This window comes from Achromobacter pestifer, from assembly GCF_902859625.1.
GTDB lineage: Bacteria > Pseudomonadota > Gammaproteobacteria > Burkholderiales > Burkholderiaceae_B > Achromobacter > Achromobacter pestifer.
In genome coordinates this window covers 909918-1102750 of the sequence record NZ_CADIJX010000002.1, presented here as the reverse complement: position 1 = coordinate 1102750, position 192833 = coordinate 909918, and the positions used below count along the sequence as shown (strand labels likewise).

General features: G+C 62.9%; 152 protein-coding genes and 1 pseudogene (1 of these 153 only partly in view). 70 read left to right on the top strand and 83 right to left on the bottom strand.

Features of this window, described 5'->3' with window-relative positions:
* The 5 genes from HV753_RS11735 to HV753_RS11715 all read right to left on the bottom strand — a co-directional run.
* Positions 1 to 28212: DUF4347 domain-containing protein (locus HV753_RS11735; RefSeq protein WP_175174605.1), on the bottom strand; the 28212-nt coding region annotated here is incomplete at its 3' end.
* Positions 28213 to 28349: 137 nt separating this feature from the next.
* Positions 28350 to 30005, bottom strand: coding sequence for a TolC family outer membrane protein (locus tag HV753_RS11730; RefSeq protein ID WP_175174604.1), 1656 nt, complete (start codon positions 30003 to 30005; stop codon positions 28350 to 28352).
* Positions 29998 to 30867 carry a hypothetical protein gene (locus tag HV753_RS11725; protein ID WP_175174603.1) on the bottom strand — a complete coding sequence of 290 codons (870 nt, stop codon included), beginning with the start codon at positions 30865 to 30867 and terminating at the stop codon, positions 29998 to 30000. Before HV753_RS11725 ends, HV753_RS11730 begins: the two co-directional genes overlap by 8 nt.
* A 22-nt stretch (positions 30868 to 30889) precedes the next feature.
* Complete coding sequence (locus HV753_RS11720; RefSeq protein ID WP_175174602.1) at positions 30890 to 31681, bottom strand: SapC family protein; 792 nt, start codon at positions 31679 to 31681, stop codon at positions 30890 to 30892.
* Between the two features lie 409 nt (positions 31682 to 32090).
* Positions 32091 to 32798, bottom strand: a complete 708-nt coding sequence (locus HV753_RS11715; RefSeq protein WP_175174601.1) for a response regulator transcription factor — start codon at positions 32796 to 32798, stop codon at positions 32091 to 32093.
* 333 nt (positions 32799 to 33131) lie between these two features.
* Here HV753_RS11715 and HV753_RS11710 point away from each other — a divergent pair, with 333 nt between their 5' ends.
* Positions 33132 to 33341, top strand: a complete 210-nt coding sequence (locus tag HV753_RS11710; RefSeq protein WP_175174600.1) for a DUF7661 family protein — start codon at positions 33132 to 33134, stop codon at positions 33339 to 33341.
* 38 nt (positions 33342 to 33379) lie between these two features.
* Here HV753_RS11710 and HV753_RS11705 read toward each other — a convergent pair whose 3' ends face one another.
* Together HV753_RS11705 and HV753_RS11700 are read right to left on the bottom strand one after the other, a co-directional pair.
* Positions 33380 to 33586, bottom strand: coding sequence for a hypothetical protein (locus HV753_RS11705; RefSeq protein ID WP_175174599.1), 207 nt, complete (start codon positions 33584 to 33586; stop codon positions 33380 to 33382).
* A gap of 72 nt (positions 33587 to 33658) precedes the next feature.
* Entirely contained in the window at positions 33659 to 34342 is a 684-nt protein-coding gene (locus HV753_RS11700) for a DUF7424 family protein (protein WP_425485891.1), read from the bottom strand.
* Positions 34343 to 34642: 300 nt separating this feature from the next.
* On the opposite strand from HV753_RS11700, the gene HV753_RS11695 reads away from it, so the two are divergent.
* The 13 genes from HV753_RS11695 to HV753_RS11635 all read left to right on the top strand — a co-directional run bounded on the left by HV753_RS11695 (position 34643) and on the right by HV753_RS11635 (position 49260).
* Positions 34643 to 35620, top strand: coding sequence for a LysR family transcriptional regulator (locus tag HV753_RS11695; protein WP_175174597.1), 978 nt, complete (start codon positions 34643 to 34645; stop codon positions 35618 to 35620).
* Positions 35617 to 37092 (top strand): flavin-containing monooxygenase, encoded by a 1476-nt coding sequence (locus HV753_RS11690; protein ID WP_175174596.1) that lies wholly within the window; start codon positions 35617 to 35619, stop codon positions 37090 to 37092. Before HV753_RS11695 ends, HV753_RS11690 begins: the two co-directional genes overlap by 4 nt.
* Positions 37089 to 38063 (top strand): ABC transporter permease, encoded by a 975-nt coding sequence (locus HV753_RS11685; RefSeq protein ID WP_175174595.1) that lies wholly within the window; start codon positions 37089 to 37091, stop codon positions 38061 to 38063. The genes HV753_RS11690 and HV753_RS11685 overlap by 4 nt, the downstream gene beginning before the upstream one ends.
* Entirely contained in the window at positions 38060 to 38977 is a 918-nt protein-coding gene (locus HV753_RS11680) for an ABC transporter permease (RefSeq protein WP_175174594.1), read from the top strand. The genes HV753_RS11685 and HV753_RS11680 overlap by 4 nt, the downstream gene beginning before the upstream one ends.
* Positions 38974 to 39984 (top strand): ABC transporter ATP-binding protein, encoded by a 1011-nt coding sequence (locus tag HV753_RS11675; protein ID WP_175174593.1) that lies wholly within the window; start codon positions 38974 to 38976, stop codon positions 39982 to 39984. Before HV753_RS11680 ends, HV753_RS11675 begins: the two co-directional genes overlap by 4 nt.
* Positions 39981 to 40997 (top strand): ABC transporter ATP-binding protein, encoded by a 1017-nt coding sequence (locus tag HV753_RS11670; protein ID WP_175174592.1) that lies wholly within the window; start codon positions 39981 to 39983, stop codon positions 40995 to 40997. Before HV753_RS11675 ends, HV753_RS11670 begins: the two co-directional genes overlap by 4 nt.
* Before the next feature lie 78 nt (positions 40998 to 41075).
* A complete protein-coding gene (locus HV753_RS11665; RefSeq protein WP_175174591.1) occupies positions 41076 to 42659 on the top strand; it encodes an ABC transporter substrate-binding protein in 1584 nt (527 codons plus the stop codon).
* A 3-nt stretch (positions 42660 to 42662) separates the two neighbouring features.
* The gene (locus tag HV753_RS11660) at positions 42663 to 43973 is read left to right on the top strand and encodes an acyl-CoA thioester hydrolase/BAAT C-terminal domain-containing protein (RefSeq protein WP_175174590.1); all 1311 of its coding nucleotides are present in this window, start codon (positions 42663 to 42665) and stop codon (positions 43971 to 43973) included.
* Positions 43974 to 43992: 19 nt separating this feature from the next.
* Complete coding sequence (locus HV753_RS11655; protein WP_175174589.1) at positions 43993 to 45159, top strand: CMD domain protein; 1167 nt, start codon at positions 43993 to 43995, stop codon at positions 45157 to 45159.
* 199 nt (positions 45160 to 45358) lie between these two features.
* Entirely contained in the window at positions 45359 to 46222 is an 864-nt protein-coding gene (locus tag HV753_RS11650; RefSeq protein ID WP_175174588.1) for a class I SAM-dependent methyltransferase, read from the top strand.
* A 273-nt stretch (positions 46223 to 46495) separates the two neighbouring features.
* Positions 46496 to 46804: a hypothetical protein gene (locus tag HV753_RS11645; RefSeq protein ID WP_175174587.1), complete on the top strand. Its 309-nt coding sequence runs from the start codon at positions 46496 to 46498 to the stop codon at positions 46802 to 46804.
* A gap of 255 nt (positions 46805 to 47059) precedes the next feature.
* Positions 47060 to 48577: an AAA family ATPase gene (locus HV753_RS11640; protein ID WP_175174586.1), complete on the top strand. Its 1518-nt coding sequence runs from the start codon at positions 47060 to 47062 to the stop codon at positions 48575 to 48577.
* Complete coding sequence (locus tag HV753_RS11635) at positions 48574 to 49260, top strand: HNH endonuclease (protein ID WP_175174585.1); 687 nt, start codon at positions 48574 to 48576, stop codon at positions 49258 to 49260. Before HV753_RS11640 ends, HV753_RS11635 begins: the two co-directional genes overlap by 4 nt.
* A 125-nt stretch (positions 49261 to 49385) precedes the next feature.
* Here the strand turns inward: HV753_RS11635 and HV753_RS11630 are convergent, their stop codons facing one another.
* From HV753_RS11630 to HV753_RS11605, 6 genes are all read right to left on the bottom strand, one after another.
* Positions 49386 to 50282 (bottom strand): hypothetical protein, encoded by an 897-nt coding sequence (locus HV753_RS11630; RefSeq protein WP_175174584.1) that lies wholly within the window; start codon positions 50280 to 50282, stop codon positions 49386 to 49388.
* Position 50283: 1 nt separating this feature from the next.
* A complete protein-coding gene (locus HV753_RS11625) occupies positions 50284 to 51789 on the bottom strand; it encodes an AAA family ATPase (RefSeq protein WP_175174583.1) in 1506 nt (501 codons plus the stop codon).
* Between the two features lie 148 nt (positions 51790 to 51937).
* Positions 51938 to 54118, bottom strand: coding sequence for a DEAD/DEAH box helicase (locus tag HV753_RS11620; protein ID WP_175174582.1), 2181 nt, complete (start codon positions 54116 to 54118; stop codon positions 51938 to 51940).
* A complete protein-coding gene (locus tag HV753_RS11615; RefSeq protein WP_175174581.1) occupies positions 54111 to 55718 on the bottom strand; it encodes a dsDNA nuclease domain-containing protein in 1608 nt (535 codons plus the stop codon). Before HV753_RS11615 ends, HV753_RS11620 begins: the two co-directional genes overlap by 8 nt.
* 257 nt (positions 55719 to 55975) lie before the next feature.
* Positions 55976 to 56725 (bottom strand): IclR family transcriptional regulator, encoded by a 750-nt coding sequence (locus HV753_RS11610; protein WP_246288247.1) that lies wholly within the window; start codon positions 56723 to 56725, stop codon positions 55976 to 55978.
* A 38-nt stretch (positions 56726 to 56763) separates the two neighbouring features.
* Positions 56764 to 57396: a flavin reductase family protein gene (locus HV753_RS11605; RefSeq protein WP_175174579.1), complete on the bottom strand. Its 633-nt coding sequence runs from the start codon at positions 57394 to 57396 to the stop codon at positions 56764 to 56766.
* Between the two features lie 248 nt (positions 57397 to 57644).
* Here HV753_RS11605 and HV753_RS11600 point away from each other — a divergent pair, with 248 nt between their 5' ends.
* From HV753_RS11600 to HV753_RS11575, 6 genes are all read left to right on the top strand, one after another.
* Positions 57645 to 58613, top strand: a complete 969-nt coding sequence (locus tag HV753_RS11600; protein ID WP_175174578.1) for a Bug family tripartite tricarboxylate transporter substrate binding protein — start codon at positions 57645 to 57647, stop codon at positions 58611 to 58613.
* A 123-nt stretch (positions 58614 to 58736) separates the two neighbouring features.
* Positions 58737 to 59129: a RidA family protein gene (locus HV753_RS11595; RefSeq protein ID WP_175174577.1), complete on the top strand. Its 393-nt coding sequence runs from the start codon at positions 58737 to 58739 to the stop codon at positions 59127 to 59129.
* A 14-nt stretch (positions 59130 to 59143) separates the two neighbouring features.
* Positions 59144 to 60016: an amidohydrolase family protein gene (locus HV753_RS11590; RefSeq protein WP_175174576.1), complete on the top strand. Its 873-nt coding sequence runs from the start codon at positions 59144 to 59146 to the stop codon at positions 60014 to 60016.
* Complete coding sequence (locus HV753_RS11585) at positions 60013 to 60897, top strand: fumarylacetoacetate hydrolase family protein (protein WP_175174575.1); 885 nt, start codon at positions 60013 to 60015, stop codon at positions 60895 to 60897. The genes HV753_RS11590 and HV753_RS11585 overlap by 4 nt, the downstream gene beginning before the upstream one ends.
* On the top strand, positions 60890 to 61672 hold the full coding sequence (hpaH, locus tag HV753_RS11580) for a 2-oxo-hept-4-ene-1,7-dioate hydratase (protein ID WP_175174574.1): 783 nt from the start codon (positions 60890 to 60892) through the stop codon (positions 61670 to 61672). Before HV753_RS11585 ends, hpaH begins: the two co-directional genes overlap by 8 nt.
* An 11-nt stretch (positions 61673 to 61683) precedes the next feature.
* Positions 61684 to 62451 carry an HpcH/HpaI aldolase family protein gene (locus HV753_RS11575; RefSeq protein ID WP_175174573.1) on the top strand — a complete coding sequence of 256 codons (768 nt, stop codon included), beginning with the start codon at positions 61684 to 61686 and terminating at the stop codon, positions 62449 to 62451.
* A 65-nt stretch (positions 62452 to 62516) separates the two neighbouring features.
* Here the strand turns inward: HV753_RS11575 and HV753_RS11570 are convergent, their stop codons facing one another.
* Positions 62517 to 62726, bottom strand: coding sequence for a hypothetical protein (locus HV753_RS11570; RefSeq protein ID WP_175174572.1), 210 nt, complete (start codon positions 62724 to 62726; stop codon positions 62517 to 62519).
* Positions 62727 to 62871: 145 nt separating this feature from the next.
* On the opposite strand from HV753_RS11570, the gene HV753_RS11565 reads away from it, so the two are divergent.
* The gene (locus tag HV753_RS11565) at positions 62872 to 63528 is read left to right on the top strand and encodes a DUF7716 domain-containing protein (protein WP_175174571.1); all 657 of its coding nucleotides are present in this window, start codon (positions 62872 to 62874) and stop codon (positions 63526 to 63528) included.
* Between the two features lie 390 nt (positions 63529 to 63918).
* Here HV753_RS11565 and HV753_RS11555 read toward each other — a convergent pair whose 3' ends face one another.
* From HV753_RS11555 to HV753_RS11540, 4 genes are all read right to left on the bottom strand, one after another.
* On the bottom strand, positions 63919 to 64521 hold the full coding sequence (locus HV753_RS11555) for a hypothetical protein (protein ID WP_175174570.1): 603 nt from the start codon (positions 64519 to 64521) through the stop codon (positions 63919 to 63921).
* A 90-nt stretch (positions 64522 to 64611) separates the two neighbouring features.
* Positions 64612 to 65049, bottom strand: a complete 438-nt coding sequence (locus HV753_RS11550) for a 50S ribosome-binding protein YggL (RefSeq protein ID WP_175174569.1) — start codon at positions 65047 to 65049, stop codon at positions 64612 to 64614.
* Between the two features lie 63 nt (positions 65050 to 65112).
* Complete coding sequence (locus tag HV753_RS11545) at positions 65113 to 65979, bottom strand: prephenate dehydratase (protein WP_175174568.1); 867 nt, start codon at positions 65977 to 65979, stop codon at positions 65113 to 65115.
* 77 nt (positions 65980 to 66056) lie between these two features.
* Positions 66057 to 66440 (bottom strand): tautomerase family protein, encoded by a 384-nt coding sequence (locus HV753_RS11540; RefSeq protein WP_175174567.1) that lies wholly within the window; start codon positions 66438 to 66440, stop codon positions 66057 to 66059.
* 162 nt (positions 66441 to 66602) lie between these two features.
* Here HV753_RS11540 and HV753_RS11535 point away from each other — a divergent pair, with 162 nt between their 5' ends.
* Together HV753_RS11535 and HV753_RS11530 are read left to right on the top strand one after the other, a co-directional pair.
* Positions 66603 to 67061, top strand: coding sequence for a MaoC family dehydratase (locus HV753_RS11535; RefSeq protein WP_175174566.1), 459 nt, complete (start codon positions 66603 to 66605; stop codon positions 67059 to 67061).
* A 5-nt stretch (positions 67062 to 67066) separates the two neighbouring features.
* A complete protein-coding gene (locus tag HV753_RS11530; RefSeq protein ID WP_175174565.1) occupies positions 67067 to 67684 on the top strand; it encodes a TetR/AcrR family transcriptional regulator in 618 nt (205 codons plus the stop codon).
* Here HV753_RS11530 and HV753_RS11525 read toward each other — a convergent pair.
* Positions 67656 to 68456, bottom strand: coding sequence for a hypothetical protein (locus HV753_RS11525; protein ID WP_175174564.1), 801 nt, complete (start codon positions 68454 to 68456; stop codon positions 67656 to 67658). The two genes, HV753_RS11530 and HV753_RS11525, sit on opposite strands and share 29 nt — an antisense overlap.
* Positions 68457 to 68846: 390 nt before the next feature.
* On the opposite strand from HV753_RS11525, the gene HV753_RS11520 reads away from it, so the two are divergent.
* Positions 68847 to 69512, top strand: a complete 666-nt coding sequence (locus HV753_RS11520; RefSeq protein WP_246288233.1) for a hypothetical protein — start codon at positions 68847 to 68849, stop codon at positions 69510 to 69512.
* A 764-nt stretch (positions 69513 to 70276) separates the two neighbouring features.
* Positions 70277 to 73270 carry an autotransporter outer membrane beta-barrel domain-containing protein gene (locus HV753_RS11515; protein WP_175174563.1) on the top strand — a complete coding sequence of 998 codons (2994 nt, stop codon included), beginning with the start codon at positions 70277 to 70279 and terminating at the stop codon, positions 73268 to 73270.
* Positions 73271 to 73817: 547 nt separating this feature from the next.
* Here HV753_RS11515 and HV753_RS11510 read toward each other — a convergent pair.
* Positions 73818 to 74201: a hypothetical protein gene (locus HV753_RS11510; protein WP_175174562.1), complete on the bottom strand. Its 384-nt coding sequence runs from the start codon at positions 74199 to 74201 to the stop codon at positions 73818 to 73820.
* A gap of 141 nt (positions 74202 to 74342) precedes the next feature.
* Here HV753_RS11510 and HV753_RS11505 point away from each other — a divergent pair, with 141 nt between their 5' ends.
* Positions 74343 to 74576 carry a hypothetical protein gene (locus HV753_RS11505; protein WP_175174561.1) on the top strand — a complete coding sequence of 78 codons (234 nt, stop codon included), beginning with the start codon at positions 74343 to 74345 and terminating at the stop codon, positions 74574 to 74576.
* Positions 74577 to 74604: 28 nt separating this feature from the next.
* Here the strand turns inward: HV753_RS11505 and HV753_RS11500 are convergent, their stop codons facing one another.
* Entirely contained in the window at positions 74605 to 75750 is a 1146-nt protein-coding gene (locus HV753_RS11500; protein ID WP_175174560.1) for an alpha-hydroxy acid oxidase, read from the bottom strand.
* 74 nt (positions 75751 to 75824) lie between these two features.
* Complete coding sequence (locus HV753_RS11495; protein WP_175174559.1) at positions 75825 to 77738, bottom strand: B12-binding domain-containing radical SAM protein; 1914 nt, start codon at positions 77736 to 77738, stop codon at positions 75825 to 75827.
* A gap of 171 nt (positions 77739 to 77909) precedes the next feature.
* Between HV753_RS11495 and HV753_RS11490 the strand changes: the two genes are divergently transcribed.
* On the top strand, positions 77910 to 78332 hold the full coding sequence (locus HV753_RS11490; protein ID WP_175174558.1) for a hypothetical protein: 423 nt from the start codon (positions 77910 to 77912) through the stop codon (positions 78330 to 78332).
* A gap of 11 nt (positions 78333 to 78343) precedes the next feature.
* Here the strand turns inward: HV753_RS11490 and HV753_RS11485 are convergent, their stop codons facing one another.
* From HV753_RS11485 to HV753_RS11475, 3 genes are all read right to left on the bottom strand, one after another.
* Positions 78344 to 79114, bottom strand: coding sequence for a hypothetical protein (locus HV753_RS11485; RefSeq protein ID WP_175174557.1), 771 nt, complete (start codon positions 79112 to 79114; stop codon positions 78344 to 78346).
* 69 nt (positions 79115 to 79183) lie between these two features.
* Positions 79184 to 79825 carry a glutathione S-transferase family protein gene (locus tag HV753_RS11480; protein WP_175174556.1) on the bottom strand — a complete coding sequence of 214 codons (642 nt, stop codon included), beginning with the start codon at positions 79823 to 79825 and terminating at the stop codon, positions 79184 to 79186.
* Between the two features lie 153 nt (positions 79826 to 79978).
* Positions 79979 to 81007, bottom strand: coding sequence for an NADP-dependent oxidoreductase (locus tag HV753_RS11475; protein WP_175174555.1), 1029 nt, complete (start codon positions 81005 to 81007; stop codon positions 79979 to 79981).
* Positions 81008 to 81118: 111 nt separating this feature from the next.
* Between HV753_RS11475 and HV753_RS11470 the strand changes: the two genes are divergently transcribed.
* Genes HV753_RS11470 through HV753_RS11460 form a run of 3 tightly spaced genes read left to right on the top strand, consistent with a single transcriptional unit; the run spans position 81119 to position 83840 of the window.
* The gene (locus HV753_RS11470) at positions 81119 to 82000 is read left to right on the top strand and encodes a LysR family transcriptional regulator (RefSeq protein WP_175174554.1); all 882 of its coding nucleotides are present in this window, start codon (positions 81119 to 81121) and stop codon (positions 81998 to 82000) included.
* Between the two features lie 56 nt (positions 82001 to 82056).
* Entirely contained in the window at positions 82057 to 82989 is a 933-nt protein-coding gene (locus tag HV753_RS11465; RefSeq protein ID WP_175174553.1) for a 2-hydroxyacid dehydrogenase, read from the top strand.
* Positions 82990 to 83030: 41 nt separating this feature from the next.
* The gene (locus HV753_RS11460) at positions 83031 to 83840 is read left to right on the top strand and encodes a DUF7822 domain-containing protein (RefSeq protein ID WP_175174552.1); all 810 of its coding nucleotides are present in this window, start codon (positions 83031 to 83033) and stop codon (positions 83838 to 83840) included.
* A gap of 51 nt (positions 83841 to 83891) precedes the next feature.
* Here the strand turns inward: HV753_RS11460 and HV753_RS11455 are convergent, their stop codons facing one another.
* Positions 83892 to 84170 (bottom strand): zinc ribbon domain-containing protein, encoded by a 279-nt coding sequence (locus HV753_RS11455; protein ID WP_175174551.1) that lies wholly within the window; start codon positions 84168 to 84170, stop codon positions 83892 to 83894.
* A gap of 144 nt (positions 84171 to 84314) precedes the next feature.
* On the opposite strand from HV753_RS11455, the gene HV753_RS11450 reads away from it, so the two are divergent.
* The 4 genes from HV753_RS11450 (at position 84315) to HV753_RS11435 (ending at position 86899) form a co-directional block, all read left to right on the top strand.
* A complete protein-coding gene (locus HV753_RS11450; RefSeq protein WP_175174550.1) occupies positions 84315 to 84911 on the top strand; it encodes a BPSL1445 family SYLF domain-containing lipoprotein in 597 nt (198 codons plus the stop codon).
* An 81-nt stretch (positions 84912 to 84992) separates the two neighbouring features.
* Positions 84993 to 85481: a nucleoside deaminase gene (locus HV753_RS11445; protein WP_175174549.1), complete on the top strand. Its 489-nt coding sequence runs from the start codon at positions 84993 to 84995 to the stop codon at positions 85479 to 85481.
* Positions 85482 to 85705: 224 nt separating this feature from the next.
* Positions 85706 to 86293: a hypothetical protein gene (locus tag HV753_RS11440; RefSeq protein WP_246288232.1), complete on the top strand. Its 588-nt coding sequence runs from the start codon at positions 85706 to 85708 to the stop codon at positions 86291 to 86293.
* A gap of 99 nt (positions 86294 to 86392) precedes the next feature.
* Positions 86393 to 86899, top strand: a complete 507-nt coding sequence (locus tag HV753_RS11435; RefSeq protein ID WP_175174547.1) for a hypothetical protein — start codon at positions 86393 to 86395, stop codon at positions 86897 to 86899.
* A gap of 25 nt (positions 86900 to 86924) precedes the next feature.
* Here the strand turns inward: HV753_RS11435 and HV753_RS11430 are convergent, their stop codons facing one another.
* Positions 86925 to 87536, bottom strand: coding sequence for a cysteine hydrolase family protein (locus tag HV753_RS11430; RefSeq protein ID WP_175174546.1), 612 nt, complete (start codon positions 87534 to 87536; stop codon positions 86925 to 86927).
* A gap of 131 nt (positions 87537 to 87667) precedes the next feature.
* Between HV753_RS11430 and HV753_RS11425 the strand changes: the two genes are divergently transcribed.
* From HV753_RS11425 to dmeF, 3 genes are all read left to right on the top strand, one after another.
* Positions 87668 to 88624, top strand: coding sequence for a GlxA family transcriptional regulator (locus HV753_RS11425; RefSeq protein WP_175174545.1), 957 nt, complete (start codon positions 87668 to 87670; stop codon positions 88622 to 88624).
* A gap of 118 nt (positions 88625 to 88742) precedes the next feature.
* On the top strand, positions 88743 to 89015 hold the full coding sequence (locus HV753_RS11420; RefSeq protein ID WP_175174544.1) for a metal/formaldehyde-sensitive transcriptional repressor: 273 nt from the start codon (positions 88743 to 88745) through the stop codon (positions 89013 to 89015).
* A 23-nt stretch (positions 89016 to 89038) separates the two neighbouring features.
* On the top strand, positions 89039 to 90040 hold the full coding sequence (dmeF, locus tag HV753_RS11415) for a CDF family Co(II)/Ni(II) efflux transporter DmeF (RefSeq protein WP_175174543.1): 1002 nt from the start codon (positions 89039 to 89041) through the stop codon (positions 90038 to 90040).
* Here dmeF and HV753_RS11410 read toward each other — a convergent pair.
* Complete coding sequence (locus HV753_RS11410; RefSeq protein WP_175174542.1) at positions 90037 to 90903, bottom strand: AraC family transcriptional regulator; 867 nt, start codon at positions 90901 to 90903, stop codon at positions 90037 to 90039. The two genes, dmeF and HV753_RS11410, sit on opposite strands and share 4 nt — an antisense overlap.
* A 121-nt stretch (positions 90904 to 91024) precedes the next feature.
* On the opposite strand from HV753_RS11410, the gene HV753_RS11405 reads away from it, so the two are divergent.
* Together HV753_RS11405 and HV753_RS11400 are read left to right on the top strand one after the other, a co-directional pair.
* On the top strand, positions 91025 to 91570 hold the full coding sequence (locus HV753_RS11405) for a carboxymuconolactone decarboxylase family protein (protein ID WP_175174541.1): 546 nt from the start codon (positions 91025 to 91027) through the stop codon (positions 91568 to 91570).
* Positions 91571 to 91765: 195 nt separating this feature from the next.
* Complete coding sequence (locus HV753_RS11400; RefSeq protein ID WP_175174540.1) at positions 91766 to 93067, top strand: UDP-N-acetylglucosamine 1-carboxyvinyltransferase; 1302 nt, start codon at positions 91766 to 91768, stop codon at positions 93065 to 93067.
* A gap of 42 nt (positions 93068 to 93109) precedes the next feature.
* On the opposite strand, the gene HV753_RS11395 is transcribed toward HV753_RS11400, so the two are convergent.
* The 18 genes from HV753_RS11395 to HV753_RS11310 all read right to left on the bottom strand — a co-directional run bounded on the left by HV753_RS11395 (position 93110) and on the right by HV753_RS11310 (position 111591).
* Positions 93110 to 93937 (bottom strand): DODA-type extradiol aromatic ring-opening family dioxygenase, encoded by an 828-nt coding sequence (locus tag HV753_RS11395; protein WP_175174539.1) that lies wholly within the window; start codon positions 93935 to 93937, stop codon positions 93110 to 93112.
* A complete protein-coding gene (gene cnbCb / locus HV753_RS11390; RefSeq protein WP_175174538.1) occupies positions 93934 to 94872 on the bottom strand; it encodes a 2-aminophenol 1,6-dioxygenase subunit beta in 939 nt (312 codons plus the stop codon). The genes HV753_RS11395 and cnbCb overlap by 4 nt, the downstream gene beginning before the upstream one ends.
* A 181-nt stretch (positions 94873 to 95053) precedes the next feature.
* Entirely contained in the window at positions 95054 to 96367 is a 1314-nt protein-coding gene (locus tag HV753_RS11385) for an alpha/beta fold hydrolase (protein ID WP_175174537.1), read from the bottom strand.
* Positions 96368 to 96380: 13 nt separating this feature from the next.
* Entirely contained in the window at positions 96381 to 97367 is a 987-nt protein-coding gene (locus HV753_RS11380) for a Bug family tripartite tricarboxylate transporter substrate binding protein (RefSeq protein WP_175174536.1), read from the bottom strand.
* Between the two features lie 137 nt (positions 97368 to 97504).
* Positions 97505 to 99166: a TRAP transporter large permease gene (locus HV753_RS11375; RefSeq protein WP_175174535.1), complete on the bottom strand. Its 1662-nt coding sequence runs from the start codon at positions 99164 to 99166 to the stop codon at positions 97505 to 97507.
* 2 nt (positions 99167 to 99168) lie between these two features.
* Entirely contained in the window at positions 99169 to 99831 is a 663-nt protein-coding gene (locus HV753_RS11370) for a TRAP transporter small permease subunit (RefSeq protein ID WP_175174534.1), read from the bottom strand.
* Positions 99832 to 99955: 124 nt separating this feature from the next.
* The gene (locus tag HV753_RS11365) at positions 99956 to 101047 is read right to left on the bottom strand and encodes a TRAP transporter substrate-binding protein (RefSeq protein WP_175174533.1); all 1092 of its coding nucleotides are present in this window, start codon (positions 101045 to 101047) and stop codon (positions 99956 to 99958) included.
* 310 nt (positions 101048 to 101357) lie between these two features.
* Positions 101358 to 101969 (bottom strand): lipocalin family protein, encoded by a 612-nt coding sequence (locus tag HV753_RS11360; protein ID WP_175174532.1) that lies wholly within the window; start codon positions 101967 to 101969, stop codon positions 101358 to 101360.
* Positions 101970 to 101980: 11 nt separating this feature from the next.
* The gene (locus tag HV753_RS11355) at positions 101981 to 103066 is read right to left on the bottom strand and encodes an SAM-dependent methyltransferase (RefSeq protein WP_175174531.1); all 1086 of its coding nucleotides are present in this window, start codon (positions 103064 to 103066) and stop codon (positions 101981 to 101983) included.
* Positions 103063 to 103875 (bottom strand): DUF1295 domain-containing protein, encoded by an 813-nt coding sequence (locus tag HV753_RS11350; RefSeq protein WP_246288231.1) that lies wholly within the window; start codon positions 103873 to 103875, stop codon positions 103063 to 103065. Before HV753_RS11350 ends, HV753_RS11355 begins: the two co-directional genes overlap by 4 nt.
* An 8-nt stretch (positions 103876 to 103883) precedes the next feature.
* Positions 103884 to 104444, bottom strand: coding sequence for a DUF2878 domain-containing protein (locus HV753_RS11345; RefSeq protein ID WP_175174529.1), 561 nt, complete (start codon positions 104442 to 104444; stop codon positions 103884 to 103886).
* Entirely contained in the window at positions 104441 to 105757 is a 1317-nt protein-coding gene (locus HV753_RS11340; RefSeq protein WP_175174528.1) for an SAM-dependent methyltransferase, read from the bottom strand. The genes HV753_RS11345 and HV753_RS11340 overlap by 4 nt, the downstream gene beginning before the upstream one ends.
* Positions 105754 to 106557, bottom strand: a complete 804-nt coding sequence (locus tag HV753_RS11335; RefSeq protein WP_246288230.1) for a DUF1365 domain-containing protein — start codon at positions 106555 to 106557, stop codon at positions 105754 to 105756. The genes HV753_RS11340 and HV753_RS11335 overlap by 4 nt, the downstream gene beginning before the upstream one ends.
* An 86-nt stretch (positions 106558 to 106643) precedes the next feature.
* Positions 106644 to 107483, bottom strand: a complete 840-nt coding sequence (locus HV753_RS11330; protein WP_175174527.1) for a hypothetical protein — start codon at positions 107481 to 107483, stop codon at positions 106644 to 106646.
* Entirely contained in the window at positions 107480 to 108385 is a 906-nt protein-coding gene (locus HV753_RS11325) for an alpha/beta hydrolase (protein WP_175174526.1), read from the bottom strand. The genes HV753_RS11330 and HV753_RS11325 overlap by 4 nt, the downstream gene beginning before the upstream one ends.
* A 150-nt stretch (positions 108386 to 108535) precedes the next feature.
* Complete coding sequence (locus HV753_RS11320; protein ID WP_175174525.1) at positions 108536 to 109093, bottom strand: DUF1415 domain-containing protein; 558 nt, start codon at positions 109091 to 109093, stop codon at positions 108536 to 108538.
* Positions 109090 to 110559 (bottom strand): M20 family metallopeptidase, encoded by a 1470-nt coding sequence (locus HV753_RS11315; protein WP_175174524.1) that lies wholly within the window; start codon positions 110557 to 110559, stop codon positions 109090 to 109092. The genes HV753_RS11320 and HV753_RS11315 overlap by 4 nt, the downstream gene beginning before the upstream one ends.
* A 114-nt stretch (positions 110560 to 110673) precedes the next feature.
* Complete coding sequence (locus HV753_RS11310; RefSeq protein WP_175174523.1) at positions 110674 to 111591, bottom strand: LysR family transcriptional regulator; 918 nt, start codon at positions 111589 to 111591, stop codon at positions 110674 to 110676.
* A gap of 168 nt (positions 111592 to 111759) precedes the next feature.
* Here HV753_RS11310 and HV753_RS11305 point away from each other — a divergent pair, with 168 nt between their 5' ends.
* Positions 111760 to 112716 (top strand): alpha/beta hydrolase, encoded by a 957-nt coding sequence (locus tag HV753_RS11305; protein ID WP_175174522.1) that lies wholly within the window; start codon positions 111760 to 111762, stop codon positions 112714 to 112716.
* A gap of 19 nt (positions 112717 to 112735) precedes the next feature.
* Complete coding sequence (locus tag HV753_RS11300) at positions 112736 to 113725, top strand: Bug family tripartite tricarboxylate transporter substrate binding protein (RefSeq protein WP_175174521.1); 990 nt, start codon at positions 112736 to 112738, stop codon at positions 113723 to 113725.
* 90 nt (positions 113726 to 113815) lie between these two features.
* Here the strand turns inward: HV753_RS11300 and HV753_RS11295 are convergent, their stop codons facing one another.
* Positions 113816 to 115444: a methyl-accepting chemotaxis protein gene (locus tag HV753_RS11295; RefSeq protein ID WP_175174520.1), complete on the bottom strand. Its 1629-nt coding sequence runs from the start codon at positions 115442 to 115444 to the stop codon at positions 113816 to 113818.
* A gap of 230 nt (positions 115445 to 115674) precedes the next feature.
* Here HV753_RS11295 and HV753_RS11290 point away from each other — a divergent pair, with 230 nt between their 5' ends.
* Positions 115675 to 116583 carry a LysR substrate-binding domain-containing protein gene (locus tag HV753_RS11290; RefSeq protein WP_175174519.1) on the top strand — a complete coding sequence of 303 codons (909 nt, stop codon included), beginning with the start codon at positions 115675 to 115677 and terminating at the stop codon, positions 116581 to 116583.
* 77 nt (positions 116584 to 116660) lie between these two features.
* On the opposite strand, the gene purL is transcribed toward HV753_RS11290, so the two are convergent.
* Complete coding sequence (purL, locus tag HV753_RS11285; protein WP_175174518.1) at positions 116661 to 120710, bottom strand: phosphoribosylformylglycinamidine synthase; 4050 nt, start codon at positions 120708 to 120710, stop codon at positions 116661 to 116663.
* A gap of 356 nt (positions 120711 to 121066) precedes the next feature.
* Between purL and HV753_RS11280 the strand changes: the two genes are divergently transcribed.
* From HV753_RS11280 to HV753_RS11270, 3 genes are all read left to right on the top strand, one after another.
* Positions 121067 to 121606, top strand: a complete 540-nt coding sequence (locus tag HV753_RS11280; protein ID WP_175174517.1) for a TRAP transporter small permease — start codon at positions 121067 to 121069, stop codon at positions 121604 to 121606.
* Positions 121603 to 122901: a TRAP transporter large permease gene (locus tag HV753_RS11275; protein ID WP_175174516.1), complete on the top strand. Its 1299-nt coding sequence runs from the start codon at positions 121603 to 121605 to the stop codon at positions 122899 to 122901. Before HV753_RS11280 ends, HV753_RS11275 begins: the two co-directional genes overlap by 4 nt.
* Before the next feature lie 96 nt (positions 122902 to 122997).
* Positions 122998 to 124026, top strand: coding sequence for a DctP family TRAP transporter solute-binding subunit (locus tag HV753_RS11270; RefSeq protein WP_175174515.1), 1029 nt, complete (start codon positions 122998 to 123000; stop codon positions 124024 to 124026).
* A 447-nt stretch (positions 124027 to 124473) separates the two neighbouring features.
* Here HV753_RS11270 and greB read toward each other — a convergent pair whose 3' ends face one another.
* The 3 genes from greB to HV753_RS11255 form a co-directional block, all read right to left on the bottom strand.
* Positions 124474 to 125022, bottom strand: a complete 549-nt coding sequence (gene greB, locus HV753_RS11265; RefSeq protein ID WP_175174514.1) for a transcription elongation factor GreB — start codon at positions 125020 to 125022, stop codon at positions 124474 to 124476.
* Between the two features lie 68 nt (positions 125023 to 125090).
* Positions 125091 to 125936 (bottom strand): 3',5'-nucleoside bisphosphate phosphatase, encoded by an 846-nt coding sequence (locus tag HV753_RS11260; protein WP_175174513.1) that lies wholly within the window; start codon positions 125934 to 125936, stop codon positions 125091 to 125093.
* 70 nt (positions 125937 to 126006) lie between these two features.
* Positions 126007 to 126942 (bottom strand): alpha/beta fold hydrolase, encoded by a 936-nt coding sequence (locus HV753_RS11255; RefSeq protein ID WP_175174512.1) that lies wholly within the window; start codon positions 126940 to 126942, stop codon positions 126007 to 126009.
* 318 nt (positions 126943 to 127260) lie between these two features.
* On the opposite strand from HV753_RS11255, the gene cfa reads away from it, so the two are divergent.
* The gene (gene cfa, locus HV753_RS11250) at positions 127261 to 128448 is read left to right on the top strand and encodes a cyclopropane fatty acyl phospholipid synthase (protein WP_175174511.1); all 1188 of its coding nucleotides are present in this window, start codon (positions 127261 to 127263) and stop codon (positions 128446 to 128448) included.
* Here the strand turns inward: cfa and HV753_RS11245 are convergent.
* A complete protein-coding gene (locus tag HV753_RS11245; protein ID WP_175174510.1) occupies positions 128445 to 130058 on the bottom strand; it encodes a GMC family oxidoreductase in 1614 nt (537 codons plus the stop codon). The genes cfa and HV753_RS11245 overlap by 4 nt on opposite strands.
* Before the next feature lie 190 nt (positions 130059 to 130248).
* Between HV753_RS11245 and HV753_RS11240 the strand changes: the two genes are divergently transcribed.
* From HV753_RS11240 to HV753_RS11230, 3 genes are all read left to right on the top strand, one after another.
* The gene (locus tag HV753_RS11240) at positions 130249 to 131136 is read left to right on the top strand and encodes a LysR family transcriptional regulator (protein ID WP_175174509.1); all 888 of its coding nucleotides are present in this window, start codon (positions 130249 to 130251) and stop codon (positions 131134 to 131136) included.
* A gap of 111 nt (positions 131137 to 131247) precedes the next feature.
* On the top strand, positions 131248 to 131838 hold the full coding sequence (locus HV753_RS11235; RefSeq protein ID WP_246288229.1) for a DUF4304 domain-containing protein: 591 nt from the start codon (positions 131248 to 131250) through the stop codon (positions 131836 to 131838).
* A gap of 80 nt (positions 131839 to 131918) precedes the next feature.
* Positions 131919 to 132398 carry a VOC family protein gene (locus HV753_RS11230; RefSeq protein ID WP_175174507.1) on the top strand — a complete coding sequence of 160 codons (480 nt, stop codon included), beginning with the start codon at positions 131919 to 131921 and terminating at the stop codon, positions 132396 to 132398.
* Between the two features lie 6 nt (positions 132399 to 132404).
* Here HV753_RS11230 and HV753_RS11225 read toward each other — a convergent pair whose 3' ends face one another.
* Together HV753_RS11225 and HV753_RS11220 are read right to left on the bottom strand one after the other, a co-directional pair.
* Positions 132405 to 132824, bottom strand: a complete 420-nt coding sequence (locus HV753_RS11225) for a hypothetical protein (RefSeq protein WP_175174506.1) — start codon at positions 132822 to 132824, stop codon at positions 132405 to 132407.
* 15 nt (positions 132825 to 132839) lie between these two features.
* Positions 132840 to 133214, bottom strand: coding sequence for a glutaredoxin family protein (locus HV753_RS11220; protein ID WP_175174505.1), 375 nt, complete (start codon positions 133212 to 133214; stop codon positions 132840 to 132842).
* Positions 133215 to 133393: 179 nt separating this feature from the next.
* Here HV753_RS11220 and HV753_RS11215 point away from each other — a divergent pair, with 179 nt between their 5' ends.
* From HV753_RS11215 to nirD, 3 genes are all read left to right on the top strand, one after another.
* The gene (locus tag HV753_RS11215; RefSeq protein ID WP_175174504.1) at positions 133394 to 134389 is read left to right on the top strand and encodes an alginate O-acetyltransferase AlgX-related protein; all 996 of its coding nucleotides are present in this window, start codon (positions 133394 to 133396) and stop codon (positions 134387 to 134389) included.
* Positions 134390 to 134746: 357 nt separating this feature from the next.
* Positions 134747 to 137308 (top strand): nitrite reductase large subunit NirB, encoded by a 2562-nt coding sequence (gene nirB, locus HV753_RS11210; RefSeq protein ID WP_175174503.1) that lies wholly within the window; start codon positions 134747 to 134749, stop codon positions 137306 to 137308.
* A complete protein-coding gene (gene nirD / locus HV753_RS11205; RefSeq protein WP_175174502.1) occupies positions 137308 to 137655 on the top strand; it encodes a nitrite reductase small subunit NirD in 348 nt (115 codons plus the stop codon). The genes nirB and nirD overlap by 1 nt, the downstream gene beginning before the upstream one ends.
* A 30-nt stretch (positions 137656 to 137685) precedes the next feature.
* Here nirD and HV753_RS11200 read toward each other — a convergent pair whose 3' ends face one another.
* From HV753_RS11200 to HV753_RS11190, 3 genes are all read right to left on the bottom strand, one after another.
* Complete coding sequence (locus HV753_RS11200; RefSeq protein WP_246288228.1) at positions 137686 to 139245, bottom strand: MFS transporter; 1560 nt, start codon at positions 139243 to 139245, stop codon at positions 137686 to 137688.
* A 63-nt stretch (positions 139246 to 139308) separates the two neighbouring features.
* Positions 139309 to 139764: a MarR family winged helix-turn-helix transcriptional regulator gene (locus HV753_RS11195; protein ID WP_175174501.1), complete on the bottom strand. Its 456-nt coding sequence runs from the start codon at positions 139762 to 139764 to the stop codon at positions 139309 to 139311.
* Between the two features lie 112 nt (positions 139765 to 139876).
* Positions 139877 to 140938 carry a LacI family DNA-binding transcriptional regulator gene (locus tag HV753_RS11190; RefSeq protein WP_175174500.1) on the bottom strand — a complete coding sequence of 354 codons (1062 nt, stop codon included), beginning with the start codon at positions 140936 to 140938 and terminating at the stop codon, positions 139877 to 139879.
* 111 nt (positions 140939 to 141049) lie between these two features.
* Here HV753_RS11190 and HV753_RS11185 point away from each other — a divergent pair, with 111 nt between their 5' ends.
* The 5 genes from HV753_RS11185 to HV753_RS11165 all read left to right on the top strand — a co-directional run bounded on the left by HV753_RS11185 (position 141050) and on the right by HV753_RS11165 (position 147230).
* Positions 141050 to 142069 (top strand): TRAP transporter substrate-binding protein, encoded by a 1020-nt coding sequence (locus HV753_RS11185; RefSeq protein ID WP_175174499.1) that lies wholly within the window; start codon positions 141050 to 141052, stop codon positions 142067 to 142069.
* A 9-nt stretch (positions 142070 to 142078) separates the two neighbouring features.
* Complete coding sequence (locus HV753_RS11180) at positions 142079 to 143959, top strand: TRAP transporter large permease (RefSeq protein WP_175174498.1); 1881 nt, start codon at positions 142079 to 142081, stop codon at positions 143957 to 143959.
* Positions 143960 to 144031: 72 nt separating this feature from the next.
* On the top strand, positions 144032 to 144571 hold the full coding sequence (locus HV753_RS11175) for a VOC family protein (RefSeq protein ID WP_175174497.1): 540 nt from the start codon (positions 144032 to 144034) through the stop codon (positions 144569 to 144571).
* 35 nt (positions 144572 to 144606) lie between these two features.
* Positions 144607 to 145884, top strand: coding sequence for a ribulose-bisphosphate carboxylase large subunit family protein (locus HV753_RS11170; protein ID WP_175174496.1), 1278 nt, complete (start codon positions 144607 to 144609; stop codon positions 145882 to 145884).
* Positions 145881 to 147230, top strand: a complete 1350-nt coding sequence (locus tag HV753_RS11165; RefSeq protein ID WP_175174495.1) for a four-carbon acid sugar kinase family protein — start codon at positions 145881 to 145883, stop codon at positions 147228 to 147230. Before HV753_RS11170 ends, HV753_RS11165 begins: the two co-directional genes overlap by 4 nt.
* Positions 147231 to 147258: 28 nt before the next feature.
* On the opposite strand, the gene HV753_RS11160 is transcribed toward HV753_RS11165, so the two are convergent.
* From HV753_RS11160 to HV753_RS31290, 4 genes and pseudogenes are all read right to left on the bottom strand, one after another.
* Complete coding sequence (locus tag HV753_RS11160) at positions 147259 to 149694, bottom strand: DNA internalization-related competence protein ComEC/Rec2 (RefSeq protein WP_425485886.1); 2436 nt, start codon at positions 149692 to 149694, stop codon at positions 147259 to 147261.
* Between the two features lie 193 nt (positions 149695 to 149887).
* Entirely contained in the window at positions 149888 to 150919 is a 1032-nt protein-coding gene (locus tag HV753_RS11155; RefSeq protein WP_175174494.1) for an RNA methyltransferase, read from the bottom strand.
* 187 nt (positions 150920 to 151106) lie between these two features.
* The gene (locus HV753_RS11150; protein WP_175174493.1) at positions 151107 to 151556 is read right to left on the bottom strand and encodes a DUF6389 family protein; all 450 of its coding nucleotides are present in this window, start codon (positions 151554 to 151556) and stop codon (positions 151107 to 151109) included.
* Positions 151557 to 151641: 85 nt separating this feature from the next.
* A pseudogene (locus HV753_RS31290) lies at positions 151642 to 151842 on the bottom strand (GMC oxidoreductase); the annotation flags it as partial.
* A gap of 131 nt (positions 151843 to 151973) precedes the next feature.
* Between HV753_RS31290 and HV753_RS11140 the strand changes: the two are divergent.
* On the top strand, positions 151974 to 152729 hold the full coding sequence (locus HV753_RS11140; RefSeq protein ID WP_217481456.1) for a sulfite exporter TauE/SafE family protein: 756 nt from the start codon (positions 151974 to 151976) through the stop codon (positions 152727 to 152729).
* A 289-nt stretch (positions 152730 to 153018) separates the two neighbouring features.
* Positions 153019 to 154458 (top strand): NAD-dependent succinate-semialdehyde dehydrogenase, encoded by a 1440-nt coding sequence (locus tag HV753_RS11135; RefSeq protein ID WP_175174491.1) that lies wholly within the window; start codon positions 153019 to 153021, stop codon positions 154456 to 154458.
* 74 nt (positions 154459 to 154532) lie between these two features.
* Here HV753_RS11135 and HV753_RS11130 read toward each other — a convergent pair whose 3' ends face one another.
* From HV753_RS11130 to HV753_RS11095, 8 genes are all read right to left on the bottom strand, one after another.
* Positions 154533 to 155480, bottom strand: a complete 948-nt coding sequence (locus tag HV753_RS11130) for a Bug family tripartite tricarboxylate transporter substrate binding protein (RefSeq protein WP_175174490.1) — start codon at positions 155478 to 155480, stop codon at positions 154533 to 154535.
* A 168-nt stretch (positions 155481 to 155648) separates the two neighbouring features.
* The gene (locus tag HV753_RS11125; protein WP_246288227.1) at positions 155649 to 156446 is read right to left on the bottom strand and encodes a TetR/AcrR family transcriptional regulator; all 798 of its coding nucleotides are present in this window, start codon (positions 156444 to 156446) and stop codon (positions 155649 to 155651) included.
* Between the two features lie 132 nt (positions 156447 to 156578).
* On the bottom strand, positions 156579 to 157331 hold the full coding sequence (locus tag HV753_RS11120) for a maleate cis-trans isomerase family protein (protein WP_175174488.1): 753 nt from the start codon (positions 157329 to 157331) through the stop codon (positions 156579 to 156581).
* Positions 157328 to 157792, bottom strand: coding sequence for an acyl-CoA thioesterase (locus HV753_RS11115; RefSeq protein ID WP_175174487.1), 465 nt, complete (start codon positions 157790 to 157792; stop codon positions 157328 to 157330). Before HV753_RS11115 ends, HV753_RS11120 begins: the two co-directional genes overlap by 4 nt.
* Entirely contained in the window at positions 157789 to 158946 is a 1158-nt protein-coding gene (locus HV753_RS11110) for an FAD-dependent monooxygenase (protein ID WP_175174486.1), read from the bottom strand. Before HV753_RS11110 ends, HV753_RS11115 begins: the two co-directional genes overlap by 4 nt.
* Positions 158943 to 159797 carry a VOC family protein gene (locus HV753_RS11105; protein ID WP_175174485.1) on the bottom strand — a complete coding sequence of 285 codons (855 nt, stop codon included), beginning with the start codon at positions 159795 to 159797 and terminating at the stop codon, positions 158943 to 158945. Before HV753_RS11105 ends, HV753_RS11110 begins: the two co-directional genes overlap by 4 nt.
* On the bottom strand, positions 159794 to 161497 hold the full coding sequence (locus tag HV753_RS11100; protein WP_175174484.1) for an AMP-binding protein: 1704 nt from the start codon (positions 161495 to 161497) through the stop codon (positions 159794 to 159796). Before HV753_RS11100 ends, HV753_RS11105 begins: the two co-directional genes overlap by 4 nt.
* Positions 161498 to 161551: 54 nt before the next feature.
* Complete coding sequence (locus tag HV753_RS11095; RefSeq protein ID WP_175174669.1) at positions 161552 to 162736, bottom strand: alpha/beta fold hydrolase; 1185 nt, start codon at positions 162734 to 162736, stop codon at positions 161552 to 161554.
* Positions 162737 to 162998: 262 nt separating this feature from the next.
* On the opposite strand from HV753_RS11095, the gene thiM reads away from it, so the two are divergent.
* The 3 genes from thiM (at position 162999) to HV753_RS11080 (ending at position 167432) form a co-directional block, all read left to right on the top strand.
* Positions 162999 to 163820: a hydroxyethylthiazole kinase gene (thiM, locus tag HV753_RS11090; RefSeq protein WP_175174483.1), complete on the top strand. Its 822-nt coding sequence runs from the start codon at positions 162999 to 163001 to the stop codon at positions 163818 to 163820.
* A gap of 159 nt (positions 163821 to 163979) precedes the next feature.
* Positions 163980 to 166058: a 5'-nucleotidase C-terminal domain-containing protein gene (locus tag HV753_RS11085; RefSeq protein ID WP_425485890.1), complete on the top strand. Its 2079-nt coding sequence runs from the start codon at positions 163980 to 163982 to the stop codon at positions 166056 to 166058.
* 153 nt (positions 166059 to 166211) lie between these two features.
* A complete protein-coding gene (locus tag HV753_RS11080) occupies positions 166212 to 167432 on the top strand; it encodes an MFS transporter (RefSeq protein ID WP_175174482.1) in 1221 nt (406 codons plus the stop codon).
* A gap of 46 nt (positions 167433 to 167478) precedes the next feature.
* Here the strand turns inward: HV753_RS11080 and HV753_RS11075 are convergent, their stop codons facing one another.
* The 5 genes from HV753_RS11075 to HV753_RS11055 are packed head-to-tail and all read right to left on the bottom strand — an operon-like array spanning position 167479 to position 173264.
* Positions 167479 to 168237 (bottom strand): iron ABC transporter ATP-binding protein, encoded by a 759-nt coding sequence (locus HV753_RS11075; RefSeq protein WP_175174481.1) that lies wholly within the window; start codon positions 168235 to 168237, stop codon positions 167479 to 167481.
* Positions 168234 to 169169 carry an iron chelate uptake ABC transporter family permease subunit gene (locus tag HV753_RS11070; protein ID WP_175174667.1) on the bottom strand — a complete coding sequence of 312 codons (936 nt, stop codon included), beginning with the start codon at positions 169167 to 169169 and terminating at the stop codon, positions 168234 to 168236. The genes HV753_RS11075 and HV753_RS11070 overlap by 4 nt, the downstream gene beginning before the upstream one ends.
* A gap of 49 nt (positions 169170 to 169218) precedes the next feature.
* Positions 169219 to 170196 carry an ABC transporter permease gene (locus tag HV753_RS11065; RefSeq protein ID WP_175174480.1) on the bottom strand — a complete coding sequence of 326 codons (978 nt, stop codon included), beginning with the start codon at positions 170194 to 170196 and terminating at the stop codon, positions 169219 to 169221.
* Positions 170197 to 170242: 46 nt separating this feature from the next.
* Positions 170243 to 171193, bottom strand: coding sequence for a siderophore ABC transporter substrate-binding protein (locus tag HV753_RS11060; RefSeq protein WP_175174479.1), 951 nt, complete (start codon positions 171191 to 171193; stop codon positions 170243 to 170245).
* Positions 171194 to 171242: 49 nt separating this feature from the next.
* Positions 171243 to 173264 (bottom strand): ligand-gated channel protein, encoded by a 2022-nt coding sequence (locus HV753_RS11055; RefSeq protein WP_175174478.1) that lies wholly within the window; start codon positions 173262 to 173264, stop codon positions 171243 to 171245.
* Between the two features lie 211 nt (positions 173265 to 173475).
* On the opposite strand from HV753_RS11055, the gene HV753_RS11050 reads away from it, so the two are divergent.
* Both HV753_RS11050 and HV753_RS11045 read left to right on the top strand, forming a co-directional pair.
* Positions 173476 to 174189, top strand: coding sequence for a response regulator transcription factor (locus tag HV753_RS11050; RefSeq protein ID WP_175174477.1), 714 nt, complete (start codon positions 173476 to 173478; stop codon positions 174187 to 174189).
* Positions 174189 to 175583: a HAMP domain-containing sensor histidine kinase gene (locus HV753_RS11045; RefSeq protein WP_175174476.1), complete on the top strand. Its 1395-nt coding sequence runs from the start codon at positions 174189 to 174191 to the stop codon at positions 175581 to 175583. The genes HV753_RS11050 and HV753_RS11045 overlap by 1 nt, the downstream gene beginning before the upstream one ends.
* A 71-nt stretch (positions 175584 to 175654) precedes the next feature.
* Here HV753_RS11045 and HV753_RS11040 read toward each other — a convergent pair whose 3' ends face one another.
* The 4 genes from HV753_RS11040 to HV753_RS11025 all read right to left on the bottom strand — a co-directional run bounded on the left by HV753_RS11040 (position 175655) and on the right by HV753_RS11025 (position 180899).
* Complete coding sequence (locus HV753_RS11040) at positions 175655 to 177904, bottom strand: TonB-dependent receptor (protein ID WP_175174475.1); 2250 nt, start codon at positions 177902 to 177904, stop codon at positions 175655 to 175657.
* A 206-nt stretch (positions 177905 to 178110) separates the two neighbouring features.
* Positions 178111 to 178929, bottom strand: coding sequence for a TatD family hydrolase (locus HV753_RS11035; protein ID WP_175174474.1), 819 nt, complete (start codon positions 178927 to 178929; stop codon positions 178111 to 178113).
* A 40-nt stretch (positions 178930 to 178969) separates the two neighbouring features.
* Positions 178970 to 179674, bottom strand: coding sequence for an ABC transporter ATP-binding protein (locus tag HV753_RS11030; RefSeq protein WP_175174473.1), 705 nt, complete (start codon positions 179672 to 179674; stop codon positions 178970 to 178972).
* Complete coding sequence (locus HV753_RS11025; protein WP_246288245.1) at positions 179667 to 180899, bottom strand: lipoprotein-releasing ABC transporter permease subunit; 1233 nt, start codon at positions 180897 to 180899, stop codon at positions 179667 to 179669. The genes HV753_RS11030 and HV753_RS11025 overlap by 8 nt, the downstream gene beginning before the upstream one ends.
* Positions 180900 to 181077: 178 nt before the next feature.
* On the opposite strand from HV753_RS11025, the gene HV753_RS11020 reads away from it, so the two are divergent.
* Both HV753_RS11020 and recJ read left to right on the top strand, forming a co-directional pair.
* Entirely contained in the window at positions 181078 to 182022 is a 945-nt protein-coding gene (locus tag HV753_RS11020; protein ID WP_175174471.1) for a hypothetical protein, read from the top strand.
* Entirely contained in the window at positions 182004 to 183704 is a 1701-nt protein-coding gene (recJ, locus tag HV753_RS11015) for a single-stranded-DNA-specific exonuclease RecJ (RefSeq protein WP_175174470.1), read from the top strand. Before HV753_RS11020 ends, recJ begins: the two co-directional genes overlap by 19 nt.
* 124 nt (positions 183705 to 183828) lie before the next feature.
* On the opposite strand, the gene HV753_RS11010 is transcribed toward recJ, so the two are convergent.
* Both HV753_RS11010 and HV753_RS11005 read right to left on the bottom strand, forming a co-directional pair.
* A complete protein-coding gene (locus HV753_RS11010; protein ID WP_175174469.1) occupies positions 183829 to 184026 on the bottom strand; it encodes a hypothetical protein in 198 nt (65 codons plus the stop codon).
* Between the two features lies 1 nt (position 184027).
* The gene (locus tag HV753_RS11005; RefSeq protein WP_175174468.1) at positions 184028 to 185338 is read right to left on the bottom strand and encodes an MFS transporter; all 1311 of its coding nucleotides are present in this window, start codon (positions 185336 to 185338) and stop codon (positions 184028 to 184030) included.
* Positions 185339 to 185590: 252 nt separating this feature from the next.
* Here HV753_RS11005 and prfB point away from each other — a divergent pair.
* The 4 genes from prfB (at position 185591) to HV753_RS10985 (ending at position 189361) form a co-directional block, all read left to right on the top strand.
* A protein-coding gene (gene prfB / locus HV753_RS11000; RefSeq protein WP_175174467.1) for a peptide chain release factor 2 occupies positions 185591 to 186695 on the top strand; the annotation gives its coding sequence in 2 pieces (ribosomal slippage) (positions 185591 to 185671 and positions 185673 to 186695; 1104 coding nt in all).
* A gap of 40 nt (positions 186696 to 186735) precedes the next feature.
* Positions 186736 to 187491 carry an SDR family oxidoreductase gene (locus tag HV753_RS10995; protein WP_175174466.1) on the top strand — a complete coding sequence of 252 codons (756 nt, stop codon included), beginning with the start codon at positions 186736 to 186738 and terminating at the stop codon, positions 187489 to 187491.
* 10 nt (positions 187492 to 187501) lie between these two features.
* Positions 187502 to 189025 (top strand): lysine--tRNA ligase, encoded by a 1524-nt coding sequence (gene lysS, locus HV753_RS10990; RefSeq protein ID WP_175174465.1) that lies wholly within the window; start codon positions 187502 to 187504, stop codon positions 189023 to 189025.
* Positions 189026 to 189040: 15 nt separating this feature from the next.
* Positions 189041 to 189361: a preprotein translocase subunit TatB gene (locus tag HV753_RS10985; protein WP_175174464.1), complete on the top strand. Its 321-nt coding sequence runs from the start codon at positions 189041 to 189043 to the stop codon at positions 189359 to 189361.
* On the opposite strand, the gene HV753_RS10980 is transcribed toward HV753_RS10985, so the two are convergent.
* The 3 genes in view from HV753_RS10980 to HV753_RS10970 are tightly spaced (at most 6 nt apart) and all read right to left on the bottom strand, a layout consistent with a single transcriptional unit that may run on beyond the window.
* Positions 189345 to 189995 (bottom strand): TetR/AcrR family transcriptional regulator, encoded by a 651-nt coding sequence (locus HV753_RS10980; protein WP_175174463.1) that lies wholly within the window; start codon positions 189993 to 189995, stop codon positions 189345 to 189347. The genes HV753_RS10985 and HV753_RS10980 overlap by 17 nt on opposite strands.
* Before the next feature lie 6 nt (positions 189996 to 190001).
* Positions 190002 to 191156, bottom strand: coding sequence for a thiolase family protein (locus HV753_RS10975; protein ID WP_175174462.1), 1155 nt, complete (start codon positions 191154 to 191156; stop codon positions 190002 to 190004).
* Positions 191153 to 192833, bottom strand: partial view of an AMP-dependent synthetase/ligase gene (locus HV753_RS10970; protein ID WP_175174461.1) — the 3' portion only. The gene runs 176 nt beyond the window's last position; only the last 1681 of its 1857 coding nucleotides appear in the window; its start codon lies beyond the right edge, outside the window; its stop codon occupies positions 191153 to 191155. Before HV753_RS10970 ends, HV753_RS10975 begins: the two co-directional genes overlap by 4 nt.

Here is a 192833-nt window from a genome sequence, read left to right as displayed (position 1 = left end):
GAACCCGGTCAGGCCGCTATCCAGCAAGGTGATCTGATCGACGCCGGAACCGGTTGTGATCGCCGTGTTGCCACCAACCGTGACGGTGTCCAAGGTCACGGTGTTGGCGCCGTTACCGGCGTCCACCGTCAGCGATCCGGTCAAGCCGCTATCCAGCAACAGTATCTGGTCCACGCCTGCGCCGGTCGTGATTGCGGTGTTGCCGCCCACCGTCACCGTCTCCAGCGACACGAGGTTACCGCCATCGCCTGCGGCGACCGTCAACGCACCGGTCAGCCCCGTTGCCAACAACCCGATCAGGTCATTGCCCAGGCCAGTTGTGATCGTGGCGTCTCCGGCAACCGTCACCGTATCCAGCAGCACCCCGTTGTCGCCGTCGCCGGCCGTCACGGTCAACGTGCCGCCCACATGGCTGTCGACCAAACCAATCAGGTCAGCGCCCGTTCCAGAAGTGATTGCCGTATTGCCGCCAACGGTCACCGTGTTCAGCACCACGATGTTGTCGCCATCGCCCGCGCCGATGGTAAGCGTGCCGGTCAAGCCACTGTCCAGCAAGGTGATTTGATCCCCACCCGTGCCGGTCGTGATCGCGGTGTCGCCGCCGATCGTCACGGTATCCAGCGATACCGTGTTATCGCCATCGCCCGCGTGAACGACCACCGACTGCGTGAAGCCGCTGTTGGTCAGGCTGATCAGGTCAACGCCGGAGCCGGTCGTGAGTTGCGCCACGCCACCCACCGTCGCCGCTTCAATCAACAGGATGTTGTCGCCATTGCCTGCGTTGACAACCAGCCCGCCGGTCAGGCCACTGTCCAGCAACACAATCAGATCCACGCCCGAACCGGACGTGATCGAGGTGTCGCCCCCGACGCTCAGGGTATCCAACAACAGGCCGTTGTCGCCGTCACCGGCATCCACGGTCAGCGCGCCGGTCAGACTGCTGTCCACCAGCGTGATCTGGTCCGCGCCCGCACCGGTCGTGACCGACGTATCGCCGCCCACCGTCACGGTCTCCACCAGCACGATATTGCCGCCGTCTCCAGCAGCCATCGTCAGCGCGCCGGTCAGGCCGCTATCCCGCAGCGTGATCTGATCCAGGCCCGCACCGGTGATGATCGACGTATCGCCACCGATCGTCGCGGTGTCCAGCAGCACGATGTTGTCGCCTGCGCCGCCGTCCACCGACACATTGCCAGCAACCTGCGTATTCAGGATCGACACCGTGTCGTCGCCCTGCCCGCTTTGTACCGTCACATTGCCGCGCAGGTCCGTGGTGTTGAAGACGATGGTGTCGTCGCCATCCAGCGTCCGCACGGTGGTCTGCTGCTGCTTGACCAGCAGCGCCTGCACCGTGATGCGATCCTGGCCTGCGCCGCCCGTCACGTCCAGCAACGCGCCCTGCGTCAGTGCATTGCCAACATCCACTCCGCCACCGATGTCGGCGGTATTGCTGAAGGTGATGGTGTTGTCGCCAGTCTGGCTGCCATAGACGTAAATCTCTGGCGCCAACAGGCGGCCATTGACGTCGATCACCGTCGCCTTGCCATAGCTGGCCGTGCCACGATCATCGCGATCCGCGCGCAGGTTCATGCGCTGACCGGACTGGATCAGGGCGCCCGGCTGTAGGCCGTTGCGCGCGGCCAGCGACAAGTTGTTGCCCGCCAGCAAACTCAGCACGCCCGCCGTGCGGATCACCGAGTCCGCCGCCAGAACGATGTCACCCGACGCGCCGGCCTGCCCAGCCTCGTAGCGTGCCGCAAGCCAGGCATTATCAGCCTGGATAAAGCCGACGTTCATCGACAGTGCTTGCGATACGCCCTGCGCGTCGTCAGCGCGGCCCGATTGCACCAGCGCCACATTGCCGCCAGCCCGCACGTTGATCGTGGACTGCGCGCCCACCGCCGCGACAATCAGCGCGTCGTTGACCGCCGTGCCCGCGATATCCGGTTGCGCATAGCCGCCGACCGAGCCGGCCGCCACGAAGTACAGGCTGCCGCCGGTCACGACCGCATCGAGGCGGTCGCCGGACAGTCCCGGTTGCGCGGTCTTGTCGTTGACGATGCTGGCCTGGCTGCTCAGGCGGATCTCATCGCGGGACCGCGATTCCACCCTTGCCAATGTCAGGTCGTGCGCGCCCAGCTGGCTTAGCGACACCGTGCCCAGCGCGGAAGCCACCAAGTAGCCAGACATGTCCGTCAGCAGCGGCGAGCCCGCCGTGCCGATGGTGCCCGACAGGGTTTCCAGCCACACATTGCGCGCCGTAATCGCCGCCTGACCCGCCGGCGTTCCGTTCAAGATGGAGTCCAGCGCATAGATGCGCGCGTCGCCGCGCACGCCGTTAGCGTCGACCACATCAATGCCGCCCAGCCGCAAACCATGCATGCCGTACAGATTGACGCCCGTGGTCGCCTCGGCGCGCACCGTGGCCTGCGTGTCGGCCGCCGACACGCTGACCAGCAACGGCGTGCCCTGCTGCGACACATCGCTGCCCAGTTGGCCCACTGACTTGCCGGCGATCAATGCAATCTCGCGCACATAGCCCAGGCCCGCCAGATCCGTCGCGCTCAGGTCCGTCAACATGACGTTGGCGTACTGGCGCTGGCCGGCAGATGTCGCGTTCAGAATCGACTGCCCCGCCTGCAACGTCACGCTGCCCGCCGAGACCACCTGACCCACCAGCAAATTGGCGTCCGTCTTATAGGAAGAGCCGCCCGCCGCCGTGCCCTTGGTGTTGGCAAGCACCAGATTCAGATCCTGCGAACCGAACTGCGCCACCCGCGCCACACCGCCCGCTTCCACATACAGCGAGTGGCCTGCGGCCAGACTCAGTTGCAGATGCTTGCTGGCGTCATATTGGTAGATGCCGTTGTTGTCCTTCGTGCTGCCAACGATGTCCTTGTCCGCCACCAGGCTGACCTGGCCACTGCTCTCCAGCGTGCCAGCATCGGTGCCGATGATGGAACCGCCTTGAGCGCTGACCGTGATCGTGACGCCTTGCTTGCCGTGGATATCACCCAGGCGAATGCTGCCGTTCGGCGAATCCAGGCCGACCGTCGTATCGCTATACGCCGACACCACGCCATTGACGGCCTGCACTGCCAGTGAACGGGTCAGCTTCAAGGTCAGATAACGCGGGTCGCGCATATCGCCAACCAGCATGCCGTTGCTCAAGGCCTGCGGGCTGGCGCCATCCTGCGCCATGTACGGCACGTTAATCTGGCTCCAGACCGGATCCAGGAAGCCGCTTCCAATATCAACCACTTGCACGCCGCCGGCTTGGGCCGCCGCAATATTGGCGGCCAATTGCGCGCGCTGGCCGGCCGTGGCCCCTTCCAGCATCTTGCTGTTGTAGACAAAGACCTCGCGGCCGTTCTGATACAGATCAAAGCGATCCGCAAACAGGAACTGCACGGCGCTATTGGCTGCCAGCGTCGTGCCCAGCATCAGCGAGGCATCGTTGGAGAACAGCGGTTCAAAGCGCTGCCACAGGCTTGTGTCCGTGAAGTCCACGTTGTCGCGATCCAACGGCATCGTGCCGGCTGGGCCAATGTAGCGATACAGCGTGTGATACACGCCCGCCAGGTTGACGGCATTGGCGCGCGACAGCACCGCCTTGTCCGCTTCCGACAGCGAATCAAACACGTTCGCCCGTTCTGAGCCCGGCAGCGTGCTCAAGTCGGGCAGCGCCAGCGTGTAGTCGCCCAGTTCAGCGCCGATCGACCCTTGGCCGGAGGTGCGCAGCACGATGCCCCCGCCCGCCTTCACGTTCAGGAAGCGGTCGGCCGGCGGCGCCCCCTCGGCGGCGCCATCCAGGTCAAAGACCTGTTCGTTGATGGCGGCCGACACCGGGTACAGCAAGTTGTTCTCGATATTGCGCAGCGTGGCCGTCGAGAAGTAGAAGAAGTAGCCCGCGTCGTACGTACTGCCGTACAGCGCGATTTCCTCGGCGGTCTGCGTCGGCGCGTTGGCAAGCTGGGTGTACGTGCGCGTATAGGCAACGACATTCGCGCCATTCAGGCTGGAGGCATCGAACGCCAGCGTGATGGCCTCGCCCATATTGGGATACAAGGCCAGCAGGCCATCGTTCTTGCCCGCGCCGGTCTGGTACAACATGGCGTCAGACAAGGACGCCGCCAGACGAATCGTGCCGTCCGCGCTCACGATCGCGTAGTAAGCCGTGTCGGCCCGAACGTTGCCGATCGACTGCCGGAAATAGATCTCGTCGCCCGTGCGCAGGGCGCGCAGTTGCCCCGTCCCATCGTCCACGATGTTCATATTGGCCAGCTTGAAGCTGCCCGAGCCCACCGATACCAGGCCCGAGGTCGCCGTGCCCACCTGGGACGTCAGACGATCACGCCAGTAATTATGGTATTCGGCAGTCTGCGCCAGTTCCTTGTCGACCACATAGTCGTAGACGACCTGATTGCGCGTGGACTTGATTAGATTCTGCGCTGCCGCCAGATCCAGCACGGCCGGCAGATAGTTCGGATCGAAAGCCTGATTCTTCAGTTGTTCATGCAGTGCCAGCATCTGGGCGCTGAGCCCTGCCGTCGAACCGGCCGGTTGCGACTGGAACAGATGCGTCGATACGGTAAACATGCCGCGGATATTCGCCGCGGAAAAGCCCGTCAGCAACTCGCCTTGAATACCGGCATCCGTGAACAACGCCTTGACCAACGCCTGTCCTTCCGGCGTCTGATTCAGCAGATTGATCTGCTGATACAGCATTGCCTGTTCCTTGGAGGCGAACAACTGGATGGTGTTGTTGGCGCCCACCAGCACGAAGTAGGCAACATCGGTTTGCAGGCTGGAGGTCTTGCCGGTCTGCAAGCGAACGTCATTCAGGTAGACCCGATCGAAGTTCTGTAGCGCGCGATAGCCCGTCACATTGCCGCTTGCATCGGTGACCGGCACGATATCCATGCTGGTCAGCGTGATGACGTTGTCGGCGGTCACGGTCGCGCCGCTGGCAGCGGCGTCCAGCAACTTGACCGTCACCGCGCCCGGCGAACTGCCTGCCAGTCGCAGGATCGCGTCCACGCTCACGGCGGCGGCATTGCCGTTGAACGCGCCATCCACGCTATCGGACAGCGTGACGGAACGGCCATTGACGCTCTTGATGTAGTAAATGGCCGTCTGCGTGGAGTTCGCGAAGCTCAGTTCCACGCGCTGGCCCTGCACCAGGCTGTCGTTGCCCGGCAGTGTCAGTGTCGCGTTGCCGAATTGCGTCAGCGATTGCTGTGCGAAGCCATTGTCAACCAGGCGAATCCCCGCATTCACCTTCATGCCTTGCAGCGTCGGCGTGTAGCTGCCGGCCGAGCTTGTGTCATGAATGTTGGTGTTCTTGTAGATATCCAGGTCTTCCAGCTGCGACTTCTGCGCGTACACGCTGCCGCTGAAGGTGATACGGCCCGTCAGCCAGGCGCTGTCTGGACTGTTCTCGTCCAGCGCGTTGCCAAAGGCATCGACGATGGTCAGGATCTTCACCGTGCCGTTGTCATACACGCCCAGGTCATGGCCCTGCAATGAACCGTTCTGGTTCGTCATGTACAGGTCCAGCCCCGCCAGCGAGATCGACTGACCCGCCTTCAACAAGGCCTTGATGCTGTTGGCCAACTGGGCGCGCGCCGTGTCGCTCATCGCGGCGGTGCTGAGATCCCACGAAAACCCGTTGCCGATGTCCACATACTGGGCATAGTTCGTCGCGCCGCCCGTCTGCGTCTCCGTATAGGTGTGGAACGGCAGCACGTTGCTGCCACCCCAGCCCCAGAAGTAGGACTGAGGTTGGTCCGCCGTCAACACCCCCTGCTTGAGCGCGATGGCGCCAAAGCCGCGAGCCAGGCTATAGGCGATGGTCGGCGCACCCGTCGCCGTCGCTTGACCCAAGCCCGTCAAGCCATATTTCAGCTGTGTGGGCAGCGTCACCGACTGAACGACGTTGGCGGCATTGCGCACGTAGTAGTTCTTCTGGGCGATGGCCGCGCCATCGAACTGGACCGACACGTAGCGTTGGCCGCCGCCGTTGAGCGAGGTCGCCGGCGAGCCGTCGGCCAGCACCAGGTTCAGCGATTCCACGCGACGGGTGTATTCCACCCCGTCCACGGTGAAGGTGATCATGCTGCCGACCAGACCATTGATCGCCGCATTCATCCAGTCGTTGTATCCCTGGACCGTCGTGATGTTGCCCGGCACATTCAGGTTCAACTGCGCCGCCGACAGCGACACCTTGTTGGACGTGACCGTACGTTCGACCACCGACCACGCCGATGCCGGTGGCGTAGGCGAGCCCACCAGGTTCTGGTAGAGCGAACCCGGACCCACCGGAATCATTGCCGACGGATTCGCCAGGTTGTATTGATCAATCGCCGAAATGATCGTCGACGTGATATCCACGTCGCCCGCAGGCAGGCTGCCGACGGCCTGGCCGCTGGCCGGCACCTGGGGTGCCACGGTATTCGCGGTACCCGTATAGCTGCCCGCGCCGGCTTCTCCGGCAGCGTTGCCCAGCACAATGTTCAGGTTGTGATGACCGGTCGCGTCCGTCACCGTCAGATCGCCCACATACGGGGACTTGAGCGTGATCAGGATCGTGTCGAAGCTGGGCGTGCCCCACCAGTTGCCGTTCGTGTTCGTCTGCGTGGGCAGGATCTGATCAATCAGCAACTGCTGATTGCCCACCTTGATATAGGTGAAGGTACGCAGCTTGGCCAGGGCCTGTGCATAGAAGTCGTTGCCGAACGAAAGCCCCGTCAACTGTTCAAGCATGGCTGTCGTCAGCGACAAGCGCAGCGTATCGGACCCCTGTTGCATGTTCAACGTGCCGGATGGCAACGTGAACGTGATGGGCAGGTTGGCGTTGGACACGTCGGTACCGGTGGCCAGCGCATACGCCGGCCCGTACAGCACGCCCTGGCTGCCGGCCGTGTAGCCCAGCGCCGCCAGCGATGCCGGCGCCGCCGTCAAGCCGGTCAGCGGGTCGTACACCGAGAACGAGAAGCGATAGACGCCGCCCACGCCAAAGTCCGCGCCCGGGGTCAGATAACCCAGGATTTCAGTGCGAGCGTTGCCGTTCAGGCTGTTGTTGTAGGCCAGGCGCACCAGGCGGTGATCTTCCACCGCCGCCTTCAGCGCGGACGCATACTGCGCCGCCGTCATGCTGATGGCCAGATATTGGCCGCCTTCGGCCTGGGTGCTCAGGAACGTGCCCACGCCACCCAGCGTGATGGTCGCCGTCTGCAACGAACGCACGCCCGACCAGTAACTGTCGTACTGCGCCAGTTGCGCGCTCAGGTCGGCCAGAATCTTGGCGGTGACCGTCGGATAGGCCTTTTCGGTGGCCGTGCGTGTGTCTGCCAGTTCGCCGTCCAGCAGCGAACCGCCGTTGAGCGTGATGTTGACGCTGCCCATTTCGGCAAACACCGACGCCTGCGGGTTGGACCAATTGACCGGTTTGACCAGCACCAGGTCCGCGTTCAGCACATTCTGTGCCAGGTAGATGCTCTTGTCGGCGCCGGCCGGGCCGCCGGCCAGGCCAGCCTGGGCCGCGAAGCCCTGCCGCGCATGGACCGTCAGCGCCTGGGAAGCCGTGCCGATGGCGCCGTAGCCCGCATTCAGTTCGATGCGGTTGCCCGACACAACCGTGTCGCTACCCGCGGACGCATGCGTGAAGATGCCGTTAAGCGCTTCGATATAGACCGTGCCCGCCGAGGACGCCACTTTTTGCAGCGTCGCCCAGGAACTGTTGCCGCCATCCGAGAAATAGCTCAGGCGGATGTCGTTGCGGGCTTCGGCGCGCGTGAAACCGTTGGAACCCATGATGTTCAGGTTGATCGCGCCACCCAGCGCAATCGCCTCGACATTGACCTGCGCGCCCGCGCCCGACGGCATCTTGCCATCAGGATCGCGCGCCATGATGCCGACTTCGCCTTGCATGGTGATCGACGTCGGCTTGGACGCCGACACGGCTTCGATATGGACTTGCTTGCCATTGCCGACGATCAGATTGCCCGCCAGCGTCACATTGCCGTTGCTGCGGATATAGATGGCGTTTTCGTTGACGCTGGAGCCCATGAAGCTCAGCGTGATTTGCTGGGAAGCGGGCACGTAGAACGTGAACAATTCCTGCTGCTTCTTTTCGACCACTTGCGTCAGCGTGGTGGTCTTGGTGCGCAGCCAGCCGCCGCCACTGGTGTGCGGGCCGTCATTGCGGACCAGCACGCCCGTGTTGAACTTGCGGTATGCCACGGTGAACACGTTGGGGTCCAGCGTTTCGCCACCTGTGGTCGACAAGCTGTAGCGCGTGCCATCCGGCGCCACGATGGAACCGTTGACGTCCTGCACCAGCGTCTGAGTGCCGCTGCCTTCGATCGTGGTCGGCAGCAGCGCGTCGTTCAGCTTGCCGCCGGCGTTCAACTGGTCTTTGAGCGTGTCAGGCACGGAACCCGCGCCGTTGTAGGCGACAACCGTCGATACCAGTACCGGTCTTGGGGTCTCATACACCGTGACCGGGCCGGACTTGGTCGTGTTCTTGTCCGTCAGCCAGCCCAGGGGATCCCAATCGCCAAACAGGTTGAAGCGCTTGGTCGTATAGGTGGTCGTGGTGGTTTCACCGGAACTCCAGCCCATCACCCACACCATCGTCTGGCCAGCTTGCGGCTTGTAGCTGAAATTCAGCGTTTGGCCCGCCGCCAGGGTGCCGGATTCCAGCGCCTTGCCAGCCGTCGTGCGCGCCGTTCCCGCGTCTTCATAGACCCAGATCCAATCCGGCTGACCTACGCTGGTCGGCGTGACCTGCACGAACTTGTTCCAGACGGTATGCACGACGTTATCGACGCCCTGCAATTCATACAGGTCGCGTTGACCGCGCGCCGTATCGATGATTTCGATGCGGCCCCGGCGATACGTGCTGACGTCGATATCGTGTGTGACCAGCGCGTAGGTCGTCTGGTTGTCGATATGCACCGAAGCGTAGCCGTTGGCGACGATCAGGTTGCCGTTGCCCACCGACACGATCTGCCCCGTCAGCGAAATGCTGCCACCCGCCAGGCGGATGGGATCCAGGATGATGGTCTGCGTCGCGTAGTCAAAGCGGCCGGTGATGGCGCCGTACCGGTTCAACGAACCGTCGGCACTGAACGCCACACCCGTGACCGCGTAACCGTTGTAGTCTTGCAGCGCCTTGTCCTGGTCGCCGCGGAACGAACTGTCGATACGGATGTACGCATCGGTCAGGCCGCTTTGGATCTTGCCGTCGATATTCAGCGTCAACGCCGAGATATTCACGGCGCCCAGCGCGAAGATTCGCGAATCGCGTGCGGCCGAGTTGTTGTTCAGGTACTGCGTGAACGGATCCAGCTTGGTGGAGTTCCATGCAAGCAGCACGTTCTGCATCGTGTCGCTGATGCCGGTGCTCTTGCCGCCGTTCTTCAGCGCAAGAATGACGTTGGACCAGCTATCGTTGAGCAGCGTGGGATCCGATCCGGTATTGAACCAGCCCTCGCTTTGCAGGCTGAAGTTGCCCTTGGCCACGATATCCAGGCTGACGGCCTGAATCGTACCGGACACACTGATGCTGCCCAGCGTATTGATCACGGACACCTTGCCCAGCGGGTTCACTACCGAACCCAGCAGGCTCAGGTCCACCGGCGCGTTCTTCAACATGCCGGCCACTTCGCTGTCCAGTGCGCCGCCGAACGGGTCGGTTGCCCAAGTGTTGCGGATCTGGCTGATATTGACTTCCGCCAGATCAGAACCCGACGCGCCCTTGACGGACACGTCATTGATATACAGGTGCCCGGTCTTGAACACCTTCAACTGGCCATCCGAACCCGGCCGGATGATCGTGCCGTCCATGACGACCGCGTCGTTCACATTCATCAACATCGGCGAATCGTTCACGATGTTGATCTGCGTGTTGGCGCGGGCGTCGATGCCGGCCGTCTTCACGCCCGTGACGTCGGTCGCGCTGATGTAGACCGAACCGCCCGATGCGTACATATCGGGAACGTCGATATAGAACGTGCTGAACGAATCCAGATAGCGGATCTGGCCATTGACCACCGTCGTCATCTGGATGCTTTGCAACTGTTGTTTCAGCGCGGCGATGTTCGCCTGGTAACGCGCCACGGCCTGGGCGTCCGACGCATGCTGCGCCTGCATCACCGTCAGCGTGCGGATCTGCTCGCTGATGATGTTCTGCTGGCTGCCGTAGCGCAGCGTGGGCTGCGCGATGTCGGCCGTCTTCAACACGTAGTACATGCTGCCGACCTTGTCGGCGGCAAACGTGCCGAAATCCCAGCTCAGTGCGTCGTCGCGCTGTTCCTGGGTCAGCGATGGATTGCGCAGCCAGTAACCGTTGCTGTAGTTCTCCGTCGCCAGGTTCAGATCCCGGCTGTCCAGGCTGTTGTAGTAGTAGTAATCGTTGCCCTTCTTCACGACCATGCCGGTCGTGACATTGACTTTGATGTCTTCGGCGCGGAAGGCGGTCAGCTCATAGCGCACGTCGATGTTGACGGTGCCGGCAGCGCCATCCAGACTGGTCTTGCCCGCGCCCAGCAGCTTTTCCAGAATGGCCTTGACGATGGGCGAGTTCGGGTCGAACGCCACGGACGGGTTCGACTGCGTGGGCAGGGTCAAGCCGGCCAGTGCCAGCTGGGCCAACAGTTCGGCCGGAATCACAAACAAATTGGCGGCGTTGTTCACGCCGGCGATGATTTGCGTGAGGTTGCCCGTAGCCACCTTGCTGGACGTTGTGTCCACGACGCCATCGGCCAGGTCCGCCGTGGGGTTCAGATTCAGGCCAATCACCTGCACCGACCCATTGACATGGGCCTGGTCCAGTTTCGACGGATTGGTTTCCAGGCGCACGTTGCGCTGCGCCTTCAGCAGCGATCCGTTGCCCGCCACGCCATCAATCAGGACGGTATTGATTTGACGCGCCTTGGCGCCGCTATCCACGTCCGGAATCTGAGCAATGCCCACCAGCGTGAACGACACATTGTCGTTGGCCAGCAGATAACCGGTGGACAACGGGTCTGACGCCTTGCCGCTGCCGGCAAGGGCCAGGATGCTGTCAGCTTCGATCGAGGAATTATTGATCTCGATGGCGTTGCGCACCGTCAGATCATTATTGCTGTCGGACTTGCTGAAGCTGGAAACTGCTACCACCAGCAGGTCGCTGATGGTCGTGGTGACGCCCCGCGTGTTGGCGGCCATGACCACATCGCCAAACGCATTGCGCAGGAACGCCCCCTCGACCTTGACCTTGGACAGCGCGCCGTCGGTGCTGAGCTTATTGGTGGACAGCGTGACCGATACGCCGGACACCCCGGTGATCTTGTTGCGCTGGGTATAGATGATGTCGTTGGTGGCCACCAGGTCCAACATGCCCGGGGTCTGGAAATTGCCACGCGCCTGTACGACGGTCATCCCCGCCGAATCGATGGTGTCGCCCGTCTGCCGTGCACCGGTGATGGTAATCGTCGATTCCGGCTTGATGTCCACGGTGTGCTTGCTGACGTCGGCCCCAGCCACTCTGACCGAATAGCCGCTTAGCGTGGACGTGCCGCGCACGGTATTGTTGCTGCGGATATCCAGCTTGTTGCCGATCACCTGTGCGCCGCCGCTGATGTCGATGCTGGACTTGCCGCCCACATCGACGTCGATCTTGCCCTGCCGGCCGGCCACCAGCGCAATCGTGCCTGCATCCATCTTGACATCGACCGACTGCACCTGGCTGGCGGTAATGCTCAGCAGCGTGCCGTCGATGCGTGCGTTGTTGCCAATCTGAATGCCCGCATCCAGATTCGTCGTCAGGGTCGCGCTATCGATCGACACCGTGACGCCGCCCACTTCCAGCGAACGGGCTTCGGCCAGCAGACCGGCCTCGCCGTTGCGGTCGGTGGTGGCTCCCACCGTGATGCCAATGATCTCGCCTTGCAGCGTCGCGTTATCCACCGACGCTTTCAGCGAACCGCTCAGTATGGTTTCGGCGCTCATCACGCCGACGCCGATCACCCCACCGGTGATTGCCTTGGAATAGGCACGGCCGTAATACGTGCCCTGCGCATTGATGTTGATCATGCCCGGCGTGATACCCAGGCCGGCCGTGGTGGTTGATATGCCTTGCAGCAAAGCGCCGTTCGTCGCTTGTGCCAGCGTCGTCGTGCCAATGTCCACCAAGGCCTTGTTGACGTTGACCGCCAAGCCCGTGGTGGCGGCAACGCCGGCCGTCTGGGTTTGGCTGAAATCCACGCTGACCAGCGCATTCATGTCCACGACGGGTGCCATGACATTGGCGCCGTCCACGGTTGCCGTGGTGGTGTCGCGAGCAATGTTCTCGGCAATCCCCACGCCAATCGCCGCGCCGATCACGCCCACCGCCACACTGACCTGGGTCAGGTCAATCTCGGCGGTCACCTTGGTGTCGGCCTTGATTTCCACCTTGCCCAGCGACCCGACCTTGCCCGGGCCTGAAATCCTGGCACTGACATTGTTGCGCGTGTTGTTGGTCACGCGCACGCCCGCGCCCGACGCGGCAATGCCGCCACCGACGGCCACCGACGCCGTCACGGCATCCAGACCCTTGAAATTGGTCTGTTCCAGCGCCAGCACCGACACGGCGTCGTTCGCCCCGATGTCCTTGCCGCTGACGGTATTGATGTACGCATTGACGGTATTGGCCGCCTCGCTGTCCACCAAGGTGACGGCCAGCGCCAGATTGAAGCCGAACGAGCCCGGCACGGGCAACGAGGCCGAGACCGCCACGCCATAGGCGCCGGACTTCAGGATCGTGCTGGTGTCTTGCGCGCGCACCGTGATGGCGCCCGCGCCACCCGTCATGCCTGCGGTCACGGCCGAATTGTCGATATACGCCGTGGTACGGGTCGCAAAGCGATTGGTCACGTCCACGCCCGAGCCTGCGGCCGAACCGCCCAAGCCGGCCACTGCGACGCTACCGGCGAAATTAACGCTGGTCAGGGTCTCGGTGGAGGTGGCCAGCACCTCGACATTGCCCTTGGTCACCGTGATGTTGCTGTTGTTGATATAGGCCAGCGCGCTGTTCGTGCGGGTGACGCCATTGCCCGAATAGGCACCGAAGGTGTTCTTCGCGATCGACACGCCGATGCTTGCCGCGGCGCCCGCGCCCGTGGCGCTGACCGAAATCGCGCCCGTCACCGCCGAAATCGTGGCGGTGTTGTCGGCCTTGACCGACACCCCCGTCCCCGCCGTGATGTCAGACCCATCAATGAAACCACTGACTTCGTTGGCCGCGATATGGGTGCCTTCCGCGCCCGACCCGCTGACCGACACGCCACTGAAACCCGCTGCCACGGATGCCGCCACCGACACGCCGTCCAGCGCAGCGGTCTCCAGGGCGGACACCGCCACCTTGTCCGATACGCTCAGCGTCGAAGCCGACACGCCGGCCTTCACACTCACGGCCGCGATGTTGCTGGCTACCGATGCGCCCACGGACAGCGAACCGCCTTGCATCGCAAACGCCAATGACGCGCCGATGGCCTTGGCCTCAAGCGTCGTCTTGTCCTCGGCGCCCACCGTCACGCGCGTCATCTGCGCGTTGGCGCCAGACTTCAGCGTGGAATTCGATACCGACGCCTCGACCGCCCCCAGGGCCTTGTTGCTGGCCAGGGCCACGCCCACGGAAAGTGCCAGGCCTTGCGCCGTGCCGGCCAGGCTGGCGCCCGCCGCGGTCGCCTTCAACGTCGACGTGTTCGACGCCTTGACGCTCAGGCTGTCCGCCGCGCGCACATTGGGATCAATCTGTGTCAGCCCGTCGACGCTGGCGCGCGTGACCGCGCGCGACGTGTTGGAGGCCGATGACCCCGCCGCGGCCAACGCCACCCCGTTGTAGGCAATGCCGACCGCGCCCGCGACCACCACGGTTTCCAGGGTCTGGACGGTGTCGGCCGTGACATTGATGGCCCCCAGATTGGAGACCTGCGTATTGCTCAGGCTGGCGCGTGCGCCCGCCGCATCCGTGATCTCGTTCTCGGCAACCGATGCGCCAATGGCCAGCGAACCGCCGGCCGCCGTGAAGGCGACGCTGGCGACCACCACGGTGGCCTTGATCGTGCCGCTCATGTCGGCATCGATGGTCAGCGCGTTGGCGCCATTGCCGTTGATGCGCGAGCCGTTCACCACCGCCACGGCGGAGGAACTGATCACGTTGCGGGCATCCGCGCCGCCACCCGCCAGCGAGATGCCGCCCAGGCCGACGCCCACGGCGATCGAAGCCGCAACCGACACCGTATTGATCGTGGCCTTGCTGTCTGCCTTGACCGTGATCGCGGACGCGCCCGCAAAGTTCACGCCGTCCACCTTGGCCAAGGTGTCGTTGCCCACGTCGTTCTGGGCCAGCGACGCGGCAACCGACAGCGCCGCCGTCGCGCCCAGCGACACCGCCACCGCGATCGCCACGGCGGCGATGGTGCTGTCGATGCGCGCTTGATCCAGCGCGATGACGGACACGCTGCCCGCATTCCAGGCATGCGCCTGGTTCAAATCGGTAATGCGGGCAGTGATGCCCGTCTTGATCTTGTTGACCGCCCGCGCACCGGCGCCGGCCCCCGACACCGCCAGGCTGGCGCCATCCACGATGGGCGGCGCATAGGCCACCGACACCGCGACCGCGCCGGCCACGACCACCGCATCGATGCTCTGCTGCTCGTCAACGCTGCCGTCCGCCTTGAACGTCACGTTGCTGGCATTCACCGTCACCACACCGGCGGTGACCGTGCTGCCATCAATGGAAGCCAGGATTTCATTGACTGGCCGCCCAGCGCCCAATGCCACCACCTGACCCGCACTGTTGACGTCGTAGCCGATGACGTTTTCAGCCATCGCCACGCCCACGGATGCCGATGCGGCAGCGTAATGGCTGACCGACACCGAGGCCGACATGCCCAGCACCACGGCATTGATCTGCGACAGACCCAGCGCCAGCACGTCCAGCGCGCCCAGCGTCCCGCCCGTGCCGGATGTATTGATCACCGCGTCCGCGATGCCTGCCTGCACGCTGGCCGAGATGACGTTGCGCGCCAGCGCCCCGCCTCCGCCGATGGCCGCGTTGGCGCTATCGCCTACCGACACCGCCACCGACGCGCCCAGCACGACCGACAAGATGTCAGCCTGCTGCGAGGCGCTGACCTTCAAGTTGGTCCCGCCCGTTTCGATGCTGCCGCCCTGGATATTGGCGTGCACCGTGTTGAAGACCTTGTTGACCGCCACGCTGGTGCCCACCGCGATGGCCACGCCTGCACTGCCGGCCTGGACACTGACCGCGCCGCCAATGGCAATGGCGGTGATGGAGGCCCTGTCGGATGCCGACACCGTCACGCCCTGGTTGCCGCCGCGTGCGCGGATAACCGAGTTGTCAATCAGCGCCTTGACCACGGTGCTGATGTTGCTGATGGCCACCGACACGCCCACGGACGCGCCCGCGCCCATGCCGCCCGCCGACACCGCCACGGCAAGCGCGCCAGCCACGGCCACGATGCTGCCCGTGTTTTCGGCATTGACGCGCACATCGCCGTTGACGAAGCTGCCCGTCACCGGGTCCACATTCTTGATCGTCGCCTGGACCGACCCGCCGATCGTGTTGCCGCTGCCCGCGCCGGCGCCTGCGCCCGCGAAGCCCTGCCCCACGGCCACCGCCGCCGCCACGCCGATCGATGCCGACACAATCCGCGAGTCGTTGATCGCATCCACGGCAATGCCATTGGCAGATCCGATCTGGGTGCGCAGGCTGCCGTCGTTGATCGCGCTGCCGTCGATATAGGCCGTCGTTTGATTGTTGATGGCGTTGTCGGTTGCCGACACGCCGGCCGCGATCCCTGCCCCGCTGCCCGGCGATACCGCCACGCCCAGGCCGCCGGCCACCGCCAGCACGTAACCATCGTCACGCGCCTGCACGGCCACGCCTGGTGCGCCGCTTGAAGACAGCGCCTCGACCAGACGTGCATTGCGGATGCCCGCCTCATTCTTGCTGTTGACGCGGTTGATCGACACCGCGCCGCCCACCGACACCGCCGCCGTGCCCACCGCTACGGTGCCCGCCAAGGTGACGTTATGGATTTCACCCTTGAACAGCGACGCCACCTGCACGTGCGCACCGCGCACCGCGCCTTGCGTGTCGCGAATCAGGGCGGAAATCGAATGCTCGCGCGAATTGCCCGCTGGCGCGCCACCCAGATAGTTGTAGGACAAGCTGGCGCCCACCGCCACGCCCGCGCCTTGCGAACCCAATCCCAAGGCCACGGCCCCTGCCAGGCTATTGATGGTGGATTCGTCACTGGCCTGGACCACGATATCGCCGTCTGCCACCACATCCTGATTGGCCGCGGTATCGCCGATCTCGGCCGTGATGGTATTGGCGATCCAATTCAGGACGGCCGACCCGCCAAAGCCCACGTTGGCGCCGGAGCCGCCCGCCGCCACCGCGCCGCTGACCGCCATGGCGGAAATCTGCGCATTCAAACCCGGAGACAGGTCATCTGGCTTGGCGAAGGTGGCCAACACCACGATGTCGCCCGCCGCGGACAGCGACGAACGCACCGCGCCGGCATAGACCGTATCGAAGATCTGGTTGACCGCGAATGCCATGCCCGCAGCCACCCGGCCGCCGACCGACACCGCCACGTTGCCCGCCAACGCCGCGATGCTGGCCATGTCGCGCGCCGCAATGCGGATATCGCCCGACGTTGCCGTTACCGAGGCATCGCGGATCTGCGCATGCACCGTGTTCTGGATCGTATTGACGGCAAGCGAGCCGCTCACCGCCACGCCCGCGCCGCCAGCCAAGCCGACCGACACGTTGTAGATGCTGGCACGTTCTTCGGCCCGGACCTGCACGGATTCCGCCTCGACCGTGGCCGACGCAATCGCCGCGCGCACGTTGTTGCGCATGTCCGCCACGCCCACCGACGCGCCGATGGCCGCCGATGCGCCTTGCGTCACCGCAATGCCCAACGCGCCCGTCGCCGTCACGATGCGGCTGGCGTCCTGCGCCGATACCGACACCGCGCCCGCTTCGGCCAAGACCTTCTGGCCGGCCGTTGCACCCGTGTTGTCGATGATGGCGCTGACGTCCGCCCGCGAGATATTCACGCCGATAGCCCCCGCGCCGCCCAGGGACTTGCCCCCGGCGCCAGCCACGGTGATGCTCAACATGCTGTTGGTCAGGGCATGGCCCTGCGTCAGCGAACCGATGTCCAGTGAAATCAGACCGCCAGAGGTGATGCGATCCACCGCCTTTTGCAAGGTGATGCCGCCTGCACCCGTCGCCGCGCCCAGCTGCACGGCGATACCGTCGCGGGCATTGTCCAGCGAACTGGCCAACTGATATTGGTACGCGCCGCCTTGCGAGGCATTGATGACGTAATACCGCTGACCGTCCACCAGCCCTTCGATGGCCGTGCCTTGGCTGCGGTAGATCACCACGTCACCCGTCGCAAGACCGGCGTCGTTGGCAAACTGGAAACTGTTCTCGCCCGCCACCTGCGTCTTGACCGACCCGGCCGTCAAGACGGCATTGGTCGGCGTGCCTTGGGTGATGCTGGTGTTCTGCGTGCCGTCGCTGCCCGTGGACGTGGTTGTCTGCGAGGTCTGCTGTTCCAGCTGCACCTGCGTAAACGCGACCATCGCGTCGGGGTTCACCGAAATCGGCTTGTTCTGGGCGTCCAGCACCTTGTTGCCGCTGGCATCCGTCAGGAAATAGTCATAGCGCTTGGTGCCGGCATTGAATTCCGACACATAGCTCAATGCGGACAACGCCACGCTGGCGCCGTTCACATCGGTAAAACGCAACGTCGTGCCGTTGATCACCTGGACCACATACACGCCGTCATTGGCCAGGCCAGTCAGCACGCCATTGGCCGCAAGATTCACGACGACCTTGTCGCCCGTGGCCAGGCCATGCGCCTTGGGCAGCGTCAAACTGCCATCGGCGTTCAACACCGCGCCTGCGGGATTGTTGACGCTGAAGCGCTGCAAGCCGCCGGTGGTCGATGCGCCGCCAAGATCAATCAGGTTGCCTTGGCCGTCACGCAGCTGGAACGAGGTTTGATCCGCGCTCAGATTGACCACGTAATAGGTCACGCCGACCTTCAGCACATCCTTGCCTTGCGCCAGGATGCGATTGGCCAGCACGTCTTCGATCTGGCCATTGCTGCCGACGGAGCCGCTGTAGACGATGGCCGAGCCTTCCTGCACCCCCGCGAACGGCTGCGTCAGCGTCAGGGTATTGTTGGCAGGGTTGAGCGTCACGGCCGCGTCCACACCGTGGAATGGCTGCAAGTTCACGCTGGTGGCGTCCTGCATGCGCACGTGCGCAAAACCGATGGCCGCCAGATTGGTCACGCTGCCGAATTGCAGGGCCTTGCCGCGCAGCGCATCTTCCTGGCTATCGGCCAGTTGGATAATGGCTTGGCCGTCCGGGGCCTCGCGCCGGATCACGTAGTACACGCGATCATTGCGCAGGCTGGAACCGTCGGCCAGCTTGATGTTGGCGGCGCCTGTGCTCAGGTAGACGCCGTCACCGGTTTGCCAACCCGAGAACTCATTGCCCGTGCTGCCGGTTTGCGCCGGCATGCCAGCGTTGCCGCTAGTGTCCTGCGTGCCATTGATGGCCGCTGCCGCATCGCCCGTGAAGGTCAGCGTGCTGCCGCCCTGGTTCACTTTGATGTCGTTGGCGCCCACGGACAGTTGATCACCGCCGCCCAATTGGGCATTGCCGCCCGCCGCCATCGGATCCACCAGGCCGGCGAAGACGTTCACATTGCCTTGTTTGGCATACACGTCGCTGCGCTGAATGGCGGCGATGACCTTGGGGTTGGTCGTCGCGCCCCCATTGTCGGCCACCGTTGGCGTCGTGACCGCTGCGCCGGAATCGGCCAGGGTGCCGTTATCGAAGGTCAGCAAATTGCGGTCGAACGCCGTGTTGCCACCCATGATGTTGACCGCCACGGCCAAACCCACCGCCGCGCCTTGCGTGCCAATCGCGCCCGCCACCGTGATGGCATACAGCGCCGAGGCGTCTGACGCATTGACCCGCACGGCGTCGCCCGTGAAGCCCGCCAGGCTGCCGGCCTTGATGGTGCTGTCACTGATGCGGGCTTCGGTTGCGCCACGCATCATGTTGACGTTGACCGCGCCGGCCAGCGCGAACTTCTTGGCCAACGCGCCCGCCGCGCCCACCGACACCAGCAGCGGCGACGAATGCGCCGACACGTCGACCTTGCCGCCGACGTCAATATCCGCATATTCGATCAGCGCGCTCGTGCGCGAGCTGAATTCATTGACGCTGACCGAAGCGCCCACGGCCACCGAGCCGCCGGCCGCCACGGCGACGCCGCCCGTCACCGCAACCAGCGTATTATTTTCGGTCGCCTTGACCGTCAGCGCCGTCGCGTCAATGACGCTGCGCGTCGTGACGACGCCATTGCCGTCACGGCTGGGCAGCACATAGGCCGCCACCGCCGAACCGACGCGGTTGACTTGAATGGAGCCCGCGCCCGCGAATTTCGCGTCGCCCATGCCCACGCCCACGCCGACCGCACCGCCGCCCAGGGACGACGTATCTTCCGCCGTGATATTGACGGCGCCCAGCCCGCCCGTGTCCACGGTCGAGCCCTGAATGCCGGCCATGACGGCGTTGCCGATCTCGTTGTAGCTGACGGCGATACCCACGCCGGCCTTCTTGCCCGCGCCCGCGGCGCCGGTGATCGCCACCAGGGTGGTCTGGTCCAGCGCCCGCACGTTCACATCGTGATTGCCAGCGGCCACGCCACTGAGGCTGACCTTGCTGTTGATCACATAGCTGTCAACGCGGTTCGAGACAACGTTGACGGATACCGATCCGCCCACGCCCGCGCCATCGCGCGCCATGCCCAGCGCGCCGGCAAAGCCCACCACCACCTGGGTGGATTGCGCCGACACATCGACGCGGCCCGTGTACAGCAGTTCCGTCACTTGGCGGATGCCTGCCTCGACATTGCTGGTGCTGACGTTGACGGCAATCGCCGCGCCCACGCCCGCCTTGCCTTCCGAGCTGGCGACCGCGCCGGCCACCGTGGCCAGCACGCTCAGATCGCGTGCTTCCAGCGTGACGTCGCGCGCGCTGACCTTGGCCGCGTTACTGAGCACCGCGATATTGGCGTAGTCCGCCACGCCAACGGCTGCCGAGCCGGCCACCGCAACGCCCTTTTGTCCCTTGGCGCCCGCCATGCCGGCGGCAATGGTCACCGCCACGCCCGTGCGGCGCGCGGCCAGCGCCAGATCGGCCGCGACCACCAATTCGCCCACGGCCAGCACTTCGGCGCGCGCCTCGCCACCCAGCATGTTCATGCTGTAAGCGCCCGCGATGCCCACGTTGGACTTGGCGGTATCCGACTGCGCCAAGGCGGCCGAACCCGACAAGGCCAAGGCATGGGTGTTGTTCAGCGCCGTGATGTCGGCATCACCACCGATGGTGATCTTCATGCCGGCGGCATTCACATAGGCTTGCGCGAAGTCGCTGACCATGTTGACGGCCACGGCGCCCGAGATCGCCACGCCCGTCTTGGCTTGCTGGCTGCCAGACGAACCGCCTGGCGCCGGGCTGCCCGATGCCGCGCCCGAGTCTTGCGACAGTTGGGTCACCTGGCCGCTCAGCGCATCCAGTTTGGTGCCCACAGTGTCCGTGGACGTCGGCGTGGAACTGCTTCCACCCGGCACGGCGCTGCCTTGGCCGGTGGGCAGCTTGAGGTCGGTCAGGCTGGTGCCCGTGCCCCCCGCGCCACCCGTGCCACCTGCGCCCGCACCGGTGCCACCGCCCGCGCCCGCCACCGGGCTGGACACGCGCGACCCGGCCACGGCCAGATTGCCGATGAACCCCTTGTTTTCGGCTCGGATCGACAGCGACCCCGCTGAAAAGGCGCCTACCGGCAAGCCCGTGGGTGCGCCATCCGACACGCGCAACGTGTCGCCGATCAGCGCCTGCGTCCAGCGGTTGACGTCGTTGATGGACACGCTCATGCCCACGCCCACCGCCTGCGATCCTGCGGCGGCGCCTGCCACCGTACCGACCCAGGTGGCATCCGTCGCCTGAATGGCGGCCGCGCCGGCGGCCGTGACCGTGGCTCCCTGGCCCACCTGCGCCAAGGTCGTGGCGCTGGTGGAATTCACCAGCACCACGCCATTGAGCGCCAGCGTCTTGGCCTGGCCGCCAGACGCGCCCAGCGTCACCGAGATCAGTTCATTGTTGGCATCGACCGTGAGCTTGCCGGTATTGATCTCGGCCGTGTCGCTGACTACGGCGCGCGTCGTGTGCGTGGCGGCGTTGACATAGACCGACACGCCAATTGCCGAGCCCTCTTTCGAACTGCTGCCGTAATCAAAGCCCTGATACTTCGGCGTCAGGAAACCCTTGACCAGATCCTTGCCATAGCTGAACCGGCCTTCGGCGGCGTCCCGGGGAGCCGCCTTCTGAAGCGATTTCGCCCCGCCGATGGATACCGACGGCAAAATGATGTTGCCCACCAGATTCAGGCGTTGCGACGAGTTTTCGGCTTCAACCGTCACGTCTCCCGCCGCGCCGCCAGACAAGGTCGTGTTGATCTTGCCTGCCACGTTGGCTTGCGTCTGCGTGTCCTGCACCAGCACCGTGAAGGCGCCCGACAAGGCCATTTTCTTGCTCTTGGCGGTGGCGCTGGCCCAACTGCTGAAGCTGGACGAGATTCCGCCCGTGCTGGTCAGCGTGGCCTGGAGATTATTCAGGAAGGCCGCGGCGGCAGCGCCCGCCACCGACATCTTCGCCGTGGTGCCGTCGGCGTTTTTCCATTTGGTGTCGATGCCGTCAAACGGTGCGTAAAGATTGACCAGCCAGAGCTTGTTGGGATCGATCTGGTTCAACGTGCTGGCCGTCACCGCCGCATCGCCGCCCTGGGTCGAGATGCTGGCCAGCTTGTTGACGGTCGCCTGGGTCTTGACGTTGTCGATACCGATGACCACGGCTGCCGCCGCGCCAAAGTCGGAACCATCCGGCCCCGCCGCGCGTTCGGGCTGGTTGGTCGTCAGGTTGTTCTTCTTGTTCAGGAACGCCTGCTTGTCCGCGATCGCCTGGTCATCCACCCCGCTCATTACCGTCAGCTTGGTGTTGTACTGGCTTACCGCATTCACCACGACGTCGCCGCCCATGGTGCTGACCGACGCCGCGACCACACCGTTGCCAATGCGGGCCGTCGTCGTGATGTTGCTCATCGACATGCCCAGCGCCGCGCCTATCTGGAATTCGGTGGAGGGGTTGTCGATTTCCTTCTGGATGTCCGAGTCGTACTTGGCACGATCCTCGAAATCCTTTTCCTGCTTGATTTCCTTGATCTTGTCGCCGAATTTTCCGCCCCGGCTTTCCGACACCAACGCGCTGAAGAAGCTCTTCACGTACTGCGCGCCCGTGCCCAGGCCGCTGACCGCTCCGCCGACGACGGGGGTCACGGTCTTGGCGATTGCTGCGTTCTTGGCCTCGGTCTGCGCCGACGTCAGGAAATCGCTGCCGGTGGCCGCGCGGCCGCCCAGGATGGTCTTGACGGCAATGGCGCTGCCCGTATCCAGCGCTTTCGCCTCCACGGTCACCTTGCCCGCGTCGCGCGTCACCACCGTGCCGTCCATGAAGGCTTCGGTGGTCAGTTGGTTATAGGCAAAGCCGACGGCCACGCCGACCTTGGCATAGCTGGCCTTGTACCGGCCGGTTTCCTTGGACGGATCGATCTTGCCGTCGGCCGCGGTCACTGGCTTGGTGTCGTCGCTTTCGGCCATCGCCCCTGCGGCCGAAATCGAAATCGTGCTCTTGTGGTTGGTGATCGCCTGAATCGTGACGTCGCCGCCCACGTTGCTGACGGTCCCGGTATTCGGGTCCACGTTATGGGCCAGGCCCGTTTCAAGCCTGGCGCCGGTGCCGATATGCACCGAGGACTCGCTGATCACCACCGCCACGCCCACGCCGATGACGGCGGGCACGGCGCCCATATGCCCCGGCAGCAAGGCAATCGCCATTTCGTTCGTGACTTCGGACTTGATGGTGATGGCCTTGGATGCGATCACCGTGCCTTGCACGTCAATGGTGGACCTGTTCTGCAACACGCCCACGGCGATGCCCGCGATCTTGGCCACCAGCGGGCTCAGCGTGACCGTCGCCGACGACGTGGACGTTATCGTCACGTCGCCATTGGATACCAAGCGCGCCTGCGTACCGACATTGATCGACGACTGATAAGTGATGCCGGCCCAGGACGCCATGGCGCTGGCGCCGTCCAGGAACTTCATCAAGGCATCAAAGGCAGAATTCACGCCACCCGCCAGCGTACCCAGCACGCCGCTCTGATTGGCGCCGTTCTTGATCAGCGGGTCCAGATCGTAGTCTTTGCTGTCGATCTTGGTCGTCAGGCTGACGCCGGAACCCGCCGTATCCTTGGCCCACAACGTCGCGTTGTTGATCGTGATGGCGGTTTCAAGCGTGTAGATCTGGGCAAACCCGCTGCGCCAAGGCCGGTAACGCTGCGCCGCCAATTCAACCGCGCCCGCGGCCAGAACGATGTTGGCGCCGCTATTGGCCCCTACCGTGATCTTCTCGCCTTCCAGGCGCAAGGCGTACCCCGCGTCCAGCGTGATGTTCTGCAACACCGAATAGGACTGACCGCGAATGATGACATTGCGCCCGGTCACGGTCAGCGCCTGGTCCAGCGTGCCGTCGCCGATATCCAGCACGTAGTCGAGCTTGTCCGTGTTTGCGCCCAGCGTCACGCCTGCAAGCGCGCCCGTGGAAGAGATCAGGCGCGACAGGTCCGTCCCGGCGCCCAACGCCATGACTTGCACGCTATTGCCCGTGCCGCTGTTCGACGCAAGCGACACCGTGACCGTGCCTGCACTGGTGTCAGCCGGCTGCGTCACCACAAAGGAAACCTGATTCGTATTGCCCTTGAGCGTGTCGTACCCGCCGCTGGTTGCCAGCGTGACCGGCTTGGTCCAGGCCGTGGCGTCCAGCGTGGTCGAGCCGCTGGTGTTGGTCGCGATGACCGTGGCGTCGGTCAGTGAACCCGCCGCGTAACTCACGCTTGCCGTAGACGCGCCACCCGAATCGACGTACGACACGCTGCCATTCGACAGCACGGCGCCCAGGCTGGTGTTGACCACCAGGCTATTGCGTGCGCCAGCGAGCGCGTTGATGGCGTTGCCGCTTCCGGTATTCAGCGTTTGCTGGCCGTAATTGACCACGAAGGTGTTGTCGCCGCCGCCCGAATGGATCGTCGAATTGGCGCCGGCCAGCACAAACTGCGTCTGATGGCCGATGGCCAGCACCGCGCCCGTCAACACGCCCGCCCCCGTGGAACTGCTTTGCATCTGCCCTGCCGCGATCAGGCCCAGCTGATAGGCCGCATCCGACAAGCTGACGGTGGAGTTCGATACCGTGCCGTCCGCGTTCAACGCCGCCTGCATGCCGGGCGCCAGCGCGAACGCGCCGGTAAAGCCTGCCGCGATCGCGTCCTGGCTGTAGGTCACCTGCAAGCGCCCTTGCGCGTCCAGGCTGGCGGTCAAGGCGTACAGGTAATCCCACGCCGTGGTGGTGTCGGTGCTGGGAATCAGCTTGCCCGCGTTTGGACCGCCCACGGCGACGCGCAGCGGTACGCCCGCCGCGTCGACCATGATGCCGGCGCTGATTGCGTCCAGCAGGTCCTGAATGGTGCGCACGCCTTCCAGGCCGACATCGACCCGGGCATTTCCCTTGTTCGGGAACAGGAAGGCCAGCGCCGGGCCTTCGGCCGGCGTATAGCCCGTGGTCAAGTCCGACAGGTAGGTCTGTGTCGTCACACCCGTGAAAGCCCGGGTGTCGACGACGTTGGCGCTGCCGCCCTGCACCACGAAGCGGAAGTCATTCACATTCGTGAATGCGCTGTTGATATTGACGCCACCCTGGCTGATCCGAACCTGGCTGTTGTCCAGGGTCACATTCTTGCCGCCCGTGGACAGCTCGATGGTGTTCGTCCCGGCCGAACCGATCACCTGGGTGGCGTAGGCGTTGCTGATGACGAAGTAGTTGGACAAGCCGGCCGCGCCGTCCAGCACGGCCTGCCCCGCAAAGCGCGAGGTGTCGATCCAATTGCCGTATTCGCCGCTGACGACGCGGGCACTGGTGATTCCGGTGTAAGTCGACGCGGTGGCCAAGGTCTCGCCGGCCGCACGCTTGATCCAGGTGGTGCCGCCGGTCTGCTCGAACGACACATAACCCACGCCGCCACTTGCCGCCGTCTGCGTCACGTAGTCCGCGCCATCGATGCCCGTCAGGCCATCAGCGGCCACCACGAGTTCGGTGGTGGCGTTTGCGCCCGTGCCGCCCGTGACCGCATAGCGCCCGCCCAAGAGCAGGACCTGATGCTTGGTGTTGGCGCCAGAGCCAGACTTGATGACCCCGCCTGCCATCAGGCCGCTGACCAGTACCGTATTGCCGGAAAAGGCGGACGCATCGATCAGCGTCGAACCCAGCCCGCCATTGAGCCGCGCGTCGCCGAACACGCCATGCAAGGTATTGACCAGCGACGGGTTCGCCAGGCCGGCAGCCAATGGCGTGCCGTCAGTGGCATACGTACCGGTGAGCTGCGCGTTGGTCAGCGTGAAATTCCATTCACCGTTTTCGTCCAGCGTATTGCTGAGCGAGCCCGCCTGGGCCCACAGTTCGTTCGCGCCCTGATACCCGGTGAAGGTGTTGTTGCCCAGACCGCCCCGCAGGACGTTGGCGCCCGCGCTGCCAATCAAGGTCAGATCGCCGAGATAGTTCGTGCCGTCCAGCGTGACGACAGTGCCCGCATGATAGGTAGTGTTCAACGCCGCGGCGGCGTCGATGGTGCGATAGTCCTGCAAGGTCACGGCGTTCACGCCGCGCAAGGTCACGGTCGCGACCGTGCCTGCGCCCACGGGCGTGTTCGTCAACGTGGCCGAGGTCTTGTCGCCGCTAAGCGTGGCGTTGCTTTCCACGCCCGCAATGTATTCGGTTGCGCCGCCGATGGCCAGGTTGCCGATCACCAGATCGTTGCCGCCGCCACCGCTGATGCGGTTTTGTCCGCGGCTGTTGGCCACGGTGATGATGTTGTCGCCCAGGCTGCCGACGATGTCGTTGCCGTAGTTGCCGCCCGCGCCGATGACATTGCTGATGTTCAGCACGCCCGCCAGGCCGCTGGCGTCGTAAAGACCCGTATTGCCGTCCTGGAAGTTCAGGTTGACGGTGACGTTGTCTTCGTAGGCCGAGTAGTCCAGCGTGGTCTTGCCGGCCACGCCGAAGAACATCTGAACATCAAGATTGCTGACCAGCGCGGTCGCGCCTGCCATGTTGTTGATGCTGCCGTCTGCGGCCAGCCCGGCGCCCAGGAAGACGCTGACGCCGCCCCCGGTCTGCACGCGGGCCGTCACGTCGGCGCCAAATTGGGAAAGGTCCAGGGTGTTGCCGCTTTGGCCAGCCTGCTGGGTCAGGGTGAATCCGAGAGTGCCGCCCGCGACGATGTAGGTGTTGCCGCCGCCGCTGCCGGTAATGATGTCCTGCGCGCTATTGATGGTGACGGTCGTGTCGCCTACCACCGTGATCTTGTTGCCGCCCTGCGTGGAACCCTTGATTGCGCTGATCGCCCGCACGTAGCCGAATCCGGTCGGCGGCGGCGGCGGAACTTCTTCGCCATTGGCGTCTGCCGTGGGGCCGGACAGATCGACCGTGATGCCGGTTGCATAGCCGCTGTAGTCCAGAAGCGTCTTGCCGTCCAGGGCGGTGCCGATCAGGTTGAAGGTCTTGTCGCCGATCTTCAGGCTTTGCGTGCCGTCGGCCGACTTGAACAGCACGTTGACCGTGTGCTGGGTCCAGTTGTCGTTCGCATCGACGGTTGAATACGTGATCTGGTAGGCGTCGTTGTTGCTGATGATGGCCGTGACGTTGCCCTTGATGCCCGAGAAGTCCAGCGTGTTGTTGCTGTTCTCGTCGTCTTCATTGCGCACCCAGACGCCATTGTCCAGTTTCATGCCCTGGCGCACTTCGATCGTCGTGACGGCGGACGTGGAATTGTTGTTGAAGACAAAGGTGTTGTCGCTGCCGTAGCCGATCAGATGGTCGTTGACCGCCACGCCCTGCAAGGTCGAACCGCCGCTTTGCAGGCCGGTGGCGCTGGCCATCACGCCGTTCCAACTGGCTACCGTCACCGTGTTCGCATCAATCACGCCCTTGCGGTAGTCCAGCGTCCAGTCGCCGCCCAAGGCGGCGCTGCCGACGGTATGGGTCGCTGCCGCGACGTCCGCGCGCGTGATGGCGGACAGGCTGTCCACGAAGGCCACGCCGCCGCGGCCAGAGGCCACGTTGCAGCCATATAGCAAGATGTCGCCGTCTTCCGACAGCGCATCGCCCCAGGCGCGCAACTGTTCCTTATACGTATCAAGCTGGGCTTCGCCCAGCGTGGCCGTGCCCAGCGTCAACGAGCCGGCGCTGCCGTGGCTCATGATCTGCACTGCGGCCAGATCCTTGTGCTGCCCCAGAATCTGCGTGATCTGATCGACGCCGTCGTAGCGACCGTCCAGCACGATGATCTCGGTGTCGTGGCTGCGCAGCACCTGCACCTGCGGGCCCTCGCCCGTGGGTTTGACCAGGCCGTCCAGACCTTCGGTCTTGCCACTGATCAAGCCGTACAGGCCCTGCACGATCTGCTCGGCGTTATCGATGGCCGGATCCACGAAGATGATCTGCCGCACCGGCGTTTGCTCGGACTGCGTGGTGTAGCCAGGAATGTTCGCGGCCAGCGCGGACGCCTTGGCCTGATTCGCTTCCTGGCCGGGCAGCCATGCCTTGGCGTCACCCTGGCGCGTGGCGTTGTTCTTGGCGTACTGCTCAAGCGTCACCATCTCGCTGTGCTGCGTGGCCGCCTTGAAGGCCGCGCGCTCGACCAGATAGGGATGCGAGCCCGGCGCGCTGGGCGTCTTGCCCTGGACGTGCGCGCCTGCGGCCGGATTGGCTGGCGCCACCACGGGCGCTTGATCGCTCGCGGGAGGCGGCGGCGGAACCAGCAGGTCGGCCGACATGAGATAGCGGCGCTCCAGCGCCTCGAAGAGAGGCCGCCTGCGGAACAAGGATTGCTGCACCTCGCGGGAGGAACGGCCGGTCCAAAGTTTGCGCGCCAGTTTCTTCATGCTCATATCGTCGCTCGACATTTGTTATTGCGGGCGCATGAAACGCCCTGATTTAAAACGATTCCGAGCCACCCGGCATAGCACCGGATGGCCCCGCTTTTTCCTTGCGCACGTGCTTGACTGCCGGCACGTGCCCCCTTGCGTTACTGCATCTGCTGGCTGATCGCCGCGATATCCCCGGCGCTAAGCGTTCCCGCTGCTTGTTTGAGCTTCAGGCCGTCCAGCAAAAAGTTGTATCCGGCTTCGGCTTGCTGACGCTTGGCGTTGTAGAGATTGCGCGATGCGTCCAGCACGCTGACGATGTCGTTCAACCCGGCCGTGAACCCTTGTTCCTTCAGCGTCAATGCCTGCTGGAAGGATTCCACCGAGCTGTTCAGCGCCCGCATCCGGTCAATGCCGATCACGATGTTCTGAAACGACGAGAAGACCTGGCGCTGCACCTTGCGGCGCGTCAGGCTCAGATCGGACGATGCCGCGCTCAAACGGCTGGCCGCCGCGTGGCTCATGCCATACGTGTAGCCACCTTGGAAAATCGGCACGGCCAGATTCACCGTGAAGCGCGTGTCGGCCACCGTGCTGCCGCCGCCGAACAGGCTGCCGCCCGTTTCGTTGCGGCCCGTGGAGGCGCGCAGGTTCACGCTGGGGTAGTAGCCCGCGCGCTGCACCTCCACTTCCTTTTCCGCCACGGCAACGCTGGCCGCCGCCGCGCGGATCGACCAGTTCTGGTCCAACGCCGTGCGCAGCCATGCCTGGGCGTCGTTGGGCACCGGCAGCGTCATCGGCAAGTCCTTGCGGACGGGACGCAGCTTCAGGTTGCCGTAGCCGATGATTTCCTGGACAGCCTGTTGCTTGTCCAGGTAATCATTCTTGGCCAGCAACGTGTTGGCGTCCTGGATGTCCAGCCGGGCCTGCACTTCGCTCAAGCCCACGCGGGTTTCCTGGCCACTCTGATAGCGCGCCTGCACCAGGTCTTTCTGCTTTTGGGTCGTGCGGCGCTCGGCTTCGGTGAGCTCGATCTGGTCTTGGGCGGCCAGCACGCTGAGATAGGCCGTGGCCGCGCGCAGCATCAGATCCTGCTGCGCGTAGGCGTAGCTGGCCACTTCCTTGCGCTCGGCTTCCTGTGACTGACGCCACTTGTGATACGCCCCCAGCTCAAACAAGGGCTGGTTCAGCGTCAGCCCCCAGCCGTTCTCGGCCCAACTGGCGCGGCCGGTTTGATACACGGCGTTTTCGCTATCAACGACGTTCTGGCGCACACGGCTTCGGTTGACTTCGCCGCTGATGCTGGGCAGCAGTCCGGCGCGGGCGGACGTCACGCCATACCCCACCGCCTGTAGCTCTTGATAGGCGCCTTGCAACTGCGGATCGTTTCGCAGCGCCATCATGTAGACCTGGTCCAGCGTCATCGGATCGGCCTGATCCGGCAACTGCGCGCCGTTATAGGTCGGCATGTTTTCCGCCAGATAGGACGCCGGCGCCGGCAGCACGGTGTTTTCGTCAAAACGCGGCGCGGGAGTGGGGGCAACTTCATCCATCTGCGCGCTGGGCGTCGTCTTGCCGAAAGCCGACTCCTCTTGCGGGGTGCGTTGCTGCCCCATCTGGAGCGCCCCGCTTTCCGTCTGGACACCCGAGGACGACGCGGAGGCCGGCGCATTGGCGGCAGGCGCCGGCGCGGTAGCCGCCGCCGAACGATCTCGCGTGGCGCAACCCGCCATGGTCAATGCGGCCAGCACCACTACCGCCAGCATGCCCTTGCGCGCAGGCGCAGGGCGGAAGAGAAGCTTGTCGTTGTCAGTCATAGTAGACAGTCAGGAACTCGTGTCCGTCCCGCGCGGCGCCCGCAGCCAGGCTGTAGAGGCTGCGCGGTTCGTCGGGCAAAAGGAAACCCAGAACGTCGCTTTCGGCCAGAGCCAGGCTGGCAGCCAGACGCAGAAGATCGGGGATGAAGGAACGCAAAGGCAGATCTGCCCCGCGAAAAGTGACCGTGAACGAATCGCGCCGGGTATCGGCCTCGTCCACTTCCAGAAACATGAAGCCTGCCGGATCGGCCTGCCCGCAGGCTTGCGTCACGATGTCTTGCGCGACCTGGCGCAGCACCGGATTGGCTAGCTTGGCCAGATACGGCGCCAGATGGGCATCGAACGCGGCCCGGTCTTCCAGATGCCGCATGCGATACGCCGTGACGGCCGCCTCGCGCTGGCTTGCCGGATGCCATTTGTACCCGCACCCCAAGGGCAGGATGCCGTGCTGGCGTAGCGCCTCGGGCGCCGGCATGAATTCCAGGTAGATGCGGTAGGTGCCGGCGCTGCCGTCGGGTTCGTAGGCGAAGAACATGGCGCGGGCGTGCTCCATGTCCTGCACCACGCGCATCCACAAGGATTGCGGCATGGCCAGCGCCTGCGACAGGGTGGAGAAGTCCAGCTGACCCCAGTGTTCGCGCTGGATGCCCAGCATGAACCGGTTGCCGACCAGCCCCGCGGCCGAGAACTTCATCGACCACTCAACACCGTCTATCTGCTTGCCCTTGAAGACGGACAACAGACGGTCGGCCCAGATCCGCGGCTCCCCCCGCAGCGTGTGCAGGGGAATGTGAACGTCCGGCTCGCTGCTGTCCGCGCCGACAGGCTGGCTCATGGCCGGCGTCAGGGTCGCGGTCAGCATGGGGCTGGCGTTCCTGGCGGAATCAGGCTGCGACTTCACTGGGCGCGGCGTCGGTGGAAGACGCCACGTCCTTCTGCTGCTGCGCCTTCAGGCGGCGCTGCTCGTCCAGCTGCATGGCCAGACGCTGGACATTGCCCAGCGACGAACGGTGCAGTTCAATCAGGCGCAGGATGCCCGAGCGATGCAGTTCAACCACGCGGGCATCGTCGATGCCGGCAAACTTCTGCTCGTCCACCACCCAGAAACCGCTCAGGTAGCGGTCGCCATCGGTTTGCGAGATCGTGATCGTCTTGGCCGCCAACAGACCCAGCTCGTGCAGACGCTTGGCCATGTTCTTGGTCAGTTCCATTTCACCCTGGAACACACGCAGGAATTCCATCATCTGCGTCAGGTAGCCCGTTTCCTTGCCGTCTTCAAACAAGGCCACGCCATCGGCGGTATTGATGCCGGGGTAGGACTCGTCGATGCACACGGCCAGGCGGTCGGCCTCGGACGTCGTGCCCAGCACGAAGGGATAGCGGCGGGCGAAGGCGGGCACGTAGGTGTCTGCCTTCCAGGTGCCCTGCTCGGTCACGAACAGATTGGATTTGTCTTCCAGCCCCAGCAGAACGGCCACGTGGAAATTGCCGGCCTCGTCGCCTACGAACACGATGGGATAGTGGCGGCCTGCGTCGGCGAATTCACTTGCCGCGATGGGCAGAGCATTGGTGTCCTGCGCAAACGCATAATGGTCCGGCTGAATCTGAATCTTGGTTTCTTGATGCGCTGCACGATCCAACGCCACGGCCCGTTCGTAAAACACAGTTGCTGACATGTTTCTTTCTCCTTGTCCGGTGATTTGTAACTGACTCGTATCCCCGGTAAAGAGAGAGCGCAACAGATGCGCCAAGCACGTCATACCGAAAAGAGTCAATGCATCATTTGATCTAATGAATGTGAGAATTAGACGGTCTTTGAAACTATTCGTCTATACCTGAAACTAGGCATATCTCCCTATGGCGAGACGTTTTTTTCAACGTCACAAATTGGAAAACACGAACAAACCGATATATTTCAAATTAATCCGCCCAACACATGGACATTTGAATAAATCAGCAGAACTAAGACGATTGGAATGTCACGTGCGAAGCCGGTTTATTGCAATGCAATATCCGCTCCCGGCCGAAATAACCGGGTGCACGAAAAGCGAGAAAGGCGGGAAAAAGCTGGGGTAGCGCGTCGGCTCAAGCCAACATGCCGCACGCCCGGGCGGCGTGTATGGCCTTGGTGCGCGAAGACACCCGCAGCTTGCGATAGATGTGCTTGATATGCCGTTCGACGGTATGGCGCGACAGACACAATTGCTCGGCGATTTCACGATTGCCCAGCCCTTCTGCCACCAGACGCAGAATCTGGCTTTCACGCGGACTCAGCGGCCCGCTGATCTCGGCGTCGACGTCCAACTCGGTGTCGGCGCCGGGCAATTCCGCCGGCTGCGAACGGAACTCCTGGATCAGCCGCCGTGCGATAAGGGGATCAATCGCCGCGCCGCCGCGCAAGGCGCGGCGAATGGCGATCAGCACTTCAAGATCGTCGCGCTCTTTCAGCACGTAACCCACGGCGCCCGCTCGCAAGGCGGCCAGGACCGTTTCCTCACAACTCCATGCGGAGATCACCAGGATCACCCGGTCAGGATTGGCGGCGTGCATCTCGGCGATCAGCGCCAGGCCATCGCCATCGGGCAATCTCAGATCCACCAGCGCCACCGCGATGGGATATGCCGCCAGGCAGGCGCGTGCCTGCGCCATGGAGGACGCGCAAATCACGGCATCCTGCGCATACCCCAAGCGCCGCAACACGGCTACCAGCCGCTGGCTGACCAAAGGCTCGTCTTCCAGCAGCAACACCGGAGCAGGCAGCGGATATGCAAGGTCAACCGAGTCGGCGGGCATGGGAGGTAAACGATGGCTACGACGGCATGCCTGAGAGGCAACGTCGGGGCGCCGTGTCGCGGGCGCAAATCTGAAATACAGGCGACTTAGGCAAGAAGCCCGCCATCACCCCTGTGCGGATGAAAGCGAAGCGCGAAAAATACGGATCAAGCAGTGCAATTTTCGCGAGAGAATACTCCTTGTTCGTTTCTCCGTCGATCATTGCGCCGCGGTAAACAAGCACGCACTAAAGAGATATCACCCAGCGCGTGCAGCCCATGCCAGAACGCCGCGTGCAATCCGGCGCCGGATACTACTGCGTGACGCAACCGCATGATTACTTTGGGCCTTTCCATGAAATTCGACATCTATGGCCGATTTCAACTCGACATCGAACGCGAGGGAAATAGCTGGGCGGTCTACCGGTCGAACCTGGGTAAGCGCGTCCGCAGCACGGACATCGCCGTGCCAGCGGAAATCGCCCCCGGCGAACTATCCGACTATCTGGACGACATCTATCACGAGCTGTCGCCCCCAGGGGGCAAAATCATCCGACTTGAATAGCGCTGACATCGCCCGTCTTCCAACGGTTGTGGCGTGCGTCACTTGTCCTGCGCTTTCTCGGCATCTTCCTGCGCCTGAACATCTTCCAGCTTGACCGTGCTGGTGCAGCCATTCTCCGTGGCGCACTGCGCAGGATTCTGGCTGCGCGTCACGCATGCCGCGAACGCCAGCGCCGCATCGACGGTGGCGAAGTGGTACGAATAGCCGTTCGCAAAAGCGACCTTTCCTTCGACTGAGCAATCCATGAAGCCTCCGGGTAGTAGGTCAATGATGCTACCTGACGAACTCCCCGCTGTCAGTCCGCGTCGCTGGTCAGATCACTTCGGCGGCATAACGGTAAGAAAATCCGCGCCAAGACCCTTGCCGGTGTTCACTTGGAACATCTTCGTCGTGCTCACGTCCGACAACCTGATGTTGTATGTCTTACCTTTAACCAGACGGACGATGTTTCCGATATACGGCGCATTCTCAAGGAATACCCCAAAAGCGACGACTTGCTGATCTTGACCCGTGTCATTTTCAAGCGCGACTCGGATCCGCACATTCTCGACTTTGAATGCCTCGATCTTGTATTTCTCTTTGCTTGACGCTTCCAAGCCTTTCCGGACGTCCTCCGGCAAGCCTGCCACGATGGAATGAGCACCATTCGTTTCGGGATAGGAAATGATCCTGACTCCCTTGGTCTGGGCCCACTCATCATCGCTGCCTAGACCGTAATTCGCGGGAATCTCGAAATTTGCGAACGAGTTGAATTCCTTGCGAAAGCACTCTTTGTAGACCGCGACAGGAAACGCCTTTGCCACCGCATCCCGAACCTTGATCAGCATGTCGGAGGGATTTCTAGAGTCTTTGTGGTCATTGCACGCCGCCACCTCGATCAGAAGACTGGCCTTAGCCGTCTTGATGCCCTCTGAGAGCAGGCCCGATAAAGGCACCTTCGTTTCGACGTCGATTTTGCATCCCGCCAACATGAAGGCGCCAATCACGCCGGCCACTAGCATCTTTTTCACGTTACAGCCCTTTTAAGTGTGCGTTTCCGAACCGGCATTTGTATCACATACTTACTTTTGCTCACGCCATGTCGGGATGCACCTGTCCCGGGGACCGGAGCCAATTCCCTTCCCGTGACACACGTCGTGCCCCGCGACAAACCAGGGAAACCCCGCAAGCCATTGAAATAACTGCAAGTAATGAAAAGGCATAGGAAAACTCCCTATTAGGGAATTTACTTATGCCTTTTAATTATTTGTAGCGCGCATACTTGGTGCGCAAGAATTCGTCCTGAGCATAAAGCAAGACAGATGGAACTACGTCAACTCGAGGCCTTCGCGGCCGTCATGTCCACAGGCAGCGTCACCGCTGCCGGGCGTTTGCTCGGGCGTTCGCAGCCGGCCATCAGCCGCTTGCTGCAAGAGCTTGAAGCCGAGATCGGTTACGCCCTGTTCACGCGCAGCGGCCCGCGGGTCACGCCGACCGAACAGGGCTTTCTGCTGTATGACGATGTGGAACGCGCGCTGGCCAGCCTGCAACAGATTCGCGGCCGCGCCGAAGAGATCGCGCGCGGACAAGCCAAGCCGCTGCTGTTGGCGGCAACCTCTGCCTTGGCGGCGGGGCTGTTGCCCGACGCGCTCAAGCGTATCGAATCCGAATTCAGCGCTACCCGCATCCAGGTGCGCAGCGCCTCGCCCGAACGGGTGGTGCATGCGGTATTGACCGGCGCCGCCCAATTGGGCGCGACCAGCCTGCCGCTGGAGCATCGCGGCTTGACGGTGCATTGGATCGGACAAGCGCCCTGTGTGGTGGCATTGCCGGAAGATGATCCGGCCGCCGCGCAGGAAGTGGTGCCCGTGTCGGCGCTTGCCGGCCGGCGCCTGATCACGATGGCCAATCCCTACCGCCTGCGCCGCCGGCTGGACGCGGCGCTGGCGCCGTCCGGCAATGCGCCGGGCACCATTGAAACCAATTCGTCCGTCAACGCCTTGGCCGCCGTGCGCGCGGGCCTGGGCGTGTCGGTGCTGGAACCGATCACCGCTTATGGCGCCCCGATGGCGGGCGTGGCGATCCGGCCCATCGACCTGGACATCCCCTTTTTCTTCGGAGTCATCACTCCGCAATCGCAACCGTTGACGCCCGCCTGCCAGGCCATGGTGGACGCGCTGGCCGATGCCGCCGCCGCCCTGCTGCCCGGCTTCGTGCTGCGCGACGCTTGCGAGCATTCGGCGCTATTGCAGTCGATCTACGGTGATGACGCCCCTGTCATGGAAACCCCCTCCTTATGAATCTTCCCGTCGCCACCCCGCCGCAAGGCTTAGCCGCGCTGGAGGCCCGCCTGCGGCAAGACCTGTCCTGGCTGGAAATCCCCGCCAAGAACTGGGTCGCCCCCCGCCTGGTGGACGGCGAACCGGTCCTGGACGTTGCCATCATCGGCGGCGGCATGGCCGGTTTGGCCGCTGCGGCGTCCTTGACGCATCTGGGCATCGCCGCGCCGATCTTCGATCAGGCGCCTGAGGGTTACGAAGGCCCCTGGGCCACGACAGCCCGCATGGAAACGTTGCGGTCGCCCAAGCAACTGACGGGCCCTGCCCTGGGCCTGCCGGCGCTGACCTTCCGCGCCTGGTTTGAAGCGCAGTTCGGCTCGCAAGCCTGGGACGCGCTGGACAAGATCCCGCGCCTGCAATGGATGGATTACCTGCGCTGGTATCGCCGCGCGCTGAACCTGGACGTGCGCAACGAACATCGCGTGTTGTCCGTGCAGCCGCGCGCCGACAATCTGGTGCAGCTGGATATCGAATCGCCCGCCGGACGCAGCACCGTGCTGGCCCGCCGCGTCGTGCTGGCCACCGGCCGCGATGGCTTGGGCGGCGCCTATGTGCCTGACTTTGCAAAGAAACTGCCGCGTGACCGCTGGGCGCATTCATCCGACGTGATGGATTACGCCACGCTTGCCGGCAAGCGCGTCGGCGTCGTGGGCGCGGGCGCGTCCGCCATGGACAGCGCGGGCACCGCCTTGGAAGCCGGCGCCGCCAGCGTCGACCTGCTGATCCGCCGCAACGACATTCCGCGCGTGAACAAGGGCAAGGGCGCAGGCAATCCCGGCCTGACCCACGGCCACCTGACGCTGCCCGATGAATGGAAGTGGAAGATCCGCCACTACATCAACGCCGCGCAAGTGCCGCCCCCGCGCGGCAGCACCTTGCGCGTGTCGCGGCATCCGAACGCCCGCTTCAACCTGAGCTGTGGCGTGCAGGACTTGGCCATGGAAGGCGACGAGATCCATGTCACCACGCCCAAGGGCGTGTTCGTGCTGGACTTCCTGATCTTCTCCACGGGTTTCCGCATCGACTGGACCGTGCGTCCGGAATTCGCGCCGCTGGCGCCCCACGTACGCAACTGGGGCGACCGGTTCACCCCGCCCGCCGGCGACGAAGACCAGGAACTGCATGACTCGCCCGACCTGGGCGCCGTCTTTGAATTGCAGGAAAAAACGCCGGGCGCCTGTCCGGGCCTGGACCGCGTGCACTGCTTCTCGTACCCCGCCGCGCTGACCCAAGGCACGATCTCGGGCGACATCCCCGCGATCAGCGAAGGCGCCAAGCGCCTGGCGCAAGGCATCGCCGGCCTGTTCTACCGCGAAGACGTCGAGATCTACTACGCCAACATGGAAGCGTTCTCGGAGCCGGAAGTGTTCGGTGATGAGTGGGTGGCAGCCCCGCCGCCAGCCCCGGCTCCCCAGGCGGAGACGGCGCAATGACAGGTTGGTTGATACGCCGTGTCGCGCAAGCGGCGGTGGTCGTGTTCCTGATGACCTTGATCGTCTTCGTGGGCCTGCACGCCATCGGCAACCCCGTGGACATCCTGATCGGCCAAGACGTCGATCAGGTGGACCGCGCCCGCATCATCGCCGAACTGGGCCTGGACAAGCCGCTGTGGGAGCAGTACCTGGGTTTTCTCAATGGAGCCATCCACGGCAACCTGGGCAACAGCTTCGTCTACAACATCCCCGCCATTGAACTGGTGGTTCAGCGCCTGCCCGCCACGCTGGAACTGGCGATCAGCGCGCTGCTGCTGGCCGTCATCATCGGCCTGCCGCTGGGTCTGGTGGCCGGCCTGTATCCGGACAGCCGCTTTTCCAAGCTGATCATGGCTGGCAGCATCGTCGGCTTCTCGCTGCCGACCTTCTGGGTGGCGCTGATGCTGATCATGACGTTCAGCGTATCGCTGGGCTGGCTGCCCGCCAGCGGCCGCGGCCAGACGGTGGAGTTCCTGGGATTCCAATGGTCGTGGCTGACGGCCGATGGCTGGCGCCATCTGATCCTGCCGGCGCTGAACCTGTCGCTGTTCAAGATCTCGCTAGTGATCCGCCTGACCCGCGCCGGTGTGCGTGACGTGATTCCGCTGGACTTCGTGAAGTTCGCGCGCGCCAAGGGCTTGTCGCCCCTGCGCGTGGTGGGCGTGCACGTGCTGCGCAACACCATGATCCCGCTGGTCACCGTGCTGGGTCTGGAACTGGGTTCCACCATTGCGTTTGCCGTCATCACGGAAAGCATCTTCTCGTGGCCGGGCGCCGGCAAGCTGATCCTGGATAGCCTGAACGCCCTGGACCGCCCCGTGATCGTGGCGTACCTGATCGTGGTCGTGTGCCTGTTCGTGACGCTGAACCTGATCGTGGACATTCTTTATAAAGTGCTGGACCCCCGGGTACGGCTGGAGGGCTCGGCATGAGCACCGCTGCAACCCCCGAGAAGGCCCCCGCGCTGCGCCGCGAATCGCCATGGCGCCGCAACCTGACTGAATTCATGTCGTCCAAGACGGCGGTGTTCGGTCTGGCCGTGGCCACGCTGCTGATCCTGGCGGCTATCTTCGCCCCGTGGATCTCGCCGCAGAATCCCTATGACCTGCTGCAAATCGACGTGCTGGATTCGCGCATGCCGCCGGGGTCCATGAATGGCCTGGATACCTTCCACTACTGGCTGGGCACCGACGGCCAGGGCCGCGACCTGCTGTCGGGCATTCTGTATGGCCTGCGCATCAGCCTGATGGTGGGCGTGGGCTCGGCACTGATCGCCGGCATCGTCGGCACCTTGCTGGGCCTGCTTGCCGCCTACGCGGGCGGCAAGGTCGACGCCTTCATCATGCGTCTGGTCGACCTGATCCTGTCGTTCCCGTCCATCCTGGTTGCCATGATGATCCTGGCCTATCTGGGCAAGGGCGTGGGCAACGTGGTGCTGACCCTGGTGATCCTGGAATGGGCCTACTACGCCCGCACCGCGCGCGGCCAGGCCCTGGTCGAGCGCCGCCGCGAATACGTGGAAGCCGCCCGCTGCCTGGACATCCCCAACTGGCGGATCATGTTGAAGCACATCCTGCCCAACTGCCTGCCGCCGCTGATCGTGATCGGCACCTTGCAGATCGCGCGCGCCATCACGCTGGAAGCCACCCTGAGCTTCCTGGGCCTGGGCGTGCCCGTGACCGAACCGTCGCTGGGCCTGTTGATCTCCAACGGCTTCCAATACATGTTGTCCGGTGAATACTGGATCAGCTTCTACCCCGGCATCGCGCTGCTGATCACCATCGTCGCCATCAATCTGGTGGGCGACCGCCTGCGCGACGTGCTGAACCCGAGGACCCACAAATGACCGACCGCTCCGCATCCGCCAGCGCGCCGGCCACGCTTGAAGTGCGCAACCTGCGCACGCACTTCCACACCCGCGCGGGCGTGCTGCCCGCCGTGGACGACGTTTCCTTCACCTTGGAGCGCGGCAAGATCCTGGGCCTGGTCGGCGAATCCGGTTCGGGCAAATCCGTGACCGGCTTTTCCATCATGGGCCTGGTGGACGCGCCGGGCCGCATCGTCGGCGGCGAAGTGCTGTTCCAAGGCCGCGACCTGACCAAGCTGTCGCCGCGTGAACTGCGCCGCCTGCAAGGCAACCGCATTGCCATGATCTTCCAAGATCCGATGATGACGCTGAACCCCGTTTTGCGGGTGGACGTGCAGATGATCGAAACGGTGCGCGCGCATAACAAGATGAGCAAGGCGCAGGCCCGCATCCTGGCCCGCGACACGCTGGGCATGATGGGCATTCCCAGCCCGGACGAACGCCTGCTGGCCTACCCGCATCAATTGTCCGGCGGCATGCGCCAGCGCGTGGCCATCGCCATTGCCATGCTGCACCGCCCCGACCTGATCATTGCCGACGAACCCACGACCGCGCTGGACGTCACCATCCAGGCGCAGATCCTGTCCGAAGTGCAAAAGCTGGCGCAGCAGCACGGCACCAGCCTGATCTGGATCACGCATGATCTGTCCGTGGTGGCCGGTCTGGCTGACGACGTGGCAGTGATGTACGCCGGCCGCATCGTTGAACACGGCAAGGTCGACGACGTGCTTGACCGCCCGCAGCATCCGTACACCGTCGGTTTGATCGACAGCCTGCCCAGCAACAATCAACGCGGGCAGCGTCTGCGCCAGATCCCCGGCATGACGCCCAACCTGCTGCACCTGCCCGCCGGCTGTGCATTCGCCACGCGCTGCTCGCGCGCGACCGCCGCCTGTGGCCAGCAACCCGGCATTACCCAAGCCTTGCCCGAACATAAAGTGCGCTGCTTCCATCCCACGATCCAAACCAGCGAGGTGACGGCATGACTCTATCAGCCGCCCCCACCCCGCTGATTGACCTTTCGCAAGTCAGCAAGCGCTTTGGCGAACGCAAGATCGGCCCCGCCGGCCGCGCCATGCAACGCCTGGGCCTGTCCAAGCCGCCCGCCATCACCCGCGCCGTCGATGGCGTGGACCTGATCGTGAACCCTGGCGAAGTGGTCGGCCTGGTCGGAGAATCCGGCTGCGGCAAATCCACGCTGGGCCGCATCGCGGCGGGCCTGATGACGCCGTCCGGCGGCGAAGTCCGCATCAATGGCGTGCGCCCGTCGGACATGAACTCCGCCGCCGCCCATGCCGCGCGCCTGACCGTGCAGATGATTTTTCAGGACCCCTACGCCAGCTTGAACCCGCGCCTGCGCGTGGACGAGATCGTGGGCGAAGCGGCCCGCATCCACGGCCTGGTCGGCAACGGCGACTTTGACGACTACGTCAGCGCCCAGCTGGAACGCGCGGGCCTGGACCCCGCTCTGCGCCAACGCTATCCGCACCAGTTCAGCGGCGGCCAGCGCCAGCGCATCGGCATCGCCCGCGCGCTTGCCGTGCAGCCGTCCATGCTGGTCTGCGACGAAGCCGTGGCCGCGCTGGACGTATCGATCCAGGCGCAGATCCTGAACCTGTTCATGGACCTGCGCGAAGAGCTGAACCTGACGTACCTGTTCATCAGCCATGACCTGGGCGTGGTGGAACACCTGTCCGACCGCGTCGTCATCATGTACCTGGGCCGCGTCGTGGAAACGGCCACGGTGGAAGAAGTTTTCCAGCGTCCCAACCACCCGTACACCCAAGCGCTGCTGGCCGAGATTCCCAGCCTGAAGTCGCGCCACAAGATCTTTACCGCGATCAAGGGCGAGATCCCCAGCCCGCTGAACCCGCCCACCGGCTGCCATTTCCATCCGCGATGTCCGCATGCGATGCCGCGTTGCAAGACCGAGGTTCCCACCTTGAAGGGAATCGCCATCAACCATTTAAGCGCCTGTCATCTGAACGACATGGCCTGACCGTAACTGGCCGCGATGCCGCGCATCGCAGCCTTTGGAACACTAACCGCTCGTTCCCCCCCACCAAGGACCACGAACATGAAACGCCTGATTCTTTCGACCCTGACCGCCGCCATCCTGGGCGCCTCCGCCATGGCTTCCGCCGACAACCTGTCCATCGGTTTCGCGGACCCGCTGTCATCCCTGGACCCGCAGCTGAACAACCACGCCGGCGACCGCTCGGTGGCCCTGCACTTCTGGGACCTGCTGATCGAGAACAAGTGGAACAAGCTGCAACCCGGCCTGGCCGTCAGCTGGAAACCGCTGGACCCCACCACCTGGGAATTCAAGCTGCGTGAAGGCGTCAAGTGGCAGGACGGCACCCCGTTCACCGCCGACGACCTGATCTATTCCTACACCCGCGCGCGCGCCGTCCCCGGCAGCGTCGCCACCTACGCCGGCTACCTGCGCACCATCGACACGATGACCGCCAAGGACCCGCTGACCCTCATCGTCAAGACCAAGGCCCCCAACCCCGATCTGCCGCTGAACCTGGCGTCCGTCCACGTCGTCAGCAAGCACGTCGGTGAAAAATCGACCACCGAAGACTACAACTCGGGCAAGGCCATGATCGGCACCGGCCCCTACAAGTTCGTGTCCTACACGCCGGGCGACCGCGTCATCATGGAACGCAACGACGGCTACTGGGGCGACAAGGCCACCTGGGACAAGGTCAACTACCGCTACATCAACAACGCCGCGTCGCGCACCGCCGCCCTCTTGGCAGGCGACGTGGACGTGATCGACAAGGTCTCGGTGGCCGACCTGGCCAAACTGCAAAAAGCCCCCAACGTATCGGTCTACCCGTACGACGGCCTGCGCGTCATGATCCTGCAACCCAGCTTCAACCCCGAGCCCAACCAGTACATCACCGACAACAACGGCAAGCCGCTGGACAAGAACCCGTTGCTGGACGTGCGCGTGCGTCAGGCGCTGAACCTGGCCATCAACCGCAAGGCCATCGCCGACCGCATCCTGCAAGGCGCCGCCACCGAAGCCAACCAGTGGATGCCCAAGGGCACCATCGGCTACAACCCCGACGTCAAGGACATCCCCAACGACGTCGCGCAAGCCAAGAAACTGCTGGCCGAAGCGGGCTTTCCCGACGGCTTCAAGCTCACCATGCACGTGCCTAACGACCGCTACCCGCAAGGCCCGGAAACGGCCCAGGCCGTGGCGCAGTTCTGGACCCGCGTCGGCGTGAAGACCCAAGTGGAAGTGGTGCCATGGGCCGTGTATTCGGGCCGCGCCAACAAGAACGAATTCGCCGTCAGCATGCTGGCATGGGGCAACGGCACGGGCGAAGGCAGCTACGCGCTGGTCAACATCCTGGCCACCGCCGACGCCAAGAAGGGCCTGGGCGCCTCCAACTGGGGCCGCTACACCAACCCCAAGGTGGACGCCGCACTGGAACAATCCACCTCCGAATTCGACGTGGCCAAGCGTGAAGCCATCCTGCGCGACTCGGTCAAGATCGTGTCCGACGACGTGGGCATCATCCCGCTGTTCCACTACAAGAACATCTGGGCCACCAAGAAAGGCCTGAAGGTCACCCCGATGACCAGCGACCGCACGGCCGCCATGATGGTCACCAAAGAACGCGCTGCTGCCGCCGGTAAGTAAGCCATGGTGCCGACCCTGACCATCACCCCCGCGGACGCCCTGATCGACGTGCCGCGCCAGATCCGCGTCGAACACGTCGCCCCGGGCCAGACGGTGGAAATCACCGCCCTGACCCGCCGCAACGGCGTCCTCTGGCAAGCCCAGGCCGCCTACACGGCAGGCGACGACGGCGTCGTCGATCTGACCCGCGACGCGCCCGTCTCGGGCGACTACACCGGCCTGGCCCCCATGGGCCTGGTCTGGTCCCAATCGCCCGTGGACACGCCCAGCCGCGAACACTTCAACCACCCGGTCACCAACGCCTTGGTCACCGACGTGGTCGCCCGTGTGGCGGGCGCCCAGTCGCAAGCCAGCTTCACGCAACGCCTGGCGGCTGACGGCGTCACCCGCCAGGAAGTCCGCGAAGAAGGCCTGGTCGGCACGCTATTCCTGCCGGCAGGCGCCACGCCCGGTTCGCATCCCGCCATCATGATCCTGAACGGCTCGGGCGGCGGCATCAACGAACCGCGCGCGGCGCTGTATGCCTCGCGCGGCTACGCCGCCTTTGCGCTGGCGTATTTCAAAGCGCCGGGCCTGTCCGACTACATCTCGAACACGCCGCTGGAATACTTCCAGACCGGCCTGCGCTGGCTGCGCAAGACGGTCAAGCCCAAGAACGACTTCGTCGCCATCACCGGCCAGTCGCGCGGCGGTGAACTGGTCCTGCTGCTGGGCGCCACCTTCCCCAAGGAAATCTCCGCCGTCGTCGCCTACGTGCCCGGCGCCGTCGTCCACAGCGGCCAGAACGCCTGCGACCCCAAGATCGGCCGCGAAGGCCCCACGTGGTTGCTGGGCGGCAAGCCCATCCCCCACGTCTGGGAAAACAACCGCACCGCCACCTGGGCCCCCTTCGATGAAGGCCCATCGCCGCATCGTCACGAGAAAGCCATCCTGACCGCGCTGCAAGACCCCGACGCCGTCGCCCGCGCCCGCATCCGCGTGGAAGACATCGAAGGCCCCGTCATGCTGCTGTCCGGCACCGACGACGGTTCGTGGCCGTCCAGCCTGTACTCGAAGATGGTGCAAGACAAGCTGGTGGAAGTGAAGCACCCCTACCCCGTCGAATGGCTCGACTACGAGAACGGCGGTCACTCGATCCTGTTCCCCTACGTGCCCACCACCCAGCTCGTCTACGCCCACCCCGTGTCCGGCAAGATCAGCACCAGCGGCGGCAACCCCAAGGACAACGCCCGCGCCGACCAGGAATCCTGGGAAGGCGTGAAGACGTTCCTGGACGCAGCCATCAAAGCCCACGCCGCCCGCACCGCCAAATAAAGAATCCTAGGAGACTCGCATGGCTGAACCCATCGTCTACAACGTCACCGATGACCTCGTCGATCGCCTGATCGGCCTGACGCCCGGCAACAAGACCTACGAAGTGCGCCATCAGCGCGAAAAAGTCGCCGCCGCCACCCAAGGGAGCTACGACGCCCTGTTCGACCCGGCCCTGCCCGGCCTGTCGCTGACGGAACGCCTGCTGGTCGCCCTGTACGCCACCCGCATCAGCCCGTCGCCGGTGCTGGCTGCGCACTACCGCGCCCGTCTGGTCGAAGCCGGCGCCACGCCCGCCGACATCGCCGTTGCCGAATCCGGCAAACCGACCGACGCCGCCGACCCGCGCCTGGCTGCGGTGTTGGAATTCACGCGCAAGCTGATCGAAAACCCCGTCGAAGGCGACGAAGCCGCCCTGAAGACCCTGCCCGCCGCCGGCGTCTCCACGCCTGCGGTGGTCACCCTGTCGCAACTGATCGCCTTCCTGTCGTACCAGACCCGTCTGGTCGCCGGCCTGGCCGCCATGAAAGACCTGGAAGGCCAAGCACCCCGCGCGTCGGCTGTCCCGCCCGCGCCCTTCGAGCCCAACACCGCCGCCACCGCACCCGGCGCCGTCATCAAGGCCCACGGCTTCACCAATGAAGTTCTGGAGTGGAAGGCATGGCTCGACGTCGTCAACGTCGACACCGCCACCCCGGAACAAGTCGCCGTCCTGGAAGAAAGCCACCCCAAGGCCAAGGTCTCGGACTACTACTTGTTTCTGGTCCATCAGCCGGAAATCCTGCGCCAGCGCTCGACCGCGTTCAACGCCATCATGTACGCGCCGGGGGGTTTGTCGCGTGCGGAGCGGGAATTGGGCTCGACGGTGGTGTCGCGCGTGAATGGTTGCGTGTATTGCGCATCGGTCCATGCGCAGCGCTTTGAGCAACTGGCCAAGCGCAATGACGTGATCGCGCAGGTGTTTGAAGATCCCTACACCGCCGGCACGACGGCGCGGGAATTGGCCATTGGCAAGTTCTCGATCCAGATCACGGAAGCGCAAGCGGACGTGAACGCGAACAGCATCCAGGCATTGAAGGACGCGGGTCTAAGCGAAGGTGAAGTGCTGGACCTGCTGCACTCGGATGCGATCTTCGCCTGGGCGAATCGTCTGATGCTGAACCTGGGCGAACCGGTTTTCGCCGGATAGGACCCACCCCCTACCCGCTTACGCGGGCCCCCTCAAGGGGGCGACACCTGCGGACCAGCAAAGCCGGATCCGCGGTGTCCCGGATAGGGGAAGAGCTACCAGGTTTGGGGCAAACCGCCCTATCCACCGATTTCGTTAAACTGACGCTTTCCGCGCCACTACGCGCCCCGCCCCATGCGGGGCGCTTTGCCTTTCCCTCATGTCAGAAAAAACCCACGACATCCGCCCCGGCCAGTCCGTCGAACTGCTAAAAGCCCTGCATATTCTTACCCGCGACGGGAAGATGAATCAGGACAGTCGCCGTAAGCTGAAGCAGGTCTATCACTTGTTTCAGTTCATCGAGCCCTTGCTGAAAGACGTTCAACAAGAACGCGGCGCCGTCACGCTTGCGGATCATGGGGCCGGGAAGTCTTACCTGGGGTTCATCCTGTATGACTTGTTCTTCAAGGAACAGAAGGATGCCGTCGGGAATGGGTCCCATATTTATGGGATTGAGACGCGCGAGGAATTGGTGAAGTCGTCAGAGGAACTGGCGAAGCGGCTGGGGTTTGAGGGGATGTCGTTCTTGAATCTTTCGGTGGCGGAGTCGATTACGTCGGATCGGCTGCCGGGGACGATTGATGTGGTGACTGCGCTGCACGCTTGTAATACGGCGACTGATGACGCGATTCACTTTGCGCTGGAGAAGAAGGCGAAGTACATCGTGGTGGTGCCTTGCTGTCAGGCGGAGGTGGCTTCGGTACTACGGAAGAATAAGGGGAAGGCGTTGGCTGACCCGCTGGCAGAGATTTGGCGGCATCCCTTGCATACGCGGGAGTTTGGGAGCCAGATTACGAATGTGCTGCGGTGTTTGCAGCTGGAAGCGCATGGGTATCAGGTGAGTGTGACGGAGCTGGTGGGGTGGGAGCATTCTATGAAGAATGAGCTGATCATCGCGCAGTACAAGAATCTGCCGACCAGGAAGCCTGCGGAGAGGCTGACGGAGATGTTGGAGCGGATTGGGTTGCAGGAGTTGAAGGATCGGTTTTTTGTGCGGGGAGCTGCTGCGGTGGCTTCTGAATAGCTGCTTGCATAGCCGCCGTGCATGAGCCAGAGATGGCTTTAGCTGGTGGTGGGCTGCCGATCCTTCTCTAATCAGCAGTCTGCGATTGCGCTTGTGTTAGAAAAAAGCGTGATCAATTTGGCACGGAACCGCATTGCGTCCGTCGCCTAACGGGGCATAATCGCCCCGTGGTCCAAAGGATCGCCCGGGTTGACAGCCGGAAAGACAGAACACGTGGCCGCTGCAATGGCGGCCTCCTTTCTTTCATTGCGTCGATAACACCGGAGCGTCGAAATGAGCGACCACCCTTTTACCTATGACCGATGGGCCACGCCGGATGATCCGGAGTTTGGTGTTGTGCGGGTTGATGATTTGCGGAAGATTGATAAGGCTTGCTTGGGGATTTGGGCTATTGCGCGGATTGTGGGGAATAGTGCGAATGAGCCTGGGGCTACGGGGGTAAGGCCGTTGGATGGTTGGGTGGTGTCGATTTTAATGGGTGGGGTTGAGAGCCTAAGCTACCAAGGTGCTGATCTAGTCGCGCGCACAATAGATGCGCAGTCTTTGGACCCGCTGTTGGCAAAAGAAGCACCACCAGCCTAGTAACAAAACCATGTGTGCAAGCATGGGAACTCCTGTTCATAGGCCGCCTAAGACTATATATTCGATTGGCCGTTGCAACGAATTGGCGAAATCGTTGTGCTGAGGTGCCGTAGCCCAGCATCGTCTTTGGTCGCCAGCCCATAGACGAATAGATTTCGTTGAGCTTAGTTTGCGAGATTCGGACTCCGCAGGACACTAAGCAATGCGCCAGTCCAGTAGAAGATACTACTCGGATGATAGGATAGAATTGCTTGGTTGACTATTTTTATTATTGCCACTCGCCATCCCATCACGTCTATGCATCTACAAAGCTTGACATTAACCAATGTTCGTCAATTTGACCAAAGAACTTTCAAATTTCAACCTGGCTTCAACTTGCTCATAGGGGAGAATGGAGCCGGCAAGACGACAATTCTTCGCGGCTTACTCGCAGCGTTGGGTAGCACTCAGCAGATGGGAAGACGTCCAAGACTAGAAGACAACGACATCCGGCTGCGCTCGCGTCTCGCAGAAATCAGTGCAGTAATTTGCCACTCAAATAATACGGTTGAAGCATTTCAATTGCAGAAGACGCTTTGGGAACCTGCAAAACGCTCAGCCAAGCGGGGAAATCTTCCGCTGATTCTACTCTACTCATCAAACGAAGCGATCTGCTCGGCGATGAAAATGAAATCTGCGAGACGGCTCCGAAAATTCTATAGCGATTCATTTCGACGCCACGAGGAGTTTCTCTACTCCTCCGAAAACAACTCTTCTCCAGGGACTGCAATAGCGACTGACCGCCAGTTCGGAAATAGTAATTCGGTGAGAAAATTTGTTAACAAAGTGCTATCCACCTTTTCTCCTGGCATGAGTAAATTCTATTGGCGCTTCGAACCCTATGAGTGCTCACTCGTGCACGATGAAAGTGCAGAAAAAAAAACGCCAGTGGACTCGGAAATACAAAAACAAGCTAGGGCCTTCGCAATGCGCTGGTTCGACGAGCACCAACCTCGGCGAAAGCGCCCTTTTGATTGGCCCGATCAGACAAAAGTAGTCCTCACACCAGCGAGTTCGGAACGCAGACGTGGCGATAGAGACTTACCCCAATTGCGCGATATTTGGAAAGACATACCGGTTTCATCGGCTGATCGAGAGCGTCTAAGTTCTTATTCACTGGAGGTAAAGCTAACGCCAAGAATTATGATCCAACGCAAAATTGGCACACTAAGTCTTAGTCAACTCTCCGATGGTGAGCAACGACTCTTTTCTTTATTTGTTGATATTGCGAGACAGCTATCTATCAAAAACCCAAATGAAAAAATCGGCTTCGGAAAGGCTATTGTCCTTATCGATGAAATTGACGTCCACCTTCATCCAAAATGGCAACGTCGAATCGTACCCGCTTTAGAGGATTTGTTACCTAACTGCCAGTTCATTGCTACGACTCATTCGCCTTTTGTAATTCAGGCAACCCCTCGCCACCAGATCACCCCTATCGATCCGAAGCTTTCAACTGCACACTTAGATGGCGGCAATAGCATCGAAGATATTGCAGAGGACATTCAAGGCGTTTCCGTGCCGCAACGAAGCACACGGGCAGAAAAGTTGAGTGATGCGGCGAAAGAATACTTTACGCTTCTTGAAATGCGCGCGGCTGACGCCCAGCAGGTAACACCGGACGAGTTACGTACCGCTGAGCGGTCCTATCGGGAGGCGAGTGAGCCCTTTACATCCGATCCCGCATTACACGCCCTACTTAAAGTGCTGGCAATGGAGAATAAAGCTCAATGAGGCCCATTACCAGAGTCGCGGCACCGGCGACCTATAAGAAGTATCAGGATGCCATCGAAGATCTCGAAGCATACTTTGGCCGGTACTGCAGTTACTGCGAACGTCATTTTCCTGCACTTCTAGCTGTAGAACACGTATCACCAAAGAGCTCTGATGCCACGCGCGAAACCGATTGGACGAACTTCCTTATTGGTTGCGTTAACTGTAATTCGGCGAAGGGCGACACTCCAACCAACGACGAAGACTTTCTTTGGCCGGACAAGGACAACACTTTAAAGGCTATAGAGTACAGAGAAGGGGGGCTGGTGGAGCCCTCATCAACAATAGATCCTCTCATCGTCCCGAAAGTAGTTGCGCTGATAGATCTTGTTGGACTGGATCGCCACCCAGGAAAACCTCCCGCTAAACAGCCAGCGGGCCGAGATAAGCGCTACTTAGACCGGGAGGAGGCATGGAACCTCGCTAAACGTTCGCGAGACGTGCTGGCACGGAACAACAATGAAGATATCCGAGAAATGATCATTTCTACCGCCAAGTCATCAGGGTTTTTCAGTATTTGGATCGCAGCCTTTCACGAGGATCCAGATATGCGCCGTCGGCTAGTCGAGGCTCATGTAGGGACCGCGAGAGACTGTTTCGAAGATGACTGGACGCTCAAGTCAAGAATCGGTGGCCGCATTTAATAGCTACGGCTCGATGCGAGGTGACCTGCCCCCATAATTGGCACTAAATAAATATACCTTTCAGACGAAACTCTCGAACTCCTTAGTCCGAAATTGCAATTTGCCACGTTATATACCACGATCATCTACGCGGCAGGCGGCGCGGGAACATAAAATCCGTTGGAATCGAGAGTGCTCCTAAATTTAATCCTATCATTCACGTAGTCTAAAAAGTCGACGCAGTGGGCGACGCCATGCCAAAGTCGACTATCCCACGCATTTATACCCAGACATTCCTGCGCTTCGGAGTAACGCCGCTGTAGCACTCTATGAAGTGACGCAGCGGGCACGCCATCAGGAAAGTATTGTCTAAGCTCGCCGATTAGGCCGCTTAACATGCTGGACGCCTCTGCCGCAAAGCGATCGATTAAACCTAGACCCTCGAGGTGGCGTTGCGCGACTTCAGCCGCGGCCTGCATCGCGCCCATTCCTGCACAATAGTATTTGATTGCAAGAGTACCCTCCACGACTGTAACTAAGCAGTGAAGCAGGGCTGTATCCGCATCGACGGAAAAATACGGATGGCAATAGAGCAGATACGCGTTGTGATAATGTTTGGATTTGCGATGATTGCAGCCAAAGCAGATGTAGAGCAGGTTTGCGTGATAAACCGCATACTCGGGAAATGATTCCTTTGGTAAATAGTGATCCCATGTCCGGGGATCGTTGAGCATGCAGTATGCACATCGCTGAAGGTTGACCTCCGATTGCACTTTGAGCGCCCACAGAATATTGTCCTTGTGCGCAGAAAGCGCCATGGTTCCGATGCCATAGCATGACTCGAGAGCAGCGCTTTCTTCTTCTTTCCAGGGTTGCTTTGGAGGGGGGGTCATCGCGTCTATTGCGTTGTCGTATCCATCGCACAGATCGAAAACTTTGTCACGCAAGTTGGTTAGGGTCGCCCTCGTCGCCTTATGCTTTGACTGGATGATGGTCGGCAGATACTTACGGACATCTAGATCGGCAGCCTTCTGATTCCGCATGTCAAGCGTCCTTTGCAGCGCGTAATGACTCGAGATACATGTCTGCGTTCAGGCTAAGTTTTCCGCCAAAACGTTTTCGTATGGCCTCAACGTCGCCACCATCGTCTTCAAACATTCGCTCGAGCACTGCTCGATAGTCCCTATCTGTATCGGGCGACGCGAACACGAATCGTGTTATCTCCGACACGCTCTCTCCGAAAGTCTGAAAAGTCGGCTTGACTACCATCGGCGTCATTCGATCGCGACGGATCACATGGACACATTCCTTCGGCAACTGTTGTATGACGAGCGGAGAGTGGGTAGCTACAATCGAGAATGAATCCTGATCCTCAAGCACTTCATTGAGGGCCTGCACAAGCCCAGTAAGCAATTGCGGATGGAGGTGAAGCTCCGGCTCGTCAAAGAGAATCAAGGTGCGCGGTTCGATCCGCGAAATGATGTGAATGATGCAGTTGACTGCAAGCCGCTGCCCAGCACTTAAACGTTGGTACATTATTTCATTGTTCTCGGGTTCCTCGACAAACGAGTCGAGGTCATCAACCCGAACCAAATTGTGAAGGACCCGCTTTAAAAGAATGCGCTTCTCTTGGGTCATGTCCCGGGACAGAACAGATCGAATTTCCTTTAGCAGGTCGGCTTTCGTTTTTAGCCGCCCCTGTGGATGCTGCAACCCACAGTAGCTATACTGAAACGCTTCACCCTGCAGCTGCGTGGGCCGCTCGAACTCGTCAAACGCGCTAAACGAAACGGCCACGACGGAATAGATGGATGGCACCGGCGAGATGGAGTCGTCCGACTGCAGAGCCGACCGCTTCTCCTTAATCGCCTGTTTCGAAAACCGACTCAGCAGGATGGCCAACCGCGCCATGACTTGAGTTTTTCCCACACCGTTCAGACCAACGATCGAATGCATCCGCCGCGGAACGCCATCAACGGATTCGAAATCGAACACAAATTCGTGGGCTGCGGTAGCGCCATCGAGCTGGATTGCCGCCGAAAAGCTGCTAATGAGTGTGGAGTCCCCGCCAAAGTGGGCGCCGGCCGTGTCCAGTAAAACACGGGCTTCCGATTCACGTAGCAATGAGATCTTGAAGCACTCATCGGACTGAAATTGCTTCCGCACGACCGGTAGAAAAGAACAATCGCGCAGAGTATTCAACAGCGCTCGCGCTAGGTCGATATCTACGTTCCTTAGCTTGTCGTAGTAAACGGTACCGGATCCTAGCGAACCAACGTCACGTAACATCCGTGCCGGAATCTTTTCCCCACTAGCCAGTTTCTCAAACGGCCTGTTTTCTATACCCTCTGCTTGATTCCCCTTCATGATCTTCACGCCACCAAGACTCTCGACACTGCCCGATCCAGACCCAGGAGCAAGCCGCAGCTGCGCCTTAAACAACGTGAAATATGAATAATCGTTCCAGTTATCTCTCTCAAGCACGATACACGGATAAGCCCCATCTGGAACAGTGACCGAAGCGCCCCTGTCTCGAATGAAAACGTCCATAAATAGTAGTCCAAGTTGAGGTCACTGACTCTGAATAGGCTTGCTTACTGCTCTGCCCTAAGAGAAGCCTTAGTACTCATATATTTATAGGCTACCAATGCTAACTTTTAGCCAGAACTAAATTTATTTTATTATGTAGTTCACATATTTATACAATCGGAGGGCCTAATGCCCTCGTGATAAAATTCCGGTCCATCTCAGTAAGACCAGACAGAGCGTTCGCTCTTCTAGAAAGGTATTCGATTGCACCGTCTATATTCGCATCGGCTGGGAGAGGAAAGCGGTCATGCAGTTTTTGGAGAGTTTGGATTGGAATCCCCATTTCCTCCAGCCCAGCCCAGGCTGCCCCAAGATGGTAGTTCTCAAATAGGCTACGGACATGGGCATAGGACACGGCAGTGCCATCACTCCTGCGCTCAGCGACTTCAGTAGTAAGATCCTCGAGTAGGCTAAGCGCCTTGGGCACGGTATAGCTAAAAAGCCGATTTAGTATTTTTAGTTCGTCATTAATTTTCCCCGACAACTGCTCGATATTTCCATCACATGCAGCTACCGCACGGTCAATCTGTTGCTTGAGATACTCTTCATAACTATTGGCGAAGAGATACGCCACGATTTTGGCATGCATGGCATCTTTACTGTTCAAAACACCTAAATGCCGCAGTGTTGTCGCAGAAACCTCATACATAAAATTCGTGAAAACAACGGAGAACCCAGCGTTTGGAATTGAATTAAACAGAAGAGAATTGAATTCGCTCGTACTTAACCCGGCAACAAAGTCAAATGCGTCCTTTATCACTTCAAAAGAGAATGACGCATGCTTTCGAATCAAGTCTTCGTCTACTGGTGAAGATGATGTTTCTTCCTCGAATCTAGCTTGAGAGTAATCTGTCAGATGTTCAGGTTGCAATGCGGCCAATAGATTAATCGGGGTATTTTCGCCTTGAGTCCCTAGAGGGATCTCCACTTCGAACGGCTCATCACCCTCTGGAATTTCCTCCATGCAATAGACATTCCCAACATAGTGAACGCCCATGCGCCCCGCGCGCCCCCTGATGTTTCCATGAGTAAAGCGGTCTACTCCAAAGTTGCCTTGGCGGTTGTCGAAAATAATGACATTCTTAGCTACCGTATTGACACCCTCAATTATTGTGGAGGTACATACGAGGTAAGGTAGTTGCCCAGAGTTAAACCTATCGATAGTATATTGTTGTATAGCTCTCGGTAACCCACCAAAGTGTAATCCGATTCCGTTCACATATGCTTGAACGTAGTCCCATGCTGAGTGGTAGCTGGTCTTCAACCATTCTGAGTATTGGTCATTCAGACTTAAACCAATGCCATGACTGATCAGCAACTTGGAAATCTTTCCCGCCGTAGAAGCCGATCTGCAGTAAATAATGGTTGGTCCGGAAATCGATTGCAGAAGACTGAGCAGCCTCTCGTTCTTTTCATCAACATTGTTCGCCTTAATATTGAAATGCTGAACATTGAGCGCAACCGTATTATAGTCCGTAGGCACGAACGTGTAGCTAGCGTTCACGCTCGATAGCCCAGTGATTCCACTGATGAACGGCCCCGTCATAAAAAACTGACTTGATCCCTTTAGCAGTTTGCTTAGCGCTGAGTTCAGGGCATTGACTCTCTCATCCTCAGTGATTAGCGAACCATCCTTTCGCTTAGTGAAAGCAAGTTTGTAGAATTCGTCCAGGACAAAAAGATCGACGCTCTGCATATCTTCGCGATCATTCACCCGCTCCTGGGTTAGGACGTAAATTGCACGATCGGAAGCCAGAGGTTGCGACCCGTGGTGAATGATTTGAAAGGTATGCCCAAAGCGTTCTCTGAGGCGACGGCGTGTCTCATCGACCAACGCCACTGTGGGCAGCACGATAACCACTTTTTCAAAGCGGCCGGACGCAAGCAGGGAATCGATGATTGCGCTCTTTCCCATGCTCGTAGGCGCGCTCAGAATTACATTTCGGCCTTGAATCAAGAGTTCGTATATTTTGAACTGCATTGAGTGAAAAACGTACTCTCTAGAAAAGGGAGTTCGATATGCCTGCAGCAAGAACTCTTCACTCAGTGTATGGTGTGAGAATTCTTTTCTCAGATAGGGATATAGGCCTGCCTTTCGGACCAAATGGCGTAACAGCGGCAAGACAAGATTAAACCTATCTTTTTGATCCAACGCTCTTATTACTAGCTCGCGACCATGACTTCTTGATTTAGGATTTGAAAGTAGCGAATCCGCCCATTTCAGATATTTAAATGGCGAAAATTCGTCTTTCCTAAGCATCATTAGCGCGAGCTCGAAGATCTCACGCACAGTATTTCTCCAATTCCTGCTGCACTGAATTTAGTAGCGTATTGAGATTAGGTACCGGATAAAAGTAAATTTGTATGTTTATCTGATCAAATTTGGTTGCATCGAGGTCTGCGGCGAAATGTGAAAGCAATTGATTTGTCTGATCTATGAGAGCCACCTCATGGCCATGGGTCTCCGGCTCTGTGAGGAGCGCGGAGTTGTATCCGAAGAACAGAAGGAACCGATAGCGCTTTGAATACTGGTCAAATGCCTTGGTGGTATCTAGGATCTCGTCAATATCATGTTTAAGAAGATACGAATCCTCTTTGATTTCAAGAATTCTGTCTCTAGTGGGATCAATGTTGCCTGCGACATCTCTGTACAGCAGCTCGCGGAGATCCTCGAGACACGTTGAAAGATCGGACCCGGCATACACATGGCTGAAGCCGATCCAAAGTTCATGTTCTTTAGTACCATGCTGAACAATATGAACGTTATTCAGTATTCGCACACCAACAGGATGGTCAACGTACAACGCCGCCGGGATGGGCTGACTCAGGTGAGTCGAACGGATAGCTGCGTGTAGAAGAAGGTTCCCAACGAAATCTTCCAACCCCTTCAGCGACGTTGAAAGTCGTTCCTTAAGTCGCTGAAACTTCTGTTTAGTAGAGAGATTTGCTATATCGGCAATTTCCTGTGGCAGGAGAAGCACCTCCTCTACCCAAGTGCATAGACTTTCAGCAATGTATCTGTATCGATAAGACTTGAGGCTGTAGCTTTGATATAGAAGCTTTCCACTTCGAAACGTGTTTCCGGTCGGAAGCGTAATGTCGCTTAACACTTCCAATACCGGTCGCGTCTTCTTGTTCGCATAGATCTTGGAATGTACGTATGAGTGCTTTTCATGGAATAAAATCTCTTTCCTAAACCAATCCAAGAGATTTTCTCGGTGATAAGTTTTATCGTCTTCGCAATAGATTCGACGAGAAAGCGCACTCTTTTTGGTCAGCGTGATCAAAATACTTTTCAGAATTGCTTCCGCGGCCCGATCTGATGTCAATGGGACGCCTACGACCTCAAGCGCAGCATTGCGAAGATTCTTCAAGGCCAGCAACTCAGCCTCTCTAAGTGACGGAATCACTTCCCACCAAACTCGATCAACCCACTGCGCGACCGTGTTGCCTTTCGGAGCAACGTAATCCTTCAACTTGGCATTAAGGGCCTTAACAAGAACATCACGCCCTTCTTTTACAGAACGGATTGACCTACCAATTCTCAGATAGTCCAAGGCCTTCGTAGGATTTTCGACAGAGATAATTCTGAACGTATGATCGCCGGTCGCCTTTCGAAGTTGTTTCATCTGCTTCTGAACAAGCGAGGTTTGCGCCCCATCAGTGTTGGCGGTGATAGCAGAAATAGTCCAACTCCTATCTTCGGCACCTTTGACTTGCACAAACTCGATCAGGTCAGTCCAGCCAATATCAATATCATCGACCACCTCACAACGCACGAAGCGCATGTTCTTGTCCATTAACATCTCTGTCGTAAGCAAGGCAGCCACATAATCCTGATAGACAAATCCGTGTTTGGCCGCCACTCCTCCTGCATTGCTAGAGTCCATTCTTCTATTCCGAGGCACATTTAACGCAGTCTATTTCACTTGGAGCGACGTGTCCATTCGTGATAATTGTTTAGAAATTCCTCTCGAAATACTCTGGATATATATACAGTTATGGGAAGGTCCGCTATCAGCTGGCTAATGGACACGTCAGCCGATCAATTAGCATCGGCAGCTGCGTGGGCTGTATGTTCTGTGTAGAGACTGTATTGGGTTCCTAAATTTTTAGGGAGCCGTGTCTCTATTGCCTGCCCCATCCTTCAACCTCGCCCCTCCACCCTCCCCCATCTCCCCGCAGCCCCCCCCGCCGCCGCCTTCATCCTCTCCACCACCATCCCAAACCTCTCCACCCCCAACCTCTCCGCCATCGCCGTCACCGTAATCGCCCCCAGCGCCTCCCCTTTCTCCGTCAACACCGGCACCGCCACTGCACTAGTCCCCGGCATCAACCCCGCTGGCGCATGCGCAATCCCCTCCCTCCGCGCCACCTCCACCCTCCCAATCACATCCTCCACCCGCTCCCCCATCACCTCCAACCTCGCCGCATTCCCCCTCACCATCGCCACGCTCTCCTCCACTCCCAAACTCGCCAACAACGCCACCCCCGACACTCCCACGCCTAACGGCCGTCTAACCCCCACCTCAATCGACAGCACCTGTATCGGATGCCTGCCCGTCCGCCGTCCAATACAAATCGAATCGTGCCCATGTCGAATACTCAAAAACACCGTATCCCCCACCTGATCGGCCAGCTCGCTCATATACGGGTCCGCCAGCGTCAATAACGGAAATCGCCGCGTCCTAGCCAGCCCCAGCAAACTAATCTCCTGCCCGATCAAATACCTTCTCGTCTCTGAATCCTGTTCAACTGCGCCCTCTTGCACCAAGGTCTTCAGCAAGCGATGCACGGTCGGCCGATTCAAGCCAGACATCCGTTCCAAATCCACCAACCTCACCCCCCGCTCTTGCCCGCAGGCAATCAGCCGCAGCAGCGCCAAGGCTCTGCGCACGGTCTGTGCGCCGGACGCACTTTTATCTTCTGGTTCGCTCACGCGGCCTCCGGTTTGATGACGGACTTGGGGGTTTGTTGAATACCGCGTTTGGTAACGATGGGGCCTAGCGATGCGTAGTTCGGGCCGCCGATGCGGCAGATGGGACGCAGTAAGGTGGTGTCGATCTTGCCGTCTTGCAGCAGTCCATCGCGAATATGGAACATCACGACTTCGCCCACGAAGAACTCCGCGCCGGTTTCCCCGAACGGCGTGACGCCATGAAAGCGGCATTCCAGGCTGATGGGTGCGGCGGCCAGGCGGGGCGTGGCGATGACTTCGCCGGGTAGCACGCTTAGGCCCAGCACGTCCACCTCGCTGATTTCCGGGGGGTGTTCCTGTGCGCTGTCGTGTAGCGGGTCCAGCAGCGTTTCGTCGCCGATGTTCACGACGAAATGGCCGTTGGCCATGATGTTTTCCGCCGTGTCCTTGCGTTTTCCCGCCTTGCGGCCGATGTTGACGCCGATCATGGGGGGTTTGTTTGAGACGAAGGTGTAGCAGCTGAAGGGCGCCAGGTTGACGCCGCCCAGGACGTTGACGCTGCTGATCCAGGCAATGGGCCGGGGTACGACGATGCCGCTCATCAGGCGGTAGGTTTGTTCGGGGTTCAGGTCGCTTGCGGGAAAGTGCATGGTGGGGGTGTCTCCGTAGTCCGGATATTGAACATTCAACAATAAATAAATCCGCGCGCGCAATATGCGCCTAGGGTAATTCTGCGTAGAAATCGCCCCTGGCCCAACACCACCCTCGACCCGACCTTGCAAAAGAGTCCAATATCCGGATCTTTTTAAAAGATTCGCGTTGTCCCGCCGCGCGCAAATTCCTAGAGTGTCGTCAAACACAACAAACAAAACGTGATGACACGACCAGGAGACAAACCATGCATCGCAATGCGCTTCGCGCCTGCGCCTCGGTGGCGCTGACCGTTCTGACTACTTTTGCCCACGCCGCCTGGCCCGAGAAGCCTGTGAAGATCGTTGTGCCCTACCCGCCGGGGGGCAATGTGGATGTGGCGGCGCGGTTGATTGCGCCGGGTTTGCAGGCGGCGTTTGGGCAGCCGTTCATTGTGGAGAACAAGCCGGGCGCAGGCGGGATGATTGCGGGCGAGCAGGTGGCGAGGTCGGAGCCGGATGGCTACACCTTGTTCATGGCGGCCAATGGTCCGCTGCTGTTCTCGCCGCTGATTTTCAAGCGCGAAGCGTACAAGTGGGATCGGGACTTTGCGCCGATCAGTTCGGTGTCTTACACGCCGCTAGTGTTGCAGGTGAAGCCGGGCTTGCCGGCGAAGACATTGGCGGAATTGCTGGACTTGGCGAAGAAGGAGCCGGGCAAGCTGAATATGGCGTCGCCGGGTGCGGGGACGACGAACCATCTGGTGAGCGAGCTGTTGCAGTCATTGACGGGCGCGCGTTGGACGACGGCGCAATACAAGGGCAACGCGCCGGCCACGACTGACTTGTTGGGCGGTCAGGTGGATTTCAATTTTGATCAGATTTCGGTGGCGCTGCCGTATGTGAAGGACGGTCGCTTGCGTGCGCTGGCGGTGACGACGGCCAAGCGTGTGCCGTCGATGCCGGATGTGCCGACGTTTGCCGAGGCTGGCGTGCAGGGCATGGAGGCGGCGACGTTTACCGGACTGCTGGCGCCCAAGGGCACGCCACCGGATGTGCAGAAGCGCTTGAGCGAGGCGCTGGGCAAGATTCTGGCGCAGCCGACGATTATTCAGCGTTTTGACGAGCTGGGCGCCGAGGCGCGCGGCAGTTCGCCCGAGGAGTTCACGCGGTATCTGGCGTCGGAAGACGCGCGCTGGACGCCGATCATCAAGCGGGCGGGCATCACGGCGAACTAAGGCTGGCAACAGTCTGACCCAACCCGCCAGGCCGCTATGCCCTGACCACCGAATACATCGCGGCCCAGCCTGGCCAATCGCCGCGACGCCGCCCTTCCCCCTTTTCTCTTTACGGAATCCGCCATGAGCAGACGCAGCATCTATGCCGAAGGCTTCAGCCACAAGAACCCCATTCCGGCCGCGTGCCGGCTGGGTCCCATGCTGTTTTCGGGCAGCATCCAGGGCACCGACCCAGCCACGGGCGCGTATGGCGCGACCTTGGAGCGCCAGTGCGAGCTGATGTTCGACCACGTGCGCCGCATTGTTGAGGCGGGCGGCGGCAGGCTGGATCACATCGCGAAGATGACGGTGTGGATGCGTGATCGCAGTCAGCGCAAGGCGCTGAACGCGGTGTGGTTGCAAGCGTTCCCCGATGCGGAGAACCGTCCGGCGCGGCACACGATGCAGGCGGATCTGGATGGCGACAAGCTGATCGAATGTGATTTTGTGGCCGTGATCGGCACAGTGAACGCATAACGGAGCCCCAGACAATGCCGCAATACCAACCCTTTCATTCCCACCCGTCGGCCCCTGCCACACGCCTGCCGCCGCGCGCCTGCGACAGCCAGTTCCATGTGTTTGGCTCTGCCGACCGCTATCCGGTGCGCCCCGGCGCGGCTTACGAGATGCCCAGCGCCACCATCGAGACCGCGTTGGGTCTGCACCGTTTGCTGGGCATCGAGCGCGGCGTGATCGTGCAAGCCACGACGTATGGCGCGGATCACCAGGTGGTGCTGGACGGCCTGGCCGCAGCCGGGCCGTCGTATCGCGGTTGTGCCAATGCGGTGGTGTTGGCCGAGCGCGACGATGCCTATATCCAGAAGCTGCATGATGCCGGCGTGCGCGGAGCGCGGTTCACGCGGCAAGGCTTGGGCATCAGCATGGAGCCGGTTGTCTTTGAGCGTGCGATTGCGCGCATCCGCGAGCTGGGCTGGTACGCAAAGTTTCAGCCGGAGCCCGACGGCATGATGGCGCAGGCGGCGCAGTTCGAGCGGCTGGAGATTCCGGTGCTGCTGGATCACATGGGCCGCGCCGATCCCACGGCAGGCAAGGCAGATCCGACCCGGCGCTTGCTGGAGTCTTTGCTGACGCGCGGCAATTTCTGGGTGATGTTGTCGCTGACCGAGAAGATCTCGCGCACCGGCCCGCCCTGGGACGATGTGACGCCGTTGGCGCAGGCTTTGATCGCCGCGAACCCGGACCGCGTGGTCTGGGGCAGTGATTGGCCGCACCCGGTGTCGGTCAAGCCCACGCCCGACGAGGGGCAGTTGGTGGATCAGCTGGCGCGCTACGCGGGCGGCGCGGCCACGCTGAAGAAGATTCTGGTGGACAACCCCGCTCACCTGTTTGGATTCGACGAATGAAACTGCTTAGCTATACGCATCAAGGTCGCACGCATTTTGGCGCGTTGCGCGGCGACGAAGACATTGTGGCGCTGGACGGCCACGGTTATGACGATCTGCGCGCCGCCTTGGAGGCCGACGCGCTGCCCGCCTTGGCGAAGCTGGCGGCCATGTTGCCGGTGTCGCATCGGCTGGCCGATGTGCGCCTGCTGCCGCCAATTCCGTCGCCCGAGAAGATCATTTGCGTGGGCGTGAACTATGGCAAGCGCAACGAGGAATACCAGGACGGCAGCGCGCCGCCCGCGTATCCCAGCGTGTTCCCGCGCTTTCCTGGTTCGTTCGTGGGGCATGGCGAGCCGCTGCTGCGCCCGCCCGAGTCCGAACAGCTGGACTACGAAGGCGAGATCGCCATCATCATTGGCAAGGCCGGCCGCCGCATTTTGGCGGATGACGCATGGAGCCATATCGCGGGCCTGACCTGCCTGAACGAAGGCACGGTGCGGGATTGGATCAAGCACGGCAAGTTCAACGTCACGCAAGGCAAGAACTTTGACGCCAGCGGCTCGATGGGGCCGTGGATGGTGACGGCCGATGAGTTCGACCCCGCCGCGCCCTTGACCGTGACCACGCGCGTGAATGGCGAACTGCGCCAGCACGACGCCACCGACAACCTGATGTTCCCCTTCGCGGAATTGATCCGCTACATCTCCATCTGGACCACGCTGCAACCCGGCGATGTGATTTCCACCGGCACGCCGATTGGCGCGGGCGTGCGCTTCACGCCGCCGCGCTTTTTGAAGCCGGGCGATGTGGTGGAGGTGGAAGTCAGCGGTATCGGCGTGCTGTCCAACCCGGTGGCGGACGAGACCATCGCATCTGAACAAGGAGCCATCCATGCTTAATGCAAACGACCGCGCCCGCGCGGCCAGCCTGCTGCTGGAAGCCGAGCGCAGCGGCGTGCCCACCACGCAGCTGGACCATGCGTTTCCGGACATCGAGATCGCGGACGCTTACGCGATCCAACAACTGAACATCGACCAGAAGATCGCCGACGGTGCCCGCCTGCGCGGCCACAAGATCGGGCTGACGTCCAAGGCGATGCAGAGCACGGTCGGCATCGACGAGCCGGACTATGGGCATTTGCTGGACACGATGTTCTTTCAGGATGGGCAGACCATTCCCACCGACAAGCTGATCGTGCCGCGCGTGGAAGTCGAGCTGGCCTTTGTGCTGGGCAAGCCCTTGCGCGGGCCGGATGTCAGCCTGTTCGATGTGCTGGACGCGACGGACTACGTCGTGCCCGCGCTGGAGCTCATTGACGGGCGCAGCAAGTATCCGCGCCGCATCGTGGACAACATCGCCGACAATGCCGCCTGCGCTGGCATCGTGCTGGGCGGCCGGCCGGTGCGTCCGCTGGATATCGATCTGCGCTGGGTCGGTGCGCTGCTGCTGAAAAACGGTGTGATCGAAGAGTCTGGCGTGTCCGCCGCCGTGCTGGGGCATCCGGCGCTGGGCATCGCGTGGCTGGCCAATAAGCTGGCGCTGCATGACACGGGGCTTGAGGCCGGGCACATCGTGCTGGCGGGTTCCTTCACGCGCACCGTCGCGGTCAAGCGCGGCGATACGCTGCATGCCGACTACGGCAAGCTGGGCAGCATCTCGGTGTATTTCTCTTAAGGACGGCGCGCATGGAACTCCCCATCAATACGTTCAAACGCGCGCTGCGGGCGCAGCGTCATCAGACCGGACTGTGGGTCACGCTGGGGCATCCGAACAGCACCGAACTGGTGGCGGCCAGCGGCTTTGATTGGCTGCTGCTGGATACCGAGCACACGCCGGTAGTTTTGCCGACGGTGATGGCGCAACTGCAAGCGGCCAGCGCATACAACAGCCACCCTGTCGTGCGGCCGTCGTGGAATGACAAGGTGCAGATCAAACAGTATCTGGATATCGGCGCGCAGACCTTGCTGCTGCCCTATGTGCAGGACGCGGATGAGGCGCAGAGCGCGGTGGCGGGCATGCGGTATGCGCCGCGCGGGGTTCGCGGCGTCAGCGGAACGATGCGTGCGACACGGTATGGGCGCGTGGCAGATTACATGCGGCGCAGTGAGGAGGAGCTTTGCTTGCTGGTGCAGGCCGAGACGGGGGAAGCGCTGGAGAATCTGGACGCCATTATTGCGGTGGATGGCGTCGATGGGGTGTTTATCGGGCCGGCGGACCTTGCAGCCAGTTTGGGCTATCCGGGCGAGCCGCAGCATCCGAAGGTGGTGGCTGAAGTGGAACGCGCCATTCGTCGAATCCGCGCGGCAGGCAAAGCCCCGGGGGTGCTGACCACGGATGAGGCGCTGGCGCGTCGGTACATCGACGCGGGTAGCTTGTTTACGGCTGTTGGCGTGGACGCGGCGATTCTGGTCCGGTATTGCGATCAGTTGGCTGAGCGCTTTGCGGGAGCCTGACTGCTTGTGCCGAAAATGCAGTCTGACACCATGTTGACATCGTGTTTAACGGCCCCGCCCGAAGATCAATTGCTTCGACGCAACTGATCTGTCGACTGCTTGTTCAATCGCTTCGCTTCCTCTTCCGCGTAGTCTTCCTCGCCCTGCTCGTACTTGCCCTCATACATGCAACTGCTGCGGACCAATCCGCACTCGCCAACGATTGAAGAACACCCTGAACTCAGCGCGGCAAGAAACAACACCACCCCGTAACGGCCCAACGTTTGCATCGACATATCGCTCCTTGATGATCGGGGTAGTGTACGGGCGAGGATGCCGCCTGCGGCCGCGTGACTCAGTAAAAAATGGTGTCAGACTACCGGGCTGAGTTAGCGGAACCGTGATCTGGCATCATCGTTCCTTTCAGCAGATAAGTTCTCCATGCCCAAGCTTTTAAGCCTTCTCGACAGCATCGAAGCCATCGCTGCCTGCCACGACGACAGGGATGTATGGGACCGCTATTCCTGGGTCTACGCGACCGATGGCGTTCCGCTTCTTAAGGCGCAGATCTATTTGTCTTCCAGCGAAGACGAGATGGAACTCGTGCTCAATGGCGAAGGCGAGGAACATCCCGCATTCGTCGTCGACCATGGGCTGACCGCTTATCTCGAAGCCTCCACCTTCGCTGACGTGCTGAGCGTGCAGAAGCGGCAGCAACCGCTTTCGCAGCTTGAAGATTATGCGGATGCGCTTGAGCACTATGCTAAGCAGGACGCGTTTTTTGATCGCGGGGAGTTTTATGGCGGTGGCAGCGAGCCGGAGCCATTGCCGGGAGTTTCGCGAGATCTTTACGCTGAGTACGGTCTTCAACTGACAGCGTGTCCAGCGGACCACATCCCTGCCGCTGCACGTGCGACGGCTGAACTGCTACAGATCGGCGTGCCCGATGCGCTCGCCCGTTGCAGGCGGCTTCCGTCAGTGCTGGGGGAACGCATTGATGCACGGCAGCGCGAGCGGATCGAAGCGCGATTCGCCAGTATTTCTTTGCCATTGCGATGCACGACCTACGTATCGTTTGCTTGGCAAATGAGCCGCTAGCTCCTCGCCATTCAACTGGATCAGGCTGCAGCCGCGCAATCTCCAAAACGTGTCGTGTATGAAGAAATTGCAGTCTGACACCTTATTTACTGCTCGGCGGATCTTGCCGCCTGCCGAAGGCATCCGGGTGAGCCGCAGCATCCGACCGTGGTGACGGCCGTCGAAGATGCCATCCGCCGGGTGCGTGCGGCGGGTAAGGCGCCAGGGGTGCTGACAACAGATGAAACCTTGGTACGTCGGTATGTCCCGGCCGGGAGCTTGTTCACCGCGGTGGGGGTAGATGCGGCGATTCTGGTTCGGTATTGCGATTAGTTGGCGGCGCGATTCGATCTCCAGCCATAGTTCGCTAATCCGCAAGTCCATTCCCTGATAACCACCGCTGCTTCATGACTACAAATCATCAAGCACATCCGGAACAAACAGCCACCTATGACGCGGATCGTGATTGCATTGGATCATTGTTTTTCGCCACTTTCCGAAGCCGTCGTCTTCCAGGGCCAATTCGCCCGTGCAATCAGGACACTGCCCACCGATCCGCGTAAGAAAAATATGTCCGGACCTGTTCGCTTCCACGTTGAATAACCACGCAAAGCGATAAAACCGCTTGTCCTTCAAGGCCCATCCCACTTTCATTGCAAAAAGGCTTGGAAGAAGCAGGACGAGCCACCATGCCGTGTGGGATATCACGACGAAACCAAACACGCAGAGCACGGTGCCGACCGTTCCGTACTTTCGAAATTCCGCAGTAGTGGACGGCTTTCCCTTATACGCTGTGGGAATGACTTCAACTCGTTCGGCCCCTCTCGTTTTCCGGCGTACTGCCTTGCGTTCGTCGGAGGGTTCGATACCGGCGTCACCGCTACCGTGAATCGGAAATCCGCCGTCGCCTGCGTCGAATACGCTTGGCTTTGATATTCCGTTTAGTATCCGTTGGCATTCAGCGCACAGACGTTGGCTGCCGCTATGGGCGGCTCCACATTGTTGGCAATACAATGAACTGTCCTTGAAGTCAGGCCCGAGTGGGATTTAAGGTGTCAGGCTGCAAATTTGCTGTCAAACCAAAGTCTGACGCCTCCTATTTGCTCATATATCAAACGGTCCATACCAGGCACAGACAAAATCGCCCACTTGGACGCTAGCAACTTCGGTCAGCCCTTGCAGCCCAGCGAGAACCGCAAGGCGATCTTCTTCGGTTGGCGATTTGCGATCGGCTGCGCTGACAATTCCGTTCGTTTCGATCAACGGCAGTTGGCCACCGATGCCGCAAATCAACAGGTGATTCGCCTCGATCAAATCGACGACCGCGCCCCACCATGTTCCGTAGTTAAGCTCTGTCAGCGGCTGCTTGAATCTGATCTTGACCTCGAAGCACGATTCGCGAAATTCGCCTACACGGAGCTTTTTACGTTGGCGAACGTTGAGTCTGCGAATGCGCTTTCGGGAAGGAGTATGAATCAGCATATGAGAGCAGTTTAAATATGGCGTAAAAATTGACGTATCAGACCACAGATTGGCTGACACGACTGTAGTCTGAACCAATCACTTTTGGCAGTGAGTCGAGTGCGAAGACGCGGCAATGAAGGATTACTTCCTCGGATAAGACCCCAACACCCGAAACTCCCCATTCTTCGCCAGCACCCCCGCCAGCTTCCCCTCCTTGGCGTGCCCCGCCACCTCGATCAAATACCGATGCGTATCCAGGGTCTTTTTGCTAGGCCTTTCATACACCGTCAGCACCTGCACGCCCGCTCCAACAAGCTCCGCCAGCAAAGCACCAAACTTATCGTCGGAGGTATTCAGCAACAGCGACGTCTTATCGTTCCCGGTCGGCGCAGGCATGTCGCGGCCCAGGACCCACCAGCGAGTAACGTTATGGGGCCCCTCTTCGATACCGTCCACCAGCGACACCAGGGAATAAACGCTGGCGCCGACTTTGGGGCCAAACGACGCTTTGTCCAGGGTCGGGCTATTGGCAACCGTCTGGGCTGCGGCGCCGCCGCTGGCGGCGTCGGTGCGGCGGACGTTGGGCATTTCGCGGTCTACCCAGGGTTTGACTTCTTCAAAGGCGACGGGGTGGGCGAAGACTTCTTTGATGTCTTCGCGCTTGGCGCCGGGCCTGGCTAGCAGGCTGTAGCCGAGCATCTTGGGATATTCGGCGACGATGGTGACGTTGGGCAGGTCCAGGACGGCGTCCAGGTACGGCGTGACGCCCACCACGGAGGTAGTGACGGGGACGCAGGCGCGTTCGACTTTGCCGTCGGTATAGTTTTTGAAGAGTTCGTCGCGGGTGAGCGGCACCAGCTCCTTGTCGCCGAAGAGGTCAAGGCAGGCCTGGTGCGTCCAGGAACCGGCGGGGCCCAGGTAGGCGATGGAACCCGCGGCGGCGGCGGGGCCGGCGGAGAGGTTTAGGGTCAGCAAGCCTAAGACGGTAAGCGATGTAAGAGCTTTCATATTCCGTTCCAGAAGGTCGCGGGCAGGTCCGGGGACATGATACCGAGAACGTCGGGAACGTAGCCCCCAGGCGCCGTTCAATTAGCGTACTGGGCCTCGCCGTTGCCGAAGGACCAGTTTTCCTTCTTTACCTCGACCAAGCTGATGAAGACGTCTTCTTTTCTGATCGCAAGCTCTGCATGAAGTCCGTCGACAACGGTTTTGTAGAACTGTTTTTTCTGGTCCAGCGTGCGGCCTTCATTGAGCGTGATCTGGATGTAAACCAGCCCGTCGGTACGCGCAATGCCAAAGTATGCGGGATCGTAGATGAAGTGCGCGGCGTCGTGCTCGTTGAGTATCTGGAAGTTGTCTTTGTCGGGAACGTTCATCGTCGTCCTCAACGAGCGGTAGATGACCTCGCCAATCTTCTTCGCGAACAGCGGGTCGTCGTTCTTCCGGATATCGATGCGAACCAAAGGCATATCGGCGCTCCTTGCGTGTCGGGGGTAGGAAAAGGCGGCCTCGCCTGCCCTCGCGGCATGGCTGGCGGCCTGCGTGCCATTTAGATTACTCTGATAATCTATTTGCAAATAGCGGTTTGCAGGCGCACCCAGTTTCCTCCCATTATTGAAAGGACGCCACACATGGAACACCCAGGAATATCAGAAAAGCTGTTCCTCGACGATCTTGCGGTCGGCGACACGTTCACCAGCGCGGCGCATCAGCTGGACGTGGATCAGGTGCGCCGCTTTGCGGCTGAGTTCGACCCGCAACCCTTTCATCTGGATGAGACCGCAGCCCGGGCATCGCTGTTCCAGGGGCTGGCGGCCAGCGGCTGGCACACGGTGGCCATCACGATGCGATTGTTGGTCGATAGCCTGCCGCTTGCCGACGGCGTAATCGGCGCGGGCGCTGAAATCAGCTGGGCGCGGCCGACGCGGCCGGGCGACACGCTTAGCGTCAAAAGCACGATCTTGAGCATCACGCCGTCTCGCAGCAAGCCGGATCGCGGCATCGTCGTGGTGGAAAGCGTTACCTTGAACCAGGATGGCGATGAGGTGCAGAAGCTGACCAGCAAGGTCGTCAGTTTCAGAAGGAGATAGGCATCATGGGCCGTTCATCCCAGGAAAAGGCGGGCGAGAATCGTCAACGGATTTTGGACGCCGCCGCGCGCCTGTTCCGCGCGCACGGCATCGATGGCGTGTCGATTGCGGACGTCATGCGCGACTGCGGCTTGACGGTGGGCGGCTTCTACAAGCATTTCACGTCCAAGGACGATCTGGCCGCGCAAGCCGTCTCGGGCGTGTTCGATCAGGCCACGGCGTCGTGGCAAAGGGCTTTTGAGGGGGCCGATGCCCGCAAGCAAAGCCGGGTGGGCGCGTTGGTGCCCCAATATCTAAGCAACCGGCGCGCCGAACGCCGCTGCCCTTTGCTGGCTTTTGCGCCGCATGCCGCCCAAGGCGCCCCGAATAGCGACGCGGCGCAGGCCTACACCGCTGGCGCCGGGAAACTGTTCGATCAATTCGTCGAGGATACGCGCGCCCGGGGCGGCGACAATGCAGAGGCCATGGTGTTGTTCGCTGCGATGGTGGGTTATCGCGTGCTGGAACAAGCCGCTGGGAATACAGACTGGATGCGCGCGCTTGAGGCCGCGATCAACGAGAAAGCGGCGTCATGTGAATCGGCCGCGACGCTAGTCACAAATGCCGATGACTGCAAACCATAACCTGCCCCGTCAGTTCGCCAATCAGCTTGGCTAGCCCCCTGGCGCTTCCGTCATCCAGCCATTCTGTCCGGATCATGCGAAAGCCCATCGCCAGGCTAAATTGCCAATCCAGTTCCAGGATCCGGTAGTCGCGGCCATTCTCGGCGCAATGCCATTGCGCGGCGGGGTCCTCGTAGGCGGCGCCGATGAAATCGACATGCGAGTCGAACGGCGGCATGGCTTCCAGCAGTGCGTCTGAACCCGGCAGGCTGGGTTCGGAAAGGTTCTCCCCTACCGCCACGTTCGGTTCGGGGCCGTCGTAGGCCAGCAGCATCAGCGGGAAATGCTTGGGATTTGCGTCGTAGGTGGCTCGTGTGTCGTCCGTAAGATAGGGACGCGCCGCGGGGCCCAGGCAGTACTGAGGGCTGTTCCAGTCACTGCCCTCATTATCAAGATACAGGTCCCCCAGCGTGATACCGTGTTCGGCCAGCAGCGCCAGGGCTTCGTCCATGGTGTCGTTGTGACGTATCGGGATGTCGGCCGGCAGGTACCCCGCCCGCACGTACATCGCAATCACGTCCCCCGTCGTGCGCAGACCTTCCTGGTACTGGTGCGACCCTTCGTTCAGGCAGGCCAAACCGAAGCTCAGGTTCAACAAGGCGCGATACGGAATACCGTCGCCGCGCGGTTCAAGCACGTATCCGCCTTCCAGCAGTTTGGCTTCCAGCGCACGCCAATCAGGCGGCGGCAAGTGCATATCGCGCGGGCATAGAAACTGGTGGTGTTCGGACATGGGCGGGGTGCTCGCTCGAATAGTATGAATGCGGCCAGTTGATGTTGGGTGCGACAAGATCTGGCCGGGCTCGGGCGGATCTTTTTAACATGGCAACGCATGCTCTACGGCCAAATGCGGAACCTTGCACTCGCCGACTATTCGGCCCGCCCGCTGTCCTACGGGTCCAGGAAGAGCGGAACAAGGTAGTCATTCGATGAATGCGCACATTCCTCTCCGGCGAGAGGTCGCTGCGGCCATCCGCGTACGCCAGCAGGAATCAGCTCCGCCGATTATGCTAGGCTTTTTCCGACCGGCAAGTTTCCCTCCGCGCCCTGCTGACCGCGGACATCCGCTTGTAGGCCACCGCCCTACCCCAACCAAACTAACGCGCCAGTTCAAATCAACGACATGATGCAACCCATGATTGTTCGACGGATTTTCTTGGTGCTGGCCACGCTGGCCCTGCCGCCCGCGCTCAGCGCTCAGCCAGCGCCAAACGCCGCCTGGGCCCCAGCAGGCCCCACGACGTGCAACTTCTCTGGCTGGACGACCAACGCGAAACCGGCGATTCCGGTGCGCGCGGCGGCGTCTGCCCAGGCTCAAGTGGTGGGCAACCTGCCGACGACGCTCGGCGATGGTCCTGATCCCGACATCGACTACTACAGCGTCACCTTCGACGTGACCGAGGCGCGCGATGGGTGGCTCAAGATCAAGAACGCCAGCGACGCGATGACGGGTGGCGACCACAGTCAGCCGCGCCCGGTGTATCAGGGGGTGGGCTGGATCGAGGCTGGGGATGCGCAGGTGGGCATTCAATCGGCGCGGGGATACGCGCGCCCGGATGCAGGCAGCGAACGATTACTCGATCTGAAAGACGACTGGCTTACTGAAAGAGCCACGTTGCGGGGCATCGTCGCGTGCGATGGGGAATGGCTTCTGCTGGATTACGAGATGCGCAATAGCGAGAAGTGGGAGCCGCTTGCACCCAAGGACCGCACACGGGGTCGAGCGTGGTTTCGTGGCATTTGCGCATCTTCCGAGACCACCTGCGATATGCGGTCGGTCGACAAATAGCGGGTCCGCAGGGCGGTCGGCGCTAGCCAAACCCGCGCGTCCCACAGGGCGCCGAAATACGGTGCCAAGCTACCAAAGCCGCTGAAATACGACGCTTTTCCTCCGAAGAGGCAAAATCCGGAGCGGCGTATAGGGCCATTGATCTGCGTCAATAGCGCCCGAATTTTTCGGCATTAATCTGAGCTCAGCCTCCCCTGCAAAATCCTCGTACGTCCATGTCCCGCCATGTGCTTAATCCGGAGGCCCTGGCCGCTCTGCCATGGCGATGAACTTCTGAGGCTTTGTTTTTTAATTGCCGATTCGACCCGCCATGCGCGACGCCTGCTCGTCCCCCTCCCTTCCCGGCTCAAACCACGACCGCGCCATCCTGTCCGCGTGCCGTGGTCTGGACGCCGCCCAGTTTATCCCTCTGCTCGCGATCACATCGGTTCCCTGACCGACTGGCCTACCCTCCTGCGCATTTAAGACGCCTGTTGGAATAACAGGGTCATATCTCTCTGCGCGTCGTGCATCTGGCAACATTTGTCGTTGTAGCAACAGCGATAAACAGGCTTATGCTTAGCATTGCCCAAGTCATCGGCAATATCCAAGCTGGCAGGCATCCGCGCAGACGATCAACTTCACTAAATTCCTTTCAGTGAGTAGAGACGATGCAGCCCTTGTCACCCTATGAAGTCCGGTTGCTGTGCAGGCTATCCAGCGCATCGTTAATTGCGTTGGGGGCTTGCCCCTCTTTTGCTCAAACGATCGATGGCGGATCGATCGTGACGGTTCCTGGCACGCAGAGTTCGCCTTGGAATATCGGCGCCGGTGCTCTGACTGTCGGCAACACAAGCACCGGCACGCTGCAAATCGGAGCCGGCGGCGTTGTGTCGAACGGCTCCGGTTTCGTCGGCCGCCAGGCCAGCGGCACGGGCAACGTGACCGTCAACGGCGCCGCAGCACAATGGACAAATTCAGCAGGATTATCGGTCGGGTTTTCTGGCAAGGGCACGCTGGGCATTGCCAATGGAGGCCACGTCACCAGCTTGACAAACACGTATCTCGGCGTAGCGGCCAATAGCACGGGCACCGTGACGGTCAGCGGAATAGGGTCGCAGTTGAACAGCACGGGATTCATGCGTGTCGGCCAAACGGGCAGCGGCACGTTGCAGATCAGCGACCAGGCCATCGTGTCGAACTCGCTTGCCCAGATCGGCTATGACGCCACCGGCGTTGGCGTGGTGACCGTCAACGGCGCCGGGTCGCAGTGGAATAGCAGCGGTGAACTCACCGTGGGCGCTTCCGGCAACGGCAGGCTGAACATCGCGAATGCCGGCGCAGTATCCAGCGCACTTGGAACGATAGGTTCGGGCGCGGGCTCGACTGGCGCGGTCACCGTCGACGGGGCCAGTTCATCATGGACCAATGCCGGCCTACTCACGGTGGGCAATCTGGGCGCCGGCGCATTGACCATTTCGAACAACGCCACCGTCAGCGCGGCAAGTGTACGGGCGGGTGTGGGCAGCGGTTCGCAGGGCGTGATCAATATCGGCGCGGCGGCATTGGCCGTCGCCGTGGCGCCAGGCACGCTCGCCCTGACTGGCCCTTCCCCCACCGTGACGTTAGGCACGACCGGATCGCTAGTTCTTAATCACACCGACAACAGCGGCGGTTATGTGTTTGGGTACGGGATCTCGGGCGCGGGCAAAGTCAATATCTATAGCGGCACCACGGTGCTGACGGCCAACAACACCTATACGGGCGGCACCACGATCGCGGGGGGCACCCTGCAATTGGGCAACGGCGGCGCCACGGGCGCCATCGTGGGCAATGTGACGAACCATGGCGTACTGACGTTCAACCGCTCCGATACGTTGCCGTTCGCCGGCCTAATCTCAGGCAGCGGCAAGGTCAACCAGATCGGCGCTGGCACCACAGTGCTGACGGCCGACAACACTTACACGGGCGGTACCACGATCTCGGCGGGCACCTTGCAGCTGGGCAATGGCGGCGCCACGGGCGCCATCGTGGGCGACGTGGTGAATAATGGCGCGCTGACGTTTAATCGCTCCGACACCTTGGCGTTCGCGGGGCTGATATCCGGCCTGGGCTCGGTCAATCAGAACGGAACGGGCACTACGGTTTTCACCGCGCAACACACCTACAGCGGGGCCACCCACATCAGCGCCGGGGTACTGCGGGCGGGCACCGCGTCCACGTTCAGTCCGAACTCAGCAGTGAATGTGGCAACCGCCGGTACGCTAGACCTTAGCGGCTACAGCCAGAGCGTGGGCGCGGTACACAATGCCGGCCTGATCAATATGGGCACAGGCACCCCTCCCGGCGCGACCCTGACCACACCCACCTACGTCGGCCAGGGCGGCACTATCGCCATGAACACCTATCTTGGCGCGGACGGCTCGCCATCGGACCGGCTTGTGGTCAATGGCGGCATGGTGTCTGGCGCCTCGTCGCTGATCGTCAGCAATGCCGGCGGGGCCGGCGCGGTGACCTTGGGCAACGGTATTCTGCTCGTCGAGGCGGTCAATGGCGCCACCACACCTATGGGCGCGTTCACGCTGGGCAATCCTGGCGGCTATGTCGCCGCAGGCCCCTACGCCTATACGCTTTACCGATCCAGCGTGGACACTAGCGGGCAGCAGAGTTGGTACCTGCGCTCGACCGTGGACTGCGCGGCGGCGCCGAACAACCCCGCCTGCAAGAACCCAGAACCGCCGCCCAATCCCCCCGGCCCGCCTGTTCCTCCTAGCCCGCCCGCGCCGCCGAACTATCGGCCCGAGGTGTCGACGGCGGTGGCGACTCCGGAGCTAGCATTGCGCTATGGATCGACCTTTCTGGACTCGCTGCATGAGCGCATCGGCGAAGAGCGCTTCCAGCACCCGTCTGCCGACATGGGCGGCAACGCCCGCGTTTGGGGCCGCCTGATCGGTGTCACGGGCGAGCGCAATGGCAGCAACGCTGGCATCCTGGGTTCAAGAGGCCCGGATTTCGACTACAAGATCTATGGCTTGCAGTCTGGCGTGGACGTCTACCGGCGGACCAATGCAAACGGCAGCATGGACCACGCCGGCATTTATGCCGCGTTCGGACGCGCCACCGCCGACGTCGACCACCTGGACGGCCGCGCGGCGGGCCAGGCGGCGATGGACGGCGTGACGCTGGGCAGTTATTGGACGCATATTGGCAAAGAAGGCTGGTACATCGACGCGGTCATTCAAGGCACCCGTTACGACGTAGACAACGGCCGTTCGCCCGCGGGCCTGAATCTGCACACCCGTGGTTTCGGCTTCGCGACCTCGCTGGAAAGCGGCTATCCCGTGCGCCTGAATGAGGAATGGGTGATCGAACCGCAGGCGCAGCTCGTCTTCCAGAACATCAACCTCAATGATGCCAACGACGGGGCCGCCAAGATCCGATTCAGTGATGTCGACAGCCTGAGAGGCCGCGTCGGCGTTCGCCTGGCCCGCACGGTGGAACTGGAACCCGGCCAGGGCGGCAAGCGCGTTGCCACGACCTGGCTGCGCGCAAGCCTGGTCAATGAGTTCTTGACGAATCCGACCACGCAGTTCTCCGCGCAGAATGGCTATGTTCCGTTCCGATCCGATATGAAGGGCATGTCCGTCCAGCTGAATGTGGGGGCCGACGTCGGGGTCAAGCGCAACCTTTCCGTGTATGCAAGCGCGGGATCGGAGATCAGCCTCAAAGGCGACGGCCAAAGCTTCAATGGCAAGGTTGGGCTGAAACTGGCGTTCTAGGGCACAACCCGCCTCGACCGAGCACGCGCGGCGGCGCCAATCAGGGGCCCCTCCGCAAGCCCTGTGACATCCAGACCGGCACCGGTACGCGGCGCTCGGATTTGCTCAGGTTCAACAGATTCGCAGTTGATATGCACAGCGGCTTGTCAGGTCGTTACACGCGCAGCCTACGCGCGCCTTTCGACATCCGCCCACGTTCTCACTCGCCCCTAACAGACCTTCAGATTGACGCGAAGCCCAGGCTCACGCCCGTTGACGGCACGGCAGCATTTATAAATCCCCGAGCAGATCAAGGCGGGGGATGCGCAGGTGGCATTCAATCGGCGCGGAGATACGCGCGCCCGGATGCAGGCAGCGAACGATTACTGGATCTGAAAGACGACTGGGCTTACCGAAAGAGCCACGTTGCGGGGCATCGTCGCATGCGATGGTGAATGGCTTCTGCTGGATTCCGCGGAATATGCGCCTCTGCGGAGACCACCTGCGATATGCGGTCGGTCGATAAATAGCGGATGCCCGTCTCAAGCCAGGCCGTGAAAACCCGAAATCACTTATCCGAAGAGAAAATGATTTTCACCGGGTTGTTGGGCTGAGACGTCGCGGCCACGGGCGCAGCGTTGGAAGCGAATGCAGGATGTGACGCCCTGAGTTCCGTGTCGGAAACCCATTCCAGCCGCAATTGATCGTCGGGCGAATATGACTGGAACTGCGTCAGCGCCAAGATGAACGCATTGCACTTCTCCGAGGCGCCAGCTTCAAGCACAGAGACCTGCGTCTGCTCGTCCCAAGTCAAGGATCCGCGCTGTGGGCATTTGCGGACTTCCACGTGATATTTCCCGCTGGGAGATGGAAGATCGGCAATGATCTTGTTGGGACCGCATGCCGTCAGCAGGACGGATGACAGAAGTAGAAGCGGTATGCTTTTTTTCATTGAACAACCTTGTGGCAGCCTGACCGCCGACCCGTGAACAATTCGGCTCCATAATACCGTGCAGCGCCCTGTTCAGCGGATGGCACCATTGATGAATAGCTGCACGGGCATAAGGCGACAAGGCAAGATTTAGGACGATCAATGAACACCCGCTGCCTTTACTGCAATCACGACCTTGCCGGTTTCCTGGCCGATGCCCGCCATGCGCTGATGGATGTGGACGCGCGGCCCGGCTATTGCTTCACGACCACGACGCCTTGCTGCGGCCAAGCGGTGGAAGTGGGACGGCAGGAGTCGTCGCTTTACATGGCCAAGCCGGATTGGAGAAAGTCCGACGATCCGCAGAGCTTGGGGATCGCGGGTCCTTATTGTTGAGCCGGAAGCCGGAAGCCGGTGAATGGCTTCACCGAAACCGCAATTGCCGCCGGCCCAATTCCGCCACCGTTTTGCAGCCCATCAGTTTCATCGCGCGTTCGATTTCCACGCGCATCAACTCCAGCGCCCGTTCCACGCCCGGCCGCCCCGCAGCGGCAAGTGGGAACAGGTAATACCTGCCCAGCCCCACCGCTTTCGCTCCCAGGGCCAGCGCTTTCAAGACTTGCGTGCCACGCTGCACGCCGCCGTCCATCATCACGTCGATCCGGTCGCCCACGGCGTCAACGATTTCCGCCAGTTGGTCGAACGCGCTGCGCGAGCCATCCAGCTGACGCCCGCCGTGGTTGGACAGCACGATGCCGGTGCAGCCGATGTCCACTGCCCGTTTGGCGTCTTCGACGGACATGATGCCTTTCAGGCAGAACTGGCCGCCCCATTCGCGCACCATGGCGGCGACGTCGTCCCAGGACATGGCGGGGTCCAGCATGTCGGTGAAGTAGCGGCTGATGGACATGGCGCCACCGCCCATGTCGACGTGGCCGTCCAGTTGCGGCAGCCTGAAGCGTTCGTGCGTAACGTAGTTGATGGCCCAGGCTGGCTTGGCGGCGAACTGGGCGATGCCGGCCAGGTTAAGGCGGAACGGGATGGCGAAGCCGGTGCGCTTGTCGCGTTCGCGGTTGCCGCCCGTGATGCTGTCCACGGTCAGCATCATGACCTGGACGCCGGCCGCTTTGGCGCGGGCCATCATGTCGCGGTTCAGGCCGCGGTCTTTGTGGAAATAGAACTGGTAGACCTGGGGGCCGCCGCTGATCTTGCGGGCTTCTTCCAGGCTGACGGTGCCCAGCGATGACACGCCAAACATCGTGCCGAACTTGCCGGCGGCGGCGGCCACGGCGCGTTCGCCGTCGTGATGGAACAAGCGTTGCAAGGCCGTCGGGGAACAGTAGACGGGCAGCGCCAGTTTCTGGCCCATGACGGTGACCGACATGTCCACGTTTTCGACGCCGCGCAGCACGTCGGGCACCAGGTCGCAGGCCTCGAAGGCTTCGGTGTTGCGACGATAGGTCGTTTCATCGTCGGCCGCGCCGTCGATGTAATTGAAGATGGGGCCGGGCAGCCGCTGACGTGCCATGCGGCGAAAGTCGTGGAAATTCTGGCACTGGTTCAGACGCATCGGAAGACCTTTATCAACGCTACACGTACAAGACTGCACTGCGACTTTTGCCCGACGGGCTGGCGTAGCGCCAGCTACCCCTGCTGGCTTAACGCCCGGCTGATCCGATTCCTGGACACGGTTGTCTTCGGCACTTTAAACGGAAACCACGTCCGCACATCCTCTTCCAGACCAATGCCGTGCATGTAGTTATAAATTGCCTTTTTCAGCGCGCGGCCCAAGGCGTCATGATCCACCCCCGTGGGGTCGTGAAAGCCAATATCGTTCTTCGCGAACGTCACTTCAGGCAGCGGCTGCAACGTCACGCCATATTCTTCGGGATTCTTCCCGACCGGGGAATGCACCGTACAGGCGAACCGGTGGAAGAAACCGCTTTGAATGCATCCGTTCTCAAACAGTTGGCGCACGTATTCCAGCGCGTCCACGGTGTCTTGCACGGTTTGGGTGGGAAAGCCGTACATCAGGTAGGCGTGCACCAGAATGCCGGCGTCGGTGAAGGCGCGCGTCACCCGCGCCACCTGGTCGACCGAAACGCCTTTCTTCATCAGGTTCAGCAGCCGATCCGATGCCACTTCCAACCCGCCCGACACGGCGATACAGCCGCTGTCGGCCAACAGTTCGCAAAGTTCGGGGCTGAAGGTTTTCTCAAACCGGATATTGCCCCACCACGATATCCCGGCGTTGCGCTCGATCAGTTCATTCGCCAGTGCCTTCAGCGATTTGGGCGGCGCGGCTTCGTCGACAAAGTGGAAACCGGTTTGCCCGGTTTCACGGACGATGGCTTCAATGCGGTCGGCCAACACCGTGGCGGATGCGCCTTCGTAGCGGCCGATATAGTCCAGGCTGACGTCGCAGAAACTGCATTTCTTCCAGTAGCAGCCGTGCGCCACGGTCAGCTTGTTCCAGCGGCCGTCGCTCCATAAACGGTGCATGGGGTTCAGCATGTCCAACAGCGACAGATAGCGATCCAACGGCAGGCCGTCCCACGTTGGGGTGCCCACTTCGGCGAACGCAACATCGGGTTCGACCATGTTGATGTACCGCACGGCGCCGGTATCGCCGTCGCGCAGGAAGGTGCGCACCAGGCGTTGGCGGGAACGCTTGCCCTGCACGTGTTCCAACAGCGCCAGCAAGGGGCGTTCGCCCGCATCCAGCGACACATAGTCGAAGTAATCGAAGACGCGCGGGTCTTTCAGTTCGCGCAATTCGGTATTGACGAATCCGCCGCCCAACACAGTGATGATGCTGGGGTCTTGCGCCTTGATGGCCTGGGCAATACGGAAGGCCGCATAGACGGCGCCGGGAAACGGCACCGACAACAGCACCATCGTCGGCGTGTGGCGCGTCAGCGCTTCCATCGTCAGGTCGCGCAGCGTGTCGTCCACCAGATTCATCGGCGCCGCCAGGGCTTGCGCCAAAGGGTCGAAGGTGGGCTGGCTGCCCGCCAGCGATTCGGCATAGCGCACGAATTCAAAGCGCGGGTCGATGGCGTCCCGCAGCACGTCGGCCAGATCGTTCAGATACAGGGTGGCCAGATGCTTGGCGCGGTCTTGCAGGCCCAAGGCGCCGAACGCCCAACCCAGCGGGTCGCCGCCGTCTTCGTCCATGTACACGTCCAGCGAGCTGAAACGCGGTCCTTCGGGCAGAAAGTTCCTGCCCACGATTCGGTGCGCCAAGGTGGAGTCGCGGCCTTGCAGGAAGGCAATTGCCGGGCCGATCGTGGATAGGTAGCGCGGCTGCATCGCCACGAACGCCTGGATCGCAGGCGTGTGCTTTTCAAGCGGCAAGGCGGCAATCTGATCCGCCACGGCGCGCAGGCCGTCGGCAGAGAGCAAGCGCAGGACCAGGGCAAGCGCCAGGTCTTCCTGGAACGACGTGACGCCGCGCGACCGCAAGAAACCGGTCAGATAGGCGGTGGACGGATAAGGGGTGTTGAGCTGCGTCATCGGCGGGATGACGGACAGCACGCGCAAAGGCAAGGTAGACATGAGGCACGGCAGGACTGCCGTCAAAGCGGGGATTAGGGGAATTATAGGCAGTGGGGAGTGCTGGATTCCGCCGAACCCGCCAAGGCGGGAAAATGTAACCGGCTGGAGGCCGGGTCAGAGGGGGCCGCTACACTGGCGGCTAGCCCATGCCAGCCACGAAACGACCGCCCCATGCGCCGACCGCCAGACCCCTTTGCTCCGCCCAAAAAGCAGCTAGCGACCCGCGTTAGCTCGCTGCTTTGGATTGTTGACCCGTTGGAGCAAGACGCGAACTACATGCACCGACGCATGTTCGGCGCGGATGCGGCATACCTGGATGGATTCTTGTACTTGGTGGTGGCCGACCGGGAGGATCCTTGGAGCGGCTTGCTGGTGTGCACGTCAAAAGATCGGCATGCGGCGCTGACGGCCGAGATTCCCAGCTTGCAGCCTCACCCTGTGCTGGGAAAGTGGCTGTATCTGCCGCAGACGGACGAGGCCTTTGAGACGACCGCCGCCCGGATTGCCGCGCTTGCGCTAGCCCGCGATCCGCGCATGGGCGTGGCGCCCAGGCCCAAGACGTCGAGCCGGAAAGGACCACGGGTGGGCCAATAGCCGGCACCCCATCAGGATTTGAAGACGCGCCCCCAGGCCCGGGTCAGTACCGCCGCGTCGTCCGGGGACACGCATTGCGGTGCGCCCCGCGCCATCGCGGCAAACAGGATGGCATCGCATGCATTGCGCCACAGCGGCTTCAATACGATCTCGATTTCGCCATCTTCTTCGATTCGCGTGAAGGCATTGTCGCCGTCGATGGCATCGGCCCGCTGCCGCAGTAGACTGTGAATCAGCAGGAAACCGGACTGAATGGGCGAGTGTTGCTTGTCGCTGCCCGTGGAGGCGGCTAGCGTGCCCCGCCATTCCTCTTCTTCCATCTGCCGCGTTTCGCCGCGTGCCGTGGACCATCGCATCCATGCCCGGCTATAGGCCGTCCATGCGCTGGGGTGCAGGTTCGCCTCAAGCGCTTGCGCTTCAACGCGCGTCAGCGTGTCGACCCGCGTGATGATGTCCATCACCGCTTCGCCTTGGGGGCCAAACAGGGTCGACAGCGGGATGGCTTCCAATAGCTCAATGGCTTGCGCCCGCCAATAGCCCGGCTGCGCGACCAGGCCGGACATATCGCCCAGCGTCTGGACGCGCACGCGCCACAGTTGACCCGGCCAGCGGCTGCCGATCGTGATGGAGGCAATGGATTGATCCACCACCAGCCACGGCGGCGCAGCCTTGGGCAACCGGACCTCATTCCCTGACCGATCCAGCGCAATGGACGGATCGAGGCAATCAAACCAATAACCTTCAAGGCTGGCCGATGACCGAGGGGGATGAGGAAGCGTCATGAATAAGGTTTGCGATGAAATCGCCGGCAAGTATAGCCAGCAATGGCATTGCTCAATCTTCGCAACGGTTCAAGTCAGCATCGGCGCCATGTCCGGATCGCCTTTCTTCATGGCGCGGGCATACGCCTCGCGTGCGCCAATGCGCTGCAAGTAGGCAAGGATGTTCGGGTAGGCCGACAGGTCATACGGATAGAACAATCGCATCGTCGTCAGCGAGAACACGACAACAATGTCGGCGGCGGTCAGCGCATTGCCCGCCAGGAAGTCCACTTGCCCCAAGCGCTTGTCCATCAATCCCAACGCCAACTGACGCCGTGCATCCGCGAACTGCACCATGGCATGGTCGGCAGGCACATTGACCCGGCTGAGCACCATGTTGCGCATCAGCGCAGGTTGCAGCGAGCCATTGGCGAAGTGGAACCAATAGAGATAGTCCGCGAAGTTCGCGTCATCCGGCGCGGCCACCAGGCGGCCCTTGCCATACTTCGCCAGGAGGTAGTCGACGATGGCTGTGGATTCCGCCAGCACCGTACCGCCATCGTCGATGATCGGTGCGGCGCCCAGCGGGTGCAGGGCTTTGTATTCCGGCGGCGCCAAGCGAGTGACGGGGTCACGGTCATAGACTTTCAGTTCATAGGGAATGGCAAGCTCTTCGCACAGCCAGACGATGCGTTCGGATTGCGATTTGCCCAGGTGATGCACGGTCAGCATGACGATTCCCATGAGTTGAAGGCGATGTGTTGAATACGCCCTGTTGGCGATATCGCTACTCTAGCTTGCCTGGCTGTCTGCCGTATGAACGTTTGAATGTATGAACATCTGAACGTGGGTGCCCGACCCGTCTGAAGGCCCGGCACCCCGCGTTTACTTTGCCAGCCGCACCACCAGCTTGCCGAAGTTGCGCCCTTCCAGCAGGCCGATGAACGCATCAGGCGCTTGCTCCAACCCGTCAACCACGTCTTCGCGCCAGCGCAGCTTCCCTTCCTTGATCCACTGCCCTGCCTCGCGCAGGAAGGCGTCCTGCTGCGCCTCCATGAACTCATACACAATGAATCCGCGCAGCGTGATGCTCTTGGCCAGGATCTCGCGCATGGTGGCCGGCAGCCGATCAGGGCCGCTTGAGGTGGCGGGGCCGTCGTTGTAGTTGGCGATCAACCCGCACACCGGCACGCGGGCAAAATCGTTCAGCAACGGGACCACCGCGTCCCACACATGGCCGCTGACGTTCTCGAAGTAGACGTCGATGCCGTCCGGGCAAGCTTCCGCCAATTTCTGAGCGAAATCAGGCGCTTGGTGATCCACGACCGCATCAAAGCCCAGTTCGTTTTTTACGAAGGCGCACTTTTCCGGACCACCGGCAATGCCCACGGCGCGTGCGCCTTTGAGTCGGGCGATCTGGCCCACGACCGAGCCAACCGCCCCGCTGGCGGCGGCGACCACAACGGTTTCGCCGGGCTTGGGCTGGCCAATATTGAGCAACCCCGCGTAGGCAGTCATGCCCGGCATGCCCAGCACGCCCAATGCGGTGGACGGCGGCGCGATGGCAGGGTCAAGCCGGCGCAGGCCGGTGCCATCCGACAGGGCGTACTGCTGCCAGCCGGCATCGGACAGCACGATATCGCCTTCACGCCATTCCGGATGGCGGGATGTTTTGACTCGGGCAACCGTACCGCCCACGATCACGTCGCCGATGTCGATCGGCGGCGCGTAAGACTTGGCGGCGCTGATGCGCCAGCGCATATAGGGGTCCAGCGACAGATACAGGACTTCCAGCAACACCTGGCCGTCTCCGGGCGTGGGGACAGGTGCCTGTTCGATACGGAAATCACTGGGTTTGGGGCGGCCTACGGGGCGGGAAGCCAGTATGACGCGCAGGTTTTGGGTATCCGACATGGGGAAAATCTCCGTGATCAAGGTCAGCCGATTAGCGACGTCTTCATCCTAGGCACCCTCAAGAGATAAAGGTAGACTGATATCCCATAATTCAGACTTAACGGATTGATAATGTCTGGCGATTTCGACCCCGCTCTGCTGCGCACCTTTGTTGCCGTTTGCCGCCACGGCAGCTTGAGCCGGGCGGCGGACCAAGCCGGCCGCGCGCAGTCGGCGTTAAGCACACAGATACGACGGTTGGAAGAGATGGTGGGCAAGCGGCTGCTGCACCGCACGGGCCGTGGCATGTCACCCACCACCGAAGGCGAACTGCTGCTGAGCTACGCCAACCGCATCCTGGCATTGGGCGAGGCAGCGGCAGCGCGGCTGCGCGAACGCGCCGTGGCGGGCAGCGTCCGCATCGGGCTGTCGGAAGATGTTGCGGTGGCGGCATTGCCAGCGGCGCTGGGCCGGCTGCGCCGATCCTGCCCCCAACTGCATCTGGAGATCGTGGTGGACGACGGCGAACGGCTGGCGTCGCGCTGGCAGGAAGGTTCGCTGGATATCGCCATTGGCGTGTGCGCCGCTTTTGTCGATGAGCCCGTCGAAACGTGGTCGGTCAACCTGCACTGGGTATGCGGCATCGATGACACGCCCGCCCCGGACCTGCCGCTGGATGTGATCGTGTACGCCGAGCCCTGTTCCTGGCGCCGACTGGTGTTCGATGCACTGACTGCGGCGGGACGCGATTTCCGGGTGTCGCTGACCAGCCACAACGTAGGGGCCACCATTGCCGCCGTCGAAAACGGCTTGGGTGTGGCGGTGCTGACGACCGAATGCGTGCGGCCCGACACCATGCGCGTGATCTCGATCGGCCCTGATGGCGCCACGCCGCTGAGCGCGCAGTTTGGCCTATATGCATCAAAACGGCTGAACGAAAGCGGCCGCGCCGCCGTGTCGCTGTTAAGGGAAAGCCTGCGCGGCTGGACGGCGCCTGCCTGGCAGGACAGGTGAACGGAATAGGCCTATAGTTTTTCCCTGCCCGATTCCACCCACTTTTGACAATAGACATGAAGCTATCGCTGCTGGTTCTTTGCCCGCTCGTCCCCGCCAATCTGGACACGCTGAAACAACGCTATGACGTCACCTACGCGCCGACGCCCGACGAACGACAGGCGGCCATCGCTACGCACGGAGCGCGCTTTCAGGCCGCGTTGACCATCGGCACGATTGGGCTGACCGGTGCCGAGATCGCATCCATGCCGGCCCTTCAATTGGTGTCCTGCATGGGCGCCGGATACGAGAACGTGGACGTTGACGCCGCCCGAGCGCGCGGCATTGTCGTGACCAACGGACGCGGCGCCAACGACGAGTGCGTGGCCGACCACGCGATGGGGCTGGTGATTTCGTCCATGCGCAACTTCCGCAAGCTGGACCAGTTGTGCCGCGACGGCGTGTGGCGCACGAAGATCGCCGTGCCTCCCAACGTCTCGGGCAAGCGTCTGGGCATCTTGGGGATGGGCACCATCGGCGAAAAAATCGCCATCCGCGCAAGCGCTTTCCGGATGCCTATCGGCTACCACAACCGTAATCCGAAGCCCGGTTCGCCGCATCAGTATTTCGACAGCCTGCTGGCGCTGGCCGAATGGAGCGACGTGTTGGTATGCGCCGCGCCCGGCGGCGCGTCGACGCATCATCTGGTGAACGCCACCGCCCTGCAAGCGCTGGGCGCCGAGGGTTTTCTGGTCAACGTGGGCCGAGGCAGCATCGTCGATACGCAGGCGCTGGCTACTGCCTTGGCGTCCGGCACCATTGCGGGCGCCGGCATTGACGTCTACGAAAGCGAACCCGAACCGCCGGCCGAACTGATTGGCCTGGATAACGTGATCTTGACGCCGCACCTGGCAGGTTGGTCGCCCGAGGCAATCGGCGCGCAGTTCACGATTTTCCTGGACAACGTTGACGGACATTTCTCGGGACGCGGCGCGGTCACGCCCCTGTAGTCAGCCCCCGACAATCACTTTTTTTAGGGCGCTCGCTATCCATGGCCAATCGTTCGTATCTGTACAGCTTAAGCAATCGGCCCACGTCCTATGCAGACCGGCCCGAAACGATTTCCGGCTTGTCGGAATGGCCCTACTATGTGCCCTTCATGTACCGGCTGCTGATGTCGGGCGATCCGCAGTTGTGCGCGTCGCTGGTGTCCGATGGATTCGACATCGACGAGCCAGAGCAGAAGACGCGGCTGTATGCCATCAGCAGCCACTTCGATACCGGCCTGGAGCGCGTCAAGCGTTTTGCAGAGATCGTGCGGGCCACCACGGCGCTGCTGCCGGATGCCGAGCCACCGCCTGCCAACACGCCGCAGCCGGCATCCTTCCTGAACCGCTTGAAGCTTGTCTTCGCGTCCCAAAAAGAATCGCCACAGCCGTCAACAACGCCGTCAAGTGCGCCTACGGACGAGCTGCTGGCCAATCTTGATGAGACCATCACGTTTCTTGAGACCCACCGCGACACCTATCTGCTGCTTGAGACCATCGAACTGGACACCATGTCCGAATCAGAAGAAGCCGAATTGAAGGCCTGCGTGGAACAGGAGATGGCACGATGCATACAAGCGGGCGCCGCCGTGGATGCATTGCCGGCCAATATCGAAGAAGCCGCATGGCAACTCAGGTTGGCGACGCGGCTGTCCGGCGCGGCGCCGTTCGACGCTTTTTTCCGCTTGCGCCTGGACAACGATTGCGACAGCACGCACACGGAAGAGACAGAATACCCACTAGGCCTGGTGTGGGACGACACGCTGTACTTTGACCTGATGAACCGCAGCGAATTCGAGGCGCAGCAGCGCTAGCGGGCAATCGGCCGCTCAACCCGGGTTCATCACCGCGTGGGTCAGAGCGCGTCAATACGCCTGCTGGACCGTCGCGCCGCAATACCGGCAAACGCGCGCATCCCGCAGAATGCGCTCGCCACATTCGGGACAGTCAACGTGGGTGGCCGGAACCGGCTGCCTGGCATGCGGAGAACGGTCGTCGATGACCATCAGGAAAATCCCCGCCACGATCGGGCTGATCAAGCAGGCCAGCACCGTCCACCCGAAGCCTTTGCGGCCACGGCCGGACGCCGCGACGCCGACCACCATGGCCAACACAATCCAGGGAATGATGAGGTAGATGAGCATGGCGCGATGTTAAACCGATGGCAGCGTCTGTTTTTATGGCCGCTTGAACAAAATCCCGCGCAACCGCATGGCCGTCGGGAGTAATCTTTGACGTAGCGTCATGCCTGACGCGATTCAGTCGTTTGCCACCCAAAGGATGCGTACATGCTTAACACTTTTTCGAAATTGCGTAGAACTGGCGTCGCCGCGTTGACGCTAGGTGTAGCCAGCAGCGTTTTCCTTGCGGGTTGCACCATGAACGGTCCACAAGCGTCGCCCACGGCGGCTGAAAAGCGGCAGGAACTGAATGCCGCCACGACCGCCACCTTGTCCAAGCTGTACGAGGCCGCACCGCAGTCCAAACAGTTGGTGGCGCGGGCTCGTGGCGTCCTGGTGTTTCCGGCGGTGCTAAGCGCCAGCTTCATCGTGGGCGCGCAGCATGGAACGGGCGCGCTGCGGATCAACGGCCAGGACACCGGGTACTACAGCATCACCGGGGGTTCGATCGGCTTGCAGGCTGGCGCGCAGTCCAAAGCCATGGTGGTATTGTTCATGACGGATGACGCCTTGGCCAAGTTCCGCGCCAGCAGCGGCTGGACGATCGGCGCTGATGCCACCGTCGCCGTGGCAAACCTGGGAGCCAATGGCAACATTGATTCCAATACCGTCCAACAGCCCATCGTAGGGTTTGTGATGAACAACGGCGGCTTGATGGCCGGCGTGTCCGTGGACGGCAGCAAGATTTCACCGTTGCTGCTGTAACCCCTTCCCTGATGGACAACGGCCCGCTGATCGGCGGGCCCTGCAACCCTGCGCCGCAGTTCATGACCAGGAGCCCTCCAAGTGATTGACGAACAAGACAAGAAGCACCTTGCGCGGTGCGTGGCACTGGCCAAGCAAGCGCTGGCATCAGGCGATGAGCCTTTTGGTTCGATTCTGGTGTCCGCCAATGGCCAGGTGCTGTTTGAAGACCATAACCACGTGGCCGGCGGCGACCACACCCAACATCCCGAATTTGAGATTGCCCGTTGGGCCGCCAACCACGTGCCAGCCTCCGAACGCGCATCCTGCACCGTCTATACCTCGGGAGAACATTGCCCGATGTGTTCGGCCGCGCATGGATGGGTGGGTCTGGGCCGGATCGTCTATGCCAGCTCGTCCGCGCAGTATTCGCAGTGGATGCGGGAATGGGGCGTGCCGCCCTCTCGCGTGCGGCCACTGGCGATTGGTGACGTGGTTGACGGCATTGAGGTCGACGGGCCGGTGCCGGAATTCGCCGAACAGGTGCGCGCGCTGCACCAAGAGAACGTCAAGAACCGCACCCAAGCCTGAACCCGCAAAGGCTGAATCGGGTTCGGGCAATGGCTGCCGATTTTCTGCATAATCCCCTGACCCGGCCCGCACCCCCTCGGTTAACTAATAGATACATAAGACCGAAAACCGGCAATTATTAGTAGCGATGCGCATGCTAATTTATGCGCCCAAGCGAATACCCAGGGAACACCATGCACGAATACACCGGCGTTGGATCGGCGGTCGCCATTAGAAAAAAACGAATGCCCACCCTTTTGCTTCTGGCGCTAAGCGCAGCGTTGGTGGCGTCGTCGCCCGCCATGGCGCAATCGGCACCCACGCGAGCGCATGGCACCGCGTCGCCTGAACTTCCTGCGCGGGCACCAGCACAACAGAGTCAACAAGCCCCTGCCGCAGCGCCGGCTGCCGCAGCACCGGCTGCCGCAACCTCGGCTCCGGCCGGCGCCTTGGCGCCGGTGCAAAAGACCGATATCAAGAGCCAGGCTGCCTACGAACGCCTGTTGAATAACAGTGGCATCAGCCTGCAATGGCTCTGGTCGGCGCAACGTGGCCAACTGAGCGCAAAAGATACCAATGACGTCGTGCGCATCGACGGCACTCAGGCCAACTTCGAGGGCACGCTGAAAATCAATGGCGAAATCGTCTCGATCGACAGCGACCGGTTTATCTTCCGTGGCACGATCCTGATCCTGGACGCCCCCGATAAAGGCCGACGCTGCGAGCGCACGGGTGACTACGAGTTCCGTGCGACCGGCAAGCGCAAATACTGGCGCCTGCAAAAGATGGAGCAATGCAACGGCCTGACCGATTACGTGGATATCTATTATTAAGCACCACGCATTAAGCACCACGCCGCGCCGGTTGCTCGGCGCGGGATCGCTTCGCCAACAGTAAGTTTGCCCAGCGCCCCACCACAGCCCGGACTTCCGATGCCCCCTACCGCGATCAAATGGCTTTCCAGCATTGCATTTGGCCTGTTGGTCGGTAGAACCGCCTTCAGCGTATTCAATCCGTTGTTGATCATCGCGTTTGGGCTGAATGCGCCGCAGACGGGTGCCTACACCCCCTCGGATTCCGCCACCGTTGACACCATGCAGATGGTGGGCGGGATTATTTCCTTGCTGATCACGGTTGCGGTTACCGCGGCGCTGGTCCGCATTCCCAATATGCGCCGCCTGGTCGGCTGGGGTTGCACGTTGCTTGGGATTTCGCTGCTGCTGACGATCCCGGCCAACCTGCTGCTGATGGATCCCGCCGCGCATGACGCAGCCACCGTGGGTGCACGGGCAGCCAGTGACACGAATACCGCCTTGTTTTTCTGGGTGCTGATTTTTGGGCTGCCCTATATGGGCGGCGGTCTGGTGCTGACGATTGCCGGCATTATCCTGATCCGCAAGAACCCCAAGCAAGTAGCAACGGGATCGCCGCTCGGCTGATCCCGCCCGCCGCAGCACCCTGGCCTCACACCACGGGCAGCTTCAACACCTGCTCGGTGGTCAAGACATCCCCGAACGTGTCATCGATGCTGGCCAAGGCCGCGCGATGCAGGCTGTCATGGCCAACCACGCTGCCATCGGCGCGGTCCAGGTCCCGGGTGGCGCAGGCGTCCTCGGCCACGATCACGCCGTATCCCAAGGGCACCGCATCGCGCGCCGCGCCGGCCACGCAGGCATGCGTCATCAGGCCAGAGATCACCAGTGTCTTGACGCCGCCCGCTTTCAGTTGCTGATCCAGGTCCGTGGTGGGAAACACGCTGACCGAGGACTTGCGCACGACGTGGTGATGCGCCTGCGGCTGCAATTCGGCGTGGAATTCACCGGAGGGGCTCTGGTCGGCGAAAACCGGGCTGCCTGCGGGCGTGACGTGCTGGATGTGGAAAACGGGTATGCCCGCCTTGTCAGCGTGCGCGATCAGGCGCTGCGCATTGCCCAGCGCCGTCTTGCCAGCAGGGATCGGCAGCTTGCCGTTGAAGTATTCGTTCTGAAAATCGATCACCAGCAGCGCGGTGCTGGACGCATCGATGGACGCCGGAGCGGCAGCGCCAGCCAGGGTGCGGATAGTGGGATGGTTCACGGGGTGCCCTCTTTGGTGTGACGTGGAAGAACCCCTAGTGTCCCGCCAGACGAAGGCCGGCGATAGTGGCCCGCTGGACAACTATTGATAGAATCGGGCCAACCCGCTTTGGGCTCTCATGCGAGCAAGCCATGCATACCGTCGCCGTCATCGCCTTTGAAGGCATCAGCCCTTTCCATCTGTCCGTGCCGTGCATGGTGTTTGGCGATGACTTGGCCCGATTGGGCGTGCCGCGCTATCGGCTGCTGGTCTGCGGTGAACAAACGGGGCTGATTGCTACCCAGTCCGGGTTCAAGATCGAGGTGGAACATGATCTGTCGGCGCTGTCCCAGGCCGACACCATCATCATGCCGGCCTGGCGCGACCCGGAAGAACCCGCGCCTGCCGCGCTGCTGAAGGCCCTGCAAGCCGGCCATGCGCGAGGCGCCCGCATCGCGGGGCTCTGCCTGGGCACCTTCGTGCTGGCCGAAGCAGGATTGCTGGACGGACGCACCGCCGCCACGCACTGGGTATGGGGTGACGACTTTGAACGCCGGCATCCGAACGTGCGGCTGGACCGGAAATCGCTATACATCGATGACGGCGATATCCTGACGTCCGCTGGCACGGCCGCGGCCATTGATTGCTGCCTGCACCTATTGCGCCGCGATCACGGCGCCGAGGTCGCCAACCGCGTGGCCCGCCGCATGGTGGTCGCGCCGCATCGGCACGGTGGCCAAGCCCAGTACATCGAACAGCCACTGCCCGAACGTGAAGGCTCGGACAAACTCACCGCCACGCTGGACTGGGCCATCGAAAATCTGCGGCAACCGCTGTCGCTGGATCTGTTGGCCGACAAGGCCGGCATGAGCCGGCGAAACTTCACCCGACGCTTCAAGGAAAAAACAGGCGCCACGGTGTCCGGGTGGGTGCTGAACCACCGCTTGGCCGCCGCGCAACGCCTGCTGGAAACCAGCGGGCAAGCCGTGGACTTGGTGGCAGAAAACGTGGGTTTCGGTTCGTCGGTCTCGTTCCGCCAACATTTCACGCACGCATTCGCGGTGTCGCCGTCAGCCTACCGGAAACAGTTCAGCGAAAACGCTGCGTAGATTGGCGCGCGGCCGTCGGCATTTGCTTTCCTTCAACGGGGCAGAAAAACGGCGTGTAGCCAAGACGGGTTTGGGTGAAGTAGTATAGTCCCCTACACTATATTTTCATTGGCCCGCCATGTCTCACCTTCACTCCCAGCACGACAAACTCATCGCACGTGTTCGCCGCATCAAAGGGCAACTGGAAGGCGTGGAGCGCGCGTTGGAAGCAAATTCGCCTTGCGCGGAAGTCCTGCGTCAGCTGGCCTCGGCCCGCGGCGCCATGAATGGATTGACGGCCGAAGTCATGGAAGATCACCTGCGTGAACACGTCCTGGCGGCCGCCACGGAAGCGGAACGCCAGCAAGGCGGCGAAGAGTTGGTGGAAGTCATGCGCAGTTATCTGAAGTAAGCCGCCCCCCAAAGAGAGACAGCATGAACCACTCGCACGCCTCCGCCCCGGCTTCCGGCCAACACGATCACATGTTCCTGGGCGACGGCCATCGCCGCAACGAGAAAAGGGTCTGGCTGGTCATCGCATTGACGGCGGCCATGATGCTGATCGAAATCGTCGCGGGCACGATCTACGGATCCATGGCGCTGGTGGCCGATGGCTGGCATATGTCCACGCATGCGGCCGCCATGCTGATTGCGGCGTTGGCTTACGGTTACGCCCGGCGTCACGCGCGGGATACGCGCTTTAGTTTCGGCACAGGCAAGTTGGGAGATCTGGCGGGATTCGCCAGCGCGATCGTGCTGGCGTTGGTGTCGCTGATGATCGGCTGGCAAAGCCTGGTCAGGCTTGCCGACCCCGTCGCCATTCAATTCAACGAGGCCATCGGCATCGCCGTCGTCGGCTTGGCCGTGAATCTGGCCAGCGCCTGGCTGCTGAAGGACGATGCGGGCCATCACCATCACGGTGGCGGACATCGGCATGATCACGGTGATGCACACACGCAGGGTCATGGCCATGACCACCATCGCCATGCCGGCCATGGCGCGCGCGACAACAACCTGCGCTCGGCCTATATGCATGTGCTGGCGGACGCACTGACCTCGGTGCTGGCCATTGTGGCGCTGGTCCTGGGCCGCAGCTACGGCTGGCACTGGGCCGATCCGGTCATGGGTATCGTCGGCGCACTGGTTATCGCCAACTGGTCCTGGGGCCTGGTCCGCGATGCGGGCGGCGCGCTGCTGGACAAGACCCCTGCCGGCAGCGATCTTGCGGATAACATCCGATCCGCCATGGAAGACGCCGACACGCAGGTGACCGACCTGCACGTCTGGCAGGTAGGCCCCGGCCATCATGCCGTCATCGTGTCACTCTTGGCCGATCACCCGCAGCCGCCCTCGGGCTACAAATCGCGGCTGGCGCATCTTGCCGGACTTTCCCACGTCACCATCGAAGTCGAACCCGCCACGCCCAGCCCAGCCTAACGATTCACGGCAAGCCAATCGCGCGGAGACGCCCCCATTCGCTGCCGGAAAGCCTTGGACAAAGAGGATGCGCTGGCAAAGCCCAGATCATCAGCGACCCGCTTCACCGGTCGCCCCGATCGCATCATCGACGCGGCCAGGCTCAAGCGCCAGTCCGTCAGGTAGGCCGCCGGCGTGGTGCCCGTGGCGTCCTTGAACGCCGCGGCAAACGCGCTGCGGGACATGCCCGCAATGGCCGCCAATTTCTCAAGCGACCATTCGTCGCGCGGCGCCTGATGCACGGCCACCAGCGCCCGGGCCAGCTTCGGGTCCGACAGCCCTCTGACCAAGCCGCTGCTGATGCCCGCTTCTGACGGGTGGTCAAGAATCCATCGCAGCAACTGAATCAGCACCACCTCAAACAGCCGATCGGCCAGCAGGCGCGCACCGCATCGCACGTTGTCGGCTTCGGCAAACAGCAGATCCAACGCGGGCCGTAGCCCGTCGACGGCATCCAACGGCACCCGCAACACCGGCGGCAAAGACTGCACGATGGGATTGCGTTCGCCCCCATCGAAATCCAGCGCCGCGCACGTGAAATCCGATCCGCCGATGGGCGGATTGATGAACTCGTGGTGCATGGCGCGCGGGTAGAACAGCAAGGTCGGTTCGGTCAGCAGCATGCGCTGCGGCCCGATTGCGCCCGGCAGATGCCGGACCTCCATTTCGCCCTGACGCAATACGTGCAGAAAGCCGCGCCCCGGCAAGGCCTCGAACGTCTGAATGCCGCACAAGGCCCCGGTGTGGAACAAGCTGGCGCGCACCCGGAAGCGGTCCAGCAGGGCCGACAGGCGATCAACGGGGGAAACAAAGGGAGCATTCATGGTTTTGGACGCCAGGACATTTTTTATGGACTAAACAACGCCATTCATCCATGGATTGTACGTACGATTGCCTCACTCCGCCAATATCCGGCGGCGGCAACCCCTTACAGGAGTCATGACCATGACCCGTGTTTCCCTGATTGATCCCGCCCACACCACCGCGGATCGCGCCGCGCTGCTGTCGCAAATCCATGGCGCATTCGGCGCCACGCCCAACATGTTCAAGGCTGTGGCCAATTCGCCAGCGGCGCTGAAAAGCATGTGGGGTTCGTTCGGCGCCTTGGGCGGCGGCGTGATTCCCGCCAAGCTGGGCGAGCAGATCGCCGTTGCCGTGGCCGACCGCAACGCTTGCGAATATTGCCTGGCAGCCCACACGGCGCTAGGCCGCAAGGCCGGCGCCAGCGCGGAAGAAATGACGGCGGCCCAAGACGGCCAAGCCACGGATCCCAAGACTGCGGCGGCGCTGCGCTTTGCGCTGCAACTGGTGGAGGCGCGCGGCCAGATCGGTCAGGCGGACGTGCAGGCCGTACGCGCGGCGGGGTTCAGCGATGAGGAGATCGTCGAAATTCTGGCGCACGTGGCGTTGAACCTGTTCACGAACTACGTGAACGTGGCGTTCGCGGTGCCGGTGGACTTCCCCGGCGTGAAGCTGCGCCGCGCGGTGTAAGCGGATAGTCGGGTTGGCGCTTGCGGCGCATCAGCCCGACTTCTGATTCCGCGTTTCAAACTGCGATGGCGCAGCCAAAATGCGTGCGGCAATTGCAGTTTGAAACGTTTTGGGGCTTTCGGCTCCAATGCGGGCCCGGCGACCCCAGTACAATTCGCGGCGCCTCTTCTTTTATTCCTTCCCGCCGCCTTCCCCATGTCCAATCTCATCGTCCACGGTGGCACGCCTTTGCGTGGCCGCGTCATACCCTCGGCCAACAAGAATGCGGTCCTGCCCATTCTCTGCGCCACCCTGCTAACCGACCAACCGCTGACCTTGAATGGCGTGCCCGACATCACGGACGTGCGCAAGATCCTGGACATCTTCCGCACGCTGGGCAGTGAAGTCCGGCTGGACGAAACGACCCGCACGCTGGAACTGCGCCACCAGAACACGCAGTTCGACGCCAAGGCCCATCGCCTGCCCGAAGAAATGCGTTCTTCGATCATGCTGGTGCCGCCGCTGCTGGCCCGCTTTGGCGTGGCACGGCTGGAAGACAACGTGAAGGGCTGCACGCTGGGCGTGCGCGAGATTGACCCGCACGTGGAGATCTTCCGTTCATTCGGCGGCGAAGTCGAACGCGCCAGCGGCTCGCTGTTGGTACGCAGCAGCGGCGCGCTCAAGCCCACCCATCATTGGCTGGACTACGCTTCCGTCACCACGACCGAGAACTTCGTGTTGTGCGCGGCGGCGGCCGAAGGCGAGTCGACGCTGACCAACGCCGCGTCCGAACCGCATGTGCAGGAATTCTGCCGCTTCATGACGATGATGGGCGCCGATATCGACGGTATTGGCACGTCGCGGCTGACGGTGCGCGGCGGCGCGCGCCTGGGCGGCGGTGAATTCACGTTTGAAGAGGATTTCCACGAAATCACGACGTTCCTGGCCCTGGGCGCGATCACGGGCGGCGATGTGGTGGTGCGCAACCGCACCCCGGGGAATTTCCCGCTGATCGACCGCACGTTCGCCAAGTTCGGCGTGCAAATCGAACACAAGGACGGGTGGTCACGCGCGCTGCGCACGGGTCCGCTGAAGGTGCAAACGCCGTTCACCAGCAACGTGCTGACCAAGGTTGAAGCCGCGCCGTGGCCCTATTTCCCGGTGGACCTGCTGCCGATCTTCATCGCGCTGGGCGTATGCGCCGAAGGCAATGCGATGTTCTGGAACAAGGTCTACGACGGCGCGTTGGGATGGACGGGCGAACTGTCGAAGTTCGGCGCCCATGTGTTTTCGTCGGACCCGCACCGCGTCGTCACCTTTGGCGGCATGCCGCTGACGCCTGCGGTCGTCGAAAGCCCCTACATCATCCGGGTGGCGATCGCCTTGTTCATGGTGGCCAGCAGCATCAAGGGCCGCTCTGAAATCCGCAACGCAACGCCGATCCGCCGCGCGCATCCGCAGTTTGTCGAAAACCTGCGCAGCCTGGGCGTGCAGGTGGAATGGACCAGCGAAGAGTAACGCGCCCCCGCGCGGGGTGAAGACGCTCGGGGGCCGCGGCATTCAACCTGCTTCGTCCCCCACAAACTGCACGACCGCGCCGCCGCTGCCGTAAAGCGGCGCATATTCAAGCACTTCGGCGCGTTTGATTGTTCCCTTCAACGCGCCCAGCACCCAGTGGAAATGCTTGAACCCCATGTCCACGCGGGCCTCCCGCGCGTAGTGCGGAATCTGTTCGCGCAGTGCGTCGACGTCGCCGGACTCAAGCAGGCCCAGCATCCGCTGGTTCCAGGCGTCGTCCGATTCGCTAAGAATGCGGTCGTGCTTGGGCTCCACGGGCTCGCGGAACATTGAATTCGACAGGCCGCCAATGCCCAGCACGGCAACACGCTTGCCTTGGCGGCCGGCGCACTCGGCCGCCAGACGTCCAAGCGCCTCGGTCTGCGCGCCATCGTGGTACAGATTGTTGGCGGCAATCGACACAGGCAGCCCCTGGGATCCGAAACCCATCATGGTGCTGGCGGCGATGGTGCCGGTATCGATCGGAAAGCCGTCATAGTCCACGCCCCGCGCGTGAACGCCCGCGGAGCCGCAGGCATCCACGCAGGCCTGGGCCAACGGCACGTCGCTGAGGATGTCAAAAGGCAGTTCGCCAAACTCGTGCCAGTTCTCGTCCACGTGCACGCCCGTGCTGCGCGCCCGCGTGATCCACAGCTGATCCAGCACGGCCATCCATTGCGTGGAATAGACCAGCACGCAGTCGGGCCGCGATGCTGCCAGCGCCTGGCCGGCGACGCGCATGGCGTCGGCCAGCCGGCCCCACGGCGCAACGTCGGGCCGCAATTGAGGCAGCGGGCTGCCCGGAACCAGGAATGCGGATACGACGGTCATTGTGATGTCTCCGGCTGGTGCGGGGCCGCCCGCGCAATGCGTGACAGGCCGGCGTCTTGCAGATTCCATTCCATGACGGCGTTGCCGGTGCCGATGACCGAGCCGTATCCATAGAAGCGGCCCGGCAGCTCGGGATAATCCATTGCCGCGTGCATCCACGTGAAAGCGCCGGACTTGACCTCGGCGAAGGCCTCGTCGATGAATTGAGGCAGCAGTTGAAAGGTCTCGCGCATCCGGCCCTGCCGCATCAGCTCGATCATTCTGATGTCCCACTTGTAGCCGTCGTACCGTTCGGGATGTTCCTTGGACATGTCTTCGGGTATTTCCGGCTCTTCGTGAAAATGCCAGTGCGACAGGGTATTGCTGGCCAGCAGCACCGCGCGCCGGCCGGACTTGCGGATGGCTTCGCGCGTGGCGCGGCCCAGCAGGTCCATTTCGCCAAGGCCCTCTTTGGTGTCCAGGTAGTAGGGCGTGTTGTTGGCGGAAATGCCCACTACCGGTATGTCCCACTGCGGACGCACCATATGCAAGGTGGTGATGGTGCCGTAGTCGACCCGGAATCGCGGATTGCGCATCATCTTCGTGACCAGGCCGGCGCGGCGCCCTTCCTCGCAACACGCTTCGGCAAGCTCCACATCAACGTTCAGCGAAAAATCGTAGCGGAACAGGTTGGGAAAGATGGGGTCCACCGATTTGCCGGTCAGCCGGGGCACGCCCAGGAAGTGGTGACCGACCTGAGTGATCCAATGCGGGGAATGCACCAGCAGCACGTCCGGCTTGAGCCGTTCGATGCTGTCGCGCGCATGGTCGTACGCCCAGCGCAGCGTTTCCCAGCCGCCTTGCGACCGGGGTTCATTCTGCGGCGGGTTTTCGCCATAGACCAGATGAGGAGGATGGGGGGCCAGGAAGCCCGAGAGAATCTCGCCGTCTTTCATGGTTGTCTCCGTGGTGGCCACTGGGTCTTGCCATGCGACCTTTGGCCGGACTGACACGCGATACGACAGGCGCCGCCATGCAGCAGCATCATTAATTACGTATACGTACTAATAACCGAAAAATGTGGCGAGCATCTCTAGGGACATTCCCTGTAGGACGCTCGCCCGTCTCGCCTGCTGATTATTCCTGCCCCTGCCCCTCGCCCTGTCCGCGCTGCGCCTGCGCCAGAAAATCCAGCACCGCCCGGTACGACCCCTGGTTGCCGGCCGCGTTGGCCGACGGCGTGCCGCCCGCGTCCAGCAGCAGGCCCGACATCGCATGCGGCTTGTTGATCAGGGTGGCAGGCAGATGGGGATAGTGAACATGGTGGCCCGCGCCCGCGCAGACATGGTGCAATGTCGGCAGCGCGTGGGCCTGGCGCTGGCGCACCACCATTTCCGAATAGGCGGTGCTGGGCCAGAAGCCATCGTCCGATGCGCTGACCAGCATGACCGGGCCGGGGTAGTTCTCGATCGGAATCCTGGCGCGTTCAAATGCGGCGCTGTCCCGCGTGGCGCTCAGGAACGCCAGCGTCTGCCGGTACGGTGGTTCAGACGCATAGGCCGCTTCCCAATCCGCCGTGGCGTTGTCCTGCCACAGATGCGGCAGCGGCCGCCCTTCCCTGGTCCAGACTTGGGCGTTGCGACCCGTGCCGGGCGCCCCCGCGCTGACCACGCCATGCATCACGGGCGATGGCACGTAAGCCACCACCGCGCTGACCAGATCCGGATAGTGCGACGCCACCAGCAAAGAGGTCTCGCCTCCGCGGCTAATGCCGGACACCGCGACGAAGCCATCGCGCGGCCTCAGGGTCTGGCGCACCCATTTCAATGCCGCTTCAAAATACTCCAGCGGCAAGTCGTTCAGATACTTGGGCCTGCCGTCGTAGTTGAAGATGGCCAGCGCCAGGCATTGGTATCCACGCGCCGCGAACAAGGCCGCGCGCGGCGCATTCACCCCGCCCGACGAACCGTTCATGTAGATCACGACAGGATGCGGCCCCGGGCCAGCGGGCGTGTAGAGTTCGCCCGCCAAGGTCATGCCGCCCAAGTCCTCACGCACGGAGCGATACGTGACGCCTTCCGCCAGAAAATCCTGGGTCAGCGTGGCCTCGGCGGCCAGCCCGCCGCCTTCGGCTCGGATCCGCACGGTCAGCGCATCGGTCTTGTCGGGCGGGAACACCACGCGATCCATGTCCTGACACACCATGGACCACACGATGCCCATTGCCGAAGGCTCGGCATAGCTTCCCGACACCGGGCAGTCTCGGCTCAGGTCCAGACGGCCGTCGTGGCCGGCCACGAACACGGCTTCGGACTGCCACGCCGCGCCGCACATGTGCATGCTGGCCGTGACGGTGATGAATGCGTAGGGCGGAAATCCTTCGATGCGGATGTCGCGCTCAACGTCGATCAGCGCGCGTTCGGGGGAAATGGTGATGCGAGGCTGCGTCACGGGGCTGCCCTCCTCAGGCTTTCAGATCGGTCTTGGGTACGCCGTTGGTCTTGATGACCCCGGCCCACATGGCGGATTCGTCCGCGATCACTTTGTCCAGATCGGCTGACGAGGTGAATTCCACCGCCACACCCTGGTCCGCGAACTGCTGTACCAGACTGGGGTCGCGCGTGCCTTCGCGCACCGCGTTTTCCAGTACTTTCACGACATCCGCCGGCATGGCTGCGGGGCCCGAAATCATCATGCGCGTATACAGTTCAAAGCCGTCCACGCCCGCCTCTTTCATGGTGGGCACGTCGGGCAAGCTGGATAGGCGCTTGTCGGCGGTCACCGCCAAGACCTGCAACTTGCCGGACTTGATGTTGGGGAGTGCCGACGTCGGAAAGTCGAAGGTGCTTTGCACCGTGCCCGCCATCAAATCCAGTAGCGCGGGGCCGCTGCCTTTGTACGGCACGTCCTGGAATTGGGTGCCGGTCTTTGACTGGAAATGCAGCAACGCCAGATGATTGATGACGCCGCGCCCCGCATGGGCGCAGGTGATATCGCCAGGTTTTTTCTTGGCCAGCGCAATGAATTCCTGCACGTTCTTCACGCCCAACGCCGGGTGCACGATCAGCAGCATGGGCGACTTGCCCATGGACCCCAGTTGCTTGAAGTCCGACTGCTGGTACGGCAGGTTGTTGTAGAGCAACGGGTTCAGGATCATGCCGTTGGTGCCGGCAAACCCCAGCGTATAGCCGTCGGGCTCGGCCCGCGCGACCGCCACCGTGGCGATGATGGCTTGCCCGCCCGGTCGGTTTTCGACGATGACGTTCTGCTTCAGCGCCTTGCCCATGCGTTCGGCCAGCGCGCGCGCGGCAATGTCGGTCAGGCCACCGGGTGCAAAGCCCACCAGCAGGCGCACCGGGCGCGTCGGAAACGTGTTCTGGGCCCAGACGGGGCGAGACATCAAGGGCAGCGCGGCAAGCGCGCCCAAGGCATGGCGGCGGGACATTCGCATACGGATCTCCGGGCTGGGGCGAAGGCAAGATAAAGTATCTTGTATGCAATTTGGTCCGCCCGCCATTTAGGGATATCCCGAAAAGAGAAATGCCGGCAATGCCGGCATTTCCATTCTCAAGCGCCTACGCAGGTGCCCTACTTGAACCCGGCTGCGGGGTCGTCGCTGCCGTAAGTGCTGGTTCCATACGTCGTATCCACTTCGATCTTCACCTTGCTGGCGTCGACCTGCGCTTCGTCGCTCTTGTAATGCATGACCAGCCCCGGGAAGGCCAACACGGCAACCACCATCGCCAACTGGATGACGATGAACGGGATGGAGCCACGGTAGATCTGGCCCGTGGTGACGGGTTCGATCATCTTGCCGGTGACCTTGTCCCGATACCTGTCCTTGGGCGCGACGGATCGTAAATAGAACAGCGCGAAGCCGAACGGCGGATGCATGAACGAGGTTTGCATGTTCACCGCCAGCAAGACGCCAAACCAGATCAGATCGATGCCCAGCTTGTCAGCCACCGGCCCCAACAGCGGCACGATGATGAAAGCCAGTTCAAAGAAGTCCAGGAAGAACGCCAGCACGAAGGTCAGCACGCTGACCGCGATCAGGAAGCCCAGTTCGCCACCCGGCAGGCTGATCAACAGGTGCTCGACCCACAAGTCTCCGTTGACGCCACGGAACGTCAGGCCGAACACCGTGGAACCCACCAGGATGAACACCACGAAGGTGGACAGCTTGGTGGTGGTGTCCATCGCCTGCTTCATCAAGTTCAGCGTGAGACGGCCACGGATCAGGGCCATGACGATGGCGCCCACGGCCCCCATTGCGCCGCCCTCGGTGGGCGTGGCAACACCGATGAAGATCGTGCCCAGCACCAGGAAGATCAGGAACAGCGGCGGAATCATCACGAAGGTGACGCGCTCGGCCAGGGCCGACAGCAAGCCTATCTTGAAGATCTTGTTGACGCCCGCGATGATGAAGGCGGTCAGCCCCCAGATCAGCAGCGACAGCACGATCTGTTCGTCCACCGGCGCGGTGTCGGCTTCGATGTACTGGCCGACGAAGTACGCCGACAAGGCCGAAATCACCATCAGCACCAGCAGCGAGCGGCCGCCGCGCGTGCCGTTGTCTTCGCGGAACGAGCGGGCCTCTTCAGGCAACGCGGGCGCCGAGTCCGGCTTCAGGTACGACTTGATGATGACGTACACCACATACGTGCCCGCCAGCAGGAAGCCCGGGATGATCGCGCCACGGTACATATCGCCGATGGAGCGGCCCAGCTGGTCGGCCAGGATGATCAGAACCAGCGACGGCGGGATGATCTGCGACAGCGTGCCGGACGCAGCGATGATGCCGCTGGCCAGCCTGCGGTCATAGCCGTATCGCAGCATGATAGGCAGCGAAATCAGGCCCATCGAGATCACCGACGCCGATACGACGCCCGTGGTTGCCGCCAGCATCGCGCCCACGAACACCACCGCAATCGCCAGGCCTCCGCGCACGGTGCCGAACAATTGGCCGATGGTTTCCAGCAAGTCTTCCGCCATGCCGGATCGTTCAAGCACCAGCCCCATCAGGGTAAAGAATGGCACCGCCAACAAGGTGTCGTTGGCGATGATGCCGAAGATGCGTTGCGGCAAGGCCTGGAACAAGGCGACATTCAGCAGCCCCAGTTCAATGCCCACCAGCGCGAAGAGAATGCCGTTGGCCGCCAGCGCGAAGGCCACGGGAAAGCCCATCAGCAGGAACACCACCAGCGTGGCGAACATGATGGGGGCCATGTTTGCAGTCAGAAATTCCATGGTCAGCGTCCGTCCTGTCCGTTCTGGTCACGGGCGCCGCCTGGCGCCTTCCCGCCTTGCGCCGCCAGGGCGCGTTCCTCACGCTGCCGCGCTTCTTCCGCGATTTCCAGGGCCAAGGCTTCCTCGGCGGAAATATCGGTTGCGCGGGCGCCTGGATCGGGACACTTGCCCATCAGGAAACCGATGCACTTGATCAGATGCGACAAGCCCGCCAGCACCAGCAAGGCGAAGCCAATCGGAATCAGCAGCTTCACCGGCCAGCGCACCAGCCCGCCGGTGTTGGACGACTGTTCGTTGCTCACGAACGAATCCATGAACACCGGCCACGACAAATACGTGATCAGCAGGCAGGCGGGCATCAGGAAGAAGATGACGCCGAAGATATCGATATAGATCTGCTTGCGCCGTGGCAGGCGCGAGGACAGCACGTCGACGCGCACGTGCTCGTTGCGCAGCAGCGTATAGCCCGCGGCCAACAGGAAGATGGCGCCGAACAGGTACCACTGCAACTCAAGCCAGGCGTTGGAACTGATCTGGAAGACCTTGCGGACGACGGCGTTGCCAGCGCTGACCAAGACGACGACCAGCGTCAGCCACGTCACGCACCGGCCGACCACCGTGTTGATCGCATCGATCAAACGGGATAAGGCTAATAGGGCATTCATGTTGGATTTCCGAACCGGCGCAGGGCATGGCACGCGGTCAATATGCAAAACGAGAGAGGAGAGAACCCGCAAGCGCGCGCGAATGCGGCACATCCGCGCGCGCCGGCACGATCAAATCCGCGGCTTACTTGCGGTTGATCGTGCCCATGTAGCTGTCATAGCTGCCTTCGGCGACACGGAACCAGGGCAGTTCGTTGTCGCGGAAGTTCCTCATGCTTTCGTAGACTTTCTTGAACACCGGGCTCTTGGCGCTCATTTCGTCATACAGCTTGACGGACTCGGCGAAGCAGGCGTCCATCACGGGCTTGGGGAACGATTGCAGCTTGGCACCCTGGGCAATCAGGCGGCGCAGCGCGGCCGGGTTTTCGGCGTCGTACTTGGCGATCATGTCGTTGGTCGCCGCGGCCGAGGCCTGCGCAAGAATGGCCTGGTAGTGCTTGGGCAGCTTGTTGTAGGCGTCCTGGTTGACGTACAGCGAGACTTGCAGCGTGCCTTCCCACCAACCCGGGTAGTAGTAGTGCGGGGCGACCTTGTTGAAGCCCAGCTTTTCATCGTCATAGGGGCCGATCCATTCCGCCGCGTCGATGGTGCCCTTTTCCAGCGCCGGGTAGATGTCGCCGCCGGCGATCTGTTGCGGCACGACGCCCAGGCGCGACAGCACGGCGCCCGCGAAGGCGCTGACGCGGAACTTCAGGCCCTTCAGGTCATCGACCGTCTTGATTTCCTTGCGGAACCAGCCGCCCATCTGCGTGCCCGTGTAGCCGCAAGGGAAGTTGACGATGTTGTAGGTCTTGAAGACCTCGCGCAGCAGCGACAGGCCGTCGCCGTGGCGCATCCAGGAATTCATCTGGCGCGTGTTCAGGCCGAACGGCACGGCGGCATCGAAGCTCAGGACGGGGTCCTTGCCGTAGTAGTAGTACGACGCGCTATGGCCGCATTCAATCGTGCCATTCTGCACGCCGTCCAGCACTTGCAGGGCCGGGACGATTTCACCGGCCGGGAACACGCGAATGGAAAACTTGCCGCCAGTCGCCTCGGACACGTACTTGGCGACGCTTTCACCGCCCGAAAAAATGGCGTCGGCGCTACGCGGAAAACTGGATGCCAGGCGCCAGTTCAGCGTGGGGGCTTCCTGGGCAATGGCGGGCACTGCCAGGGTGGCGCCACCCGCTGCGGCCCCCAAGGTGGCTTTCTTCAAAAACGAACGGCGTTGCATGCAAGTCTCCCAACTTTGGATAAAGTTTTTTCCGGTCCCGGGGCGATTTGGTGGAGCCCCTGGCGCGATCCAGTGGGTAACAAATGGTCGCGCTTTATGATTTTCGGAGCGATGCTATCGGCAAATTTATGTCGGGACGTAGCGGGAAAACCCTTGCCGTAAGTTTCGTGAAATCTTTCTCCTTCGGACGGCTGGTATGACCAGCGGGGGCCAGAAGTGCTTTCTGCACTGCTTAATGTGCCGTATCAGTTGGTGTCACACGACCTTGGCCGCTTGAATAAGAGACCACCCCTATATAACTAGAAAATATTTAGTGTGCCTTGCCCGGTTCGGGGGAGGTCCTGGGTGCTGCCCCCTGCTCTGGCCCCTGCTCTGGCCATTGCTGAGGCACTTTGCGCAGTTGGGCAGGGTCGTAACCCAGGTCGCGCACCTTGTCGACCAACCGCGCGTATTCGGCATCAGGCAAGCTGGGGGTACGCGCCATGATCCACACGTAGTCGCGCTTCGTCCGGCCGATGATCGTCTGCGGGTAGTGCTCGTCCAGGTAGGCAATGACGTATTCCGCCTGGATTGGCCAGATGAACTGCATGCCCCACACGGCATTGCCGGTGTCGGGCTGCACCGTGCCCACCGGACGCATGGTTTCCACGTCGGCCCCGAAGCCGCCGTGCCGGTAGCGGAAGGTGGTTTGGATGCGGCCATCGGGCAACAAGGCGTAGGACTCCACCGCATTGAACGACTGTCGCTCGGGCCAACTGGGGATGCCGGCGATCACGTACCAATCCCCCATGAAACGGGAAATATCCACCTGCGTCACAGGCGGCATGGGCGGCGGGCTGCCGCAACCCGCCAGCGCCATGACGCCGACGATCATGCCGGCCGCCATCCTGGCCACGAGCGGCGCTCTCGCGAATTCACGCATGGCTGCCCCTTTCAATCCGGCCGCGTGTAGCGGTAGTGCGCGATCATCCATTGCTGCCCGCCGTCGTAGTCGAACAGTTCCGCGCAAGCCATCCAGAACATGCGCCAGCGCTGGAACCACAACGGCGCCAACCGAGCGCCATATGCTTGTTCCAGCACCCGCATCACCGCCTCCCGGTTGGCGTCCTGATTGGCCAGCCAGTGATTGGCCGTGCGCGCATAGTGGCGGCCATCGACCCGCCACGACGCCTCGATCCGAAGGTCTTGCTGGAACCACAGCAAAGTGTCCGCCGACGGCATGATGCCGCCCGTGAAGAAATGCCGGCCCAGCCAGTTGTCCGCCCCCTCGGTCTCGAACGGGTACATCAGATCGCGGTGGGCGAAGATATGCACGAAGAGCTTGCCGGCGGGCCGCAGCCATGAATGGATCCGGGCCAGCAGATTCTGGTAATTGCGCATGTGCTCGAACATTTCCACCGACACGCAACGGTCGAATTCCGCCAGCGGCAATTGCAGCGTGTTCACATCACACGTGATGACGTCGACATTGCCCAGCCCGCGCAACTGGCATTGCTGCTGGATATGCAGCCGCTGCGGCGCCGAATTCGACACCGCCGTGATACGCGCGTTGGGATAGCGTTCAGCCATCCAGAGCGTCAGCGATCCCCAGCCGCAGCCCAATTCCAAGATGCGCTGGCCGTCCGCCAATTCGGCGCGGTTGCCGGTTAGCTCCAACATGGCGGCTTCTGCCTGGTCCAGCGTTTCGCGGCCGGTCGCGTAGTAGCAGCCGGAATACTTCAACTGCCGGCCCAGGCATAGCGTGAAAAACTCGGGTGGCAGTTCGTAGTGTTGCGCGTTGGCGGCATCGGCATGGATGGCCAACGGGCTGAGTCGCAGTTGATCAATCAGCGCCTGATAGCGGTTTGCCTGTTCGCCGGGGCCGCCCGCCCTTTCATCGTGCAGACGCTGCGCGCACAGGCGGCGGATGCCCAGGCGCAACAAGGCGTCGGGCACCAGACCGCGCTCGGCCAGGCCAAGCAGGCCGGGAGCCGGACGGTCCACGGGCAACTGAGCGTCATTGAGTATGGCGGAATTCATCGTTCACTCCCTGGCTTGGCTTCGTTTCTTGCTGCGGTGGATCCGGGCTTTGGAAACCAGGGAACCAGCATCGACGTGGTGCGCTGGTATTCGCGATAGTCCTCGCCCCGCGTGCGCAGCGCTTGCGCCTCGGTATAAGGAATGCCGCTGATCCAGCGCAGGAAAATGAACATCACGATCGGCCCCGACCACGCGAGCCAGGCGGTGGGGTGGCCAGACCCAGCCAGCGCCACATAGGCGAACCAGTGGATCCATTCAAAGAAGTAGTTGGGGTGGCGCGAATAACGCCACAGGCCAAGCCGGCAGGTGTGCCCGTGGTTCGCCGGGTCCGCGCGAAACGCCTCCAATTGCCGGTCGGCCAGTGTTTCGCCGGCAACCGCCACGACCCACACCAGCAGCCCCAACCATTGCCACGCTGTCATGCCCGGTACAGGGTTGGCCGCCACGGCGATGAACGGCAGGCTGCACAACAACACCAGCCCGGCCTGCGCCATGAAGAACAGGTAGAACTTGCCCTGATGACCGTTCCAATGGGCGCGCAAAGCGCGGTAACGGCCGTCTTCCTCTGCGTGACGCACGCGCTGCCAGATGTGGAGCGCCAGCCTGCCTGCCCACAGGCCGCCCAGGATGGCCAGCAGCATCCGTGGCGTGGCGGCGCCCCGCCCTGTCAGCGCGATCAAGACTGCGGCCAGGCCCACGCCCGAGGCCCACAGCACGTCAACGATGCCGGCATTGTGATGACGCCGCTGCCACAGCCAACCCGCGCTCATGAGGGGAACGGCCATCGCCACCACGATCAGAATCTGCATGCCCGGGCTCATCGCGCAGCCCCCGCCGCCAAACTCGCCCGCAGCCGTGAATGCCGATCCCAACGGCCTGCCAGCTTGCACAGCAGGAACATGGCCAACGCCCACCCAAGCGCCAGCCACGCCAGGCCGCGCCAAACGGGCTCGGCGAACTGTATGGCGCCCCAGGTCTTTCCTGCCCCCCAATACGCCAAGGGGCCGCCAGCCAGCCCCAACAGCGCGCCCAGCGCCGGCCGGTCCCGCAAATAACGCAGCGAATGGTTGAAGGTCATGGCGAATGACGCCCACAACGCCAGTATCCAGACCGGCGCTCCTCCCACGGGCAGTGCCGGCCAGGACGCGGCATACCGCGCCCACCCGCCGGCCGCCAGCACGCCGTCCAGCGCCACGCCGCAACAGAGCGCCACCGCCACCAGCCGCAAATCGGCACGCCGGTTGGCCGATATCCAGGCCTGCCCCAACACGAACACCGCCGCCAGTGTCAGGCCGGGCCACGGACTGCCCCGGCTGGCGCCGATCACGGCGGCGAACCAGACGATCTGGTATCCGATCAGGTTGGCCCAGAATCTCATGCCAACGCCTCTGCCTCCCGGCCCGTCCACCGCGCATCGCGCGGCATCGCACCGGGGCGTGCCAGCAGCAGGTGCGACACGCCAATGGCGCGTTCACGGAATCCGCCTTCGCAATACGCCAGGTAGAACTCCCACAAGCGGATGAAGCGTTCGTCGAACCCCTGCCCTCGCACCGCGCCCAGCCGCGCCATGAAGCGCTGCCGCCATGCCTGCAAGGTCCGCGCATAAGACAGGCCGAAGTCTTCCAGATGCACCAAGCTCAAGTCGCTGGCGCGGGTCTTGGCTTCCAGCATCGCCTGGATGGACGGCATGAAGCTGCCCGGGAAAATATGGCGCTTGATGAAATCCACCGCTTTCAGCGCCTGGGCATAGCGATGGTCTTCGATGGTGATGGCCTGGATCAGCGCCATGCCATCCGGCTTGAGCAATTCCGCGATCTTGCCGAAGTACGTGGGCAGATAGGACGCCCCGATCGCCTCGATCATTTCAACCGAGACCAGCTTGTCGAACTGGCCATGCAAGTCGCGATAGTCCTGCAACAGCACGTCCACCCGGTACTGCATGCCGGCGCTGTGAATACGTTGGGTCGCCAATGCATGCTGCTCGCGCGAGATGGTGGTGGTGGTGACGTGGCAGCCATAGTGACGCGCCGCGTGCAGCGCGAAGCCGCCCCAGCCGGTGCCAATCTCGACCACGTGCTGGCCGGGTCGCAGGTCCAGCTTGCGGCAGATCACGTCCAGCTTGCGCATGGACGCCTGCTCCAGCGTGTCATCGTCGCCCGCCCACATCGCCGACGAATACATCATGTCGTCCGACAGGAACAGGCGGAAGAAGTCGTTACCCAGGTCGTAGTGGGCCGCGATGTTGCGGCGGCTGCCGGCGCGCGTATTGCGCCGGCAGGCATGCAGCACGCGCATCGCCACGCTGCCCAGGCGAGCCATCCCGCGTTCCATGCCGTCCACCAACTCACGGTTGCGCGCAAGCAGCCGGATCAGGCCCACCAAATCATCGCATTCCCACCAACCGTGGCCGTAGGCCTCGCCCGCGCCGACGCTGCCGTTGCCCGCCAGCGCCCGGTAGAACGCCAGGTTGCGCACGCACACGCGCACGGGCCGGGACTGCCCGGCATCCGGCACACCCAATTCGACACTGCCGGTGACGTCATCCACGATCAACTGGCCGCCGCGCAAGCCCGCCAGACGCCCCAGCAGGCGCTGGCGCAACAGGCGGTCGGTCCAGGGCAAGGCCGCGGCGGCCTCGGGCGCCCAGGCGTCATTCAGCGCCAGGCGTTCGGAGTCGGAGGGGGATCTCATTGGTTTTCTCCCGATCGGGGTAGGGAATGACGCGGGTGGTCGTACACAGGATTTCGCTTGAGCCAGAGGCGCAGCGCCTGCCAGTGGATGGCGCCGATCACGTTCAAGGTCATCAGCGGGTAGCAGCAGAGCACGCGCGCCAGCGAACGCCCGTTCAGTGCATGTCTTTCCAGCGCCAGGTCGGCCTCGAACTCACGGTTCTGTCCCGACAGGACTTTCATATGCACGTGCAGGTCGTCGCCCGGCGGCGTCAGGCGCCATTCGTAGCGGCGCTCCATCGGCATGAAAGGCGACACATGGAATTGCTTGTCGAAACGCCAGCGCAAGGTCCGACCCATCTGATCGGCGTCGTCCACGGGCAGCACGTAGCTGTGGCGTTCGCGCCAAGGCGTATTGGTCACATCGGCCACCACGGTGTCCAGCGTGATGCCATCGGCCTCAAAGCAGTAATAGAAACTGACGGGGTTGAAGGCATAGCCCGCATAGCGCAGATGGGTCAGCAGGCGGATCGGGCCTTGCGGCGCACGGCCGATCGCCTGGCGCACGCGCAACCGCACGGCATCGGCCAGTGGCATGTCGGCAGGCCCCAGGTAGTCGGCGCGACGCCACTCAGCCAGATTGCGGTGGTTGACCGACCACAGCCAGCGCTGGCTGAACACCTGATCCAGTTCGTCCAGGTCCAGCAGCAGTTGGGCCATGCGGTATTGAAAGGCATGCGCATGCGGCGCGTGGCGGCGGTGGATCACCCTGCCTTCGTAAACGGCGCTATGCATGACGGGCGGCATCACGCTTGATTTCATGTCGGGACCCCAACAGATTGGTGGTGTTTCCCTATATACGGATGGCCCTGCCCGTTGGATTCACTCGGGATAACCCGGATACGCGATCAATCATCGCAGCGGCTGACCAGCGGCATGGCCGCCGCCGCGTCCATGTCTTGCCGGCTGGGCGGTGCATCGCGCTCGGCGGGCGGAAAATCCAGTCTGACGTTCTGCGTGCCGCCCGTGTGGTTACGGAGATTACTGATCCCTTCAAAGCGCCACAGGCGGCGATCCGCCTCTGCATAGCTGACCAAAATGGTGGGCGTCGCAAAGCCATACCAGGCATCCAGCCGCATGCGGATGCGGTAGACCGGCGTGCCGTCCATCACCCGGTCCTGGGCGTCTACCTTCAATTCAAACGCGGCAAGGCGGCTGGGCACCAGAAACGGCACCGCGCGTCCACCGGACTGTTCCAGCTGGCGCCAGTGGCTGCGAACATAGGCATCAAAACCCGCATCGATCACCAGATCCGCCGGTGTTGGCAACGGTGCGGATTCCATCGGCTTGCCCTCGCCCTTCTGCACGTAGACTTCGCGCTGGCTGCCGCTACCGCGCACGCCCTCGCGGTAGCCGTCGCGCTGATCGATCAGATCAAAATTCGGGGCGGGATCATCAACCCTGCCCCGCACCCATTTGCGTGCGAACGGTGCGCCGTCGGGACACTGGTACAGCACCAGGCGCGTCTCGTGGCCGTCGGCTTGAAACACCCAATGCGACTCGCGGTAGCGCTCGCGGCCATCCTCCGCGCCATAGGCGATGCCCCGATAGTGCTGGGCCGGGATGGCGGCAATGTCAGAGGCGGCAACCGCCGCTGGCGCCGCCCAGGCGCCCCCCGCCCCCGCGGCAAGCGCCACCATCGCGGCGACCGCGTGGATGGACGGCGCAATCGGCTGACGACGCATCATTGCGCCCCTTGCCGTGCCAGTCCGGGCGGCGCCCTGTCCGCCTGTTGCGAGGGGTGCAGGACAAACGCCGCCAAGTCGTCCAGCACCGGCGCCCGCCAACGCAGTGGACGCGCCAGCGCCCCGGCCAGCATTGCATGGCCCAGCCGGTCATACAGCACCAAGGTCACGGGCACGTGCGCAGCTTGCAAGGCAGCGGCCAGCGCCTCGGCGTTGCGATGCGGATCAACGGTGGTGTCGTCCAGGCCCGCCATCAGCAACGTCGGCGGCGCGGCCGCGCTGACGTGCGCAATGGGCTGCGAGTCCGGTGGCGTGCCAGGAAAGTGGAATACTGGCTTCACATCGCGCGCCACGATCGGCAAGAAGTCATACGGGCCGGCCATGCCGATCCAGCCGCGCAGCATTGCAGGCGAGGCGCCAAAGCGCGCCAGCCAGCGCGCATCCAGCGCCACCATCGCGGCGTTGTAACCGCCCGCGCTATGCCCGGCCACGTAGACCCGGGCGGGGTCGCCCCCGTACTCGGCGATGTGTTGCAGCGTCCAGGCCACGGCCCGCGCCGAGTCCTCCACAAAATCGGGGTAGGACACGGCGGGGTACAGCCGATAGTCGGCGATGACGGCCATGATGCCGCGCGAGGCCAGCGCATCGCCCACGAACTTGTAGTCCGCACGCGATCCATTGCGCCAACTGCCACCGTAGAAGAACACCACCACGGGCGGCTTGTCCACGCCGGGCGGCGCGTAGATGTCCAGCAGCCGGCGCCCCCCCTCGCCATAGGCCACGTCCGGGACGATCCTGCTGGCATGGTCCGGCACGGCCCCGTTCAACACGGTCAATGGCGAACATGCCGCCAGGGCCAGAACCAGCACGCACGCCAGAACAGCCAATTCCAGCGCGCTACGCATCACGCGCCTGCTCGGGGGGCAAAAGGGTCTGCACGGCCGTCTCCTGATGAGCTAGGGGTTTAGCTCATATACGACGGCGGTGTGCAAATGGATGCAGCGGAGCAAAAACGCTCCGCTGCTGTTTCAAGCTGCCAGTGTGGCGCGGCCTTCTCAGGCCTTGGTCATCAGCTTCTTCCAGCCTTCCAGGCCCAGCTTGTTCATCGTTTCGATGTTCTTCTCGTAGATGTCCGAGGCGTCGGGGAACGATTCCACCGCCCGGTCGATACTGTCTTCGCGCAGCAGATGCAGGATCGGGTACGGAGAACGGTTCGTGTAGTTCTCGATATCGTCCGGCTGGGTGTCGGCAAACTGGAATTGCGGGTGGAACGTGGCCACCTGCAATTCGCCCACCAATCGCATGCGCTTTAGCAGGCGATCGGACAGCTCTTCGAAATCGTTGAAATCCAGGAAGTCGTCCAACGCATCCGGGATGATCAGCAAGGTGGTGTCGATCTTTTCGGGATCGGCTTCGGCCAGCAGCGCCAGCTCATCCTGCAAATCGGTCAGCACGCCTTCGGCATCGGTGGCGTCGCTGACCGCAAAGCGGATCTGGTCCTTGACCTGAACCGCCTTGGCGAACGGACAGAGGTTCAGGCCGATCACGGCCTGAGTCAGCCAATGGCGGGTTTCGGCAACCACATTGGCGTAGGAGTCTGAGGTGGAAATCATGTGGGCATGGCGGCCATGGTCTGGGCCACGGCGGCAGTCAGCTTCTTGCCGTAAGGCACGTGCAGGAATTCATTGGGGCCGTGGGCATTGGACTTGGGGCCCAACACGCCGCACACCATGAACTGGGCCTTGGGGAAGCCCTTTTGCAGAATGCTCATCAGCGGAATCGTGCCGCCTTGGCCGATGTAGCCGCACGGCTGGCCGTAGTACTGCTGCGACGCGGCGTCCAGGGCTTGGGTCAGCCACGGCACGGCCGCGGGCGCGTTCCAACCGGTGGCGGCGCCTTCATTGGCCTTGAAGATGACCTTGGCGTTATAGGGCGCGTCGGCTTCCAGCAATTCCTTGATTTCTTGCGAGGCGGCCACGGCATCCACCAGCGGCGGCAGGCGCAGCGACAGCTTGAACGCCGTGCGCGGACGCAGGACGTTGCCGGCGCTCGACAGCGGCGGCAGACCCTCGGCGCCGGTCACCGACAAGGTCGGACGCCAGGTGCGGTTCAGCAGGGCTTGTTCCGGCTCGGTCGTCATGGGCAGCACAAAGCCTCCTTCGGCGCCGCAGCTCCAGGGGAAACGGCGCCAGACTTCATCACCCAGGATGCGCGCAGTGGCGGACACTTGTTCAACCCGTTCAGCGGGGATCTCGCAGTGCAGGCTTTGCGGCAGCAGGCGGCCGGTGCCGCTGTCTTCCAGGCGGTCCAGCAGATGGCGCAAGATGCGGAACGACGACGGCACGACGCCGCTGGAGTCGCCCGAGTGCACGCCTTCGTCCAGCACCTGGACTTCCAGCGTGCCGGACACCATGCCGCGCAGCGACGTGGTCATCCACAACTGGTCATAGTTGCCGGCGCCCGAATCCAGGCACACCACCAGGGCCACGTTGCCCAGCTGGCTGCGCAATGCGTCCACATAGGGCAGCAGGTCATAGCTGCCGGATTCTTCACAGGTTTCCACGATGCCCACGCAACGCGGACGCGGAATCCCCTGCTTGTCCAGCGCCATGATGGCGGTCAGCGAGGCGTACACGGCATAGCCGTCATCCGCGCCGCCTCGGCCGTACAGCTTGCCGTCTTCGTACTTGGGCGTCCACGGGCCCAGACCCGCTCGCCACCCCGAGAATTCCGGCTGCTTGTCCAAGTGGCCATACAGCAGCACGGTGTCGCCGTTGTCGCTGCGGGTAGCGGGCGCGTCGAAGAAGATGACGGGCGTGCGGCCCGGCAAGCGCACCACTTCCAGCTTCAGGCCCGACACCTTCTGCGCTTCGACCCATTGCGCCGCATCGCGCACCACGCGCTCGATGAACGCATTCTTTTCCCAGTCGGCGTCAAACGCCGGGCTTTTGGCGGGGACGGCGATGTAATCGGTCAGCGCGGGGATGATCTCGTTGTCCCACTTGTCATCGACAAATTCCTGGAGAGCCTTGGGATCCAGGGTGGGCGGCAGTGCGTCTTCGGGGATACGGGCGTTCATGGCGCGGAATCCTGTGTGAGTGCGGGAATGGGGTAATCCGCTATTTTATGCCTGCGCGGGCCGGCAGGCATCTTTTGTCCCCGTTTGTTCTTTCCTTCAGCAAAAACGGTGTCGCTATCGGGCCGCATAAGCCTCGATGCGGCTCCATACCTGGCGGGCCAGCGGTTTGGCGTTGTCCACCGACTGGTACACCCGGATCTCCATGTGGATGTCGTTGCGGGCGCTGTCGGCCCGCACCAGCAGGCCGGCGCGCAGGTCCGCTTCGACAAGCGTATGCGGCAGCCAGGCCAGGCCGAAGCCCTGGCGTGCCATGGCGTGCAGCGCATCGGCCAGGTCCGATTCATACTGGGTCTGCAACAACGGCACGACGCACAGCCCGCGCAATCGGTCATGCAGGATGCGGCCCAGCGACATGCTGTCGGCGTAGGCCAGAAACGGCACCGCCGGATCCGACGCCAGCTTGGGCACGGCGTGGCGAGGATGCTTGCCGCCCGGCGCCACCGGCGCGCTGACTGCGACCAGCTTGTCGGCGCCCACGCGCCGGCAGCGGTAGCCGGGATTGTCAATCTTGGCGTACAGCGGTTCATGCGCATGGCACAACAGGAAATCGACCTCGCCATCCGCCAGCATGTCCACGCCATAGTTCAACGTGGTGGTCACGACTTTCAACTGGAACGGCGGCATGCCCTGCTGCACGTTGGCCATCACGCCGGGCAGCACGGAATGCGCCAGCGTCTTGCCCGATGCCATGACGATCTTGCGGCTGCGTTCAAGCTCGGGCTTTTGCAGCGCCTGGCGCGTATCGCGCAGGATATCCAGCACGTCGATGGCGGCGGCCAGCATGCTGCGCCCGGCCGGGTTGAGCGTGGTGGCGTGATGGCCGCGTTCAACCAGCGGCACCCCGGCCCATTCCTCCAGCGCCTTGATGCGGCGGCCAAACGCAGGGTGCGTCACGCTGCGCGCCTCGGCCGCCTGGAACATATTGCGCGACTTCGACAACGCAACGAAGTCCTCCAGCCATTTGATATCCATGTGTCTCTCTCATCCTTCCCCCTGCCCGCCGCGTATTCGTTGATTCCGTTGTTCCCGGCTGGGTCTGTTGTTAGCCACTGTGCCGATTCGGCACAGTGGCTGCTCATTTTGCACAACACTGATACATCTGGCAACTAACATCCCGGCGTCCACTCCCTGGAAACGCCGATGTCCGACACCCCTGTCCTGCTTAAATCCATTCGCAGCCATTTTCTGGGCGGCGCCGAAGCCGTGGCCGGCGGCGTGCCGATGCAGCAGAAAAAGGTGGTGGACAACGCATCGCCGCGTTTGATCGACATGAACGGCGGCTACAGCGTCGGCCAGTTGTATGTGCAGGAATACCGGCTGGCGCAGCCGCTTCATCCCTACCCCGTGCTGTTGTGGCACGGTGGCGGCATGACGGGCGCGCAGTGGGAAAGCACGCCCGACGGCCGCCAGGGCTGGCTGTGGCGCCTGCTGCAAGCAGGCTATGACGTGTTCGTGTCCGACGCCCCTGAACGCGGCCGCGCATCCTGGGCGATGTATCCGCAGGTCTACGACAGCGCGCCGATCTTCCGATCCAAGGAAGAAGCCTGGAGCCTGTTCCGCATCGGCCCGGCCTCGGGCTACGCGCCCGCCGGCCATCCGCGCCAGGCTTATCCCGCGCAACAGTTTCCCACCGACGCCTTCGACACTTTCGCCAAACAGTTCGTGCCGCGCTGGCTGACGCACGGCGACATGGCGCTGGACGCCTACCGGCAATTACTGGACATGGCGGGCCCCTGCATCGTTTTCGGCCACAGCCAGGGCGGCGGCTTCGCCACGCTGCTGGCACAGGAATACGCCGCCACGGTGCGCGCCGTGGTTGCCCTGGAACCCACGGGCACGCCCGCGTCGATCCCCTGTCAGTTGCCGCCGCAACTGCTGGTGTGGGGCGATCACTTTCAGGCGGACGACACCTGGCTGCGTTACCGCGCCCAGACGGACGCCTACTGGCGAGCCCTGCGCCGGGCAGGCGCACGCGCCGACGTGCTGGACCTGCCCGCCGCTGGCATCGCCGGCAACTCCCATTTCTGCATGCTGGACCGCAATAGCGACCAGATAGCCGGATTGATCGTCGATTGGCTCGACCGCAGCCTCGACTAACCTTCGCCTGGAGACACAGATGAACTTCAAGAAATCCACCATCGCCCTGGCGCTGCTGAGCGGCGCGACGCTGGCCGCCGGCGCCGCCTCGGCGCAACAGGCCGCCAGCTACCCCTCCAAGCCCGTCCGCCTGATCGTGCCCTTCGCCCCTGGAGGCACCGCCGACATCATCGGCCGCGTCTTCGCCGCGCAACTGGGCACCGAGCTGGGCGCCACCGTGGTCGTGGAAAACAAGGCCGGCGCGGGCGGCTCGATCGGCACCCGTTTCGTGGCCGACTCCGCCCCCGACGGCTACATCCTGCTGCTGGCCTCGTCCAGCACCCATGGCACCAACCCCGCCGTCTACAAGTCATTGACGTATGACGCCGTGCAGGACTTCACCGCGATCACCCAATTGGTGACCGTGCCGGGCGTGCTTAGCGTCACCAAGGATTTCCCCGCTACGGACCTGAACTCGCTGATCGCCACCTCGAAGGCGAACCCCGACCGCTACACCTATGCGTCGTCCGGCGCGGGCGGTCTGGGCAACCTGGCCATGGAACTGATGAAGTCGATGACGGGCGCCAAGCTCATGCACATCGCCTACCGGGGCGCAGGCCCGGCCTTCACCGACGTGATCAGCGGCCAGGTCTCGATGATCTGGGAACCGGTGCCGGCGTCCCTGCCTTACGTCAAGGGCGGCCAGATTCGTCCGATCGCCATTGCCGCCGACGTCCGTTCGCCCGAACTGCCCGACACGCCGACCTTCAAGGAGGCCGGCCTGCCGCGCTATGAAGCCAACGCATGGAACGGATTGCTGGCGCCCAAGGGCCTGCCGGACGACGTGAAGCAAAAGCTGCACGACGCTTCGGTGAAGGCTCTGAATACCCCAGAAGTGAAGGCCAAGATGGCCAGCCTGGGCGGCACGGTCGTGGCCGGCACCTCGGATGCCTTCCAGCAGGTGATCGCCAGCGACGTGAAGAAGTGGAAGAACGTCGCGGCCGACGCCAAGATCCAGCTGGACCAGTAAGCAGCCGGCCCGAAGGCTGAATCACTGCCTGGGCCCCACGTTGAAAAAGCCCCTTGCGGGGCATTTTTCATTGGCGAATTCACGCGGCCATCAGGCCCCGATCAACGCCGGTTCCGCACCGCGTCCCAATGCAGGCGATTCCGCATCGATCACCCGGCCGCCCGCTTGCAACTTGAACACCGCGACGGCTTCGCGCAGGCGTTGCGCCTGGGTCTCAAGCGACGCGGCCGACGCCGCAGCCTGCTCGACCAGCGCCGCGTTCTGCTGCGTCACGCTGTCCATCTGCGACACCGCCTGGTTCACCTGCTGAATGCCTTGCGACTGCTCTTCGGACGCGCTGGAAATCTCGTTGATGATGTCCGTCACACGGCGTACCGACACCACGATCTCTTGCATGGTGGCGCCCGCGGCTTCCACCTGGTCCGACCCGATCGATACCTTCTGCACGGACTCGTCGATCAAGCCCTTGATTTCCTTGGCGGCCTGCCCGCTGCGCTGCGCCAGCGCGCGCACTTCACTGGCCACCACTGCAAAGCCCTTGCCCTGCTCGCCCGCGCGCGCCGCTTCCACGGCCGCGTTCAACGCCAGGATATTGGTCTGGAAGGCAATGCCGTCGATCACGCCAACGATGTCGGCGATGCGCTTGGAGCTGTCCGCGATGCCGCGCATCGTGCCCACCACGTCACCCACGGCCTTGCCGCCGCGCGTGGCCACTTCGGACGCCACCGTTGCCAGCTGCGAAGCGCTGCGCGAACTATCCGCGTTGTTCTTAACCGTGGAAGACAGTTCGTCCATGCTGGCGGCGGTTTCCTCCAGCGAGGCCGCCTGTTGTTCGGTGCGCGAAGACAGGTCGATATTGCCGGCCGCGATCTCGCGCGAGCCGGTGTGGATCTCTTCCACGCCCAGGCGCACCGCGGAAACCGTGCGAGCCAGGCTGTCTTGCATGCGCTTGACGGCGGCATACAGCACGCCGATCTCGTTGTCGCCGCGCTGTTCGATGCGGTTGCTGAGATCACCGCCCGCGATGCGATCAAACAAGCGGCCGGCGTCGTGCAGCGGACGAAATACCGAGCGGGCGAAGATCGCATACAGGCCCACCACCAGCACGGCCACCACCGCCAACAGACAGATCAGCAGCACAATCGCGCCGTTGATGCGCGCGGATGTCTCGCGGGCCACGCGCTGGCCCACGTCATCCGCATAGTCCACGTATTTCTGGATGGCCTGCGTGAAGGCGATGCCAAGCGGCGTGACCTTTTCCAGATTCAACCGGCTGGCATCCTGCGGCTTACCGGCACGAATGGCGGCCACCATCGGCGCAATGGCGTCGCGTTGGTAGACGTCGTAGGCGGCCAGCGCGGCGTCGAACAAGGGCTTGCCCTCGGCCGACGTCTCGGGCTGCTTGCGGGCGATGTCGATCAGGTCGGACGCCTTTTTCGTATAGCCGTCCAGCCGCTGCATGCTGGCCAGATTGTCGATGCTCTTGCCTTCCAGCAGCGCGCTCTGGGCCGCCAGCAGAACCAGCCGTGCGCGCAGCAATTCGGCGCCTGCGCCGTCCACCGCATTGGCGCGGACCAGGTTAGTGTCCAGCAGCAATTCGATCGAAGTGCGGTTGGACGTCAGTTGTTGATACACGGCGATGCCGGTAATCAGGAAAAGCGCAAAGAAGACGCCCAAGGCGGACGTCAGGATTGCGCGGATACTCAAATTCTTGAACATGAAAGGCCACTCCGGGGTTGCGTAACGCTCCTGGGGTTAACGACCTCATGCAATGAAAAGTTAAGTATCTCATTGGGTTACATGCCTTTGATATCAGTCAAGCACATGCCCGGCCCCTGACTTGCTTGCCGGATGTGAATGAACTACGGTCATTGAGCACGCAAGATGCAGGCCCAACCGGGCAAACCAAGAGCCGAAGCCACAGCACAATTAAAAAGGGGGACATCACTATGAAGTTGCAGCAGGTATTTGATTTTCTTGCCGTCACGCAACACGGCAGCGTCCATGCGGCGGCCCGGGCCACCGGACAAACCCAACCCGCCATGACCAAGTCCCTGCGCCGTCTGGAGCGCACGCTGGGCCTGCCGCTATTTGACCGGCATGCCAAAGGCATGCGCCCCAACGATTACGGCAGACGCTTCCTGCCCCACGCCCAACACCTTGTTCACGAGACCAAACGCGCGCGCGACACCATGGCGCAGATGCGCGGCGATCGCCTGGGCACGGTCCAATATGGCATTTCCGCCGTGGCATCCCTGCTCCTGGCGCCGTCAGCCATCCAGGGATTCCGTCTGATTTATCCGCAGATCGAACTCAGCAGCCGCAGCGGCCTGTGCCACACGCTGACCCCGCAATTGTTGGACGGCCAGCTGGACTTCGCCATCTGCCCGTTAAGCCATGACCTGCCGGACTCGCAGTTGAAAACTCGCCCGCTGATGGAAAGCCCGATGGCAATGGCCGCGCGCCGCGGTCACCCACTGGGGCAAGCGCGCTCGCTGCATGCCTTGCAGGACGTGGTATTCACCATCGCTGGCCCGCCGGGCCAGCCCGGCGCATCCATCTGCCAGGTGTTCGACCAGCACGAACTAGGCCCGCCCAAGGTGGACATGCATACCGACGGATTGATCGATGCGGCCGCCCTGGTCGCCAACAGCGACCGCATGGCGCTGCTGCCCACCGCACTGATCTCGACCGGATTGCTGCGTGAACAACTGGAGATCGTCCCCATCGAGGAACCGCTGCCCAGCTATGTGATCAGCCTGCTCCAACGTACGGTGCAGCCGCTGACGCCCGCAGCCGAAGCTCTGGTCGCCCAGTTTGAACGCCAGGCCTCGCAGCTAGGCGGCACCCTATCCTGATCGCAAGAAAAACGGGCCGCGAAGGCCCGTTTTCTTGCTGAAGCCGGCGGACTGCCGGCCTGGGATGCCACCCGACCTTACTTCAGCCAGACGCGCGCATTGCGGAAAATGCGCATCCACGGGCTGTACATGCCGCCCTTGTCTGCATTGCCCCATTTCTCGGGCGCCCAGGACATCATGACGTTGCGGGTCACGCGCTCCGGGTGCGGCATCATGACAGTGAAGCGGCCGTCGGCGGTCGTGACGGACGTCAGGCCACCCGGGCTGCCGTTCGGGTTGAACGGATAGGCTTCGGTCGCCTGGCCACGGTTGTCGATGTAGCGCGCGGCGGTCAGCACGCGGCTGGCGTCGCCTTGCTGCGAGAAGTCGGCAAACCCTTCGCCATGGGCGACGGCCACCGGGATGCGGGCGCCTTCCATGCCAGCGAAGAAGATGGATGGCGACTTGGCCAATTCCACCATCGACAGACGGGCTTCGTACTTTTCCGACTGGTTGCGCGTGAAGCGCGGCCAGTGCTCGGCACCCGGGATCATCGGCGCCAATGCCGCCATCATCTGGCAACCGTTGCACACGCCCAGCGCGAACGTGTCCGGACGCGCGAAATACGCGGCGAACTGGTCCGACAACTGGCTATTGAAACGGATCGTGCGCGCCCAGCCTTCGCCAGCGCCCAGCACGTCGCCGTAGCTGAAACCGCCCACGGCCACCAGGCCTTGCATCTGCCCCAGGTCCACGCGGCCGGCCAGCAGATCGGTCATGTGGACGTCGATGGCCTCGAAACCCGAGGTATCAAACGCCCAAGCCATTTCGACTTGGCTGTTGCAACCCTGCTCGCGCAGGATCGCCACCCGCGGACGGCGGCCGGTGTTGATGAACGGCGCAGCCACGTTGTCTTGCGGATCGAAAGCCACGCTCGGGCTCATGCCCGGGTCCTTGGTGTCGTTCCAGACGTCCAGTTCCGCCTGCGCGCATGCGGGGTTGTCGCGGCGAGCCATGATGCGGTAGGACACTTCGCTCCAGGCGCGGCCCAGGTCAGCGCGCGGCTGGCCCCAGACCTTTTTGCCGTCGCGGTAGAACTCCACTTCGTCGGCGCCGTTCAGGCCGCCGATGACGTGCGAGTGGGCCGACAGGCCGGCGCCGCGCAGCACTTGCATGACGGCATCGCGTTGGGCAGCCGGCACCTGGATCACGGCGCCCGCTTCTTCCGAGAACAAGGCCTTGAGCGTCAGTTCTTCGCGCTGCACCGCCACCTGTTCGGGGCGGATCTTGAAGTCGCCCCAATCGGCCGATTGAGGATCGAAGGTCAGCATGTCCAGGTTCACCGAGATGCCGGTGCGGCCAGCGAAGGCCATTTCGGTCAGGGTGGCAAACAGGCCGCCGTCGGAACGGTCGTGGTAAGCCAAGAGCGTGCCGGCTTCCGCCAGGGTGCGGATCGTGACGAAGAAGGCGCGCAGGTCTTGCGGCGAATCGATGTCCGGCACGGTCTCGCCGACCTGGTTATAGGTCTGCGCCAGGATCGAACCGCCCATGCGGTGACGGCCACGGCCCAGGTCGATCAGGATCAGCACGCTGTCGCCCGCGTCGGTGCGCAGCTGCGGCGTCAGGCTGGCGCGCACGTCGGCCACCGGCGCGAACGCCGTGATGACCAGCGACACCGGCGCCACCACCTGACGCTGCTCGCCGTCCTGTTCCCAGGACGTCTTCATGGACAGGGAATCCTTGCCCACCGGAATGGACAGGCCGGTGGCCTGGCACAGTTCGCTGACCGCGGACACGGTGTCATACAGCGCGGCGTCTTGACCGTCCACGCCGCAGGCCGCCATCCAGTTGGCCGACAGCTTGATGTCTTCCAGGCGTGCCACGTCGGCGGCGGCCAGGTTGGTCAGGGCTTCCGCCACGGCCATGCGGCCGGAGGCAGGAGCGTCCAGCATGGCGATGGGGGTGCGTTCGCCCATCGACATGGCTTCCCCGCGGAAGCCTTCGTAGTCAGCCAGCGTCACGGCGCAGTCGGCCACCGGGACTTGCCACGGGCCAACCATCTGATCGCGGCTGGACAGGCCACCCACGGTGCGGTCGCCGATCGTGATCAGGAACGACTTGTTGGCCACCGTCGGGTGGCGCAGCACGCGGTAGGCGGCTTCGGTCAGGTCGATGCCAGCCAGGTCCAGCGGGGCCGACACGCCGGGCAGGCGACGAACGTCGCGCGTCATGCGCGGCGGCTTGCCCAGGATCACGTCGATCGGCACGTCCACGGGACGCACTTCGGCTTCGCCTTGCGGGCGGATCGCGTCCAGGCCAGGCAGGCCCTCGCCGTCCACCACGCGCAATTGGCGCTCTTCAGTTGCCACGCCCACCACCGCGTACGGGCAGCGTTCCCGGCGCGCGATGGCGTCAAAGCGTTCCAGATCCTTGGGCAGGATCGACAGGACGTAGCGTTCCTGCGATTCGTTGCTCCAGATTTCAGCGGGCGACAGGCCCGATTCTTCCAGCGGCACGCGCTTCAGGTCAAAGATGGCGCCACGGCCCGCGTCGTTGACCAATTCGGGGAAAGCGTTGGACAGACCGCCCGCGCCCACGTCGTGGATCGCGATGATGGGGTTGTTCTCGGCCTGCTGCCAGCAGCGGTCGATGACTTCCTGCGCGCGGCGTTCGATTTCCGGGTTGCCGCGCTGGACGGAATCAAAGTCCAGTTCGGCCGAGTTGCTGCCCATGCTGATGCTGGAGGCAGCGCCGCCGCCCATGCCGATGCGAAAGCCCGGGCCGCCCAGCTGGATCAGCAGCGCGCCGGGAGGAATCACGTCCTTGTGGGTCAGGCCCGCGTCGATGCTGCCCAGGCCGCCCGCGATCATGATGGGCTTGTGATAGCCCCAGCGCGTGCCGCCAGCGGTCTGTTCAAACGAACGGAAGTAGCCAAGCAGGTTGGGCCGGCCGAATTCATTGTTGAACGCCGCGCCGCCGATGGGGCCGTCGATCATGATGGACAGCGGCGAGGCGATGCGATCCGGCAGGCCGTGATGGTCGGCTTCCCAAGGTTGCAGCGCGTCGTCAAAACGCAGGTGCGACACGGTGAAACCGGTCAGGCCGGCCTTGGGCTTGGAGCCGCGGCCGGTTGCGCCTTCGTCGCGGATTTCGCCGCCATTGCCGGTGGATGCGCCGGGGAACGGTGCGATCGCGGTCGGGTGGTTGTGCGTTTCCACCTTCATCAGCGTGTGCACGGTGGTGTCGCGGCGGATGTACTTGGCGCCATCGGCGCCCTCGCCCGTGACACCCGGCACGCCCGCCTGGAAGCGCTGCGCAGGGCCGCCTGCCATGATGGCGGCGTTGTCCGAGTAGGCAACGACCGTGCCTTCCGGCTGCGCCTTGTGCGTGGCGCGGATCATGCCGAACAGCGTGTTGGGCTGCGACTGGCCGTCGATCACCCATTCAGCGTTGAAGATCTTGTGGCGGCAGTGTTCGCTGTTGGCTTGCGCGAACATCATCAGTTCCACGTCGGTGGGGTCGCGCCCCAGGTCGGTGAAGGACTTGGCCAGGTATTCGATTTCGTCTTCCGACAAGGCCAGGCCCAGCGAGACGTTCGCGTCCGCCAGGGCGGCCACGCCGTTGGCCAGCACGCCCACGGTGCGCATCGGCTTGCCGGCCAGCGTCTGGAACAGGGCCTGGCCGTCAAAACCGGCATCGACCACGGTTTCGGTCATGCGGTCGTGCAGGCAGTCGGCCGCGCGCGCCAGCATGGCGTCGTCGAAGGACTTCGCGCCCAGCAGGCCACGTTCCGGAGTGATCACGTAGCGCACGCCGCGTTCGATGCGGTGTACCGACGACAGGCCACAGTTGTGGGCAATGTCGGTGGCCTTGCTGGCCCACGGGGAAATGGTGCCCAGGCGCGGAATGACCAGCAGCGACAGGCTCTTGGCTGGCACGTCGCCCATGCTGGGCGTGCCGTAATCCAGCAGTTGGGTCAGGTGTTGCTGCTGTTCGGCCGTCAGGGCGGCGTCGGTGCTGACGAAGTGCTCGTAACGAGCGGAGATGTCGGCCACCGGTAGGCCGGCTTCCTTCAGTTGCGCCAGAAGGCGATCACGACGAAAGGAGGACAGGACGGAGGAACCAGGCAGATGCTGAACTAGGGACACGATGCGGGCGCCGTATAAGGATGGGTGCAAAAAAGTGATTTTACCTGTTTAGGGGGTTTTCCCGGAGCGCTTGTTCAAGACACGTCCCAACCCCTTGTTTTCCCCATTGTTACAAAAGAATTCCAGCGTCGGCGCACTGGCATGGTGCATAGCAATATTTCAGGCAAGTGCCCCAAGCGTCGCGGTTTATCCATGACGCCTGCCCTCTTGCGCCGGCGCCTCTGATGCAGCGCAACATGTTGTTGTCGCCCCGCACCACGGGAAAACACGAACTACCGCGTCTCCAGGGCAACGGTAGGATGCAGCGACCTTATTCCTAGAACGCGCGTTCAGCGCCGAAGCCGTCGCCTCACCCCATGTCCCGCCCCGAAGCCCCTGTCGAGCCCGTCGAACCGATCATCCCCGTTGAAGCAGATCCCGCCGTAAAGGTGCCGCTGGCCATCGAAGACTGGCTGGCCGTGATCTTGCTGGCCGTCCTGGCCCTGATCACCTTCATGAACGTGCTGGTGCGCTATTTCACCGACCAGTCGTTTGCGTGGACAGAAGAAATCTCGGTGTTCCTGTTGATCGTGCTGACGATGGCGGGCGGCAGCGTGGCCTTTGTGCGCAACCACCACATCCGCATCGAGATCCTGGCGGACAACGGCTCGCCGCGCCGCCAGTACATCATGGCGCTGATTTCAAACAGCTGCGTGCTGGCATTCTTCCTGTTGCTGACCGTGCTGTCGGTAAAGCTTGTCACGGACGAATTCGTTTACGAAGAGACCTCCCCCGCGATCGGCGTGCCGACCTGGTGGTATTCGATCTGGCTGCCCGTGATGGCGGCCGCGATCTCGCTGCGCACGGTGGGCACGATCCGCCGCCTGGTGCGAAACGGTGTGAAGGACGCCGCATGATCGCCACCCTGCTCTTCGTGGTCTTCATCGTCCTGATGCTGATCGGCGTGCCCGTCGGCGTGGCGCTGGGCATTGGCGGCACTGTCGCAATCGTGCTGTCCAACCTGGACACGCCCTGGTATGGCCTGTTGACCGTGCCGCAGAATTTCTACGCGGGCCTGGCCAAGTACCCGCTGCTGGCCATCCCCATGTTCGTGCTGGTCGGCTCCATCTTCGACCGCTCGGGCGTGGCCAAGCGGCTGGTGGATTTCGCCATCGCCATCGTGGGCCGTGGCCCGGGCATGCTGCCGTTGGTGTCGATCGCAGTGGCCATGTTCCTGGGCGGCATCTCGGGTTCCGGCCCGGCGTGCGCGGCGGCCGTGGGCGCCGTGATGATCACGGCCATGTCGCGTGCGGGCTATCCAGGTTCGTTCTCCGCCGCCGTGGTTGCCGCGGGCGCCGCCACCGACATTCTGATCCCCCCGTCCGTGGCCTTCATCATCTATTCGGTGCTGGTGCCGGGCGCGTCGGTTCCCGCGCTGTTTGCCGCCGGCATGATCCCGGGCGTCCTGGCCGGCTTCGCGCTGATCATTCCCGCCGTGTGGCTGTCGCGCAAGTACAAGATGGGCGCGCTGGAAGCCCACTTGCCGCGTCCGCCCTTCTGGGCCAGCCTGCGCGAAGCGTCCTGGGGCCTGGCCGCGCCGGTGCTGATCCTGGGCGGCATGCGCATGGGCTGGTTCACGCCCACCGAAGCGGCCGTCGTTGCCGTGTTCTACGGCTTGTTCGTGGGCGGCTTCATTCACCGCACGATCAAATTCCGCGACCTGTACAAGATTCTGCGCGAAGCCGCCGAACTATCCGCCGTCATCATGCTGGTGGTGACGCTGGCCGGCATCTTCGCCTGGGCCTTGTCCACGCTTAGCGTCATCGACCCGATCACCAACGCCATCGTCAATTCCGGCCTGGGCGAATGGGGCGTGCTGTCGCTCTTGATCCTGCTGCTGATGACGGTGGGCATGTTCCTGGACGGCATCTCGATCTTCCTGATTTTCGTGCCGCTGCTGATGCCGATCGCCAACGCCTATGGCTGGGATCCGGTGTGGTTCGGCGTGATCCTGACCTTGAAGGTGGCCTTGGGCCAGTTCACCCCGCCGCTGGCCGTGAACCTGATGGTGTCGTGCCGCATCGCGCGCGTGCCGATGGAGTCCACGGTGCGTTGGGTGGTGTGGCTGCTGGGGGCCATGTTCCTGGTGCTGGTGGCGGTGCTGGTGTTCCCGCAACTGGCGCTGTGGTTGCCGAACAAGCTGGGTTATTGAAGCAGGGTTATCGAAGCTGGATTATCGAAGCTAGGTTATCGAAGTGCTGGATCTCAACACAACAACAGACACACTCGCAGAGAGAGGAGACATCACATGAACTTCCGCAACCTGATCGGTGCCGCATTTTGCGCCGCCGCCGTGGTCGGCATGGCGCCCGCGCATGCGCAGAACTACAAACCCGAATACAAGCTGTCCATCGTCGTGGGCACCACCTTCCCGTGGGGCCAGGGCGCCGAGATCTGGTCCAACCTGGTCCGCGAACGCACCCAGGGCCGCATCAACATCAAGGTCTATCCCGGCACCTCGCTGGTCCAGGGCGACCAGACGCGCGAATTCACCGCCATCCGCCAAGGTGTGATCGACATGGCGGTGGGCTCGACCATCAATTGGTCGCCGCAGGTCAAACAATTGAACCTGTTCTCGCTGCCCTTCCTGATGCCTGATTACGCCGCCATCGACGCCTTGGTGCAAGGCGACGTGGGCCGCGAAATGTTCAAGCTGATCGAAAAGGCGGGCGTGGTGCCGCTGGCCTGGGGCGAGAACGGCTACCGCCAGCTCAGCAACTCCAAGCGCGAAATCAAGAAGCCCGAAGACATGAAGGGCATGAAGCTGCGCGTGGTGGGTTCGCCGCTGTACATCGACACGTTCACGGCGCTGGGCGCCAACCCCACGCAAATGAGCTGGGCCGACGCGCAGCCGGCGCTCGCCAGCGGCGCGGTGGACGGCCAGGAAAACCCCCTGTCCATCTACACGGGCTCCAAGCTGTACACCGTGGGCCAGAAGTACCTGACGCTCTGGAACTACGTGGCCGACCCGCTGATCTTCGTGGTCAATCGCGAAGTCTGGAATTCCTGGTCGGAAAAGGACCGCGACATCGTGCGCCAGGCCGCGCTTGACGCCGGCAAGCAGCAAATCGTGATCGCACGCAAGGGCGTCACACCCGAAGATCCGTCGCTGCTGAAGGAAATCGCGGGCCACGGCGTCACCGTGACGTCCCTGACCCCAGCCGAACATGACGCCTTCGCCAAGGTCACCCAGCCCGTCTACGACAAGTGGAAGAAGCAGATCGGCGAAGACCTGGTCAACATGGCCGAAAAGTCGATCGCGGCGCGCAAGAAATAAGCGAAATTTGAATTAGCAGCAAGCCCCAGGGGAACGACGGCGCAAGCCGCCACACCGAGGCAGGGACGTTAGAGCCCTCCCAACCAAACAGGCGCCGGCCACAAGCTGGCGCCTGTTTCCTTTTGGGGGTGGGATTTGCTGAAGGGTGGGGTTTGGTGATGGGCGGGATCGCCGAATGGCGAGGTCGCCGAACGACAGGGCCGCCGAATGGCGACCGGCGCCCGGCGACCCGCAATTCGTAGGATGGGTGTAGCGCGAGAAGGCCGCCATAAATGCACGGGCGTTGCAGCGCGCGCAACCCATCAGGCGCCGCTTGCATTGTGAATGGCAAAGAAATTGCGGCGCTGCTTGATGGGTTGCGCGCGCTGAGCGCGGGCGTTCTTCTTTAGAACCTCTCGCGCTACACCCATCCTACGTCCGAAATCCCGCTAGCCGCCTGGCCACGAATTACGGGTAGCTGACTTCCAGGATATCCAGCTCTTCGATGCCGCCCGGCGTGCGCAGCACGACCGTGTCCCCTTCCCTGGCCTTGATCAGTGCGCGCGCCACCGGCGAGATCCAGCTGATCTTGCCGGCCAGCGGCTCGGCTTCGTCCACGCCAACGATCGTGACTTTGTGGTCTTCGCCGGCCTTGTCCGAATACAGCACCGTGGCGCCGAAGAAAACCTGATCGCGGTTGGGCTGCAAGGCCGGATCGACCACTTCGGCAATGTCCAGCCGCTTGGTCAGGAAACGCATGCGGCGGTCGATCTCGCGCAGGCGCTTCTTGCCATAGAGGTAGTCGCCGTTTTCAGAGCGGTCGCCGTTGGACGCCGCCCATGACACGATTTGCACGACGGACGGACGCTCCACGTTCATCAGGTGCGTCAGCTCTCCGCGCAGGCGTTCGTAGCCTTCGGGGGTGATGTAGTTCTTGGTGCCTGCCGGCAGCGCCTGGGCTTGCGGCAGATCGTCGTCGTCCTCGTTATCGGACTCTTTAACAAAGGCTTTGTTCATGGCGCATGCGCCGCAAGGGCGCGATCACAGTCAATGGCTAGCAGGATGGGCGGCGCGTGCCGCCCGCGTCAGAACCAGTCGTGCCAGACCGGCTTCAAGTCGGACGGCAGCGGCGGCAAACGGCCCAGGTCCATCCGGCTTTCCTTGGGACTATGGAAATCCGAACCGCGCGAGGCCAGAAAACCATAACGGCGCGCGACCTCAGCGTATTGGCGGGCTTCCTCGGCGGTGTGGCTGCCCGTGTTGACCTCGATGCCCACGCCCCCAAGTTGCAGGAATTCGTCGAACAGCGCGGCAAATTGCAGCGGGGTGTATTTATAGCGACCCGGGTGCGCAATGACGGCCAGGCCGCCTGCGCCACGGATCCAGCCCACGGCTTCGGCCAACGTGGCCCATTGCATGGGCACATGGCCGGGGCGGTCATCGCCCAAGTGCTTTGTGAACACGGTTTGCACATCGGGGCAGTAACCGGCTTCGACCAGATAGCGCGCGAAGTGCGTGCGGCTGATCAGTTCCGGATTGCCCGCGAACGGCAACGCGCCTTCGTAGGCGCCTGGCATGCCCATGTCCGCCAGGCGTTCGCCGATGCGCTTGGCACGCTCGGCACGCCCTGACCGGGTCTTGCGCAGACCTTCGACCAAGGCCGTGTTTGCAGGGTCAAAGCGCAAGCCCACGATGTGTACCGTCAGGCCGGCCCACGTCACCGAGATCTCGACCCCGGTGGCAAAGCGCATGCCCAGCTCCTGAGCCATGCTGGCGGCTTCGGCCAAGCCGCCCACCTCGTCATGATCGGTCAATGCCCAGACGTCCACGCCGTTGGCGTGCGCGCGCTGCGCCACATCGCGGGGCGCTAGCGCGCCGTCCGAGACGGTGGAATGGCAATGCAGATCGATGTTCAGGGTGGGCGATGTCATGGGGCTATTGTAGAGAAGGCCCGGCAGCGTGGATAGCGCCGGGCCGTCCCCATAATCGCGGGGCGGACAGTCAGGCCAGCAGGAAGGCCGCGACCGGGTCCACCTGGCTGTCGGAGATCAGCGTCGGCGCGTGCCCCACGCCGGGCACTTCCAGCGCCTGGGCGCGCGGGTTGCGCTCGAGCATTTCGTCCACGGTGGCGCGCGTCAACAGGTCGGACAGTTCGCCTCGCACGATCAGCACCGGGCACGCCACTGCGTCATAGGAACGCCACAGGATCTGCTCGCCGGCAGCCAGTTCCTCGGGGGTCTGGGCCGCCAGCGGCTGGGCCAGTGCCAGATCGTAATGCTTGACCCATTTGCCGCCGTACTCCGGATACAGGTATTGAGCCAGGTCCGCCCATTGCGCATCGGTATGCGGCCCGAAGGTCTGGGAATTGGCGCGCATGGTGGCCACGGCTTCCTCGAACGTGGCGAATTCGCCCGGTTCGCCCACATACTGGCCAATGCGCGACAAGGCGCCCGTTTCCAGCCGGGGGCCCACATCGTTCAACACCAGCTTATCCAGATGAATACCTTGCCCGGGCGGCAACATGCCCGCGTGTGGACGCATGGCCTGCATGGCGCCCGCGAACGCGGCGGCGCCCGACAACGCCATGCCGATCAGTCCGCCCATCGACGTACCCACCCAGGCCAGCCGCCCCGGCCGCAAGCGCGCCACCAGCGTGACCATGTCGGACACGTATTGCGGCACGGTATAGAACGCGGGATTGGCCAGCCAGTCCGACCGGCCGCGTCCCACCACATCGGGGCAGACCACCCGATAGCGCCCAGCCAACCGGCGTGCCAGCGCGTCGAAGTCGCGCCCGCTGCGGGTCAGTCCGTGGACGCAGAGCAACACCTGATCATTGGCCGGGTCGCCCCACTCCCAGTACGCCATGCGGTGCAAACCAGCCGGGCTGGCGCAGGTGACGAAGTCCAAACGGGGTTGCAGGCTGGCGTCCACCATCAAAATACTCCACGGGTCGGCGCGGCCCGAACGGCGGCGCACTGGGCGGACTAGTGTAATCGTGCCAGGTGAACAATCACCTGAAGGGCATGCGAGTGTGGATGCCCAGCCGCCCCCCTGCTCTCGCGCTGGACACTCCGCCCGCGCCTCGCTACGATCAAGCCCATCCTCTTTAACGTACCTGCGGCGCGGCAGGGAATTGCCGTTGCCTATCGGGCCGATCCAATCATTAAATTGGAGTTGCCCGCCAGTTAGGACGAGAGTAATAAGCTTCAAGCGTTGCCAGATCAGTCATCCCAAAATTGATATGGAGTCCGTATGCAGCAAAGCAGTCCTGTCTCTCCGCTGACCGCCGATCATTCATCGCCGGCCGTCAGCCCCCCGCCCCCCGAACCGCCCAAAGTGCTCCAGGACGTGCTGTCGCGCGCCGACGTGCAGATCAACGGCACGCGCCCCTGGGATATCCAGGTGCACGACAAGCACATGTACGAACGTGTCTTCGCCAGCTGGTCGTTGGGGCTGGGCGAGTCCTATATGGATGGGGAATGGGATTGCGACCAGTTGGATGAACTGTTCACCCGCCTGCTGCGCGCGGACATGGGGTCGGCGGCGCTGGGCGTGGCCCGCATCAAACTGATCGCCGAACACCTGCGCCACAAACTGTTCAACCTGCAATCCAAGCACCGGGCCTTTGAGGTCGGTGAACAGCACTACGACGCGGGCAACGATGTCTTTGAAGCCATGCTGGACAGCCGCATGATCTATTCCTGCGCCTACTGGGAAAACGCCAAGACGCTGGAAGAAGCCCAACTGGCCAAGCTGGACATGATCTGCCGCAAGCTGCAACTCAAGCCGGGCGAAACCCTGCTGGACATCGGTTGCGGTTGGGGCGGATTGGCCAAGTTTGCCGCCGAAAATTATGGCGTCACCGTCACAGGCGTGACCGTGTCGAAAGAACAGCTGGCGCTGGCGCAAGAGCGCGTCAAGGGCCTGCCGGTGCAACTCCTGCTGCAAGACTACCGCGACTTGCAAGGCAGCTTCGACAAGGTGGTGTCGGTCGGCATGTTTGAGCACGTCGGCCCCAAGAACTACGACACTTACTTTTCAAATGTGCAACGCCTGATGGCGCCGGATGGCATCTTCCTGCTGCACACGATCGGCATCGCCGCCACCAGCCAAAGCACCGATCCCTGGATCGACCGCTACGTGTTCCCCAACGGCAAGTTGCCCTCCGCGCGCGAAATCGCAACCGCCGTCGAACACCGCTTCATCATCGAAGACTGGCATAACTTCGGCGCCGACTACGACCGCACGCTGATGGCCTGGTGGGACCGGTTTGAACGCGCGTGGCCCGCGCTGCAAGCGCGCTACGGCACACGCTTCTACCGCATGTGGAAATACTATCTGATGTGTTGCGCCGGTTTCTTCCGCTCGCGCGAGGGGCAGCTCTGGCAGGTGATGCTGACGCACCCGCAGCGTCAGGACACCTACCGGTCCCTGCGTTAAGCAGCGTCCTCGCGGATCATGTCGGCGGCACGTTCCGCGATCATGATGGTCGGTGAATTGGTATTGCCCGAGGTAATCAACGGCATGACCGACGCATCGGCAACACGCAGCCCCTCCAGCCCGAACACCCGCAGCCGCGCGTCAACCACCGCGCCGCTGTCGGCGTTCTTGCCCATGGCGCAGGTGCCCACCGGGTGAAAGATGGTCGTGCCGATCTTGCCGGCGGCTTCGCGCAGTTGCTCGTCCGTCTGGTACGCCGGGCCCGGCAGCCACTCTTGCGGCTGATAGCGCTGCAAGGCCGGTGCGGCGGCAATGCGGCGCACCAGCCGGATCGAATCAGCCGCCACTTGTATATCCGCTTCCGTGCTCAGGTAGTTGGCCGCGATGACGGGCGTGGCCGCCTCCGGCGAACCCACCGGCCCTTGTGCATGGATGCTGCCACGCGAGGTCGGCCGCAGATTGCACACGCTGGCAGTGAAAGCGTCAAAGCCATGCAAGGGTTCGCCGAACGCCCCCAACGACAGCGGCTGCACATGGAATTCGACATTGGCGCGGGCCTGCCCCGGGTCGGACTTGGCAAACGCCCCCAGCTGGGACGGCGCCATGCTCATCGGGCCACTGCGGTTGACCAGGTATTCCAGGCCGATGCCGGCCTTGCCCCACCAGGATGAGGCAATGCGGTTCAGCGTCTTCACGCCATTGACCTTGATGATGACCCGCAGTTGCAGATGGTCTTGTAGATTCTCGCCCACGCCGGGCAAGGCATGGCGTAGCGCGATGCCGCTTTCACGCAGGCGGGCAGGTTCGCCAATGCCCGACTGCTCCAGCAGATGCGGCGTATTGACCGCCCCCGCCGCCAGCACCACTTCTCGGCTTGCGCGCACGGTCACGCTTTGCCCATTGCGCCGCAGTTGCACCCCCACGCAGCGCTTGCCTTCGAACACCAGTTGCTCGGCCACCGCGCCCGTCATCACGTGCAGATTGGGACGTTTCGCGACAGGCCGCAAGAACGCCTTGGACGTGTTCCATCGCCAGCCGCGCCGTTGGTTCACTTCAAAATAGCCGCTACCAAAGTTGTCGCCACGATTGAAGTCCTGCACGCGGGGAATGCCCTCTTGTTCGGCGGCGCCCGCGAATGCTTCCAGGATGTCCCACCGTAACCGCTGCGCCTCGACCCGCCATTCGCCGCCCGCGCCGTGAAACTCGTCGGCGCCGCGATGGTAGTCCTCGCTGCGCTTGAAAATAGGCAGCACCTGATCCCAGCTCCAGGCCGGGTCGCCCGACAGCTTCGCCCAATCCTCGTAGTCTTCCCGCTGTCCGCGCATGTAGATCATGCCGTTGATGGACGAACATCCGCCCAGCACGCGGCCCCGCGGATAGATCAGCGAGCGGCCGCCCAGGCCGGGCTCCTTGACCGTGCGGTACATCCAGTCCGTGCGTGGGTTGCCGATGCAATACAGATATCCCACCGGAATATGAATCCAATGGTAGTTATCGCGTCCGCCAGCCTCCAGCAGCAGCACCCGGGTGCCCGGATCCTGGCTCAGGCGGTTGGCCAGCACGCAACCGGCCGACCCCGCCCCCACGATGATGATGTCGTATGTCTCCATAAGCTCTTCTTATCTGGTGGGCGGCGCTTTGGGGGCTGCCGCCTGGTGAGCCGACCCGGCTACGGCGTCTGTACGCGCGCCAGGCATCTGGCATGACTCTGGCGTAGCGGCCCGAAACTGTCCAATGAAATGTTGAAAACCGGTTTATAAGCATCTTTAATAATGCACATCCCTACTGCCGGACATCGCCATGGACCTGAAGCACATTCGGACCTTTGCCGCCGTGGCGCGCGAAGGCAATCTGACCCGCGCAGCCGAACACCTGCACCTGACCCAACCCGCGCTCAGCCTGCAACTGAAGAATTTCCAGGAATCGCTGGATCTGACGCTGTTCTCACGCACGGCGCAGGGGCTTGCGCCCAATGCGGATGGCCGGGCGTTGTTGCCGTCCGCGCTGCGCATCCTGGACGCGCTGGACGACTTTCAGCGCGCCATCAGCGCCCTGCGCGACACGGTGCAGGGCGAATTGCGCATCGGCACCATTCTTGACCCTGAATTCCTGCGTCTGGGCGCCACCTTGCAATACCTGGTGGCGCACTATCCGAAAATCCGCCCTACGCTGCGCCATGGCATGTCGGGGTCGGTGAGCAGGCAGGTGCGGGCCGGGGATCTGGATGTGGGGTTTTCGCTTGGTCCGCATGCCTCCGCCAGCGTCCAGCCTGGCCTTGAGGCATTGCCGCTGGCATCGTTCGCCTATTACGTGGTGGCCCCCAAGGGCTGGGGCGCGCAGGTGGCGGGGCGCGGCTGGACCGAGATCGCCGCATTGCCATGGATCTGGACGCCGCCCGATTCCGTACATCACCGCCTGCTGGCCGACAAATTCGCCTCATTGGGGCTTGCGCCCAACGCGGTGGCGGAAGTGGATCAAGAGGCCTCGATGCTGGATCTGGTGCGCTCGGGCGTCGGCTTGTCGCTGGCGCGGGATTCCATCGCGCTGCGGGAATCCCAGGCCAATGGCCTGTTGCTGGTGAAGGGCCTGACGATCCAGGCCGAGCTGTCCTTCGTTACCCTGGCGTCCCGGCGTGATGATCCGTTGGTGGACGCCGCCTTCGATGCGGTACAGGCGGCGTTCGGTTAAGCATGCGCCGCCAATTTCCGTTTCAAATGTCACGATTTTCCGCACGACCCGCGTTGCACGACAGTTCAATAATGTCCCGAACCCATTGAACCCATCATCGACATGGCTACCATGACCCGAACCGCGTTTCTCAAATTACTGACGAAAAAGCTCTACCCCGTCCTTCATGCGGAAGGATTCGAGGGGTCCGGTCAAACGCTGCGGCGCATTCAAGGTCCGATTGTCCACGTCTTCAACGTCCAGGCCGCCAGCGGCGGCAAGGCGTGCTATCTCAACCTGGGTGCGCATTTCGATTTCCTGCCTTGTGAAGGCGGCTCATTCGTCCCACCCGCCGAGATCGAAGAATCGCATTGCGTCTTCCGTGATCGCATTGATCCCCCGCCCGGCGAGGCTTTCGGCTGGGCCTATGGCACGGACCCGGCGCAGGCGGAAGAGAACGTGGAATTCATCGTCAGCGAATGGGCCCGGCAAGGGCATGCGTTCTTTGCGCAATACGGCGACTATCCCGCCAGTTGCCAACGCTTGCTGCAAGAAACCGATCCCGATGAGATTCACCCAGCCAAGACACTGAATCTGGCGCGTATCGCGCGCCATCTGGGTGAATCCGACCGTGCGCGCGACTTTGCCCAATCGGGGCTGGCGCGCGCGCCACAGGCGGCCACCTCACTGAAGGCCAAGTTGGAGCAGGTATTGGCAGGCTGACGGTTGCCACATGCATCAAGGACGCCCGGCGCCACCTCAGGCGGTTGAACCGTAGTGACTACCCACCCAGGAGACATACGATGGTCAGCAAAAATACGATTTGCCTTTGGTACAACGGCACCGCACTGGACGCCGCGACGTTCTACGCCAAGACCTTCCCGGACAGCGCGGTCAAGGCCGTCCATCGCGCCCCCGGCGACTATCCCGCCGGCAAACAAGGCGATGTCTTGACGGTGGAGTTCACCGTCATGGGCATCCCGTGTCTGGGTTTGAACGGCGGCCCGGCGTTCAAACACAGCGAAGCCTTCTCGTTTCAGGTCGCCACCGACAACCAGGAAGAAACCGACCGCCTGTGGAATGCGATCGTTAACAATGGCGGCACGGAAAGCGAGTGCGGCTGGTGCAAGGACAAGTGGGGGCTGTCGTGGCAGATCACGCCGCGCATCCTGTCGGCCGCGGTCACCGACCCGGACCCTGCGGTGGCCAAGCGTGCCTTCGACGCCATGATGACCATGCAGAAGATCGATATCAGCGCGATCGAGGCCGCCCGGCGCGGCTGAAGAGATTCAGTGCGGTTTCCAGTTCAGCCCATCGGCCGACCGGTATTCGGGAGTGCCGGTGCAGCATCCTCCTGCACCAAACGCCTGCCGGCCGATGAAGGCTGTCACGCGGCCCTTGCTCTCGGTCAGTGATTGGCGAATGCAGATCGTCGGCAGCGGGTAGAAATCGCCTTCCAATACCAAGGTCCAGGCCACGTTGTCGCCTTCGGCCGGGTCAACTTTGTAGACCTTGCATTCGTTCATCAACAAGTGAATCGGCTTGCCTGCCAGCGTGCCCTTGAATTGCAGTTCTGGTGGCGTATTGTTGGTGGCGATGGTCTCGGCGGTCAGCTTCGACCCTGCTGGTGGCGGAGGAAGCGTGGGGTCGCAGCCCGCCAACAGGCCGGCTGCGCATAACGTCACTGCCAATCGGTAGGCTTGCTTCATGCCGTGGGTCCCGGTTCAGGTCACGCTGGCGAAGCGCTGTTCAAGGTAGGCAATGATATCGCTGGATTCATACATCCAGCGTGTGCCGCCCGCCTCTTCGATCCGCAGGCAAGGCACTTTCACCCGCCCTCCTCCCGCCAGCAGTTGCTCGCGCGCCAGGGGATCGCGCTTGACGTCGTGCAGCGCGATCGGGGCATTCAGCTTGTGGATGGCACGCCGGGTCTTGACGCAAAACGGGCAAGCGTGAAATTGATAGAGCGACAGCGCGGCCGCTTCCGTGTTGACCGTCGCCTGGCCTTGCGCCGAACGCTGTTGCGGACGCGGGCGCGTCAGCGCATCGCCCGCCACAATCAATTGACCCAAACCGACACGCAGAGCTTTAACCAGCATAGATAGGCACTCGAAAGGCATAAAGAGGCAGCCAGTCTACTCCCTGGCCGGGTATCGCCTGGCGAACGGTCGCGCGCGGCTGCAATTCCCAGGGTTTGATATCCTGCACGTGGATTGTTTTGCTCGACGGTCAATGGGCTTTCCGCCCACGCCACATAAGAAGACATTCTGATCAAGTCATGAAATCCCTTTCCCTAGCAATTCCCGATCATTCGCGCAGGCGGCTGTTGGCTCTTGCCCTGTCGCTGCTAGCCGTTGGCTCGGCCCATGCCCAGACCGAATCCACCATCGTCATCATTGGCAAGGATGGCTGGCTTTTCCCTGCGTGGGCAAGCCTGGACGATGCGGACGCCAAAGCCATCGATGCCTCCACGCGGCTGATCGCCGATGCAAAGACGCGGTTGGCCGCGCGCGGCGTTCATCTGGAACTGCTGGTCCTGCCCGACAAGGTGCGGTTCTATGAAGACCGCTTGCCCGCGGGCAAGACGGTAAACGACTCGGTGCGGAAACGCTACGAGACCATTCTCGGCTCGTTGCGCAAGGCGAACATCGATGCGCTGAATGCCAAGACCTTGTTCTCGGACCTGCGCGCCTCCGGCGTGGACGTCTACTACCGCAGCGATCAGCATTGGACCTTGGCAGCCTCGGACGCAACGGCCACGGCAATCGCAGCGCGTATCAAGCAGGCGGTGCCAAAACTGGCCGGCGAACCCGGGTCTGGCATGCCGTTGGGCAACGTCAAGCGGGAACGCCGCTATGGCGATCTGGCTGACTTGTTCCTGCCACCCGAGCAACGCGCCGCCGTTGGCCGCGAGACCTTCACCGTGCGCTATGCCGCAGAATCGCTGCCGCTGCTGGACAGCGGCAAGGCACCGGTCCACGTGACCGGGCACAGCATGGTGCAGGCCTATTATGGATTTCCGCAGAAGCTTTCGAACGGCATTGACCGGCCCGTGACCCTGAATTGGAAATCCGGCAATGTCGGCCCGTGGGTCGTGTTGCTGGAATACCTGGAATCAGCCAGCTTTCGCGACAATCCGCCGCAAGCGCTGGTTTGGCAGATGTACGAGCCGGTGTACGGTCTTGGGCCTCAAGCCGAAGGCCAATGGAACAGCGCCTCGCTCATGACTCCCCAGCAATGGCAAGCCAGGCTGCAAAAGGCACTCGCCCGATAGCGCGCGGTCAGAACTCGGCCGTCACAGCAGCAGGGTGTCGGGCCGCGCCAATACGGTGCGACGACGCACAACGCATTGCACCAGTTTGAGGCATTGGCCGCACGCCCGGCACCGGCCAACTTCATGCGGCCGCCCTTCACTTCATGGCTCACCCGCCGCTTTTCCCTCTGAGGCGACCAACCATTCCCGCTGTGCGGCCTCCCTCCCGGCTTTCTGGCACGGTCCTTGCTTAGTTTCCCTGGCAGGCAGCGACGCCCGCATCACAACTTGAGCAGTCCCGGCAAAGGCGCCCCGACCGAAAGGTCCAGGGGCGCCTTTTGCCTTTTTGAATCGCCTATCCAAGACTTGAGGATACCCATGAAAGCAGCGGCCACTCCCGATTCCTTGCAGACCCTGATCGTGATCGGCAACGGCATGGTGGGCCACCATTGCGTCGAACAGTTGATCGCCCGCGGGGCGCTGGAACGCTATCGCATCCATGTTTACGGCGAAGAGTCCCGCCGCGCCTATGACCGCGTGCATCTCTCCGAATACCTGAATGGACGCGATGCCGAGTCGATGGCGATGAGCGACGCGGCGTTCTATGCGCAAGCGGGACTGACGCTGCATTTGGGCGAACCGGTGCTGGAAATCGACCGCCACGCGCGGGAGATCGTGACGGCCCAAGGCCGCACCGCCTACGACAAGCTGGTGCTGGCCACCGGCTCTTATCCCTTCGTGCCGCCCATCGCGGGCGCGGAAGGCGCGTCGCGTCTGGTGTACCGAACCATCGACGACCTGGACCTGATCCGTGCGGCCGCCAGCGGTGCGCGGCGCGGGGTGGTGGTGGGTGGCGGCTTGCTTGGGCTGGAGGCCGCCAATGCGCTGAAGTCGCTGAATCTGGAAGCGCATGTGGTGGAGTTCGCGCCGCGCCTGATGCCGGTGCAGCTGGACGAGGAAGGCGGCAACGCGCTACGCGCACGCATCGAGACGCTGGGCGTTGGCGTGCATCTGTCGCGCGCCACGCAAGACATCAAGCCCGGCACGCAATACCGCTATCGCATGCGCTTTGCCGAAGGCGCACCGCTTGAGACCGACCTGATCGTGTTCTCGGCGGGCATTCGCCCGCAAGTCACGCTGGCGCGCAAGGCCAGCCTGGCGCTGGCCGAACGTGGTGGCGTGGCGATCGACGACCGCTGCCGCAGCAGCGACGAAGATATCTACGCCATTGGAGAATGCGCGGCCTGGAATGGCAGCGTGTTCGGCCTGGTGGCGCCGGGCTACCAGATGGCGCGCATCGCGGCCGCCGACCTGTGCGACACGCCGGAACCGCCGTTCTCCGGCGCCGACATGTCCACGAAGCTGAAACTGCTGGGCGTGGATGTAGGGTCCATCGGCGACGCCCACGGCGCGACGCCAGGCGCGCGCAGCTACCGCTACATCGACGAAGCCGGTTCCAGTTACCGCAGGCTGGTGGTGTCCGCCGATGGCAAGCGCGTCCTGGGCGCCGTGCTGGTGGGTGACAACCGCTATTACGACACGCTATTGCAGTACGTGCAGAACGGCATCGCGCCGCCCGCCGATCCCGCCAGCCTGATCTTGCCGCTAGGCAAGGCCGCCCCGGCTTTGGGCGTGGATGCGCTGCCGGCCACCGCCACCATCTGCTCCTGTCACAACGTCAGCAAAGGCGCGGTCAGCGCGGCCATCGACGGCGGCTGCACCGATCTGGCCGGTGTCAAAACCTGCACCAAGGCCGCTTCCGGTTGCGGCGGCTGCGCCGGGTTGCTCAAGCAGGTGGTGGAACATGAACTGGCCAGCCGCGGCGTCGCCGTCGATAAAAGCCTGTGCGAGCACTTCGCCTACACGCGCCAGGAGCTTTACGCGATTGTGCGCGTGGGCGGCATCGAAACCTTCGAGGCGCTGCTGGCCAGCCACGGCCGCGGGCACGTAGGCTGCGACATCTGCAAGCCAGCCGTCGGGTCCATCCTGGCGTCGTGCTGGAACCGGCCCATCCAGGAACCGCACCTGGTGCCGCTGCAAGACACCAATGACACCTTCATGGCCAATATGCAGAAGAACGGCACCTATTCGGTCGTGCCGCGCATCCCGGCCGGCGAGATCACGCCCGATGGCCTGATCGCCATCGGCGCGGTAGCCAAGAAGTATCAGCTTTACACCAAGATCACGGGCGGCCAGCGCATCGACCTGTTCGGCGCGCAGCTGCATGAACTGCCGGACATCTGGGCCGAATTGATCGCCGCCGGCTTTGAAACCGGGCACGCCTACGGCAAGTCCACCCGCACCGTGAAGTCCTGCGTGGGCAGCACCTGGTGCCGCTATGGCGTTCAAGACAGCGTGCAGATGGCGCTGGACATCGAACACCGCTACAAGGGCCTGCGGTCCCCGCACAAGCTGAAATTCGCGGTATCGGGCTGCACGCGCGAATGCGCTGAAGCGCAAAGCAAGGACATCGGCGTGATCGCCACCGAAAACGGCTGGAACCTCTACGTGTGCGGAAACGGAGGCATGCGCCCGCGCCACGCCGAACTGTTCGCCACCGACCTGGACGATGCCGCGTTGATCCGCACCATTGACCGCGTGCTGATGTTCTACATACGCACCGCCGACAAGCTGCAACGCACGTCCGTCTGGCGTGAATCGCTGGAAGGCGGCCTGGACTATCTGAAGGACGTGGTGCTGAACGATAGCCTGGGACTGGGCGCTGAACTGGACTTGCAGATGCAGCAGGTGGTGGACCGCTATGAATGCGAGTGGGCCAACGCCCTGGGTGACCCTGAAAAGCTCAAACGCTTCCGCACCTTCGTGAACGATCGTAGCGGCGACCCCGACATCCAATTCGTGCAGGAACGGGGCCAACCCCGTCCCGCCCCGGCGCGCGTGCCGTCGCGCGTCATCCCCATCGCCGAGGAGATCGCCTGATGAACGCGCCCAAGGATTGCACCCACTGGCGCCACGCCTGCTTGCGCCAGGATCTGGTGGCTCACTCGGGCGTGGTGGCCCTGGTGGACGGTGAACAGATCGCCTTGTTCTACCTGCCCAACGCCGAAGACGACGGCCTGTACGCGGTCGAAAACCGCGACCCGAAATCAGGCGCGAACGTCATCGGCCGTGGTCTCGTCGGCCATCTCAGCGGCGAGCTGGTGGTGGCGTCACCGCTCTACAAGCAGCACTTTCGGCTGGCGGACGGCAGTTGCGTGCAGTACCCGGACCAATGGCTGCGCACCTGGCAGGCGCGGTTCAACGGGGACTGCGTTGAAATCGCCTGACGGATGGAGCAATGGATGGCGGGCCGCTGCCTAGCGGAACACCCGCTGCGTCAGGCTGACCACTGCCCCAACCAGCGCCAGACCGGCCAGCACGCGGAAGTGATCCAGATTGGCCAGCAGCGCCGACTGCTGGTTCAGCATCTGCGCGATCTGCGCCATGGCCATCTGCTGCGCCTGGGCCGGGTCCGCCACCGCCGCATAGAGACTGCTCAGGTGCGCCTTCGCGGCTTCATAGTTTGCATTGCCCGTGGCAATGCGCGCTTGCAGCACGTTGTAGTGTTCGGACGTCAGCCACTGCTGGCCCACCGTCGCCATCATGATGCCCAACGCCTGCCCGATCTGCGCCAGCATGTTCTTCACCTGCTGCGCATGGGCGAAGACGGCAGGATCGTGGGCAAGGCCGGCGAAGGTGTTCATCGCCGTGGTGGGCATCGCGATCATGAGGAAAGCGCCATAGCAGGCCAGCGCGGGCAAGACGTCGGCCCACGGGTCGGCCTCGGGCGTCAGGCGCGACATCAACACCCCAAACGCCGCCAGCGACAGGAATGCCGTCACGAAGAACTTGCGCGGTGACGGCCAGCGGACCAGCAACTGCGACATCACCGCAAAGGTCAGCACCCCTGCCCCCAGGCCCATCGCAAAGAACATCCCCGCATTGGCCCAGGACAGCCCCAGCGCGCGTTGCAACATCAGCGGCACCAGATAGCCATTGGCGCCCAGCATCAGATAGCAGAACATGAAGAGCGCCAGGCCGCTCAGAAAGCGCACTTCCCGCATGCCGCCCAGCCTGAGCAGCGGGGCGCCGTTGCGCGTTTCCGAACGCACGAAGTACGCCAGCGCCGCCACGCCGGACACGGCGAAAAGCAGCAGCAGATGGCGGTCGCTGAAGAAGTCGTAATAAGAGCGTTGCAGCGAGTGCAAGAGCAAGAAGCTGCCCAGTCCCAGCGCGGCAATCGGCGCCAGCCGGGCCTGGCCAGTGACGGTCGCCCCGCCTTCCTTGCCCGGCATGGACGCGCTGACCGGAATCATCGCCAGCACCGACAATCCAGCCACCAGCCAGAACATCAGCGGCCAGCCGTCGTGATCAACCGCCAGCGACGCCAGCCAAGGCGCCAGCGCGGTGCCGGTGCACAGCCCTATCGCCAACGCTTTGATCCCCTGAAACCGCGCGGGACCAGGCGGGATCAGGTTCACCGTCAGACGCGATGACGTCAGCATCGCCGCGCACCCGGTCGCCATCAGCACCCGGCCCAACAGAAAACCCGCCTCGCCCAGCGACAGCGCGCACATCACCGCGCCCGCGGCCGCCGCGCCCAACGACGCCAACAGGTAGCGGCGCATGCCCAAGTGGTGCACCAGCCAGCCTTGCAGCGCAATCATCACCACGGCGACGCAGGCGTAGATGACCGCAACGGTGGTGTATTCCTCGGGGCTGGCGCCGATCTCACCCATGATGGGCGCGGCAGCAAACCCGACCATCCCGTTTTGCAGGAAATCGATGAAGGTCAGCGAGCCTATCGTCATCAGCAAAGCGGGCGGAATCTTGGGCGGCATGAGGTGTTGAGCGGCTGGCACGTTGGAGATTTCCATTTTTAAGCCCAGGCTGTATATGCCTAGGCAGGTAATCAAGCAAAAAAAAGCGGACGGTTGAATTCAGTCCGCGACGGCGTTGACCAGCAAGCGCGACAACAACTTGTGCAGCGTGTCCGCGTCATCTTCCGAAAAACCAGCCAGCAAGCGCCCCATGGCGACCTCGGTCGCGGCTAGCGCCTGGGGCAGCATCGCCTGGCCTGATTCGGTCAGTTCAATCAGGTAACTGCGCCGATCAGATTCGTTTTCCACCCGCCGGATGAAACCCTTGGCCACGATGCGGTCCAGCAGCCGGGTCATCGCGCCGGAGTCATACGCCAGCACCCGGCAAAAGTCGCTAAGCGTGCGACCCCATCCCTTCGCCAGGCAATTCAGCACCACATACTGCGGCGTGGTGAGTTCGTAGGGCGCCAGTTCACGTTCCAGCGCATCGTGAATGCTGTTGCGCACGGACGTCACCATGAAGCCGAGTTCACCGGTATGAAAGCGGTCCAGCATGGTGGGGTTGGCGGGCGGCATGAGAGGTCTCGCAATGGCGTTGGGGGACGACGAGCAAATATTAACTGCCTAGGCAGTTAATATGCAAGCCTCAAATGACAAGACGGTGGACAACACGGTGCGGCGACCTGGGTCAAGGCAGGTTCTCGCGAAAAATCACCTGGCTGCGTGCCAACTCAACACCTGTCATCGGGCTGCGTTTATCGCGCAGGTTACAGAAGATGCGCACGCAGCTCATCAGCGCTTCCATCGGACTTTGAGTAATGACGGCATCCATCGTGCCGTCGATCAGCAAGGACCGGGTGTCGGGCGTCAGGCCGTGCCCGATGAAAACCACGCGATGCTGCTGGCCCGCTTCCTTCAGCGCCCGGGCCACGCCATCGGACGCCCCGCCGATGTTGTAGATGCCCGCCAGGTTGGGATATTGCTCCAGCAATTGGCGGGTTTGCTCATAGTTGCGCTGGGCATCGTCATAACCTTCGCGCAGGTCCACCACCTGCATCGCCTGAAACTGTTCGGCGTACAGCTGCAAGAAGCCGCTTTCGCGTTCCTCGTGGGCTCGGTAATGGCGTGAGCCGGCAATCAGCGCCACATGCGCGGCGCGCGAGCCAATGAAGCGCGCAATCAGATAGCCGGCGGTGCGGCCGGCGGCGCGGTTGTCCAGCCCCACGTAAGCCACGCGCGCGCTGTTGGCCAGGTCGGAAATCAGTGTCACCGCCGGCACGCCCTGCTGCGCCAGCGTATTGACGGCTTCACGCACCACCGGGTGTTCCAGCGCCATGAAGGCAATGCCGTCGGCCCGCTTGCCGTGCTTGGCCAGCGCCTGCGCCAGCGCGTCGGGGTTGAAGCTTTCCACATATTCGATCTGGCACTTGGCGTTCAGCGGCGCGAAGTGCTCGTGCGCGTAGCTAACGGTGTCGCCCAGCATGCGCAGGTAGCGGTTGCTGCCGCGCGGCAGCAGGAACACCAGCCGCATCGGCTCGGCCGGAAGCGCGGCGCTCAATTCCTGTTCCGGCAGATAGTCCAGTTCGATGGCGGCCTTGAAGACCTTTTGCGCGGTATTGGCCCGCACCCCCGGCCGGCGATTCAGCACGCGGTCGGCCGTGGCGGTGGACACGCCAGCGCGTGCGGCCACGTCGGCCAGGCGGGCAAGCTTGCGTTCGGAGGGAGGCTTGGTCACATCAAAAACCATCACGAATGAGGTTTGACGATGATACTGCCTATTCACTATTGTCCACTCTGCCGCATGGTATTGGCGTTTTGTGGCACATCAAAAAACATCATAACTACGATTATGGAGACAACCATGAAGCTGCTGACACGCCGCAGTGCCTTGCGCCGCCTTTGCGCGGTGCCCGCCGTTGCCCTGACCACGGGCTTCCCGCTGATCGCCCGCGCGGCCGATTTCTCGTTGAAGTACGGCAACAACTTGCCGGTCACCCATCCGTTGAACATCCGCGCACAAGAAGCCGCCGAACGCATCCTGAAGGAAAGCAACGGCCGGGTGGACATCAAGATTTTCCCGAACAACCAATTGGGCGGCGACACCGACATGCTGGCGCAAGTGCGCTCGGGCGGTATCGACTTCTTCACGCCTTCCGCGCTGGTGATCGCCACGCTGGTGCCGGTAGCCGCCATCAACGCGGTCGGCTTCGCGTTCAAGGATTACAACCAGGTGTGGGGCGCCATGGATGGGGCGCTGGGCGCGCACGTGCGTGCTGCCATCGCGCAACGCAAGCTCTACGCCTTTGAAAAGATGTGGGACAACGGCTTCCGCCAAACCACCAGCAGCAAGGCGCCCGTGGCCTCTGCGTCCGACATGAACGGCTTGAAGATCCGCGTGCCGGTGAGCTCCCTGCCGATCTCCATGTTCAAGGGCTTGGGCGCCGCGCCCGCCAGCTTGCAATTCAGCGAAGTCTATTCCTCCTTGCAGACCAAGGTGGTGGACGCCCAGGAAAACCCGTTGCCCATCATTCAGGTCGCCAAGCTGTATGAAGTGCAGAAATATTGCTCGCTGACCAATCACATCTGGGATGGTTACTGGTTCATTGCCAACGGCCGCATGTGGGAAGGCCTGCCGGAAGACCTGAGGACGATCGTCGCGCGCGGCATCAATGAAGCCGGCCTGGCGCAGCGTGAAGACATCAAGAAGCTGAACGCCTCGGTACAGTCCGACCTGGAAGCCAAGGGCCTGCAATTCAACCAGCCGTCCCCTGACAGTTTCCGCGAGCAGCTGCGCAGCGCGGGCTTCTACAAGGAATGGCAAGGCCGCTTCGGCAACGAAGCCTGGTCGCTGCTGGAACAAAGCGTCGGCAAGCTGGCCTGAGGTCGCGCCATGTCTTCCTTGTCCGCTTCCCACGCCGCGGCGCCGGCGCTACCGGCCAATCCCCTGCGCCGGGCCGCCAACGCGCTGGATGGCGTGCTGGGCGGCATCGTCGAGCATGTTGCCGCCGCCATCGTGCTGATCGAGATCATCGTGCTGTTCGCCGGGGTGGTGGCGCGCTATGCGTTTCACAGCCCCCTGGTCTGGTCCGACGAACTCGCGTCCATTCTGTTCCTGTGGCTGTCCATGCTGGGGGCCGTCGTCGCCTTGCGGCGCGGCGAACACATGCGCATGACGGCGCTGGTCAACAACGTCAGCCCGGCTCGCCGCGCGCAGCTTGAAACCGCGGCGCTGGCCGCGTCACTAGCCTTCCTGCTGCTGATCCTGGCGCCGGCCATCGAGTACGCCCACGAAGAACACTTCATCATCACGCCCGCGCTGGAACTCAGCAATGCGTGGCGTGCAGCGGCCATTCCGGTCGGCATGGGCCTGATGGCCGTGGTGGCCGTGTTGCGCCTGCTGCGCACGCAACCGCTGCGGCAAGTCTTGCTGGCGCTGGTTGGCGTGGCCGTGGTCGTCGTCCTGTTCTGGCTGGCGCAACCGCTGTTCAAGGGGCTGGGCAAGCTGAACCTGGTGATCTTCTTCGTGGGAATCGTGGCCGCCACCGTGTTCTCCGGCGTGCCGATTGCGTTCTCGTTCGCGCTGGCGACCTTCTCCTATCTGGCGTTGACCACCAACACGCCGATGGAAGTGATGGTTGGCCGGCTGGACGAAGGCATGTCGCATCTGATGCTGCTGGCGGTGCCGCTGTTCATCTTCCTGGGATCGCTGATTGAAATGACCGGCATGGCGCGCGCCATGATCCAGTTCCTGGCCAGTCTGCTGGGGCATGTGCGCGGCGGCCTGTCCTACGTGCTGATCGGCGCCATGTATCTGGTGTCGGGCATTTCCGGGTCGAAAATCGCCGACATGGCGGCCATTGCGCCCGTGCTGTTCCCTGAAATGCAGAAGCGCGGCGCCAAGCCCGGCGACCTGGTGGCGCTGCTGTCGGCCACCGGCGCGCAAACCGAAACCATCCCGCCGTCCATCGTGCTGATCACCATTGGTTCGGTGACGGGCGTCTCCATCGCCGCTCTGTTCACGGGTGGCCTGCTGCCCGCGGTGGTGTTGGGCCTGGCGCTGTGCTCGGTCGTGTGGTGGCGCTACCGCAAGGAAGACCTGAGCCTGGCGCAACGTTTCAGCGCAAAGGAAATCGGCCGCTTCTTCGTGATTGCCCTGCCGGCCGTTGCCCTGCCCTTCGTGATCCGCGCCGCCGTGGTGGAAGGCGTAGCCACGGCCACCGAGGTCTCCACCATCGGCATCGTGTATTCCGTGCTGATCGGCCTGCTGATCTACCGGCGTTTCAACTGGGCGCGGTTGCGGCCCATGCTGATCGAAACGGCCTCGCTGTCGGGCGCCATCATGTTGATCGTGGGCTGCGCCACGGCCATGGCCTGGGCGCTGACGCAGTCGGGGTTCTCGGGCGATCTGGCCCGCCTGATGGCAGGCATGCCCGGCGGCAGCTACGGTTTCCTGGCCGTATCCATCGTGGCGTTCATCATCCTGGGCAGCGTGCTGGAAGGCATCCCCGCCATCGTGCTGTTCGGGCCACTGTTGTTCCCGATCGCGGTGCAGGCAGGCGTGCATGAAGTGCACTACGCGATGGTCGTGATCTTCGCCATGGGCATTGGCCTGTTCGCGCCGCCCTTCGGCGTGGGGTATTACGGCGCCTGCGCCATCAGCCGCGTCGACCCCAACGAGGGCATCGGCCCGATCTGGGGCTACATCGTCGCGCTGCTGGTGGGCCTGGTCATCGTGGCCGCGTTCCCCTGGTTCTCGATCGGTTTCCTATGACGCGACGCGGCCGGATGCTGACGCCGGCCGCCCCCCTTTCGTCTACTTAGCCTCCTTTTATAAAGATCCATCATGAGTCGTTTCCTGGGCGAAATCCGCCAACTCGGTTATGTGGTGCATGACATCGAAGCCGCCATGGACTACTGGAGCACCACGCTGGGCGTGGGGCCGTGGTACTACAACCCGCGTGTGCCGATCGTGAATTACCAGTACGACGGCGTCGCTCACGAGCCGCACAACTCGGTGGCGCTGGCCAACTCGGGATTCGTGCAGGTTGAACTGATCCAGACCCGCAACGACGTGCCGTCCATGTATCGCGACTTCCTGCAAGCCGGCCGCACCGGCCTGCAACACGTGGCCTACTGGACCGAAAGCTATGACGCCGATCTGGAGCGCCTGCTAGCCCAAGGCTTCAAGCCCAAGATGAGCGGCGAAGTCGGTGAAAAAGGCCGCTTCATCTACTTCGACACCGAATACCACCCCGGCACCGTCATCGAACTGTCGGAAGTGGCCGGCCCCAAGGGTCGCCTGTTCGACTTGATCCGCAATAGCGCCACCGACTGGGACGGCAAGGATCCCGTGCGCCCGTTCCCCGACCTGAATCGCCTCTGAAGCCCCTTGCCACCACATCGCCGTCAGCCGCCACCATGAATGCACAATCGTTTAGCGCCACCTACCTGATCGAAACGCCGATGGACCCCGCCCGGGTCGCAGAGGTCATGGCCGGCGAACAGTCCTGCGGCACCTTCACGCGCGTGCAGGGTGAAACCGACGAGCTGCGCGCCCGTGCTCGCGCCCGCGTCGAATCCGTCGAGCTTCTGGACACGGTGGACGTACCCAGCTTGCCCAACGCCTGGCTGGCGCGGCAGGCCGGCGGCATGCCGCGCCAGTATCACCGCGCCCGCATCCGCATCGCCTTCCCCGTCGCCAACGTGGGCGCCAACCTGGCGACGCTGGCAGCCACGGTGGGCGGCAATCTGTATGACCTGGGCGAAGTCACCGGCTTGCGCCTGGAAAGCATGGAACTGCCCGCCAACTACCGCGCCCAATTCGAGATGCCACGGGTCGGCATCTCCGGAACGCGGGAACTGACCGGCGTGGCGTCGGGGCCTCTGGTGGGCACCATCATCAAGCCGAACGTCGGACTGTCGCCCGAGCAAACCGCACACCTGGTGGCGCAGTTGTGCGCAGCGGGCGTGGACTTCATCAAGGACGACGAGGTCTGTGCCAATCCCACCCACGCCCCGCTGGCGCAGCGCGTTGCGGCCGTGATGGCGGTGGTGCGGGCGCATCGCGAGCGCACGGGCCGGCAAGTCATGGTGGCCTTCAACATCAGCGACGAGACCGACGCCATGCGCCACCACGCCGACATGATTGAACGCGAAGAAGGCACCTGCGTCATGGCCAGCCTGAACTGGTGCGGATTCTCGGCCATTCAAACCCTGCGCCGCAGCACGCCGCTGGCCCTGCATGGCCACCGCAACGGCTACGGCGCCTTGTCCCGCGCGCCGCTGCTGGGCATGGGTTTTCAGGCCTACCAGACGCTGTGGCGGCTGGCGGGCGTGGACCACATGCACGTCCACGGGTTGCAGGGCAAATTCGCGCAAGACGACCGCGAAGTCGTCGACTCCGCGCGCGACTGCCTGGCCTCGCTGACCCTGGGCATCGACGACCCGGTCATGCCGGCGTTCTCGTCCGGCCAGTGGGCCGGCACCGTCCCCGCCACCTGGTCCGCCGTACGCACCGATGACCTCTTGTTCATGTCCGGCGGCGGCATCCTGGCCCACCCGGATGGACCCGCGGCGGGCGTGCAGAGCATCCGCCAAGCCTGGGCGTGCGTGCGCGAAGGCCAGTCTCTGGAGGACTTCGCGCGCCACGCGCCCGAACTGCAACGCGCCCTGGCGTTCTTCGGCAGCCGCGCATGACTCCCGCCGAAGGCAGCATCAGCGCACCGCGCGTCTGCTGGTACGGCGACGACTTCACCGGCGCCACTGACACACTGGCGGAAGTCGCCCGCGCCGGCCTGCGCGGCTTGCTGTTCCTGGGCGTGCCCACGCCCGAACAGCTGCGCCGCGCGGGCCCGCTGGACGCCCTGGGCATCGCGGGCGCCGCGCGCGCCATGACGCCGGACCAGATGGAAACAGAACTGCGCGCCGTCGGCCATTTCATGGCTGGCACCGGCGCGCGGGTGCTGCACTACAAATGCTGCTCCACCTTTGACAGCGCGCCGCACGTCGGCAGCATCGGCGTGGCCGTTCGCGAACTGCGCCGCCACATGCCCAATCCGTTGGTGCCCATCGTCGGCGGGCAACCCAGCATCGGCCGCTATTGCAGCTTTGCCAACCTGTTCGCCCGCGCCGGTACCGCACCCGAGATCCATCGCATCGACCGGCATCCGGTCATGAGCCAGCACCCGGTCACCCCCATGCATGAAGCCGACCTGCGCCGGCATCTGGCGGCACAGGGGCTGGTGGATATCCGCTCGGTACCGCACACCGCCTATCCCCGCCTGCGGCAACCCGCTGACGCGCCCGCCATGGAAGACTGGATCGACGGCATCATCGACACCTCGGATGGCCCCGTGCTGTTCGACTTGACCGACGACGAGCAATTGGCCGTCATCGGCCGCCTGATCTGGCGCGCGGCCGCCTGCGTGCCGCTACTGGCGGTTGGCCCCAGCAGCGTGCAGCAGGCGCTGGCCCGCGCCCAGGCGCCCGGCCGCGAACCCTCGCCCACCGCTCCCTTGCCCCCTGCGACGGGTCCGGTCCTGGTCGTGGCCGGCAGCCTGTCACCCGTCACGGCGCGGCAGATCTCTGCATGCCAGCAATACGCACGCCAGCCGCTGCACGTTCAGCAGTTGCTGGACAACCCGGACTACGCCGCGCGGCAAGTCCAGCAGGCCGCCGCCCTGCTGGCCCAAGGGCGCAACGTGCTGGTCCACACCGACCAGCCGGCGCAAGCCGTCTCCGCACAGCAAGCCGCGGCTGCGGCGAATGCGACCGCGCAACTGGCTGCCGCCATCGTGACGGCCAGCGCGCAGGCGGGCACGCGGCTATCGCGCATGGGCATCGCGGGCGGCGACACCTCCAGCCAGGCCACCCTGGCGCTGGGTCTGTGGGGCCTGGAGTTTCGTTGCGTGCTGGCGCCCGGCGTCACCGTCAGCGTTGCCCGCAGCGACAACCCGGTACTCGACGGCGTCGAACTGATGCTCAAAGGCGGCCAGATGGGCGGCGACCGCCTTTTCGATGATCTGGCGACGGGCACGGTTTGACCGCTGGGGATCGGTCAAGCCATACGCCCTATCGTCCGTGCCAATACCTTGCCGCGCGTTCGCGCTGCGCCCAAACACCAAGCCCCTGCTCGGACGATTCCGCCATCACCGCCCCATCCCGGTCGCTGCGCCAGAACGTTGCCCCCGCGCGCAACCAGCGCCGTTGCACCACGGGTGCGGGATGCCGAAACCGATTCAAATGCCCCGCCTGCGCGATGGCGTGACCAGCCTGCACCGCTGCCACCCAATCCCGCCCTGAAGACGACGCAGATCCATGGTGCGACGCCATCACCACGTCAGTCGCAGGCAAGCCTCGCGCCACCAGATCACGCTCTTGCGCCACACCAATGTCGCCCGTCAGCAGCAGGGAATGGCTGGCCCCAGCCACACGCAACACGCAGCTATCGGCATTGCGGTCTTCCGCCGCCCCGCTTCCGCCCCTGGCTGGATGCAGGAACGTGAACGCGACGCCATCCACTTCCCAGGAGTCGCCCCGCTGGCAACGCCGCATCTCGTCCGGCAAAACGGGCGTCGCCCCCGGCAAGGCTCGACCCGCATCCGGCCATAGCCGCGCATCCCGCCGCACAAACGCCGCCACCTCAAACGAGGCATAACTGCGCCGCACCGGCACCGCCGCCAGCACCGCGCGCGTGCCGCCCACGTGGTCCTGATCGGCATGCGACAGCACCAGCACGTCCAGCGCCCGGATGCCGCGCGCTTGCAAGAACGGCGCCACCACGCGCTCACCCGCGTCGCTGCCGCCGTAATGGCGTGGACCGGCATCAAACAGCAGGGTCTGAGTGGCCGTTTCCACCAGAATGGCGCTGCCCTGCCCCACATCCAAGGCGCTGATGCGCCAATGACCGGGCACGGGTGGATCTGGCCGCCAACAGAGCAACGGCAACATGCACGCCCACCCCAGATGCCGGGCGGGCCAGCCCCGCGTCTGCAACGCCCAAACCATCCCCGCCACCGCCAACAGCAGCCACGGCCACGGCGCGGCCGCCACCGAGATGCTGGCCCAGGCGGCATTGCCAACCCAAGCCACCGGCATCATCGTGTAGTCAAACGCAGCCAACCCCAACTGCCCTGCCCAAGCAGCCGCGTCCTGTCCGCCGGGCAAGACGGACAGCGCCGCGCACAACAACGCCAACGGCGTCACCACAAACGTCACCGACGGAATCGCCACCGCATTGGCCAAGGGCGAGCCCACGGACACCTGATACACCAGAAACGCCAGCAACGGCGTCAGCCCCAAGGTCACCAGCAGTTGCAAGCGGGTTGCCTGCCCCAACCTGGCCCTCCAGCGCCGGCTCCAGCCCGCGTCCGCATCGAACGGCGTATCGGCAATGCGCAATAGAATCGCCACCGCACCAAACGACAACCAGAACCCCGGTGACATCGGCGCCCACGGATCCAGCGCCACCACTCCCGCCGCCGCGCACGCCAGCACCCGCCCCGCCGTCAACGGCAAACGCGACATCGCTGCCGCCAACACCACCGACAACATGAAGAACGTGCGCCGCGCCGGCACACCCCACCCCGCCAGCAGGCAATACCCCAGCGCCACGAAGGCTGCCGCCGCACCGCCCGCGATACGCGACGGCACAATCTCGGCCAGCCCCACACCGCGCCACCGCGCCCGGCGCCAACACGCCGCCAGCAACACGCCCGCAATCCCCGCGATCGACGTGACATGCATGCCGCTGATCGACACCAGATGCGTGATGCCGCTACGGTTGAAAATGCGCCAGTCTTCCCGCGCCACACCCGCCTGATCCCCAATCGCCAAGGCAATCAACACGGGCGCGTAGCGATGGTCCCCCAACGCGGCTCGCAATCCCTCCCGCACATGATGGCGGGCGCGTTCAATGGCAACGCCCGGCGACGCCCAAGGCTGATCGTCCAGCAAACGCGGCTGCCCGCGCACCGTGCCCACGGCACGCAACCCCCGTGCGAACATCCGCGCCTCGGCATCTGGCCCCGCCGGGTTCAACACGCCATGCGGACGCCGCAACACCAACGCCATGCGCCAGACTTGACCGGGCAGCAGCGCAGGCACGGGTTGCCGGCTTCCCGCTTTGCCCCCCGGCGGCGCCTGCCATGTCACCAGGATGCGTGAAGGAATGCCCGGCCGAGAGGGCTCCGCCAGTTCGGCCACAAAACGCTGATGCTGATCATCGCCATCCGGCAATTCCGCCACGCGCACCATCAGGCGCGACACCTGATCCTGATGCAGATCCGCCAATGCGTCGTCCAACCGGAAATGGGCTTGCACGCTGGCGTTGAGCGCCCCGGCGCACACCCCCAGAATCAAGGCGGCGACCAAACGAACGACGTCATGACGCCCGCGCACGCAGAAGAACAAGGCCAGCCCACCTAGTCCCGCCACCATCGACAGAGGCAAGAAGCCCGGCAATGCGGGCAGGCACTGCACCAACGCCGCGCCACCCACGACGCCCAAGCAGAATGAACGACCGGTAATGTCCCTCTCCTAAAGCAAGGAGCGTAGGACACGGTGTCAGGGGGCAGCGCCAAGAGTGAATGCGTTTATCCACCTCGGTAGACCGCAAGCGGGCTTAAGGTAGCAATCCGCGCGGCATCGCCGGGCTCAGCCCGGTTGATGTGTTCCGCGATATTGCAGTCTGACCCCTTATTTACCTGCGGCGCAGTTCGACCACCTGCTCCGCGCCAACGGCGCGAGCGCGCAACTGGCCACAGCCGCCGTCCACATCCTGCCCTGCGCTATTTCTCACCTTGGTCAGCACGCCACGGCTGTGCAGATAGCGGACAATCTCGCGGATGCGCTCGGAATCGGGGCGCTGGTAGTCGTCCCCTTCGAGACTATTGAAGGGAATGACGTTGAGCACGCCGTACTTGCCCTTGAGCAGACGCACGACTGAATCGAGTTCGTCGTTGCCGTCGTTGATGCCCTTGAGCAGCGTCCATTGATACTGGATCGGATAGTCGGTATCGCGAGCGTATCGCTCGCCAAGTTCGATTAGTTCTTCCGGCGAAATTTTCGGCGCGCGCGGCAGCAGGTGTTCGCGCAGTTCGGCTTTGGTCGTGTGCAGCGACAGCGCCAATGCGGGCTTGATGCGTTGTTGCGGCAGGGCTTCGAACACGCGCAGGTCGCCCACGGTGGAGAACACGAGATTCTTGTGGCCGATATTGCCTTCGGTGCCGAGCAGGTCGATGGCTTCGAGCACGTTATCGAGGTTGTGCGCCGGTTCGCCCATGCCCATGAAGACGACTTTCTTCACCGCGCGCAGACGCCGCGCCAGCACGACCTGGGCAAGGATTTCCATGCTCGTGACCTGGCGGATCAGGCCGCTCTTGCCGGTCATGCAGAAGCGGCAGCCGACCGCGCAGCCGACCTGGGTGGAGACGCAGAGTCCATCGCGCGGCAACAGCACGCTTTCCACCATCTGCCCGTCGGCGAGCTCGACGAGCAAGCGCGAGCCGTCATTGCCGGCGTGTTCGGAGCGGACGCGGGCGAGGCCGTCCAGTTCTGCCGTCAAGGCGGGCACGGCGTCGCGCAGCGCGAGAGGCAGAAAGTGCTCGGAGCTCCGCCGTCGCGTGCCGATGTCTAGCGCCTGCCCTTGGAGCCAGGCGCGCACGACCCGGCCACGATGGACGGGCAAGGCGCCGAAAGCGGCGAGGCGTTGGTCGAAGTCGGAGAAGCGCATGGGGGGCGAAGTTTACTCTACCCCCTGGAATGGGCAGGCATTGCACCAACGCCGTGCCGGCCACGACGTCCAAGCAGCATGAACGACCCGTAACACCCCTCTCCTGATGCAAGGAGCGCAGGACACGGAGTCAGGGGCGGCGCTAAGAATGAATGCGACTATCCACGCCCGTTGGCCGTCCGCAGGTTCAAGTTGGCAATGCGCGCGGCATCGTCGTGCCCGCGTCGTCATCGCCATAAATCAGTCCCGGCAACGGTGACTGGCCACGGCCAACGCTTTCCCATAGTGCTTCGACCCAGTCCGCAGCCGTATCGACGATGGCGTCCTGCACGACAAAGCCAGCGCTGGCCGCGCCGAACATCGGCACCGCGGGGCTTACCCCGGTTGAGGTATGCCGGACGTCGAACAAGGTTCTATGCGCATCCACTGCCTTGTTCAGCACATACAGGTCAGGGCCTTCAAGGCTGATCACGACCGAAAACGTGCCTTCGCCGTCCTGGTCCGGAAAGATGCCGACGCGAATTTCGCGGGCCTTTTCAGGCAACGCCTTGATCAGCGCCGTGAGGCTTTCCTGCGCCTTGACGGAATGTCCGTCGAGCACGCGCCGAAGAGCCACTTGATATTCTTGCAGATTCATCGGCTGTGGTCCTGTTCAAGTGGTGCGCGTAGAAGCATGGGTGCGCCAATATACCTGATCGATAGCCCGAACCATGCACCGTGGATCAAGGTGCGGATGCTACCTCTGCCAGTATCAAATCAGCCGCTTTTTCAGCCACTATCATGACGGCCGCCTGGATGTTTCCCGACACCATTGACGGCATGACCGACGCATCGGCGATACGCAGATTCTGCAACCCTTGAACCCGCAGCCTGTCCACTGCTGTTCGAGTCGGCTTCCTGGCGTGTGCGCCCGCACTTGCACCCGCAAGTCCCCATAAGACATCCAGTATCAGGCCATCCGGAAATACGATTTTCCGCCGTTCAACATCGTCCACAATCCCCGCAGCCCTACGCCCAAGCAGCGCGAGGTCACAACAAGAACAGGAGGATGACGGTGGATTCGGTTTATCTGGTGGTGGCGCTGGGTGCGGTGGTTGCGGGTTTTGTACAGGGCTTGTCCGGTTTCGCCTTCGGGCTGGTGGCCATGTCGTTCTGGGCCTGGGCGTTGGAGCCGCGAGTAGCCGCAACGCTGGCGGTATTCGGCGCGCTGGTGGGGCAGATACTGGCGGCCATCACGGTACGGCGCGGCTTCGACTTGAAGCAATTGCTGCCTTTCGTACTAGGTGGGCTGGTCGGCATCCCGATCGGGGTCATGCTGTTACCGCATTTGGACATGGATTGGTTCAAGGCCCTTCTAGGTTCCCTGCTGATCGTCTGGTGCCCAGCCATGTTGTTGGCCAAGCGCTTGCCCAAGATCACGGCCGGTGGCCGCCTGGCCGACGGAACGGTCGGATTGGCGGGCGGTGTGCTTGGAGGAATCGGCGGTTTCTCCGGCACGCTACCGACGCTCTGGTGCACCTTGCGCGGTTTCGAGAAGGACGCGCAGCGCGCCGTCATCCAGAATTTCAATCTTTCCGTGCTGCTGGTGACGATGGGGACGTATCTGTCCACCGGCATCGTCACGCGCGACATGCTGCCGCTATTCGCCATCGTGGCGCCGGCGATGCTGGTGCCCACGCTGCTGGGCGCCAGACTCTACATCGGCATCAGCGAGGCGCGTTTCCGGCAGATCGTTCTGGGCCTGCTCACGGCCTCCGGCCTGGCGCTGTTGACGTCTTCGGTCCCTCGCCTGCTGGAACGCATGGCCTGATGCCGGTGGGCGCGGTGGACCCTACGGCATCCTGAACCCCCGCAGCGGATCTGGCCCTGACACGCAACCCGCCCCCGGGCGGTGGATTCATCAAGACTTTTGGCGTAGAGTCATTGTTTCCACATGAATCCAGGAAGCAGTTTCCGCGGATTCTTGCGATGAGCGCCCATGTCCAGGCCCGGGGTTGTCGAAGCCCCTAAGCCTAATCCGCCAGTGCATGGTTCATGGGTCTGCTCCTTGGCTCGGACATCCTTGACAGGCCGTCAACCCCAGCACTCACGGAACCCCCATGACCGATTACCCCGACACTCTCCTGCTTATCGATAATGAATGGCGCGAAGCGAAAGGCGGCGCGCGCATTGACGTAGTGAACCCTGCCACCGGCAAGAAAATTGGCCAGGTTGCCAGCGCCAAGCGCGAAGATCTGGATCTGGCCCTGGCAGCGGCGCAACGCGGGTTCGAGACCTGGCGCGACATGTCCGCCCATGAACGTTGCGGCATCATGCGCAAGGCCGCCGCCCTTTTGCGCGAACGCGCCGACTCGGTAGCGCGCCTGCTGACCCAGGAGCAAGGCAAGCCGCTGGTCGAAGCCCGCGGTGAAGTGCTTGCCGGCGCCGAGATCATCGACTGGTTCGCCAACGAAGGGCTGCGCGTCTATGGCCGTATCGTGCCGTCGCGCAATCCGGCGGCGCAGCAACTGGTCATCAAGGAACCCGTCGGCCCGGTCGCGGCGTTCACCCCGTGGAATTTCCCCGTCAACCAGATCGTGCGCAAGCTTGGCGCCGCGCTGGCCACGGGCTGCTCGTTCCTGGTGAAAGCCCCCGAAGAAACCCCGGCATCCCCCGCCGCCCTGCTCAATTGCTTTGTCGACGCCGGCATCCCCAAGGGCGTCGTGGGCTTGGTCTTTGGGTCGCCCGCCGAGATTTCCAGCTACCTGATTCCGCATCCGATCATCCGCAAGGTCACGTTTACCGGCTCCACGCCGGTGGGCAAGGAACTCGCGGCGCTGGCAGGCCTGCACATGAAGCGCGTCACGATGGAACTGGGCGGCCACGCCCCGGTGATCGTCGCCGAGGACGCCGATGTGGCATTGGCAGTCAAGGCCGCTGGCGGCGCGAAGTTCCGCAACGCGGGCCAGGTCTGCATTTCGCCGACGCGCTTCCTGGTGCATAAGGACGTCAAGGCCGCATTCGAGCAAGCCTTCATCGCCCACGCTGAAAAACTCAAGCTGGGTGACGGCCTGACCGAAGGCACCACGCTTGGCCCGCTGGCCAACGACCGCCGCCTGACGGCCATGGACAAGATCGTCAAGAATGCCAGGGAAAAGGGCGCGCGCGTTGCGACGGGTGGCGAACGAGTCGGCGGCGCCGGCAATTTCTTCGCGCCCACGATCCTGACCGACGTGCCGCTTGACGCTGACATCTTCAACGAAGAACCCTTCGGCCCGGTCGCCGCGATCCGCAGCTTTGAAACCCTGGACGAAGCCATTCGTGAAGCGAACCGCCTGCCGTTCGGCTTGTCCGCCTACGCCTTCACGCGGTCGATCAAGACCGCGCACGAGTTGTCCCGCCGGCTTGAGGTCGGCATGTTGTGGGTCAACCAACCCGCCACGCCTTCCGCTGAACTCCCGTTCGGTGGCGTGAAGGATTCCGGCTATGGCTCGGAAGGTGGACCGGAAGCGCTCGAATCCTACTTGGTGACGAAGGCTGTCTCCATCGTCGGCGTCTAACGCTTTCAACGTGCCACGGGCTCGGCGCCTTGCCGGCCCCGTGGCACGGCGCCATTAAGGCGCAAGAGGCCCCTCTACTCGGCCTTCACTTGCGCCTTCGCAATGACCCCTCCCCACTTGGCTTTTTCCTCGTGAACAAAAGACCCGGCATCAGGCCGGCTCTTGATCATTGGGAAAGTCCCGATTTCCGCCAGACGCCCTTGCACTTCAGCCTCGCGCAGCACATCGTTGATCGCGATATTCAGCGACTCCAACACGGCTGATGGCGTTCCCTTCGGGGCAAACACGGCAAACCAGCCTGACGTCACCATGCCAGGCAACGTGGACTTGATCAGCGGGATATTCTCAAAACCGGGCAATGTCTGATCCGCGCTCATCGCGATCGGAATCAGCTTGCCGGCCCGCACCAGTGGCACAAGCGGAGCCACGCCGTCGATGTAAACCGGGATATCGCCTTTGATCAACGTCTGCAATGCCTGCGACGTGCCGCTGAAACTGACTTGCCGGAAATCGCGCTCACTGAGTTGCCCCATCAGATACACGGACAGGCTCGGAATCGATCCTCGGGTGGGACTTCCGATCACCAAATCCGAGCTTTCTCCCCCTTTTGCCGCCGCCACAAGATCCGAGACCGTGCGATAGGGAGACTCAGGTGTCGTGACCAGCATCATGGGCGTATAAGCCAGTGTTGCCACCACATCGGTATCGCGCTCGATATCGAACTTCGCCGCCTGATACAGAAATGGCGTGGTGACCGCCGCCGCGGCATGGAACATGGCCAGCGTATAGCCGTCCGAATCGGCTCGGGTCAGCGCGTTCATGCCGATGATCCCGTTGCCGCCGGGCCGGTTCTCGACGATGACGGGCTGCCCCCATCGCTGCCCCAGCTTGTTGGCGATCAATCGAGTAATGATGTCCGGCGCGCTGCCTGCGGCGGTCGGTGCGATGAATCTGACCGGCTTGTCCGGAAATTTTGATACCTGCGCCGCTACCGACGCCGTGCAGCTCACGGCCACGGCCATTCCCAGCAACCATTGATGAAGCCTCATGATGTCTCCTTATGCGGCGTCATCGCGGCAGTTGCCTCGCGCGCAGCTTATTAACAGTCTATCAATTAAATATAAATTTAATTGATAGACTGTTAAATAAGGGTTTACACCACGGCACGACTCGCGCGCCTGCGGGCCGGTTCAGGGCGTCTTGCTGGTGCGCGGTTTGCGCTTGGGCGCAGCCTTGGCGTCAGGCTTCCCTGTCCAATTCGCGATCCCATCAAGCAGGATCTGAAGCCCGGTTTCAAACGCGAGTTCCGTGTCCAAACTGGAAAACGCTTCACTGACGTAGCGCGCGCCCGGGTATTGCGCCGCAGGCATGGCCTCTAGACGGCTAAGGATGAAGTCGCGGTGGTAGACAGGCAGTTGCTTTGCCGCCTCGGCCCGGCTGCTTGCCACCAGGAACTGGGCAAGCAAGTGATAGGCCAGGGCAACCTGCTTGGCCGAAAACCCACCCTGCATGAAAGCCGTTGTCGCATGATTGAAGAACGCCGCGCCGAAATCGGTTTCGCCAGGTTCGACATCCTGGAACAGGCGAAATCGGTTGTGCGAGGCGACGTAGGTACTCACGCCAGGGTTCTCAACCGCGAAGGCGAGACTGACGCGCGCGATCGTCTCGACATCGGCCCGCCAGTCGCCCGTCAACGCCGGCATCCTGACGAGCCGTTCGCGGTAGTAGTTGTTGAGCACACCCGAGATGAGCTTGTCCCTCCCGCCCAGGTAGTAGTGAATCAGCCCCGGCGCCACGCCAAAGTCCTTGGCGAGTTGCACCATCGAAATCTGATCCAGGGATGTCTCGCGCGCAAGCGCAATCGCGCGCGCAATGATGGTTGCGCGGCTGAGCGTAGCCTGGTCATTGATCGGCGATTCGACCCTGGGCGGACGGCCCCGCTTGCGCGGCGCGGCCTCGCTGGTGGGGGGCCCTTTTGTGGCGGCCATATCAGCACTCTTGGAGGTTTGACGAGTTGGAGGCATCCTAAGGTTTTATTGCCTCCCTGGCAAATATCCTGGCGTGGCCCCCACGCGCCTGCCGATGCCACCGCCGCCTCCACCCCACGCTTCGACACGGCGCTACAAGCCGATGCGGCTTCCCAGATAGGCGCCAGCACCCGGCGCTTCCAGCGGCAGATTCAGATGGGCCAGCATTTGCCGGGCCGTGCATATGGCGGTCGACGTCACGGGGATGCCCAATGCTTCTTGGGCACGTTCAATGGCCGCCAGTGACGGCATCTGCACACATGCCGACAGCACCACCGTATCCACGCCAGCGGTATCCAGCGCCTTGACGTCCTCCAGCAAGGCAAGCGGGTCCCGGTTGCCGACTTCCAGATTGTCCAGGATGGAGAAATTCCGGAAGTCCTTCACCTGAATCCCTTCCGCCTCGATGTAATCCACGACCACCCGGGTCAGGGCATCGCTATATGGCGCCAGCAGTGAAATCCGCTTGGCGCCGAACGCCTTCAACTGATCCACCAGGGCGCCAGCCGACGTCATGATGGCCGGGCGCCAAGGCATGGATGCCAGCGCCTCCTGCAACTCGCGCTGTGCCTGTCGATGGTAGCCCTGGCCCATGCACATCGTGGCCACCAGACATGCCGTACTCATGATGTCGACCTGGGCATCCGCCAATTCCAGCGCGCAGCGGCCCATGTCGCTATTCATCCGCTGCAATTCCTCAGGCACCACGCGATGCATGCGCACCCTGCTGGAGTGAAAGGAAAAGCGCTCTGGCAAGGCCCCCATCCGGGCGCCAAAGATCGCAGGCACTTCGCGTTCCATCGTGACATTCGAGCTAGGAACAATCTGGCCAATTTTGTAGGTCATGCCGAGCCTTCGTTCATGTGGGTTTCATAGGCGCCGTGGCGGAGCAGGACCGTTCGGAGAGCGGCCGGGATCGGCGTCCCGATCCGCTCGTCCTGGCGGACGCAGATGGGTGAAAAAACTGCCGAAAAGACAGCGGAACCATCCGGCCGGCATGCGTTGACCTGAATATCGAATGACCGCGTCCGCATCGCGCCCATCTTGCATTCAATCAAGATCACATCTCCTGGCCACAATGTGCCCACGAAGTCGAATGACATGCCTCGGCACGGTGTGCCCACCCCATGCGCATCGCCCAATCGGCGCCCCTCGCCCAGATGCTCCGTATAGAGTGCAACCGCGCCCAGCACGTACTCCGGAAAGCGGCCCGTGTAAACCACGCCGGCGGGATCGCAGTCTCCCCAACGGACTTCGCGGCGGACGACGAATGGGGTGGTCGTCAAGACCATTTCCGTGGCTTTCATGAGGATGCCCCAGCCTGAGCGGGGACCAGGCCTGCCGCCTCGAAACCCATCACCAGCGCGGGATACTGTTCGCGCAATCTTCCGATATCCACCCGTCCGGTGCGCGTCATGAATCGCAACACGAACTCCTGAGGTTCATACGCATCCATCCAGCCGCGGATGTTCTCGTACCAATTGAAGGAGGCTTCGGATGCTCCGATCAGCTTCTGCTTTTGCGGCTGCCGCTCGTCGACATAGCGTCCAAGCGCACACGGAATATCGTCCGGCGATGCATTCAGCGCCTTTGCCAACGCAATCGCGTCCTCCATGGCAATGCGCGTGCCGGAGCCGATCGAGAAGTGTGCGCTGCTCAATGCGTCGCCGATCAGCACTCGATTGCCGACATGCCAATTGCGCGCGCGGATAACCGGGAACTGGCGCCAGGTGGAATGGTTGGACACCAAATTGTGCCCACCCAGTTCCGGGGCGAAGACGCGCTCGAACACCGCTTGCCGCTCGTCGGCGCTCATCGTCTCCATGCCCAGGGTCCGCCACGTCAGGTGATCGCACTCGGCAACGAACGTGCTCATCGATTCCGAATATGGGTAGTAGTGTGCGACGAAGTAGCCTTCACCCTGCTTGCGGAACACCAGGCTTGGAGACGGAAAAGCCTTTGCGACACCGTACCAGGCGAAATGATTGGACAGGCTCGCGCGCTGCACGTCGAATGCATCCGCTTCGCTATCGCGCACCCGTGAATTGATGCCGTCCGCCCCCACCACCACGTCCGCATCCAATTGGGCGAAGTTCTCAATTCGCTGCTCGTAGCGGATGTCCACGCCTAGATCCCGCGCGCGTTCGCCAAGAATCCGCAGCAACTTGATGCGGGATATAGCGCCGCCGCTGCCCGGGCGCTTGATCGTGATCGGTGCCTCACGCGACACGATGATCTGCTGATCACTGAAACGCATGGCCGCCGCCAACGCATCGAACACTTGCGGGTCGGCATGGCGCAATTGGGCAAGGCCCGTGTCGGCCATGACCACGCCGAAGCCGAACGTGGCATCGGCGGAGTTCTGCTCGTACACGGCAATACTGGCGTCCGGCTGGGCCCGCTTCAGCAGGATGGAAAGAAACAGGCCCGAGGGGCCCCCTCCGATGATGGCGGCTTTCATGGCTGCTCCAGCGGCGCGATTACCAATGCGTCCATGTCAAAACGCTCTATGCGCCCCGCAAGGCCGCCCGTCAGCGCTCCATACCAAACGGCCGGCTTGAACCCAAGGGCTTTGCGTTGAAATGCCAACCCCGGAGAGCCTTCGATGCACACGTAACCGTTGCCGGCAGATTTGGAGGAATAACCCGGCGTGGCGTTGGCCACCTCCAGCAGAGCCTTGAACTCGGGAACATCCAGCACGTAGATGGCGGCCCTGCCAGCAGCACTGGCGCCCAGGGCCGCGCCCTTTTCCTGCCACACGGGTTCAATGGCGCTGAATCCCGCCTCTTCCAGCCGCATGGCGGCTTCCAATGTGTTTTTCGCGTCATCAGCGTCCTGCCTGCTGAACGGACGCACCTGCCACGTTATCTCGATCGGATAGCCATTGGGATCGTTGAAGTAGATCGACTCGATCACTTCATGACGGATTTGATAGCGCAAAGGGATACCGACTGCTTCCACCCGCGCGCGCCACTCCAGCAACTCGGCCTCGCTCTCAACACGCCAGGCCGTGTGCGTGGCACGATCCTGATAGTGGTCTGTCGGGACCAACCGTTCTGGCCTGTCCGTGCCGATGTAGTAGAAGAATGCAATCGTGCTGGCGTCCCCGCTATCAAAGAAGAAGTGCAGGAAGTCAGGATGATTCTCTGGCCCCCACCCTTTCGCGGAAATCGCATGCACAAGCGGCAGCCCCAAGAGGTCACGATAGAAATGGACTGTTTCCGAGAGCTTCCAGGTTGGCCTTGCCGTGTGATGCACGCCATGCAGACGCACGGAAGGAATGGACGAGAGATTGGGCAAAGACGTCTTCATTTGGAATCGACTCCGTTCGGGATCTGGCCGTTCTCCGCCTGTAGCATGGCGGCAATTTGACTGCGCAAGGCCTTCTTGCTGAGTTTTCCGGACGCGGACAAAGGGAATTCGTCCACGACCTCCAATCGCTCAGGCCACTTGAACTTGGCCAACCCGGCCGCTTGCAGATGGCTGCAAAGCATGGATAGCGTCAACTGCGATTCGGCATTCCGGGCAATGACAAAGGCACAGGCGCGCTCCCCGTAGACCGGGTCGGGCATCGCCACCACGGCCGAAGTCAATATCTCCGGATGGCCGTTAAGGACGTTCTCCACTTCCTCGGCGTTTATTTTTTCGCCACCACGGTCCACGACGTCCTTGATTCTTCCGCAAAAGAAGTAGTACGCATCGCTTCCAAACGTCTGGCGCCGCATCAAATCCCCGGATCGATAGAAGCCATCTGACGTAAACCGGTGGACATCCTCAGCTTCGGACTTGTAATAGCCGCTGATCGTGTACGGCCCCTTGAACAATGCCTCTCCGACCTGGCCCTCTTCCACCGGCACGTCAGTGCCAATCTCGACGATCCTGACCTCGTCGTGCGTGGACACCGGCCGCCCCACCGAATGCTCCAGCACGTCGGCGCAGTCCCCCGCTTTCGCGAACATGATTACGCCCTCGGTCATGCCGAAGATGTGGAATACCGGCGAACCGGTCGTGCGGCTCATCCCTGCGGCATTACGTGGCGTGATGAAGCGACGACGCGCTTTTTCATCCGGGCTGGCTCGCTTCAATTCAGGCAGGATGCGCGTAAGGATGGGCCCGGCCACTCCGAACCACGTCGGCCGGTACGTTCTTACCAGGCCCTGAAGCGTGGCGTCATCCAGGCTACGGCACACGGTGACCTTTGCGCCGCTAAGCAGGAAGGGGCCAAAAAAGCACCCCATGTTCAGGTTGTGCATGTACGGCGTGGGGAAGAACAGAACATCCTCCGGCGTGTACTGATTCCACGCTGCCACGGCTCTCATGTTGTAGAGATACTCGGCCTGGAAACGGGGGATGATCTTGGGAACGCCTGTCGTGCCGCCCGACAGCTGGAACACGGCAACCTGGAACGGATGGTGCGTGATCGCGGCCAGCCGCATTCGAGCCGTCGCCAGCGGCATCGCCTGGATGAGTTGGTCGATGGTTGTGGCGGACCCTCGGGCGCAGCCTCGTGCTTGAAGCACGAACTTCAACGTCGGAACGTGTTGCTGCATCTCCTCGGCAAACGACACGTCGTCGAACTTGGGATCATCGCCTTGAACCAGATGCAAACGCGCTTGCGCAAGATTCCCCAGGTATTCGATCTCCAGCTTGCGAAATGCCTGCAATGAACATATCGGGATGACACCCGCCTTCAGGCAGGCGCAGAACATGACCAGCAGTTCATGACTGTTGCCGCACTGGAATATTGCGCGGTCCAGCGGCCGCAGGCCCAGATCCAGGAGCGCCGCGGCCAGACGGTCGCTGCGCTCGTCCAGTTCGCGGTATGTGTATTCCGCATCCGGCCCCACCAGGGCAAGGCGATCCGCATGGTCGACAAATGCCTGGCGGAATCCGCCTACCAAGGTCTCTCGCGTCAGGACGCCCTGCCGCACATACGCATTCAACCGGACCTCGTCGGGGTAGCGCACCCCGTCCAATCGCTCAGCCGGCAGGATATTTTCCAAACTCGACATAATTTCCTCTTACGCCCAGACAGGCGTGTCTCCTATCCCTTGGTCCGCCTCGTCTTAGAAGTACGAGCGCAGCCACTCCACCAGATGCCGGGCCGCCACGGTTCGGCCTGCGGGTTCGTCCTTGCTCAGCGCCATGCCGTGGTGATTGCCGCGCACCCGTACATGTGTCTTGGCCGACGCGCCGATCTGCTCGAAGATTGCCGTGATGTCCGTTGGAAAGGTGCATTGATCACCCGTGTATTCCAGCAGCAGCGTTCGCTGCGACACGGCGGGCAACGTCCGTTCCAGTGAAGCATTGGAAGAAAGGCCGGACCACGTCGACAGCCAGGATTCCGGGGTGACGACCCGAGCGAAACCAACGCTACCCCAATTCGACACAAACGGGTCCTTGCCCCACAGCGATCCAATCTTTCGGTCCGAAGGATCCAACGAGGGGTCCCATGCCCGAGGGTCGGCATCGGTACGCCAGACATGGAATATCGGCGCAAACGCCGCCAGCTTCCGATCCGACGCACGCTGCGATCCTGCTTTGACCTGGGCGCGGGCAGACTGCTTTTCGGCCAACAGCTCCCTTGCTCGCTGATCGATGCGCTCGACCCTGTCCCCTTGCGCCGCGCGATATTTTTGGAGAAATGCGGCGTCGTAATGCGCCCGCCCCGCTTGTGGGTCGAAACCATTGGCTTCGGAAAACGGGTCCAATTCAGGATCGGTCTGCATCGGATCCTGCTCATCGACCACGGATGGGTCCAGGCCGGACATCAGCAGCTTTCCTTGCCCCGGATGCGGCGATAGCAATACCAAACCGTCGACGGCCGGCATGGCAAGTTCAGATAGATGAGTGGGCCGGCCCGCCGGTGTCCTGGGGATGCGCTCGGCCGGGCTGACAAGTGATTGCTGGTTGTATAGCGAATACAGGCCCGCGCCACCAGAGTTTCCAAGCAGGACAATGCGCTCGTAGCCAAGCTGGCGCAGGTGCTGCATGCCGGCGGCCACGTCAAATAACGCAATTTCATGCTCCAGGCGAAGGTCATTGCCAATCGAACGGGGGCCCTGCACCCAACATGCGCAACCCGCGTCCAGGACGGCGGGCACCATGTAATGGGTGACCGACATTTCGCGTGGATGCATCAACGACACAACGGTCCGCTCTTTTCCTGACGCCGTAAACAGGAAACCCAACGTGCGTTGGCCATCCGCCGTTCCCAGGCTATACGGGACCACCTTGTACGGACGCTGCATCAACGCTGCGTCCCACGAGGCCCCGCGCATGCCGGCCGTCACGGCGGCGTTTTCGATGTCAGCCATGTGCCTCTCCATTAATTAACACCATGGCAATTAATTTATTGTTTATTTATTACGGTGTCAATTAAAGTTTTGGACGTCTTGCCTGTCACCCGCAGCGCACTCACATGGGCCCCAACGCCTCGCTTGACAAGCCTGCCCACCCAGCCAGACCATACGCAGGCCTCTCGGCCCCCGTTGAACCTGATTCCTTCCCCGCATGGCTGATTCCCACTTCGATCTCTCTGCCCTGGCCCACGCATCCCAGGACCTGTACGCCGCCGTCCGGCGCGACGCGCCGCTGGTGCAATGCCTGACCAATTTCGTGTCCATGAACATCACGGCGAACGTGCTGCTGGCGATGGGCGCGTCCCCTGCCATGGTGCATGCCACGGACGAGGCGCCAGAATTCGCGCGTGTGGCGGGCGCGGTGGTGATCAACATTGGCACCCTGTCCGCGCCATGGCTGGAAAGCATGCTGCTGACCGCCGCGTCCGCCCGGCAGGCCGGCGTGCCCTGGGTGCTGGATCCGGTGGCCCATCACGCCACCGCCTTCCGCCGCAACGCCGTCCAACAATTGCTGGCCTTGCGCCCCGCCATCATCCGCGGCAATGCCTCGGAGATCATCGCGCTGGCCGGCGGCCGAAGCGCCAGCAAAGGCGTGGATGCGCGCGACTCCGTGGCGCAGGCGGAACAGGCCGCACTGGCCATCGCCGTGGCCCACCAAACGGTCGTCGCCGTCACCGGTGAAACGGACTACGTCACGGACGGAAAGCGCTCGGTGCGCGTCACGGGCGGTTCCGCGCTGATGCCTTGCGTCACGGCCACGGGCTGCGCGCTGACGGCGTTGGTCGGCGCCTTCGCCGCTGTGTCCAAAGGCGATCCTTACATCGCCGCCGTGGCCGCCCTGTCCTGCTTCGGCATCGCGGGCCAACGCGCCGGCGCGCTGGCCGAAGGCCCGGGATCCTTTGCCTGGCGCTTCCTGGATACGCTGGCGGCCTTGGAGACCGACAGCCTTACCCGGGAATCGCCATTGCGCTGACGCCCACATCCAGTACTGCGGGCTAAAACATCGCGTTACGCGGTGCCCCTGCCCATGTCACCGTCGGGTCACACACTGTCCCCAAAATTAGTTTCCTTCAAACCAGAAGGAAAGACGGTGAATCCACACGTACGAAAACTCTTTGCGGTGTCCGCCAGCATGGCGCTGGTGGCCGGTCTGGCCAGCTGCGGCGGTGATGACGACGACGATGACACCGGTACCGTCACTCCCCCGCCCGCAGTCAGCGTGCCGGAAGGCGCGTCGTTGGACCTGGCCATTCTTGCCACTACCGACTTGCATGCCAATGTGCTGGGCTACGACTACTACAAGCTGGCCGAGGACAAGAGCTATGGCGTGGACCGAACCGCCACGCTGATCGCCAATGCCCGCAAGCAGTACGCCAATACGCTGCTGTTCGATAACGGCGACACCATCCAGGGCACCGCCCTCTCCGACTACCAGGCGCTGGTATCGCCCGTGCAGTGCTCGGACATGATCGCGATCTACAAGCAGATGAAACTGCTGGCCTACGACGCGGGCACGATGGGCAATCACGAATTCAACTACGGCTTGCCTTTCCTGTCGCAGATCACGAATGTGGATTTCGGCTTGGCCGGCATCGGCAAGGGCACGGCGCAGACCAATCCCGCCGGCGCCAAGGACTGTGCGGCGCCGGGCTTTCCCTTCGTATCGGCCAACGTCGTCTCGGCGGCCAGCAAGCAGCCCATCTTCAAGCCCTGGGTGCTGTTGAACAAAACGTTCAAGGCCACGGACGCCAGCGGTAAATCCATCGACGTTCCGTTGAAGGTGGGCGTCATCGGCTTTGCGCCGCCGCCCATCCTGCAATGGGACAAAGCCAATCTGGAAGGCCATGTGGAAGTCACGGGCTGGAAGGAAACCGCGCAACGCTTCGTGCCTGAAATGAAGGCTGCCGGCGCCGATCTGATCGTGGCGCTAGCACACGGCGGCATTGACATGAAGACGGCCTATAGCCCGTCGATGGAGAATGGCGCGGGCTATCTGAGCCAAGTGCCAGGCATCGATGCGCTGATCACCGGCCACCAGCATTTGCTGTTTCCCGACACCAGCGCCACTTCCCAGTTCCGGGGCCAGCCTGGCATCGATCTGGAAAAGGGATTGATCAACGGCGTGCCCGCGGTTCAGGCCGGCCAATGGGGCAACAACCTGGGCCAGATCTCGTTGAAGCTCTCTTACGACAAGGGCTGGAAAGTGCAAAAAGACGCCACCAGCGTCCAACGCATCTCAACGCGCCTGACCGCCCAGAACGGCGCCACGCCGGCAACCTATGTGGCGTCCGACACGGCCGTGCAGCAGTTGGTGCAGGCCGAGCACACCGCCACCATCGCCTATGTGAAAACGCCCATCGGCCAGAGCCAGTTCGACATGGCCACCTACTACGCGCTGACGGGCGACGTATCCGCGCTGCAAATCGTGAACATGGCGCAGATCGATTACCTGACGGACTACATCACCAAGAACAACCCGTCTTACGGTAACTTGCCCATCCTGTCGGCCGCCGCGCCGTTCAAGGGCGGCCGCAATGGCCCGGGCGACTTCACCTTCGTGAAACAAGGCAACGTGGCGATCAACAACGCCGCCGACCTTTATCTGTATCCCAACACGCTGCAAGTGGTGCGGGTCAACGGCGACATCGTGCGCCAATGGCTGGAGAAGACGGCCGAACAGTTCAAGCAGATCGACCCCAGCCTGGTCGCCCCGCAAGACCTGGTCGACACCAGTTTCCCGACGTTCAACTTCGATGTGCTGTACGCCGCGGGCAATGCGCTGAAGTACCAGATCGATGTCAGCCAACCCAAGGGTGCGCGCATCACCGGGCTGACCTATCAGGGCGCCCCGTTGGATCCGGCCGCACAGTTCCTGGTCGTCACGAACAACTACCGCGCCAGCGGCGGCGGCGACTTCCCGGTCCTGGCTGGCGGCAAGGGCGACATCGTGCTGCAAGCCCCCGACGCCAGCCGCGACGTGCTGATCAGCTACATCAAGAAGAACCCCACGCTGGATCTCGCCACCTTCGGCCTGGACCGCAGCTGGCGCTTCAAGCAGTTGGGCGCGCTGGCCGGCCCGGTCGTGTTCTGGTCAGTGCCCGGCACATTGCCGATGGCCGTCGCGCATGGCGTGACCAACGTCTCGGTGTATGACCCGACGCCAGACGCCACGACGCAACTGTCGCGGTACGCGGTGGATCTCAGCCAGTAGGCCACGGAGGGCTCCCAGGGCGCCCCGATGCAGGGACGCCCTGGGGGTGGGTTGGCGCCGTCACGCAAGCGCAGACATTCAAATGACAGCTTAGGGTGCTTACAATGACGCTGTTGCGCCGCAACATTCAGCGAATCCCCCCCTTGTAATCACATGTCTCACCCTGCCTCCCCGCAGCACCGGCCCGCGCTGGTGTTGCTTGCCCTTGCTGTCGGCAGCTTCGCCATCGGAACCACCGAGTTCGCCACGATGAGCCTGCTGCCCTATTTCGCCCAGTCGCTCGGCATCGACGCTCCCACCGCAGGCCACGTGATCAGCGCTTATGCGCTGGGCGTGGTGGTGGGCGCCCCGATCCTTGCCGTGCTGGGCGCAAGAATGCCTCGCCGCCGGCTGCTGATCGCCCTGATGGCGCTGTTTGCCATCGGCAACGGCCTGAGCGCGATCGCGCCCGACTACCACTGGATGCTGTTCTTCCGCTTTCTTAGCGGGCTGCCGCATGGCGCGTATTTCGGCATCGCATCATTGGTGGCCAGTTCGCTGGTTCCGGCCAACCGCCGCACCGTCGCCGTGGGCCGTGTGTTCCTGGGCCTGACGGTCGCCACCATCGTCGGCGTGCCGCTGGCCAACTGGTTGGGCCAGGTGATCGGATGGCGCTGGAGCTTCGGCCTGGTGTCGCTGCTGGCGGTGCTGACCATGATCAGCGTCGCAATCTACGCACCCGATACGCCGGCTGACCACAAGGCCAGCCCGCTGCGCGAATTGAGCGCGCTGGGGCGTGGTCAGGTTTGGATCACGCTGGCAATCGGCGCGGTCGGCTTTGGCGGCTTGTTCTCGGTCTACACCTATCTGGCCGACACCCTGACCGCCGTCACGCAAGTGGCGCCCACGACCGTGCCATTCGTGCTTAGCGCGTTCGGGGTTGGACTGACCGTGGGCAACATGGTCGTGCCGATCTTTGCCGACCGAGCCGTCATGCGCACCGCTGGACTGCTGCTGCTTTGGTCGGCCGTGGTGCTGGCGCTATTCCCGCTGATGGCGCACAACGTCTGGCTGATTACGCTGAACGTGTTCCTGGTAGGCGTGGGCGGCGCGTTGGGCACCGTGTTGCAAACGCGATTGATGGACGTCGCCGGCGATGCCCAAGGGCTGGCCGCGGCACTGAACCATTCGGCCTTCAATACCGCCAACGCGCTGGGCCCGCTTCTGGGTGGTCTGGCGATTGCTGCGGGCTTTGGCTGGACCTCGACCGGCTGGGTGGGCAGCCTCCTGGCCATCGGCAGCATGCCCCTATGGCTGTGGGCCGTCATGCTGGAACGCCGCCACCGTGCCGCGCGCTCAGGCGGTTTGGTCGCCAGTACCGAGTCGGCACGCTGACAACCGTCAGCGGAACCGACCGCCTCGCCCCGACCGCTGTCCGTTCCTAGCGGTAATACACGCAAATCCGCTTGCCGCCGATTTCATGCACGTCGATCGGCAGTTCATACAACGGACTCAGCACGTCTGGCCGGATCAATTCCGCCGGCGTGCCGTGATGCGCGATTCGCCCCTGCCGCATCGCCACGATGCGATCCGCGTAGCTGGATGCAAAGTTGATGTCGTGCAGAACCAGCACGACCGTCTTGCCCAGCTCATCGGCGGCGCGGCGCAAGGTGCCCATCATGGCGACCGCATGCTTCATGTCCAGGCTATTCAGCGGTTCATCCAGCAGCACATAGCGCGTGTCCTGGCACAGCACCATCGCCACGAACGCGCGCTGGCGCTGTCCGCCAGACATCTCGTCCAGATAGCGGCCGGCAAGCGGCGCAAGATCCAGATAGTCGATGGCACGGTCAATGTGCGTCTTGTCTTCCAGCGTCAGCCTGCCGCCGGTATGCGGGTAGCGGCCGAACGCGACCAGATCATTCACCGTCAGACGCAACGGCAAATGATTGTCCTGGCGCAGGATGGACAGTCGGCGGGCAAGCTCCCGGCTGTCCGCCTTCGTCACGTCCAGCCCGTCCACCAGCACCTGCCCGGCGGACATCGGCAGCAGACGGCTAATCATCGACAGCAACGTCGATTTTCCGGCGCCGTTGGGTCCGATGATGGCGGTGACGCCGTTGGCCGGCAGCTCCAGGCTGACGCCATCGACCACCACGCTGTCGCCGTACTGCTTGCTAAGTTGTTGGATCTTTATCATCGGCGCCCCTTGCGCAGGATCAGGAAGAGGAACATCACGCCGCCCACGAATTCGATCACCACGCTGACGGTGGTATTCAGGCCCAGCACCCGTTCCAGCAGCGTCTGGCCGCCGACCAAGAAGATGACGCTCAGCAGCGTCGCGGCGGGTATCGTGTATCGATGCTTGTCGGACCCCATCGCCTGATAGGCCAGGTTACTGACCAACAAGCCGAAGAACGTCACCGGCCCGACCAACGCCGTCGATACCGACACCAGCACGGCAATCGCGGCCAGCGTCAGCATCAGGCTGCGACGGTAGTCCACGCCCAGGTTCACCGCGATCTCGCGCCCCAACGCCAATACATCGTAGCGATGCCGCATGTGCCAGATCAGAAACGTCGCCACGCACACGGCGGCCAGCGCAATCGGCAACAGCGTCACCCGCACCGAATTGAAGCTGGCGAACATGCGGTCTTGCAGCACCAGGAATTCGTTGGGGTCAATCAGACGCACCACGAAGTTGGACAGGCTGCGAAACAGCAGGCCGAACACAATGCCCACCAGCATCATCAGATGCAGGCTGCGTACCGCATCGGAAAACAGCCAACGAAACAGCAGGCAGGCAAACGCGGTCATGGCGCCCACCTCCAGCAGAAAGGCCGCCACCGGATGATTCGCGGCCGTCGCCGCTTGCCCAAAGCCGAACACCACGACCGCCTGAATCAACACGTACAGCGCATCGAAGCCCATGATGGCGGGGGTCAGGATGCGGTTATGCGTGACGGTCTGGAAAAGCACCGATGACACAGCCACGGCATAAGCCACCAGCAACATCGCCGCCAACTTGCCGCCTCGGAACGGGAGCACGAAGGACCATTGGCCATTGGCGCCCAGCGTCATGAACGCCACGATGCAGATCAGCGCGACGGCGCCCAAGACGATCAGGCGCATCGGCTGCGGCGCGTTCCGCGAAGGCCGGCCGGTTGCCGCAAGCAAGGTCTCAGCCAAGGCGGTTCCTCCGCGTACGCAGCAGCCACAGGAACAGCACGCTACCCAGCACGCCGACGACCGTGCCGATGGGTATTTCGTAGGGATGGATCACCAATCGCCCGATGATGTCGCAGGCCAGGACGAAGACCCCTCCCAACGCGGCCACCCACGGAATGGACCGGCGCATGTTGTCGCCCAGCACCAGGCTGACGGCGTTGGGCACGATCAGCCCCAGGAACGGAATGCCGCCTGCCGTCACCACCACCACGGCGGAAATAGCCGACACAATCAACAGGCCCACCAGCGTCAGGCGTGCGTGGTTCAAGCCCAGGTTGGATGCAAACTCCCGGCCCATGCCCGCCACCGTATAGCGGTCTGCGGCCACATAGGCCGCGCATGCCAGCGCAAAGCCGATCCATAACAGTTCATAGCGCCCGCGCAGCACGCCCGAAAAGTCGCCCGTGGTCCAGGCGTGCAGCGATTGCAACAGGTCAAACCGAAACGCCGCGAAGGTGGTCACGGCGTGAATCACGCCGCCCAGGATCAATCCAATCAGTGGCACGATGAACGGCGTGCGCAACGGCACTCGGCGCAGCAGCGCCAGGAACAGCAACGTACCCGCCAGCGCGAAGACCGTGGCGGTCAACATCTTGCCGATCACCGGCGTATCGGGGGCCAGCAGGGTGATGACCAAGATGCCCAGCGTCGCGGACTCGACGGTGCCGGCCGTCGTCGGTTCCACGAAGCGGTTACGCACCAGCATCTGCATGATCAGGCCTGCCACCGCCAACGACATGCCGGCCAGCAGCAAGGCCAGCGTGCGCGGCACGCGGCTGACCATCAGGAAACGCCAAGCACGCTCGGCCTCTTCGCCCCCACCCCACAGTGCCGCCAGCGACAACTGGCCCGCGCCCAGGCTGACGCTGACCGCGCACAACAGCACCAATGCCATCAACACGGCGGCCAGACCGCCCCAACCGCTGATCATCCGCCGCCTGTTCACCGGCGGCCCTTCCACGCAACATCCATGCCGCTTACTTTCCTTGCGTCAGTGCCGTAGCGATTTCGTCCACATTCTGCTGCATCGATGTCAGCCCGGCGCTACCCAGCAAATACCAGTTGAACCCGTTCAGGTACACCACGCGCTTGTTCTTCCACGCCTTGGTCGGGCGCACCAGATCGTTGTCCAGCATGCGCTGCGCAGACACCCCTTCACGACCAATCGCGGCGTCGCGGTCAATCACGAACAGCCAATCGGGATTGGTCTGTGCAATGAACTCGAACGAGATCGCCTGACCGTGGTTCGACACGTTCAACCCCGTGGCGGCAGGCTTCACGCCGAATGCGTCATGGATCACGCCAAAGCGCGAGCCGGGGCCGTAGGCGCTCATCTTTCCGCCCGTCGTCAACACGATCAACGCCGTGCCGGCGGTGGCGGCCTTGCCTTGCAGCGCCGAGATCGATGCGCGCAACGCCTCCAGCTTTTCCTTGGCCTGCGGCTGTTTGCCATAGATGGCCGCCAACGTCTCGGCATTGCGTGTCACGCTGCCCACCAGATCCTTGACGTTGGCCGTCAGGTCGATGGTGGGCGCCAGCTTGGCCAATTCGTCGTACTTCGGCGCGGAGCGGCCCGCCACGAAGATCACCTGCGGCTGAGCGGCATGGATGACCTCGTAGTTCGGCTCGAACAACGAACCGACTTTCAGGTAGCGTTGATCGGCATACTGGGCAAGCTGGGGCGGCAGCTTGGCGACGGTCGGCACTCCCGTGGCTTCCACGCCCAGTGCCTGCATCGTGTCCAGCACGGCCAGGTCCATCACGACGGTCTTCGTCGGATTGACCGGCACGGCGGTCTCGCCGCGCGCATGCTTGACCGTCACGGTGGTCTGCGCTGCGCATACCGTCGTCGCCGCTCCCAACGTCAGGGCTACGCCAGTCTGAATCAACCACCGGCGGGCACAGCCCATTTTTTCTTGCATCGTCATAGGATCCTCTTCGTGTTGCGGGGGACGCAAGCGTCCCCCTTCGTCAAGATCAGAACTTCACGCCTACGCCCAGCCAATAACGGCGGCCGTCTTCCACGAACTCGTAGTCGTCGTAGGTCACCTGCTTGTCGAACAGGTTGTAGATGCCGGCATACACCGATACGGTCTTGTTCACCGCATACGATCCGCCCAGATCCACGAAGGTGTAGGACGGCGCGATGAACGACGACGACGATGCGCTGGTGATGGGCTGGCTTTCCTTGCCGCGATAGTTCACCCGCGCCCATGCTTGCATCGCGTCGGACGCCTGCCAATTCACGGTCGTGGTGAACAGGTGCTTGGGCAACTGGTTCAGGGGCTGGCCTTGGTACTGGCCCGACTTCTGTTCCGACTTGGTGAACGTGTAGCTGCTGGTCAGCGACCAGTCGCGGGCCAGCGGCAGCTTCATGCTGGCTTCCACGCCACGCGACACCGCCTTGTCCACGTTCATGTAGGTCGTGGGGTTGGCTCCGAACTGGTTGGGGCCATCGGTACATTGCGACGCCGGGCAACCCACACGGGTGATCTTGTCCTTGAAGTCGTTGTTGAACACGGTCAGGCCGGCGTTGAAGCCTTCACCATCGTCATACAGGATGCCGATTTCCTCAGTCACCGACTTTTCCGGCGTCAGGTCCGGGTTGCCGTACATGTTGCCGCCCCGGCTGACCTGCCCCCAACCCGCCACCGTCTGGCGCAGGTCCGGTGCGCGAAAGCCCGTGGAGACCCCGCCCTTCAAGGTCCACCGTTCGGCCATGTGCCACACGCCATACAAGCGAGGACTGAAGTGCGTGCCGAAATTCTCGTCTTCGTCCATGCGCAGGCCGGCGGTGACGGCAAAGCTGTCCGTCAGGCGCCATTCGTCTTCGGCGAACAACGCCCATTGATAGCGGTCAACCTTGTTGGGGCCATTCGCCAATTGGTTGCCGGTCTGATCGTTCAGGCGCTGACTAAGATAGGTGGCCCCCACGCTCAGCATGTGCGAGCCCAGCGGCAACGTCCAGCTGGTTTGCAGGTTCAGGTTCTTGATCTTCATCTGCCGCGAACGGTTGTCGAACTCTTCCTGCTGCACATAGCTGTCCGACACCGCCCACCCCCAACGCCCGGTATGCGACAGCGCCCATTTATTGCTGCGGTAGTCCGTCTGCGACGAAGCGGGGCAGCCATTGCGCCCGCAAGCCACGCCCGGCGCCAACGGCGCAACCGTCTTGCCCAGCGTTTCCTGGATTTTCTGGCGCATCGCCGTGGCTTCCAGCACGATGTCGTGGTCGCGGTTCGGGGTCAGTGCCAGCTTGGCCGTCACGCTGTCCGAATTGCGCTTGCGAAAGCCGCTGACGATATCGTCCTCATCACGCTGCGACGCCTGGCCATAGATCTGCAAGCCCAGCAGATCGCTCTTGATCGGACCCGCCAGATAGAAATTGCCCTGGTAGATATCACCGGACTTATTGCTTTCCTGGATGGTGGTGTCCATGCGGATTTCACCGCCCCACTCGCTGGGCACCTTGCGGGTGATGATGTTGATCACCCCGCCCATGGCGTCCGAGCCGTACAGGGACGACATCGGGCCGCGCACGACTTCAATGCGTTCGATGGCCGCAAGCGGCGGCGTCCAGCCGCCTTCCACGCCAGAGGAATCCGAGTTGGTGCGGGTTTCGCGCGAGTTTTGGCGCTTGCCGTCGATCAGGATCAGCGTGTATTGCGGGCCCATGCCGCGCAGGCTGATGTCTTGGCGGTCGCCGCCGCCCGTGATGATGACGCCCGGCACCTCCAGCAGCGCGTCATTCACGTCGCGGTAGAACTTCTTGTCCAGATCTTCGCGCGTAATCACGCTGATTGACGCCGGAGCGTCCTGGATCTGCTGCTCAAACCCGCTGGCCGTCACCACGACGGTGTCCATGGTCTTGGCAGCTCCAGCGCTTTGCGCCCAAACCACCGCCGGGCCCATGCCCAGGCCTGCTGCGCACAAGGCCGCGGCCAATTGCGTGCGAGACACCCGCATGCGGCCACCCAGGGCCATTTCGTTACTGCTCATGATTCCGACTTCTCCCGTACCGAAACCGCGACGCACCCCGTGTGCGCCAGCGTTCCGCCTCTTATTTCTTAATGAAAACCATTCTCATATTAGAATTGAGGGTAACGGGAGCCGGCAAACGCCTTTCCCCAACTTTTACTTTCTTCGCACTTCTTGACACTCGGCAGCGCGGCAATGCGCCAAACTACCCAGTGCGGAACACTCAATACGGATGTCCTTTTCTCATTCAGTCGTTACGCGCCGTATCCTGCTCATCGACGACGACATCGAACTGGCGCAGATGCTGCGCGAATACCTCGAACCCAATCAGTGCCTGCTCACCCTGGCCCATACCGGCGCCCAAGGCGTGGCCTTGCTGGCGCAGGATGATTACGACCTGATCCTGCTGGACCTGATGCTGCCTGACGGCAACGGCCTGGATTTGCTGAAGCGATACCGGCAGCGCTCACGCCGTCCGGTCATCATGTTCACTGCGCATGGCAGCGAGACCGACCGTGTGCTGGGCCTGGAGTTCGGCGCCGACGATTACCTGGCCAAGCCCTTCAGCCCGCGTGAACTGCAAGCCCGCATCACCGCCGTGCTGCGGCGTTTCGAGGAAGTGCCTGAAACCACCAAGCCCAGCCTGACGCTGGGACCGCTGTCGCTGGATCCGGTCAGCGGCCGCGTCCGGCTGGACGACGAAGACATCCCGCTGACAGGCGCCGAGCAACGCATTCTGGAACTGCTGATGCGTGCGCCCGGCCAGGTCATCGCCCGAGAACAGATCGGCATGTACGCACTGGGCCGCCGGCCCGAACGCTACGACCGCAGCATCGACACCCACATCAGCACCTTGCGCAAGAAACTGCGTATGGATGCCTCCGGCGACACCCTGTCGATCCGCAATCTGCGTGGCTTGGGCTATGTATTGGCGGGCGCGGCCTGATGCGCTGGCCGTTCCCCACCCGGTCGCTTTTCTGGCGCGCGTTCCTGACGTTCTGGTGCGCCATGACCATCATTCTGGTGTGCGGCATGCTGTTTACCGCAACGGTCGCCTGGTATCGGATCAATTCGCTGGACGGCTTGAATCCAGCCAGCCTGACGCATGACGCCCGGCAAGTCGCGCGCACCCATGGCATGGCCGGCCTGGAACGTTGGGTCGAAGCGATGGACAGCCGTTACTCGGCACTCAAGATTTACGTGCTGGACACCCGCGACACCGAGATTCTGGGCCGGACCTTGCCCGCCCGCATGCACGACTGGCTAAGCGCGTACCGCGCCGCCACTGAACGATCCCCCCAAGCAGACTATCTTCAGCCCGACCCGCTTGGCGAACGGGTTTCCTGGTGGCAGCCGCAGTTGCTGGCGCTACCCGACGGTTCCGAGTTGTTGATGCTGTTCTTGCCCTTTGACTCGTCGCATTGGGAGGTGCTGGGCCTGTCACCCGTGGCGCTGGCGCTCTTGCTCTTTGCGCTGGCGGTCACGGCTCCCTTTTGCTGGGCGTTAACCCGTCACGTCACCGCCCCCCTGACGCAATTGCGGCACGCGACGCACGCGCTGGCCGCCGGCCATCTGGACGCGCAGACGCCGCCCAAGCTCGCAAGACGCAAGGACGAACTTGGCCTGCTGGCGCGCGATTTCAACGCAATGGCGGATCGCCTCAAGGCCCTGGTCGATACGCGCGAACAGCTGCTGCGCAATATCGCGCATGAGCTGCGCTCGCCCCTGGCGCGGCTACGGTTGGCCGCCGAGTTGGCGCGGCGCAAGGACGAACGCCAGGATGTGCAGCTGGACCGCATCGAACGCGAATGCGAGCGCCTGGATACCCTGGTCGGCAGCACGCTGCGACTGGCCCGCCTGAGCGCCCAGCCCGAACCTAGCGACATGCTGGACTTGACGGACATCGTGTCCGCCGTCGTGGAAGACGCCCGCTACGAAGCCGGCGAACAACAAGTGCGCATTCTCTGGGACTCTCCCGCCCCCGTGCCAGTGCTCGGTGACCGCGACAGTCTGGCCAGCGCCATCGAAAACGTGTTGCGCAACGCCCTGCGCTTCGCTCCCGCGCATAGCGCGATTCGCGTCCGGCTGCTGGTCGGCGCCCGCGAGGTCTGCCTGGAAATCGAAGACCGTGGCCCAGGCGTGCCCGCTGCGAATCTGGAATCCCTGTTCGAGCCGTTCTTCCGGGTCACGTCCGGCTCGACGGTTCCGGGTTCCGGTGCCGGCCTGGGACTCTCCATCGCGCAAGCCGCGATCGCCGCCCACAAGGGCCGGATCTCGGCTCGCAATGTCTCGCCGCAAGGGTTGAGCGTCAGGATTGAATTGCCGCGGGAAGCCGAATAGCTCGTCATCCCCGCAGCCCAGACGGCATGGGGGCCTTGCAGGCATGCAAGGCCCCCATGCCGCCATCACGCTTAGTTGTAGCGGAACGTGGCGGTCAGCATCGCCGAGCGTCCGGGTGCGACATAGCTGAACAAGCCCACGTGCGACGCCTCGTAAATCGTCTCGTCGGTCAGGTTGTTCAGGTTGAGCTGCAAGCCGAAGTTCTTGGTGAACTGATAGGCCGCCATGGCGTCGTAACGCCAGTACGAAGGCAGTTGATAGATGTTGGCATCATCCACATAGCGCTTGCCCGTATACGTGGCGCCCGCGCCTACCGTCAGTTGCGGTTGCAGTTTGTAGGTGGTCCACAGGCTGGCGCTTTGACGAGCGATGAACTTCATCTGATTGCCGCTGAAGTCCGTGCCGCCGCTCGTGTAGTTCGTCACCTTCGGGTCCATGTAGCTGTAGCCCGCCCAGACTTGCCACTTCGGCGTGATCGAACCTGCCGCGCTTAGCTCGATGCCTCGCACGCGGTTGCTGCCCGCCAGCGTCACATCGCCCGTGATCGGGTCTGCGGAACGCGCGTCCGTCTTGCGGGTTTCAAACACGGCCGCCGTCAGCGACAGGCGCTCGTCGAACATGTCCCACTTGGTGCCCAGTTCCACGCTGCGGCTCTTCTCAGGTGCCAACCCGGCCGTACCAGCCGTCAGGCGCCCGCCCGCCGCGCCGTCCGCCCCCCCGGACTGCCCCGCCGTTTCACCCGACGGATTGGACGATGTGCCGTAAGACACATAGATGCTGCCATTGGGCGCCGGTTTGTAGACCAGGCCCAATTGATAGTTCCACATGTCGTCGGTGCGTTCCACCCCGCCGCTGGACACGCGGTAGTTGTCGTAGCGCAGGCCCACGTTGGTTTCCCATTGTTCGCTGAACTTGATGGTGTCGAACACATAGGCGGCCCGCGTGGAGGTCTTGGCGGCGTCGTACTTCGGACCCCAGCTCAAACTGCCGGTATAGGCCTGGTGCGGGTTCGGGCTGTACAGATCGTCCAACAGCGTCTTGTCGTAGCCGCCGGTGGGCAGACCATCGCGCTTGATGATCTTCTCGGTGCTGTATTCCAGGCCGGCCGCGTAACTGTGACGGATGCTACCCGTGGTGAACTCACCGAACAGGTCAGTCTGGTTGATGAACGACCGGTTGGTCTGGTTCAGTGTCCGCAGGGCTTTGCTGATCTGTAGGCCAGGAGCCTCCGTCGAGCATGGCGACACGCCATAGGCACTGTTGGGCCTGCCGCCCACGCGCGCCGCGCAGTTGTCGAACGAAGGCCGCGTCATGGAGTATTCGTTGCGGGATTCGCTATAGCGCGTCCCGTTGCGCAGCTTCAGCTTGTCGCTGAACTTATGCTCGACCATCAAGGTGCCCATGTCGGCCTGGTTCTTGCGGTAGTCGCGCCCGATCACACCGTAATAATTGTCCCGATCAACCTTGGGCGGCGTCACGCGGCCCGGGCGGGATTCGTTCTTGAACGGAATGCCCAGATCGGGCGTATCGTCATTTTGCAGGTGGTAGTAGCTGAGCGTGACTTGCGTCGGCGTGCCCAACCCCCAGGCAAAGGACGGCGCCACGCCCCAGCGGTCGGTTTCCACATGGTCGCGGCCCGGCACATCGCCGCCTTGCTTCATGACGTTCAGGCGGAAGGCCGAGCTGTCGCTGAACGCCCAATTGCCGTCGCCCGTGACACGCCAGTTGTCATCCGTACCGAAACCCACCGTGCCTTCGGCGAAGTTCTCCAGTTTGGGACTCTTGCTGACAAGGTTGATGCTGCCACCGGTCGAACCGCGACCCGAGTACGCGGAACTGGGGCCCTTCAGGATCTCCACCGATTCCAGGTTGAACGTCTCGTGCGAAAAACGTCCCAGGTCGCGCATGCCGTCGACCATCATGTCCGTGCTGGCCTCGTAGCCGCGGATGAACGGTCGGTCGCCGGTGGGCGTGCCGCCTTCGCCAGCCCCGAAAGTAATGCCTGGCGCCGTACGCAGAACGTCCATCAGGGAGGTTGCGGCGCGATCACGCATCAATTGCTCGGTGATCACCGTAACGGATCGGGGAGTGTCCAGCAGCGGTGCCGTCATTTTGGGCGATGACGCGACATTGGCTTCGTAGCCATCACTGACCGCCTGTCCCTGCACATGCACCGGCGACAACTGATGAACCGTTCCCGGCGCGGCGCTGCCCTGTGCCAAGGCCAGCCCGGGGGACATCAGGGCGCCGCACATGGCGACATAAATTGAGGACGAACTCGTACCTCCGGCGCTTGCGCCAGTAGCAATGGTCTTTTTCATTGGGTTTCCTACAGCCTGCCCCGCAGCAAAGCTGTAAACACGTTTCTAATTTATAGGAACCGCAATGATAGGCATTGCTATTTTGATGTTCAACTATTTGTCAGAATTTATTCAGCTATTTGACGATTTCGAGAAAAATCTTAGAAAAATGATGCATCCACGCGACAACATCCGTCATCGCACAGCGATCAATCAGGGACGGAAATTCAGTCGGCGTCGGCCAGAATGGCTGCCGGCAGACGCGGCAACACGCGCATCGCATTGGCCGTGGTGGCATGCGCCACCTGTGCGGGCGTGATACCGCGCAAGTCCGCCAGCGTGGCGGCGATGCGGGCCAGTTCGCCCGGCCGGTTGCGGCGTTCGGGGGGATGCAGCCAGGCCGGCGGGATGTCCGGCGCATCGGTTTCCAGCACCAAATGGGCCAGATCCACGTCCACCGCGTGGCGGCGGATCTGCAAGGCGCGTTCATACGTCATGGCGCCCCCCAGGCCCAACGCAAAGCCCTGGTCGATAAACGCTTGCGCCTGCTGCGCGCTGCCATTGAAGGCATGCGCGATTCCGCCGATGCGGTCATGGCGGCGCAGATACTTCAGCAGAATGTCTTGGGAGCGGCGTACATGCAGCAACACGGGCAGCTTGAATTCCGCAGCCATCGCCAATTGCGCGGCGTAGAAACGTTCCTGGCGTTCGCGGGGTTCACCCGAGGCAATCTCGGGAACAAAGAAATCCAGGCCGATCTCGCCGATGGCGACAAAGCGGGGGTCGCCCAGAGATTGCTTGATGGCCTGGCGCAGCGCGTCCAGATCGGAATCCTCGGCGCGCTGCACATACAAGGGATGGATGCCCAGCGCATAGGCGCCGCCAGCGACTTGCGCGGCCAGATCGCGCACCACGGTGAAATTGGCGCGCTCGATGGCCGGGATCACGATGGATTGGACGCCGGCCTCGCAAGCATGGTCGGCCACCTGCTGGCGGTCGGCATCAAACTCGGCAGCGTCCAGGTGGCAGTGGGTGTCGATCAGCATGGGCGTGGCCTCCTTGGCAGGATTATCCACCCGTCTTGCCCTATCCCGACACCAGCCGGCCGCTTTCCATCAACAATTGCCGGTCGGCGCGGGCGGCCAGTTCCGGGTCGTGCGTCACGATGGCAAACGCCGTGCCCGATTCCTGATTTACCCGGGTCAGCAATTCAAACATCTTGTGCGCCGTATTGCGGTCCAGGTTACCCGTGGGCTCGTCCGCCAGGACGCACACGGGCCGCGTGACCAGCGCACGCGCCAGCGCCACTCGCTGGCGTTCCCCGCCGGACAACTGTCCCGGAAAGTGATCCTCGCGGGCGGCAAGCCCCACCAGCGCCAGCACCTCCCGCGCGGCCAGGCGGGCCTTGTCGCGGTTTTCGCGGCGCACGATCAGCGGCATCGCCACATTGTCCAACGCCGAGAACTCGGGCAACAGGTGGTGGAATTGGTACACAAAGCCCAGGCTGCTGTTGCGCACCGCGCTTTTCTTGGCTTCGGACAAGCCGATCGCCAGCTTCCCGTCGACCGACACCGAACCACTGCTGGGCATATCCAAAAGACCCAGGATATGCAGCAAGGTGCTCTTGCCCGAACCCGAGGCGCCCACGATGGCGACCATCTCGCCACGCGCCACCGACAGGCTGACATTGCTGAGCACTTCGATGCGCGCGGGGCCTTCGTCGTAGACCTTGACGATGTTCTCGGCCTGCAAGGCGGGCGTCAACGCCGTGACCGTCTGGGAATCAATCATGGCGCAGCACCTGAGCGGGTTGCAGGCGCGACGCGCGCCAACTGGGATACAGCGTCGCCAGCAGCGACAGCACCAGGGAGGTCAGGCCGATCGTGACGATATCGCCGATTTGCGGATCAGACGGCAAGGCGCTGATGAAATAGACCTCGCGCGGCAGGAAATGCACGCCCAACAAGCGCTCGATGAAAGGCACGATCACATCGACGTTGTACGCGATGACGATGCCGCCCACCACGCCCAGCAAGGTGCCGATGACGCCGATCAATGCGCCCTGCACCAGGAAGATACGGGCCACTTCGCCCGGCCCTGCCCCCAGCGTGCGCAAGATCGCGATGTCGGACTGCTTGTCCTTCACCGCCATCACCAGCGACGACAGCAGGTTGAACGCCGCCACCGCCACGATCAGCGCCAGGATCAGGAACATCATGCGCTTTTCGGTCTGCACCGCGGCGAACCAGGTGCGGTTATTGCGCGACCAGTCGCTGGCCATCACGTAAGGCGGCAGCACCTTCTTCAATTCGCTGGCCACTTCCGGCGCTTTCTGCATATCGGCGATGCGCAGGCGCACGCCAGCCGTGCCGCTTTCGCGGAACACGCGCGCGGCATCCTCGTTGTCGACAAACGCCAGCGAGGAATCATATTCATAGTGACCGGACGAGAAAACGCCCACCACCGTGAACTGGCGCATGCGCGGCGCGAAACCGGCCGGGCTGATCGAGCCTTGCGGCGCCATCATCAGCAGCGTATCGCCGACTTTCACACCCAGGCCGTCAGCCAGCTCGTTGCCCAGCACCACGCCGAAACCGCCGGCCTTCAGGTCGGTCAGCTTGCCTGACACCATCTGGCGCGGCAGATCCGACACATTGCCTTCGGTGGCCGGGTCAATGCCGCGCACCTGCACACCCCGCAGCGCCTGGCCTCGCACCAGCATGCCCTGCGCGGCCACAAAGGGCGCTCCGGCCTTGACCTCGGGGTTCTGCTTGGCCGCGGTGGCGAATTGCTGCCACTGCTCCAGCACCCGTTCCGGCAAGGCGCCAGGAATATAGAGTTCGATGTGCGGCAGCACCGACAGCATGCGGTCGCGCACTTCTTTTTGGAATCCGTTCATCACGGACAACACCACGATCAGGGCGGCAACGCCCAGCGCGATGCCCGCCATGGAGCTGGCGGCGATGAAGGAGATGAAGCGATCGCGGCGCCCGCGTCGCTGGCGGATTCGGGCCAACCCGGCATAGCGGGCGCCTATCCAGAGTTCGTAGGGTATTTTCAGCACGTGCGCATTATGGCATTAACAGCCCGGAAATCGCGCCGCGGATGTGCGGTTCCACGACCAGGCGTGTCAACCTATGGCAACCGCCGACGCCGCTTAGTTCCCCGGGCCCACGCGGTCTACAATCCCCGCCATGCTGATCGTCATTCCGGGCGCCCTGCCCGCCCTTCCCGTTGCCGCCGAACTGGCCAAGCTTTTGCCCGAACGCGCCCCCACGCTGCACCGCTGGCTGCTGGCCGGCGCCGCGCGGCCGGCTGCCTTCGATGCACGCACCCAGGGCTGTACCGCCTTCGAGTCCTGGCAATTAAGCCGCGCGGGCTACACCCCCGAACCCGGCCTGCTGCAAGGCGCCGGCCTGGGCCCCCTGCTGGCTGCCGGCCAAGCCCCGGCTGGCCAAGCCATCTGGCTGGCCGAATTGGTCCATCTGGCGCTGGGCGCCGACCAGGCCAACCTGTTGGATCCGGATCAAATGGATCTGCGTCCCGAAGAGTCCGCCGCGCTGCTGGACACGGCCCGCCCCCTATTTGATGGCACCGGCTTTGCCGTGGAGGCCTTGTCGCCGCAGCGCTGGCGCTTGCAGCTGCCCGACGGCCTGCGTCCGCAAACGGCGTCGCCCTTGGTGGTGGCAGGCCAACGGCTGAACGACTGGTGGCGCCAGGACACGGAAACGCGCCCCTGGCGGCGGCTGCTGAATGAAATACAGATGGCGTGGCATGAACACCCCGTCAACGATGACCGCGCGGCCCGTGGTGTGGCTCCCGTCAATGCCTTATGGCTCTACGGCGGCGGCACGCCCTGGCCCGTCACGCCTGCGGGACCGGAACAGGTATTGACCGGACTGGACACGCCGCAACGCACGGGCGACTGGTCTGCCTGGCTGGACGCCCTGGCGGAACTGGACGCTCAGCATCTGCGGCTCCTGGCCGGCAAGCAAGGCGTGCCGGACACGCCCGCTGAATTACTGCTGCTGGGCGATGACCGCACGGTCGCCCTTACCCTCAAACCGCGCGGGGGCCTGCTTGGCTTGCTGCCCGCGCCCAAGAAAAATTGGAGCGCCTGGTGGTCACACCCCGCTTGACAATCCGCCCAGCCGACCAGGACGCTTGTCACGCCCTGGAAGCCTCGGGCATCCATCCCCTGCTGGCCCGCCTGTGGGCCGCACGCGGCGTCACCCATCCTGACCAGACGAAACTGGCGTGGCCGTCTTTGCTGCCGCCCGCCGGCTTGACGCATTCGGCGCACGCCGCCGGCGTGTTGGCCGACGCCGTTCAGGCTGGCAAAAAGCTGCTGATCGTGGCCGACTACGACTGTGACGGCGCCACCGCCTGCGCCGTCGGGCTGCGCGCCTTGTCGGCGATGGGCGCCGACGTGGACTTCCTGGTACCAAACCGCTTCGAGACCGGCTATGGCCTGTCACCCGCCGTGGTCGACCTGGCTGTCCAGCACCGCAGCGGCAAACCCGACATCATCATCACGGTGGACAACGGCATCGCCAGCGTGGACGGCGTGGCGGCCGCCAACGCGGCAGGCATCGGCGTCGTCATCACCGACCACCATTTGCCGGGCGACACCCTGCCCGACGCGCTGGCCATCGTGAACCCCAACCAACCAGGCTGCGGCTTCACGTCCAAGAACCTGGCCGGCGTGGGCGTCATCTTCTACATGATGCTTGCCCTGCGCGCCGAACTGCGCCGCCGTGGCGTCTACGCGGCCGACGGCGGCCCCCGCCTGGATGCGCTGTCCGATCTGGTCGCGTTGGGCACGGTCGCCGACGTGGTCAAGCTTGACGCCAACAACCGTCTGCTGGTCACGCAAGGCCTGCAACGCATGCGCAGCGGCCGCTTGCAACCGGGCCTGCGCGCGCTGTTCGCCGTTGCCGGCCGCGAACCGCGCAGCGCCAATGGTTTCGACCTGGGCTTTGCGCTGGGCCCCCGCATCAATGCGGCGGGCCGCCTCGCCGACATGAGCCTGGGCATCACCTGCCTGACGACGGACGATGAAGCCCAGGCGCTGGAAATGGCGCGGGAACTCGACAATATCAACCGCGAACGCCGCACCATCGAAGCCGAAATGCGTGAACAGGCGCTGGCTGCGATGGAAGAACCCAACGCCTCGGCGGGCGCCACGGTCTGCGTGTTCGACCCCGGCTGGCATCAAGGCGTGGTGGGCCTGGTGGCCTCGCGCTTGAAAGAGAAATTCTGGCGTCCCACGCTGGCCTTCGCGCCCGCGGGCGACGACGAAATCCGCGGCTCCGGACGCTCGATTCCCGACGTGCACCTGCGCGACGCGCTGGATCTCGTGTCCAAGCGCCATCCCAACCTGATCCGCAAGTTCGGCGGCCACGCGATGGCAGCGGGTTTGACCTTGGGCCGCGAGGACTTCCCGGCCTTCGCCCCCGCGTTCGACGCCGCCGTGCGCGAACTGACCGGACGCGACACTTTTGAACCTGTCATTGAAACCGACGGTTCGCTGGAGTCCGGCTACGCCAACGCCGACGTCGCAGGCATGCTGCAACAGCAGGTGTGGGGCGCCGGCTTCGCCGCCCCGCTTTTCCTGGACGAATTCACCGTGCGCAACCAGCGCCTGGTCGGAGAAAAGCACCTGAAACTATCGCTGGAACGCGGCCACCAGCGCTTTGACGCCATCTGGTTTGGCCATGACCAGTCCCTGCCCGAACACATCCAGGCCGCCTACCGCCTGGAGCAAAACGTCTGGAACGGCATGGTGTCCGTGCAATTGGTCATCGAGCACGCGGCATAAGGTCATCGAGCACACGGCATAAGCCGAAAATGCGATCAAGACCGCGATAAACGCGATGACTGTAGGATGGGTGTAGCGCGAGAGCATGGCGGCAAGAACGCTGCTGCTCATCGCGCGCAACCCATCAAGCGGCGGTGCAATTCATAGCGGGTTTTGCCATGAATTCCAAGCTCTTTGCCATGAATTCCAGGCCCTTTGCCATGAATTCCAGACCCTTAGCCATGGATTCCATGGCCGCATGATAGGTTGCGTGCGTCTGCATGATGGGTTGCGCGCGATGCGCATCGGCGTTCTTGCCGCCATGCTCTCGCGCTTCACCCATCCTACTTGTTCACCAGTTTGGCGGGTTGCGCCAGCGCGACCAACGCGCCCACCACCAGGCAGGCGGACAGCATGTACAGCCCGGTGTTGGTCGTGCCTGTCAGGTCCTTCAGCCAGCCCACCAGATAGGGGCTGACAAATCCTGCCAGGTTGCCCACTGAATTGATCAACGCAATGCCCGCCGCGGCCGCCGTGCCGCCCAGCAGGGCCGTCGGCAGGCTCCAGAACAGCGGCAACACCGTGCAGATCCCGATATTGGCCACCGTCAGTGCCAAGATCGCCAGCACCGTATTGCTGCTCCAGATTGCCGAGAACAGCAGGCCCAGCGCACCGAACAGCGCAGGCAACGCCACATGCCAGCGGCGTTCGCGATGGCGGTCAGAATTGCGCGCGATCAGGATCATGCCAATCACGGCAAACAGGTTGGGAATCGCGGTCAGCAGGCCGATCGCCAGCGGGCTTTGCACGCCCGTGCTCTTGATCAGGGTCGGCATCCAGAAACCTACGCCATACAGGCCCATCACGAACGAAAAGTAGATCAGCGCCATCGCCCAGACACGCGGGAGGATCAACGCGGCACGAATCGGCGGATCTTCTTTTTGCTGCTCTTCGGCCGCGATATTGCGGATCAGCACCGCCTTTTCAGTGGCGGTCAGCCACTTGGCCTTGTTGATGCGGTCGTCCAGATAGATCAGCACCAGCACGCCAATCAGCACGGATGGAATCCCCTCAAGCAGGAACAGCCATTGCCAGCCCGACAGGCCGTGGTCGCCATGGAACGTGGCCATGATCCACCCGGAAATCGGCCCGCCGATCAGCCCCGACAAGGGCACGGCGGTCATGAAGAACGTGGTGATGCGCCCACGCCGCGCCGCCGGATACCAGTAGGTCAGGTACAGGATGATGCCCGGGAAGAAGCCCGCCTCGGCCGCGCCCAGCAGAAAGCGCAAGGCATAAAACATGTGCACGCTGGTCACGAACATCATGCAGGCCGAAATAATGCCCCAGGTAATCATGATCCGCGCGATCCATATCCGCGCTCCCACCTTGTGCAAAATGATGTTGCTGGGGATCTCGAACAGGAAATAGCCGATGAAGAAGATGCCCGCGCCCAGCCCGTACATCGTTTCGCTGAACTGAAGCTCCTGCAACATCTGTAGTTTCGCGAAGCCGACGTTCACCCGGTCCAGGTACGCCACCACGTAGCAAACCACCAGTAGCGGCACCAACCGCCATCCCACCTTGCGGTAGATGCGGTCTTCCTCACTCGCCGGGATCGCCGGCGTGACCCCAGGGGTCATCGTGTTTTCCATTTCCGTCTCCAGTCCTCTAGCGGGATCGCCCGGCGGGTTGCCGGTGCGGTGGTCCGTCGCTCCAATGGGGACGCAATGGCCACGAAGACAAGCCTAGAACGCACCCGGTGACAAGAAACTGAACAACTTGCCTGGTTCACGCCCAGCCCCAACAACAGATCCGTCCCCCTTCTTGCAACACGCGCCCGCGTAGTTGGGCCATCCACGGTAAAATGCCAGGTTTCGCACAAAAGTCATCAGGACAGGATCATCATGGAAGCCGAACGTCAGAACCAGCTCGCAGCCCGCCTCGCCGATTACGCGGAGCGCGAACAGGCTCTACGGAGGTATCTTTGACTACGATGCCAAAGCTGAACGCCTGCAAGTCGTAAACGCCGAACTCGAAGACCCGGCCGTCTGGAACGACCCCAAGCACGCCCAGGATCTGGGCCGTGAAAAGAAAGCGCTGGAAGACGTGGTGGAAACGCTCACCGCTCTCGGCACGGGCCTGGCCGACTCAAACGAACTGTTTGAACTGGCAGCGTCCGACGACGACGACGCCACGCTGGAATCCATCGAAAAGGACGCCAGCGCATTCCAGGAAAAGCTCGAAAACCTGGAATTCCGCCGCATGTTCTCCAATCCGGCCGATCCCCTGAACTGCTTCCTGGACATCCAGGCAGGCGCAGGCGGCACGGAGGCCCAGGATTGGGCGTCGATGCTGCTGCGCCAGTATCTCAAGTACGCCGAGCGCAAGGGTTTCAAGGCTGAAGTGCTGGAAGAGTCCGATGGCGACGTCGCGGGCCTGAAGTCCGCCACCATCAAGATCGAAGGCGAATATGCGTTCGGCTACCTGCGCACCGAAACCGGCGTGCACCGCCTGGTCCGCAAGAGCCCGTTCGACTCGTCCGGCGGCCGCCATACCTCGTTCGCCAGCGTGTTCGTCTATCCGGAAGTCGATGATTCGTTCGAGGTCGACGTGAATCCCGCCGACTTGCGTGTCGACACCTACCGCGCATCCGGCGCGGGCGGCCAGCACATCAACAAGACCGACTCCGCCGTGCGTCTGACCCACATGCCCACCGGCATCGTGGTGCAGTGCCAGAACGACCGTTCGCAGCACCGCAACCGCGCCGAAGCCATGCAGATGCTGAAATCCAAGCTCTACGAACTGGAAATGCGCAACCGCATGGCTGAACAGCAGAAGCTGGAAGACTCCAAGACCGATGTGGGCTGGGGCCACCAGATCCGTTCCTACGTGCTGGACCAGAGCCGCATCAAGGACCTGCGCACGAACGTTGAAATCTCCAACACGCAGAAAGTGCTGGACGGCGACCTGGATCCCTTCATCCAGGCCAGCCTGAAGCAAGGCGTCTAAGTTCCGCGATATCCCCCTCACCGCACCCAGAGGTCCACGAATGTCTGACACCATCGCAATTCTGACCGGCGCATCGCGCGGCATTGGCGCCGCCATGGCGCGCGAGCTTGCCAAACCGGGCACCCGCCTGATCACGCTGGCCCGCCGGGAAGATCCCGAACTGGCCGCCTACGCGCGGTCGCAGGACGTGCAGCTGGAACAACTGTCCGTGGACCTCTCGGACCTGGGTACGGTTGAAGCCACCGCCGAACGCATCTGCGCCGCTCTGCCGCGCGATGCCAAACGCTATCTGCTGATCAACAACGCGGGCACGGTCCATCCCATCGCCGGCACTGACGCCCTGATCGACGGCGCGGCCATCACCGCCGCCTTCAATCTGAACGTCACCGCCGTCATGCTGCTGACCGCGCGCTTCCTGGCCGCCGTCGAAGACCTGAAAGCTGACCGCCGCGTGCTGAACATCTCCTCCGGCGCGGGCCGCAACCCGAACGCCGGCTGGGGCGTCTACTGCGCCACCAAGGCCGCGCTCGACATGTATTCGCGCGTGGTCAAGCAGGAACAGGGCGCCGACGGCGCGCGCATCGTCGCGCTGGCCCCCGGCATCGTCGACACCGACATGCAGGTCGCCATCCGTTCCAGCGACCCCGAGAGCTTCCCTGCCCTCGCCAAGTTCCAGGACTTCCACGCCACGGGCAAGCTGTCTTCGCCCGCCAACGTGGCCTCCCGCATCCTCGCCTACCTGGATCGCGAAGATTTCGGCACGACTGAAATCGACGATATCCGCAATTACGACTGATCCCCCGACCATGACCGACCACTCGACCACTCCGGCCCCCGCCCAGGATGAAAACCGCTTGATCGCCGAACGGCGTGCCAAGCTGGCCAAACTGCGCGAAACCGGGGTCGCGTACCCCAACGATTTCGTCCCGGACGCCCGCGCCGCCGCCCTGCATGAGCAGTACGACAACCAAGAACAGGAAGCGCTGACCGCCGCTGCCGTCACCGTCAAGGTGGCCGGCCGCATGATGCTCAAGCGCGTCATGGGCAAGGCCAGCTTCGCCACGCTGCAAGACAGCACCGGCCGCATCCAGATCTACCTGGACCGCGGCACGCTGGGCGAAGACAACTACGCCGCGTTCAAGCAATGGGACATCGGCGACATCATCGCGATCGAAGGGTCGATCTTCAAGACCAACAAGGGCGAACTGTCGGTTCACGCCGCCACCGCCCGCCTGCTGTCGAAGTCGCTGCGCCCGCTGCCGGACAAGTTCCACGGCGTGGCCGACCAGGAGCTGCGCTACCGCCAGCGCTACGTTGACCTGATCATGACGGACGCCACGCGCCGCACGTTCGAGGCGCGCAGCAAGGCCGTGGGCAGCATCCGCCAATTCATGCTGAACGCGGGCTTTCTCGAAGTGGAAACCCCCATGCTGCACCCGATCCCGGGCGGCGCGGCGGCCAAGCCCTTCGTCACGCACCACAATGCGCTGGACATGGAAATGTACCTGCGCATTGCGCCCGAGCTCTACCTGAAGCGCCTGATCGTCGGCGGCTTCGAGCGCGTGTTTGAAGTCAACCGCAACTTCCGCAACGAAGGCGTCAGCCCGCGTCACAACCCCGAATTCACAATGATGGAGTTCTATGCAGCTTTCGCGGAATACCGCTGGCTCATGGACTTCACGGAAGAACTGATCCGCCAGGCCGCGATCTCGGCCACCGGCAGCGCCGTCCTGACGTATCAGGAACGCGAGCTGGACCTGAGCAAGCCGTTCGACCGCCTGACCATCTGCGAAGCCATCATGAAGTACGCGCCGGGCTATACCCAGGCGCAATTGGATGATCCGGTCTTCGTGCGCGCCGAGCTCAAGAAGCTGGGTGCCGACGCCAATGGCCCCGTGCTGTCGCGCGCCGGCCTGGGTGCACTGCAATTGGCGCTGTTTGAAGAAACGGCTGAAGCCAAGCTGTGGAATCCCACGTACATCATCGACTACCCGATCGAAGTGTCGCCGCTGGCTCGCGCCTCGGACACCCGCGAAGGCATCACCGAGCGCTTCGAGCTGTTCATGACGGGCCGCGAAATCGCCAACGGTTTCTCGGAACTGAACGACCCCGAAGACCAGGCCGAACGCTTCCGCTCGCAGGTCGAAGCCAAGGACGCCGGCGACGAAGAAGCCATGTTCTACGACGCGGACTACATCCGCGCCCTGGAATACGGCATGCCTCCGACGGGCGGTTGCGGCATTGGCATCGATCGCCTGGTCATGCTGCTGACCGACAGCCCCAGCATCCGTGACGTCATCCTCTTCCCGCACCTGCGTCGTGAAGACTAAACCGCGGACGGCATCATGATCTTCAAGATCCTGATGCTGCTGTTGGTCGTGGCGGGGCTGGTCTACTGGATCAAGCAACCTCGCCGCGTCCAGCCGGGCACGCCCTACCAACCCGTGCGGCCTCGCCGCCCGGTGTTCATTGCGCTATGCATTGCCAGCGCGATCTCGGTGGTCGCATCGCTGGTGAGCGCCTTGCTGTGGATGGGCGGCGTGGCCGGCGGCGTCACTGGCGGCGGGTATCACGGCGAAGCCGATTTCCTGCTGCCCGTGTCCGGCTCCCTGCTGGCATTGGGCGTTGCCTGCGCCGTCGGCGCTTTCATCAAACGCCGCGGCTAGGCTCCACGGGCCACGCGCCCGCCCCGGTGGGCAGCGCTGGCAAAGATGCCAACAACATCGCATCGATGAACTCGGCGGGCGCCAATCGCCCGCCAGGCTTATACCACTGCACGGTCAGATTCATCGCGCCCAGCACGCAACGCTTGATGACGCGCGCGTCGCCCTTGATCAGCCCGGCATTCACCGCCCCCGTCACCACCGACTGCCACATCGCTTCATAGCGGTCGCTCAGCGCCTTCACGGCCGACTGGCTGGGCGCGGACAAGCTGCGCCATTCATACACCAGCGCGTTCATCGCATCGCCGCCCGCGCCATGCAACATGCTCCACATATGTACGCGGAACAGCGCGGCCAACCGGTCTGCCGGCGCATCGTAGCGGGCCAACGCGCGTTCGCCATCATCGATCACCTCCTGGATGCCGTTGTTCATGACCGCCACCAGGATCTCTTCCTTGCTGCGGAAATGATGGAACAGGCTGCCGGATTGCAGGCCGACGGCCCGCGCCAGCTCCCGCACGGTCGTGCGCTCGTAGCCGTGCTTGCAAAACAGCCGTCCCGCCGTCAGCACCAACTCGCGGCGGCGTTCGGAATCCCCGCTCTCCTCACGCGGCGCAGCAGCTACGGTCTTTTCCATGTCGGGTCACAGCCTCTGGATAATGGTCGCCGTCGCCATGCCATGGCCGATGCACATCAGCTGCATGCCGAATTCGCCTTCCGTCGCCTCCAGCCCGGCCAGCATCTTGGCCATCAGCCCCGCTCCCGTCGCCCCCAGCGGGTGGCCATGCGCGATCGCACCGCCCCACGGATTCACGCGCGCGGGCTTGGCCCCCAGTTCCCGCTGCCAGGCCAGCACCACGCTGGAGAAAGCTTCGTTGATCTCGATCCAATCGATGTCCGCCAATGTCAGCCCGGCACGTTCCAAGGCCAGCCGCGTGGCCGGGATCACGCCCGTCAGTTGCATCACAGGATCCGACCCGACCGCTACCCGCGCCAGAAAGCGTGCGCGTGGACGCAGCCCGTCGGACAGCGCCGTATCGCGGTCAGCCAGCAACACCGCGGCCGCGCCATCCGCCAGCTGGCTGGCATTGGCGGCGGTGACACCGCCTTGCCCCGGCGGACGCAGCGCGGGCGCCAGGGCCGCCATGCGCACCGGGTCGGTCGTCTCGCGGATGCCTTCATCGCGATGCGCGGCCTCTTGCGGGCCCGGCAGCAGTTCCGCGTGCAGGCCCGCCCGCGCGGCCGCCCAGGCGCGCGCGTGGCTTTCGCGCGCCCACTCATCCATCGCAGCCTGCGACAGCTGCCAATGGTCAGCGATGCGCTCCGCGCTTTCAAGCTGATGGATCAGCGGATAGCGTTCCAGCAACCCTGGATTCAGCGATTCAAAGCCACGAAACTCGCTTTGCCCCAACGTCACGTCCAAGAACATCGGCACGCGGCTCATGCTCTCGACACCGCCTGCCACCACGTACCGCATATCCCCAGCGGCAATGGCTTGCGCCCCGAAATGCACTGCCTGCTGGCTGGACCCGCACATGCGGTTCACGGCCACGCCCGGCACCGTTTCCGGCAGGTCTGCCAACATCGCGACCAAGCGCCCGATATTGGCGCCCTGCTCGCCCGCCTGACTGACGCAGCCAGCGATCACGTCCTCGATCTTGCCGCCAGGCAGTCCGGCGCGCGCAAGCATGGCCCGCACTGTCTGCGCCAGCAATGTGTCGGGCCGGGTGTCCGCCCACCATCCGCCACGGCGGCCGAAAGGCGTGCGCACGGCCTCCAGGATCACGGCTTCGTTCATGCCATCGTCTCCTCAACGTAGAGCGTTTCGATTTCGTTCGCGTAAGTACGGTAGATGCTGGCTCGCCTGACCTTCATCGTCGCCGTCACCTCACCGTCGTCATGATCCAGTTCCTTGGTCAACAAATGAAAGCGCTTGATCTGCGCCACGGGCGCCAGACCCGCATTGGCGCGCGCCACCTCCTGCTGGACCAGCTCTCGCACCTGCTCGCATTCGACCAGCGACCGAAAGTGCGTGAACGCGATGCGGCGCGACTCCGCCCATTTCCCCACGGTATCGAACTCCAGCTGGATCAGCGCCGATACATACTTGCGGCCATCGGCGATCACAATGCACTCCTTCACGTACGGACTGCCCTTCACCGCATTCTCGATCTCGGAGGGGGTCAGGTTCTTGCCGCCCGCCGTGATCATGATGTCCTTCAGACGGTCAACGATACGAACCCGCCCATCCTGTTCGGCAACGACGTCTCCCGTATGCAACCAGCCATCGCGCACCGTATCGGCGGTCGCCTCGGCCTGCTTGTAGTAACCCTGGAACACCATGTCGCCGCGCACCAGCAATTCATCGGCCTCGCCCATCTTCCAATCCACGCCCAGGATCGGTTCCCCCACGGTGCCCACCTTCACGCGATCAGGGTGCTGGCCAAAGATCATTCCGGCTGATTCCGTCAACCCGTAGACCTCCAGCAGCGGCACGCCCAGGTTGCGGAAGTAGCGCACCACGTCCGGCGGAATCGGCGCCGCCCCCGTCATCGCGACACGCACGCGCCGCAAGCCGATGAAGTTCTGCAAGGCGCGCAACACCAGCCAATACCACAGGCCATGCGTCAGCCGTTCGCCCAGCGTGTATTGCGCGGGTGATTTCTCCAGGAACGGCAGGCATGCCGCCAACGCCCGCCGATACAGCCATTGCTGCAACCGGCCGGCCTCCTGCATCTTGATCGATATGGATGCGTGCAGCTTTTCCCAAATCCGTGGCACGCCCAGGAAAATCGTCGGCGCCACTTCACGCAGGTCTTCCTGCACCGTGCGGATCGATTCGCCGAAGTTCACTTGCGAGCCCAGATACAGCGGCACGAAGGTCGACAGCATCTGCTCTGCCACGTGGCACAGCGGCAGGTAAGACAGGTGCACGCTCTGCGCATCCATCGACAGCCGGTCGGCAATGCCCGGGGCCACCCCCCGCATGTTGCGATAGCTCAGCATCGCCCCCTTGGGCTTGCCGGTGGAACCCGAGGTGTAGATCATCAGGCCGGTGTCGTCCAGGCGCTGCGCGTCCAGCGCGGTATTCAGCGCCGCCAGTTCCGCCGCTTCCCGCGCGGCGCCGTCAGCCTCAATCTCGGCGAACGTCACGATGTGGGCACGGTCGGCCGGCGCATACGACCGCAACCCCTTGGTCTCCATCATCACGATGCGCCGCAGCAGCGGCAGGCGGCTGGCCACTTGCAGCACCTTGTCGGTCTGCTCCTGGTCTTCGCACACCACCAGTTCGACATCCGCGTGTTCCAGCACATAACCCATTTCTTCTGCGGGGCTTGTCGGATACACCCCCACCGCCACGGCGCCCACGGTCCCCGCGCCCAGCTGCGTCAGCAGCCACTCCACGCGGTTCTCCGACACGATGGCCACCCGCCCGCCCCGACTCAGGCCCAGGGCCCGCAGGCCCAACCCCACG

Excerpts from the sequence above, each read along its gene's own strand:
- HV753_RS11730 (WP_175174604.1), bottom strand. The coding sequence starts at position 30,005 with ATGACTGACAACGACAAGCTTCTCTTCCGCCCTGCGCCTGCGCGCAAG.
- HV753_RS11725 (WP_175174603.1), bottom strand. The coding sequence starts at position 30,867 with ATGCTGACCGCGACCCTGACGCCGGCCATGAGCCAGCCTGTCGGCGCG.
- HV753_RS11720 (WP_175174602.1), bottom strand. The coding sequence starts at position 31,681 with ATGTCAGCAACTGTGTTTTACGAACGGGCCGTGGCGTTGGATCGTGCA.
- HV753_RS11715 (WP_175174601.1), bottom strand. The coding sequence starts at position 32,798 with ATGCCCGCCGACTCGGTTGACCTTGCATATCCGCTGCCTGCTCCGGTG.
- HV753_RS11710 (WP_175174600.1), top strand. The coding sequence starts at position 33,132 with ATGAAATTCGACATCTATGGCCGATTTCAACTCGACATCGAACGCGAG.
- HV753_RS11705 (WP_175174599.1), bottom strand. The coding sequence starts at position 33,586 with ATGGATTGCTCAGTCGAAGGAAAGGTCGCTTTTGCGAACGGCTATTCG.
- HV753_RS11700 (WP_425485891.1), bottom strand. The coding sequence starts at position 34,342 with ATGCTAGTGGCCGGCGTGATTGGCGCCTTCATGTTGGCGGGATGCAAA.
- HV753_RS11695 (WP_175174597.1), top strand. The coding sequence starts at position 34,643 with ATGGAACTACGTCAACTCGAGGCCTTCGCGGCCGTCATGTCCACAGGC.
- HV753_RS11690 (WP_175174596.1), top strand. The coding sequence starts at position 35,617 with ATGAATCTTCCCGTCGCCACCCCGCCGCAAGGCTTAGCCGCGCTGGAG.
- HV753_RS11685 (WP_175174595.1), top strand. The coding sequence starts at position 37,089 with ATGACAGGTTGGTTGATACGCCGTGTCGCGCAAGCGGCGGTGGTCGTG.
- HV753_RS11680 (WP_175174594.1), top strand. The coding sequence starts at position 38,060 with ATGAGCACCGCTGCAACCCCCGAGAAGGCCCCCGCGCTGCGCCGCGAA.
- HV753_RS11675 (WP_175174593.1), top strand. The coding sequence starts at position 38,974 with ATGACCGACCGCTCCGCATCCGCCAGCGCGCCGGCCACGCTTGAAGTG.
- HV753_RS11670 (WP_175174592.1), top strand. The coding sequence starts at position 39,981 with ATGACTCTATCAGCCGCCCCCACCCCGCTGATTGACCTTTCGCAAGTC.
- HV753_RS11665 (WP_175174591.1), top strand. The coding sequence starts at position 41,076 with ATGAAACGCCTGATTCTTTCGACCCTGACCGCCGCCATCCTGGGCGCC.
- HV753_RS11660 (WP_175174590.1), top strand. The coding sequence starts at position 42,663 with ATGGTGCCGACCCTGACCATCACCCCCGCGGACGCCCTGATCGACGTG.
- HV753_RS11655 (WP_175174589.1), top strand. The coding sequence starts at position 43,993 with ATGGCTGAACCCATCGTCTACAACGTCACCGATGACCTCGTCGATCGC.
- HV753_RS11650 (WP_175174588.1), top strand. The coding sequence starts at position 45,359 with ATGTCAGAAAAAACCCACGACATCCGCCCCGGCCAGTCCGTCGAACTG.
- HV753_RS11645 (WP_175174587.1), top strand. The coding sequence starts at position 46,496 with ATGAGCGACCACCCTTTTACCTATGACCGATGGGCCACGCCGGATGAT.
- HV753_RS11635 (WP_175174585.1), top strand. The coding sequence starts at position 48,574 with ATGAGGCCCATTACCAGAGTCGCGGCACCGGCGACCTATAAGAAGTAT.
- HV753_RS11630 (WP_175174584.1), bottom strand. The coding sequence starts at position 50,282 with ATGCGGAATCAGAAGGCTGCCGATCTAGATGTCCGTAAGTATCTGCCG.
- HV753_RS11625 (WP_175174583.1), bottom strand. The coding sequence starts at position 51,789 with ATGGACGTTTTCATTCGAGACAGGGGCGCTTCGGTCACTGTTCCAGAT.
- HV753_RS11615 (WP_175174581.1), bottom strand. The coding sequence starts at position 55,718 with ATGGACTCTAGCAATGCAGGAGGAGTGGCGGCCAAACACGGATTTGTC.
- HV753_RS11605 (WP_175174579.1), bottom strand. The coding sequence starts at position 57,396 with ATGCACTTTCCCGCAAGCGACCTGAACCCCGAACAAACCTACCGCCTG.
- HV753_RS11600 (WP_175174578.1), top strand. The coding sequence starts at position 57,645 with ATGCATCGCAATGCGCTTCGCGCCTGCGCCTCGGTGGCGCTGACCGTT.
- HV753_RS11595 (WP_175174577.1), top strand. The coding sequence starts at position 58,737 with ATGAGCAGACGCAGCATCTATGCCGAAGGCTTCAGCCACAAGAACCCC.
- HV753_RS11590 (WP_175174576.1), top strand. The coding sequence starts at position 59,144 with ATGCCGCAATACCAACCCTTTCATTCCCACCCGTCGGCCCCTGCCACA.
- HV753_RS11585 (WP_175174575.1), top strand. The coding sequence starts at position 60,013 with ATGAAACTGCTTAGCTATACGCATCAAGGTCGCACGCATTTTGGCGCG.
- hpaH (WP_175174574.1), top strand. The coding sequence starts at position 60,890 with ATGCTTAATGCAAACGACCGCGCCCGCGCGGCCAGCCTGCTGCTGGAA.
- HV753_RS11575 (WP_175174573.1), top strand. The coding sequence starts at position 61,684 with ATGGAACTCCCCATCAATACGTTCAAACGCGCGCTGCGGGCGCAGCGT.
- HV753_RS11570 (WP_175174572.1), bottom strand. The coding sequence starts at position 62,726 with ATGTCGATGCAAACGTTGGGCCGTTACGGGGTGGTGTTGTTTCTTGCC.
- HV753_RS11565 (WP_175174571.1), top strand. The coding sequence starts at position 62,872 with ATGCCCAAGCTTTTAAGCCTTCTCGACAGCATCGAAGCCATCGCTGCC.
- HV753_RS11545 (WP_175174568.1), bottom strand. The coding sequence starts at position 65,979 with ATGAAAGCTCTTACATCGCTTACCGTCTTAGGCTTGCTGACCCTAAAC.
- HV753_RS11540 (WP_175174567.1), bottom strand. The coding sequence starts at position 66,440 with ATGCCTTTGGTTCGCATCGATATCCGGAAGAACGACGACCCGCTGTTC.
- HV753_RS11535 (WP_175174566.1), top strand. The coding sequence starts at position 66,603 with ATGGAACACCCAGGAATATCAGAAAAGCTGTTCCTCGACGATCTTGCG.
- HV753_RS11530 (WP_175174565.1), top strand. The coding sequence starts at position 67,067 with ATGGGCCGTTCATCCCAGGAAAAGGCGGGCGAGAATCGTCAACGGATT.
- HV753_RS11525 (WP_175174564.1), bottom strand. The coding sequence starts at position 68,456 with ATGTCCGAACACCACCAGTTTCTATGCCCGCGCGATATGCACTTGCCG.
- HV753_RS11520 (WP_246288233.1), top strand. The coding sequence starts at position 68,847 with ATGATGCAACCCATGATTGTTCGACGGATTTTCTTGGTGCTGGCCACG.
- HV753_RS11510 (WP_175174562.1), bottom strand. The coding sequence starts at position 74,201 with ATGAAAAAAAGCATACCGCTTCTACTTCTGTCATCCGTCCTGCTGACG.
- HV753_RS11505 (WP_175174561.1), top strand. The coding sequence starts at position 74,343 with ATGAACACCCGCTGCCTTTACTGCAATCACGACCTTGCCGGTTTCCTG.
- HV753_RS11500 (WP_175174560.1), bottom strand. The coding sequence starts at position 75,750 with ATGCGTCTGAACCAGTGCCAGAATTTCCACGACTTTCGCCGCATGGCA.
- HV753_RS11495 (WP_175174559.1), bottom strand. The coding sequence starts at position 77,738 with ATGTCTACCTTGCCTTTGCGCGTGCTGTCCGTCATCCCGCCGATGACG.
- HV753_RS11490 (WP_175174558.1), top strand. The coding sequence starts at position 77,910 with ATGCGCCGACCGCCAGACCCCTTTGCTCCGCCCAAAAAGCAGCTAGCG.
- HV753_RS11485 (WP_175174557.1), bottom strand. The coding sequence starts at position 79,114 with ATGACGCTTCCTCATCCCCCTCGGTCATCGGCCAGCCTTGAAGGTTAT.
- HV753_RS11480 (WP_175174556.1), bottom strand. The coding sequence starts at position 79,825 with ATGCTGACCGTGCATCACCTGGGCAAATCGCAATCCGAACGCATCGTC.
- HV753_RS11475 (WP_175174555.1), bottom strand. The coding sequence starts at position 81,007 with ATGTCGGATACCCAAAACCTGCGCGTCATACTGGCTTCCCGCCCCGTA.
- HV753_RS11470 (WP_175174554.1), top strand. The coding sequence starts at position 81,119 with ATGTCTGGCGATTTCGACCCCGCTCTGCTGCGCACCTTTGTTGCCGTT.
- HV753_RS11465 (WP_175174553.1), top strand. The coding sequence starts at position 82,057 with ATGAAGCTATCGCTGCTGGTTCTTTGCCCGCTCGTCCCCGCCAATCTG.
- HV753_RS11460 (WP_175174552.1), top strand. The coding sequence starts at position 83,031 with ATGGCCAATCGTTCGTATCTGTACAGCTTAAGCAATCGGCCCACGTCC.
- HV753_RS11455 (WP_175174551.1), bottom strand. The coding sequence starts at position 84,170 with ATGCTCATCTACCTCATCATTCCCTGGATTGTGTTGGCCATGGTGGTC.
- HV753_RS11450 (WP_175174550.1), top strand. The coding sequence starts at position 84,315 with ATGCTTAACACTTTTTCGAAATTGCGTAGAACTGGCGTCGCCGCGTTG.
- HV753_RS11440 (WP_246288232.1), top strand. The coding sequence starts at position 85,706 with ATGCCCACCCTTTTGCTTCTGGCGCTAAGCGCAGCGTTGGTGGCGTCG.
- HV753_RS11435 (WP_175174547.1), top strand. The coding sequence starts at position 86,393 with ATGCCCCCTACCGCGATCAAATGGCTTTCCAGCATTGCATTTGGCCTG.
- HV753_RS11425 (WP_175174545.1), top strand. The coding sequence starts at position 87,668 with ATGCATACCGTCGCCGTCATCGCCTTTGAAGGCATCAGCCCTTTCCAT.
- HV753_RS11420 (WP_175174544.1), top strand. The coding sequence starts at position 88,743 with ATGTCTCACCTTCACTCCCAGCACGACAAACTCATCGCACGTGTTCGC.
- dmeF (WP_175174543.1), top strand. The coding sequence starts at position 89,039 with ATGAACCACTCGCACGCCTCCGCCCCGGCTTCCGGCCAACACGATCAC.
- HV753_RS11410 (WP_175174542.1), bottom strand. The coding sequence starts at position 90,903 with ATGAATGCTCCCTTTGTTTCCCCCGTTGATCGCCTGTCGGCCCTGCTG.
- HV753_RS11405 (WP_175174541.1), top strand. The coding sequence starts at position 91,025 with ATGACCCGTGTTTCCCTGATTGATCCCGCCCACACCACCGCGGATCGC.
- HV753_RS11400 (WP_175174540.1), top strand. The coding sequence starts at position 91,766 with ATGTCCAATCTCATCGTCCACGGTGGCACGCCTTTGCGTGGCCGCGTC.
- HV753_RS11395 (WP_175174539.1), bottom strand. The coding sequence starts at position 93,937 with ATGACCGTCGTATCCGCATTCCTGGTTCCGGGCAGCCCGCTGCCTCAA.
- cnbCb (WP_175174538.1), bottom strand. The coding sequence starts at position 94,872 with ATGAAAGACGGCGAGATTCTCTCGGGCTTCCTGGCCCCCCATCCTCCT.
- HV753_RS11380 (WP_175174536.1), bottom strand. The coding sequence starts at position 97,367 with ATGCGAATGTCCCGCCGCCATGCCTTGGGCGCGCTTGCCGCGCTGCCC.
- HV753_RS11375 (WP_175174535.1), bottom strand. The coding sequence starts at position 99,166 with ATGGAATTTCTGACTGCAAACATGGCCCCCATCATGTTCGCCACGCTG.
- HV753_RS11370 (WP_175174534.1), bottom strand. The coding sequence starts at position 99,831 with ATGAATGCCCTATTAGCCTTATCCCGTTTGATCGATGCGATCAACACG.
- HV753_RS11365 (WP_175174533.1), bottom strand. The coding sequence starts at position 101,047 with ATGCAACGCCGTTCGTTTTTGAAGAAAGCCACCTTGGGGGCCGCAGCG.
- HV753_RS11360 (WP_175174532.1), bottom strand. The coding sequence starts at position 101,969 with ATGCGTGAATTCGCGAGAGCGCCGCTCGTGGCCAGGATGGCGGCCGGC.
- HV753_RS11355 (WP_175174531.1), bottom strand. The coding sequence starts at position 103,066 with ATGAATTCCGCCATACTCAATGACGCTCAGTTGCCCGTGGACCGTCCG.
- HV753_RS11350 (WP_246288231.1), bottom strand. The coding sequence starts at position 103,875 with ATGCAGATTCTGATCGTGGTGGCGATGGCCGTTCCCCTCATGAGCGCG.
- HV753_RS11345 (WP_175174529.1), bottom strand. The coding sequence starts at position 104,444 with ATGAGATTCTGGGCCAACCTGATCGGATACCAGATCGTCTGGTTCGCC.
- HV753_RS11340 (WP_175174528.1), bottom strand. The coding sequence starts at position 105,757 with ATGAGATCCCCCTCCGACTCCGAACGCCTGGCGCTGAATGACGCCTGG.
- HV753_RS11335 (WP_246288230.1), bottom strand. The coding sequence starts at position 106,557 with ATGAAATCAAGCGTGATGCCGCCCGTCATGCATAGCGCCGTTTACGAA.
- HV753_RS11330 (WP_175174527.1), bottom strand. The coding sequence starts at position 107,483 with ATGATGCGTCGTCAGCCGATTGCGCCGTCCATCCACGCGGTCGCCGCG.
- HV753_RS11325 (WP_175174526.1), bottom strand. The coding sequence starts at position 108,385 with ATGCGTAGCGCGCTGGAATTGGCTGTTCTGGCGTGCGTGCTGGTTCTG.
- HV753_RS11320 (WP_175174525.1), bottom strand. The coding sequence starts at position 109,093 with ATGATTTCCACCTCAGACTCCTACGCCAATGTGGTTGCCGAAACCCGC.
- HV753_RS11315 (WP_175174524.1), bottom strand. The coding sequence starts at position 110,559 with ATGAACGCCCGTATCCCCGAAGACGCACTGCCGCCCACCCTGGATCCC.
- HV753_RS11310 (WP_175174523.1), bottom strand. The coding sequence starts at position 111,591 with ATGGATATCAAATGGCTGGAGGACTTCGTTGCGTTGTCGAAGTCGCGC.
- HV753_RS11305 (WP_175174522.1), top strand. The coding sequence starts at position 111,760 with ATGTCCGACACCCCTGTCCTGCTTAAATCCATTCGCAGCCATTTTCTG.
- HV753_RS11300 (WP_175174521.1), top strand. The coding sequence starts at position 112,736 with ATGAACTTCAAGAAATCCACCATCGCCCTGGCGCTGCTGAGCGGCGCG.
- HV753_RS11295 (WP_175174520.1), bottom strand. The coding sequence starts at position 115,444 with ATGTTCAAGAATTTGAGTATCCGCGCAATCCTGACGTCCGCCTTGGGC.
- HV753_RS11290 (WP_175174519.1), top strand. The coding sequence starts at position 115,675 with ATGAAGTTGCAGCAGGTATTTGATTTTCTTGCCGTCACGCAACACGGC.
- HV753_RS11280 (WP_175174517.1), top strand. The coding sequence starts at position 121,067 with ATGTCCCGCCCCGAAGCCCCTGTCGAGCCCGTCGAACCGATCATCCCC.
- HV753_RS11275 (WP_175174516.1), top strand. The coding sequence starts at position 121,603 with ATGATCGCCACCCTGCTCTTCGTGGTCTTCATCGTCCTGATGCTGATC.
- HV753_RS11270 (WP_175174515.1), top strand. The coding sequence starts at position 122,998 with ATGAACTTCCGCAACCTGATCGGTGCCGCATTTTGCGCCGCCGCCGTG.
- greB (WP_175174514.1), bottom strand. The coding sequence starts at position 125,022 with ATGAACAAAGCCTTTGTTAAAGAGTCCGATAACGAGGACGACGACGAT.
- HV753_RS11260 (WP_175174513.1), bottom strand. The coding sequence starts at position 125,936 with ATGACATCGCCCACCCTGAACATCGATCTGCATTGCCATTCCACCGTC.
- HV753_RS11255 (WP_175174512.1), bottom strand. The coding sequence starts at position 126,942 with ATGGTGGACGCCAGCCTGCAACCCCGTTTGGACTTCGTCACCTGCGCC.
- cfa (WP_175174511.1), top strand. The coding sequence starts at position 127,261 with ATGCAGCAAAGCAGTCCTGTCTCTCCGCTGACCGCCGATCATTCATCG.
- HV753_RS11245 (WP_175174510.1), bottom strand. The coding sequence starts at position 130,058 with ATGGAGACATACGACATCATCATCGTGGGGGCGGGGTCGGCCGGTTGC.
- HV753_RS11240 (WP_175174509.1), top strand. The coding sequence starts at position 130,249 with ATGGACCTGAAGCACATTCGGACCTTTGCCGCCGTGGCGCGCGAAGGC.
- HV753_RS11235 (WP_246288229.1), top strand. The coding sequence starts at position 131,248 with ATGACCCGAACCGCGTTTCTCAAATTACTGACGAAAAAGCTCTACCCC.
- HV753_RS11230 (WP_175174507.1), top strand. The coding sequence starts at position 131,919 with ATGGTCAGCAAAAATACGATTTGCCTTTGGTACAACGGCACCGCACTG.
- HV753_RS11225 (WP_175174506.1), bottom strand. The coding sequence starts at position 132,824 with ATGAAGCAAGCCTACCGATTGGCAGTGACGTTATGCGCAGCCGGCCTG.
- HV753_RS11220 (WP_175174505.1), bottom strand. The coding sequence starts at position 133,214 with ATGCTGGTTAAAGCTCTGCGTGTCGGTTTGGGTCAATTGATTGTGGCG.
- HV753_RS11215 (WP_175174504.1), top strand. The coding sequence starts at position 133,394 with ATGAAATCCCTTTCCCTAGCAATTCCCGATCATTCGCGCAGGCGGCTG.
- nirB (WP_175174503.1), top strand. The coding sequence starts at position 134,747 with ATGAAAGCAGCGGCCACTCCCGATTCCTTGCAGACCCTGATCGTGATC.
- nirD (WP_175174502.1), top strand. The coding sequence starts at position 137,308 with ATGAACGCGCCCAAGGATTGCACCCACTGGCGCCACGCCTGCTTGCGC.
- HV753_RS11200 (WP_246288228.1), bottom strand. The coding sequence starts at position 139,245 with ATGGAAATCTCCAACGTGCCAGCCGCTCAACACCTCATGCCGCCCAAG.
- HV753_RS11195 (WP_175174501.1), bottom strand. The coding sequence starts at position 139,764 with ATGCCGCCCGCCAACCCCACCATGCTGGACCGCTTTCATACCGGTGAA.
- HV753_RS11185 (WP_175174499.1), top strand. The coding sequence starts at position 141,050 with ATGAAGCTGCTGACACGCCGCAGTGCCTTGCGCCGCCTTTGCGCGGTG.
- HV753_RS11180 (WP_175174498.1), top strand. The coding sequence starts at position 142,079 with ATGTCTTCCTTGTCCGCTTCCCACGCCGCGGCGCCGGCGCTACCGGCC.
- HV753_RS11175 (WP_175174497.1), top strand. The coding sequence starts at position 144,032 with ATGAGTCGTTTCCTGGGCGAAATCCGCCAACTCGGTTATGTGGTGCAT.
- HV753_RS11170 (WP_175174496.1), top strand. The coding sequence starts at position 144,607 with ATGAATGCACAATCGTTTAGCGCCACCTACCTGATCGAAACGCCGATG.
- HV753_RS11165 (WP_175174495.1), top strand. The coding sequence starts at position 145,881 with ATGACTCCCGCCGAAGGCAGCATCAGCGCACCGCGCGTCTGCTGGTAC.
- HV753_RS11155 (WP_175174494.1), bottom strand. The coding sequence starts at position 150,919 with ATGCGCTTCTCCGACTTCGACCAACGCCTCGCCGCTTTCGGCGCCTTG.
- HV753_RS11150 (WP_175174493.1), bottom strand. The coding sequence starts at position 151,556 with ATGAATCTGCAAGAATATCAAGTGGCTCTTCGGCGCGTGCTCGACGGA.
- HV753_RS11135 (WP_175174491.1), top strand. The coding sequence starts at position 153,019 with ATGACCGATTACCCCGACACTCTCCTGCTTATCGATAATGAATGGCGC.
- HV753_RS11130 (WP_175174490.1), bottom strand. The coding sequence starts at position 155,480 with ATGGCCGTGGCCGTGAGCTGCACGGCGTCGGTAGCGGCGCAGGTATCA.
- HV753_RS11125 (WP_246288227.1), bottom strand. The coding sequence starts at position 156,446 with ATGGCCGCCACAAAAGGGCCCCCCACCAGCGAGGCCGCGCCGCGCAAG.
- HV753_RS11120 (WP_175174488.1), bottom strand. The coding sequence starts at position 157,331 with ATGACCTACAAAATTGGCCAGATTGTTCCTAGCTCGAATGTCACGATG.
- HV753_RS11115 (WP_175174487.1), bottom strand. The coding sequence starts at position 157,792 with ATGAAAGCCACGGAAATGGTCTTGACGACCACCCCATTCGTCGTCCGC.
- HV753_RS11110 (WP_175174486.1), bottom strand. The coding sequence starts at position 158,946 with ATGAAAGCCGCCATCATCGGAGGGGGCCCCTCGGGCCTGTTTCTTTCC.
- HV753_RS11105 (WP_175174485.1), bottom strand. The coding sequence starts at position 159,797 with ATGAAGACGTCTTTGCCCAATCTCTCGTCCATTCCTTCCGTGCGTCTG.
- HV753_RS11100 (WP_175174484.1), bottom strand. The coding sequence starts at position 161,497 with ATGTCGAGTTTGGAAAATATCCTGCCGGCTGAGCGATTGGACGGGGTG.
- HV753_RS11095 (WP_175174669.1), bottom strand. The coding sequence starts at position 162,736 with ATGCAGCGTCCGTACAAGGTGGTCCCGTATAGCCTGGGAACGGCGGAT.
- thiM (WP_175174483.1), top strand. The coding sequence starts at position 162,999 with ATGGCTGATTCCCACTTCGATCTCTCTGCCCTGGCCCACGCATCCCAG.
- HV753_RS11085 (WP_425485890.1), top strand. The coding sequence starts at position 163,980 with ATGGCGCTGGTGGCCGGTCTGGCCAGCTGCGGCGGTGATGACGACGAC.
- HV753_RS11080 (WP_175174482.1), top strand. The coding sequence starts at position 166,212 with ATGTCTCACCCTGCCTCCCCGCAGCACCGGCCCGCGCTGGTGTTGCTT.
- HV753_RS11075 (WP_175174481.1), bottom strand. The coding sequence starts at position 168,237 with ATGATAAAGATCCAACAACTTAGCAAGCAGTACGGCGACAGCGTGGTG.
- HV753_RS11070 (WP_175174667.1), bottom strand. The coding sequence starts at position 169,169 with ATGCGCCTGATCGTCTTGGGCGCCGTCGCGCTGATCTGCATCGTGGCG.
- HV753_RS11065 (WP_175174480.1), bottom strand. The coding sequence starts at position 170,196 with ATGATCAGCGGTTGGGGCGGTCTGGCCGCCGTGTTGATGGCATTGGTG.
- HV753_RS11060 (WP_175174479.1), bottom strand. The coding sequence starts at position 171,193 with ATGACGATGCAAGAAAAAATGGGCTGTGCCCGCCGGTGGTTGATTCAG.
- HV753_RS11055 (WP_175174478.1), bottom strand. The coding sequence starts at position 173,264 with ATGAGCAGTAACGAAATGGCCCTGGGTGGCCGCATGCGGGTGTCTCGC.
- HV753_RS11050 (WP_175174477.1), top strand. The coding sequence starts at position 173,476 with ATGTCCTTTTCTCATTCAGTCGTTACGCGCCGTATCCTGCTCATCGAC.
- HV753_RS11045 (WP_175174476.1), top strand. The coding sequence starts at position 174,189 with ATGCGCTGGCCGTTCCCCACCCGGTCGCTTTTCTGGCGCGCGTTCCTG.
- HV753_RS11040 (WP_175174475.1), bottom strand. The coding sequence starts at position 177,904 with ATGAAAAAGACCATTGCTACTGGCGCAAGCGCCGGAGGTACGAGTTCG.
- HV753_RS11035 (WP_175174474.1), bottom strand. The coding sequence starts at position 178,929 with ATGCTGATCGACACCCACTGCCACCTGGACGCTGCCGAGTTTGATGCC.
- HV753_RS11030 (WP_175174473.1), bottom strand. The coding sequence starts at position 179,674 with ATGATTGATTCCCAGACGGTCACGGCGTTGACGCCCGCCTTGCAGGCC.
- HV753_RS11020 (WP_175174471.1), top strand. The coding sequence starts at position 181,078 with ATGCTGATCGTCATTCCGGGCGCCCTGCCCGCCCTTCCCGTTGCCGCC.
- HV753_RS11010 (WP_175174469.1), bottom strand. The coding sequence starts at position 184,026 with ATGGGTGAAGCGCGAGAGCATGGCGGCAAGAACGCCGATGCGCATCGC.
- HV753_RS11005 (WP_175174468.1), bottom strand. The coding sequence starts at position 185,338 with ATGGAAAACACGATGACCCCTGGGGTCACGCCGGCGATCCCGGCGAGT.
- HV753_RS10995 (WP_175174466.1), top strand. The coding sequence starts at position 186,736 with ATGTCTGACACCATCGCAATTCTGACCGGCGCATCGCGCGGCATTGGC.
- lysS (WP_175174465.1), top strand. The coding sequence starts at position 187,502 with ATGACCGACCACTCGACCACTCCGGCCCCCGCCCAGGATGAAAACCGC.
- HV753_RS10985 (WP_175174464.1), top strand. The coding sequence starts at position 189,041 with ATGATCTTCAAGATCCTGATGCTGCTGTTGGTCGTGGCGGGGCTGGTC.
- HV753_RS10980 (WP_175174463.1), bottom strand. The coding sequence starts at position 189,995 with ATGGAAAAGACCGTAGCTGCTGCGCCGCGTGAGGAGAGCGGGGATTCC.
- HV753_RS10975 (WP_175174462.1), bottom strand. The coding sequence starts at position 191,156 with ATGAACGAAGCCGTGATCCTGGAGGCCGTGCGCACGCCTTTCGGCCGC.